We start from the raw sequence: 176772 nt of genomic DNA, 5'->3' as shown, positions 1-176772 counted from the left end.
TGGTGGTGCCGCGTCGTGGTCGGGCCCGGCGGGAGCGACGCGAGGAACGAGCGGCGCGGATGGTAGACGCGGCACCACCACCCACCCCGACCACCCAGGGTGACCACACGCCGTCGGGAAACGCGACCACGCCTCTACCTCGATCGACCACGCCTTACCTCGGCGGACTCCCAGCCGGGACCCAGCGGCGCGCGGTAGGTTGTGCCCGGCGCGCACCGCCGTGCGCCCCGTCACGTCCGGCGCGAGCCGGTGACCCACGAGGAGCGTCCCCGTGAGCAAGAGCGCCACCGCCGGTGCGAGCGTGTCCGCCGACCACGACGACGAGCTGCAGCCGTCGTCCGGTCCCCGTCCGATCAGCGTGCGCGCGATGGGCTGGTTGCTCGTCGTGGCCGGCGCGATCGGTCTGGCGGGCTCGGCGGCGCTGGCCGTCGAGAAGTTCCTCAAGCTCGCGGACCCGAACCACGTGCCGTCGTGCAGCCTCAACGCGCTGCTCGACTGCGGCGACGCGATGGACTCGTGGCAGGGCGCGCTCCTCGGGTTCCCGAACCCGCTGCTGGGCATCGCGGCCTTCCCCGTCGTCATCACGACGGGTGTCGTGCTGCTCGCCGGGGCGCGGCTCCCGCGCTGGTACTGGCTGGCCCTCCTCGGCGGCACGACCGTCGGCATGGGCCTGATCGTCTTCCTCGTCTGGACGACGATGTACGCGATCTCGGCGATGTGCCCCTACTGCATGGTCGTGTGGTTCGCCATGCTGCCGCTCTTCTGGTACCAGGTGGTCCACGCCGTCCAGGAGGGGTACCTTCCCGCGGGCGACGGCGTGCGTCGCACGCTCGTGGGCAACCGGCACCTGTTCCTGGCGATCGGCTACGTCGCGCTCGTCGCGTGGATCCTGCTGGTCAAGGGCCCCATCATCATGACGCTGTTCTGACGGACGCCGCCGCCGGGCGAGGGCTCGGCGACGCGCGTCCGTGCGGGCGGCGTCAGCGCCAGGCCGGCTGGTCCGGCGCGGCGTCCTGCGGGTATCCGTGACCGCCCGGCTGCGGGGGAGCAGACGGCGCACCTTGGGCCTGGTGGGCGGACTGCGCCGTCGCGCCGGGCTGGCCCGCCGGGATCGGCGTGACGACGACGGCGGTGCCGTACGCGCACACCTCCGAGAACGACGCCGCGATCTCGCCCGTGTCGAAGCGCATCCCGACGACGGCGTTCCCGCCGCGGCGCTGCGCCTCCTGGACCATGCGGTGCATGACCTCCTGGCGGGACTCGTAGACGAGCTTCGTGTACTCCGTCACCTCGCCGCCGCCGATCGAGCGGAACGACGCGACGAAGTTCGCGCCGATGTTCGCGCTGCGCACGGTCATGCCCATCACCTCGCCGAGCACCGCGTCGATGCGGTAGCCGGGCACCTCGTTGGTCGTCACGATGATCACGGCGCACATCCTCGCACGGGCCGGACGGCCGCCGTCGTGCCTCCCGTCGGCCGGTAAACTCGGCCGGGTGACCACGCCTGACACCGCCTCGATCCCGCACGCCTCGGACGCCCCCGCCGCGGGCGGCCCCGCACACCGCTACACGCCGGCGCTCGCGGAGCAGATCGAGCTCAAGTGGCAGGAGCTCTGGGAGCAGCGCGGCACCTTCTGGGCCGCCAACCCCACGGGCGAGCTCACGGACGGCGACGGCCAGGGCCCCGAGGGCGCGAGCCCGTACTTCATCATGGACATGTTCCCGTACCCGTCGGGCGCGGGCCTGCACGTGGGGCACCCCCTCGGGTACATCGCGACGGACGTCGTCGGGCGCTTCCGGCGCATGCGCGGCGAGAACGTGCTGCACGCGCTCGGCTACGACGCTTTCGGCCTGCCGGCCGAGCAGTACGCCGTGCAGACGGGGCAGCACCCGCGCGTGACGACCGAGGCGAACATCGCGAACATGCGTCGTCAGCTGCGTCGCCTCGGCCTGGCGCACGACTCGCGCCGCACGTTCGCGACGATCGACCCCGACTACGTGCGCTGGACGCAGTGGATCTTCCTGCAGATCTTCGACTCCTGGTACGACGCGGACGCGCTGCGCCCCGACGGCGGCCGTGGCCGTGCCCGACGCATCGCGGAGCTCGAGGCCGAGCTCGCCTCCGGTGCTCGCTCGGTGCCGGGCGGGGTGGACGGTGTCGAGGAGGGCGCGGACTGGGCGACGCTCACGCCGACCCAGCGCCGCGCCGTCGTCGACTCCCAGCGCCTCGCGTACGTGGACGAGTCGCCGGTGAACTGGGCCCCGGGCCTGGGCACCGTCCTCGCGAACGAGGAGGTCACGGCCGACGGCCGCTCCGAGCGCGGCAACTTCCCGGTGTTCCAGCGCAGCCTGCGCCAGTGGAAGATGCGCATCACGGCGTACGCCGACCGCCTCGCCGACGATCTCGACCTCATCGACTGGCCGGAGAAGGTCACGGCGATGCAGCGCAACTGGATCGGGCGCAGCGAGGGCGCGCTGGTGCGGTTCGCCGTGCTCGGCACGCCCGACGGCGCGAACGACGCCGCGGCGGAGTCCGGTGGCGAGATCGAGGTCTTCACGACCCGCCCGGACACGCTGTTCGGCGCCACGTTCATGGTCGTCTCGCCCGAGCACCCGCTGCTCGACGAGGTCCCGGCACACTGGCCCGACGGCACGTCGAGCGCGTGGACCGGCGGGCACCGCTCGCCGGTCGAGGCGGTCGCCGCCTACCGTCGGGAGGCGGCCGCGAAGACGGCGGTCGAGCGCCAGGCCGACGCGGGCAAGAAGACGGGCGTGTTCACCGGGCACCTCGCGGTGAACCCGGTGAACGGGCAGACGATCCCGGTCTTCACCGCCGACTACGTCCTCATGGGCTACGGCACGGGCGCGATCATGGCGGTCCCCGGCGGCGACGAGCGCGACTTCGCGTTCGCCGAGGCGTTCGGGCTGCCGGTCGTGCGCACGGTCGAGCCCGAGGGCGGGCTGCCGGAGGACTTCACCGGCCCGTACACGGGTGACGGCGTCGCCGTCGGGTCGTCGAACGACGAGGTGTCGCTCGACGGGCTCGACGTGGCGGAGGCCAAGCGTCGCATCACCGAGTGGCTGGTCGGCAAGGGCCTCGGCGAGGGGACCACGACGTACCGCCTGCGCGACTGGCTGTTCAGTCGCCAGCGCTACTGGGGCGAGCCGTTCCCGATCGTCTGGGACGAGAACGACCAGCCCGTCGCGATCCCCGACGCGCTGCTGCCCGTCGACCTGCCGGACGTCCCGGACTACGCGCCCCGCACCTTCGACGCGGACGACGCCGACTCGTCGCCCGAGGCGCCGCTGGGCCGCAACGACGAGTGGGTCAACGTCACGCTCGACCTCGGCGACGGGCCCAAGCGGTACCGCCGCGACACGAACACCATGCCCAACTGGGCGGGGTCGTGCTGGTACTACCTGCGCTACCTCGACCCGCGGTGGGACGGCGGCGCGGAGGACGTCGTGGTCGACGCGAGCCTCGAGCGGTACTGGATGGGCCCGGAGCACAACCCGAGCGCGGGCCGCGCCGGGGGAGTGGACCTGTACGTCGGCGGCGTCGAGCACGCTGTGCTGCACCTGCTCTACGCGCGCTTCTGGCACAAGGTCCTCTACGACCTGGGCCACGTGACGAGCGTCGAGCCGTTCCACAAGCTCTTCAACCAGGGCTACGTCCAGGCGTACGCGTTCACCGACGCGCGCGGCCAGTACGTGCCGGCCGCCGAGGTCACGGAGGAGCCCGCGTCCGACGGCTCGGGCGAGGTCGTGTACCGCTGGAACGGCGAGGTCGTGCAGCGCGAGTACGGCAAGATGGGCAAGTCCCTCAAGAACGTCGTCACGCCCGACGAGATGTACGCCGAGTACGGCGCCGACACGTTCCGCGTCTACGAGATGTCGATGGGTCCGCTCGACCTGTCGCGCCCGTGGGAGACGCGCGCCGTCGTCGGGTCGCAGCGGTTCCTGCAGCGGCTGTGGCGCAACGTCGTCTCGGAGGAGACCGGCGAGCTGACGGTCGTCGACGAGCCGGCCGACGCCGCGACCCTGCGGGCGGTGCACCGCGCCATCGCCGACGTGCGCGTCGAGATGGAGCACATGCGCCCCAACACGGCGATCGCGAAGCTCATCACGCTCAACAACCACCTCACGTCGCTCGACCGCGTGCCGCGCGAGGCCGTCGAGCCGCTCGTGCTCATGACCGCTCCCGTCGCGCCGCACATCGCCGAGGAGTTGTGGGAGCGCCTGGGCCACGACCGCTCGCTCGCGCACGAACCCTTCCCGACGGCGGACGAGCGCTACCTCGTCGAGGACACCGTGACGTGCGTCGTCCAGGTGAAGGGCAAGGTGCGCGCGCGCCTGGAGGTGCCGCCGTCGATCACGGAGGAGGACCTCACCGCCGCCGCGCTCTCGGAGCCGAACGTCGTGCGAGCGATCGACGGCGCCGAGGTCCGCAAGGTCATCGTCCGCGCCCCGAAGCTGGTCAACATCGTCGTCTGACCCCCAACCCGGTTGTGGGCATGAGATGGGCTCGGTTTCGACTCCGAAACCGGGCCCATTTCATGCCCACAACCGAGGGGTTGTCCACAGATCGTCAGCGAGGGCTGGTGGGGGGTGCACCGGCCCCGCGAGCCTGGCGCACATGACGAACAGATCGCCCGCCGGTGTGCCGTTTCGTGTTCGGGATCGGCAGGAGACGCCGTCGCGCCGACGATTCCGATCAGTGAAGCTGGTCTCGCCTCACCACGGCGTACGGGCCCCGGCCGGTCGGGACGACATCGTCGAGCGGTGCCGTGCCGCAGCGCTGATCCTCGGCCCCGGCGTCGCGTTCGGGCACGTCACCGCGCTCCGTCTGCTCGGCGTGGAGGTTCCGTGGCGGCTCGCGGACGACGACCGCGTGCACGTCGTGTCCCCAGGGCGAGCCGCCCGTCCGCAGCGAGGGGACGTCGTCGCGCACCATGCCACGGGGAACGGTCTGCGCACGACGAACCTCGACGGGCTTCTCACGACGACGGCCCCGCAGACCTGGGTCCACCTCGCCCGCGTCCTGCGCCGCGACGAGCTCGTGGTCCTCGCTGACGCGATGACGCGGCGCCAGGAGCCCGTGACCGACGTCGGCTCCCTGCGCGAGATCGCCCGGACGACGCGCAAGGCGAAGGGGATCGTCGCGTGCCGGGAGGCGCTCGACTTCGTCAGGCCAGGGACGGACTCCACGATGGAGAGCCGGACCCGGCTCCTCCTGGTCCAGTCGGGGCTTCCGTGCCCGGAGGTGAACCGCCCGGTGCACGACGACGTCGGGCGGTTCGTCGCGCTGCCCGACCTGTCCTATCCACGGCTCCGCATCGCCATCGAGTACGACGGCGACGTCCACCGCACCGACCGGGCCACCTGGCGCCGCGACATCCGACGCAAGCAGGCGTTGGAGGCTCTCGGCTGGCGTGTGCTCGTCGTGACGGCGGACGACGTCCTGCGCTTCCCCGACGACCTCGTCGCCCGGGTGGCGGAGGCCCGCCGCCAGGCCCTGACCGCCGGGAGACGCTTGCGGGCATGAAATGGGCCGGGTTTCGGGGTCGACATCGAGCCCATTTCACGCCCACAACACGTGGGGGTCAGCGGCGGCGGGTGCCGAAGATGGTGCGGGTGAGCTCGCGGCCGAGCTGGGTGCCGGCGGAGCGGAGGAACGAGTCGAGCGGGCTCGACGACCGCGACCGGGACGACCCGCCCGACCCCGAGCGACTCTTCGCCGCGTCGCGCTCGAGCTTCGCGCGCATCTTCTCCAGCTCGGCCTGCTCCTTCTTGGCCGCGCGCTCGGCCTCCTTGGCGGCTTCCTTCGCCGCCTTCTCCTGCGCTGCGGCCTCGACCTCCGCCGCCTCGGCGGCGGCGCGGGCCGCGGCCTGCTCCTGCACCCGGACCTGCAGCAGCTCGAACGCGGACTCGTTGTCGACCGCCGTGCCGTAGCGCGCGAACCCGGGCGACGCGGCCACGACGCCTTCGAGCACGGTGGCGGGTGCCGGCTCCATCGACGACTGCGGCGCCCGCACGCGGGTCCACGCGACGGGGGTCGGCGCGCCCTTCTCCGTGAGCACCGTGACGACGGCCTCGCCCGTGCCGAGCGACTGCAGCAGGCGTTCGAGGTCGTAGGGGGACGTCGGGTAGGTGCGCACGGCCGCGCGGAGGGCCGCGGCGTCGTCGGGCGTGAAGGCGCGCAGCGCGTGCTGGACGCGGTTGCCGAGCTGGGCGAGCACGTCGGCGGGGACGTCCTTGGGGCTCTGCGTCACGAAGAACACGCCGACGCCCTTCGACCGCACGAGCCGGACGGTCTGCACCACTTGCTGGAGGAACTCCTTCGACGCGCCCGTGAACAGCAGGTGCGCCTCGTCGAAGAAGAAGACGAGCTTCGGCTTCTCCGCGTCCCCGACCTCGGGCAGCTCCTGGAACAGGTCGGCCAGCAGCCACATGAGGAACGTCGAGAACAGCGCGGGGCGGTCCTGCACCGCGGGCAGCTCGAGCGCGGAGATGACGCCGCGGCCGTCGGGGGCGGTGCGCAGCAGGTCGGACGTCGCGAACGCGGGCTCGCCGAAGAACACGTCCGCCCCCTGCGCCTGCAGGGCGACGATCTCGCGGAGGATGACGCCCGCCGTCGCGCTCGACACCCCGCCGATGCCCTTGAGCTCCGCCTTGCCCTCGTCCGACGTGAGGTAGGCGATCGTCGACTGCAGGTCCTTGAGGTCGAGCAGCGCGAGCCCCTGGGAGTCGGCCCAGTGGAAGATCAGCCCGAGGCTCGACTCCTGCGTCTCGTTGAGCCCGAGGACCTTGGACAGCAGCAGCGGGCCGAAGTCCGTGACGGTCGTGCGGATCGGTACACCGGTCCCGAGCCCGCCGAGCGAGTAGAACTCGACGGGGAAGGTCGTCGGGTCCCAGTCCTGCCCGATCGACGCGGAGCGCTCCACGATCTTCTCGTTCGACTCGCCGGGCACGGCGAGCCCGGACAGGTCGCCCTTGACGTCCGCGAGGAACACGGGCACGCCCGCGGCGGACAGCCCCTCGGCCATGCCTTGCAGCGTCTTCGTCTTGCCGGTCCCGGTCGCGCCCGCGACGAGCCCGTGCCGGTTGAGCATGCTGAGCGCGAACCCCACCTGCACGTCGGCGCGCGGCGTCGGCTCGGTGCCCGGCTCGCCCTCGAGGAGCGCGCCGAGCGCGAGCGTGCCGCCCCGGTACGCGTAGCCGGCCGCCACCTCGGCCGCGTAGCCCTCGAGCGGTCCGGTGCCCGACGGCGCAGCCTCCTCGGCAGGCGCGTCCGCCCCCGCGCTCGGTCCGGTGCCCGACGACGCGGCCCCCTCGCGGGGGCCGCTCGCCTCGGGGCTGTCGGCAGGGTCCGTGGCGTCGGCGGAAGCGCCGGTCGCCGGCGCGCCGGAGCTCTCGGGAGCCGCGGCCTCGGGAGCCGTGCCTGCCTGCGCGGCCGCCTCCGCGGCCTCGAGGGCCGCCTGCGCGGCGGCGGCCCTGGCCTCGGCGGCCTCGGCGGCGGCCTGCGCGGCGGCCGCGCGCAGGGCGGCGAGCTCGGTCGGGGACTGTGCGGCGTCGTCGGCCATGCTCGGATCGTAGGGGCGGCACCGCGGGGGCGCAGCCGGGCCGGGATGCGCGACGGCCCGCGCGCGCCGTAAGGTGGCGCGGCCATGACCGACCACCGCGTGCACGTCGTCACCGACTCGACGGCGTCCCTCCCGCCCGTCCCCGACGAGCGGCTCCGCTCAGTCCCGCTGCACGTGATCGTCGACGACGAGTCCTCGCTCGAGGGGGTGGGCCTCACCGCCGAGGACGTGGCGGCGCACCTCCAGGCCGGTCGCCGGGTCACGACCTCGCAGCCGACGCCGCGCGCCTTCGCCGAGGCGTACGCCGCGGCCGCCGCCGCGGGGGCGCGCGAGATCGTCTCCGTCCACCTCTCGGGCGAGCTCTCGGGCACGGTGCACGCGGCCGCGCTCGCCGCGGCGGACGCGCCGGTCCCGGTGCGGGTCGTGGACTCCCGGACCGTCGCGATGGGGCTGGGCTTCGCGGCGCAGGCCGCCGCCCGGGCCGCGGCGGCAGGGGAGAGCACGGACGTCGTCGCGCGGCGCGCCATCGAGGTCGCCGACGCGAGCCGCGCCGTGTTCCTCGTCGACTCCCTCGACCACCTCCGCCGCGGCGGCCGCCTCAGCGCGGCGTCCGCGGCGCTGGGGACGGTGCTCGGCGTACGGCCGCTGCTGGCCGTGCGGGACGGGAAGATCGAGGTGGTGCAGAAGGTCCGGACCAAGGCCGCGGCGGTCGAGCGGCTGACGACGGTCGCCGTGGAGTCCGCGGCGCGTCGGACACGGCCCGCGCTCGCGGTCCACCACGTCGGGGACGAGCCCGGCGCCCACCGGCTCGCGTCCGAGCTGACCTCCCGCACGGGCCTGGACGTCGTGGTGACCCCGGTGAGCGCGGTGCTGGGCGCTCACGTCGGACCGGGCGTGCTGGCGGTCGTCGTCGCGGAGCTCGCGGACCGCGGCTCGGGCGTCGAGGGCCGCTCGACCGCGCGCTGAGACCCGGGCGTCGCGGACGGCTCGACACGCGCCGAGAATCGTCGGTCCTCCGTACGCGGCGAGGTCGTGCCCGTCGTGGCCGTGCACAGGGCCGTCGACGGAGCGTCCCGTCCCCAGGAGCCTTCGACGAGCGGGATCCTCCCGACCGACGCTCCGTACGGTCGCGGCGTGAGCACCCCACGACCCGAGCCGCGTCAGCACGCCCGTCCCGGTCGCGACCCCGCCCGAGAGGGTGCGGTCGTCCGACAGCGCCTGCGCGCGGTGACCGGGACCGCGCGACCCGCGCTCGCCTGGCACCCGGCGACCGCGACGCTCCCGCAGGTCGGGCCGCCCGACGACCCCGACGTCGGTCCGTGGCCGGGCGGTATCGGGACGCCGGCGCTCGGGCCCGCGGACGACGGCGCGGGACCCGCGCTCGGCGGAGAGGCTCCCGGTCGCCGGGGAATACCGGCCGCGCCAGACGGCGCGGAGCGCCACCGACGCGGTCGGGCGCGGAGTTCGGGCGACCAGGGGGGCGGTTGGCTCCCGCCGCGTCCGGACGTGGACGAGGGCCGGCGTACCGACCTCGCGGGAGAACCCGGGACGGGGGACGGCGAGCCCGCCGCCCTCGGGGGCGCGGACGCCGAGGCGGTCGACCGCCTGCGGTCCAGGGCCGCCCAGACCGCGTCGACGGCGTACACGGCGGCGTACGGGCACCCCACGTCGCACGCGGGGTTCGCCGGGCTCGGCGAGGAGGGGCGCCGCCGGTGGGCGCTGCGGCCCCGGGTGGCGGTCGCGGCGCTCGTCGTCGTGCTCCTCCTCGCGGCCGGGGTCGTGCTGCTCCGGTCCCCGTCCGACGGTGTCACCCCGGTCGCGCCGCTCGACGCGGCGCCCACCGGTGGCGCGGCGACGGGCGCGGACGCCGGACCCGCGACCTCGTCGGACACCGACGAGACGGCCGGCGGTGCGGCCGCGGAGGCAGCCGACGCGGGTGGCGGGGGAGCGGGCACCGGGGCCGAGGGCGCGTCGGGCGGGGTGGTCGTGCACGTCGTGGGCCAGGTCGTCACGCCGGGCCTCGTGACCGTCGCCGCCGACGCACGGGTCGCCGACGCGCTCGACGCGGCGGGCGGGGCGACGGCCGAGGCCGACCTCGCGGCACTGAACCTCGCGCGGACGGTGACCGACGGCGAGCAGATCGTCGTCCCGCGCCCCGGTGAGGCGGTGCCCGAGGCGGCGTCGGCACCACCTGCGGCGGGGACCGCCGCGGACGGCACGGTCGACCTCAACACGGCCGACGCCGCGGCGCTCGACGCGCTGCCCGGGATCGGGCCCGTGCTCGCCGAGCGCATCGTCGCGTGGCGGGAGGAGAACGGTCCGTTCACGACGGTCGACGAGCTCGGCGAGGTGAGCGGGATCGGGCCCGCCGTCCTCGCGGACGTGCGCGACCTCGTCCGGGTGTGACCGACCTGCGGCTCGTCCCGGCGGCGCTCGCGGCCTGGGGGACGGCGTTCCTCGCGGTCGGCACGACGCCGACGGCAGCCCTGCGCGGCGCGTCGCTCGCCGTCGTGCTGCTGGGCGTCGCGCTCGGGGTGCTGCTGCCCGGAGGACGACGTGGCCGCCGCGGGACGCCGACGGCTCCGCGGACCGCCACCTCACCGGGCGTCGCGCGCACGCCGTCGGGGCCGGGAGACCGACGACGTCCGGGGAGCCCCAGGCGGCCCGCCCGGTCGGGTCGGGCCAGGAACGTGCTGGCGCAGGGCGCACTGGTGGTCGCGTGCGTGGCGGCGGTGCTCCTGTCCGCAGGGGCGCAGCTCGCCGATCGGCAGGCGCTCGCCGACCTGGCCGGCCAGGGCGCGACGGCGAGGGTCACCGCGGTCGTGCGCTCCGCCGTCGTGCCGCGGACGAACCCGTGGTCGGGCGCCACCGACCGTCACGAGGTGCGCGTCTCCCTGCGCGAGCTCACCGCGCGCGGCGTGACGACCGCAGCGGCGGGCACCGTCGTCGTGACGGGACCCGGCGACGGCTGGGACGACCTCGCGTACGGGGCGTCCGTCGTGGTGACGGGCCGGCTCGCCGTCCAGGGCGACCGGACGATGCTCCGGACCGAGGGGCCGCCGCGCGTCGTCGAGCCGCCGGGCGCGTTCCTGCGTGGCGTGCACGCCATGCGGCGGGGGCTCCTCGACGCGACGGACGGGCTGAGCCCGCAGGCGCGGGGCCTCGTCCCGGGCGTGGCGGTCGGCGACATCTCGCGGCTCGAACCCGCCCTGGACGAGGCGATGCGCACGACGTCGCTCACGCACGTCACGGCCGTGTCCGGCGGGCACTTCGCGATCGTCGTCGCCTGCGTGGCCGGCCTGTGCGTCCTCGCCCGCGCGCCCCGCGGGGTGCGCGTGGTCGTCACGGGTGCGGCCATGGTCGGCTTCGTCGTGCTCGTCCACCCGGAGCCCAGCGTGCTGCGGGCCGCGGCGATGGGCGCCGTCGGGGTGCTCGGCATCGCGCTCGGCAGGCCGTCGCGCGCCGTCGCCGCGCTCGCGGCGGGCGTCGTCGTGCTGCTCGTCCTCGATCCCGGGCTCGCCCGCTCGTACGGGTTCGTCCTCTCGGTCGCGGCGACGGCCGGGCTCGCGCTCCTCACGACGCCGCTCGCCCGCCGGATGGCGCCGTGGTGCGGGCGGGCCGCCGCGCACGTCGTCGCGGTTCCCGTCGCCGCCCAGGCCGCGTGCGCCCCGGTGCTCGTCCTGCTCGACCCGAGCGTGAGCACGTGGTCCGTCCCCGCCAACCTGCTCGCGGCCCCGGCTCTCGGTCCCGCGACCGTCCTGGGAGTCCTCGCCACCCTCGTCGCGCCGTGGTGGCCGGGCGCGGCGACCGCGCTCGCGTGGGCCGCCGGGCTCTTCACGGGGTGGATCGCGGGCGTCGCCGCGGCGTTCGCAGGCCTGCCCGGCGCGCGGCTGCCGTGGCCCGGAGGCGTCGGCGGGCTGGTCCTGCTCGCGCTCGGGACCGTCGTGCTGCGAGCCGTCGTGCTGCGGTGGCGCGCGCTGCACGAGGCCGGGGAGCGTCGTGCCGTCCGGCGCGCGTCGTCGCCACCCCTGCGCGACCGCGTCGCGCGGGCGGCCCGCGTCGCCCGACGGCGGGTGTCGGCCGAGCGCGGACGTCCGGCGTGGCCGGTCGCGGCGCCGAGACGCCCTCGCCGGAGCCCGGGTCAGGTCCTCGCGGGCGGGGTCGCCGGCGTGGTCCTGGTGGTGCTCGTCGTCGCGCTCGTGCGCCCGCTCGTCGTGACAGCCGGACCGGTGCCGCCGGACTGGGCCGCGGTCGCCTGCGACGTCGGGCAGGGCGACGCCCTCGTGCTGCGATCCGGGCCCCGGTCGGCGGTCGTCGTCGACGTGGGGCCACCGGGGACCGCGGCGGGCGGGTGCCTCGACCGGCTGGGCGTCGACCGGGTCGACCTGCTCGTCCTCAGCCACTTCCACGCCGACCACGTGGGCGGTCTCGACGCCGTCCTCCGCGGCCGGACGGTCGAGCGCGCCCTCGTGACCGCCACGACGGATCCCCCGGAGCAGGCCGAGCGGGCGCTCGCCGCGCTCACGGAGGCGGACGTGCCGGTCCAGGTGGCGACGGCGGGGACCGTCGGCAGCGCGGGTGGTGACGGCACCGCCGCCGGCGTCGGGTGGGAGGTGCTCCAGGCCGGGGTGGGCGGCGGACCGTCGGACGCCGGACCAGGACCGGGCACGTCGTCGGCGGCGTCCCGTGCCCCCTCTCGAGGCGGAGCCGCCACGGAGTCCGACGGCGGCGCGAACGACGCGAGCGTGGCGCTCCTCCTGCACGTGGCGGGGATGGACGTCGTCGCCCTCGGCGACCTGGAGGACGCCGGCCAGGCAGCCCTCGCGCGGACCCTCGCGCAGCGCGGCTCCGGGCCGGTCGACGTCGTCAAGGTCGCGCACCACGGCTCGGCGACGCAGTCCGACCGCCTCGCCGGGCTGCTCTCCCCGACGGTCGCGCTCGTCAGCTCGGGGGAGAACACCTACGGGCACCCGACCGACAGAGCCCTCGACCTCTACCGGGGCGTCGGCGCGACGGTGCTGCGGACCGACACCTGCGGCACGTTCGCACTCGTCGTGCGCGACGGCGTCCTCGCCGCCGCGGGCTGCGGCTGAACGGCGCGGGCTTCCCCGCCCTGGAAGCCTGCGGCCGGGACCGTGGTGGACGGTCCCCGGAGCCCGGAGCCCGGAGCCCGGAGCCCGGAGCCCGGAGCCCACAGCCCACAGCCCGCGAGGCCGGGGACGGCGAGCCCGGGGCGTCCGGACACGCGGCGGCGTTCTCGCGCGGTGGGTGGCTCGTGGGAGGCTGGTGCCATGCCCGCGCCGACCCGCACCGCCCGCCCGTCCGCCGGCCCGTCGCTCGCGTGGGACGACGTCCGGCTCGCGCCGGTCGTGCTGGTGCAGGGCCCCGAGTCCCTCCTCGCCGAGCGGGCCGTGGACGCGATCGTCGGGCTCGCGCGCGAGCGCGACCCCGAGGTCGAGAAGGTCACGATGGAGGGCGCCACGTACCAGGCGGGGATGCTCACCGTCGCGGCGAGCCCGTCGTTGTTCGGCGAGGCGAAGGTCGTCGTGGTCGAGGGCGCGGAGGCGGCGACGGACGCGCTCGTCGCCGACGTCGTGGACTACGTCCCGACCGCCGACCCGGAGACGACCGTCGTCGTCGTGCACGGGGGCGGGGTGCGCGGCAAGCGCATGCTCGACGCGATCAAGGCGAGCGGAGCGCCCGTCGTCGCGGTCGAGGCGATCAAGAAGGACTCCGACAAGACCGCGTTCGTCACCGCCGAGTTCCGCCGCGCCCGCCGACGCATCGACGCGTCGGGGGTGCGCGCCCTCGTCGAGGCGGTCGGCAACGACCTCCGCGAGCTCGCCGCGGCCTGCAGCCAGCTCGTCACGGACACGGACGGCACCGTGAGCGAGGCCGTCGTGGACCGGTACTACGGAGGGCGGGTCGAGGCGACCGGGTTCCGCGTCGCCGACGCCGCCGTCGCCGGGAACGCGGGAGAGGCCGTCGCGCTCCTGCGCCACGCGCTCGCGACCGGCGCCGACCCGGTGCCGCTCGTCGCGGCGCTCGCGATGAAGCTCCGTGCGCTCGCGAAGGTCGGCGCGATGCGCGGCCGCGGGGGGATCACGGCGAAGGACCTCGGTCTCGCCCCCTGGCAGGTCGACCGGGCGCGCCGCGAGCTCGCGGGCTGGACACCGGAGGGGCTCGCCACGGCGATCAGCGCCGTCGCCCAGGCCGACGCGGAGGTCAAGGGCGCCGGGCGTGACCCGGTGTTCGCCGTCGAGCGTGCGGTCCTCACCATCGCCCGCGCCCACGGTCGCTGAGCGCGCCCTCCGTCGAGGTCTTCAGCGGCGGTCCACGGCTCTCTGTCGCCGGTCCACGGCTCTACCGCGCCGGACCACGGCTCTACTTCGTCGGACTCCGGTGTTCTTCCGTTGCACGCACGGAGGGGCGCCGACCCGTGCGGGTCGGCGCCCCTCCGTGGGAAGCCTGTGCGGCCGTCGTGACGTTCAGCGTGTCACGCGGACGCGGGCGAACCGTGCGCTCAGAGAGCGTTGACGGCCTTCGCGATGGCCGACTTGCGGTTCGCGGCCTGGTTCGCGTGGATGACGCCCTTCGAGACCGCCTTGTCGAGCTTGCGCGAAGCAGCCTGGAGCGCGGTGCTCGCCGCGTCCTTGTCGCCCGCGGCGACGGCCTCGCGCACGCGGCGCACGTACGTCTTGAGCTCGGACTTGACCGCCTTGTTGCGCAGGCGAGCCTTCTCGTTCGTACGGATGCGCTTGATCTGGGACTTGATGTTTGCCACGTGTGGACTCTCTGGTTCTGTTCGCCGGAGCGAGCGGATAGGTCGTAGAGGGCGGCTCCAGCTCCGGGACTGGGGTGGGGAACCCGTGGAGAGGTGCTGGGGCTGTGCCCGCCGACCTGGGCGGACACGCGACCAACGAGACTACCAGTGACACTGGTGAGAATACCAATCGCAGTGGACGGATTGCCCACCGGTGCTGGTCGCGCAACGAGGCGCCAAGCTCTCGTGGGCCTCCGGCTCAGCGGTGCTGCGAGATGCCCGCCACCACGCGGTCGAAGACGTCGCGGCCGACGACGGCGCCCTCGCGCCGGACGGCGGCCGGGTCGACGCGGAGCACGCGGTCGAGCCGGACCTCGCTGTCGCGGCCCTTCGCGTCCCACGGGCCGGACCCGATGTCGAGCCAGTAGCGGCCCCAGCGCGCCTCGTCGCCGGCGTCGCGCGAGTGGTCCTTGCTCGTGAGCATGACGCCGAGCAGCCACGCGCCGTCCGACCCGACGAGCAGGACCGGCCGGTCCTTGCCCTGTGTGTGGTCCTCCTCGAAGGGCACCCAGGTCCAGACGATCTCGCCGGGGTCCGGGTCGCCGTCGAGCCGTGGCGCGTACTGCGCGCGCACCCGGCCCTCGTAGTCGCCGGGGTACGTGCTGGCCCGGCTGCCGCTCGCCGCGGGCCGGGCCGGGGCTCCGGTCCGCGCAGGGCCGGGCCGCGCCGGGGGAGCCGGCCGCGGGCCGGGGTGCGGGGAGGGCGTCCGGCTCGCGGGCCTCCGCTCCCTCATGGGCGCGCGCGTCGCCGCGGTGCCCGTGCCCGAGCCGCCCTGCGACGAGCGCGTGAGCCCGGAGACGACGGCGCGTGCCGCGTCGGTGAGTAGTCCCAGCCATCGGTTGCGTGCCACGCGCGCACCCTACCGGCCGGGCGGCGCGCGGCGAGGGTGAACGCCGTCGCGCCCCGGGGGGGCTCAGCCGGCGAGGACGGCGTCCACCTCGCGCAGGAAGGCGTCGAGGTCGCCGGGGTTGCGCGACGTGACGAGCGTGTAGCCCTCGTCGTCCCGCACGACCGACCGGTCGACCCAGGCCCCGCCCGCGTTGAGCACGTCGGTCTCGAGCGAGGGGTAGCTCGTGAGGGTCTTGCCCTCGACCGCCGCGGCCTCGACGAGCGCCCAGGGGCCGTGGCAGATCGCCGCGACGGGCTTGCCCGCGGTCGTGAACGCGCGGACGAGGCTCACGGCGTCGTCCTGCAGGCGCAGCGCGTCCGCGTTGATCGTGCCTCCGGGCACGAGCAGCAGGTCGTACTCGGCAGGGTCGGCGTCGGCGTGCGTGAGCGTCGGCGTGACGGTGCGGCCGGGGTCCTTGTCGTCCACCAGGGTCTGCACGTCGTCCGCGGACACCGCGGCGACGTCGACCTCCACCCCCTCGCCGCGCAGGTGCTCGAGCGGCACGACGAGCTCGTCCTGCTCGACGCCGTAGTTCGTCACGATCGCCAGCACGCGACGGCCGCGGTGACGGCCGGAGGTCCGGTGCGCGGTGTCCTGGGCCATGAGCGCTCCTCTCGTCACCGGTCGGCCCGGTGCGGCCGGCCGGTCCTCCACGCTAGGTCGGCTCGCGCCGCCCCGCAGGGCGGGCGGGTGCCCGACGCCGGACGTGGGACAATGGAGGCTCCCGCCCGCCCGAGAGCGACCGTCGGCGCGCCCGCCCCCGAGCGCGCGGCCCGACCCGCACGCCACTCCCAGGAGCGCACCCGCGTTGTCCCCGATCCCCAGCGCCCAGCTGAGCACCCGCATCCAGCCCGCGGCCACGCCGCCCGAGCTGATCCGGAACTTCTGCATCATCGCGCACATCGACCACGGCAAGTCGACCCTGGCCGACCGCATGCTGCAGCTCACCGGTGTCGTCGAGCCGCGTGCCATGCGCGCCCAGTACCTCGACCGCATGGACATCGAGCGCGAGCGCGGCATCACGATCAAGTCGCAGGCCGTCCGCATGCCGTGGGCGGTCGTCGAGGACGGGGTCGAGACCCCGCACGCGCTGAACATGATCGACACCCCGGGCCACGTCGACTTCACGTACGAGGTCTCGCGGTCGCTCGCCGCGTGCGAGGGCGCGGTGCTGCTCGTCGACGCGGCGCAGGGCATCGAGGCGCAGACCCTCGCGAACCTGTACCTCGCGATGGAGAACGAGCTCGAGATCATCCCGGTGCTCAACAAGATCGACCTGCCGGCGGCGCAGCCCGAGAAGTACGCGGAGGAGCTCGCGAACCTCGTGGGCGGCGACCCGGACGACGTGCTCAAGGTCTCCGGCAAGACGGGCGCGGGCGTCGAGGTGCTGCTCGACCGCATCGTCGAGCGCGTGCCGGCGCCGGTCGGCGACGCCGACGCCCCCGCGCGCGCCATGATCTTCGACTCGGTGTACGACACCTACCGCGGCGTCGTGACGTACGTGCGCGTCGTCGACGGCAACCTCAACCCGCGCGAGCGCATCGTCATGATGTCGACGCGCGCGACGCACGAGCTGCTCGAGATCGGCGTCATCTCGCCCGAGCCGATCGTCACGAAGGGCCTGGGCGTCGGCGAGGTCGGCTACCTCATCACGGGAGTGAAGGACGTGCGCCAGTCCAAGGTCGGCGACACGGTGACGAACGCGGCCAAGCCCGCCGCCGACGCGCTCGGCGGCTACTCGGACCCGAAGCCCATGGTCTTCTCGGGCCTGTACCCGATCGACGGGACCGACTACCCGGTGCTGCGCGACGCGCTCGACAAGCTCAAGCTCAACGACGCCGCGCTCAACTACGAGCCCGAGACGTCGGTCGCGCTCGGCTTCGGCTTCCGCGTCGGGTTCCTCGGCCTGCTGCACCTGGAGATCGTGCGCGAGCGCCTGGAGCGCGAGTTCGACCTCGACCTCATCTCGACCGCGCCGAACGTCGTCTACGACGTGACGCTCGAGGACGGGACGCTCGTCAACGTGACGAACCCGTCGGAGTTCCCGGGCGGCAAGATCAAGCAGGTGAGCGAGCCCGTCGTGCGCGCGACGATCCTCGCGCCGAGCGAGTTCGTCGGCACCGTCATGGGCCTGTGCAACGACCGCCGCGGCCAGATGCTCGGCATGGACTACCTGTCCGAGGACCGCGTGGAGCTGCGCTTCACCCTGCCGCTCGCCGAGATCGTGTTCGACTTCTTCGACCAGCTCAAGTCACGCACGCGCGGCTACGCGTCGCTCGACTACGAGCCCTCGGGCGACCAGGTCGCCGACCTCGTCAAGGTCGACATCCTGCTCCAGGGCGAGCAGGTGGACGCGTTCAGCGCGATCGTGCACAAGGACAAGGCGTACGACTACGGCGTCATGATGACGGCGAAGCTCAAGGAGATCATCCCGCGCCAGCAGTTCGAGGTGCCGATCCAGGCGGCGGTCGGCGCGCGCGTCATCGCGCGCGAGACCGTGCGCGCGATGCGCAAGGACGTCCTCGCCAAGTGCTACGGCGGCGACATCAGCCGCAAGCGCAAGCTGCTCGAGAAGCAGAAGGAGGGCAAGAAGCGCATGAAGAACATCGGGTCCGTCGAGGTCCCGAAGGACGCCTTCATCGCCGCGCTCTCCTCCGACGCCGCGGGCGGCAAGGACGCCAAGGACAAGTCCAAGAAGTGAGCCCGGCCCTGCCCGACGGCGAGCCGGTCCCGCCCGACGGCTCGCTCCCCGCGTGGGTCGCGGCGGGCGGGCCGTCCCCGGAGGGCCGCGACCCGTCGGGCCCGACGGCGCGGCGCGGGTTCGGCGTGTACCTGCACGTCCCGTTCTGCTCGGTGCGGTGCGGGTACTGCGACTTCAACACGTACACGGCGTCCGAGCTCGGCGGGGGCGCGAGCCAGGCGTCGTACGCGAGCACGGCGCTCCTCGAGATCGACCTCGCGGCGCGCGTCCTGCGCGACGCCGGGCTGCCGGAGCGGCCGGTGTCGACCGTCTTCGTCGGCGGCGGCACGCCCACGCTCCTGCCCGCCGGGGACCTCGCACGCCTGCTCCGCGGGGTGCGCGACGCGTGGGGACTGGCACCGGGCGCGGAGGTCACGACCGAGGCCAACCCGGACTCGGTGACGCCGGAGTCGCTCGCGGAGCTCGCGGACGCCGGGTTCACGCGCGTCTCGTTCGGCATGCAGTCGGCGGTCCCGCACGTCCTCGCGACCCTCGAGCGCACGCACGACCCGCGCCGCATCCCCGACGTCGTGCGCTGGACGCGCGACGCGGGCCTGCAGGTCTCGCTCGATCTCATCTACGGCACGCCGGGGGAGAGCCTCGACGACTGGAGGGCGAGCCTCGACGCGGCCCTCGCGACCGGCGTCGACCACGTGTCGGCCTATGCCCTCGTCGTCGAGCAGGGCACCAAGATGGCCGCCCAGGTGCGGCGCGGCGAGGTCGCGCTGCCGAGCGAGGACGACCAGGCGACGAAGTACGAGCTCGCCGACGAGCTCCTCACCGCCGCCGGGCTCACCTGGTACGAGGTGAGCAACTGGGCCCGCACCGACGGCGACCGCTGCCGCCACAACCTCGCGTACTGGCGGGGCGACGACTGGTGGGGGATCGGTCCTGGCGCGCACTCGTACGTCGCGGCGCCGTCGGCCGTCCCCGTGCACGCGACGGCCCAGCCCGCGCCCGTGACCGACGACACGGGCGCGTCGGTCCAGGAGCCGCGGGTCGGCGTGCGATGGTGGAACGTGAAGCACCCGCGCCGGTACGCGGCGCTGCTCGAGGCGGGCACGAGCCCCGCGGCGGGGCGCGAGCTCCTCACGCGGGACGAGGGACGGCTCGAGCAGGCCATGCTCGGCGTGCGGCTGCACGAGGGTCTCGACCTCGCGGTCCTGTCCCCGGCCGGACGGCGCGCCGTCGCCGGGCTCGTCGCGAACGGGCTGCTCGACGGCCGCGCGGCGGTCGCCGGGCGTGCGGTGCTCACCCTGCGGGGGCGGTTGCTGGCGGACACGGTGGTACGGGAGATCACGGACGAGTGACGACGACCTACGAGGCACCTCGACCCGGGACGACCCCTGCGGGGGTCGGTCGCCCGACGCTCGAGGAGCCTCGCGTCGTCGGGCACGTGCGCGCGCCCGGCGCCGGCCGACGGCCGGGCCGGCCGACCGTGCGCTACCGCCGGATGCCCGGACTGGACGGGCTGCGGGCTCTGGCCGTCGTCGTGGTGGTCGCGTTCCACCTCGCCCCGGCGACGTTCCCCGGCGGGTACGTCGGGGTCGACGTCTTCTTCGTGCTCTCGGGCTTCCTCATCACGACCCTCCTCGTGCGCGAGCACCGCGACCGGCACCACGTGGGGCTGCGCTCCTTCTGGGCGCGACGTGCCCGCCGCCTGCTCCCCGCGCTCGGGCTGGTCGTCGCGGTGTGCACGGCCGCGGCAGCCGTCGTCGGGGGCGACGTCCTCGTCGGCATCGGGCCCCAGCTCCTCGGCGCCGCCACCTTCACGAGCAACTGGGTCGACGTCGCGAGCGGGGCCACCTACTCGGGAGCGCTGCTCCCGCACCTCTTCGGCAACCTGTGGTCGCTCGCGGTCGAGGAGCAGTTCTACCTCCTGTGGCCGCTCGTCGTCGTGCTCCTGTGCGTCGTGCGACCCCTGCACCGCCGGGCGCCGTGGATCGTCGCCGGCCTCGGGCTGGCGTCGGCGGCGCTCATGGCGCTGCTCTACTCGCCCGGCTCCGACCCGACGCGCGTCTACGTCGGCACCGACACCCACCTCTTCGCGCTCATGGCCGGTGCGGCGCTCGCGCTCTGGCACGTGCGCCCGGTCCAGCGGCCCGACGGCGACGCCCGGGCCGGCGCCGACGCGCACGCCCTCCTGCCGGGCGGGCCCCGCGTGCGCACGCCGCGCGGTCGGCTCGCCGTCCTCGTCGCCGGGGCCCTCGGGGCCGCCGTGCTCGTGGTCGCCGTCGTGACGATGCGCTGGGACGGCGCGCTCGCGTACCGCGGCGGCCTGCTCGTGTGCGCGGTCGCCGCGACCGCGGTGCTCAACGCCGTCGTGTGCCTGCCCGGCCTCGGTGCGCAGCTCGACCGCGGCCCGCTCGGCTGGGTCGGACGGCGGTCGTACGGGCTCTACCTGTGGCACTGGCCCGTGCTCGTGCTCGCCGCCGCCGCGCTCGGGACCGTGGTGGGTCCCGTGACCCCGGGCACGGTGCACCCGCTCGTCGTCGTCGTGACGCTCGCCGTGACGGTCGTCGCGGCGGCGCTGTCCTTCCGGTACGTCGAGCGGCCCGTCCTGCGCCGCGGGCTGCGCGGTGCGGCGCGCGACCTCGCTCGTCGCCTCCAGCCCACGCCGGGCGAGGCGGGGCCGCGCGTCCTGACCCGCCGCGGCTGGGCCCTGGCGGCGTCGTGCGCGCTCGTCGTCGGCCTCTCCGCCGCCGGGGTCGTCAACGCACCCGCCACGACGAGCGTCGAGCAGCAGATCGCGGCGGGGGAGCAGGTCGCGCGGGCGACGCAGGCCGCGCCGGGCGCGGCGACGCCCGCGGCCGGCCCCGAGGCGGCGGCTCCGGCCGACGGCGCCGAGCCGGCCCCGCCCACCGCGAGCCCCGAGGCGGCGCCCGCCGAGGCAGCGCCCGACGAGGCGGCGGTACCGGTCGCGGCACCGACGGGCGACCAGGTGACCGTCGTGGGGGACTCCGTGACGCTCGCGAGCGCGCCCGCGCTCACCGGCGCGCTCCCGGGCGCGTACGTCGACGGCGCGGTCTCGCGCCAGGTCAAGGACGGACCGGCGGCGCTCGCCGCCGCGCGCGACGCGGGCGCGCTGCGGCCCTACGTCGTCCTCTCCCTCGGCACCAACAGCACCGCGAGCGCCGCGGCGATGGACGAGCTGCTCGCGGCGGTCGGGCCCGGCCACCGCGTCGTCCTCGTCACCGGGTACGCCGACCGGCCGTGGGTCCCGGGCACGAACGCCGAGATCGTCGCCGCCGCGGGCCGGCACCCCGGCGTGGTCGTCGCGGACTGGTCGGCCGCGGTGGTCGCGGACCCGTCCGTGCTCGGCCCGGACGGCGTGCACCCCACGGACGCGGGAGCGACGACGTACACGACGGTCGTCGTCGACGGCCTGGCCCGTGCGGCGGCGCTGGGCGCCGCGACGAGCTGACCCCTCCACGGCCGCCGTGCCGCGTCCCGCCCGGGACACCGGGTGACTTCTGCCGCGCGGCCGGTCCGCCCGGCGTTTCCTCTCGCGCCGTCGTCGGAATCCCGACAGGCTGTATCACGACCGCGAAATGTGCGATCGACACACGACGTCCACATCCTGTCGCGTGGCGGCAGCACCGTCGCGGCCCGTCGACCGACCGAGGAGACCCATGAGCGAGAGCACCGCCGGCGGCCCGCCGCGCGACGAGAACGAGGCGCAGCTTCCGTCGGACGCCCCGGCGCCCGAGAACCCGTACGCGGCGGCCGAGCCACCGGTCCCGCCCCAGGAGCCCGTCGCGCAGGAGCCGCCCGCCCCGCAGGCGCCCCCCGCACCGGCGCAGCCCGCGTCACCGTCCCCGGCCTCGCCCTCCGGCGCTCCGGCGGCGGGTGCGTACCCGCCCCCGGCGGGACCGCCGCCCGGGCAGCCGTACGGCCAGCAGCAGCCCGGGCAGCCGCCCTACGGCGCGCAGCCCGGCTACCCGCCGTCGGCCGGGCCGTACGGGCAGCCGGGGTACCCGGGTCAGCCGATCCAGGTCCAGGACGCGTTCTCCTACGGCTGGAACAAGTTCACGCAGAACGCCGGGGTCATCCTCGGCGGCGTCCTCACGTACGTCGTGGTGCTCGCCGGTCTGTCGGTCGCGTTCTGGGCGCTCCTCGTCGGGACGGCGACGACGACGATCGACCCGCAGACGGGCGAGATCAGCACGGCGGGCGGGTTCGCGTTCGGGTTCGGGACGTTCCTGTTCGTCGCGGTCCTCGTCGTGCTCGGGTTCCTCGTCCAGGCCGCGGTGGTCAACGTGTCGCTGCTGGTCACCCGAGGGAAGACGCTCGAGTACGCGGACTTCTTCCGGTACCCGAACCTCGGCACCGTGATCCTCGTGGCGCTGCTGATCGGTCTCGCGACGGGCGTGCTCGCGATCACGATCGTGGGACCGATCGTGTTCGTGTTCTTCGCCCAGTTCACGCTGTTCTACGTCATCGACAAGAAGCTCGGCGTCCTCGACGCGTTCAAGGCGAGCTTCACCGTCGTGAGCAGGAACCTCGGCACGGTCGTGCTGCTGTTCCTGGGCGTGTACCTGGCCGAGCTCGTCGGGACGCTCCTGTGCTACGTCGGCCTGCTCGTGGCGCTGCCCGTCGCCCAGATCGCGACGGCGTACGTGTACCGCCGCCTCAACGCCGAGCAGCCCGTCTGAGCCGGAGGGCGGCGCGGCTCCCCGCGCGCCCAGGCCCCTGAGCAGCCAGGATAGGACCGAGCACGTCGAGGACGCGTGCTGCCCGCAGCACGTGACGACGAGGAACGAGGTGCACGATGACGGACCCCACGAACCCGGGCGGTCAGCCGCCCCGCGACGACGAGCCGACGCCGCCGGACGGTTCCGGCACCCCGCAGCAGCCGGCCGAACCGCCGACCGGTCCGGACCCCGACGGGCCCGCCGGCCCGCCGGCCCCGGCCCCTGACGCCGACGTCCCGCCGGCCTCGCCGTACGGCCCGGGCGGGGCGACGCCGCAGGACCCGGCCACCCCGCCGTCGGGCCCGCCCGCGTGGGGCGCGCCGCAGGACCCGGCCTCCTCGCCGTCGGGCCCGCCCGTCTACGGCGCGCCCGGGGCGTACGGCGCTCCCGCGGGCGCACCGGGCGACCCCACGGCCCCGGGGCCGACCGCCCCGCCGCCGGGCGCGTACCCGCCCCCGTCCGGCGCCTACCCGCCGCCGCCGGGGACGTACCCGCCCTCGGCGGGTGGCTACGCCCAGCCCGGGTACACCGGGCCCGCGTTCGCGGTGGGTGAGGCGATCTCCTACGGGTGGCGCAAGGTCACCTCGAACCTCGGGCCGTGGATCCTCGTCGCGCTGATCTTCATCGCGGTGAACGTGGCGTGGAGCTTCATCACCGGCGGGTTCGACCAGTTCCAGGACCAGTTCGACTACACGGACACCAACTTCGCTGCCCTCAGCGGCATCACGTTCACGAGCGTCCTGCTCGGGCTCGTCGGCGCCGTCATCGGCTACCTCATCACCGCGTTCTTCACGCGCGGGGCGCTCGACGAGGTGGACGGGCGGCGCCCGGACGTCGCGGCGTTCTTCCGCATCGGCAACGTCGTCAACGTCCTGCTCGCGGCGCTGATCGTCGGCATCCTGACCTACATCGGGCTCTTCCTGTGCATCCTGCCCGGCCTCGCGGTGCTGCTCTTCTCCGCGTTCGTCTACTACGTCGCGCTCGACCAGCGGGTCGACGCGATCACGGCAGTCCGGACGAGCTTCTCGCTCGTCGCCAAGAACTTCGGTCAGGTGTTCCTGCTCCTGCTCGCGCTGTTCGGCATCAACATCCTCGGCGCGATCCCGTGCGGTCTCGGCCTGTTCGTCACGATCCCGCTGAGCTACGTGGCCGTGGGCTTCGCCTACCGCCGCCTCACCGGGGGCGTGCCGGCCGCCTGACGGCCGGTCGTCGTCCACCACGCCCCGGTGCCGCCCGTCGGTGCCGGGGCGCGGTGCGTCCGGACCCCGAGGGCGGGGTCAGGACGCCGTGACGAAGTCGATGAGCTCCTCGACGCGGCCGAGCAGGGACGGCTCGAGGTCCGCGTACGTGCGGACGGTGCCGAGGATGCGCTGCCACGCGCGACCCACGTCCTCGGCGGTGTCCGCGGGCCAGCCGAGCTCGCGCAGGATGCCGCGCTTCCACTCGGTGCCCCGCTCGATCACCGGCCAGCGGTCCAGGCCGACGCGCGCGGGCTTCACGGCCTGCCACACGTCGACGTACGGGTGCCCGAGCACGAGCACCGTGCCCGCGGGGGAGCGGCGGATCGCGTCGTCGGCGATGCGGCGCTCCTTGCTCCCGGGCACGAGGTGGTCCACGAGCACGCCGACGCGGCGCTGCGGCGTCGGGCCGAAGTCCGCGAGCGCCGCCGCGAGGTCGTCGACGCCGTGCAGGGGCTCGACGACGACGCCCTCGACCCGCAGGTCGTCGCCCCAGACCTTCTCGACGAGCTCGGCGTCGTGCTTGCCCTCGACCCAGATGCGGCTGCCGCGGGCCACGCGCGCCCGCTGCCCGACGACGGCCCGGGACCCGGACGCGGTCCGCGTGGGCGCGGCGGGGGCCCGGGAGGTGACGGGCGCGGTGAGCTCGACCGGCTCGCCGTCGACCCAGAACCCGGGCCCGAGCGGGAACGTGCGCGTCCGGCCGGCGCGGTCCTCGAGCACGACGACGTGCATCCCGCCCGACTTCTCGACTCGGACGACCGCGCCGACCCACCCGGTCTGCACCTCCTCGACCACGAGCCCCCGCTCGGCGGCCTGCGGCCGGGACACCGCCCGCGCACGATGATGGACGGGGGCGGGCGTGCCGCCGCCGAGGACGTCGGACCCATAACGATCGAAAGCCACGCCGGTCACCCTAGGTGAGCGCCGGCCGCACCCCGGCGAGATCGGCCCGTGCGTCGCGAGATCGACCTCCCGAGGGTCGATCTCGGACGCTCGGGCCGATCTCGGTACCGGCGTCCGACGCGCGCGGGACCAGCGGCGGGTGGTACGACGGAGCGGTGAGCCCGCAGCGCGCCGAGCCGGACCCGAACCGCTGGCGCGTGCTGCCCGTCTGCCTCGCGGTCGGCTTCATCACGACGCTCGACGTGTCGATCGTCAACGTCGCCCTCCCGTCGATCGAGTCGTCGCTGGACGCGGGGCCGACGCAGCTCCAGCTCGTCGTCGCGGGCTACACGCTCGCGTTCGGGCTCGCGCTCGTGCCCGCCGGCCGGCTCGGTGACGCCGGCGCCCGACGGTCCCTGTTCATCGCCGGGCTGGTCGGGTTCGCGCTCATGAGCCTCGCGTGCGGGCTCGCGCCGACGGACGGGTGGCTCGCCGTCGCGCGGCTGCTGCAGGGCGTGAGCGCGGGCGTCCTCAACCCGCAGGTCGTCGGGCTCATCCAGCAGCAGTTCTCCGGGTTCGAGCGCGGCCGCGCGTTCGGCATGTTCGGCGCGACGATCGGGGTCTCGACGGCGCTCGGCCCCCTGCTCGGCGGCCTCATCATCGCGGCGGCCGGCTCTGCGTCCGGGTGGCGGTGGGTCTTCCTCGTCAACCTGCCCGTCGTCGCCGTCCTGCTGCCCTTCGCCTGGCGCCTCGTGCCCGCCCCACCGCCCGGCGCCGCACGCACCGCGCGGGGCCCGCGCCGCCTCGACCTCGTCGGGCTGGCGCTGCTCGGCGCGGCGACGCTCGGCGTCATGATGCCGTTCGTCACGACGACCGGCCGCGGCGACGACGCCTCGCGCTGGTGGTGGCTGGTTGTCGCCGCCGCGGCGGGGCTCGCTGCCGTCGTCTGGGAGCGCCGGTACCAGCGGCGCACCGGCGAGGCGGTGCTCGACCCGCAGGTCGTCGGGCTCGGATCGTTCCGCAACGGCGCGCTGCTCGGCCTCGCCTACTTCGCGGGCTTCACGGGCATCTTCCTCGTGGTCACCCTCTACCTGCAGGACGAGCTCGGCTACACGCCGCTGCAGGCGGGGCTCGTCGGGACGCCGTTCGCCGTGGCGTCCGGGGTGTCGGCGTGGTTCTCGGGGCGGTGGGTCGCGCGCTGGGGCCGGCAGCTCGTCGTCGGCGGGCTGGCGCTCGTCCTCGTCGGGGTCGTCGTGGCCGACGCCGTCGTGCGGCTGCTCGGGGACGACCCCGCCGCCGTCGGGCCGGCGCTCGCGGGCGCCCTGCTGGTCGCCGGGGCGGGCAGCGGGACGGTCATCGCCCCGAACCAGACCCTCACGCTGTCCGAGGTGCCCGTGAGCCGCGCGGGCGTCGCGGGGAGCATGCTGCAGCTCGGGCAGCGCATCGGGTCGGCGGTCGGCATCTCGATCGTGCTCTCCGTGTACTACGGGGGCCTCGCGGGCGGCGACACGGCGGCGCACGCGACGGGGAGGGCGCTGCTCGTGACGATCGTGCTCGTCGCGCTCGCGCTCGTCGTCGGGCTCGCCGACCTGCGTTCGCGGCGAGCGGAGGACCGCGGGACGGGCCGCGCGGACGCGTAGGATTGGCACTCGGAGGTCGAGAGTGCCGACGCCCGCGCGCCCGCCCGGGGCGGCGACGGTGCGGCACACGGAGGTGGACGTGAGCGAGGAGCGCCGGCTCGAGGTGCTGCGGGCGATCGTCGAGGACTACGTCCTCACGCGCGAGCCCGTGGGGTCGCGCGTGCTCACCGAGCGGCACGGCCTCGGCGTGTCGCCCGCGACGATCCGCAACGACATGGCGGCTCTCGAGGACGCCGGGTACATCGCGCAGCCGCACACGTCCGCGGGCCGCATCCCCACGGACAAGGGCTACCGCCTCTTCGTCGACCGCCTCTCGGGCGTCAAGCCGCTGTCCGCGCCGGAGAAGCGCGCCATCGAGACGTTCCTGTCCGAGGGCGTGGACCTCGACGACGTCATCGCGCGCGCCGGCCGGCTGCTGGCGCAGCTCACGGGCCAGGTCGCGGTCGTGCAGTACCCGTCGCTGAGCCGGTCCGGGCTGCGTCACCTCGAGCTCGTGCCGGTCGGGGAGTCGCGCCTGCTCGTCGTGATCATCACCGACACCGGGCGCGTCGAGCAGCGCACGCTCGAGGTCGCGAACGTGCCGGACGAGGGCACCCTCGTCGAGGTCCGTGCGCGGCTCAACGCCGCCGCGGCCGGCAAGCGCCTCACGGACCTCGCGACGGGCCTCGCCGCGGTGACGGAGAGCTTCCACCCCGACGACGCCCCGCTCGTGCGCGCGGTGGGCGACCTCGTCGCCCAGACGCTCGCCGAGGAGAGCGAGGAGCGCCTCGTGCTCGCGGGCACGGCGAACCTGGCCCGGGCGGGCATGCGGTTCGAGCACGCGCTGCGCCCGGTCCTCGAGGCGCTCGAGGAGCAGGTCGTCCTCCTGGGCCTGCTCACGGAGATGGCCGCCGAGTCCGGCGTGAGCGTGCGGATCGGGCACGAGACCCAGCTCGAGGGCCTCGTGGAGACCTCCGTCGTGACGACCGGTTACGGTAACGACGGTGACACGGTCGCCCTCGTCGGCTCGATCGGGCCGACCCGCATGGACTACCCCGGGACCATCGCGGCGGTGCGCGCCGTCGCGCGCTACCTGTCTCGGGTGCTCGGCACGTGAGCCCCGCCGCGGCCTCCCCGCACGCGGCAGGCACCCTCGACGACCCGCCCCGTGCCGGCCTCACGACCCGCACCAGACCCTTCACGACCGGCCCCGTGCCGGCCTCACGACCCGCACCAGCAGAGAGTGACGTGTGAGCGACTACTACGAGATCCTGGGCGTGGCGCGCGACGCCAGCCAGGACCAGATCAAGAAGGCGTACCGCAAGCTCGCGCGCGAGCTGCACCCGGACGTCGCGGGCGAGGAGGCGGGCGACCGCTTCAAGGACGTGGCGCGCGCGTACGAGGTGCTCTCCAACCCGGAGAAGCGCCAGCAGTACGACCTCGGCGTCGACCCGAGCGCCCCCGGCGGGGGTGCCGGCCCCATGGGCGGCGGGTTCGGCTTCCAGGACATCTTCGAGACGTTCTTCGGCGGCGGCCAGGCGCAGCAGGGTCCCATCCCGCGCGCCCGGCGCGGCCAGGACGCGCTCGTGCGGCTCGACATCGACCTGTCCGAGGCCACGTTCGGCGCGCAGCGCGAGCTCCAGGTGGACACGGCGGTCGTGTGCGGGACGTGCGGCGGCTCGTGCTGTCGCCCGGGCACCTCGCCGCGCACGTGCGACGTCTGCCACGGCCGCGGCACGGTCCAGCGCGTCGCGCGCTCGTTCCTCGGCCAGGTCATGACGAGCGCCCCGTGCGCCGCGTGCCAGGGCTTCGGCACCGTCATCCCCGAGCCGTGCGCCGAGTGCTCGGGCGAGGGCCGCGTGCGCAGCCGCCGCAGCCTCACGGTCAACGTCCCCGCGGGCGTCGACACCGGCACGCGCATCAAGCTCACCGCGCAGGGCGAGGTCGGCCCGGCCGGCGGCCCGGCGGGCGACCTCTACGTCGAGATCCGCGAGCGCAACCACGACACGTTCGTGCGCCGCGGCGACGACCTGCACTGCACCCTCCAGGTGCCCATGACGGCGGCGGCGCTCGGCACGGTGCTCGAGCTCGAGACGCTCGACGGGGCGCAGGAGATCGACCTGCGCCCGGGCACGCAGCCGGGGCAGATCGTCACGCTGAAGAACCTCGGCGTGGGGCACCTGCACGGCAGCGGCCGCGGGGACCTCAACGTCCACATCGAGGTCCAGGTGCCGCGCGAGCTCAGCGAGGAGCAGGAGCAGCTCCTGCGCTCGCTCGCCGCGATGCGTGGCGAGGAGCGGCCCGAGCCGCGTCTGTCCGCGGCGCACCCCGGCGTGTTCTCGCGCCTGCGCGACAAGCTCTCCGGACGCTGAGGGGAGCGGGCGCGTGAGTGCTCCGGTGTTCCTCGCCGAGACCGGGCTCGATGCCGTCGCGCCCGGCGACCGTTACGTCCTCGACGGGGCGGAGGGCCGCCACGCGGGCGTCGTCCAGCGCCGCGGGGCGGGCGAGCGGGTCGACGTCGTGGACGGGGACGGCCTGCGCCTGCTCTGCGTCGTCGAGCACGCCGACGCGGGCCGCGTGACCCTGCTCGTCCAGGAGGTCGACCGGGAGCCCGCGCCCGCGGTCGTCGTGACGCTCGTGCAGGCCCTGGCCAAGGGCGACCGGGACGAGATGGCGATCGAGGCGGCGACCGAGATCGGGGTCGACGTCGTGGTCCCCTGGCAGGCGGAGCGCTCCGTCGTGGTGTGGCGGGGCGAGCGCGCCGCGAAGTCCCGTGCGCGTTGGCTCGCGACCGTCCGCACGGCGACCAAGCAGGCGCGGCGCGCGCGCCTGCCGCAGGTCGAGGTGGCCGTCGACTCGCGCGGCCTCGCGGCGCGCGTGAGCGACGTCGTCGCGGCCGGCGGGCGGGCGATCGTGCTGCACGAGGAGGCCGTGACGCCGCTCGCGGACGTCGCGCTGCCCGACGGCCCGACCGCCGACGGCGGGGCGGCGCCCGAGGTGCTGGTCGTCGTCGGCCCCGAGGGCGGGATCTCCGACCGCGAGGTCGCCGACCTCACGGCGGCCGGCGCGGTCGCGGCCCGGCTGGGCCCGCACGTGCTGCGCACGTCGACCGCCGGTCCCGTCGCCGTTGCCCTCCTCGCCGAGCGGCTCGGCCGCTGGGGCGTGGCGGCCGCGCCTGGACTAGCCTCGGGGTCATGACGAGCACCGACGCGCGCACGGACCCGGACTGCCTCTTCTGCCGCATCGTCGCGGGCGAGCTGCCCGCCGACGTCGTGGCGACGAGCGAGCGCTCGATCGCCTTCCGGGACATCGACCCCCAGGCACCCGTGCACGTGCTCGTCGTGCCGCGCGACCACCACGGCGACATCGCCCAGCTCGCGGCCGCCGACCCGGAGCTGCTGAGCGACGTCGTCGCGCTCGCCGACGAGGTCGCGGGCGACCAGGCCGACGGCCAGTTCCGCCTCATCTTCAACTCGGGTCCGCGCGCCGGGCAGAGCGTGTTCCACGTGCACGGGCACGTCATCGCCGGCGCGGAGCTCGGCTGGACGCCCGCCTGAGCCCTGCGCGAAAGGACGTGTGACGCCCGGGCGCGCTCGGTACGATGGAGGCGATCTGCGGGGCCGTGGCGGCCCCGGACCCACCGTCCGACCGAAGGAGCGCAGCGGCGCAAGCCGGCTCATGACCTCTCTGTCCCGAGAACCCGACCCTCAGCCGCACCGGGTCGAGCACCGCATCGTCATCCCGAACCACGTGCCGATGGTGGCGCTCCTCGGCAGCCGCGACTCCGTGCTCCGGGCCGTCGAGGAGGGGTTCGGCTCGGTCGACGTGCACGTGCGCGGCAACGAGATCGCGGTCTCCGGTCCTCCGGGGGACGTCGCGCTCGCCTCGCGCCTGCTCGACGAGCTCGTCGAGGTCGTGGAGGCCGGCACGCAGCTCACGGCCGACGTCGTGTCGCGCTCCATCTCGATGCTCACGGCCGCGACGGCGTCGCGACCGGCCGAGGTGCTGACGCTCAACATCCTGTCGAGCCGCGGGCGCACGATCCGGCCCAAGACCGTGGGGCAGAAGCGCTACGTCGAGGCGATCGACGCGAGCACCATCACGTTCGGCATCGGGCCCGCGGGCACGGGCAAGACGTACCTCGCGATGGCCAAGGCCGTGCAGGCGCTGCAGTCCAAGCAGGTCAACCGGATCATCCTCACGCGCCCGGCGGTCGAGGCGGGGGAGCGGCTCGGGTTCCTGCCCGGCTCGCTCACGGAGAAGATCGACCCGTACCTGCGCCCGCTGTACGACGCGCTGCACGACATGATCGACCCCGACTCGATCCCCAAGCTCATCGAGGCGGGCACGATCGAGGTCGCGCCGCTGGCGTTCATGAGGGGTCGCTCGTTGAACGACTCCTTCATCATCCTCGACGAGGCGCAGAACACGACGACCGAGCAGATGAAGATGTTCCTCACGCGCCTCGGGTTCGGGTCGCGCATGGTCATCACGGGCGACGCGACGCAGGTGGACCTGCCCGGCGGCACCCAGTCGGGGCTGCGCGTGATCGAGGACGTCCTCACGGGCGTGGACGACGTCGAGTTCTGCCGCCTCACCTCGTCGGACGTGGTGCGCCACCGGCTGGTGAGCGAGATCATCGACGCGTACGCGCGGTGGGACCTCACGTCCGGCGCCGGGGCACGACAGGGGACGGGCGGCGGACCGCGTCGCCGCGACAACGAGCGCCGCGGACGCCCCGCGGGCAGGGACCGACGGACGAGGGACGACGCGTGAGCATCGAGGTCAACAACGAGACGGAGACCGAGGTCGACGAGGCCGAGTTCGCGGCGCTCGCGCGCTACGTGCTCGACGCGATGCGCGTGCACCCGCAGAGCGAGCTGTCGATCCTCTTCGTCGACACGGACGTCATGACCGAGCTGCACGTGCGCTGGATGGACGAGCCGGGCCCGACGGACGTGCTCTCGTTCCCCATGGACGAGCTGCGGCCCGGCCGCGACGGCGAGGTGTCCGGCCCCGGCCAGCTCGGCGACGTCGTGCTGTGCCCGGAGGTCGCCGCGCAGCAGGCGGTGACCGCGGGCCACTCGACGGCGGAGGAGATGCTGCTGCTCACGACGCACGGCATCCTGCACCTGCTCGGCTACGACCACGCCGAGCCGGAGGAGGAGAAGGAGATGTTCGCGCTGCAGCGCAAGCTGCTCCTGACCTTCCTCGCGGGCCGGTGAGCGGCGAACCCGTCGCGCTCCTGGCGGTCCTGACCGTCCTGACGGTCGTGCTCGCCGCGGCGCTGAGCGCCGGCGAGGCGGCGGTGCTGCGCGTCACGCGCGCGGCGGTGAGCGAGGCCGCGCTCGGCGACGACCTGACGACCCCGCCGCGGCCCTCGGGGCGCCGTGCGCTGGCCCTGCTCGTCGACCCGGCGGCGACGGCCCGATCCGTCGGCTTCGTGCGCGTCGTCGCCGAGGTCGCCGCGATCACGTGCCTCACGCTGCTGGTCGCGGCGTGGCTCGAGCCGTGGTGGCAGGTCCTGCTCGTCGCGCTCGCGGTGAGCGTCGTCGTCGGTCTCCTCGTGGTGCGCGTCAGCCCCCGGTCGCTGGGCCGCCGGCACGCCGTCCGCGTCCTGCTCGCGCTCTCCGGCCTGCTCACGGGGATCGTCGCCGCGACCCGCTGGCTCACGCGCCTCGCGCCCGCGCCCGACTCGGGCGCGCACGAGCGCGAGCTCCAGGACATGGTGGACCGGGTGAACGAGTCCGACGTCATCGAGGAGGAGGAGCGCGAGCTCATCCGCTCCGTCTTCGAGCTGGGCAGCACGCTCACGCGCGAGGTCATGGTGCCGCGCACGGACATGGTCACGACCTCGCGGGACACGCCGCTGCGCAAGACGCTGTCCCTGTTCCTGCGCTCGGGCTTCTCCCGCATCCCCGTGACCGGGACGTCCGCGGACGACCTCGTGGGCGTCGCCTACTTCAAGGACGTCGTGCGCGTGCTGCACGGCGGCCCGGGGGCGGACGCCCGGCCGGTCGGCGACGTCGCGCGCGCCGCGATCTTCGTGCCCGAGTCCAAGCCCGTCGACGACCTCCTGCGCGAGATGCAGGCGTCGTCGTCGCACATCGCGATGGTCGTCGACGAGTACGGCGGGATCGCGGGCCTCGTGACGATCGAGGACGCGCTCGAGGAGATCGTCGGCGAGCTGACCGACGAGCACGACCGGCCCGAGCCCGAGGTCGAGGACCTCGGCGAGGGCGTGCTGCGCGTGCCCGCGCGCCTCGGCGTGGACGAGCTCGGCGAGCTCTTCGGGCTCGACCTGGACGACGACGACGTGGACACCGTCGGCGGCCTGCTCGCCAAGACCCTCGGCAAGGTCCCGCTGCCCGGCTCCGTGGCCGACGTCCACGGCCTGCGGATCGAGGCCGACCGGGTCGAGGGCCGGCGCAAGCAGCTCGCGACCGTCCTCGTCTCCCACGCCGCCGCACCGTCCGTGGCGCCGCCCGCGGCGCCCCACGAGCCGGAGACCCCGGCCGACACCCGACCCTCCCTCCCGACCGTGAAGGACACCCCGTGAGCACGACCACCCCCGAGCACCGCTCCGGATTCGCCTGCCTGGTCGGGCGGCCCAACGCCGGCAAGTCGACCCTGACCAACGCCCTCGTGGGCCAGAAGGTCGCCATCACGTCCGGGCGGCCGCAGACGACCCGGCACACGATCCGCGGGATCGTGCACCGCCCCGACGCGCAGCTCGTGCTCGTCGACACCCCCGGCCTGCACCGGCCCCGCACGCTGCTCGGGGAGCGCCTCAACGACCTCGTGCGCGAGACGTTGACGGAGGTCGACGTCATCGCGTTCTGCCTGCCGGCGGACCAGAAGATCGGGCCGGGCGACCGGTTCATCGCGAACGAGCTCGCCGAGCTCATGCGCGGGCGCCGCGGCACGCCGGTGGTCGCCGTCGTGACGAAGGCCGACCTCGTGGACCGCGGCACGCTGGCCGCGCACCTGCTCGCCGTCGACCGGCTCGGGGAGATCGCGGGCGGCTGGGCGGACATCGTCCCGGTCTCCGCGCAGGACGGGTACCAGGTCGACGTCCTCACCGACGTCCTCGTGTCCCACCTGCCGGAAGGCCCGGAGCTCTACCCGGGCGGCGAGCTCACCGACGAGCCCGAGGCCGTCATGGTCGCCGAGCTCGTGCGCGAGGCCGCGCTCGAGGGCGTGCGCGACGAGCTGCCGCACTCGCTCGCCGTCCAGGTCGAGGAGATCGTGCCCCGCGAGGGCAGCGGCGACGAGGCGACCGGTCGCCCGCCCTTGCTCGACGTGCGGGTCAACCTCTTCGTCGAGCGCGACTCGCAGAAGGCGATCGTCATCGGCCGGGGCGGCTCGCGGCTGCGCGACGTCGGCACGCGCGCCCGGCACGGCGTCGAGGCGCTCCTCGGGACCCGCGTCTTCCTCGACCTGCACGTGAAGGTCGCCAAGGACTGGCAGCGCGACCCGAAGCAGCTCCACCGCCTCGGCTTCTGAGGCTCCGCGGGCGACCGGTCGGGGGGATGGCCCCCGCCCGGTCGTCGGGGCGTCACCAGGGACCGGCGTCCGGGGTGCGACGTACGATTCCCCGGTGATCTTCCGGACCGCCGCGACCACCGCCGCCCTCGCGATCGTCCTCGCGATCGTCGGGGCGATCACGGGACCGCAGTGGGACCCGGTGCCCGTGACCGAGCACCTGGAGCCCGCGACGCCCGACACGACGATCGGCGGCCAGCCCCCCGGCGGCGCCGACCCCGTCGGCACGTACGACGTGCGCGAGACGGACGTGACGATCCGGCTCGACGGCGCGACGGTCGGCGGCATCCTGCGCGAGCCCGTCGACGCGGGGGACGACCTCCCGGGCGTGGTGTTCGTGCACGGCGCGGGCACGGGCCTGGCGACGGAGGCCTTCGTGGACGTCGCGACCGACCTCGCGAGCGCCGGCGTCGTCACCCTCGTGCCCGACAAGCGCCTCGACACGTACACGACGCGTCACCGCGACTACGAGGCGATGGCGCGCGACTACGAGCACTCGGTCGACCTGCTGCGCGCGCGGCCCGGGGTCGACCCGGAGCAGGTGGGACTGTACGGCGAGTCGGAGGGCACGTGGATCGTGCCGGTCATGGCGGTGGCGGACCCGACGATCGCGTTCTCCGTGCTCGTGTCCGCCCCGGTCGTGCCGCCGCGGCAGCAGGCCGCGTTCGCGGTCGACAGCTACCTGCGCAACACGGACGTCCCGCACGGGGTGTTCCGGGCGATCCCGCGCGCGGTCGGCATGGCGATCCCCGGGGGCGGGTTCGAGTACGCCGACTTCGACGTCGAGCCGTTCCTCGAGCGGCTCACCCAGCCCGTCCTCGTGGTCTACGGCACCGCGGACCCGTCGATGCCGGTCGAGCAGGGGGCGCGGCAGATCCTCGACGCGACGGGGCCGTCGTCGGCGTCGGGCGGCGCCGACGTCACCGTCCGGTTCTACGAGGACGCGAACCACGGGATCAAGATCGACGAGGTGCTCGTTCCCGACTTCCCGCGCGACCTCGGCGCCTGGATCACGTCCCTCCCGGACAGCGCGACCGCGCAGCCGCAGGTGGCCGGCGCCGAGCCGAACCAGCAGTACCTCGCCGGGCCCGTCCCGACCCCGCGCTGGCTCGGCAACGGCGACCTCCTGGTCGGGCTCGTGCTCGGCGCGGTGGGCCTCCTCGTGCTCGGGCCGCTCGTCGGGCTCGCCGGGGGGCTCGTGCGCCGTCTGCGCCGCGTCGCCGGGCGCCCGAGCGCGCCCGCCGGTCTCGCGCCCGGCTTCCGCGCGCCGCTCGCCGGGCTCGGGGTGGGAGCCCTCGGGACGACGGTGGCCCTCGTGGTCTACCTGGTCGCCGTCGCCCGGCTCGCCCTGGACTACGAGAAGGACGCCTGGGTCGTGCAGGGCGGCTGGATCGGGGTGCGCCTCGTCGGGCTCGCGACGCTCGTCGCCGCGGCCCTCCTGATCAACCGCTCCGCCGAGGTCCGGACGGCTCGGCGCGCCGCGGCGGACCTCGCCGACGCGGCCGGCCCGGGCGTCGTCGAGGAGGGCCGTGCCGGGGTGCTGCGGGTCGCGCGCGGCCTGACGACGCGCGTCATGCTGTGGTGCGTCGTCGCGGGTGCCGCGATCCTCCTCGTGATCGTCGCGTACTGGGGCGTGTACCAGCTCGGCATCTGACCGCCCGCCCGGGCGCGGGCGCCACCGCGTGCGTATCGTGGACAGGTGAGGCGCCGTCGGCTCGCGCAGGACCGGGCGGCTCGTGCCGGGCACGCCACCCACGAGCCGACGACGGACGGTGCCAGCGCGTCGGCGGGCGCCGTCCGCTTCGAGCTCCTGCCTCCCGAGCTGCGCACGGACGAGCGCTTCGACGCCGTGTTCGACGGCGAGCCGGAGGCCGCGCGCGACGGCGACCGGTCGGGGTGCACGGACCCGGGCACCCCGAGCGAGGGGCGTCGTGGCCCGCGCCCCCGGGGCGCGGGGCGCGCGTCGCGACCCTCGACGCCCCCGGCGGGATCCGCCCGGACCGCGCGCGGGCGAGGACGGTCCCGGGGGAGCGGTGGCACGGACGCGCCGCGCCGCGCCTGGTACGCGCACCCCGTCCCGTGGGTCGCCGTCGCGGTCGCCGCCGCGTTCGCGGGCTCGGTCGCCTTCACGGCCTCGATGGAGGACGCGCGGCCCGTCGACGTCACCGCGCTCGCCGGCGGGCTGCGCCCGCTCGAGGAGCCGCCCGAGCCGCGCTGGTCCGTCCCGGTCGCGCCGGGCTCCGAGGTCGTCCCGGCGCTGGGCGCCGTCGTGACGGTCGACGACGGCCTCACCGCGTACTCGGTCGACGACGGCTCGGAGATCTGGCGGTCCGAGCGCCTCGGGGACCGCGCCACGTGCCTGCCGGCCCAGGGCGAGCCCGCCCGGGAGGTGGTGGTGTGCGCCGTGCCGTCGGGGTGGCGCGAGCAGGTCGCCCGGCTGGTCACCGTCCGGTCCGCGACGGGCGAGGTCGTCGGCGACCGCACGGTCGAGACCGCCGGCCGCCTGTCGGTCGTGCCGGTCGGCGCCACCGACGTCGTGCGCGCGTGGTGGCGGGGCGGCGAGGTCGCGCTCGTGCGCGAGGACGCGGCGACCGGAGAGGTCCGCTGGGACCGGTCGCTCCCGCACGACGGGCTCGGGCGCGGGGGCGACGTCGTGCTCGACGTCCGCCGCGGGGTGGTCGACGTCCTGGCGCCGGGCGTCGCCGCGGCGCTCACGGAGGACGGCCGCGCGCTCGTCGAGGACGACGTGTGGACGATCGTGCGGCTCCAGGACGGCCGCTACGTCGGGAACGAGTACGGGCGCGGCACGGCGACGGTGTTCACGGCGGCGGGCGAGCCGGACTTCCGGATCAAGGGCCGCGTCCTCGAGGCGCCCCTCTCGGACGGGTCCGCACCGGGCGTGATCGTCACGAACACGTTCGGGAGCATCGTGGGGGTCGACGCAGCGACCGGCTCGGAGCTCTGGTCCCTCCCGGGGACCGGCCTGCGGGCCGTCGCTCGCGTCGACGGGCGCGTCGTCGTCCAGACGGACTCGGCCTATCGCAGCGTCGACGCGCGCACCGGCGAGGAGGTCTGGGCCGTGGACGTCGACGACAGCGGGCCGTGGCCGGTGCTCACGGACGGACGGTCGCTCTTCGTGACCGAGCGCGGCCGCGAGGGTCAGGCGCTCGTGTCGCTCGCGCTCGACGACGGTGCCGTCGAGTGGCGCTGGGCCCTGCCCGAGGACACGTACCACGTGGTCGCCGTCGAGGGCCGGCTCTTCCTGCTCGGCGTCGACCGGCTGACGGCCGTGTCCTGAGCCGTCCGTCGGATCGGGGTCCGCGCCGCGTGGGCGCTTGAAGACGCACGTGATGAACCGGTAGAAACGGTCGGGGCCCGTCGGGCCGGCGTGCGTGCGTACGGCACGGCGCGACAGCGTAGGGAGTGCACGATGACCAACCAGACAGAGCCGGCCGAGGACCCGCAGCCGCGCGCTGCGGGCACCGGGCCGACCACGGCGCCCGACGGCGTCGCGGTGGGTGACGGGGACTCCTCGGCCGAGCGCGCACCCGGCGGGGCACCTGCCGAGCCGAGCGCCGGGGACGACGGCCGACCGGGCGGCGCGGAGGGGGCCGAGGCTCCCGCCGAGCAGGCGGCCGCAGCCGCCGCACCGGGTCCGGTCTCGCCCTTCGCCGGGATGCCCGTGAGCGACTACGTGCGCGACGGCGTCGCGGCGCTCCTGCTGCTCGTGTCCCTCGCGCTGCCGTGGGACGTCGCGAGCCGCGCGTCCGACAAGATCGAGGTCGTCCTGCTGACGATCCTCTCCCTGCTCACCCTGGCGCTGCCGTACCTGGCCCGCACCGGGGTGCTGCCCGCGACGTGGACCGTGCACACGACGCGCACCGTCCGCCTGCTCGCCAACGCCCCGTACGTCCTGCTCGTGGGCGTCTACCTCGTCGTCGACGTCGTCGGGGGTGGGGACTTCGGCGACGGCTGGGGCGGCGTCGGCTCCGCGGCCGCGCTCGGTCTCGCGGGCGCGCTCCTCGCGGCGCAGCCGCGCGAGAGCGAGCTGGGCCCCGAGGACCAGGACCGCGCGGTCTCGAACCGCTGGCTCCAGGCGCTCCTCGTGGGGGCCGCCGTCCTGGCGGTGACCGTCCTGCTCACGATCATCCTCACCGTCACGGGGACCCGCCTCGGCGGCGCGCTCTTCGTCCTGCTCGTGCTCGTCTCCGCGCTGTTCGTCCTCGCGCTCGTCGGCCTGCCGACGTACGGGACGTGGCGCCGGTCCGAGGCGGCGCGCCTCACGCTCGTCGGGCTGGGCGTCATCCTCGCGGTGGCGTTCGTGCTCGGCTCGGGCAACAACGGCCTCGTCACGATCGAGAGCACGCACGGCGGCCGGTTCGGGCTCGTGCTCGTCCCGGCGCTCGCGGCGATCGCCGCGGCGCCCGCCGTGCACCGGGCGATGACCGCGGCCGACCCCGTGACGACCTGGGTCCGCGTCGCCGTGAACGCCCTCGACCTCGCGCTCGTCGTCGCGGGGTACGTCGCCGTGAGCGCCGTGCTCACGCTGGCCGACGGCGCCCGGGGCGTGCCCGTCGTGCTCGCCGTCGTGGTGGGCGTGCTCGCGGCGGCCGTCGCGTTCGTCGCGCGCCGCTCGCTCGCCCGCGACGCGACGACGGGCCGTCCGCTCGCCCTCGGTGGCGCCGGCGCCGTGGCCCTGCTGGGCATCGTCCTGCTCGTCGTGACGTCCAACCGGGTCGTGCTCGGCGGCGGCGTCGAGCACGTGCTCCTCGCCTTCGGGCTGCCGTTGCTCGTCGTCGGCGCCCTGACGGTCCCGCGCGAGGTGCGCGCGTACTTCGCCGAGCACCGTCCGGTGCCCGCCGCTGCCGCCGGGGAGGCGGCGCAGGCGTACGTCTGGCAGCCGCCCGCGCCCAAGCCGGTCCGTCCGGCGCCCGTGGCGCCGGCCGGGCCGGTGGCGGCACAGCCGCCGACCGGCGCCTACACCGGGGCACCGCACGGCGCCACCGCGTACCCGGGTGCCGCGCACACCGGACCGGTCGCCACGCAGCAGCCCGGGCAGGACCGCTGGGCGCCCGCGGGCGGCGACGCGACCGAGGTCCTCCCGGTCCAGCAGGTCGAGCCCGAGCGCAGCGGGTACGCGGCGCGCCCGGGGCTGGACCCCGACCAGGGCCCCTCGACCGCCGTCATGCCGGCGTACCAGGAGGGACAGCCGGGCACCGGCCCGCAGCCGACCGCGCAGCCCGGCGCCGGGTACCCCGCGCGGGGTTACGGGCAGGGGTACGGCCAGCAGCACGGCCAGCAGGGCTACGGCGCCGGGTACGGGCAGCAGCCCGCGGCGCAGCCGCAGCCGTCGTACTCCCCGCCGGCGCAGCCCGCCCAGGCCCCGGGGTTCACGGCCGCCCAGGCGCTCGACCCGAGCACGCCGCTCGAGGTGCTCGCGCAGATCGTCCAGGACGCGCCGCACCTGCGGCCCCAGGTGGCGGCCAACCCGTCCACCTACCCCGCGCTGCTGGAATGGCTCGGCAACCTCGGCGACCCCGCCGTCGACGCCGCGCTGCGCTCGCGCCGCTGACCGACCGACGACGCCCGGCCGACCTCCTCGGAGGCGGCCGGGCGTCGTCGTGCCGTGCACGAGGGGCGCGCGCGGGCCGCCGTGGCGCACCGTCGCGCGACGTGCCCGAGGAGCGGACGTCCGCGGGGCACGGACGGCGGAGGAGTACAGTGGGCGACGTGCACCTGATGCGGCAGCTCCTCCTTCGTTGCCGCGGCGAGGCTCTCTAGCCGGTCCCTCGTCGCGGTGGTCGGTGTGCCGGCTGACACCCATCAGACGACCCGAAGGACCCATGATGAACGCCTCAGCCCCCTCCTCGACGCCCGCCGCCACGGACGCGAACCCGCAGCAGCCGTCGGGAATGCCGATCCACAAGTACCTGCCGTTCCACCGGCAGATCGACGTGTCGGTGCCCGACCGCACGTGGCCCGACAAGCGCATCGAGACCGCCCCCCGCTGGTGCGCGGTGGACCTGCGCGACGGCAACCAGGCCCTCATCGAGCCCATGAACGCGGAGCGCAAGCTGCGCATGTTCGAGCTGCTCGTCGAGATGGGCTACAAGGAGATCGAGGTCGGCTTCCCCTCCGCCTCGCAGACCGACTTCGACTTCGTCCGGATGCTCATCGAGGAGGACCGCATCCCCGACGACGTCGTCATCCAGGTCCTGACGCAGTCGCGCGAGCACCTCATCGCCCGGACCTACGAGGCCATCAAGGGCGCCAAGCAGGCGATCGTCCACCTGTACAACTCGACGTCGGTGCTCCAGCGCGAGGTCGTCTTCCGTTCCGACCCCGAGGGCATCATCGCGATCGCCGTCGACGGCGCGCGGCTGTGCAAGAAGTTCGAGGAGACGGTCCCCGAGACCACGGTCTACTACGAGTACTCGCCCGAGTCGTACACCGGCACCGAGCTCGAGTTCGCCGCCCGGATCTGCAACGAGGTGCTCGACGTCTTCGAGCCCCGCCCCGACCGCAAGGTCATCATCAACCTGCCCGCGACGGTCGAGATGGCGACGCCCAACGTCTACGCCGACTCGATCGAGTGGATGAACCGGCACCTGAACCACCGCGAGAACGTCGTCCTGTCGCTGCACCCGCACAACGACCGCGGCACCGCCGTCGCCGCCGCCGAGCTGGGCTACCAGGCGGGCGCCGACCGCATCGAGGGCTGCCTGTTCGGCAACGGCGAGCGCACCGGCAACGTGTGCCTCGTGACGCTGGGGATGAACCTGTTCAGCCAGGGCGTCGACCCGCAGATCGACTTCTCCGACATCGACCACGTGCGCCGCACCGTCGAGTACTGCAACCAGCTCGGCGTGCCCGAGCGCCACCCGTACGCCGGCGACCTCGTCTTCACGGCGTTCTCCGGCTCGCACCAGGACGCCATCAAGAAGGGCTTCGACGCGATGGCCGCCCACGCCGAGGCGGAGGGCAAGACCGTCGACGACCTCGTCTGGGCCGTCCCGTACCTGCCGATCGACCCCAAGGACGTCGGCCGCTCCTACGAGGCCGTCATCCGCGTCAACTCGCAGTCCGGCAAGGGCGGCATCTCCTACCTGCTGAAGTCGGAGCGCCACCTCGACCTGCCGCGGCGCCTGCAGATCGAGTTCAGCCAGGCGGTGCAGCACCACACCGACCAGCAGGGCACCGAGGTCACGGGCGACGACATCTGGCGGATCTTCTCCGACGAGTACCTGCCCGTCGAGCCCGACTCCGGCCTGGAGCCGTGGGGTCGGCTCAAGCTGCGCTCCACGCGCGCGTCGTCGAGCGAGGACGGGCCGGACACCCTGAGCGTCGACGTCGTCGACCGCGGCGAGCAGCTCACGCTCGAGGGCACCGGCAACGGCCCCGTCGCGGCGTTCGTCGACGCGATCGCGCAGGTAGGGGTCGACGTCCGCGTCCTGGACTACGCGGAGCACGCGCTCTCGGAGGGCGGGGACGCCACGGCCGCCGCGTACGTGGAGTGCCAGGTGGGCGACGACGTCCTGTGGGGCGTCGGGATCGACCCGTCGATCACGACCGCCTCGCTCAAGGCCATCGTGTCCGCCGTGAACCGCGCGGAGCGCGCCCAGGGCTGACCGCCCGCCACGCCGATCTCCCGACGGCCCGGACGACCTCGTCGTCCGGGCCGTCGGCGTTTTGCCGACGCGCTGTTGGTAAGATGCCGACGCACTGTCGACAACATCGGAAGGTCCCTCATGTTCCTCGCGTTGCGCGAGCTCGTCTTCGCGCGCACCCGCTTCCTGCTCATGGGCGGTGTCGTCGCGCTGGTCGCGGTCCTCGTCGTCCTGCTCTCCGGGCTGTCGGCCGGACTCGTCAACGACGGCGTCTCCGGCCTCAAGCGCACGCCCGTGACCGACTTCGCCTTCGCCGAGGGCACCGGGACCGACGCCGCGTTCACACGGTCCGTCATCGAGACGGACCAGGTCGGCACCATGGCCGCGCAGTCGGGCGTGCTCGACGCCGCCCCGTACGGGCTGCTCCTGGCGAACGCGCACCAGGAGGACGGCTCGCCCGTGGACCTCACCCTCGTGGGTGTCGAGCCCGGTTCGTTCGTCGCCCCCACCGCCCTCGCGGAGGGCGACCCGGTCGGGGCGGCGGACGGGATCGTCGTCTCGGCGACCGCCGCCGACGACGGCCTCTCCGTCGGGGACACCGTGGCTCTCGCACGCCCGGAGCGCACCCTCACCGTCGTGGGCGTCCTCGAGGACCAGCACACGTTCGGCCACGTCGACGTCGCGTACCTCCCGCTCGGCACGTGGCAGGAGCTGCTCGCCGGTGCGGTGGACCCGGGCACCGACGTCCCGGACGTCGCGACCGCCGTCGCGCTGCGGACCGACCCCGGGTCGTTCGACCGCGAGGCCGCCGACGCGGCGTCGGGCACGGTGACGCGCACGCTCACCGAGTCCTTCGACGCCTCGCCCGGGTACACGGCCGAGACCGCGACCCTCCTGCTCATCCAGGTGTTCCTCTACGCCATCTCCGCGCTCGTCGTCGGGGCGTTCTTCACAGTGTGGGTCATCCAGCGCCGGCACGAGATCGCCGTCATGCGCGCCATGGGGGCGCGGCGCCGCTTCCTGCTCGCCGACTCCCTCGGCCAGGCCGCCGTGCTCCTGCTCGCCTCGATCGGCGTGGGCTTCGCTCTCGGCGTCGCGGCGGGCGCGGGTCTCGGCGCGTCTCCGATGCCGTTCGCGCTCCAGGCACCCGACCTCGTGCTGGCCGGCGTCCTGCTCTTCGTCCTCGGCATGGCCGGAGCGGCCGTCGCCGTCGCGCGCATCACCTCCGTCGACCCCCTGACCGCCCTGGGAGGGCAGCGATGAGCACCACCACCCCCGCCACGGCCGTGCTCGAGATCGAGCGGGTCACCGTCCGCCACGGCGACGGCGACACCACGGTCGTCGCACTCGACGAGGTCAGCCTGAGCGTCGCCGCGGGCGAGCTCGTCGGTGTCGTCGGGCCCTCGGGGTCCGGCAAGTCGAGCCTGCTCGCCGTCGCCGGCGCGCTCACGGCGCCGGAGTCCGGGACCGTCCGCCTCGAAGGCGTCGACCTCGGTGCGGCGGGCGAGCGCGAGCGCGCGCGGCTCCGGCGCGAGCGCATCGGCTTCGTCTTCCAGTCCGGCAACCTCCTCCCGGCGCTCACGAGCGTCGACCAGCTCCGGCTCGCGCTGCGGATCGCCCGGGTCGACGAGCGCGACCCCCGCGCCCGCGACCCCCGCCAGCTCCTGGAGTCCGTGTCCATGAGCCACCGAGCGGACCGTCGCCCGGACCAGCTCTCCGGCGGCGAGCGGCAGCGCGTGGGCATCGCCCGAGCGCTCGTCGCGAGCCCCGCGCTGCTCCTCGTCGACGAGCCGACGGCGGCGCTCGACCGGGCGCGCAGCCACGAGGTCGTGAGCCTCCTGGCCCGTGAGGTCGAGGCGTTCGGTGCCGCCGCGCTCATGGTCACGCACGACCACGACGTTCTCGAGCACTGCCACCGCGTCGTCGAGATGGTCGACGGGCGCCTTGGGCTCCCCGCCGTCGCCGGGTGACCACCGGGTGACTGGCCGGGGCGGCCCCGCGAGGACGGCGCCGCCCCGCGCCCGGTCCTCGGGCATGATGGTCCGGCCGGGTCGTCGTGCCCGGGGAGGAGGAGGCACCGTGCCGAAGATCGCCGCTCCGACGGTGGCGGAGCACCGCGCCGCGCAGCTGCGGACCCTGCTCGACGCCGCGCGCGAGCTCATCCGCGAGGACGGGAGCGGGCTCACGCTCGCGGCGGTCGCGGCGCGCGCCGGGCTCGCCCGGTCGAGCGTCTACCAGTATTTCGGGTCGCGGGAGGAGCTGCTCGACGCCGTCGTCGCCGACGTCGTGCCGCGCTGGTCGGCGCGTATCACGAGCGCGGTGGGCGGCGCTGCCTCCCCGGAGGACGCGATCGTCGCCTACGCGCGCGAGAACCTGCTCCTGGTCGCCGAGGGCGAGCACGCCGTCGTCGCGGCGCTGCGCGCCGAGGCGGGCCGCGAGGCGCTCGCGCAGCAGAGCGCCGCGATGCACGCGACGATCCTCGTCCCGCTCGTGGAGGCCCTGGAGCAGCGCGGCGTCCCGGACGCCGCGCGCTCCGCGGAGCTCGTCAACGCGGTCGTCCTCGCCGCGGCGCGCCAGGTGGAGGCCGGCGAGGACCCGGAGACGACGCTGGACCGCGTGCGGGCCGTCCTCGGGTGCCTCGCGCCGGCCTGAGCGCCGTCGGCGGGTGGTGCGCGCCGTGTCGGCGGCGTGACGGACAATAGGGGCGTGGTGCTGTACCGAGACGACGCGATCGTGCTGCGCGCCCAGAAGCTGGGCGAGGCGGATCGCATCGTCACCCTCCTGACGCGCGAGCACGGGAAGGTGCGCGCCGTGGGCAAGGGCGTGCGGCGCACGTCGTCCCGGTTCGGTGCGCGGCTGGAGCCGTTCATGGTCGTGGACGTCCAGCTCTACGCGGGACGGTCCCTGGACACGGTGACGCAGGCGGAGACGATCGGCCCGTACGCGCGGCGGATCTGCGAGGACTACGGCCTGTACACCGCGGGGGCGGCGATGCTCGAGACGGCGGAGCGGCTCGTGGCCGACGAGCGCGAGCCCGCCGTGCAGCAGTACTGGCTGCTCGCGGGGGCGCTCCGGGCGCTGTCCGAGCAGGCGCACGCGCCGAGCCTGGTGCTCGACTCCTACCTCCTGCGCGCGCTGGCCGTCGCGGGCTGGGCGCCGTCGTTCGTCGACTGCGCGCGCTGCGGCGAGCCGGGCCCGCACCACGCGTTCGCCGTCGCGCAGGGGGGTGCGGTCTGCTCGCGCTGCCGCCCGCCCGGGTCGACGGCGCCCGCGTCTGAGACCTTCGCGCTCCTCGCCGCGCTGCTCGCGGGGGAGTGGGAGACCGCCGACGCCTCGGACGCCCGGCACCGCAAGGAAGCGAGCGGCCTCGTGGCCGCCTACAGCCAATACCACCTGGAGAGAACGTTGCGATCACTGCGCATGGTCGAGCGGGACGCGCCCGTCGCCCCGTCTGCCGCCTCGCCCGCGGGGCCGGTCGGCGCCGCCGCCGACCGTCGAGGCACGGGGGCGGACGCCTGATGGCGAAGCGGACCTACGCTCCGCCGTTCCCGCACCCCAGCGGTGCGCGACCGCCGGCGATCCCGGCGCAGTTCGTGCCGAACCACGTGGCCGTCGTCATGGACGGCAACGGCCGCTGGGCCAACGCGCGCGGTCTGCCCCGCACCGCGGGCCACGAGGCGGGCGAGGCGGCGCTGCTCGACGTCGTCGCGGGGGCGATCGAGATCGGCGTCAAGCACGTGTCGGCGTACGCGTTCTCGACGGAGAACTGGAAGCGCTCGCCCGACGAGGTGCGGTTCCTCATGGGCTTCAACCGCGACGTCATCCGGCGTCGCCGCGACGAGATGGACTCGTGGGGCGTGCGGGTGCGGTGGGCGGGGCGCCGGCCGCGCCTGTGGACCTCCGTCATCAAGGAGCTCGAGATCGCGGAGGAGCAGACGAGGCAGAACGACGTCTGCACCCTGACGATGTGCGTCAACTACGGCGGGCGCGCCGAGATCGCCGACGCCGCGGCCGCCATCGCGCGCGAGGTCGCCGCCGGGCGGCTCGACCCGGGCAAGGTCACCGAGCGGACGATCCAGCAGCACCTCGACGAGCCCGACCTGCCGGACGTCGACCTCTTCCTGCGCAGCTCGGGCGAGCAGCGCACGTCCAACTTCATGATCTGGCAGGCCGCCTACGCGGAGCTCGTGTTCCTCCCCGAGCCGTGGCCCGACGTCGACCGCCGGTCGCTGTGGCGCGCGGTCGAGGAGTACGCGCGGCGCGACCGTCGCTACGGCGGCGCGGTGGACGCCGTGGGCGGCACGGCCTGACGCCGTGCGCCCGGCGTGCGGGTCGCGCAGGTCGTCGTCGAGACGCCGTGGGTGCCGACCGGTAGCGTGCGCGGCATGGCTCTGAGCATCGGCATGGTGACCGTCGACTCCACCGACCCGCGACCGCTCGCGCAGTGGTGGGCGCGCCAGCTCGGCGGGCGGGTCGTCGACGAGTCGGACGGGTGGTTCCTCGAGGTCGTGCCCGCCGAGGGGGTGACCGCCCCGGTGCTCGGCTTCCAGCGCGTCGAGGACCCGACGCCCGGGAAGAACCGGCTGCACCTGGACCTCGGGGCGTCCGACCGCGAGGCGGACGTCGCCGCGCTCGTGGCGGACGGCGCGACGTTCGTCGCGGAGCACACGATCCCGGGCTACCGCTGGGCCGTGCTCGCGGACCCGCAGGGCAACCAGTTCTGCGTCGGCGCGGCCGACGGCTCGGCGACGACCGTCGGCTGAGGCGCCGGGGAACGCCCGTCCGTCAGCCGGCGAGGGCGGCGAGCCGGGCGGCGAGCTCGACCGGTCGGCTGAGCGCGACGAGGTGGCCGCCGGGCAGCGTCTCGACCTCGGTACCGAGGCGCTCGCGGGCGACGGCGCGCTGGAAGGGCAGGGGGAAGAGCCGGTCGTCGGCGCCCTGGAACACGACGGTCGGCACGTCGGGCCACGAGCGGGCAGGCCACGGCTCGGCGAACGAGCGGTCGGACGGCTGCCGGTCGCTGCTCTGCACGGCGGCCGCGACCGGGTCGGGCACGTCGTGGAAGAAGTCGTCCACCGGGTCGAACGGCCCGAGGCCCGTCGCGGCACGCCGCGCGGCGTGGTCCGTCGCGCGCCACCAGTCGGCGCCCGACTCGCCCGGCAGCGGGATCATCGGGTTGAGCAGCACGAGCAGGCGGACCGGCTCGCGCTCGCACACGAGCGGGCCCACGTACGCACCCATGGACTGGGCCACGACGACGAGGTCGCCCCGCTCAGCGGGCCCGGCCGCGCGGTGCAGGGTCGCGACGGCGATGTCGGTGAGGTCGGCCCAGCCGTAGGCCTCGTCGTGCTGGGGCAGGTCGACGGGCACCGGCAGATGGCCGAGCCGGTCGAGCTCGGGCGCGAGCAGGTCCCAGTACGCGGGGTCGCCGCCGGCGCCGGGGAGCAGGAGAAAGGTCGTCATGCACGTTCGGACGGTCGAGCGCGCGCCGTCTCATCGGTCGAGGCGCGGCGCGTCCGTCCCGTCCAGGACGTGCGCGTCCGCGCCGTCGCGGACGAGGCCGTCCATGTCGAGGGCGACCGTCGCGCTCTCCGCGACGCCGGGCTCCCGGGCGGCGCGGCGGCGGACCAGGACGACCACCCCGACGGCCACGGCGAGGACGAGCGCGACGAGCGCCGCGACACCCCACGGCGACCCGGTCGCCGCGGCGAAGGCGGCCGTCCACACGGCCCAGCCGACGGTCGCGTAGATGGTCGCGTGGACCGCGCACCCGAGCGTCATCGCGGCGAGGTAGCGGCCGAACGGCATCCGGACGACCCCGGCGGCGGCGTTCACGACGGTCTTGGTGCCGGTCGCGAGGAAGGACACGGGGACGGCGAGGACGCCCCAGCGGCGGACGGTCTCGATCCCGCGCGCCGCCGAGCGTCCGGACAGCCAGGCGTGGACGCGCGCGACCCACGGCCTCACGGGCCGCGTGCGGTCGAGCGTCCACGTCGTGACGAGCCGCGCGATCCAGTACGTCGCCTGCGTCCGCACGAACGCGATCGCGAAGAAGAACGCGAACAGCGCGGCGAACGGGGCACCGTCCAGCGCGTCGGGCACGGCTCAGTCCCGCGCGGAGGCGCGGGCGCACCCCGCGCACGTGCCGAACAGCTCGATCGTGTGCTGGATGTCGACGAACCCGTGCGACGTGCCCACCTGGTTGGCCCACGTCTCGACGGTCGGGCCGTCAATCTCGACCGTGCGGCCGCACGTGCGGCACACGAGGTGGTGGTGGTGCTCGCGGCGCTCGCACCGGCGGTAGAGGTTCTCCCCCTCTTCGGTGCGCAGCACGTCGACGTCGCCGCCGTCCGCGAGGCTCTGGAGCGTGCGGTAGACGGTCGCGAGCCCCACGTTGTCCCCGCGGGTGCGCAGGATCTCGTGGAGCTGCTGGGCGCTGCGGAAGTCGTCGAGGTCCTCGAGCGCGTCCGAGACGGCGGCGCGCTGCCGGGTCATGCGCTGCACGTGTCACCTCCGGGTGTGCGGTCCGACGCCCCCGAGGGTACGAGGTCCAGCTCGACGTCGTCGGGGATGTCCGGGTGCGGGTCGCGCGCCACGCGCGGGCGTCGCCGGACCCACAGGGGCCGCAGGACGGCGACGAGCAGGTAGGCCGCGATCGCGAGGACCACGATGGTCGCACCCGGCGAGACGTTGTTCCAGTACGTGAAGGACAGGCCCGCGACGCACACGACGACGCCCACGACGGACGCGACGAGCATGGTGCGGCGGAACGAGCGCGTGACGAGCTGGGCGACCGCGACGGGCACGATCATCAGCGCGCTGACGAGCAGCAGCCCGACGACCCGCATCGACACCGTCACGGTGAGCGCCGCGACGACGGCGACGGCGATGTTGAGCGTGCGCACGGGCAGGCCCGACGCGCGCGCGAACTCCTCGTCGTGGCTCACGGAGAACAGGGCCGCGCGCAGCCCGACCCCGACGAGCAGGATCACCGCGCTGAGCACGACGGTGAGGACGAGGTCCGACGACGTCACCGTCGAGATCGAGCCGAACAGGTACTGCATGAGGCTGCCGGACGAGCCGCCCGCGAGGCCGATGAGCAGGACGCCGCCCGCGATGCCGCCGTAGAAGAGCAGCGCGAGCGCGAGGTCGCCGCTCGTGCGGCCGCGCTCGCGCACGACCTCGATGGCGACCGCACCGAGCACGGCGGCGACCACCGCGCCGGGGATCGCGAGCGCGTCGTTCGGCACGACGCCCATCGCCGCCCCGACGAGCCAGCCGAGCGCGACGCCGGTGAGGGCGACGTGCCCGATGCCGTCGCCGAGGAGCGAGAGCTTGCGCTGCACGAGGTAGGTGCCCACGACGGGCGCGCTGACGCCGACCAGGAGCGCGGCGAGGAGGGCACGCTGCATGAGCGGGTCGGTGAGCATCAGGGAGATCTCGGAGAGCAACGTGGTCATGAGGCCGTCCTGGGTGCGTGGCCCGCGGCGAGGTCCGGGTTCAGGGTGTCGGTGAGGCCCGTCTCCGGTCCGGCGGTGCGGTTGTCGGTGTCCGCGGGCTCGTGCGGGTGCAGGTGCTGGTGCGTGGCGCCCGCGTGGGTCGACGACGCGCGGGGCGGGGCGCCGTCGTGCACGACGCGGCCGTGGCGCAGCACGACGGCGCGCTCGATGAGCGGGGCGAGCGCCCCGAGCTCGTGGAGGACGACGAGCACGGTGAGCCCGTCGCCGACGAGCCGCGTCATGGTCGCGGCGAAGGCCTCCTGGCTGGGCTTGTCGACGCCCGCCACGGGCTCGTCGAGGACGAGCAGGTCGGGCCGGCGGACCAGGGCGCGGGCGATGAGCACGCGCTGCTGCTGGCCGCCCGACAGCTCGGCGGTGGAGTCGTCCGCGCGGTCGGCGAGCCCCACGAGGTCGAGCGCCTCGACCGTGCGCGCCCGCCAGCCGCGGGGGAGCCGGAGGCGGCCGCCGCCGAGGAGGCCGGAGGCGACGACCTCGGACGCGGTGGACGGCATGCCCGACGGCGCGGCGACGCGCTGCGGCACGTACCCGAGCCGCCGCCAGGGCAGGCGGGGACCGAGCGGTGCGCCGAACAGGTCGACGGAGCCACGGGAGAGCGGGACGATCCCGACGAGCGCCCGCACGAGCGTCGACTTGCCCGACCCGTTGGCGCCGAGGACCGCGACGACCTCGCCGGCGCCGACGGTCAGGTCGATCCCGCGCAGGATCTCGCTCCCGCCGAGGGTCACGTGGACGTCGCGCGCGGCGACGAGCTCCGCTGCGCCCGTCATGAGCAGACGAGACCGGAGGTGAGCGCCTCGAGGTTGGACTCCATGACCTCACGGTAGTCCGTCGCACCGTCGGCGAGGCTCTCGATCGGGTCGAGGAGGGCGGTCTGCACGCCGAGGTCGTCGGCGAGCGTCTGGGTCACCTTGGGGCTCACGAGCGTCTCGAAGAAGATCGTGGTCACGCCGTTCTCGCGGACGATCTCGCCGACCTCGCGCAGTCGCGCGGGCGACGGCTCGGCCTCGGGGTCGATGCCCGAGATGCCGACCTGGTGGAGGCCGTAGCGCTCCGCGAGGTAGCCGAACGCCTCGTGCGACGTCACGAGCGTCGCGCCGGCGCACGGCGCGAGCGCCTCGGCGAGCTCGGTGTCGAGGTCGTCGAGGTCCGCGGTGAGGGCGGCGGCGCCGGCGGCGTAGTCGTCCGCGTGGTCGGGGTCGATCGCGGAGAGCTCGTCGGCGACGGCGTCGCCGACGGCGGCGAGGCGCGTCGGGTCGAGCCAGAAGTGCGGGTCGGTCGCGCCGTGGTCGTGGCCGTCGCCGGACTCGTCCGCGTGCTCGGCGTGCTCCTCCGCGCTCTCGTCGGCGTGCTCGCCCTCGCCGCCCGGGTGCTCCTCGAGCCCGGCGGACTCGGCCGCGTCGACGACGTGCTCCGGGGCTCGCTGCTCGATGCCCTCGTCGACGGCGGGCTGGAAGCCCGAGAGGTAGACCACGAGGTCGGCGTCGCCGATCGCGCGCACCTGGGCGGGCGCGAGCTCGAGGTCGTGGGGCTCGGCCGCGGGCGGCGTGAGGTTGGAGACGTCGACGTGGTCGCCACCGACCTGCTCGACGACGTACTGCAGCGGGTAGAACGACGCGAGCACCTGGAGCCGCCCGTCGTCGCTGCCATCGGAGCCTCCGGAGCCGCCGTCGCCGGGGGAGCACGCCGCGACGAGCGCGGCCGTGGCGAGGACTGCGGTGGTGGCGAGGGCGCGGCGGCGCGGGGCGGAGGAGCGGTGCATGACCACCAGTGTCCGCCTTCTTGAGAATGAATGTCAAAACCGATCCCGGTGAGGCCGGTCACGGCCGGGTACGCTGGTCGGTCGGCGCCCGAGCGGGCGTCGCCCACCCGTCCAGCCCCCACGAGCCACGTGCGGGGCCGTGAGCACCAGGAGTGATGTCCGTGGCCGCAGCGCCCTCACCCACCGCCCGTCTCGACGCCGTCGTCTCCCTCGCCAAGCGGCGCGGGTTCGTCTTCCCCTCGGGCGAGATCTACGGTGGTACCCGCTCCGCCTGGGACTACGGGCCGCTCGGCACCGAGCTCAAGGAGAACATCAAGAAGCAGTGGTGGCGCGCCATGGTCACCAGCCGCGACGACGTCGTCGGCCTCGACTCGTCCGTCATCCTCCCGCGCCAGGTCTGGGTCGCCTCGGGTCACGTCGGCGTCTTCACCGACCCGCTCACGGAGTGCCTGCACTGCCACAAGCGGTTCCGTGAGGACCAGATGATCGAGGAGTTCGAGGAGAAGAAGGGCCGCGCGCCCGAGGGCGGCCTCGCCGAGATCGTGTGCCCCAACTGCGGCACCCGCGGGCAGTGGACCGAGCCGCGCGACTTCAACATGATGCTCAAGACCTACCTCGGCCCCGTCGAGGACGAGTCCGGCCTCCACTACCTGCGCCCCGAGACGGCACAGGGCATCTTCGTGAACTTCGCGAACGTCATGGGCGCGAGCCGCAAGAAGCCGCCGTTCGGCATCGGCCAGATCGGCAAGTCGTTCCGCAACGAGATCACGCCCGGCAACTTCATCTTCCGCACGCGCGAGTTCGAGCAGATGGAGATGGAGTTCTTCGTCGAGCCGGGCACGGACGCCGAGTGGCACCAGTACTGGATCGACACGCGCACCGACTGGTACGTCGACCTGGGCATCGCGCGCGACAACCTGCGTCTGTACGAGCACCCGCAGGAGAAGCTCTCGCACTACTCGACCCGCACGGTCGACATCGAGTACCGCTTCGGCTTCTCCGGCTCGGAGTGGGGTGAGCTCGAGGGCATCGCCAACCGCACCGACTTCGACCTCAAGACCCACGCCGAGCACTCCGGCAAGGACCTGTCGTACTTCGACCAGACGAAGAACGAGCGCTGGGTCCCCTACGTCATCGAGCCGGCCGCGGGCCTCACGCGCTCGCTCATGGCGTTCCTCGTCGAGGCGTACACCGAGGACGAGGCGCCGAACGCGAAGGGCGGCGTGGACACGCGCACGGTCCTGCGCCTCGACCACCGCCTCGCGCCGGTCAAGGCCGCCGTGCTCCCGCTGAGCCGCAACGAGCAGCTCTCGCCCAAGGCGAAGGACCTGGCCACCGAGCTGCGCAAGTACTGGAACGTCGACTTCGACGACGCCGGCGCCATCGGCCGCCGGTACCGCCGTCAGGACGAGATCGGCACGCCGTTCTGCATCACGGTCGACTTCGACACGCTCGACGACCAGGCCGTGACGATCCGGCACCGCGACTCGATGGCCCAGGAGCGCGTGGCGCTCGACAAGGTCACCGAGTACCTCGCCGGGCACCTGCTCGGCGCCTGACTTTCCGCCCGGCCGCGCGGGGAGCCCGCGCGCGCCGGGCACGCAGGAGGGGCGGGACCTCGTGGTCCCGCCCCTCCGTCGCGTCGTCCGGGACGCGTCGCCCCCTGCGGCCTCGCGCTAGCGGGCCGCCCCCTTCGCCCGGTTGAGCAGGCCGACCACGAGGCTCACGACCAGCACGATGATGCCGATCCAGATGAGGATCTTCGCGGCTTCGATGGCGACACCGAGGATGAGCAGCACGGCGCCGACGATGACCAGGATGAGCCAGAGAGGCATGTCGTCCCTTTCGTCCGTGTCCGACCTGGATTGCCGGACCTCCCCACCGTCACACAGGTCACGTCCACTCGCTCGCTGAGAGGCGATCGCGGCGGGGCTCCGACCGGATGGGACAATGGAGCGCGTGACTGCTCCCGCCACCGTCCTCAGCACGACGACCGCCGCCGACCCCGGCGCGGGTCGGCTGCTCGCGCCGCTGCAGATCGGTCCGATCGTCGTCGACACGCCGGTCGTGCTCGCGCCGATGGCGGGCGTCACGAACCGGGCGTTCCGCACCCTGTGCCGCGAGGCGGGCGCGAGCGGCGGTGACGACCCCGGTCTCTACGTGGCCGAGATGGTGACGAGCCGTGCGCTCGTGGAGCGCAACACCGAGGCGCTGCGCATCGTGACGTTCGGCGCGGACGAGACGCCGCGCTCCGCCCAGGTGTACGGCGTCGACCCGGCGACCGTGCGCGAGGCGGTGCGCATCATCGTCGCCGAGGACCGTGCCGACCACGTCGACCTCAACTTCGGCTGCCCCGTGCCCAAGGTGACGCGCAAGGGCGGGGGAGCGGCCCTGCCCTGGAAGCGGGACCTGTTCACGGCGATCGTGCGAGGCGCGGTCGAGGCGGCGCGCCCGTACGGTGTGCCGGTCACCGTGAAGATGCGCAAGGGCATCGACGACGACCACCTCACCTACCTCGAGGCGGGCCGGATCGCCGAGGGCCTGGGCGTCGCCGCGGTCGCGCTCCACGCGCGCACGGCCGCCGAGCACTACTCCGGCACCGCCGACTGGACCGCGATCGCCCGCCTCAAGGAGGCCGTGACGAGCGTCCCGGTGCTCGGCAACGGCGACATCTGGTCCGCCGAGGACGCCGTCCGCATGGTGCGGGAGACGGGCTGCGACGGCGTCGTCGTCGGCCGCGGCTGCCAGGGGCGGCCATGGCTGTTCGCCGACCTCGCCGCCGCGTTCGCGGGGCGCCCCGAGCGCGTGCGTCCCGGGCTGCGCGAGGTGGCCGACACGATCTACCGCCACGGCGAGCTCATGATCGAGTACTTCGACGGCGACGAGGGCAAGGGCATGCGCGACCTGCGCAAGCACATGGCCTGGTACCTCAAGGGCTACGCGGTCGGCGGCGACGCGCGCCGCGCCCTCGCGATGGTCTCGACGCTCGACGAGCTGCGGGAGTACCTCGACGCGCTCGACCAGGACGCGCCCTACCCCGGCGAGGCCGCCGAGGGTCAGCGCGGCCGCGCAGGGTCGCCCAAGACGCCGCACCTGCCCTACGGCTGGCTCGACTCGCGCGAGCTCGACGCCGAGCACGAGGAGCGCCTGCGCGAGGCCGAGCTGAGCGTCTCCGGCGGCTGACGGCGGCTGACGGCAGCTCGGCGGGCGAGCGGGGACGCGGCGATGCAGCGAACGGGCGAGCCGTCGTGGCGCCTGTCCGTGGCGGACGGGCACGACCTGGACCTCCTGCTCTGGTTCCGCGACGCGCTCGGGCTCGTCGTCCTTGGCGACGACGTGCCTCCCCGCGCGGTCCCGCGGCCGCCGGACCGGTCGGGTCTGCTGGCGGACGACGAGCGGGTGGCGGCCTCCGGCCGGTGGGCCGCGTGGTGGCGGGCCGCCCTCGCGTTCGCGGGCGAAGGCCAGGTGGCGGAGCCGCCCGCGGGAGAGGGGCCGTTCCTCTCGTGGGTGCGCGAGCGCGCCGTCGTGCACGAGGCGATCGGGGCGCCACCCGGCTTCGCCGCGCTGGGCGACGTGCCCGCGCTGCGCGACGCCGTCGTGCGCCTCTTCCCGGAGGCGTGGCGCGACCTCTCGGCGCGTGAGGCGGCCCGCGCGGGGGAGCTGCCCCGGCGTGCGACGGCGGGCGACCACCGCGGGCTGGCCGCGCTCGCCGACGACGTGGCCCGTGCGCACGGCGTCGGGATCGGGGCGGTGCGCGGCGCCGTGCTCGTCGTCGCCGTGGAGGGGCCCTGGTGGCGGCTCGTCGGCCCGGGCGTCGTGGCGTGCTCCCCGGACGACGGCGACGACGCGGCGCTTGCCGCGGTGGTCGTCCGGGCCGCGTTCGAGTCCGGGCTGCGGGCATGACGACGGCCGGGGCCCCTGGGGGCCCCGGCCGTGCCCGGGGGTGTCGCCGCCCCTTGTCGGCCCCGACGAGCGCGCAGGTCAGTGCGCGCGCAGCCAGACCGTCGTGTCGGACGGGACGCGGACCTGCGGGTCGGCCGAGCGGTCGGTGAGCACCGGGCCCGACGCGACGAGCACCTCCGTGCCGCGCGGCAGCACGACGGGCTCCGTGCCGAGGTTGGCGAGGACGACGACGTCGCGGTTGCGGAGCGCGACGACGTCCGCGGAGCCCGCGAAGTCCTCGACCCACGCGAGCGTGCCGGAGCCGAGCCGCTCGGCGCGGCGCGTCGCGAGCGCGGTGCGGTAGGTCTCGTAGGTCGAGCCCTCGACGCCGCGCTGGGCGTCGGCGGCGTAGCGGCCGTAGGACGCGGGCTGGGGCAGCCACGTCTTCCCGGACGGACCGAAGCCGAAGCCGTCGGCGTCCGCGTGCCAGGGGATCGGGATGCGGCAGCCGTCGCGGCCCGCCTCGGCGCCCTGGGTGCGGAAGAAGGCGGGGTCCTCGCGCACGTCGTCGGGCAGCGCGGTGTGCTCGGGCAGCCCGAGCTCCTCGCCCTGGTAGAGGTACGACGACCCGGGCAGTCCGAGCATGAGCAGCGACGCGGCGCGCGCGCGGCGCAGGCCGAGCTCCTCGTCGGGCTGCGGGTCGTGCGCGAAGATCCCGTTGGGGCGCAGACCCGGGTCGGCGAGGCCGAGGCGCGACGCGTGCCGCACGACGTCGTGGTTCGACAGGACCCACGTCGTGGGAGCGCCGACCTCGTCGTTCGCGCGCAGCGACGCCGCGATCACGGTGCGCAGCGGCGCCGCCGACCACGCGGTGGTGAGGAAGGAGAAGTTGAACGCCTGGTGCATCTCGTCCGGGCGGACGTAGCGCGCGAGGCGCGAGAGCGGCTCGACCCACGCCTCGGCGACGAGGGCGCGGTCGCCGTCGTACCCCGCGAGGACGCGGTGCCACGCACGGTAGATCTCGTGGACGCCCTCCTGGTCGAACATCGGGCCGGAGTTGCCGGCGCCCGTGGACCCGTCCTCGGGCGCGCCCGGGTCGGTCTCCTCCTCGGCGGTGCCCTCCACCATGGACACGGTGCCGTCCCAGTCGGGCAGGCCGTCGGCCTTGATCATGCCGTGCGCGACGTCGACGCGGAACCCGTCCACGCCCTTGTCGAGCCAGAAGCGCAGGACCTGCTCGAACTCCTCGCGGACCTCCGGGTTGTCCCACGCGAGGTCGGGCTGGGTCGAGTCGAACAGGTGCAGGTACCACTGGCCGGGGGTCTCGTCCTCGGCGCCGGTGACGGGGCGGGCGCCCGGGCCCGCGGTCACGCGGGTCCACGCGGGGCCGCCGAAGATCGACTGCCAGTTGTTCGGGGGCAGCTCGCCGTGCTCGCCCTCACCCTCGCGGAACACGTAGCGAGCGCGCTCGGTCGAGCCCTCGGGCGCGGCCAGCGCGGCCTGGAACCACGCGTGCTGGTCGGACGTGTGGTTCGGCACGAGGTCGACGATCACGCGGATGCCGCGGGCGTGGGCCTGGGCGAGCAGCTCGTCGAAGTCGGCGAGCGTGCCGAACAGCGGGTCGACGTCGCGGTAGTCGGCGACGTCGTAGCCGGCGTCCTTCTGGGGCGAGCGGTAGAACGGGCTCAGCCACACCGCGTCGACCCCGAGCTCGGCGAGGTGGTCGAGCTTCGACGTGATGCCGGGCAGGTCGCCGACGCCGTCGCCGTCGCCGTCCGCGAAGGAGCGGGGGTAGACCTGGTAGATCACGGCGTCGCGCCACCACTCGGGCGCCTCGCCGGGGCCGGCGTGCACGAGCGCCCCGGTGCTGAAGGGTGCGGGCGCGGCGGCCGGCGCGGTGGTGCTGGCGGTCGGCATCGAATCGATACGAGTCATCGAGCTGTCGGTCCTCACGTGCGTGGTGTCGGGGTTCTTCAGGGGGATCACTCGGCAGGCGGAGCGGGGTGACGCCGACCCTCCGTCGAGTGTAAGCGCTTGCGGTGACGGGTCGACGGCGTCCGTCCCGACAGGCTGGCGGGCAGGTCGTCGACGCCGCAGCGTGAGTCGTGCCTCGGGTCGTGCTGCCGCGGCGTGCCGTCGTCAGGCGGTGGGTCCGCCGGTTGCCGGGGCGGCGCCCGTGGAGTCGCGGACGATGAGCTCCGGCTGGAACAGCAGCTCCGAGCGCGGGGCGCGCTCGCCCGCGATCTCGGTGAGCAGCGCGCTCACCGCGGCGTGCGCCATCGCGTTCACGGGCTGGCGCACCGTGGTCAGGGGCGGGTCGGTGAAGGCGATGAGCGGCGAGTCGTCGTAGCCCACGACCGAGACGTCCTGGGGCACGCGCAGGCCGCGTGAGCGGGCCGCGCGGATCGCGCCGAGCGCCATGAGGTCGGAGCCGCAGACGATCGCGGTGTGCCCGGAGTCGATGAGGTCGCCGGCCGCCGCCTGCCCGCCCTCGACGGTGTACAGCGTGACGACGACGTGCTGCGCCGCCTCGGACTCGTCGGCCACGAGGCCGTGGCGCACGAGGGAGTCGGCGAAGCTCGCGAGCTTGCGCTGGGCGGGCACGAAGCGGTCGGGCCCGATCGCGAGCCCGACGCTCCGGTGCCCGAGCGAGACCAGGTGGCGCACCGACAGCTCGACGCTCGCGACGTCGTCGGGCGAGACGAAGGGCGCGTCGATGCCCTCGGCGAACCCGTTGACCAGCACGATCGGGATGCCGCGGCTGCGCAGGCGCTCGTAGCGCTCGTGGCTCGCCTGGGTGTCGGCGTGCAGGCCGGAGACGAAGACGATGCCGTCGACCGCGTGGTCCATGAGCATCTCGACGTAGTCGTCCTCGGTCGTGCCGCCGGGAGACTGCGTGCACAGCAGCGGGGTGTACCCGTGCTCCGACAGCAGCGACTCGATCGTCTGGGCGAACGCGGGGAAGACCGGGTTCGTCAGCTCCGGGACGACGAGGCCCACGAGGCCGGCCGAGCGGGTGCGCAGCGTGGAGGGGCGTTCGTAGCCCAGCACGTCGAGAGCGGCGAGGACCGCCTGGCGGGTCTCGCTCGCGACGCCGGGCTTCCCGTTGAGGACGCGCGAGACCGTCGCGGTGGAGACGCCGGCCTGGGCGGCGAGATCGCTGAGACGGGTGCGCACATGGGGAAGCGTAGGGGACACCGGACCTCCTCGTCCTGGTCGTCCGGTCGGTGGGCCGTGCGCCTCCGTGGGGAGGCGCGCGGACCCGTCGGCCGGGGGAGGCGGGGCGGGCGCCGGTCGACGCCCTGCAAAGCGTTGCATGAAAGTTACCGCAACGACTTGCATCGGTGCCACCTCGCGCTCTACCGTCGTCGCATCAGGGCCACGGTCGGTGCGAAACCGACGTCGGCCGCCACCGCACTGCAACATGCTGGGAGTGACCACTGATGCGACGGAGCATCCTTCTTGCCGCCGCGCTGACCACGACGTTGGCGCTGGCCGCCTGCTCGTCCGGCGGCTCGGGAGACGAGAGCACCGACGAGCCGAGCGCCGAGGACACCTCCGCCGGCGGCACGCTCACCGTCTGGGTCGACGAGACCCGCCAGGACGCCGTGACCGCGGCGGCCGAGTCGTTCGAGGCCGAGACGGGCACGACCGTCGAGGTCGTCCTCAAGAACTTCGAGGACATCCGCGCGGACTTCCTCGCGCAGGTCCCGACGGGCGAGGGCCCCGACATCACGGTCGGCGCGCACGACTGGCTCGGCGAGCTCACGACGAACGGTGTCGTGGCGCCGCTCGAGCTCGGCGACAAGGCGGCCGACTTCGAGAACGTCTCGATCCAGGCGTTCACGCAGGACGGCCAGGTCTACGGCCTGCCCTACGCGATCGAGAACATCGCCCTGATCCGCAACACCCTCCTCGCGCCGACCGCTCCGGCGACGTGGGACGAGGCCGTCGCCGCCGGCCAGGCCGCGGGCACCCAGTTCCCGATCCTCGTGCAGTCCGACGGCGACAAGGGCGACCCGTACACCCACTACCCGTTCCAGACGTCGTTCGGCGCCCCGGTGTTTACGCAGAACGAGGACGGCAGCTACACGTCCGAGCTCGCGATGGGCGGCCCCGAGGGCCAGGCGTACGCGCAGTGGCTCGGCGCCCAGGGCGCCGCGGGCGTGCTGAGCCAGGACACGACGTACGACATCGCCGTCGAGGCGTTCAAGAACGGCCAGTCCCCGTTCATCGTCGGCGGCCCGTGGATGATCGAGTCGTTCGAGGGCATGGAGCTGTCGATCGACCCGATCCCGACCGCGGGCGGGCAGCCCGCCCAGCCGTTCGTCGGTGTCCAGGGCTTCTACCTCAGCGCCGAGAGCAAGAACGCGATCGTCGCGAACGACTTCCTCGTGAACTTCCTGTCCACGGAGGAGGCCCAGCTCGCCCTCTACCAGGCAGGCAACCGTCCGCCGGCGCTGACGGTCGCGGCCGACTCCGCCTCGGCGGGCGACCCGATCGTCGCGGGCTTCCGGGCCGTCGGCGCCGAGGCCGTGCCGATGCCCTCGATCCCCGAGATGGCGTCCGTCTGGAGCTTCTGGGGCGTCACGGAGGCCGCGATCGTCAGCGGTGCCGACCCCGTCCCGACCTGGGACAAGATGATCGCCGACATCCAGGGCGCGATCGACTCCTGACCTGGTCCCGGTCGCCGTCGCGGTGCGCAGGACGTCCCTGCGCACCGCGACGGCGCGTCGGCACCACCGACCCGGCACCGGCTGCGACGCAGCACGACGACACTCGGGAAGACGCGGGACGCACCGCGTCCGACGACCTCGGAGGCACCACGATGTCCGCCCCACAGACCACGACCGACGCGGGAGTCGGCTCGCCCGGAACCGACGGCCCCCCGCCTCGGCACACCCTCCGGTCGCGCGGGGCCGACGCCTCGCACGCACGGGACTACAGCCCCGGGTTCTTCGTCAAGCTCGCGCTCATGGCCGTCGTCGACGCGCTCGGCGTGTACGTGGTCTGGTCCGCGTGGACCGAGGGCTCGTACGGGATCCTCGCGGCGTCCCTGGCGATGCTCGTCGTCGCGAACTGGGTGTACTTCTCCAAGCGCGCGCTGCCGCTCAAGTACATCCTTCCCGGGCTGCTCTTCCTCCTCGTCTACCAGATCTTCGTGGTCGGCTACACCGGGTACGTCGCCTTCACCAACTACGGCACCGGGCACAACGCGACCAAGGAGCAGGCGGTCTCCGCGCTGCTCATCCAGAACGAGCGCCGCGTCGAGGGCTCTGCCTCGTCGGCCCTGACCGTGGTCGAGGACGGCGACGCGCTCGGCTTCGCGGTCGTCACCGAGGACGGCGAGGTCGAGGCCGGGACGGCGGACCGGCCGCTCGCCGTCGTGGACGGCGCGACGGTCGAGGACGGTCGCGCGACCGACGTCCCCGGCTTCACCGTGCTGCCCCGTGACCAGGTGCTCCAGCGCCAGGCCGAGGTGACCGAGCTCCGCGTGCCGGTCTCGGACGACCCCGAGGACGGGTCGATCCGCACCACGGACGCGCGGACCGGCTACGTCTACACGTCGGCGCTCGAGTGGGACGCCGCGGCGGACACCATGACCGACACGACGACCGGGACCGTCTACACCCCGAACGACGAGGGCCAGTTCCAGGCCCCCGACGGCTCGACCCTCGCGGTCGGGTGGCGCGTGCCCGTCGGCTTCGACAACTTCGTCACCGCGTTCTCCGACGCCCGCTACGCGCAGCCGTTCGTCAAGATCCTCGTGTGGACGTTCGTCTTCGCGATCGGCTCGGTCGTCACGACGTTCCTGCTCGGCCTCTTCCTCGCGATCGTCTTCAACGACACGCGGATGCGCGGGCGCAAGGTGTACCGCACGCTCATGATCCTGCCGTACGCGATCCCGGGGTTCCTCGCCGCGCTGCTCTGGTCCGGCCTGCTCAATACGCGGTTCGGTTTCATCAACGAGGTGATCCTCGGCGGCGCGCACATCCCGTGGCTCACGGACCCGTGGCTCGCGAAGCTCTCGGTGCTCGGCGTGAACCTGTGGCTGGGCTTCCCCTACATGTTCCTCATCTGCACGGGCGCGCTGCAGTCGCTGCCGGGCGACGTCATGGAGGCGGCCAAGATCGACGGCGCCGGGCGCTGGCGGACGTGGCGGGCGATCACGCTCCCGCTCCTGCTCATCGCGACCGCGCCGCTGCTCATCTCGTCGTTCGCCTTCAACTTCAACAACTTCACGCTCATCTACATGCTCACCGGCGGCGGTCCACGGTTCGCCGACGCGTCCGTCCCGCTCGGCCACACCGACATCCTCATCTCGATGGTCTACTCGATCTCGGGTGTCGACGGGTCCGCCCAGAAGGACTTCGGTCTCGCGAGCGCGCTGTCGATCGTCATCTTCGTCATCGTGGGGACGATCTCGGCCATCGCCTTCCGCAGCACGCGCAAGTTCGAGGAGATCAGCTGACATGGCGACCACCCAGGCACCCCCCGTCGTCGGCGGTCGGCCCGCCCCGTCCGCGGTCTCGCGGACCCGGATGAAGCCGGGCCGCTGGTTCTCCGAGCTCGGCTGGCGGCACCTCGTCGGTGTCATCGCCGTCGTCTACGCGGCCTTCCCGCTCGTCTACGTCCTCTCGGCGTCCCTGTCGGAGAACGGCACCCTCACCGGCTCCAACACGCTCTTCTCCGACGTGAGCGGCGCGAACTACGCCGAGCTCGGCACCACGATGTTCTGGACGTGGATGGGCAACACGCTGGTGATCGCGGTCGCGACGTCCGTCGGCACGGTGCTCATGGGCGCGGCCGCCGCCTACGCGTTCTCGCGCTTCCGGTTCGCCGGGCGCCGCATGGGACTCACGTCGCTGCTCATCGTCCAGATGTTCCCGCAGATGCTCGCGTTCGTGGCGATCTTCCTGCTGCTCATCGGGCTCGGGAACGTCGTCCCGATCCTGGGCCTGAACAGCAAGATCGCACTCATCGCCGTGTACCTGGGCGGCGCGCTCGGCGTGAACACGTTCCTCATGTACGGGTTCTTCAACACGGTCCCGCGCGAGCTCGACGAGGCCGCCAAGATCGACGGCGCCACGCACTCGCAGATCTACTGGACGATCATCCTGCGCCTGGTCGCCCCGATCCTCGCGGTCGTCGCGCTGCTGTCGTTCATCAGCACGTTCGGCGAGTTCATCATCGCGCGCATCGTCCTCACGTCGGAGCGCAACTGGACGCTCGCCGTCGGGCTCTACGGCTGGGTGTCGTCGCTCAAGGAGGCGAACTGGGGCCTGTTCACGGCCGGCGCCGTGATCTCCGCGCTGCCTGTGCTCGCGCTGTTCCTCTACCTGCAGAAGTACATCGTCGGCGGGCTCACCGCCGGGTCCGTGAAGGGCTGACGGCGTGCGCGACGTCGCGAGCCCCGTCCCGCACCACGACGGCTCGGCGCTGTACGTCCCCGAGGGCGTCCCCGCCCTCGGGGAAACGGTCCCCGTCCGCGTGCGCGTGCCCCGGTCGGCGGGCGTGCGCGACGTGTGGCTGCGCACCGTGCGCGACGGCGAGCCCCGGCTCGCCCCCGCGCGGCTCGACCGCTCGGACGAGCACGAGGACTGGTACGTCGCCGAGGTGCTCGTGCACAACCCCGCGACGGGGTACCGGTTCTTCCTCGACGAGGGCGCGGCCGGGTACCGCTGGCTCAACGGCCGCGGGGTGTGGGACCGCGACGTGCCCGACGCCGCGGACTTCCGCCTCACCGTCCACGAGGGCGCGCCCGCGTGGATGCGCGACGGCGTCGTCTACCAGGTCTTCCCGGACCGGTTCGCCCGGTCGGCGGCGGCCGACGGGCGCCCGCTGCCCGAGTGGGCCGTCCCGGCGGCCTGGGGCGACGAGCCGCACGGGTCGGGGCCCGACGTCGGGACGCAGTTCTACGGGGGCGACCTCGCCGGCGTCGAGGAGCGGCTCGACCACCTCGTCGCGCTCGGCGTCACGACGCTGTACACGACGCCCGTCTTCCCGGGCCGGTCCAACCACCGCTACGACGCGAGCACGTTCGACCATGTCGACCCGCTGCTCGGCGGTGACGCGGCGTACGCGTCGCTGGTCCGCGCCGCGCACGCGCGCGGGCTGCGCGTCATGGGCGACCTCACGACCAACCACACGGGCGCCGGGCACGAGTGGTTCGCGCGGGCGCTCGCGGATCCCGCCGCGCCGGAGCGCGACTTCTACTACTGGACCGACGGCGAGCCCGGGTACGTGGGCTGGCTCGAGCACGCGTCGCTGCCCAAGCTGTCGTACGGCTCGGCCGAGCTCGGGGCGCGGATGATCGACGGGCCCGGGTCCGTCGTCGGGCGCTACCTGGGCGAGCCGTTCGGCCTCGACGGCTGGCGCATCGACGTCGCGAACATGACCGGCCGGTTCGGTGCCGAAGACCGCACGCTCGAGGTCGCGCGGCGCCTGCGCGCGACGATGCGGGCCGCGAACCCCGAGGCGGCGCTCGTGGCGGAGCACTTCCACGACGCCTCGGGTGACCTGGCGGGCGATGGCTGGCACGCGAACATGAACTACTCGGCGTTCACACGCCCGGCCTGGACGTGGCTGTCGCCCGCGGACTCGCCGGTGCCCTACCTCGGCCTCCCGGTGCGCACGCCGCGGCGCGGCGGCCGCGACGTCGTCGCGACGATGCGCGAGTTCGACGCCGTGCTGCCGTGGCGCGTCACGGCGTCGCAGTGGAACATGCTCGGGTCGCACGACACCCCGCGCCTGCGCTCGATCGTCGGCTCGCGCGAGATGGTCGAGGTCGCGGCGACGCTCCTGCTCACCTACCCCGGCACGCCGGTCGTGTTCGCGGGCGACGAGGTGGGGCTCACGGGCCTCAACGGCGAGCACGGGCGCGCGACCATGCCGTGGGACGACGCGTCGACGGGTTCGGGTCGCTGGGACGCCGCGACGTTCGACCTGTACCGCGACCTGATCGCCGTCCGGCGCAGCTCGGACGCGCTGCGGCACGGCGGCCTGCGGTGGGTGCACGTGGACGACGACGCCCTCGTCTACCTGCGCGAGACGCCGGAGGAACGCGTGCTCGTCACGCTCGCCCGCGCGCCGTGGGACGGCGTCACGCTGCACCCGGCGCTCGTGGGGTCGGGCGAGGCAGAGCGGCTGCACGGCACGCTGGACCTCACCAGGCACGACGGCGGCGCCCGGCTCGCGGGCGACGGCCCGGCTGTCGGGGTGTGGCGCCTGGGCTGATCCGCCCGTTCGGGCAGTCCCGCAGGGCTGCCCGGCGAGCGACGGTCAGTCGAAACCCGCTGGGCGGTCAGTCGAAGAGGTGCGCGACCTGGCGCACGGCGTCGTCGTACTGCGCGCGGTCGAACGTGAACGCGCCAAGGGCGGAGTAGTCCCACTCGGGATGGAAAGGCTGCGCGAGGTCGTGCCACGTGACCGTCGTCGCGTCGACGTCGATCGCCACCTCGAACGGCCAGCAGCCCGCCTCGTGGCAGCCATCGCACGCGAGCACCCACGCGTGCCTGCGGCGTCCGGGGAGGCGACCGTGGCCGTACCACTGGCGTGACGCCCTGCCGTACCGGAACACCTCGGGCACAATGCCGCCGTACCCGCCCGACGGCGTGTACCGACGTGCCGACTCGAACGCGCTGACGATGCTCACGAGCGAGCGGCCGTCGAGGTACGGGACCACTTCGACGACCTCGTCCTCCCGGACCACCCGCAGCTCGAGCGCGTGCGCTGCACCCATGTGCGCGAGGCTACGCCCCCGCCCGGCAGCGCGCCGCCGAGAAGGGAGTTCTCGCCCCCGAGAAGCGCGGACCGAGGGCGAGAACTCCCTTCTCGGCCCGGCGCGCTCGTGGCAGGATCGCGACGTGACCGTCGAGCGCCTCGCGATCCTCTCGGACGTCCACGGCAACCTGTCCGCGCTGGAGGCGGTGCTCGCCGACGCGCGGTCCCGCGGCGTGACGACGATCCTCAACCTCGGGGACATGGTCGGCAAGGGTCCTCGGGGGCAGGCCGTCGTCGACCGGTGCCGTGACGCGTGCGCGGTCACCGTCCGGGGCAACTGGGAGGACTTCCTGCCCCGGACGCCTGACGACGGGGTCCCGGAGCACGTCTGGTGGCGCGACGAGCTGCGCGCGGACCAGCACGCCTGGTTCGGTACGCTCCCGCTGAGCCACGACCTGCTGCTCAGCGGCCGCCGGGTCCGTCTCCTCCACGCGTCGGCCGCGTCGGTGCACGTCAAGGTCTTCCGCGACCACTCCCCGGGGGAGTTCGCCGGCATGTTCGCGGCGACCGCTCTCACCGGTGCCGGCCCCGAGCCGACCGTCGTCGTCTACGGCGACACCCACGACGCGTACGTCGAGACGTCCCGGGGGCGGACCCTCGCCAACGTCGGCAGCGTCGGGAACCCGCTCGACGAGCCGACGCCCGTCTACGCGATTCTCGAGGGCGTGCCCGGCTCGCCCGACCCGGCGCCGTTCGCGATCCAGCACGTGCGCGTGCCGTACGACGCCGAGGCGGAGATCGCCGTCGCGTACGACCTCGGCATGCCCGAGGCCGACGCGTGGGCGGGCGAGCTGCGCACCGGGGTCTACCGCGGCCTCGCGGACCCGGCTCCCGCCACGCCCTGACCGGCGTCGTTACGCTGGGGCCCGTGCAGACGTTCGAGCAGGAGGCGTTCGACCCCGCGGTCGTGGGGACCGGGCCGCGCCCGGCGCGCGGTGAGGAGGGCACGGCGTCGTACTCGGACGCCGACACCGAACGGTGGTTCGTCGAGTCCGCGAAGTCCCGCGCGCGCACGCCGTTCGAGCGCGACCGCGCGCGCATCGTCCACTCGTCGGCGCTGCGCCGCCTCGGCGCGAAGACGCAGGTGCTCGGGCCGGGCAGCGACGACTTCGTCCGGACCCGGCTGACGCACACGCTCGAGGTGGCGCAGGTGGGCCGCGAGATCGGGAAGGCGCTCGGGTGCGACCCGGACATCGTCGACACGGCGTGCCTCGCGCACGACCTGGGGCACCCGCCGTTCGGGCACAACGGGGAGCGGGCGCTCGCGGACCTCGCGGTCGACGTCGGCGGGTTCGAGGGCAACGCGCAGACCCTGCGCCTGCTCACGCGTCTCGACCCCAAGGTCGTCGACGCGGACGGGCGGTCGTACGGGCTCAACCTCACGCGCGCGAGCCTCGACGCGAGCGTCAAGTACCCGTGGGGCGCGGGCGAGGCGCCGCTGCGCGCGGACGGCCGCCCGACCCACAAGTTCGGCGTCTACGAGGACGACCGACCCGTGTTCGACTGGCTGCGCGCGGGCGCGCCGAGCCAGGTGAAGTGCCTCGAGGCGCAGGTCATGGACCTCGCGGACGACGTGTCGTACTCGGTGCACGACGTCGAGGACGCGATCGTGGGCGGGCGCATCGAGCTCGCGGTGCTCGACGACCCCGACGAGCGGGCCCGGGTCGTGCGCGCCGTCCACTCCTGGTACGGCACCGCGTACGACGAGGCGGCGCTCGACGCCGCGATCACGCGTCTGCAGGGCACCGGGCACCTGGTCACCGGGTTCGACGGGTCGCGGCGCGCGCTCGCCGCGCTCAAGGACGCGACGAGCCAGCTCATCGGCCGGTTCACCGGCGCGGCGCAGGACGCGACCCGCGCCCTCTACGGGGACGGGCCGCTCACCCGGTACGCCGCACGGCTCGTCGTGCCGGACGAGACGGTGGCGGAGATCCTCGTGCTCAAGGGTGTCGCGGTCGCCTACGTCATGGCGCCGCGCGAGCAGGAGCCGCTCTACCAGCGCCAGCGCGAGGTCATCGCCGATCTCGTGCACGTCTTCTCCGACCGCGCGCCCGTCGCGCTCGAGCCGTCCTTCGCGGCGGACTGGGAGGCCGCGCCCGACGACGCCGCCCGGTTGCGCGTCGTCGTCGACCAGGTCGCCTCGCTGACCGACGTCTCGGCCATGCAGCTCCACGCACGCCTCGTGCGCCCGCCGGTCTGAGCGACCGGCGAGCGGCACCGCCGTCTGGCTGGGCGCCCCGGGGTCAGCCGCGCTCGGAGACCCAGGCGTCGCTCGCGCGCTGGACGTCCTCGGCCGTCACCGAGTCCGCGACGGTCGCGAAGTACCAGCGGTGCCCGAAGGGGTCGCGGACGGCGGCCTGGCGGAACCCCTCGAACCAGTCGGCGGGTTCGGCGAGGCTCGTCGCGCCGGCCGCGAGCGCCCGCGCGTACGCGGCGTCCGTGTCCTCGACGGGGACGGTGAACGACGCGTGCGTCGGCGCACCCGGCTCCGGCGCGACCGAGTCGGGCGGGAACGCCTCCGCGACGGTGAACGTGCTCGTCCCCGCGGGGGAGTCGAGGCGCAGGTCGGAGTGGATGACGGCGTCGCCCGCCGTGATCGTGTCGACCACCTCGGCGCCGAGCGCGGCCTCGTAGAACGCGATGGCCTCGCGCGCGCCGTTCACCGTGACGTTGGGGTGCAGTGCCGACATCTCCATGGGGTCCTCCTCGTCGTGGTCGCCCGCGGGGTGCGGGCCGTACCACCATGCTCGTGTCGGCGGGCCGTGCCAGTCTTGGAGGAATGCGACAGGTGTTCGAACCCCAGGACCGCGCCGACGCGAGGGCGGCGTCCCGGCGCGGCCCGACGACGTCCCTGCGGGGGCTCGTCGACCCCGCCGCTGCGCGGCGCGGGTTCGAGCTCGTGCGCGTCGATCCGGCGCCGGACCTCGCGGACCTCGTCGAGCGGCACTGGGTCGTGCGCTGGGACCTGCCGCGAGGGGAGTCGTTCACGCAGGTCGTGGTTCCGCACCCGGTCGCCAACGTGGTCGCCCAGGCGGCGGGGTACGTCGCGCACGGCGTCCCGCCGGGTCTGTTCGAGCGCACCCTGGCCGGGTCGGGTGCCGTCGTGGGGACCAAGCTGCGGCCGGGCGCGTTCCGCGTGCTGCTGGGGCACGCGGACGCCGTGCGCGCGGGCGTGCAGGTGCCCGCCGCCGCGTTCCTCGGCCCGACGGCGGAGCGCACCGGCGACGCCGCGCTCGCCCTCGCCGTCGCCGGCCGGGACGAGGAGGCCGCGCGCGGCGTCGAGCCGCTGCTGCGGGCGCGGGCCGACCGCGTCCGCGACGCGCGGGCGGCACGCGACCTCGACCGCGTCGCCCGCGCGTTCGCCGCCCTCGTGGCCGGGGACCTGGGGCCCGGCGCGGGCGTCGCCGACCTCGCCGCCGTCGTCGGGACCTCCGCACGCTCGCTCCAGCGGCTCTTCGCCACCTACGTCGGCGTGAGCCCCAAGTGGGCCCTGCAGCGCCACCGCGTGCACCTCGCGGCCGACCTGCTCGCCGCGGACCCCGACCAGGACCTCGCGGCGCTCGCGAGCGCCGTCGGGTACTACGACCAGGCGCACCTCGGCACCGACTTCGCGCGCGCGACCGGGTCCACGCCCGGGGCCTACGCGCGACGCTGCGCCGCGTCGCGCGACGCGCTCGTCGGGGCGGGCGCGACGGTGCACCCGGGGTGACCGACGACGCCGTCGAGCCACCCCCGAGGCATCGCCCGGGCGCATAGACTCGCTCCGTGGCCGGCCTGATTCGACGCGAGGACGTGGAAGCCGTCCGCGACCGCGCACGGATCGACGAGATCGTCTCCGCGCACGTCACCCTCAAGACCGCGGGCGTCGGCTCGCTCAAGGGGTTGTGCCCCTTCCACGACGAGCGCTCGCCGTCCTTCCACGTGCGACCCGGCGTGGGGCGCTGGCACTGCTTCGGGTGCGGCGAGGGCGGCGACGTCATCTCGTTCGTCCAGAAGATCGACGGCCTGACCTTCGTCGAGGCGGTCGAGTACCTCGCCGACCGCGTCGGGATCCAGCTCCGCTACGAGGACTCGGGCGGGCCGCAGCGCCCGCGCGAGGAGCCGGGACGGCGCCAGCGGCTGCTCGAGGCGCACCGTGTCGCCGCGCAGTACTTCTCCGAGCAGCTCTTCGCGTCCGGCGCGCAGGCGGCCCGCGCGTTCCTCGCCGAGCGCAGCTTCGACCGCGCGGACGCCGAGCACTTCGGCGTCGGGTACGCGCCCACCGGTTGGGACAACCTGCAGCGGCACCTCCAGGGGCGCGGCTTCACGCAGCCCGAGCTGATCGCGTCCGGCCTCATGAGCCAGGGCCAGCGCGGCATCTACGACCGGTTCCGCGGACGCCTCGTGTGGCCCATCCGCGACGTCACGGGCGAGATCGTCGGGTTCGGCGCGCGGCGCCTCTACGACGAGGACCAGGGGCCGAAGTACCTCAACACCCCCGAGACCTCGCTCTACAAGAAGTCGCACGTGCTCTACGGCATCGACCTCGCCAAGCGCGAGATCGCCAAGCAGAAGCGCGTCGTCGTCGTCGAGGGGTACACGGACGTCATGGCCGCGCACCTCTCCGGCGTGACGACCGCCGTCGCGACGTGCGGCACGGCGTTCGGGTCCGACCACGCGCGCATCGTGCGCCGGCTCCTCGGCGACACGACGGCCGGGGGCGGCATGCAGCTCGCCTCGGGCGCCTCCGTCGGGGGTGAGGTCGTGTTCACGTTCGACGGCGACGCCGCGGGCCAGAAGGCCGCCGTGCGCGCGTTCGGCGAGGACCAGCGCTTCTACGCCCAGACGTTCGTGGCCGTCGAGCCGAGCGGCATGGACCCGTGCGAGCTGCGCATGGCGCGCGGCCCCGACGCGGTGCGCGCCCTCGTCGACGGGCGCCAGCCCCTCTTCGAGTTCGTCATCCGCACGACCCTCGCGACGTTCGACCTCGACACCGCCGAGGGCCGCGTCGGTGCGCTGCGCGCCGCCGCCCCGGTCGTCGCCGGGATCCGCGACGCCGCGCTGCGCCCCGAGTACGCCCGCATGCTCGCGGGCTGGATCGGCATGGACGCCGAGCGCGTCCGGCGCGAGGTCGCGGCGGCCGCCAAGCGCGGCAGCGCGCCCGGCCCGGTCCGCACGTCGCGGCCCGACGGCGCCCGCCCCGGCGGCGAGGCGACCGAGCCCGAGCCCACGGTCCCGGCGCTCCCCGCACCCGACCCGCGCGACCCGGTGGCGCGCCGCGAGCGCCTCGCGCTCGTCGCCGTCCTGCAGTACCCCCAGCACGTGCCGCCGGTCTTCGACGACCTCGGCGAGGACGCGTTCGCCGTCCCGGCCTGGCGCGCCGTCCACGCCGCGATCCGCGCCGCGGGCGGGGTGCGCGAGGGCGCGACGCTCGGCGCCGGGCACTGGGTCGAGGCCGTCGTCGAGCAGGCCGCCGAGCCCGTGCGCGGCCTCGTGACCGAGCTCGCCGTCGCACCGCTCCCCGAGGACCGCGAGAACGTCGTCGGCGGCTACGTCGCCGGCGTCGTGCGGGGCCTCGTCGACCTCGGCCTCACCCGCCGCGTCGCCGACGCGAAGAGCCGCCTGCAGCGCCTCGACCCCGCGGCCGACCTCGCCGCGTACCAGGAGGCGTTCGCCACGCTCCTCGCGGTCGAGGCCGAGCGCCGCACGCTGCGCGAGGGCGAGATCGCCTGAGCCGTCCGGGAGGTCAGGCCGTCGCGTCCGCGGTCGCGGCGGCCGTCGCAGCCCGACGGTCGCGCGCCGCCTGCCGGTCCGCGGGCATGAGGGCCGCGAGGACGACGAGGACCGCGGCGCTCGCGGTGAGCAGGACGAACACGACGTGGATCGCGCTCATGAGGCCGGGGCCCTCGGGCGTGCCGTCGGCGCCGAGCGTCGTGCGGGCGTTGATGATCGCGCCGCAGACCGCGACGCCGACGGCCGAGCCCAGCGACCGCGCGAACATGTTGGTGCCCGTCACGGCGCCGCGCTCCGTGAAGACGGCCGACGACTGGGCGGCGATGAGCGTCGGGACGGCGGTCAGACCCATCCCGACGCCGACGACGAACGTCGTCGCGGCGACGGCGACGACCGACGACGACGCGCCCAGCAGCAGCGTGAGCGACGTGCCGGCGAGGACGAGCGCCGACCCGATGACGGCGGTCCAGCGGAAGCCGATCCGCAGGTAGAGGCGCCCGGCGTTCGAGGCGGAGATCGGCCAGCCGACCGTCATCGCCGCGAGCGCGAAGCCCGCGACGAGCGGCCCGACGCCGAGGACGCCCTGGGCGTAGATCGGCACGTACGTGGAGAGCGCGAGGACGATGACCCCGACGAGGAGCGAGACGGCCGTCGAGACGCCGACGACGCGCCGCCGCAGGATCGCGAGGTCGACCACGGGGTAGCGCGTGCGGCGCGCGTGCACCGCGAAGACGCCGAGCAGGAGGAGCGCGGCACCCAGGACGGCGACCGACGCGGGGGATGCCCAGGCCCACGTGGACCCGCCCTCGAGAAGCCCGAGCAGGAGCAGCGTGCTGCCCGCCGTGAGCAGCGTCGCGCCCACGTAGTCGATGGGCTCGCGCGCTCCCTCGCGCGGGGACTCGTGGTACCGGCGGTGCAGCATCCACGCCGCCAGGGCGCACAGCGGCACGTTGACGAAGAAGATCCAGCGCCAGCTCACGAACTCGGAGAAGACGCCGCCGAGCGTCGGGCCGACGACGGACGAGATCGCCCACACCGACGCGAGGTAGCCCTGCGCCTTCGCGCGCTCCTCGAGCGTGTAGATGTCGGCGGCGATCGTCTGGGAGACGGGCATCACCGCACCGGCGCCCAGACCCTGGAGCACGCGGCCCGCGACGAGCGCGGGCATCGACCACGCGAACCCGCACAGCACGGACCCGAGGAAGAACAGGGCGACCCCCGCCAGCATGAGCCGCTTGCGGCCGAGCACGTCGGACAGCCTGCCGAAGACCGGCGTCCCGACCGCCTGCGCGAGCGGATAGCTCGAGAAGAGCCAGGGGAGCTGCTCGAACCCGCCGAGCTCGCGCGCGATCGTGGCCGACGCCGTCGCGATGATCGTCGCGTCGAGCGCGACGAGGGCCGTGGACAGCATGAGCGCGAGGAGGACGGGGCCGCGCTCGGAGCGCAGGCCGATCCCTGCGGAGGACGTCGTGGTCACGACAGACGCAAGCCCGGGGCAACGGTCGCGTATTCCCGGACGTGCCGACCGTGCCAGGTCGACGCACCGGCGGGGGCGGAGAAACGGCTCGGCCCCGGACCGCTGTGCGGTCCGGGGCCGAGCTCTCGAGGCTCCCGCGGTAGGACTTGAACCTACGACCGTCCGATTAACAGTCGGATGCTCTGCCAGCTGAGCTACGCGGGATCGATCGTGGCCGTCACGGTGTGCACCGCAGCGACCGGGGAAAACTCTAGCAGGCTCAGAGGGGTAGTCCGGACGCGGACCGGACCCGGCCCTCGGCGGCGTCCACGCGGGCCGTCACCTCGGGGTCCGTCAGGTCGACGCCGGGGTCGGCGACGACCTGCGAGAAGAGCTCGCCGTCTCCGTCCCGGCGCACCGCGACCCGTGCGGTGAGCCCGGGGGCGAACGTCACGGTCTCCGACAGCACCACCGACGACTGGACGCGCTCCCGCAGCGTCTGGGCGAGCGACGTACGGCGCGCGTCGGCGAGCGTGAGGGCCAGCGGAGGTGCGCCGTCGACCCACGAGACCGTGATCGTGGCGGTCTCCGGTACGTACCCCGCCCGGTCGACGTCCGACCACGGGCGTCGTGCGATGACCCCGCCGGTCGGGTCGCTCGTGAGGAGCTCGGTGCGGGTCGCGACCGCCCACGAGCCGTCGGCCAGCTCCGCCGAGGCGAGCACGCGGTCGCTCGCCGGGACGTCGAGCGATCGGCGGACCGGGTCGGGCAGGCTGGGGCGGCGGAACCAGGACACGTCCCCACCGTAGCCGCTCGAAGGTCAGGGCTGTACGCAGGTCGGTCGAAGAGCCCCGGTGGCTCTCCGCTGGCCGATCCGCCGGAAGGCAGCGAGCATCCGAGGAGGCGAGCTTCACGGGCGAGGGGGACGGACCATGATCATGAGGACGGCTGCAGGACTGGTGATGGCGGTCGTCGCGGTGGTGTGCATCGTGCTCGCCGCGATGCCGAGCGCGGCGCTCTCGTACGCCTACCGTGCAGGTCATCCGATGTACTTCAGCGGTCCCCGCTCGGGCGTCCTGTGCACCGGCTCCTACACCATCACCGGGACCAGCGGCTCGTTCCCGGTGACGGCCGCGCACTGCGCCGCGCCGGGGACCACGGTGTTCGGCACCGACGCGCCCTGGGGTGCGGTCGCCTATGCGAAGACATACCCGAACACGGATACAGCGCTGGTCCGCGCCTCCGGCGGCGTGGGGCTGTACCAGATGGTCGTCGACCCGCGCACGGGCGCGACGCCGGGTGACGGCAGGGTGACGGGGATCATGCGGACGAGCGCGCAGAGCCGGGACGCGCTCGTCGGCAAGATGGGCGTGACGAGCGGCTGGCAGGAGGGGCGTATCACGTTCTGGGGGTACCACCCCCAGTACGGCGGGGTCCTCGTCTGTCACACGGCGACGACTCTCGCCGGGGACTCCGGAGGGCCCGTGTGGCGCATGGACGAGTTCGGGCTGCGCGCGGTCGGGATCACCGTCCTGCGGCTGGCGGACGGTTCGGGGGGCTGCTACCACCCGATCGACCACGTCCTGAAGGCCTGGGGGGCACGCCTGAACGTCTTCCCGAGCGGTTCGGTGACGTACTCCGAGGCGACGCTCTCCGTGCCCGGCAGCCTGCCCTTCGTCAACCTGACGCTGGGGGGCGCGTCCGCCCGGTCGGCACCGAGTCCCGGCGCCACCACCGATACACCACACCAGGACGCGCCGACCGTGGTCGTGACCTACTGACGCGGAGTCGAGCCCTCGGAGGGCTTCCGGTCCTCGTGCCCCGTGCAGGACTTGAACCCGCGACCGAGAGATTATGAGTCTCCTGCTCTGACCAGCTGAGCTAACGGGGCGCGCCGGTGAGCATACCGCCGCGGACGGTCGGTCCGGCGCTGCGGATGCGGTGCGCGCGGCGCGGGGGTGTCATGGCGTCATGACGATCCGGATCAAGCGCGTGTACGAGTCGGTCGACGAGGACGACGGGTACCGCGTGCTCGTCGACCGGCTGTGGCCGCGCGGTGAGAGCAAGGAGAAGGCGCACGTGGACCTCTGGCTCAAGGAGGTCGCGCCGTCCACGGAGCTGCGACAGTGGTTCCACCACGAGGAGCGGCTGTTCGACGAGTTCGCGGAGCGGTACCGGGCCGAGCTGGACGCGAACGGCGAGGTCGTGGGAGAGCTGCGGGACGTCGTCGGGCAGCATCCCGTGGTGACGCTCGTGTACGGGGCGCGGGACGAGGAGCACAACCAGGCGGTCGTGCTGCGGGACTACCTGGCCGCGACGGGCTCGTCCTGACGCGCCGGGGCGCGCCGGCCCGGGCGGCCGGGGTCGCGCCGGAGGTCGCGGTCGAGCGCGCGGCGCAGCCGCGGGCCGAGCGGGAGCTCGACGGCGCGGTGGACCGCCCAGGCGAGCAGGAGGCACGCGGCGACCGCGACGGTGAGCGTCGCAGCCTGGGGAAGGTACGGGTGCACCGACTCGATCACCCACCGCCCCCACGACGCGTGCACGAGGTAGAGCGGGTACGTGAGCGCACCCAGGGCGGTGAGCCACCCCCACGAGACCCGCGCGAGCGGGGTCAGCGTCGCGACGGCGACGACGGCGAAGCACAGGACGATCGCGACCCACCAGACGGCGGGGGGCACGACGACGTCGGTGCTGTTCTCGATGCGGGCCGCCTGGATCCGGCCCGAGACGGCGGCCGCGAGGGCGACGTCGAGGGCGAGCGCGAGCCAGAGCACCGGCGACCGGCGCTCCCGCGTGAGGAGGTAGAGCACCATCCCGCCGGCGAAGAGCGGGGCGTCGGGTGCGACGAGGGCGGTCGCGACGAGGTCTGAGCCCGTCCGTGTCGCGATCTCTCCCGCGACGGGCCACAGCACGGCGAACGCGATCACCCGCGCCCGGGTGAGGCCGACGGCGACGAGCACGCCGACGAGGACGTAGAACCGCAGCTCCGACCAGAGCGTCCAGTAGACCGCCTCGAGGTCGGGGATGCCGAACGCTCGCTGGACCATGGTGAGGTTGGCGGCAGCCTGCGGGAGGTCGACGTCGCGCCGGCCCGGGATCACGAGGACGAGCAGGGCGAGCGTGAGGAGCACGGCGGCCCAGTACGCGGGGAACAGCCGGCCGGCTCGCGAGGCGACGAAGCCGCGGACGTCGCGGCCCCACGCCGTCATGAGGATGACGTAGCCGCTGACCACGAAGAAGAGCTGGACGCCGAACGAGCCGTAGGCGGCGACGCCCTGCACGCCCGGCAGGGAGTCGCTCGTCCGCTCGCCCCACGCGTGGTGGTTGACGGCGACGAAGTGGTACACGAGCACTGCCGACGCGGCGGCGAACCGGAGTCCGTCGAGCACCGCGAGGCGCGGGTTCGTCGTGGGCATCCGAGGCACGTTACCAAACCGTGATCTGAGCTTCCTGGGGACGGCGCTCGGCGTGCGTGCGGGGCGCGGGGCTGGCACGGTGTCCGGGCCGGAGAACCCGGCGGCGCGCTGGGGGCGGCGTCCCGACGACCGAGGAGGTCCAGTGGCACCGAGCATCAGCTCGACGGGCAAGACGGCGGCGCGCGGGGCGCGGGGCAGCAGGCCGCTCGAGATCCTCGCCCGCGCCGGGTACGCCGTGAGCGGCCTGCTCCACCTCGTGGTCGGGGTGCTCGCCGTGCAGGTGGCCACCGGTTCGACGTCGAGCGAGCAGGCGGACCAGACCGGCGCGCTCACCGCGATCGCGCAGACGCCGGGCGGGACCGTCCTGCTCTGGTTCGCGGTCGTGGCGTTCGCCGCGCTCGCGCTGTGGCAGCTCACCGTGGCGATCAGCGGCGCCGCCGAGACGTCCGACCGGCTCAAGGCCGCCGGCAAGGCGGTGCTCTACCTGGCGCTCGGCGTGCTCGCCGTGCAGGTCGTGAACGGGTCCGCGGGCGGCTCCGGCCAGGAGGAGAGCATGACGGCGACGCTCATGCAGAAGCCGGGTGGCGTGCTCCTGGTGGGTGCCGTCGGCGTCGGGATCGTCGCCGCGGGCGTGTACCACGTGGTCAAGGGGTGGCGGAAGAAGTTCCTGGAGGACCTGGAGGGCGGCACGGGCGGGAACGTCGGACGTGCCGTCGTGACGCTCGGGCGGGTGGGCTACGTCGCCAAGGGGGTCGCGCTCGGCGTGCTCGGCGCGCTCTTCGTCGTGGCCGCCGTGCAGCACGACCCCGAGCAGGCGGGCGGTCTCGACGCCGCGTTCGCGACCCTCGCGGCCCAGCCGTTCGGCGCGGTGCTGCTCGTCGCCGTCGGGCTCGGCTTCGCCGCGTACGGGCTCTACTCCTTCGCCCGCGCCCGGTACGCCCGCATGTGACGCGGGCCCCAGGCGCGCGGGTCGGAGACCCGGCCGCCCGTCGTCGTGCGCATGGAAGAATGGCGTCCATGGCGATGAGAGAGATCCGGACCATCCCGGACCCCGTGCTCCGCACCCCCTGCGACGAGATCACCACCATCGACGACCGCGTGCGCTCGCTCGTCGCGGACCTCGTCGAGACCGTCGACCACGAGGGACGCGCCGGCCTCGCCGCCAACCAGATCGGCGTGAACCTGCGGGCGTTCTCGTGGAACATCGACGACGAGATCGGGTACGTGCTCAACCCGCGCATCGTCGAGCTCTCCGACGACTACCAGGACGGCGACGAGGGCTGCCTCTCCGTCCCCAACCTCTGGTACCCGACGCGCCGCGCCTGGTACGCGCGCGTCGTGGGGACGGACCTCGACGGCAACGAGGTCGTCGTCGAGGGCACCGAGCTCATGGCCCGCTGCCTCCAGCACGAGTGCGACCACCTGGACGGCATGCTCTACCTCGACCGTCTGGACCGGTCCGTCCGCAAGAAGGCGATGCGGGAGCTGCGCGCCCACCTGTGACGGCCCGCGTCGGCCGACCGCGGCCGGGCACACCCGGCGAATCTCTCGCGCGAACGCGTGATCTCGTGCAAGATGGGCACGAGACACGCCGCGCGATACCTGTGACGTGCTGTGACACCACCCTTGGTGAGGACGTTGGGGAAGACGCAACCTCGACCTAGGGAGGCAGACATGGCCGGTGCCATCACCCGCGGTGTTCTTTACGTGCACTCAGCACCGCGTGCTCTGTGCCCGCACATGGAGTGGGCCGCGGGCAACGTCCTCGGCGTGCGCGTGTCGCTCGACTGGACCGAGCAGCCCGCCGCGCGCGGCCTCTACCGGGCCGAGTACTCGTGGCAGGGCCCGCAGGGGACGGGCGCCAAGCTGGCCTCCGCGCTGCGCGGCTGGTCCCACCTGCGCTACGAGGTCACCGAGGAGCCCAGCCACGGGGTCGACGGCGGGCGGTGGTCCCACACGCCCGACCTCGGCATCTTCTACGCCCAGACGGACGTGCACGGCAACATCGTCGTCCCGGAGGACCGGATCCGTGCCGCGCTGGAGCAGGTGAGCGAGCCCTGGGCCATGCGTGACGCCCTGCACCTCGCGCTCGGCAAGGCGTGGGACGACGAGCTCGAGCCGTTCCGCTACGCCGGTGCCGGCGCCCCGGTGCGCTGGCTCCACCGCGTCGGCTGACGCCGGGCGTCCGCCTCCACGACACGACCGAGGGCGCCTGCCGGGAGATCCCGGCAGGCGCCCTCGGTCGTGGTGCGCCTAGCTCGCCCGGCGCGCGCGGTGCGCGCGCACGCGCACGACGGCGCCGGTGGTCACCAGCAGGAGCGCGGCGACCAGGACCAGCGCCAGGTCGTCGGTGCCGGTCCGGGCGAGGTAGTCCGACCCGGTGCCGTTGCCGGCGTTGTTCGAGCCCGAGCCCGAGCCCGAGCCGGGACCGGAGCCGCCCGGTCCGTCGCCGCCCGAGGCCGTGAGGTAGACCTCGAACGACGCGACCGTGGAGTCGCCGACGGTGACGCTCGTCGCCGTGCCCGTGTGCGGGCCGACCTCGAAGTCGGCCGGGACGACGAACGTCCAGCTGACCTGGCCGCTCGCGTCGGCGGTCGCCACCGGCAGGATCAGCGGCTCCGAGTTGATGACCGCCTGGACCGACTCGCCCGGCTGGAAGCCGGACGCGACGAACGTCTGCTCCGCGCCGCGCAGCACGCGAGGCGTGGCGAACGACGAGACCAGGGCGCGGTCACCGGCCGCGACGACCGTGAGCGGCGTCTCCGCCTCGTTCCCGGTCTCGTCGGACGCGTGCACGGTGTTGTCGCCCGGCGTCGCGTCCTCGGGGACGGTGATCGGGGTGGTGAAGCTCCCCGTGTCGTCGGTCTCCACGTCGACCGTCGCGACGACGTCGCCGTCCTCGTCGAGCAGGTCGACGGTGACGGTCGTGCTCGGCGGCCAGCCCTCACCCGTCACGGTGACCTCGTCGCCGGGGTTCGCCGTGGTCGGGTCGACCGTGACGGTCGGCTCGGACACCCCGACGCCACCGACGCCGAGCGGGGTCTCCGCCTCGGTCGAGGTGGTGTCGTCGATGCCGACGACGGTGTAGTCGCCGGGGGTGGTGTCCTCAGGGACGGTGATCGGGGTGGTGAAGCTCCCGTCGCCGTCGGTCGGGACGTCGCCCAGGCTGGTGACCACCGCGCCGGAGCCGTCGCGGATCTCGACTGTGACCGTGGCGTCGGGGGTGTAGCCCGTGCCGTCGACGGTGACGTCGTCACCGGGGTTGGCGGTGGTCGGGTCGACGGTGATCGTCGGCTCGATCGCGGCTGCCTCCACCGTCAGGGGCGTCTCGGCCTCGGTCGAGGTCGTGTCGTCGATGCCGACGACGGCGTACTCACCCGGGGTGGCGTCCGCCGGGACGGTGATGGGCGTCGTGAAGCCGCCGTCGCCGTCGGTCGGGACGTCGCTCAGGGTGGCGACGACGGTGCCGGCCGTGTCCCGGACCTCGACGGTCACGGTGGAGTCCGGCGTGTAGCCGGTGCCGGTGACGGTCGTCGGGGTGCCCGCGGGCACGGTCGACGGGTCGACGGTGACCGCAGGCGTGATCGCTGCGACCGTCGAACCACGGACGGTCGCCGAGGCGAGGTGGAGCTCGGCGAGGCCCGTCCCTGTGCCGACCTCGAGGAGCGACAGGGTCAGTGCGCGCTGCGTGAACGTCGCGTCCGCGACGGACGGCTCGGGCTCCTGGACGTTGACGACGAGGCTCACGACCTCCGTGAGGATCTCGAACACCGGCGAGAGCGCGGTGAGCACGGGACCGGTGACCTCCGACGTGATCGTCCCGGCGAGCGTGCTCACCAGTCCGGTCCCGTCGGCGAACAGCACGGTGTTGAGCGGAACGGCCAGCGCACTGACGAGGTCGCCCAGCGGGAGCGTGACCGGCAGGCCGGAGAGCGCGATGGTGATGGTCGCGTCGCCGGGGGCCACGGTGCCGTCGACCACGTCTCCGACGGTCGTGTCGAGGTTGATGTCGAGGTTCAGCAGGTCGGGCGCGAGGGGGATCGGGTTGTCGACGACGGCCTCGACCGACAGCGTCAGGCTCGCGGCGTGCAGGGCCGTGTCGACCGCGCCGACGAGCGCGGTCGTGAGGTCGTCGAGGGCCGCGCCGAGCCCGTCGAGGATCGCGTTGATCGCGGCGTCGTCGAGGACCTCGGTGTTGGGGTCGAACCCGTTCAGCGACCCGGTGCCACCGAGGATCGTGTCGAGGTCGACCGTGACGGTCCCGTCGCCGACGTTGATCACGACGCCTTCGTCGCCGAAGTCCTGGTCGAGCACGGGCGCCAGGGCGCCGTCGAGGTCGACGTCGATCGCGACCGTGGGTTCGAGGTCCCCGCCGAGGACGGTCAGAACCTGGGCGAGCGCTCCGATCCCGTTCAGCGCCTGGGCGAGCAGCCCGTCGGTCCCGACGAGCTGTCCGACGGCGCCGTCCACGAGCGGGACGACCTCGTCGTCGACCGTCGTGGCGATGCCCGAGACGGCGGGGCTGTCGAGCGTGAGGGTCGCACCGGCGATCTGGTAGTCGCCGGTCGGTGCCGTGCCGCCGGTCGCCTCCGCCGTCGCGGACAGCGCGCCGAGCGACAGGTCGAGGTCTGCGACGACCGACTCGAAGCCGGGGCCGAGGAGCTGCGTGAGGTTGAGCTGCGCGTCGGACGGGAACTCCTCGCTGCCGCCGACGGAGATCGCGCCCTGGTCGGAGACGGCGCCGGACGCGGCGCGGGCCGAGCCGTCGTCATTCGCCTCGCCGTACTGGTTGACCGCGCCGAGCTGCAGGATCCCGTTGGGGCCCAACAGCTGGAGGGTGCCCGTCAGGTCGATCCCGAGCGACTGGAAGACCGAGGCGGCCAGGGGGTTCGTGACGACGGGGTGCGCCCCGGAGGGGTTCTCGGCCACGGCCCCGTCGAGGGCAGCGATCGTCGCGAGGTCGAACCCGGCGACGCTGCCGCTGAGGAACTGCCCGCTGGCCTCCGAGTCGTCGGTGGGGGCGGCCGTCGCGGCGATCCCTCCCGCGAAGGTCAGGGCGCCGACGACACCTCCCACCGCGGCGAGCGCCGTCGCTCGCCTCCAGAGGGGAGGTGGTGCCTGGGTGGAGAGGTGTCTCGCCGTTCGGGTCAGCTCGCCTGCCTCGAGGTCGTGATGCGGCAGACGCCACATCACGCCCACAGGGTCGGCGATGGGACGCGGGCGCGCTCGGCGGGTGACGAGAGGAGCGGGGTGAATCCCCGGGCGGTGCGGTCGCCCGGGGATCTGCGTCCGGCTTTGGACGGTCTTGTCCGGACAAACCGGATGGGTGAAAACGCAACGAACTGGACGGACGTCCATCTCAGGGGCCGAGAACCCGGCATCCAGACCGCTGGCACTGGACGCACGCGAGCCCCGGTGCGACGGCTGTTGAGGCCCTCGCGCCGGGGCCCGTGGAGAGTCGGTCAGACGCTCGCGACCGCGAGCGCGACGTTGTGGCCGCCGAACCCGAACGAGTTGTTCACCGCGACGATGTCGCCCGACGGCAACGGAGCCGGGGTGTCGCGCACGAGCGGCACCTGGAGCTCGGGGTCGGGGTTCGCGACGTTGATCGTCGGGGGAGCGAGGCGCTCGGCGACCGCCTTGATCGTGAAGATCGACTCCAGCGCCCCCGCGCCACCGAGGAGGTGGCCCGTCATCGACTTGGTCGCCGACAGCAGCACGTGGTCCGTGTCGGAGCCGAGGAGGGAGCGGATCGACCGGGTCTCGGTGAGGTCGCCCACCTTGGTCGAGGTCGCGTGCGCGTTGACGTGCACGACGTCGCGGCCGGTCACCCCGGCCTCCTCGATCGCGCGGCGCATCGCGGCGACCTGACCGCGCCCGTCCGGGTCGGGAGAGGTGATGTGGTAGGCGTCGGACGACAGGCCGACGCCGGCGAGCCGCGCGTACACGCGGGCGCCGCGCGCGGCGGCGTGCTCGGCGCTCTCGAGGACGACGACGCCCGAGCCCTCGCCGATGACGAAGCCGTCGCGGTCGACGTCGTAGGGGCGCGACGCGCCCTGCGGGTCGTCGTTGCGCAGCGAGAGCGTGCGCGAGGCGGCGAAGGCCGCGATCGGCATGGGGTGGATCGTGGCCTCGGTGCCGCCCGCGACGACGACGTCGGCGCGGCCGGCGCGGATCATGTCGACGCCGTAGCCGATCGCCTCGGCCCCGGACGCGCAGGCCGAGACGAGCGCGTGGGCGCCCGCGCGGGCACCGAGCTCGAGCGACACGTAGGCGGTGGGGGAGTTGGGCATGAGCATCGGCACGGTCATCGGGAGCATGCGGCGGGCGCCGCGCTCGCGCAGCGTGTCCCAGCCGTCCAGCGTGGTCCAGATGCCGCCGATCCCGGACGACACGACCGTGCCGAGCCGGTCGCCGTCGACCTCGGGGCTGCCCGCGTCGGCCCACGCCTCGCGCGCGGCGATGATGGCGTACTGCGTGGAGGGGTCCATGCGCTTGATCTCGGGCCGCGCCAGGACCTCGGCGGGGTCCACCTTGAGGGTCGCGGCGAACGTCACCGGGATCTCGTAGCGCTCCGCCCAGTCGTTGTCGAGGGTGCGGGCGCCGGACTCGCCGGCGAGCGCCGCGGCCCAGGTCGAGGGCACGTCGCCGCCGAGCGGCGTGGTGGCGCCGAGGCCGGTGACGACGACTTCAGTAGCGGCGGACATGGTGCTCCTCGGGTGGGGTTCTGGGGCGGGAGGACGAGCGGGTCGGCGCGGGTGACGCCGACCCGCCCGCAGGCCTGCGGGGCAGGCGGGGCGTGCTCAGGCCTGGGCGCCCGTGATGAAGGACACGGCGTCGCCGACCGTCGTGAGGTTCTTGACCTCGTCGTCCGGGATGCGGACCCCGAACTTGTCCTCGGCGTGCGTGACGATCGTCATCATCGACAGCGAGTCGATGTCGAGGTCGTCGGTGAAGGACTTCTCGAGCGCGACGGCGTCGGTCGGCAGACCCGTCTCCTCGGCGACGATCTCCGCGAGGCCGGCGAGGACTTCCTGCTCGGTGTAAGCCATGGTTTCTCCTTGTCGTGGGGCCGGCGGCGACCGGTCCCGGTGGCGGTGCCCGGGTGGGTGTCCCGGGCGGTACAGCGATAGACGGTGCGTGCGACGGACGGGTCCGCCGACGGCGTGGGTCCTCCCGCGGGGGAGGGCGGCCGTCCGTCCAGGGTGATTCTCCCCTACGGCAGGACGACCACCTGCGCCGCGTAGACGAGCCCGGCGCCGAACCCGATCTGGAGCGCGAGGTCTCCGGAGCGGACCTGGCCCTCGTCGAGCAGACGACGCGTCGCGAGCGGGATCGAGGCGGCCGACGTGTTGCCGGTCTCCGCGATGTCGCGGGCGACCGCGACGGTGTCGGGGAGCTGGAGCTGCTTGATCATCTGGTCGATGATGCGCATGTTCGCCTGGTGCGGCACGAAGGCGCCGATGTCGCCGGGGGCGACCCCGGCCTCCGCCATGGCCTTGGCCGCGACGGGCGCCATCTGGAACGCGGCCCACTTGAACACGCTCTGCCCGTCCTGGCGCAGCGTGGGCCACCCGAGCGAGGGGTCCTCGCGCAGGTCCGACCAGGCGTGGGTCTGGCGGATCGCCTGGGCCTTGCCACCGTCGGACCCCCACACCGTGGGGCCGATGCCCGGGGTGTCCGACGGGCCGACGATCGCGGCGCCCGCGCCGTCGCCCAGGAGGAACGAGATCGAGCGGTCCGTCGGGTCGATGAAGTCGCTCATCTTCTCGGCGCCCACGACGAGCACGTGCGTCGCGGTGCCGGCGCGCACGAGCGCGTCGGCCTGCGCGATGGCGTACGCGTACCCGGCGCACGCGGCGGAGACGTCGAACGCGGCGGCGGGCGTGGCGCCCAGGCGCTCGGCGAGCACGGCGGCGGCCGCGGGCGTCTGGTGGAAGTACGTGACCGTCGAGACGATGACGGCGTCGATGTCGGCGCCCTGCAGGCCCGCGCGGGCGAGCGCGTCGCGCGCCGCCGCCTCGGACAGGTCGAGCACGTCGACGTCGGCCCCGGCGCGACGGCGCGTCACGATCCCCGTGCGCTGGCGGATCCACTCGTCGGACGAGTCGATCGGCCCGGCGATGTCGTCGTTCGTGACGACGTTCTCGCCGCGGACGCCCCCGATCGCGAGGATCCGCGAGAACGCCGGCCCGGTGGCCTGGCGCAGCGTCACGCCGCTCACGCGTCGTCGCCCGGGGCGGGGGCGCCACCCACGACGGAGTGGCGGGCGATCAGGTCGCGGGCCGCCTCGACGTCGTCGGGCGACTTCACGGCCACCGACTCGACGCCCTTGAGCGTGCGGCGTGCGAGGCCCGTGAGGACGCCGCCCGGCGCGAGCTCGAGGATCGCGGTCACGCCCAGCTCGGCGAGCGTCTCCTGGCACAGGTCCCAGCGCACGGGGGCGGCGATCTGCGCGGTGAGGCGCCGGACGACGTCGCGCGCCTTGCCGGACGTGCTGCCCTCGATGTCGATGGTCGCGTACGACTCACCGTCGGCGTTCGAGAGGAACGGCAGGCGCGGGTCGGTGACGTCCCACGACGCGGCGACCGGCTCGAACTCCTCGAGCGCGGGCTGCATGAACGGCGTGTGGAACGCCCCGGCGACCTGGAGCGGGATGACGCGCGCCTTGGCGGGCGGGTTCTCCGCGAGCGCGGCGAGGTGGTCGAGCGCCCCGGCGGCGACGACCTGGCCGCCGCCGTTGACGTTCGCCGGCCACAGGTGCGCGGCCTCGATCGCGGCGAGGACCTCCTCGGCGTCGCCCCCGACGACCGCGCTCATGCCCGTGGGCGTCGCGGCGGCGGCCGCGGCCATGGCGCGCGCACGGTGCGCGACGAGCCCGACCGCGCCGACGTCGGTCAGCGCACCCGCGACCGCGGCGGCGGCGAGCTCGCCGACCGAGTGGCCCGCGGTGACGTCGACGACGTCCGCGGTGTCCCGGCCGTCGAGGATCACCCGCAGGGCGACGAGCGACGACGCGACGATGAGCGGCTGGGCGACCGCGGTGTCACGGATCGTGTCGGCGTCGGACTCCGTCCCGTGCGCGCGCAGGTCGAGGCTCGCGGCCTCGCCGAACGTGGCGACCTGGTCGGCGACGCCGGGCAGCTCGAGCCAGGGGGCGAGCATTCCGGGGGACTGGGAGCCCTGTCCAGGGCACAAGACGGCGAGCACCCGTCAACTGTGCCAACCCGCGGCTCTCGCGCCACGTCACGACCCGCACCAACCTTGCGGAGGGTGATTGTGCCGAACCTACAAGGCGGTCCGGACAGCCGCGTCCTGCGGGCGACCCGGCGCCCGGCCGGGCTCAGCGCGTGGTGGAGAGCTGCCCGAGCGCGAGCGCGACCTGCAGCACGAACGACTCGCGCGCGTCGAGCGGGTCCCACCCGGTGATCTCGGAGACCTTGCGCAGGCGGTAGCGCACCGTGTTGGGGTGCACGTACAGCGAGCGGGCGGCCGCCTCGAGCGACCGACCCGTGCCCAGGTAGGCCGACAACGTCTCCAGCACCGACCCCGTCGCCTCCGCGAGCGGCCGGTACGCCTGCGCGACGAGCGTGCGGCGCGCCGTCGTGTCGCCCGTGAGCACCCGCTCCGGGAGCAGGTCGTCGGCGAGGACCGGTCGCGGCGCCTGGGGCCACGCCGGCGCGGCGCGCAGGCCCGCGAGCGCGGCCTGGGCCGAGCGCGCCGCCTCCTCCAGGCCGGGGACCGTCGGGCCGATGACGACCGGGCCGGGGCCGAACCGCGGCAGGAGCGACGCGGCCGCGGCCTGCAGGTCGCCCTCCCCGCCGAGCACGAGGACGAGGCGGTCGCCGTGGATGCCCACGAGCGCGTCGCCCGCCGCGCGGCGCGTCGCGCGGCGCAGCTCGGCCGTGCGCACCTCGTCGAGCGTCGAGGCGATCGTCCCCGCCATGACCAGGGTCGGGCCGTGGCCGCCCCAGCCGAGCGCCGAGACCCGCGAGCGCAGCGAGTCGTCCCCGTCGCCGCGGATCAGCGCGTCGACGACGAGGGCCTCGAGGCGCGCGTCCCACGCGCCCCGCACCTCGGCGGCGCGCGCGTAGACCTCGGCCGCGGAGAACGCGACCTCGCGCGAGTAGCGCAGGACCGCCTCGCGCAGGTCGCGCTCGCCCCCGGGGGCGGCGAGCTGGTCGGAGTACGCCTCCACGACCTCGACGACGATGCGGACCAGCTGGAGCGTGTTCTGCAGCGAGATCGAGCGTGTCAGCTCCGGCGGCGCCGCCGCGAAGATGTCGCTCACGCCGTGCGGCGGGGCCAGCGGGTCCGCGTACCAGGTGACGAACGCGGTGATGCCGGACTGCGCCACGAGCCCGACGTACGAGCGGTCCTCGGCGGGCAGCTCGCGGTACCACGGGATCTCGTCGTCCAGGCGGCGCAGGGCCGCGGACATGAGCAGGCCGCTCCCGTCGCGCAGGCGCTGGAGGTTGTCCGCGTTGCCCGTCGGGCCGCTCGGGGCGGACGCGCTCGCGGGCGTCCTGGGGGTGGCCGTCACGCGCCGAGCATACGGTCCGGGCTTGTGGACAGTCCACAAAGGGCCGCGCCCGCACCGAGGCCCGCACCGAGCCCGACGGCGTCCGACCCGGGCCGCTGGGTGAGCGTCCGGACGACCCGCTAGGGTCGGGACATGGCCCTCATGCCCCGACTCCGACAGCTCATGCGTCGGCCGACGTCCGCGTCGACCGTCGGCACGCGCCGCCCACGGTCCGGGGAGAAGCGCGGGGACACGGTCCACGAGGACGCCCTGCGGGCCATGCTCGTCGACGACCCCAACGACGAGCGCGCGTTCCGGGCGCTCGCCGAGCTGGTCCGGCGCCGCGCCGCCGAGGGGCCGGCCACGGACGACCCGCTCGCCGCCCCCGCGGACGAGACGGAGAAGCAGCGCGCCGCCGACCTCGCGGTCTGGGCGCTCGCGGAGGAGCTCGCCGGGCACCCCAAGGGGTGGTACCCGCTCGTCGAGCTCGGGCGGCTGTCCCTCGACGACGACCAGGAGGCCGCGCTGCGCCGGTTCGCGACCGCCGCCGAGCGCGACCCGTCCGGCCGCGCGCTCGCGCAGTCGATGGAGGTGCTGCGCACCGCGGGTCTGCCCGTCGAGGCGCTGGGCCTGGGCGTCGGGCACTGGCGCGCGCGCGAGCACGAGCCCGAGGTCGGGCGCCAGCTCGTCCTCGCCGCGATCGAGGCCGACCGTCCCCTCGAGGCACGGCACCACCTGGAGTCGCTGGTCGAGTACGGCGACCCTCAGGGCGTGGCGTCCCTGCGCGCGGACCTCGAGCGCACCGTCGCGCAGGCCGAGCAGCACCGCGCCGGGACCTGACCACCCGCCCGGGCGGGACGAGGCGGGACCGCCGCCCGCCGTCGGGCCACCCGCCTGCCCGTACGACGACGGCCGGCCACCCCGCGGGGTGACCGGCCGTCGTCGTGCTACCGGGCGGGGAGCGTCAGGACTCGCCGCCCGCGTTGCCGGACGTGCCGGCGGTGACGTCCATCAGGCGGTACTTCTCGATCGCCTGGGCGGACGCGTCCGCAGGGATCTTGCCCTGCTTGGCGAGCGCCTGCAGCGTGCGCACGACGACGGACGGGCCGTCGATCTTGAAGTGCCGGCGGGCCGCCGCGCGGGTGTCCGAGAACCCGAAGCCGTCGGCCCCGAGCACCTCGTAGTCGCCCGGGACCCACTTGCGGATCTGGTCGGGCACGAGGTGGTCGTAGTCGCTCGTCGCGACGAACGGGCCCTCGGCGCCGGACAGCTTGGCCGTGACGTACGCGACGCGCGGCTCGGCGCCCGGGTCGAGGAACGCGGCCTGGTCGGCAGCGAGGCCGTCGCGGCGCAGCTCGTTCCAGCTCGTCACGCTCCACACGTCGGCCGCCACGCCCCAGTCGTCGTGGAGGAGCTGCTGCGCCTCCAGCGCCCACGGCACGCCCACGCCCGAGGCGAGGAGTTGGGCACGCGGCCCGTCGCCCTCGCCGACGGAGATGCGGTGGATGCCCTTGAGGATGCCCTCGACGTCCACGTCCTCCGGCTCGGCCGGCTGGACCATCGGCTCGTTGTACACCGTCAGGTAGTACATGACGTTCTGGTCGCGCCCGTCCGCGCCGACCCCGTGCTCGCCGGGGCCGTACATGCGCTCGATGCCGTCGCGCACGATGTGGCGGATCTCGTACCCGTAGGCCGGGTCGTACTGGACCATGGCCGTGTTCGTGCCCGCGAGGATCGGCGAGTGGCCGTCGGCGTGCTGCAGGCCCTCGCCCGTGAGCGTCGTGCGGCCCGCGGTCGCGCCGATGATGAACCCGCGCGTGAGCTGGTCGCCCGCCGCCCAGAACTGGTCGCCGGTGCGCTGGAAGCCGAACATCGAGTAGAAGATGTAGAACGGCACCATGACCTCGCCCTGCGTGGCGTAGGACGTGCCGACCGACTGGAACGCGGCCGCGGAACCGGCCTCGTTGATGCCGGTGTGCATGATCTGCCCGGCCTCGGACTCCTTGTAGCTGAGCATGAGCTCGCGGTCCACGGCGAGGTAGTGCTGGCCCTGGGTGTTGAAGATCTTCGCCGACGGGAAGATCGAGTCCAGGCCGAACGTGCGAGCCTCGTCCGGGATGATCGGCACGATGCGCTTGCCGAACTCCTTGTCCTTGATGAGGTCCTTGAGGAGCCGGACGAAGGCCATCGTGGAGGCGATCTCCTGCTGGCCCGAGCCCCGCTTGAGGACCTCGTACGCCTTGTCGCCCGGCAGCGTGACCGGCTTGGGCGACGAGCGGCGCTCCGGGACGAACCCGCCGAGCTGCTGACGACGGCCCAGGAGGTACTGGATCTCCGGCGCGTCCGGGCCCGGGTGGTAGTACGGGGGCTCGTACGGGTTCGCGTCCAGCTCGGCGTCCGTGATCGGGATGCGCAGCGAGTCGCGCAGCGACTTGAGGTCGGCCAGGCCGACCTTCTTCATCTGGTGCGTCGAGTTGCGGCCGGCGAACGTCGGGCCGAGCGCGTAGCCCTTGACCGTGTGCGCGAGGATGACCGTCGGCTGGCCCGTGTGGGCGCGAGCCGCCGCGTACGCCGCGTAGATCTTGCGGTAGTCGTGGCCGCCGCGCTTGAGGTTCCAGATGTCGTCGTCGGTCATGTTCTGGACGAGCTGCTTGGTCCGCGGGTCGCGGCCGAAGAAGTGCTCGCGGATGAACGCGCCGGACTCCGCACGGTACGTCTGGTAGTCGCCGTCGGGCGTGGCGTTCATGAGGTTCACCAGGGCGCGGTCCTTGTCCGCGTTGAGCAGGACGTCCCACTCGCGGCCCCAGATGACCTTGATGACGTTCCAGCCCGCGCCGCGGAACTGCGCCTCGAGCTCCTGGATGATCTTGCCGTTGCCGCGCACCGGGCCGTCGAGGCGCTGCAGGTTGCAGTTCACGACGAACGTCAGGTTGTCGAGCTGCTGCTGCGCCGCGAGCTGGAGCATGCCGCGCGACTCGGGCTCGTCCATCTCGCCGTCGCCGAGGAACGCCCACACGTCCTGCTGGTCCGTGTCGCGGATCCCGCGGTTGTGCAGGTACTTGTCCGTCCACGCCTGGTAGATCGCGCTCGCCGGGCCGAGGCCCATGGAGACGGTGGGGTACTCCCAGAAGTCCGGCATGAGGCGGGGGTGCGGGTACGACGGCAGGCCGCCGCCCGCGTGCGACTTCTCCTGGCGGAACCCGTCGAGCTGGTCCGCCGAGAGGCGGCCCTCGAGGAACGCGCGCGCGTACACGCCGGGGGAGGCGTGGCCCTGGAAGTAGACCTGGTCGCCGCCGCCGGGGTGGTCCTTGCCGCGGAAGAAGTGGTTGAGGCCCACCTCGTACAGCGTCGCCACCGACGCGTAGGAGGAGATGTGGCCGCCGACGCCGATGCCGGGCCGCTGCGCGCGCGTCACCATGACGGCCGCATTCCAGCGGATCCACGAGCGGTAGCGGCGCTCGAGCGCCTCGTCGCCGGGGAAGTAGGGCTCCTCGTGCACACCGATCGTGTTCACGTACGGAGTGGTGAAGGAGGTCGGGACGGCGACGTTGCGCTCCCGGGCCCTCTTGAGCAGGTTCAGCAGGACGTAGCGGGCGCGAGGGCCCCCGCGGTCGTCGATCAGGCCGTCGAGGGCCTCGACCCACTCGCCGGTCTCGGCGGGGTCGAAGTCCGGAACCTGGCTGAGCAGACCGTTGATCAGCGGTCCGGTCTCGTCGTACGAAGCCACCAGCAACCTCATATCTCGTCGGATGCCGGGCGCACGGCCGCGCGGTACACGGCCGACACCCGTCTCGGGGCCACTCCGGGCGCGCGGCCGCGGCCGCTGGTGGCGACCGCGCCTCTTCACGAGACCAGGGTGGTCTACCCATTGTGTTCACAACGCGCGCGTAAGTCACACCATCGGGTGGTCAAGAGGGCGTGATTTCGGCGACACGGCCCGGAGGGGAGGTGTCCCGGCGTCGTGCGGGCGCGGTGCCCGACGACGGCCCGACGACGGTCCGGGCACCACGTGCCGGACCGGGTGTCCGTGGGAGGCACCTTGCCAAGCAACGGATCCTCCGGTGGGCTACCTTTGCCAGACACGGCAGGTCGTCGTGCGCGCGGGCGTCCGCCCGCGCGTCGGACGGCCCGCCGCACGGACGCACAGGACGAGGAAAGGAACGACACGACAGTGACCGACACCGCAGGACCCCTCGGGGCGGACCGCCTGGGGTTCGCGCCCGGCAACGTGGTGCAGGAGTTCGGCTGGTCGGAGGACGTCGACGACGACCTGCGCGGTGAGCTCGAGCAGCTCGTCGGCGGCGAGCTCGTCGACGAGGACTACGACGACGTCACCGACGGCGTGATCGTCTGGTTCCGCGAGGACGACGGCGACCTCACCGACCTGCTCGTGGACGTCCAGACCGTGCTCGACGACGGCGGCCTCATCTGGGTGCTCACGCCCAAGCCGGGCCGGTCCGGGCACGTGGGCCACAACGACATCCAGGAGGCCGCGACCACGGCCGGGCTGCACGCGACGAGCACGTTCGCCATCGCGCCCGACTGGTCCGCGACGAAGCTCGGGACCCGTGGCCGCGGTCGCTGACGGGGGCGCGACGGCCCTGCGGGCCGTGCCGCCCGCGCCGGGAGACCCGGCGCCCGACTTCACGCTGCCCGACACGCACGGCACGCCCGTCCACCTCGCCGACCTGCGCGGCGGGCCGGTGCTCCTCGTGTTCTACCCGTTCGCGTTCTCCGGCATCTGCACGGGCGAGCTCTGCGAGCTGCGGGACAACCTCGAGGACTTCGAGGCCGCCGGCGTGACCCTGCTGGGCATCTCCTGCGACTCGGTGTTCACGCAGAAGGCGTGGGCGGCCCAGGAGGGCTTCGAGTTCGACCTCCTCTCCGACTTCTGGCCCCACGGCGACGTCGCCCGGGCCTACGGCGTGCTCGATGAGGAGAACGGCCTCGCCCTGCGCGGCTCGTTCCTGCTCGACGCCGACGGGATCGTGCGCTGGTCCGTCGTCAACCCGCGCGGGCAGCGCCGCGACCTCGACGGCTACCGACGGGCGCTCGAACAGCTCTGACGCGGGCGCACCGCGTCGACGAGCACGGCGGAGTGGCCCACGGCGGTCCTCGCGCGGGCCGTCACGACACGGCGTGGCCGGTGGCGGGGTGCGCACCCGGTAGGCTGTGCTCCGCTGTTCCGGGGCCTGTAGCTCAGCTGGTTAGAGCGCCACGCTTACACCGTGGATGTCGGGGGTTCGAGTCCCTCCGGGCCCACCACCAGGCGTCTTGCGTTACCTATCTGGACGTTCGCTAACCGGCTTCATCGACCTCACGACCGAGAAGGACCTTCGCGGGCTCTACAGCGCTGGCATAGCTTGCGACATCCATCGCACACCTGATGGAGCGATCGCTGACCGTTTGGTCTGTCCTGGTCGGATCCGCACCGAAACCGAGTTCGCGCAGATCGCGGAGACGGCGCCGATCCTGGCGTCGTCTCGAAGCACGATCCCCTGTTCGGGTCGAACCAGCACGCCGACCGCAGGTCCTCTGAATCGACCATCCGGCCCAGGGAAGGCCGTCAAGGGCGTCGGGGAACCCTCGGCTGGATCCACTGGACAGCCCTGAATGCCTCTTCGACTGCCTCGGGGAAGTCGCGCACACTGAGCTCGCGAACGGTGCCTGGCTTGCCCACCAGGTATCAAGGGCCAAGTTCGAGATCAAGGGACCAGCGCCTCCATCAGACCTAGGGCCTGTCCTGCGAATGTTCTTTGCATGTGTCCGGTAATGTCCGGGTTGTGGGTGTAGGGCGTGGTGAGCTGACTGACACGGCGTGGGCGCGGATCGAGCCGCTGCTGCCGGTCGCGACCGGGCGTGGTGGGCGGTGGCGTGATCACCGGCAGGTGATCAACGCGATCTTGTGGCGGCTGCGCACCGGGGCGCCGTGGCGGGACGTGCCGGCCAAGTACGGCCCATGGAAGACGGCGCACGAGCGGTTGCGGTTGTGGACCGCGGACGGTACCTGGGACAAGATCTTGGACCACGTGCAGGTCAAGGACGACGCGGTCGGGAAGGTCGAGTGGGTGTTCTCGGTCGACTCCACGCACGTGCGGGCCCACCACCACGCGGCGGGAGCCCGCAAAAAGGGGGCTGTCAGACAGGGTGGGTCAACGACCTCGCCCTCGAGGGCGAGGCACTCGGCCGCTCGCGCGGCGGACTGACGTCCAAGATCCACCTCGCCACGGACGGGCGCGGCCTACCTATGAGCGTGATCCTCACGCCCGGCCAGGCCGGTGACAACCCGCAGCTGGTGCCATTGCTCGACCAGGTCGCCGTGAAGCGCGACGGGCCGGGGCGCCCGCGCAAGCGTCCGGACCGGGTGCTCGCCGACAGGGCGTACTCCAGCCCATCGACCCGACGAGCGATGCGCGCCCGGGCCATCGCGTTCACCAGTCCCGAGAAGGCCGACCACGCCGGCCACCGGCTACGTCGGGGCAGCCGAGGCGGGCGCCCGCCCGCGTTCGACACCGAGATCTACAAAGGCCGCAACGTCGTCGAGCGCTGCTTCAACCGACTCAAGCAGTTCCGCGCGCTGGCCACCCGCTACACCAAACGCGCCGCCTACTACCGCTCCGAACTCACCATCGCCGCGATCATCCTCTGGCTCCGCGATTCACCGGACACGGCCTAGGTCGGCTCGCACCGCGATCCGCCGCCCGTTTGGGCTGATCTGTGTACTGTGACACCTGCAGATCAGCCGAATGTCAAGGGGACCCGTTGGACTACACGAGTGCGACCTCGAAGGCTGCTGCGGTTGCCCGGATCTACGTGCTCGCGGGCACCCCGCCCGAGCCGCTCGGCCGAGGAAGCAAGGAGAAGAAGGCGTCGCTGGTGACCCTTGGTGCCTTGCTGGGCCTGGAGCTTCAGGACCTCCGTTCGAAGCACCGTTGTGCCAGGGCGATCGCGGACGCGCTTGATGTGGTCTGGGACGACGAGTGCCAGTCCGCCGGCGACACGATCACCCTCAAAGGCATGAACCTCCTCGTGGATGCTGCGGCCCGCGCGCGGCTCGCAAGGGCCACCCCGTCCGAGGCGAGCGACCTCGTCGAGCGACTGCTCGACCCTCGTTTTCCTTCCCGCCCGAGTACGCAAGAAGAGGATGTGCCGATGTCCGAGACCACTCCGGTCGATGAGGTCGAGCAGAATGTTGCCGACTACCTTGCCCGCCTGAGCGAGCCCGGTCCCGTGCCGGAGGACTTTGGTGAACCGCCGCTGCCCTTCTCGGCCAAGGACGTCCGCTTCGACGACGGTTCGTGGCGACAGCGGCTTCTTGACGTGCGGTACTGGCTGAACCTGAGCGCCTCGATCGATGACTCGGACTCTGAAGCCTTCGACCGCAGCCTCTCGGCCGGATTAGGTCTCGAAGGATACGCATCAGGGCTTGACCTCCTGCGCGCTCTCGAGCAGCGGCTCGGGCGGACGTTGGCCCTGCGCGACGAGTTCCGGGCGAGGATGGAGGAGGCGGTCGAGGGCACCGCGACGTTGACGAGCGCCTCGCTCGCCTGGGTCGACTCGTGGGAGGACGAAGAAGACGACGACTTGGCAGAGCAGGGCGGTCCGATTGACGCGGAGGCAAGCACTTGGCCGATTGCCAGCTTCGTGGGATACGCGTCCGACGATGAGCTGAACCTCAGTCCTTCGTATCAACGCGCGGATGTCTGGCCGACGGGTTACGCACAGAAACTCATCGAATCGATCGTCCGAGGGATCCCCCTCCCCTCGGTCATCATCCTCGAGCGAGACTCCGAGAGGGGGACGGAGTACGAGGTGGTCGACGGCAAGCAGCGACTTACCTCGATCCTGCGGTTCATCGGTGCCCATCCGCGGGCCTTGAGAGTTGTCGAAGAGAAGAGCGTCATCTGGGGTGTATCGAATCTTGCGGAGATCTTCCGCACGGACTACAAAAAATTCCGTAGCCTCTGGAAGCAGCACGAGACGGAGCAGTTGACCGCCGAAGTCGCAAGGGCGAACCAATTCCCGTTCCCGCTTCGTTCCAGCACAACGGTCGACAGCAGGAAGCCGCTCACCGGTGACCTGGAACCGCTGCAGGGTAAGTACTACTACGAAGTGCGCGACACCCAGATCTCCGTCCAGGGCAAGCCGCGCAAGGTCAGTTACATCTTCGAGAAGGCCGACGCGTCCTACAAGATCCCCGTGATCGTCTACAAGCAGGTCACGACGGCTCAGGTGCACGAGGTGTTTGCTCTGTACAACAAGCAGGGCAAGCGCCTGAACGCCGAAGAGATCCGAAACGCGCTGTACCACCGGCTTGATCTCATGCGCGCGCTGCTCGTCACCGCAGGCGACTCGTCAGCCGTCGACGAGGTTGCGGACTTCCTCCTCGACGACTGGGACGACTTGACATCGACTGGTGCGAATCTTACCGAGTACGCGTTCGGCTCGGTCGGCTATAAGCGCACGAAGGTCCTCTCCTGGGTTGCGGCGGCGTTGCTCCTCGAAGACAAGGACGGCGACAGCGTGACGCGATCGACCGCCGCGCACATCGACGCCCTGTTGCAGCGGGTCGCCGGCGACAGGCACGACCCGCTGCGCGACACGGAAAAGATCCGGCAGGCGATGCTGCTGATGGATCATGCGCTGGACGCCCACGCGACACCGGACGACGTCTGGTCGAAGACGTTCCGCAGCGGGACTGCGAAGGGCGCGGGAAAGTGGCAGGAACTGCGTCTCGTCGCGAGCCTGATCGGCCTGTCCGCGGCAGGTGCCGTGCTCGGAGACGATCTGGTCGACGCCTTTGAGGACGCCGCGCCGTCGATCCGGAATGCGTCCGAACGATGGCAGAAGCCAAGCCAGAGCCAGTCAAAGGAGCAGTGGCGGTGGATTGGGTTCGTCGTCGGCGAGATCCTGCGCCTCCTCGAGGTCGACTCTGAGGAGGCTCACGACGCGTTGAAGGCACAGTTCGGCTACTCCGGCCTGAGGGCTCTCGTTGCGAACGCTGAGACTCCGAGCGGCTACGTCGTCCGATGAACGAGCCAGTCCCGCCTCGGCACGGCGTCGACCATGTCGTGGCCAAGGCCCACCTAGCCGCCACCTGGTGGTCCGCCTATGCGGAACGCCTGGCGGCATCAGGGATCGGGGAGACGAGTCGAGACGTCATCGAGGACGACGCCCGGTTTATCGTCGAGCGCGGGATCTTCGGGGACGGCGAGCCAGGCTCCAAGGGTTGGATGTCGTCCCGTGAGCGGCGTGGCCTGGTGATGGGTGCCGTCCAGTCCGGTAAAACCGCCTCAATGATGGCTGTCGCGGCACTAGCATTGGACCGCGGCGTTGATGGGCTCGTCATCCTTGGCGGTACCCGCACGACGCTCTGGGTGCAGACTCTGGAGAGAGTCCTGGAGCAGCTCGATACCTTGCCGGACTCGCACAAGCGGCGCCTACGACTCCCGCGAGGCCGAGCGTCGGAACTCGAGGGATCCGACCTGGACCTCGTGTACTCGATCTCGCACGGCGCGGCCGAACAAGCCATCAAGAAGAACCGCCCGCTCCTGGTCGTCGCGATGAAGAACACCGCGCACCTCGAGCGGCTCGGGCGGGCCCTGCACGACGCCGTCTACCCAGCCTCCGCGAAACGGGACCGTCCGTTCCACCTTCTCGTGATTGACGACGAGGCGGACGACTCGTCGGTGGTGGATGTCTCAGCCGATGCCAGCGACACGCTCGACGTCCGGTACAAGCAGGTCCCTCGCCGCATCCTGGACCTCTGGGAAGCCCGGAACCGACCTGGTCAGACGGCCTTCCCGCACGTATACGCAACCTACCTCGCGTACACGGCCACTCCTCAGGCCAACTTCCTGCAGGATGCCAGGAACCCGCTCGCACCCACCGAGTTCGTCGCCAGCCTGCGCACTCCAGGTGCCGTGGGCGACCCCGCGGTCCGTTCCTCCTCATACCGCATCCCCGACGGCATCAGGGGGTGGTACACGGGAGGCGAGGTTTACTACCACACCCTCGCTGACGTGCCGATCTGCGTCCCGACCGACGAGGTGGACCCCGACGACCTCGTCGCCGACGGCGTCCGCGCCTATCTGGTTGCATCGGCGCTAAGGGCCCTTCGGAACCCGTCACGCCTCGGCCCGGTTCAGGCTGAGAGCCGGACGTTCGCGAGCCGCGCTGAGGTACGTGATCACGTCCTGCCTCCGATGTCGATGTTGGTTAACCCGGCCGCGACGAAGGATTCTCATTTCGACCTCGCCAAGAAGATTCTCGACTGGTCGCACGGAACCGACACCGACCATCACTCGTACGCAGAGACGGGATCTCGCGGTCGGCCGCTCGGGACCGTCGGCATTGCAACGGACATGGAAGAGCATGTCGAGCGCTGGACAGCCTGGCTTGAGACCTATCGTGAGGGGGCAGCGAAGACTGCGACGGTGCTTGCCTTGGAAGCTGTGCCCACGGTTGTCGACGACTGGGACCTGGTCCGTCGGACGATCCTCGACGAGGTTGTGCCCGGTACCGGCGTCGCTGTTATCAACAGCGACGAAAACGCAGATGATCGCCCCGAGTTCTCCCCTCATGAGCGTGTCGACGGGTCGTGGGGGGCACCGGCAAACTGCTCGACGATCTTCGTCTCGGGGAACGTGATGTCTCGCGGCCTCACACTCGAGGGTCTCACCACGACCCTGTTTACCCGGAGCGCGTCAACGCCGCTAGCCGACACACAGATGCAGATGCAGCGTTGGTTCGGTTACCGGGGTGGGTACGTCGACCTGTGCCGCGTGCTGATGCCGCAGGATCAGATCGATCTGTTCACGAGATACCACGAGAACGACGAGGCACTGCGCCGCGACGTCTTGCACGCGATGGAGTCCGAGACGGTTCCCGACCTGACGATTCTGCAGGGCAGGTCTTTCCGCGCGACAGGGAAGATCACGAACGTCCAGGCGCAACCGCTCTTCCCGGGGCCGAAGCCATTCGTCCGGCACATGAACCCACCGGGGCTCGACGACGAGAACCTGCGCTTCGTGAGTCAGCTCTTCTCCCACGCCGTCACGCCAGTCCCCGACAGTACGGCGAGCCAAGGTCTTCTGCTCGACGAGCCTGTCGCCCTGCTCGACGCTGCGGACCTCCTAGATCGACTTGCTTACACGGACCACGGTCCCGGTCCGGTCAGCCGCGAGGCGTCTAGGTGGTCCTCGGTCGCGCACCACGCCAAGCTTCCCGCGGACGACCTGGCCTCCCCGCTGTACCGGGCCCCTCGCGTGGAGGCTTCGGTCGACCTCGGGAGCACCTCACCGTACGAGATCGCCGCCTACCTACGGCTGTGGCACGCTGCGATCCCTCGCCTCGTGCCGGGTCTCATGACGACGGACGACCGGCCCGTACCGTGGGACCTTGTCGAGAAGGAGACGCTTGAACGGCGCCGGCCGCGGTTGTGGGTCGGCCTTCGTTTCGGCTCCGGCGATCCCGTTACCGCCGGTCCGCTTGCGAGTCTCCCGTGGACGGTCCGTCCGATGCAGCGTTCGGTCGTCGATGGGACCTCAGGCCTCAAGGCTTCCTGGGGATCACGCAACTATGTCGGCGATCAGGTGCGTGGCGACGAACTGTTCGAGAGCACCGTCCTGCCTGACTCCCTCCACGCGGACCTCACCCTCGATGGCGCGCGTGCGCCGGGGTCCGACGGACTGCTTCTGTTCCACGTCATCGGCCGGGAAGACGGTAGCCAAAGCATCGTCGTCGGCGTCTCCCTGCCGCTTGGCGGTCCCGACCACATCAAGGCCACACTCGGTGAGGCAGGCGCATGACGGGAACCAACCAGTCCTTCGAGTGGCTTCGTGCGGCGATCGAGCAGCAACCTTCGTCGACGGAGAAGAGCGGACGCACAGTCATCTGGGCGAATGGACGCAAGTCTCTAGGTCTGTCCCGCGACCAGAGTGGCTCAATCGAGCTCTTCGTCGTAGGGCCGGAGCTGCACGCAGGCAGGACGGAGGTCAGTGGGTGCCTGACTCATCAGATCTGGACGACCTCTGATGGTACGGATCTTGAGGCAAGCCGCCTCGTGCTACCAGGTGATGCAAACCTGCCCGGCGTGGCTGCCTTCGTTTGTGCTGAGCTGCTCGCCAACGGTCTCGAGGCGGAACCGCAAAGGGCCTTCACCGCGACCGAACCTGTGATCATGTTGCTCCTGCGAGAAACGGCGGGGAGAAATCAGGTCCTCACCGGGCTCGTCGGCGAACTGCTCGCACTAGAGGCGCTGACACGGCACTCGCCGACCCCCGACCATGTGGCCGATTCCTGGTTCGGCTACGGACCCTCGGCACGCGATCTCCAGCTGGGGACTGTGGGCGTCGAGGTGAAGACCGGGACGGGATCGTCGTCGACGCACATGGTCCAGGGGTTCCACCAGATCGAAGTCGGGCATCCCGTGAGCGGTGAGCCCGAGACCAAGCTGTATGTCTTGAGCGTCGGGATCCGATGGCTCGAAGGCGGTAGTTCCGTCGGCCGTACGATCCCATCGTTGGTGGACTTGATCCGCGCACGACTCTCTGCTGGCGCGGCCAGCCGCTTCCTTGCACGGTTGCTCCAATACGGCGGCGACGCCGGCACCGGCTACGACCACGTGCGGGACCGTGAGAATCCACGCTTCACACGACCGTGGTTCGCAACTTTCGAGCGGCTCTACGACATGACAGACGAGCGGATCCGCGTCTTGCGCAGCGACGACCTTCAAGGCATCACGCACATTGACCCCGCCTCGGTGACGTTCCAGATCAGGCTGCCCGAGCAGGTCGATGGAGTCCTCAACCCAGTCTCCGGCCTCGAGCAGATCGCCCGGAAGCTCACGTCCTGAGAGAGGTTCCGGCCGCGTCGACCATCGCCTTGATTCGCGCTGCAGCCTCGACGGCGGGTTCGTGCTCCCAGATCCGCAGCACCGCCCAGCCCAGGCTGCGCAAGGTTGCGTCGGTGTCATCATCCCTCGCTCGGTTCGCAGCGAGCTTGCCTTGCCACCACGCGGAGTTCGAACGCGGCATCGTGCCGTGCTCCGGGCAGCCGTGCCAGAAGCATCCGTCGACGAAGACCGCCACTTTGGCACGCGTGAACGCGATGTCGATCGTCCGTCGGCGCTGCCCGGGGACTGGGTACGTCACCCGGTAGCGCAGACCGCGCGCATGGAGTTCTCTGCGCAGTGCGAGCTCTGGCTCTGTGTCCTTCCGCCGTGCGATCGACATGCGGAGGCTGACCTGAGTCGACGACGCTCCCGGGTGCGCTGGGACGTGCTGCGGCTGCATTAGCTCGCGCGCGTAAGCGGGCGACTCTGTCGGCGGGCCGTTCGCGCCGTCTGCTCGGGGGTTGCGTGTTGCGGAACCTCCTCGACGGTCTCGGCTGTCTCCGAAGCCGTGTTCTCCGCCGAGGCGTGGGTCCACAGGGCAGCGAGCGCCCGGCAGGATCGGAGCAGCCCTTCCAGGCTGCCGACGTCAGCAGCGTCACAGCCGTTGTCGTCCGCACCGAAGTGGTGCAGCATGAACTGCGTGAGCGCGAACTGGACCGTGCCGACGTGCACCGCGTTGCCGAACTGCTTGTAGGACTGCTTCTGGGGCTGCTTCAACTCGACCATCGCCTCATAGACGTTGTCCGGGAAGAGCTGGAGCCTGCCCGCCTCGTACGGAGTGAGACGACGCTTCTCGCTGCCGAGAATCGGTACCTGGTTGATCGCGACGAGTGCCGGCGTGTAGGTCGCCTTCTTCACTCGGACTCCTGAGGGTCGGAGCTGGATCAAACATTGCGCCAGAGACTCTGCGTCTGACGCCTGCCACTCAAGCTTGCGCCACGCCAGGTTCTTCAGGCTCAAGATCTCCGAGAGCAGGTCACCGCTCGCTGTGCCTGTGAGCTGGGGAGAGTACGCCTCGATGAATGCTCGCGACTTGTCGAGAAACTCATCTTTCCAGTCACGGGACTTTCGCCCGCGACCGCGGTGAGAGGTTGCGTCAGCGCGCTGGAGCGCGAGCCAGAGCCGGTCCTCGACCTGGAACCAGATCGGGTGACCCGGAAGCCATGAGCCACGCTGGTTCTTCTCGCGCTGAGCGACCACGGTACGGAGAAGCCGTTCATAGACGTCATACCACGCGTCATCCTCATCGAGCTCGTACTCGGCGAGGTTTCCAAGGTACTCCTCAGCCTGCGCCGCACGCGCCGCGCGTGCACTATCACCGCTCGCGGCGACGTCATGCAGCCAGTCGGTCGTGATCGCGGCAGGGGCACCGTCTCGCAGTTCGGTCCCGCCGATCTCCCAACGATCGGGTGACCAACCTGTGGACTTCGTGGGTCCGTCGAAGGGGGTCAGATCTCGTGACCCACCATCGCGGCCACCAAGAACCTCCTCGCTGACGGCCAGGATGTAGACCCGCTCCCGGCCCTGGGGGCCACCACCCTCCCCCGGTGCTATCAGGTGTGGCGAGAAGACGGTGGGTTCATCGTTCACCACGTACTTCAACGCTCTCAGGGAGTCGACGATCGTCTTGAACGTCGTCTCGCGGTGCTCGGGGCCGATCAGATTTTTTACGTTCTCGAGGAAGACGACCTTGGGTCGGCGTGCCGCGACGATGACTAGGATGTTGTAGAACAACGTGCCCCGCATCGTGTCCAAGACGCCGAGTTGCTTCCCTGACTTGCTGAAGGCCTGGCAGGGAAATCCCGCGGCGAGGACGTCGAACTTCTCTGGGATGTTCTTGACCACGATCTCGCCAGCCCTGGCGCGGCGCAGGAGCTCCTCGACGGTGTGCGCCGTATCGACCGGGACGTCATCGTTGATGTCGTCGGTGACGTGTACGTCCTCGTCCCTGAGCCAGGCCTTGCTGTAGACGGCCTGAGCGAAGGAGTCCTTCTCGGCGACGTAGACGCATCGCCCTCCCAGCCCGGCCAGCGCTGCGTGAAAGCCGCCGATGCCAGCGAAGAGGTCGATGAACGTGAACTGGTCGGACACGGGACTCCTGGGTGCGGACGTGCGAGTCTGCGTTGGTCGTCGCAGCTGGTTCGTAGCTCGAGCGAGGCTACCAGCTGACCGCCCATTCGAACAAGCGTGCGAAGCGGCTAGCGATGGCCGCACGGCCGACCGGGTGCACGATACCAGCGCGCCGCGTCTGCGCGCTGTGTTGGAAAGGCGGGGCAGCAGTAGCAGTTCGGCTGACGCCGGGTCGTCGGTCCGTCCCAATCTGGAACACGCATGATCCGCCGCAGAGGCTCCGGCCCGCGAAACGGCAGCGGCCCACGATTCCGGTGCGCACACGCAGGTCAGACCACTTTCACCAGGTGATCGTGGATCGCGGGGGGTCGAGTCCTGCCGGGCCCACCCGTCCGGGGGCAAGAGTGGCCCGTGCTAGGGCTTCTTCGCCCTCGTGCACCGCCGGCGAACACCCAACGTTGCACTACCTGCTGGCGCCGGGCACTGGTCGTCCGGCGCCTTGCGATGGCAGTCTGACGCGGTGGCCCACATGAAGCGGTACGGCGTCGTGATCGTGGTGGTGGTCGTCGCGGTGGCGGCGGCGGCAGGTCTCGCCCGCGGCATCTGGCAGAGCGGTCCGCGCTGGGCGTGGAAGCTCGCGGACCTGGACCGGAACGAGCTGCACCTCGGCGGGGTCGAGGACGTCGAGGACGGTGAGGTCGTCAGGGTCGACGACGACGTGGTGGTGGTGCGGTACACGCGACCGGAGCTCGACTTCTTCGGCGTCGACACCGGGAACGTGGGGCAGGAGGTGTGCTACCGGTTCTCCCTGGACGACCCGGACGCCTTCCGCCGGGTGACCTGTCCCTGAGCGCCCCGGGCGGCGTGTCGGCGCCCGCCCCTAGCATCTGCCGCACCAGCAGCGACGACGTGACGGTGAGGTAGAGGTGCTCGAGAAGGTCAAGGGTCTGTTCCGGCGGGACGAGGAGCAGGCGGGAGGTGGCCGTCCGAGCGCTCGGCTCGTCGACGCGCTGAAGGTGCTCGCCGTCGAGTCGCCGGGTCTCGCGGACCGCGCGGTCGCGTACGTGCACCGGGGCGAGGGCCCCGAGGTGCTGCTGGAGCTCGAGGCGCTGCGAGGCGGTGACGTCGAGGTGCTGCTGGGGCGGCCAGGCCAGTCGGGGATCTATTCGTGGACGACGCCCGCGCAGGACGAGCGGCTCAAGGCCGCGGTGCCGGGCTGGACGTCGGCGAAGGCCGTCACGGCCCGGTCCAACCTCTACACGCTGACCGACTCCGTGACGATCCCCGAGCTCGTTCGCCTCGGCCGGGTGCTCAGCGCCGTGTCGTCGGAGGTCGACCGCGAGCGCCCCACCGACCCGCGCTGGCTCACGGTGCTGGTCAACGACATGTCGCGGCGCGCGAACGACCGCCGCAAGGGCAAGAACGGCAAGCAGGCGCCCGACCGCTGGACGCCGGACCTGCTGGTGGCGCTCGCGGTCGAGGGCGGCGTGCCGGAGGCCGAGGCGACGGCGGTCGTGCTGCGTGAGCTCTTCGAGCGCCCGACGTCGTCGGGCTGGGCCTCGCGGCACCTCGGCCCGGCGCTGCTCGGCTCCCCGGCGCGCGACTTCGTGGTCGCGCACGTCGACGTGGCGACGCAGGCGGTGCCGGGCGTGAGCGCCGCGGGCCGGACGGAGCTGGTCGAGCTCGTGGCGTCCGACCCGGCGGCGACGGACGCGCTCGCCCCGCTCCTGGCTCGGCTCGCGGCGGACACGAGCAAGGGCGTCCGCGAGGCGGCGGTGGCCGCCGTCGCGCAGCTCCCCGGCGAACGTCAGCAGGAGATCCTCTCCCCGCTCCTCACGGCACTCGCGCCGTCCCGGCTCGGGACGGTCGTGACGCGCCTCGCGCAGGTCGACGGCGGGCTGGCCGACCTCGAGCAGGCCGCCGAGCAGTCGACCGGGGCGCGCGCGACGCTCCTGCGCGACACTGTCGAGCGCGCCCGCGTGCTCGACGCCGCGCGGGACGACGAGTCCGAGATCGACGTTCCGCCGTTCGAGCCACTGCCGGAGACGGTGCTCGGCGACGAGTTCGTGCAGGCCGCGCGGGCCGCCATCGACACCGCCCTCGAGCGCGCCCGCGCCGAGCAGGCGGCGCGCCCCGGCAAGGGCAAGGGCGACGACGACGGGTGGCCGCGGTGGCGTCGCCAGGCCGTCGAGCAGGACCTCAAGGAGCTGCCCGGCATCTCCGACGAGGACCTCCGGGTCTTCGCGGCGTTCCTGTCCGGGACGAGCACGCGTCGCCCGGGCGGTGTCGCGATGCGCCGGCTGTCCGCCCCGGGCGTTTTCTCGCGCCTGCCCGGCATCACCCTCCTGCACCGGCTGCGCCTGCAGGCCAACGAGGCGCGCGGGCAGAGCGCCCGGTTCGGCTGGTACCGCCTGAACGACGGCGACCTGCTCGACGTCGACCTGCGCGTCCTCGACGAGGCGCTGCGGCGCATCGGTCGCGACGACGCCGAGGCGCTGATCGACGAGCTGTACTTCTCCACGTGGTGGGCCATGGACACGGTGACCCCCGAGAACGCGTGGCCGTACTACGCAGGCCGGTTCGACCGGCTCGCCGCGGCGCTCGACGACCGCGAGCGCACCTACGGCACGACGAAGCCTGCCCGGGCGCTCGCCGTGCTCGCGCAGCTCCCGCACGTCCCGCGCACGTTCCTGCCGCGCCTCACCGAGCTCGCGCTCGGCGAGGGCCGCACGTACCGGGCGACGGCGCAGGAGGCGCTGAGCACGCACCCCGGCGTGCGGGGCCTGGCTGAGCAGGGGCTCGGGAACGGCCGGTCCGAGGTGCGCCGCACCGCCGCGGAGTGGCTGGCCCGGCTCGGCGACGCCGCCGCGGTGCCCGCCCTGCGGGCCGCGCTCGCGAAGGAGCGCAGCGAGGTCGTCCGGGCGGCGATCCTCACGTCGCTCGAGGGCCTGGGGGAGGACATCTCGGTCGACCTCGCGCCGGAGGTGCTGCTCGCGGAGGCGACCAAGGGACTGCGCGGCAAGACGCCGGTGAGCATGTCCTGGTTCGACCTGGGCACCCTGCCGGACGCGCGCTGGGCGGCGGACGGCACGCCGGTGGACCCGACGATCCTGCGCTGGTGGGTCGTGCTCGCGGTCAAGCTCAAGGACCCGAGCGGCGCGGGGCTGCTCGAGCGATACCTGTCCCTCCTGCAGGAGGGGGACCGCGCACGCCTCGGCAGCCACGTGCTGGCCGCGTGGGTCGCGCAGGACACGCGCAACCCGTCGGCGCAGGAGAGCGACGCGCACGCGACGGCGGGCGCGCAACAGCGGTACGACCAGTACCAGGCGTGGGCCAAGCGTTCGCCCGAGTACTACTCGGTCGAGGCGTCCAAGTCGGTCGAGGACCACCATCGCGACCTGTACCGGGAGCACCAGGCGACGTACCTCGGCTCGGCGGTCAAGGACAAGGGGATGCTCGCGCTCACGGTCGCGATGCCGGGCGGCGAGCTCGCCGCGACGTTCCAGCGCTACGCCAAGGCGCACATCGGGCGCCGGGCGCAGACCGAGGCGCTGGTCCAGGCGCTCGCCGCGAACGGTCAGCCGGCCGCGATCCAGGAGCTGCTCGCGGTCTCGCGCCGCTTCCGGCAAGCGACCGTGCAGGAGACGGCGCAGCGGCTCGCCGCCGAGCTCGCGGACCGGCGCGGCTGGACGGCGGACCAGCTCGCGGACCGGACGGTCCAGACGGCGGGCTTCGAGGACGACGGCCTGCTCCACCTCGACCTCGGGTCGCGCGAGTACCTCGGGCGCATCACGCCCGCGTTCACCCTCGAGCTCACGAGCGACGCCGGGAAGGTCGTCAAGGCGCTCCCGGCCGCGCGGGCGCAGGACGACCCGGAGCTCGTCTCGGCCGCGAAGAAGCAGCTCACCGCGAGCCGCAAGGAGCTCAAGGCGGTCGTCGCGCTCCAGACCCAGCGGCTCTACGAGGCGATGTGCGTGGGCCGCACGTGGACGGCGCAGGAGTGGCAGGAGTACCTCCTCGGCCACCCGGTGATGTCCCGGCTCGTCGAGCGGCTCGTGTGGGTCGAGAACCCCGGCACGGACGGGGCGCGCCCGTTCCGTCCCGACGGCGGCGCGCTCCTCGACGCGGACGACGAGGACGTCGTGCTCGGCGAGGGGTCGACGGTCGGGCTCGCGCACGCTGTGCTGCTCGGCCCGGACGTCACGGCCGCGTGGTCGGCGCACCTGGCGGACTACGAGGTCACGCCGCTCTTCGCGCAGCTCGACGTCGCGACGCCCGACGTCCCCGCCGGCGCGACGGCGATCGACGACCACAGGGGCTGGTTCTCCGACAGCTTCTCCATCCGCGGGCGCGCGACCAAGCGCGGCTACACGCGCTCGCAGGCCGAGGACGCCGGGTGGTTCAGCGCGTACACCAAGTCGTTCGCGAGCGCGGGGGTCGTGGTGCAGATCGAGTTCACGGGGTCGTTCGTCCCGGAGGAGAACATCGCGGCTGCGGTGACGGCGCTGACGTTCGAGCGGACGGCCCGCGGCTCCGGGCGGGGGACCGCACGGATCGCGGACCTGCCGCCCGTCCTCGTCGCGGAGGCGTACCGCGACTACGTGGCGGTGGCCGAGGCGGGGGCGTTCGACCCCGACTGGGAGCGGAAGAGCCAGTGGTGACCCGGTGGACGCTCCCGTGAGCGGCGGCGCCGACCCGTGATCGTCGTCGCGACGCTCGCCTGGCTGCTCGTGGCCGTGCTCGCGCGCCGGTCGCCCGCAGTCCGGTCTGCCGTGAGCACGGCGACGTCGACGCTGCTCGCCCTCGCGGGCGTCGCGGCGGTCGTCGTCGTGGTGGCCGTCGCCGCGGACGACGGCGGGACGCGGGCGCTCGCCGCGCTCGCGAGCGTGCCCGTCGCGGCCGGCGTGGTCGCCGCCGGGACGTGGTGCGCGCGAGCGGTGGTCCGCCCGTGGACGGTGCGGCGGCGCGGGCGCGCGGCGGGCCGGGTCCCGTGGCAGGACCGCGTGCTCGCCGCCGCGGCGCGCACCGGGCCACGCGTGCGGGGCGTGCGCGTCGCCGACGTCGCCGCCCGCTCGGCGTTCCGCGTCGCCGGGGTCCGCGTCACGGGCCTCGCCGCCGAGATGTCGTACTACGGCCTCATCTCTCTCATCCCGCTGACGACCGCGATCGGGTCGAGCCTCGGCTTCCTGCGCCCGCTCCTCGGCGACGACACCGTCGACTCGATCCGCTCGTCGATCGTCGGCGGGCTCACCACGGTGTTCGCCGAGCACGTGTCGACCTCGGTCGTCGCGCCGCTCGTCGACAGCCTCCTCGACGAGCAGCGCACCGGGTTCGCCGTCGGGTCGTTCCTCGTCGCGCTCTGGCTCGCGAGCCGCGTCTTCCGCGCTGCGGTCCGCGCCCTGGACGACGCGTACGGCGTCGAGCGGCGCCGCGGGGTCGTGGCGCAGTACGTCCTGGGGGTCGCGCTCGCCCTCGGCGCGATCGTCACAGCGGTGTCCGTCGTGGCGCTCGTCGTGGTCGGCCCGCTCCTGGGGGACGGGACCGACCTGGCCGAGCGGCTCGGTCTCGACGCCGCCTTCCGGCAGACGTGGGACGTGCTGCGCTGGCCGACGGTGGTGCTCGTCTGCGGCGCGTACCTCACGCTGCTCTACCGGTACGCACCGAACGTCGACACGTCGTGGCGGCGATGCCTGCCGGGCGCGGCCGTCGGTACCGGCGGCGTCCTCCTCGTGTCCTGGGGGTTCGGGCTCTACGTCCGGCTCGCGGGACCGGCGGCACCGGGCGCGGAGGCCGCGACGACGGCGGTCGTCCAGGCAGCCGGGCAGATGCTCGGCCTCGTCCTCGCTGGGGTCCTCTGGGGCTGGCTCACGAGCATCGTCGTGCTCGTGGGCGGTGTCGTGAACGCGGAGGCCGACCCGCACCGCGTGGTCCCGGCGGGTCGGGCCTCGGGCGGGTCGTGGGCCGGCGGGCAGGGCGCCACGACGACCGCCGCGCCCGCCGGACCCGTCGACGACCGTCCCCGGCGCACGGGCGCCGGCCGTGTGGGACGCGGCTCCTACGCTGACCTGCAGGACCACGGGCACGGTGCCCGCGACCGGACCGAGGAGGAGCCCGGGTGACGAGCACGACGACCGGTGACGAGCAGGCGCCCCCGGCGCTCGCGGAGCTGCGACCGCCGGCAGAGGTCCGGTACGCCGACGAGCTCGCGGCGCTCGCCGCGGCGGACGCGCGGCGCGGTGCCGACGTCCCGCCCGGATGGCGCCTGAGCCCGCGTGCCGTGCGTGCGTTCGTCGTGGGCGACGCCGAGCTCGGCGTGAGCCGCAAGTTCTTCGGCGACGACCCGCTCGTGGACCGTGCGGTCGTGTCGCTGCTGGGCCGCCAGGGGCTCATGCTCGTCGGCGAGCCCGGCACCGCCAAGTCTCTGCTGTCCGAGCTGCTCGCGGCGGCCGCGAGCGGCACGTCGACCCTCACGGTGCAGGGCACCGCGGGCACGAGCGAGGACCACGTGCGGTACTCGTGGAACTACGCGCTCCTCATCGCGGAGGGGCCGAGCGAGCGCTCGATCGTGCCGTCGCCCGTCTACCGCGCGATGGAGAGCGGGCGCGTCGCGCGGTTCGAGGAGATCACGCGCTGCGCCCCGGAGATCCAGGACACGCTCGTCTCCGTGCTGTCCGAGAAGCAGCTCATGGTCCCCGAGCTCGGCGCCGACGCCCGCGTCGCGGCGCGGCCCGGGTTCAACGTCCTCGCGACGGCGAACCTGCGCGACCGCGGCGTCCACGAGATGTCGGCGGCGCTCAAGCGCCGCTTCAACTTCGAGACCGTCGCGCCCATCCGGGACCGCGCGTTCGAGATGGAGCTCGTCGAGAGCCGACTGACGGCCGAGCTCGGCCCGGCCCCGGAGCGTCCGCGGCTCGACCGCGACGTGCTCGAGGTGCTCGTCACGGTCTTCCAAGACCTGCGCACGGGCACGACGGCGAGCGGCGCCCCGGTCAAGCGGCCCGAGACGGTGATGTCGACCGCCGAGGCCGTGAACGTCGCGGTCGCGGCGTCGCTCGAGGCCCGGTACCTCGGCGACGGCACGGTGACCGCGGGCCAGGTCGCGCGCCAGGTGGGCGGCGTCGCGCTCAAGGGCGACGAGGAGGACGCGCGCCGCCTGCGGCACTACGTGGACAACGTGGTGCGCGAGCGCGCGCGCTCGGACGCGCGGTGGAAGGACTTCCTCACCGCGGCGGGCGACCTGTGGCGGTAGGCCTGCGCGCGGCGTGGGACGCCGCGCCGCCCCGGCTGCGGCAGGCGGCGCAGGACCTGGTGACCCTGCGCGAGCGCGACGGCGTGCACCTGTTCGGCGTGCGCCACCACAGCCCGGCGTGCGCGGTCGCCGTCGCCGCGCTGATCGAGGAGGTCCGGCCCGCGGTCGTGCTCGTCGAGGGGCCGGAGGAGTACACGCGGCTCCTGCCCGCGCTGCTCGACGAGCGGACGGTCCCGCCGGTCGCCGTCCTCAGCCTCGCCGGCGATCCCGCGGACGCGGCGGGAGGCGGCACGCGCGGCGCGGGGTTCTACCCGCTCGCGCGGTACTCGCCCGAGTGGGTCGCGCTCCGAGCCGGGCACGCCCTCGACGCGCGGCTCGCGTTCGTCGACTCCCCGTGGGGCTCGCGGCAGGCGGAGGACGGCGACGAGGGCCCGGCCGCCCGCACCGTCCTCGCGGAGCGGCACCTCGCGCACTCGCGCACCGTCGCGCGGCTCGCCGAGCGACTCGGGTGCCGCGACCACGACGAGCTCTGGGACCACCTGTTCGAGGCGCGCGACACCGCGCGCCTGCGCGACTGGCGCGAGCTCGCCGACGACGTGTTCGCCTGGGCGGCCCTCGCCCGCCTCGACTACGAGGTCGAGGCGCTCGTGGCCGACGGGTCGCTCGACCGGGAGGCGCGGATGTCGGCGCGCGTCGCCGAGCACGCGGCGCGTGCGGACGGACCGGTCGTCGTCGTGACGGGTGCGTTCCACACGCTCGCCCTCGTCGAGGCGCTGACGGGGAGCGCGCACGGCGAGGCCGTCGTCGCGCGCCGCCCGGCGGGCGGGTACGGCGACCTGGCCGACGCGCCCGCGTGGCTCGTGCGGTACGACGACGAACGGCTCGACGCGCTGCGCGGGTACGGCGCCGGCATGCCGACGCCCGGGTACTACGACCGGCTCTGGGCCGCGCACCACGACGCGGGCGGTCCTGCGGGCGCGGCGAACGGCGTCCTCGTCGACGTCGGGCGCGGAGCGAGCGAGCGAGGCGCGCTCGTGAGCGTGGCGCAGTCCCAGGCCGCGGTCGAGCACGCGCACCGGCTCGCGGCCCTGCGCGAGCGGCCGTGGCCCTGCCGCACCGACCTGCTCGACGCGATCACGTCCTGCTACGTCAAGGACCCCGACGACCTCGACGCGGCGGGCGACCGGCCGCTCGGGCTCGCGGTCGCGGAGGTGTTCGCCGGGCGCGCGCTCGGCGACGTGCCGCCCGGGGGTGCGTCGCCGCCCCTCGTGGAGGAGGCACGCGCACGCGCGCGGGCGCTGCGCCTCGACGTGTCCGACTCCGTGCCGCGCACCGTCCGGCTCGACGCGCGCCGTCGTGCCACGCACCGCGACCGGCGCCGGTTCCTCGCGCTGTGCGCGTTCCTCGAGCTCGGGTTCGCGCGCCGGGTCTCCGGCCCCGACCACGTCGCCGGACGAGGGCTCGGCCTCGTGCTCGAGGAGTGGGAGTACGCGTGGACGCCCCTCGTCGAGGCGCGGCTCGTCGAGCTCTCGCACCGCGGGGCGACGCTCGACGCCGTCGCCGTCGCGCTGCTCGACGACGCGCACGAGCGGGCACGCGAGGAGCGGTCGAGCGACGCGGTGGCGCGACTCGTCGCGCAGTGCGTCGTGGTGGGTCTGCCCGACCGGCTGCCCCCGCTGGTCGCGCTCGTGCGTGCGACGCTCGACGTCGACCCGTCGCTCGCCTCGGTGGTCGCGGGTATGCGCCGCCTCGTCGGGCTGTGGCGCGCGCGCATCGAGCTCGAGCTCGGTGAGCACGCCGAGGCGCTGCTCGACCTCGCGGAGCAGGGGCTCGCCACGGCCGCCTACCTCGTCCCGGACCTCGCCTCCGCGGACGAGGCGACGCAGGACGACGCGCTGGCGAGCCTCGTCGCGCTGCGCTCCCTGGTCCGGGACCTCCGCGCCGCCGGCCGCGACGGCACCGGCTCGGCCGCGGGGTCCGTCGCCCGGGCGCTCATGCACGTGCGGGAGGACGACGACGCGTCTCCGGCGGTGCGCGGCGCGCTCACGGCGTTCGCCGCCGTCGACGACGAGCTGGACGACGAACCCGGCGGCGACGGCCTCGTCACGCGCGTCCGGGCGCAGCTCGCGCCCGGCGCCGACCCGGTGGCGGCGACGGCCTTCCTCGGCGGCGTGATGCGCGCCGCCCCCGACCTCCTGCTCCACACCCCGGAGATGTTCGACGCGGTCGACGAAGGGCTGCGCGGCCTGGACGAGGACGCGTTCCGGGCGGTGCTGCCGGACCTGCGCCGGGCGTTCACCTGGCTGCGGCCCACCGAGACGCACCGGCTCGCGGAGCGCGTCGCGGCGCGGACCGGGACGAGCGCCGCCGCGCTGGACCGGCACGTCGACGTGACGGAGGACGACCTGCGCGCGGGCCTGCTCGTCGAGCGCGAGCTCGTCGCGGTCCTGGAGCGCGACGGCCTCGGCGCGTGGGTCGCCGGGGGTGCGCGGTGACGGCCGCGGGTCCGGGCACGGCGGACGTGCCGGGGGCGACGTCGACCGGGACCTCGCCGGACGGCCCCGGTCCCGTGGCGGGAGGGCGCGCCGAGGGCCGCGCGGACGACCACGAGGCCGCGCGCCGGTGGCGGCTCGTGCTGGGCCGGTACGCGGGCGACGCATTGTCCGTCCCGGCGGCGGACCAGGGCCTCGACCGGACGCTCGGCCACCTGTACGACCGCGAGTACACGGCCCGCGGGCACCGGCACGGCAGCGGTGACGGACCCGGTGACAGGCGAGGCGACGGACGGGGCGCGGGCGGGCGCGGGGGCTCCGTCGTCGCGGGGCTGGACTGGCTCGAGTCCGCGCGCGAGCTGTTCCCGCGCGAGACGTTCGAGCGCATGCAGGTCGAGGCCGTGGGCCGGTACGGGATGACGGAGCTGCTCGCCGACCCGCGCGCCGTCGACGCGGTGGAGCCCAGCACGGAGCTCGCGTCCGCGCTGCTGCGCGCCCGGGGCCGGCTCGGGGCCGGGGTGCAGGACGGTCTGAAGCGGCTCGTCGCGCGCGTGGTGGAGGACGTCGTGCAGCGCCTGCGGCCGCGCTTCGAGACCGCGGTGGACGGACGGCGCGACCGGTCGCGCCGCTCGTTCGTGCGCTCCAGCCGCACGTTCGACGCGGCCGCGACCGTGCGCGCGAACCTCGGGCGCTGGGACCCGGAGCGGCGGCGCCTGCTCGTCACGGACCTGCGCTTCTCGGCGCGGCGCCGTCGCGCACTGTCGTACGACGTGGTGCTGCTCGTCGACCAGTCCGGATCGATGGCCGCGTCGGTGCTGTACAGCGCGGTGAGCGCGGGCATCCTCGCGGGCCTGCCCGGCGTCACGGTGCGGCTCGTGCTGTTCGACACGTCCGTCGTCGACATGTCGCACCTCGCGCACGACCCGGTGACGGTGCTCCTCACGGCGCAGCTCGGCGGCGGCACGGACATCGCGCGCGCGGTGCGCTACGCGGAGCAGCACGTGCGCGACCCGCGCCGGACCGTCGTGGCGCTCGTGAGCGACTTCGAGGAGGGCGGCTCCGTGTCACAGCTCGTGGCGAGCGTCGGGCGGCTGCACGCGTCCGGCGTGCGGCTGCTCGGCCTGGCCGCGCTCGACGGCCAGGCGAACCCCGCGTACGACCGCGGTGTCGCCCGGCGGCTCGCGGAGCAGGGCATGGAGATCGCGGCGCTCACCCCGGAGCGGTTCGCCGAGTGGCTGGGCGAGGTGCTCCCGTGAGCGGCACCACCGGTCCCGTCCCGTGGGCGACGGTGTACGCCGGGTACGACGACGCCGCGCTCGCGACCCTCGCCAGCACGGGCCTGGTGCGCCGCGCCCGCAAGGACGTCGCCGCGGGCAAGGTGGAGGTGATCGAGCTGCGCGCGGACGGGGCCGCGCTGTCGGTCGCGGGCGCGCGCGTCGAGCTCGACGCGCGCGGTCCCGCGGGCGCGCGGTGCGCGTGCCCGACGCCGGGTGCGTGCCAGCACGTCGTGGCCGCGTGCCTGTGGGCGCGCGACGCAGCCGCCGAGCCGGTGGCCGACGCGGCGGCCGAGCACCTGGAGCCGGTCACCGCGGCCCGTGACGACGCGGCGGTGGCGCGACCGACCGCCGACGCTCCCTCCGACGCTGACGCCGACGCCGACGCCGACTCCTACGCCGGTACCGAACCCGGGGCCGTCCGCGCGCGTCTCGGTCGAGCCGACGCCGGTTCGGCGGGTCCGACGGCGCAGCGCGCCGGGGCGGGCGCGCCACCGCAGCCAGACGCTGGTCCTCGTGCCGCGTCGGGGGCCGACCCGCTGGGCGAGGTCCTCGCGCTCGACCCGCGGGCGGTGCACCGCGCGGCCGGGGCCGCCGTCGTGCGCGCGGTCGCCCAGGAGCTGCGGGAACGGGCGGACACGCCGATGCCCGGCGGCTCCACGGACGTGACGGTGGACGGTCCCCGCGTGGTGATCGCCTGGCCCGGCGCGCCGCGCGTCACCTACGTCGCGGGCGCCGGGTTCGCGGGGATGCTCGTGGAGCGCGAACGCCCCGGCCAGGCGTCCTCGGCGGCCCGGCCGGACGACCGTCGGTGGCGGCTCGAGGCGCTCGCCCGCGCCTGGCGCGCGCACGGCCGTGCCTGGCCGTGGCCCGAGGAGACAGCCACCGCCACACCGCGCTCCGCGGGGGTCCCCGATGCGCGCGCGGTCGCGGACGAGGTCGCGCGCGCCGTCGAGCGGGTGCTCGACGTCGGGCTCTCGCACCTCGGCCGCGACGACCTGGAGGAGCTGCGCGGCGCCGGTGTGCTCGCGCGGCTCGGGCGCCGGCCCGCGGTGCAGCGGCTCGTCACGTCCGCGGTCGGGCGGCTCGAGGCGCTCGCGGACCGCCGGGACGCCGTCGACGAGGAGGAATGCCTGCTCGCCCTGGCCGAGCTCTGGGCGTTCGTGCGGGCCGAGCCCGCGCCGGACGCCACGGCTCCGGACGAGCGCGTGACCGACCTGCCGCACCTCCTCCCGCTCGGCGCGCGCTGGTGGGTCGCCCCCTCGGGGGCGCGCGGGGTGACCGTCCACCTGTGGGACGCCGTCGAGGGCAGGACGCGGGCGGTCACCACCGGTCGGCCGCCCGGTGCCGACCCCACGTTCCGCCGCTCCTGGGACCTCCCGCTCGTGTGGGGACGCTCGGTGGAGTCGCTGTGCCGCGGCCCGTTCGCCCTGCGCGGCGCGACCGAGCGCGCGGGGACGCTGCGCGCGGGCGAGGAGCCTGTCGTCGAGCCGCTCGGGCCGCTGACTGCCGACGCGCTGCGGGACGTCGCGGAGCGGACGGTGTCGCTCGACGCGCGGACCGAGGTCGGGTTCGGGCGGAGACCGGTCGTGGTGCGTGTCGTCATGGTCCGGGACGCGGGCCGTATCGGCGTCGACGAGGTCGCGCAGGAGCTCACGTGGCACCTCGTGGCCGCCGACGGCGCCCCGACCGTCGTGCGCGTCGACGCCGCGGACGAGCCGGCCTGCGACACCCTCCTCGGGGTCGCGGCGGGGAACCGTCGCCTCGTCGCCGTCGCGGTCGAGCACGACCTCGACTCCGGCGGGGTCGAGGCGGTCGGCCTGTTCGTCGAGCGTCCCGGCGGCGGGCTCGGGCTCGTCGTGCCGACGCTGACGCCCGCCTACGACCACCGCGCCTGGTCGAGCACGTGGACCCGGCTGCGCGCACGCGTCCGGGCGCTGCGCGGGCGCGCCACGACCCAGGTGCACGAGGTCACGGCACCGGCCCCCGTCGAGGACGTCTGCGCCACCGTGCTCGACGCCGCCGTGGCGCTCGCCGCGACCGGCCGTCGGCACCTGAGCCCCCAGCAGGAGGCCGCGCTCGCGCGCGCGGCGCGCACCGCGGACGACGTGGGGGCGCCGACGCTGTCCGGCGCGGTGGCGCTCGTCGCCGGCGAGCCCGACGCCGCGCGGCTCCTGCGCGCGGCGCTCGTCGCGTCGCGCGGTCGCGCCCTCGCGCGCGCCGTGACGGCTCCCGGCGGCACGACCGACCGGGCGGCGCGCGCATGAGCACGTACGCCGTCCACGTCGGGCCGCTCGACCGGGCCAGGGTCGAGCACGTCGTCGACGGCCCGGCGGACCTGGTCCGCGAGACGTGGGACGACACGAACCGGTGGTACCCGCGGCTCCTCGCGGAGGGCCGGCGCGTGGAGCGGTCGCACGACCTGCGCCTGTCGCACGTCGTGCTGCGACGCTCGCAGCTCGCTGCGGGCTCGGCGCTCGCGCGGCGCGAACCGGGTCCGTGGGACGTGCTCGCCGCGGTCTCCGCGGGGCGTGAGCCGACGGCGGAGCCGCGGCCCGTGGGCCTGTTCGAGCTCGGGCCGCAGGACGCGCCGCGCGTCGAGCTCGACCCGGTCGCGGAGCTGCGCGACCAGCTCGCCGCGGTCGGGGGGGCCGACGGCCCGGGCGGACCGGGGCGCCTGCGGATGCTGCTCGCCGCCGAGTCGGCGGGTGCGCTCGTCGCGGCGGAGATGCACCACGCGGGCGTCCCGTGGCGCGCCGACGTGCACGACGCGATCCTCACGGACGCGCTGGGCCCGCGTCCGCGACCGGGCGAGCGGCCCGCCCGCATGGAGGACCTGGTCGCGCGCATCCGCGCCGCCCTCGACGCACCACCGACCCTCAACCCGGACTCGCACCCGGACCTGCTCAAGGCCCTGCAGTACGCGGGCGTCGGCGTGCGGTCGCTGCGCAAGTGGGAGCTCGAGCGCGCCGACCACCCCGTCGTCGAGCCGCTGCTCGAGTACAAGAAGCTCTCGCGGCTCTTCACCGCGAACGGCTGGTCCTGGCTCGCCACGTGGGTCCACGACGGCCGGTTCCGCACCGAGTACGTCGTGGGCGGCGTCGTCACTGGCCGGTGGGCGTCGAGCGGCGGCGGGGCGCTGCAGCTCCCTCAGCAGGTGCGCCGCGCGGTCGTCGCCGACCCGGGCTGGAAGCTCGTGGTCGCGGACGCCGCGCAGCTCGAGCCGCGCGTGCTGGCCGGGCTCGCGCACGACGAGCGCATGGCGGCGGCCGGGCGCGGGGGCGACATGTACGCCGGCATCGTCGCGTCGGGGGCGGTCGCGACGCGCGACCACGCGAAGGTCGGGATGCTCGGGGCGATGTACGGGGGTACGACCGGCGACAGCGCGCTCGTCCTGCCGCGCCTCGCGAAGGCGTTCCCCGACGCGATCGGGCTCGTGGAGCGCGCCGCGCAGGCGGGCGAGCGCGGCGAGGTCGTGTCGACCCTCCTGGGCCGCAGCTCGCCGCGCCCCGGCGAGTCGTGGCAGGCCGCCCAGGAGGGCGCGTACGCGGTCGAGGACGGCGCGGAGGACGTCGGGAGCGGCCGGACGGGCGCGGACGCGCAGGCCCGCGCCCGGTCGTACACCCGGGCGTGGGGCCGCTTCACCCGGAACTTCGTCGTGCAGGGCACGGCCGCCGAGTGGGCGCTGTGCTGGCTCGCCTCGATCCGGCGCCGGCTGTGGGAGCTGCCCCTCGCCGTGACCCCGGGGGCCGCGCCCGCGCCGTTCGCCGACCGGGCGCATCTTGTGTTCTTCCTCCACGACGAGGTCGTCGTGCACGCGCCGGCCGAGCTCGCCGAGGCGGTGGCCGACGAGGTGCGCGCGGCGGCGGCGGAGGCGGGGCGCCTCCTCTTCGGGGAGTTCCCGGTCGACTTCCCGCTCACCGTCGCGGTCGTCGACCACTACGCCGAGGCGAAGTGAGGGACGAGCGGCGGGCCGCGGCGGACCCGTCGCCCGGTGGTGCCGTCGCCCGGCGGCGTCAGCGCCGCGGCTCGCCGCGGTAGGTGCCGAACGACCACAGGTTGCCCTCGGGGTCCTGGAGGACGAGCTCTCGGCTCCCGTAGTCCGTGTCCCGGAGGGGGATGACGACGCGACCTCCGGCCCCCGGCGCGCGCTCGCGGAGCCGCGCGTCGAGCGCCTCGATCTCGCTGTCGGGGACGACGACGTACGTGCCGCAGGTCCCGGGCTCGCGCGACCACTCGCGGTCGGGGGAGTGGCTGCCGAGCATGACCCCGCCGCCGTGCGGCCAGTCGAGCTGGGCGTGGGCGACGTCGCGGTCGTCGCCCGCCATGACGGCCGTCGCGACGAACCCGACGACGTCGGTGAGGAACGCGACGAGGTCGCGGGCGTCGTGCGCCTGGAGGGTGGGCCAGACCGTCGGCGGCGGCGCGTCGGGCACCGGGGTCGGCGCCGCGGCGGTGGGGGAGGTGTCAGCGGTCGTGCGGGTGCTCTCGTGGATGCTCATGTCCCCACCCTGGCCCGTCGGTGTGGCCGCCGGCTTGGATGTTCCCGAGCTCTTCGCGCACCCAGGCGGTCGGGCTCGTGCCGGCGAACCGGCGGAAGTCGCGCACCAGGTGGGAGTGGTCGGCGTACCCGGTCTGCGCGGCGACGTCGGCGAGCGTCCAGGCGCCCCGGCCGAGGGCGAGGCGCTGCACCTGGCGGCGTGCGGCGTCGAACCGCACGAGACCGCGCGCGGCCCGGGGCGTGACGCCGAGCTCGGCCCGGAACAGCGTCTCGAGCTGTCGCTCGCCGAGGGCGACGTGCCGCGCGACGTCGCGGACGCGCGCCCGACCCCGGCTGCGGACGAGCAGGCGCCACGCCTCCGCGACCTCGGCGCGCACCTCGGTGCGGACCGGTGGGGCACCGGGGCCGCCCGGCGGTCCGTCGCGGCCGGCGAAGGTCGCGAGGACGGGCTCGAACGCGGCGGGCCACGAGCCCGCCTCGGCGGCCTGCTCGCGCAGCCGCGCGGCGGCGGGGCCGAGGACGGCGTCGCCGTCCTCGACGAGGCCGAGGTCGCCCGCGCGCACGCCCAGCAGCGCCCGGCAGGCGAGGGGGTCGAGCGCGAGCTGCACGCCCGCCTGCTCCTGCGGCTGGTGGATGAGGGCCGGCCGGGTGTGCAGGCCGCCGACCAGCGACTCGTACCGCACCGGGACGTCGTCCGGCCCGGGCGAGGTCGGGACGACCCCGGCGGTGCTCACCACGAGCGTGAGCCACGGCGAGGGCAGGCCACGGTGGACGGGCGGCGCGCCCTCGGTGGGCGGGGTCCGGAGCCGGTAGCCGACCATCGACACGACGCCGGGCGGCAGCGCGCGGGACGGGGCTCGCACGAACTCGTGCATCCGACCACGCTAGACGGCCCGCGCACCGCTCACAGCCCGAGCGGTCGGTGCCATCCGACGTCGACGCGGAGCGTGGGGCCGGACGCCTCGTCGTCGACCTCCCCCACGCACCGGACCCGCCGGTCGAGGACCGACATCGCGTCGCACCGCCGCCCCGCCTCGTCCAGGCCGACCCGCGCACGGACGGCGTCGCGGTCGTGCCCGGGCCACGAGAGCGTCAGCTCGCGCCAGCAGCCGCCCGAGCCGCAGCCGATCCCCTCGTCGACGACCTGGACGCCGTCGGGGAACGTCGGGAGCGGGGGCGTGCCCGCCTCGTCGAGCTCGACCCGGAGCACGGGACCGACCAGCCACACGACCAGGAGGACCAGCCCGGCGGCCGCACCAGCGGCCCCGGCGCGACGGCCCACCCTGCGCTGCACCGCCGCATCGTACCGAGGGTCAGGTCGACGGGCGCAGCCCGCGCACCTGGGGGACGTCCGTGCCCCGGGCGGCGCGACGCACGTGGGAGCGCGCGTGCTCGATCGCGTCGTCGAGCGTGTCGAAGAGGTGGTTCTCGTGGCGGAGCTCGGCGAGCGCCCCGACGTTCGTGAGGAGAGACCGGTGCCGTTCCTGGACGCCCTTGACGAGCACGGTCACGCCGCGCGCCTCGAGCCCCTCGACGAGCTCGCCGAGCGCCTTGGCGCCGGTCGCGTCGACCATGCGGAGCTGGGAGAGCCGCAGGACCACGACCGCGACGTCGTCGTGCGCCGAGGCGTCGGTCACCTCGGTGAGCACGCGGTCCGCGGCGCCGAAGAACATGGAGCCCTCGAGACGGAAGAGCGCGACGTGCTCGTCGCCCGGCTGGGCGGGCCCGGGGAGCGGGTCGCGGTGCACGGCCGAGGCGCGGGCGACGGTCCGCAGCGCGAAGAACGCGGCGACGAGGATGCCGATCTCGATGGCCTGCACGAGGTCGAACGCGACGGTGACGACGGCGGTCACGACGAAGGTCGCCGCGCTGGACCGTCCGGCGCCGACCACCGAGCGGATCGTGCGGGCGCCGATCATCCGGAAGCTCGTCACCATGAGCACCCCGGCGAGCGCGGCGAGCGGGATCCGGGAGACCGGGCCGGTGGCGAGGTAGATGACGGCGAGGATCACGACGGCGTGCACGACGGCGGCGAGCCGCGTGCGGGCGCCGGAGCGCACGTTGACGGCGGTGCGGGCGATGGCTCCCGTGGCGGGCATGCCGCCGAAGAGGCCGCTCGCCACGGACGCGAGGCCTTGCCCGACGAGCTCGCGGTCGGGCTGGTAGACGGAGCCCCCGGGCGACCCGGTCTGCACCATGGACGCGGCGACGCGGGCGGACAGCAGCGACTCGATGGCCGCGAGCGCGGCGATCGCGAGGGCGGCGCCGCCGAGGTCGCGCAGCGCGCCGGGGGTGAACGTCGGCAGGACGGGCGCGGGCAGGGACGACGGCAGGGCGCCGATGCGCGGGACGGGCGCGCCGAGCACCTCGACGAGGACGGTGGCCAGCACGACCGCGACGAGCGACGCGGGGATCGCCGCGTGGGCGCGGGGGAGCAGCAGCATGGTCGCGGCGACGAGCGCGACGGACCCGAGCGTCCACAGGACCGGGGCGGGCGGGACGTCGGTCACGGCGGTGCGCACGGCCCCGACGGCGGTCACGAACGTGTTGTGGCCGGGGTCCGCGTCGACCCCGACCGCGGCCGGGACCTGCTGGAGGAAGATGATGCAGGCGATCCCGAGCGTGAAGCCCTCGACGACCGGCCAGGGGATGTATGTGACGACCCGCCCGAGCCGGGCGAGCCCCGCGACGAGGACCACGAGCCCGCCGAGGACGGTGACGAGCGCGACGGAGCCCAGCCCGTGGGTGACGACGATCGGCGCGAGCACGACGGCCATCGCCCCGGTCGGGCCGGAGACCTGGTGGTTCGACCCGCCGAGCACGGCGGCGACGACGCCGGCGATGACGGCGGTGACGAGACCGGCCGCCGCCCCGACGCCGGAGCTGACGCCGAACGCGAGCGCGAGCGGGAGGGCGACGACGCCCACGGTGACGCCGGCGAGCAGGTCGGCGCGCAGGGTCCGGGGTCGCAGGTCGTAGTCGGAGCGGCGCGGGAGCAGGTCGCGGACGGCGGCGAGGCGGCTCATGCGGAGACGGTCGACGTGGTGGCGTCCGACGCGGTCGCGTCGAGCACGGCGCGCGCCGACGCGCCCGGCAGGGCGGGGAGCCGTCGCGCGGCCTCGAGCTGGCCGGACGCGCCCGCGAGGCTCGAAAGGAGGAACGCGCGCGCGACGACGAGGAGCTCGGCGACGAGGGGCTCGGCGAGGCGGTACTCGACCGCGTTGCCGCTGCGGGTCGAGGTGACGACCCCGGCCCGGCGCAGCACGGCGAGGTGCTGGGAGAGCTGGGAGGGCTCGCACCCGGTGACGTCCAGGAGGTCGGACACGGGTGCGGTGTGGTCGGCGTCGGCCGCCAGGACCTCGAGCACCTGGATGCGGGTGGGGTGCGCGAGGCACCGGAAGAGCTCGGCCTTGATGCGGTAGAGGGGAGCGGCCTCGTCGGTGCCGCGGACGCCGTCGCCGCGGGCGCCGTCGTCGGGTCGGTCGGGGCGAGGTGTGCGGGGCACGGGTCCTCCGGTGCAGCGGGATGATGGTTTGCGCAATCCATCAAACCACGTCCGGCGGCACCCGGGCGCCCCGCGCGGGATAGCCTGCCGCCATGACCGTCGCGCCCGACCCGAGCACCGAGACGACGAGCCCCGAGACGGGCACCGCGACGACGGGCGCCGAGACGGGCACCGCGACGACGAGCGCCGACCCCTCGTCCGCCGTCCCCGTGGCCGACGCCGCCGTGCACCCGACGCTCGGTCGCGTCGTGCGGACGCTGGACGAGCTGTACCCGCCGTCGACGGTCGAGGCGTGGGACGCCGTCGGGCTCGTGGCCGGGGACCCGGGCGCGCCCGTGCGCAGGGTGCTGTTCGCCGTCGACCCGGTCGAGGAGGTCGCGGACGAGGCGCTCGCCTGGGGCGCGGACCTCCTGGTCACGCACCACCCCCTGTTCCTGCGGCCCGTGCACTCGGTCGCCGCGACGACGTTCAAGGGCTCGCTCGTGCACCGGCTCATCCGGGGCGGCTGCGGCCTGTACGTCGCGCACACGAACGCCGACGCGGCGGAGCGCGGCGTCGCCGACGCGCTCGCAGACGCCCTCGACCTGCTGCACCGCGTTCCCCTCGTCGCGCACCCGGCGCCGTCGCCGCACGAGGCGGCGTCGACCGGGACGGGCCGGGTCGGGCGCCTCGCGGAGCCGACGACGCTGCGCGGCTTCGCGCAGCGCGTCGCCGAGGTGCTCCCGCCCACGGTCCAGGGCGTGCGCGTCGCGGGCGACCTCGACGCCCCCGTGGAGTCCGTCGCCGTGGTCGGCGGGTCGGGCGACTCGCTGTTCGACGCCGTCCGGGCGAGCGGCGCCGACGTCTACCTCACGTCGGACCTGCGCCACCACCCGGTCTCCGAGCTGCGCGAGCGCGCGCGGCTCGAGGGCGGCGGCGAGGCGGGGACGCCGTTCCTCGTGGACGTGCCGCACTACGCCTCCGAGTGGCCGTGGCTCCGCTACGCTGCCGAGGACCTCGCGCGCACCCTCGCGCGCGAGCAGCCCGGGACCGCCGTCGAGACGCGCGTGAGCACGCTCGTCACGGACCCGTGGACCGCACGGGTCGCGTCCGTGCCGGCCGACCTGCCCGCCGATCCCGACGCCCCGCACGCCTGACGCCCCGACCCCGCACGCCGGCCCCGCACGGGGCCCACGAAAGGAACCACCTGTGGCCACCGCACCGCCCGCCGACCAGCTCCGCCTGCTCGACGTCCAGGAGCTCGACACGCGGGCGCAGCAGCTCGCGCACCAGCGCAAGAACCTGCCCGAGCACGCGCGCATCGCCGAGCTCGACGCCCAGATGGCGGACCTGCGGGGCAAGCTCGTCGAGTCCCGCACGGCGGTGAGCGACCTCAAGCGCGAGCTCACCAAGGCCGAGACCGACGTCGAGCAGGTGCGCACCCGCGCGGCGCGCGACCAGTCGCGGCTCGACTCGGGGCAGGTCGGGGCCAAGGACGCGCAGGCGCTCGTCGCCGAGCTCGAGTCCCTCGCGCGCCGCCAGGGCGTGCTGGAGGAGGTCGAGCTCGACGTCATGGAGCGGCTCGAGGCGCACGAGGAGGCGCTCGCCAGGCTCGAGTCCGCGAACGCCGAGCTCGAGGCCGCGAAGGCCGAGGTCGTGGCCGTGCGCGACGCGCGCTTCGCCGAGCTCGACGCCGAGGCCGGCCAGGTCGCGGGCAAACGGACCGACGCCGTCGCGGGCCTCGACGCCGGGCTCCTCGCCCTGTACGAGCGCGTGCGCGACCAGAACGGCGGCCGGGGCGTCGTCGCGCTGCGCGGCCAGCACGTCGACGGGCTGAACGTGTCCCTGAGCCCGGCCGAGCTCGCAGCGATCACGTCCGCCGCGCCCGACCAGGTCGTGCGGCTCGAGGACTACGGCCACATCGTGGTGCGGCCGGAGGGCGCCGGCGCGTGAGCGCGGACGGTCGGCGGCACCTCGTCGTCGAGGCCGACGGCGGGTCCCGGGGCAACCCGGGCCCGGCGGGCTTCGGCGCGCTCGTGCGCGACGGCGCGAGCGGGCAGGTCCTCGCCGAGCGCGCCGCGTTCCTCGGGACGACGACGAACAACGTCGCCGAGTACTCCGGCCTCGTCGCGGGGCTGCGCGCCGCCGCGGAGATCGACCCGGACGCGCGGGTGACCGTGCGGATGGACTCGCGGCTCGTCGTCGAGCAGATGTCCGGGCGGTGGCAGATCAAGCACGACGACATGCGCCGCCTCGCCGCCGAGGCCGCCGCGGTGCTGCCGGCGGGCCAGGTCGCGTACGAGTGGGTGCCACGCGCGCAGAACTCCGCGGCGGACGCCCTCGCGAACGAGGCGATGGACACGGCGGGGACGGTCGCGCGCGACTACCCGCCCGCCGCCGCGCCGGGTGGCGGCGACGACGAGCCCGAACCCGCCGCCGCCGGCGCGCCCGCCGAGGTCCCGGGGGAGTCGGCCGCGTTCGACACCCCCGCCCGCCCGTCCGGCGCCGCGGTCCGGTTCGACGACGCGCCCGCCCTTACCGTCGTGCTGGTGCGGCACGGGCAGACGCCGCTCACGGTCGCGGGCGCGTTCAGCGGGTCGTCGGTCCCCGGCCCGTCGCTGACGGCGCGGGGGCGCACGCAGGCCGCGCAGGCGGCCGACCTGGTGTTCCGAATTGGACGCCAGGCCTGGCCCGACCTGCCACGCCCGACCGCGATCGTCGCCTCGCCCATGGTGCGCGCGCAGGAGACGGCGCGCGCGGTCGGCCGCCGGCTCGGCGTCCACGTCACGACCGACGACCGGTTCGCCGAGGTCGACTTCGGGGAGTGGGAGGGGCTCACCGCCGCGGAGATCGACGCCGCGTGGCCGGGCCGCCTGCACGCGTGGCACACGACGGGCACGACCGCGGCCCCGGGCGGCGAGTCCTACGCCGACGTCGGCGCGCGCGTCTGGCACGGGCTCCAGGACCTCGTCGACACGCTCCTGCCGGGTGCGGGACCGGCGGGCCGGACGACGGTCGTCGTGGGCCACGCGGTGCAGGTGCGCGCCGCGATCGGCACCGCGCTCGGCGCGCCGCCGTCGCAGTGGTCGCGCGTGCGCGTGCCCCCCGCGTCGGTGAGCATCCTGCGCCTGTGGGCCGACGGCACGAGCGAGCTCACCGCCCAGGGCGTCCTGAGCGACCTCTGACGTCCGTCCTCCGCGAGATAGAGCCTCCGGTCGCGAGGTAGAGCTCCGCGCGTTCTACCCCGAGGCGGCGGGTTCTACCTCGCCGGCGGAGTCCGGCGCCGCCGCGGCGCGTTCACACTTCTCCGGGGTTTTTTGCCTTGGCGGGTTCCGTGAGGGCGTGCTCGACGGCCGTCGCGACCCACGCGTCGAGATCGTCCGGGTCGGCGACCCGTGCGCCGTCGACGAGGATCATGCCCGTCATCGGGCGACCGCCCATCTCCATGACCGTGCCGCCACGTTCGAGCGCGGCGCCCGTGCCGTCCTTGCCGACCCGCACCATGAGGTCGTCCCGGGTCACGCCGAGCGCCATGTGCGTGTTGACGAGGAACGCGATGCCGCCGAACATCTTCCGCTCGTCGAACGGAGCGCGCGGCCCCAGAGCGCCGCGGATCCGCTCGGCGAGGTCCTCGCTGTAGACCATGCGTCCACTGTGGACCTCGCCGCGCCGGGCCGCAGCGGGTGCGGGCCTGGGACCCGGTCGATCGCTCAGGCGATGACGAGCTCGAGCGTCCGCGGGCCGGTGCGGGTCGTGGCGTCGTGGAGCGTCGCCTCCAGGAGGCTGTAGCTCAGGCCCGAGCCCACCTCGGTGCCGATCACCGTGCCGACGAGCTCGCCCGCGGCGTCGAGCAGCTCTGCGGCCGACGACGGCGACGCCGCAGTCCGGCGCAGCAGGTGCCCGGCGAGCACGCCGCGGGTGTGCTTGGCGTTGTGCGAGACGACGGTGCGCTTCCCGGCGTGCTCGCGCACCACCCGCACGGCGACCCAGTCGGCCGACCGCGGACCGGTCGTCGCGGGCTTCCACGCGCCCACGTACGTCGCGGACCGGCAGTCGACGACGACGTCCCCGGCCGCACGCTCGTCGAGCACCGGGGCGAGGTGCGGTCGCCACGCGGCCGCGAGCTTCCCGACCCCCGGCAGGTCGACGGCCATGGAGAGCCGGTAGGCGGGGACGCGGTCGGCGGGGGAGAGGGCGCCCCACAGCGCCGACACGACGCGGACGTCCTCGCGCGCCCGGCGCGCGGTCTCGCCGCCCGACGCGAGCGCGCCCGCGAGGTCGGCGGCGCCGTAGAGCACGCCCGTGTAGATGTCGGCCGCGGACCCCGCGGGCGCGGTGCGCAGGGCCGTGTTGCGGCGCACCTCGTCGACGAGCCCCGGCGTCGTACCGAGGACGTCGTGCGCGTCCGGGCGCGCGCTCGCCGCGGCGAGCGCGTCGAGGACCTGCACGCGGTGCGCAGTGAGGGCGGGAGAGGTGAGCGCAGCGAGGTCGACCGGCGCGGCGCCGTCGGGCGCGGGGGTCTTGCCCTCGGACGGGGGGAGCAGCACGAGCACGCGGCCACTCTACGAGCGGACGCCGCGTCGTCGCGGCGGGTGACCAGGGACGACGGCGTGGGGTGCGTCACGGCTAGGCTCGCCCGATGGCCCAGGTGAAGATCTACGGACGGCGCAGCGTGTGGGGCGAGCGGCGGGCGGAGGTGTCCGACGCGCTGCACGATGCGCTCGTGCGCACCTGGCAGCTCCCGCCGGACAAGCGGTTCCACCGCTTCCTGCTCCTGGATGACGACGACCTGGTCGCCCCGCGCTCGGACGCGTACCTCGTCGTCGAGGTCGTGTGCTTCACGGGCCGCACGCGCGAGGCCAAGCGGTCGCTCATCGCGGCGCTGTACGACGACGTCGTGCCCGCCCTCGGCCTGACCCCGGACGACGTCGAGCTCGTGATCCTCGAGAGCCCGCGCGAGAGCTGGGGCATCCGTGGGGTCAGCGGCGACGAGCTCGCGCTGTCGTACCGCGTCGACGTGTGACCGATCCCGCGGACGGCCCCCGTTCAGGCGACGGGGGACGGCCCTGAGCCCGGTGTGGGCCGGCTCATCCTCCCTCGGCGACGACCGCCAGCACCGCGTCGCCGTACCGGGCGAGCTTGTTCTCACCGACGCCGCTCACCAGCGCGAGCCCGTCGAGCGAGCCGGGCCGGGCGGTCGCGATCCCCCGGAGCGTCGCGTCCCCGAACACGATGTAGGCGGGCACGCCCTGGGCCTTCGCTTCCCCCGCCCGCCAGGCGCGCAGCGCCTCGAAGAGCGGGACGTCGGCCTCGGCCAGCTCGGCGGCGGCCGCCCCCTTCCGTGCCTTCGCCGCACGCGCCGGGCGCGCCGGCTCGTGGCGCATCCGGACCTCGCGACGCCGGGCCAGGACCTCCCCGCTCCCCTCGGTGAGCACGAGCGTCCCGTGCACGCCCTCGACCGTGAGCAGCCCCTGGGCGAGGAGCTGACGCACCACGGCCCGCCACTCGTGCTCGGACAGGTCGTTCCCGACCCCGAACACCGACAGCTCCTGGTGCCGGAACCGTCGGACCTTCTCCGTGTCCCGGCCGAGGAGGATGTCGACGACCTGCCCGACGCCGAAGCTCTGCCCGCGCTCGCGGTCCAGGCGGAACACGGTCGAGAGCACCTTCTGTGCGGCGACCGTCCCGTCCCAGGCCTCGGGCGGGGCCTGACACGTGTCGCAGGATCCGCAGCCCCCCGGGTGGTCCTGCCCGAAGTAGGCGAGGAGCTGGGCCCGGCGGCACTCGACGGTCTCGCAGAGGGCGAGCATCGCGTTGAGGTGCAGGCCCAGGTTGCGCCGGTGCGCGGCGTCGCCGTCGGACGTCGCGATCAGCTTGCGCTGCTGCACGACGTCGGCGAGGCCGTAGGCCAGCCAGGCGGTGGACGGCAGCCCGTCACGCCCGGCGCGCCCCGTCTCCTGGTAGTACCCCTCGACCGACTTGGGCAGGTCGAGGTGCGCGACGAACCGGACGTCGGGCTTGTCGATGCCCATGCCGAACGCGATCGTCGCCACCATGACGAGGCCGTCCTCGCGCAGGAACCGGGCCTGGTTCGCGGAGCGCACCGACGCGGGCAGCCCTGCGTGGTAGGGCAGCGCCTCGATCCCGTTCTCGACGAGCGTCGCGGCGGTCTTCTCCACCGACGCGCGCGAGAGGCAGTAGACGATCCCCGCGTCCCCGGCGTGCTCGGTGCGCAGCAGGTCGAGCAGCTGCTTCTCCGGACGGTCCTTGGGCACGATCCGGTAGGTGATGTTGGGCCGGTCGAAGCTGGACACGAAGTGCCGCGCGCCCTCCAGGTCGAGGCGCTGGGCGATCTCGGCCCGCGTGGCCGCCGTCGCCGTCGCCGTCAGCGCGATGCGCGGGACGGACGGCCAGCGCTGGTGCAGCACCGACAGCTCGAGATAGTCGGGCCGGAAGTCGTGCCCCCACTGTGACACGCAGTGCGCCTCGTCGATCGCGAAGAGCGCGATCGGGGTCCTGTCGAGCAGGTCGAGGGTGGCGCGGCTGCGGAGCCCTTCCGGTGCCACGTAGAGCAGGTCGAGCTCGCCCGCTACGAGTTCACGCTCCACGGCGCGGCGGTCCTCGACGGACAGCGTGGAGTTGAGGAACGCCGCGCGCACGCCGAGCGCGGCGAGGGCGTCCACCTGGTCCTGCATGAGGGCGATGAGCGGGGACACCACGACGCCGGTCCCCGCGCGGACCAGGGCGGGGATCTGGTAGCACAGCGACTTGCCCCCGCCGGTGGGCATGAGTACCAGGGCGTCGCCGCCGCCGACGACGGTGTCGATGATGGCGGCCTGCTCGCCCCGGAACGAGTCGTACCCGAAGACCCGCCGGAGCACGTCGAGAGCCGGTTCGGTCGCAGTCGCTGTGGCCACCAGGGCACCCTACCGACGAGGTCCGACACGACGGTCCCGGCGCGCGACCGTCCCGCGCACCGGGGCGCCCGTCACGGACGGCGGAGCTCGGCGGGCAGGTCGTCGCGGTGGCGGACGGCGAGGGAGGTCACCGCGCGGGTCAGGCAGACGTACAGGCGCCGCAGCCCCGTGACCCGGTCGGCCTCGCCCCGGACGACGCCCTCCGGGTCGTCCAGCACGACGTGGTCGAACTCCAGCCCCTTCGCGAGCGACGCGGGCACGAGGTCGAGGCGCGCGTCGAACTCGACCGCGCCGTCGTCGTCCGACGCCTCGCCGACGACCGCGAAGGCGAGGCCGGCCTGGGTGAGCGCCCTGCGCGCGGCCTCCGCGCCGCCGTCGGGCACGATCAGACCGACCGACCCCTCCCGGGCGAGCGCCGTGCGGACCAGGTCCACCAGCGGCTCCGTGGTGAGGACCAGCTCGCCCCGGGCGCGACGGACGGCGACCGGGGGAGCGAGATCCGGCGCGATCGAGGGCAGCAGGCGGGCCGCGTACTCGATGACGTCGCCGGGGACGCGGAAGCCCGCGGTGAGCTGCTCCACGTGGCCGTCGGGCTTGCCGAGGTGCGTCAGTGCGTCGGTCCACGAGGAGACCCCCCACGGCGTCGTCGCCTGCGCCAGGTCGCCCAGCACCGTCAGCGAGCCGGTGCGCGCCCGGCGCCCGAGAGCGCGCAGCATCATCGGCGACAGGTCCTGCGCCTCGTCCACCACGACGTGCGCGACCGACGCGCCGCGGGCCAGCAGGTCGGCGACCTCGTCGAGCAGGACGAGGTCGGCCAGCGTCCAGCGGGCCGTGCCCGGCGTCCGGGACGGTCGGGCCGGGCGCAGCAGCTCCTGCTCGGCCGCGGTGAGGACGCCGTCGGCGCTCGTGGCGAGGAACGCAGGGTCGACGAGGAGCCGGTGCAGCAGCGCCGTCGGCGTGACCTTCGGCCACACCGCGGCGGTGTAGTCCCGGACCGGTCGGGTGCGCGCGAGCGTGTCCCAGGCCCGCTCGTCGAGCGCCTCGCCGGACTCCTCGATCTGCACGAGGACCCGGTGCGCGAGCGCGTGCCGCAGGTGGTCGCGACCGGCGTCGAAGCGTGGCTCCCGGCCGACCACCTGCGCGACGCACTCGCGCGCCTCGTGCGCGGCGACGCGCCAGCGGCGTGCGCCGCGCGGCAGCACCAGGGCCTCGGACGGCTCCGCCACGTGGGACCACACGGCGCGACGGAGCACCTCGGCCATGCGTGCGTCGCCCTTGAGCCGGGCGACGTCCGGCGGCTCCGTCCCGCGCAGACGCCCGTGCGTCGCGACGATCTCCTCGACGGTGGTCTGGGCCGCGTCGACCTCGCCGAGGGCGGGCAGCACGTCGCGGATGTACCGCAGGAAGCTCGCGTTGGGCCCCACGACGGTCATGCCGGCGCGGCTCACCCGCTCCCGGTGGGAGTACAGCAGGTACGCGGCGCGGTGCAGCCCGACGGCGGTCTTGCCGGTGCCGGGCGCGCCCTGCACGACGACGGTCCGGTCGAGCCCGCTGCGCACGATGACGTCCTGCTCGGGCTGGATGGTGGCGACGATGTCGCGCATCGGGCCGGTACGGGGCCGCTCGATCTCGGCCTCGAGGATCGCGGAGGACTCCGCACCGGGACCCGGGGCGGTGAGCGACTCGTCCTCGAAGCCGGTGAGGGCACCGCGCTGGAAGCCGTAGCGGCGGCGGACGGCGACGCCCATCGGCTCGGTGCGGGTGGCGCGGTAGAAGGGCGTGCTCACGGGGGCGCGCCAGTCGACGACGAGCGGGTCGCCCTCGGGGTCGGAGACGTGGCGACGGCCGATGTGGAAGACCTCGGCGGGCGCGCGGTCCACGGCGTCGAGGTCGATGCGTCCGAAGAAGAGCGGGACCTCCGGGTCGTCAGCGAGCTGGGCGAGCCGGCGGGCGAGCGCCGCCTCGAGATACTCGGCGCTGACCCGGTCCCCGGCGAGGGCGTGGAGCGACCGGGCCTGCTCGCGCATGCGGGCCAGCTGCGTGCGGGCGGCGGCCAGGAACTCCTGCTCCCGAGCGAGCTCGCCGGACGCGTCCCCGGCAGGTGCGCGGGTCGGTGCGTCGGGGCCGGACGGTACGGCGGGGGCGGGCACGTCAGACCTCCGGGATCCGGGTGTGAGGGGGCGGGCCATCCTACGGGGGCGCCGCCCCTCCGGTGGGCCGGTCGCTGGTTCGACGATCCGCCCGGGACCGGTAATCTTGCCCGTGCGGACGAGTCGGTCGGACGGTCGCGTCGAGGGGCCTCGTGCTCCTCGCCGAGGAACGTCCGGGCTCCGAAGGGCAAGGTGGTGGGTAACGCCCACCCGGGGTGACCCGCGGGACAGTGCCACAGAGAACAGACCGCCGCGTCAGGCAGGCTTCGGCTTCGCCCGGCGCGGTAAGGGTGAAACGGTGGTGTAAGAGACCACCAGCGGGCCGGGTGACCGGCCCGGCTCGGTAAACCCCACCTGGAGCAAGGTCAGACAGACTGTGTCGGAGGGCTGCCCGCCCGATTCTCTCCGGAGAAGCACAGTCGGGTAGACCGCTCGAGCCCTGCGGCGACGCAGGGCCTAGATGGATGACCGTCGCCCGCGCGAGGGTGACCTCGCGCGGGAACAGAACCCGGCGTACAGACCGGCTCGTCCGCTTCAACGCTTTGACCTGCGGAAACGCAGGGAATCAGACCGCTTCGACGCCCAGTGGCCGCGAAGTGGCCGCACGAGACGGCGCTACCTAGCGCGTTCTCGATGACGTCGCGCGTCCGGTCGTCCGACTCGGGGAACAGCGTGAGTACGTGTCGAGCGTCTCCGACGCGCTCGCGTGACCGAGGCGTGCCACGTTGCGGAACACGAGCGCGGTCGGGACGGCGGGGTAGGCGTCCAGATGGTCCGTGAGCGCGTCCACGGCGACCTGCGGGAGCGGGACCGTGCGGTCGACTCGCGTCCCTCTTGAGTGGTCCTGCCCCGGCCAAGCCGCTGCTTCCGGGAGGCCGCACGCCAGGCTCCCGAGCGCGAGACGGGAAGTGGCCCAGTCGGCTCCTGAACCCGTTGTCGGCCGGTGCGCAGGTGTCTAGCCGAATAGACGCTTGCGTGTCTATTCGGTTAGACTTACGCTCATGGTCCAAGGCACCCGCTCCGCGTCGCAGGTACTCAAGGCGGCACGCAAGCACGCCAAGAGCCTCGGCTGCACGGTAGAGCAACTCCCCAAGCGCGGGAAGGGCTCACACACAATCTGGGTTGTCCTGGACAAGGAGGGCACGGAGGTCGGTCGCATCGGCCTCACCGGCCACGCGGGGCAGATGTCGCAGACGGTGACTCGCTCCAACGAAGATGCACTCGAACCGCTCTTCGGGAAGGGATGGCTAGACAAGTGAAGCGCAAGGTACGTGTCACTCGCGAAGGGCGTTGGTGGGTGGCAGTTGTCGAGGGAGTGCCTGGCGGCGCAACCGAGACGCAACGCCTGGCGGACCTTGAGGGCGAGGTCCGTGACCTCCTCGCCGGACTGCTCGACGAGGACGAAGACTCCTTCGAACTGTCTTGGGATCTCACCGCCGTCCTCGGAGACGAAGGCCAGGCGATGTGGGAGGCGTACATGCGAGAGCGTGAAGAGCTCAACGCGCGGCGCCGAAAGTTCGAAGAGGATCGCAAGGCAACCGTCCGATTGCTACACCAGGCAGGCGTGAGCGTTCGCGACTCCGCCACCTTGGTCGATCTGTCACACCAGCGGGTATCCCAGCTGCTGGACGCATAGTTCGTGACGCACAACGCGAAAGGCTCCGCACCCGACATGGGTGCGGGGCCCTTCGCGCTGTGGGGCGGTCACTGGATGTTCTTGTGCTCCCAGCCGCGCGAGTTGGGCGCGTGGCGGGCAGTCCGCAGATGGTCCGCAAGAGCGCCACGAGCCCCCGAGTCCTTCGACCCTCCCAACGCGTCGAGCCGCGGATCCCCGACGTTCCCGACGCAAACGTGACACCCGCGGACAGTCGACGACCCCGCCGGTAGAACCCGGCGTGCAGACCGGCTCGTCCTCACTCCTCGTCCCGCCGCGCGTCGATATGGTCGAGCCGGTCGCGCGCGTAGTGCTTGCGAGCGGAACGGTGAACCTTCACGCCACGTGGGCCCAGGCGCGCACCGCGGCGCGTATCGCCTCCGACTCGCTGCTCAACCCTTCGGCCTCGGCGCGCGCCTTGAGCGCGGCCAGCGTCGGTCCGTCGAGACGTACTGTCACCGGCTTTCCCGGCCCGGCGCCCACGGTCGGCCGACCGCGACCGCGGCGCCGGAGAGCGGGGAGGTCGTACCCTGCCTCGGCCTCGTCGGCCCATGCCTGTATCTGCTCGTCGGTCACCGGTCGACCGTGGATCGTCTCGTGCGTGTCCCCATCACCCATCAAAATAATGTACACGAAATTACTCGAGTGATGGCGCTCCGTCGATCTGGATGGGGAAGAACAGGCTGCGGAAGGCGGCCGTGTTGCCACGAGCGCGGCGCGTACCATGTCAGGCGTGGAGGCCCGGGCCGACGATCGACCACTTGCGGCGCGCCGCCCGCTCCGCCCGTCGTCCGGCTCCCCGGCGACGATCTCCGACCACCTCCGACCGAGGAGAACCCATGTCGCACGACGACCCCCGCACGCCCCCGCTCGCCTACGTCATCGCCGGGTCGGAGGCGACGGGCGGTGCCGGCATCCAGGCCGACCTCAAGACGTTCCAGGAGCTGGGCACGTACGGCGTCGGCACGCTGACGTGCATCGTCTCGTTCGACCCGAAGAACGACTGGGGTCACCGGTTCGTCCCGGTCGACCCGCAGGTGATCGCCGACCAGTTCGAGGCGGCGACGGTCGCGCACGAGCCGTCGGTCGTGAAGATCGGCATGCTCGGCACGCCCGCGACGATCGACGTCGTCGCGCAGTCGCTGCGCTCGCGCTCGTGGGAGCACGTCGTGCTCGACCCGGTGCTCATCTGCAAGGGCCAGGAGCCGGGCGCGGCGCTCGACACGGACACCGCGCTGCGTGCGCAGGTCCTCCCGCTCGCGACCGTCGTGACGCCCAACCTCTTCGAGACGCGCACGCTCGCGGGCGTGGAGTCGATCGAGACGGTCGAGGAGCTCGTCGAGGCGGCGCGCAAGGTCCAGGCGCTCGGACCGCGCGCCGTCGTCGCGAAGGGCGGCGTCGAGCTGCCCGGCCCGGACGCGGTCGACGTGCTGGTCGACGGCGACGAGGTGCACGTGCTGCGCACGCCGAAGATCGGCGAGGAGCGCGTCAGCGGCGCGGGCTGCACGTTCGCGGCCGCGATCACCGCCGAGCTCGCGAAGGGCGCCTCGGTGCTCGACGCCGCGCGCGTCGCCAAGGACGTCGTCACCGCCTCGATCGAGGACCGCGTGGCGTCGAACGCGCCGTTCGACGCCGTGCGCGTCGGCGCGCGTCGCTGACAACCGCGCGACCGGCGCTCGACCGACGATCACCCCTCGGACGCCTTCACGTCCCCTGACGGTCAAGGAATACTCTCGTCACCGTGAACGACCTCTCCCCTTCGGAACTGTCCCCGTCGCCGGGTGCTGCCGACGCCCCTGACCGGGTCGCCGCCGACGTCTCCGACGACACCGGGCACGCAGGGCGCGGCCTCGCCCGCCACGACGTGCCCGCCCCGCTGCGCGACGACGTCCGCCTGCTCGGCGGTCTGCTCGGCACCGTGCTCCGCGAGACGGGCGGGCAGGACCTGCTCGACGACGTCGAGCGCCTGCGCGAGCTGTCCATCCGCGCGTACGACGACTCGTCCGGCGCGGTGCTGGCCGAGGCGGAGACCCTCGTCGAGGGTCTCTCCATGGCGCGCGCCGAGCAGGTCGCCCGCGCCTTCACGTGCTACTTCCACCTCGCGAACCTCGCGGAGGAGTACCACCGCGTGCGCGTCCTGCGCGAGCGCGAGGCCGAGTTCGCGACCCGCGCGACGACGCCCGACGACTCCCTCCCGGAGGCGTTCGAGCAGCTCGTCGGCGAGGTCGGTCGCGACGAGGCGCTGCGCCGCCTCCGCCGGCTCGAGTTCCGCCCGGTGCTCACGGCGCACCCGACCGAGGCCCGCCGTCGTGCGGTGTCCGGCGCGGTCCGCCGCATCGCGACCCTGCTCGACGAGCGGGACGCGCAGCGCCTCGGCGGCACGTCGCTCGCGGAGAACGAGCGCCGTCTGCTCGCCGAGATCGACACGATGTGGCGCACCGCGCCGATCCGCGAGCACAAGCCGTCCGTCCTCGACGAGGTGAAGACGGCGCTCGGCGTGTTCGACGCGACGATGTTCGACACGTTCCCCACGGTCTACCGGCGCCTGGACGACTGGCTCCTCGGCGACGAGGCGGGGCGCGAGGAGCCGCTCGTGCGGCCGTTCGTCAGCCTCGGCACGTGGATCGGCGGCGACCGCGACGGCAACCCCAACGTGACGGCCGAGGTCACGCGCCAGGCCGCGGCGATCGCGGCGGACCACGCGCTCGCGGCGCTCGAGCAGCAGACGCGTGCCGTCGGCCGCAAGCTCACGCTCGACCAGGACGGCACGCCGCCCTCGGACGGGCTGCGGGCGCTCTGGGAGCGGCAGCGCCGCCTCTCGGAGGCCGTGACCTCCGCCGCGTCGGCGGCGTCCCCGCGCGAGCCGCACCGCGCGGTCCTGCTCGTCGTGGCGGACCGGATCGCCGCGACGCGCGCCCGCAACGCGGACCTCGCGTACGCGACGGCGGAGCAGCTCGAGTCCGACCTGCGCGTCGTCCAGGAGTCGCTCGTCGCGGCGGGCGCTCCCCGCGCGGCGTACGGGGACCTGCAGCAGCTCGTGTGGCAGGTGGAGACGTTCGGCTTCCACCTCGCGGAGCTCGAGGTGCGTCAGCACTCGCAGGTCCACGAGTCGGCGCTCGCGGAGATCGCGGAGAAGGGCCTGCGCGGCGACCTGTCCGACCGCACGCGCGAGGTGCTCGACACGTTCCGCGCGCTCGGCGCGGTCCAGGAGCGCTACGGCGTCCGCGCCGCGCGCCGCTACATCGTGTCGTTCACCCAGAAGCCCGAGCACCTCGCGGCGGTGTACCAGCTCGCGGAGCTCGCGTTCGAGGGCGCCGACGAGGTGCCGGTCGTCGACGCGATCCCGCTGTTCGAGACCTTCGCGGACCTCCGGGCGAGCGTCGACATCCTCGAGTCGATGCTCACGCTGCCCCAGGTGCAGCGCCGGCTCGCCGAGAACGGGCGCCGCGTCGAGGTCATGCTCGGCTACTCGGACTCGTCGAAGGACGTCGGCCCGGTCTCCGCGACGCTCGCGCTGCACGACGCGCAGAGCCGCATCGCGCAGTGGGCCGAGCGGCACGACATCACGCTGACGCTGTTCCACGGCCGCGGCGGGGCGCTCGGCCGCGGGGGCGGTCCCGCGAACCGTGCCGTGCTCGCCCAGCCGCCGGGCTCGGTCGACGGCCGGTTCAAGCTCACGGAGCAGGGCGAGGTCATCCTCGCGCGCTACGGCGACCCGACCATCGCGTCTCGCCACATCGAGCAGGTCGCCGCGGCGACGCTGCTCGCGTCGGCGCCGTCGACGGAGAAGCGCAACGCCGAGGCGACCGAGCGGTACCGCGACCTGGCCGCGGCGCTCGACGTGTCGTCGCGCCGCCGGTTCCACGAGCTGGTCCGTGCGGACGGCTTCCCGCAGTGGTTCTCCCAGGTGACGCCGCTCGAGGAGGTCGGCCTCCTGCCGATCGGCTCGCGCCCGGCCCGCCGCGGCCTGTCCGTCTCCTCGCTCGACGACCTGCGGGCCATCCCGTGGGTGTTCTCGTGGTCGCAGGCCCGCATCAACCTCGCGGGCTGGTACGGGCTCGGGACGGCGCTGAAGGAGTTCGGCGACCTCGAGCTGCTCCGCGAGGCGCATCGCGAGTGGCCGCTGTTCGCGACGCTCCTCGACAACGTCGAGATGTCCCTCGCCAAGACGGACGAGCGGATCGCGGAGCGCTACCTCGCGCTCGGCGAGCGCGACGACCTCGCGCAGGCGATCCTCGACGAGCTGCGGCTCACGCGCGAGCAGGTCCTCGCCGTCACGGAGAACGCGTGGCCGCTCGCCGGGCGCCGGGTCCTGGGCCGCGCGGTCCAGCTCCGCAGCCCGTACGTCGACGCGCTCTCGCTGCTCCAGGTCCGCGCCCTGCGCGGCCTGCGCTCGGGCGCGGAGGGGCCGGTCAAGGACGAGCTGCAGCACCTCCTGCTGCTCACCGTGAACGGCGTCGCCGCCGGCCTGCAGAACACGGGCTGACCCCGCAGCGCCCCGCGCACGGCGGCCGCCACGCCGACCCGGCTCCGGGTCGGGTGGCGGCCGTCGCCGTCTGGACACCCGTCCAACTGTTGAATGAATCCTCAACGACCGGGCCGAGGAACGATATCGACGGCGTCCTGGGTAAAGTCTTCGCCAGAGGCCTACCAGCCAGCGGCATCCGTGGGGTACGCTAGCGACGACCGATCACGCCGGAGCCTCGTTGTCGCCCGACGACGTACGACACCAGGTATCGACCGATCGGTGCGTCAGGCAGGAGGCGCGGTACTCGTCGGGGTGGGCGAGGCAGGGCGGGACGAAGGGCGGGGCAGTGTTGGTGCAGGAGCTGGAGCGGAGCGACGCCGAGGCGGGGACGGGCGGCATCCGGCTGCTCGAGGAGCCCGAGGCGAGCGTCGTGGACATGTGGGGCGAGATCGACGTCGCCCTCCGCAGCGAGGCGAGCGCCGCGCTCGCGAACGCGCTCGAACGGGACGTCCCCGTGGTGATCGACACGTCCAAGGTGACGTTCATGGACTCCACGGGCATCGCGTTCCTCGTGCAGTTCTACACGATCGGCTCCGAGGAGGGGCTGTCCGTCACGTTGCGCAACCCGCCGACGGTCGTGACCGACGTCCTCGAGATGCTCGGCGTCATCGACATCTTCGGCACGGAGCGCCACGAGGTCACGACGAGCTGACTCCGGTCAGCGCGCGTCCGCCGCGAGCGACGCCGCGCCCACGATGCCGGCCGCGTTGCGGAGCTGCGCCGGGACGATGGGTGCCCGCAGGTGCAGCAGCGGCAGGAAGTGCTCGTGCTTCTTGCTCACGCCCCCGCCCACGACGATGAGGTCGGGCGAGAACAGGTCCTCCACGACGCCGAAGTAGCGCTGCAGCCGCTCGGCCCACTGCGCCCAGTCCAGGTCCTCACGGTCGCGCGCCGCGTCGGAGGCGCGCGTCTCCGCGTCGTACCCGTCGATCTCGAGGTGCCCGAGCTCGGTGTTCGGGAGCAGGTGCCCGTCGACGACGATGGCGCTGCCGATCCCGGTGCCGAGCGTCGCGACGAGCACGACCCCGTCCGCGTCGCGCGCCGCGCCGTACCGCACCTCGCCGAGGCCGGCGGCGTCCGCGTCGTTGACCGCGACGACGTGGCGCCCGGTCTCGCGCGCGACGAGCGCAGGTAGGTCGACGCCGGTCCACGACTGGTCGAGGTTCGCGATGAAGCGCACCACCCCGTGCTGCAGCGGCGCCGGGAACGCGACGCCGATCGGCACGTCCTGCGGGAGGTCGTACTCGCCCACGAGCTCGGCGATCACCTCGGCGACGGCCTGCGGGGTCGAGGGCTGGGGCGTCGGGATGCGGTGGCGCTCCTGCGCGAACTCGCCGGTGGTCAGGTCGACCGGCGCGCCCTTGATGCCGCTGCCGCCGATGTCGATGCCGAAGGCGGTGCGGGGGCGGTCCGTCGTGGGGGCGGGGGGAGCAGCGTGAGAGTCGTGGTGCGCGTTCATGGCAGTGTGAGGATCTCCGCTCCGTCGTCGGTCACCAGCAGCGTGTGCTCGAACTGCGCGGTCCGTGAGACGTCCGCGGTGACTACCGTCCACCCGTCGTCCCACATCCGCCACTCGGACGTGCCGAGCGTGAGCATCGGCTCGATCGTGAAGACCATGCCGGGCTCGATGACGGTCGCGTGGTCGGGCGCGGCGTCGTAGTGCGGCACGACGAGGCCCGAGTGGAACGCGCGCCCCACGCCGTGCCCCGTGTACTCGCGCACGACCCCGTACCCGAACCGGGCCGCGTAGCGCTCGATGACGCGCCCCACGACGTTGATCTGGCGTCCCGGTGCGACGGCCTTGATCCCGCGGGCGAGCGCCTCGCGCGTGCGCTCGACGAGCAGCGCGGACTCCTCGTCGACCGTACCGACGGTGAACGTCGCGTTGGTGTCGCCGTGCACCCCGCCGACGTACGCGGTGATGTCGACGTTGACGATGTCGCCCTCGACGAGCGCCGTCGAGTCGGGGATGCCGTGGCACACGACCTCGTTGAGGGACGTGCACAGCGACTTGGGGAACCCGCGGTACCCGAGGGTCGACGGGTAGGCGCCGTGGTCGAGGAGGAACTCGTGCCCGACGCGGTCGAGCTCGTCGGTCGTGACGCCGGGGGCGACGTGGCGCCCGACCTCGACGAGCGCCTGCGCCGCGATCCGGGACGCGGCACGGATCCGCTCGATCGTCTCGGTGTCGTTGACCTCGCTGCCGGTGAACGGCCGCGGTCCGGGCCGCCCGACGTACTCGGGACGCTCGATCGACGCGGGCACCGCGCGCAGCGGTCCCACGACGCCCGGGACGAGCGGCCCGCGCCGCGTCGGGCCGGGCGGTGCGACGGCGTCGGGAGAGGTCGGGGACGGGGCGGGGCTCATGGCGGCCAGTCTACGAAGGTCCGTGGGCGCGGACGGACAGGCGGCCCGGAATGGGGGAGGATCGAGGCATGAGCACCGGATCACGCTTCACCGACGACGGCGAGCCCGCCTCCGAGGGCGAGTACTACTACGACACCCGCACCGGCGAGGTGCACCGCGGACCGAGCGGGTCGTGGACGCACCGCATGGGGCCGTACCCGACGCGCGAGGCCGCGGAGAGGGCGCTGGAGACCGCCCGCGAGCGGTCCGACGCCTGGGACGAGGAAGAGCGCCGCGAGCGCGGCGAGTGACCCACGCGCCACCACCCGGCCCGCGGCGCGTCTGGTCGGGGCGCCTCGGGCTGCTCCTCGCGGGGCTCGCGGTCGGCGCGCTGACGTTCCTCGTCGCGCTGCAGGTCCGGGCCGGTTCCGCGGGAGGGCCGACGACGGTCCGCCCGTCCGGCGACGTGGTCGCCTCGGCCCCGGCGCCCGAGCCGACGACCGCCTCCCCCGACCCGACGGGCGCGAAGACCGGGCCGCCGCCCCTGCTCGCCGGTCTCACGGTCGCCGTCGACCCCGGGCACAACGGCGGCAACGGGGCGGACCCGCTCACGGTCAACGCACCCGTCCCCGACGGGCGGGGCGGCACCAAGGCGTGCAACACCGTCGGCGCGTCCACGGACGCCGGCTACCCGGAGCACGCGTTCACGTGGGACGTGAGCAGCCGCCTCGCCGAGCAGCTCACCGGGCTCGGTGCGGTCGTCGTCCTCACCCGGCCCGACGACGCGGGCGTGGGCCCGTGCGTCGACGCGCGGGGCCGCTTCCCGCAGGAGAACGACGCCGACGTGCTCGTCTCGGTCCACGCCAACGGCACGGAGGACCGCCGCGCGCACGGCTTCTTCGCGATCGTCGCGGACCCGCCCGTCGACGAGGAGCAGGGAGCACCGAGCGTCGCGCTCGCGCACGAGCTCGTCGCGGCGCTCGGCGAGGCCGGGTTCGCGCCGTCGTCCTCGGTCGCCGCGGACGACGGCCCGATCCAGCGGCGTGCCGACCTCGGGACCCTCAACCACGCCGAGCGCCCCGCGGTCATGCTCGAGCTGGGGGAGATGCGCAACCCCGACGAGGCCGCGGTCATGGAGTCCGAGGAGGGGCGCCAGCGCTACGCCGACGCGCTCGCCGCGGGGCTCGTGGCGTGGGTGGCCGACGGCGGCGCCGACGCCGGCTGAGCGCCGTCGTGCCCGTCGTCGTCCCCGCCGCGGCGCCCCGTGGGTCAGCGCGCGAAGCTGTGCGCGTCGTCGGGGAAGGTGCCGCCCCGCACGTCGGCGGCGTAGTCGGCCGCCGCCTGGCCGAGCGCGGCGCCGATCTCGGCGTACCGCTTGGCGAAGCGCGGCGACCAGTCCGTCATGCCCGCCATGTCCGTCCAGACGAGCACCTGGCCGTCGCACGCCGCACCCGCGCCGATGCCGATCGTCGGGATGCGCAGGATCTCGGTGATCCGCGCGGCGACCTCGACCGGGACCATCTCGAGCACGACGGCGACGGCGCCCGCCTCGGCCACGGCGAGGGCGTCCTCGCTGAGCCGCTCCGCCGCGTCGTCACCCCGGCCCTGGACCCGCGGCCCGCCGAGCGCGTTCTCGGACTGCGGCGTGAAGCCGAGGTGCCCCACGACGGGGATGCCCGCGTCGGTGAGCGCGCGGATCTGCGCCGCGATCCGGCGTCCGCCCTCGAGCTTGACCGCGTTCACGCCGGTCTCCTTGAGGAACCGCACGCCCGTCGCGAGCGCCTGCTCGGCGCCCGCCTCGTAGGAGCCGAACGGCAGGTCGACGACCGTGAACGCGCGGCGCGCGGCGCGCGCGACGGCGCGGGCCGGGGGGATCAGGTCGTCGACCGTGACGGGCAGGGTCGTCGTGTGCCCGTGCATGGTGTTGCCGATCGAGTCGCCGACCAGCAGCATGTCGATCCCCGCGTCGTCGAAGATGCGCGCCGTCACGGCGTCGTACGCGGTGAGCATCGTGATCTTCTCGCCGCGCGCCTTCGCCTCGGCGAGGTGGTGCACGCGGACGCGGCGCGGTCCCGTGCCGCCGGTCGCGGCGGGCTCGGGGGCGGTGTGAGCAGACATGACGGCCTTTCCTGGGTGCGGGGTACGGGGCGGACGGCGCGCGGGGTGGCCGGCGCCGTCAGTCGAGCGGCTCGCGCCAGCGGTTGGTGATGGGCAGGCGACGGTCGCGGCCGAACGCGAGCGCGGTGACCTTGGGGCCCGGCGGGTACTGGCGCCGCTTCCACTCGGCGCGGTCGACGAGCGTGACGACCTTGTCGACGACCTCGGGGTCGAACCCGCGCGCGAGCAGCTCGGCGCGGCCCTCGGCGTGCTCGATGTAGGCGTCGAGCACCTCGTCGAGGAGGTCGTACGGCGGCAGCGAGTCCTGGTCGGTCTGGCCGGGGCGCAGCTCCGCCGACGGGGGCTTGGTGATGGACGACTCGGGGATCGGCGGGATCTCGCCCCGGTCGACCGCCTGGTTGTTCCGCCAGCGCGCGAGCTGCCACACGCGCGACTTGTCGACGTCCTTGAGCGGGGCGAAGCCGCCGATGCTGCCGGCGTCGTAGATCGTCGCGTACCCGGTCGCGAGCTCGGACTTGTTGCCCGGCGCGATGACGAGGTGACCCTCGCGGTTGGAGATCGCCATGAGGATCACGCCGCGCACGCGCGCCTGGAGGTTCTCCTCGGCGACGCCCTCGAGCGCGAGCTCGCCCTGGAACGCGTCGACCATCGGCGCGATGGGCTGGACGCGGTAGTCGCCGCCGAGACGCTTCAGGAGGTCCGCGGCGTCGTCCTTGCTGTGCTCGGACGAGTACTGCGACGGCATGGAGACGCCGACGACGTTCTGCCCGCCGATCGCGTCGGCGGCGATCGCCGCGGTGAGCGCGGAGTCGATGCCGCCCGACGCGCCGAGCACGACCGAGCGGAAGCCGTTCTTGCGGACGTAGCCCGCGAGCCCGGTGACGCAGGCACGGTAGACCTCCTCGTCGGGGTGCAGCTCCGGGGCGAGGGGCCCGCGCGGGGCACGGCCGTCGTCGGGCAGCTCCCACACCAGCAGGTCCTCGGCGAACTGCGGCGAGGACGCGACGACCGCGCCCGCGGCGTCGGTGACGAACGAGCCGCCGTCGAACACGAGGTCGTCCTGGCCGCCCACGAGGTTCACGTACGCGACGGGGGCGCTCACCTCGCGCGCGCGGCGCGCGGCGAGGTCCGTGCGGACGTGCCCCTTGCCCTCCTCGTACGGCGAGCCGTTGAGCACGAGCAGCAGGTCGAGCCCGTTGCCCGCCTCGTCGAGCGTCGCCATCTCCGCGACGGGGCCGCCGTCCTGCCAGATGTCCTCGCAGATCGCGATGCCGACGCGGCGCCCCTCGACCTCGACGACCGTCGTCGTCTCGCCGGGCGCGAAGATGCGGAACTCGTCGAACACGCCGTAGTTGGGCAGGTGGTGCTTGTCGTACGCGGCCTGCACGGCGCCGTCGCGCAGCACGACGGCGCGGTTGGTCGGCAGGTCGGCGGGGGAGCCCGAGGCCTCGCGCTCCGCGGCGCCCGCACCGCGCGGCGCGCCCGAGGTTCCCACGGTGCCGAGCACGACGGTGACCGCGCCCAGTCCCTCGGCGTCGAGCCGCGCCGCGATGTCCGCCGCGGCGTCCCACGCCGCGCGCCGGAACGACGCCCGCAGCGCGAGGTCCTCGATCGGGTAGCCGGTGAGGGTCATCTCCGGGAAGGCGACGAGCTGCGCGCCCGCGGCCGCGGCCTCCCGGGTGCGCGCGAGGACCAGGGCGGCGTTGCCGTCGAGGTCCCCCACGCACGTGTCGACCTGTGCCAGCGCGACGCGCAGATCAGCCATGCGTCCACCCTAGACGAGCAGGGCGGACGGCTCGTCCGGGGAACTGCCCCGCGGCACGACGTCCAGGACACGACCGTGTCACCCGTTCGTCACACGGATCAGGCAGGATGTACCGCATGGACAGGCAGCAGGAGTTCGTGCTCCGCACGGTCGAGGAGCGCGACATCCGCTTCATCCGGCTCTGGTTCACCGACGTGCTCGGCATGCTCAAGTCGGTGGCGATCGCGCCGGCGGAGCTGGAGTCGGCGTTCGCCGAGGGGATCGGGTTCGACGGCAGCTCGATCGAGGGCCTCACGCGCGTGTACGAGGCCGACATGATCGCCAAGCCGGACCCGACCACGTTCCAGGTGCTGCCGTGGCGCGGCGAGCGGCACGGTACCGCCCGCATGTTCTGCGACATCCTCACGCCCGACGGCGAGCCGTCCCTCGCGGACAGCCGCAACGTCCTCAAGCGTGCGCTCGCCCGGGCGAGCGACAAGGGGTTCACGTTCTACACGCACCCCGAGGTCGAGTTCTACCTCTTCAACCAGCCGGCGGACGCCGGGTCGCCGCTCGTCCCCGTCGACCAGGGCGGGTACTTCGACCACCTCGCGCGCGGGAGCACGCACGACTTCCGGCGCGCCGCGATCACGATGCTCGAGTCCATGGGCATCTCGGTCGAGTTCTCCCACCACGAGGCCGGGCCGGGGCAGAACGAGATCGACCTGCGCTACGCCGACGCCCTCACCACGGCGGACAACCTCATGACGTTCCGCACGGTCGTCAAGGAGGTCGCGCTCGAGCAGGGCGTGTTCGCGTCGTTCATGCCCAAGCCGATGGCCGAGCACCCCGGCTCGGGCATGCACACGCACCTGTCGCTCTTCGAGGGCGACCGCAACGCGTTCCACGAGCCCGGCGCCCAGTTCGAGCTGTCCAAGACGGCGCGCCAGTTCATCGCGGGGCTCCTGGTCCACGCGGCGGAGATCACCGCGATCACCAACCAGTACGTGAACTCGTACAAGCGTCTGTGGGGCGGCGCCGAGGCGCCGAGCTACGTGTGCTGGGGCCACAACAACCGCTCCGCGCTCGTGCGCGTGCCGATGTACAAGCCGGGCAAGGGCAACTCGAGCCGCGTGGAGTACCGCGCGCTCGACTCGGCCACCAACCCGTACCTGGCGTTCGCCGTCATGCTCGCCGCCGGTCTCAAGGGCATCGAGGAGGGGTACGAGCTTCCCGAGGAGACCGAGGACGACGTCTGGGAGCTCACGGACGCCGAGCGTCGTGCCCTGGGCATCAAGCCGCTCCCGCAGTCCCTCGACGAGGCCATCGCGGTCATGGAGAAGTCGGAGCTCGTGGCGGAGACGCTGGGCGAGCACGTCTTCGACTTCGTGCTGCGCAACAAGCGGCAGGAGTGGGACGGCTACCGCGCGCAGGTCACGCCGTTCGAGCTGAAGCGGTTCCTCCAGGTCCTGTGAGCGGGCCCACGACGACGTCAGGTCGGTCCGGCGGCTCCCGCCGGCCGACGCTCACGGGTCGCCTCGCGCGCGTCGGCTTCGCCGACATCTCGCGCTCGGCGGGCCTGCTCGCGGACCCGGACCTCGCGCTCCTGCTCGACGGCGGGCGCGCACCGGGAACGGACGGCGCGGACGGGGAGATCGCGGACCCGGCGTCCGCGGTGGACGACGAGCTGCTCGCCGCGTTCGGCGGGGCGGCCGACCCGGACCTCGCGCTCCTGCAGGTCGTGCGGCTGGCCGGCGCGCTGCGGCCCGACGTCGAGGCGCACACGCCGCTCGCGGACCTCGCCCGGCGCGTCCTGCGGCCCGGCGAGGCACGTGACCGCCTGCTCGCGGTGCTCGGCGCCTCGGTCGCGCTCGGCGACGACGTCGTGCGTCGTCCCGCGCTGCTCGAGGTCCTCGCGGACCCGACCCCCGGGACCGGGGTGGACGTGCGCGACGTGCGCGCCGAGCTCCTGCGCGCGGCGGGTGCCGACCCGGACGCGGCGGTGCCCGTCGCCGACCGGCCCGGCCCGGAGCGGGTGGACGCCCTGCGCCGCGCCTACCGCGAGCGGATCCTGCGCGTCGCCGCCACCGACCTCACCGTGCCCGACCCGCTCACGCGCATGCCCGCCGTCGGCGCGGCGCTCGCGGACCTCGCCGCGGCGGCGCTCGAGGGCGCGCTCGCGATCGCCCGCGCCGAGCTCGACGACCACGGTGCGGGCGTGCGCCTCGCCGTCATCGGCATGGGCAAGTGCGGGGCACGCGAGCTCAACTACGTCTCCGACGTCGACGTCGTCTACGTCGTCGAGCCCGCCGAGGGCTACGACGAGGCGTACGCGACGAGCGTCGGGGCGCGGCTCGCGACGGGGCTCGCGCGCGTGTGCTGGGGCACGTCGGGGGAGCCCGCGCTGTGGCAGGTCGACGCCGCGCTGCGTCCCGAGGGCGCGCAGGGCCCGCTGGTGCGCACGCTCGAGAGCCACGTCGCGTACTACGAGCGCTGGGCCAAGACCTGGGAGTTCCAGGCGCTGCTCAAGGCGCGCACGGTCGCGGGGGACCGGGACCTGGGTCGCGCGTACGAGGAGGCGATCGCGCCGTTCGTGTGGTCGGCGGCGGGCCGGGAGAACTTCGTCGAGGACTCGCAGGCGATGCGCCGGCGCGTCGAGGACCACGTGCCCGCGGCCGAGGCCGACCGCCAGCTCAAGCTCGGCAAGGGCGGCCTGCGCGACGTCGAGTTCACCGTGCAGCTCCTGCAGCTCGTGCACGGGCGCGCGGACGAGTCGATCCGCAGCCGCGGCACGCTCACGGCGCTCGCCGAGCTCGCCGCCGCGGGGTACGTCGGCCGCGAGCACGCGGCCCGGCTCGGGGTCTGCTACCGGTTCCTGCGCTCGCTCGAGCACCGCATCCAGCTCGTCCGGCTCCGGCGCACGCACCTGGTGCCGACCGCCGAGGACGAGCTGCGCCGTCTCGCCCGGTCGCTCGGGATGCGCGCCGAGGGCGCCGACGGGCTCACCGAGCGGTGGCGCGCGACGCGCCGCGAGGTGCGCGGGCTGCACGAGGAGATCTTCTACCGCCCGCTGCTGCCCGTCGTCGCCCAGCTCTCCCCGGACGAGGTGAGCCTGGCCCCCGAGGCGGCGAAGGCACGCTTCGCGGCGATCGGCTACCGCGACCCGGCGGGCGCGATGCGCCACGTCACCGCGCTCACCGAGGGCGTGAGCCGTCGTGCGGCGATCCAGCGCCAGCTCCTGCCCGTCATGCTCGGCTGGTTCGCCGAGGGCGCCGACCCCGACGCCGGGCTGCTCGCGTTCCGCACGCTCTCGGAGACGCTCGGGGCGACGCACTGGTACCTCAAGCTCCTGCGCGACTCCGGCTCCGCGGCGCAGCGGCTCGCGCACCTCCTGGCGAACTCGCGCTACATGGCCGACGCGCTGGCTCGCTCGCCCGAGTCGGTCCGCTGGCTCGCCGAGGACGCGGACCTCGCCCCGCGCGGGATCGGGCGGCTCACGGCCGAGACGGACGCCATCCTCACGCGCGCCGACGAGGTCGAGCCGGCGACGGTGAGCCTGCGCGCCGTCCGCCGCCGCGAGCTCGCGCGCACCGGCGCCGCCGAGCTGCTGGGCGTGGTCGACGCCGTCGCCGCGGCCCGCAGCATCTCCGACGCCGCGGACGTCGTGCTCGCGGGTGCGCTCCGCGTCGCGGAGTTCGTCGCGCGCGGCGAGCTCGGGTACGACGCCCAGGACCCGGGGTCCGCTCCCGCGCGCCTGATCGTCGTCGCGATGGGCCGACTCGGCGGTCGCGAGATGGGCTACGGGTCGGACGCCGACGTGATGTTCGTGCACGACCCGGTGCCCGGCGCGGAGAGCAGCGACGCCCAGGCGTACGCGCTCGCCGTGGCGACGCGGCTGCGCCAGCTCCTGTCCGCCGTCGGCCCGGAGCCCGCGCTCCCGGTCGACGCCGACCTGCGGCCCGAGGGGCGCAACGGCCCGCTCGTGCGCTCGCTCGCGTCGTACACCGAGTACTACGAGCGGTGGTCGAGCGTCTGGGAGGCGCAGGCGCTGCTGCGCGCGCGCCCGGTCGCGGGCGACCTCGACGGGCTGGGCGCGGCGTTCACCCGCGTCGTCGACGGCCGTCGGTACCCGCAGGGCGGCCTCGACCTGGCGGAGGTGCGCGAGGTGCGGCGCATCAAGGCGCGCGTCGAGTCCGAGCGGCTCCCGCGGGGCGTCGAGGCGTCGCGCCACCTCAAGCTCGGGCGCGGGGGAGTGTCCGACGTCGAGTGGACCGTCCAGCTCCTCCAGCTCCAGCACGCCCACGACGTGCCCGGGCTGCGGACGACCTCGACCGTCGACGCGCTCGAGGCCGCCGTGGCCGCGAACCTCGTCGACGCCGAGGACGCCGCGGTGCTCGGCGAGGCCTGGCACCTCGCCTCGCGCCTGCGCAGCGCGCTCGTGCTGTGGTCCGGCCGGACGACGGGGACGACGGTCGACGTGCTGCCGCACGACCGGTTCGCGCTCACCGGGCTCGCGCGCGTGCTCGACCTCCCGGACGTCGACACGGGCGCCGAGCTCGAGGAGCACTTCCTGCGCACCGCGCGGCGCGCCCGGACCGTCATGGAGCGCGTCTTCTACGGCGAGGACTGAGGGCGTGCCCCGGCGCGACGAGCGTCCCGTCCCCGGCCTGCTCTCCCGGCGGGAGCCGCGCGTGCCCGGCGACGCGCGCCGCCGCGGGGCGGCTACGGCGGGCGGGACCGAGCCCGGGGCGGCCGCGGCGGGCGGGACCGAGCACGGGCGTGGGGCGCCCGGCGGGTCGTTCTTCGGGTGGCGGCTGCGCGGGGCCGGGTGGATCGCGTGGGGGCTCGCGGCGTTCGCCGTCGTCCTCGCGGTCGTCTGGCAGCGCGCCGAGCCGCTGGCCGCCGTGGCGCTGTGGGGAGCGGCCGGCGTCCTGTGCCGGCGGTGCGCCCGCCTCGTCGAGGGGCCGCTCGGCCCCGCCCGCGGGCTCGCGCTCCTCGGCCTCGTGGCGCTGGCTCTCGTCCTGCTGCTCGCGGGCGCGGCCTTCGTGGCCCGGGGCGAGCCTGCCTGACGAGCCCGCCCGGGTCCGGGTCAGATCGTGCGGGGCGCCCGGGCGAGGTTCTCGCGCAGCTCGTCGGCGTCCTGGCGCGCGACGTAGGCCGGCCGGTCCCGCTCGACCCGCCACGACTCCGCGAGCGGGCTCGTGTCGACCGCGTCGAACCCGATCTCGTCGTAGAAGCGCTCGACCCAGGCCGCGGCCTCGGGGAAGTCGCTCGCGGTCGCCAGGGCGCGGCGTCCCGGCGTGCCCGCGGGGGTCCCGTCGGTCGTGATCTCCGTCGACCGGATGTGGTTGAACGCCTTGGCCACCCGGGACCCCGCCAGGTGCTCCTGGAGCAGGCCCGACGACGTGACCTCGCCCCGGTCGAGCGCGTCGACGTGGCCGTCGCGCTCCCAGTAGTAGTTGTTGGCGTCGAGCACGATCTTCCCGTCGAGCGGCTCGACCGGGACCTCGCGGTACGCCCCGAAGGGCACCGCGACGACCGCGACGTCCGCCGCGCGCGCCGCCTCCTCCGCCGTCGCCGACCGTGCCCGCGGACCGAGCTCGGCGACGAGGTCGTCCAGGGTGCGGGGGTCCCGCGAGTTCGCGATGACCACGTCGTAGCCGTGGGCGATCGCGGCCCGCGCGACCTGTGAGCCGATGTTGCCTGCGCCGATGATCCCGAGTGTCGTCATGGTCATCGACAACGCACCGGCGCGTCCGCTATTTCGGTGGTCTCCGGGACGAGGGTCGTGTGGCATCCTGACGTCCCAGGGGGTGCCCATGATCGATCCGCTGGTCGCGACGTTCGTGATCCTGGCGCTGGCGGTCGTGGGCTTCATGACCAACCGGCTCCCTCTCGTCGTCGTCGCGCTGTTCGTGCCCGTCGCGCTCTGGGCGACGGGCGTGCTCCCGCTCGACGCCGCGCTGAGCGGCTTCAGCGACCCGATCGTGCTCTTCATCGCGACGTTGTTCGTGCTGAGCGACGCGCTGGACTCCACCGGCATCACCGCATGGATCGGGCAGTGGCTCGAGCGGCGCGCGTCCCTGGGGCGGGCCGGGCTGCTCGCGCTGATGGTGGGCGTCGCTGCGCTCCTCGCGGCGGTCATCAGCATCAACGGCGCCGTCGCGGCGCTGCTCCCGGTCGCGGTGGTGGCCGCCGCCCGGGCCGGCATCGTCCCCTCGCGCATGCTCGTCCCGCTCGCGTTCGCCGCGGGCGCGGGCTCGCTCCTCACGCTGACCGGGACGCCGGTGAACATCATCGTCTCCGAGGCCGCGGCCGAGGCGGGCGGTCAGGAGTTCGGCTACTTCGAGTTCGCGCTGGTCGGGATCCCGCTCGTCCTCGCGACGGCCGTCCTCGTCGTGACCCTCGGGGACCGCCTGCTGCCGGAGCGCGTCCCCGAGCACCTGGCCGAGACGACGGCCGACCCGCGCGATCGGGTGCGCTCGTGGCGCGAGAGCTACCCCGCGGAGCTCGACACCGGCCGCCTCTTCACCGGCGGCACGGGAGTGGTCGAGGTGCTCATCGCGCCGCGCTCGTCCCTGGCCGGGCGGCGGGTGAGCCCCGGCATGACGACGCGGGACGAGGGCCTCGTCGTGCTCGCCATCCGCCGCGGCGACGGCAGCACCACGGGCCCCGAGTCCGAGGCCCCCGCAGGGCCGATGATCCTCCAGCCCGGGGACGCCGTGCTCGTGCGCGGACCGTGGGACGCGCTCCACCGGTACACCCAGTCGCCCGACGTGATCGCCGTCGACTCCCCGCGGAGCCTGCAGCGCGGCGTCCCGCTGGGACGCGGCTGGCGGCGCTGCCTCGCGGTGCTGGTCGTGACGATCGTGCTCCTCGCGACCGGGGTCGTCCCGCCGGTGATCGCGGGCCTGCTCGCGGCCGGGGCGCTCGTGCTCCTGCGGGTGGTCACCGTGCCCCAGTCGTTCCGCGCGATCTCGTGGGACACCGTCGTCCTCATCGCGGCCCTCATCCCGCTGTCCGCGGCGTTCGTCTCGTCGGGCGCGGCCGACGCGATCGCGGACGTCGTGCTCCGCGTCACCGGCGGCGGCTCCCCGCACCTCGCGCTGCTCGTCGTGTGCGTGCTCACCCTCGTGCTCGGCCAGTTCATCTCCAACGTCGCGACCGTCCTCGTGATGGCGCCGGTCGCGGTGTCGTTCGCCCAGACGCTCGGGGTGAGCGTGCAGCCGTTCATGATGGCGCTCACGGTCGCCGGCGCCGCAGCCTTCCTCACCCCGATCGCCACACCGGTCAACCTCATGGTCCTGCAGCCGGGCGGCTACCGGTTCGGCGACTACTGGCGTCTGGGCCTCCCCCTCGCGGTCGTGTTCCTCGCCGCCGCGGTCCTCTACGTGCCGCTCGTCTGGCCGTTCTGACCAGTCTGGTCGGAGGCCGGCCCGCCGTGGCAGGAAGCCCCCGTGCGTGGGACGGTATACCGCATCGCGCGGGCCGTCAGCCCGGCGGTGTCCGGACGGACCTGAGACAGGGGAGCGGTGCATGGGCGATGTGGCGAGCGGCGGCGGGACCTACGACGCGGTCGTGATCGGGGCGGGCTTCTCGGGGCTGGCGATGCTCCACCATCTGCGGGAGGTCGGGCTCTCCGTCCTCGTGGTCGACGCCGCCGGAGGAGTCGGCGGGACGTGGTGGGCCAACCGGTACCCGGGCGTGCGCACCGACTCGGAGTACCTCGCGTACGCGTTCTCGTTCTCCCGCGAGGTACGGGACGAGTGGGACTGGAGCGAGCGCTACCCGCGCGGCGAGGAGATCCGCGCCTACCTGGACTTCGTCGCCGACCGGCTCGACCTGCGGCGCGACATCCGGCTGAGCACGACCGTCGAGCGGGCCGAGCACTCGGACGCCACGAACCTGTGGACGCTCACCCTCGCCGACGGGTCGACGCTCCGGGCCACCTACCTCGTGTCGGCGACCGGGCTGCTGTCCCGCCCCGTGTACCCCGACATCCCTGGGCTGGACACCTTCGCCGGGCCCGCGTACCACTCGGCGAGGTGGCCGCACGAGGGGGTGGACCTGTCCGGCAAGCGCGTCGGGCTGATCGGCGTCGGCGCCTCCGGGATCCAGATGCTCCCGGAGCTCGCCGCTCAGGCGGCCCACGTCACGGTCTTCCAGCGCACCCCGAACTACGTCCTGGAGACGACGAGCCCCGCCGTGACCGCCGACGAGCTCGCCGCGCTGCGGGCGGACTACGACGCCGTCTTCGAGCGCGCGGCCCAGCACCCGTTCGGTGTGCCGATGGAGATCCCGACGCGGTCCGCGCTCGAGGTCGACGCCGAGGAACGCCGTCGGGTCTTCGAGTCACGGTGGGAGGCCGGGGGCTTCCGGTTCGCCAACGAGTGCTTCACCGACCTCGTCTCCAGCCCCGAGGCGAGCGCGCTCGCGTCCGAGTTCCTGCGCGGCAAGATCCGCGAGATCGTCACCGACCCCCGGACCGCCGAGGCGCTCAGCCCCTCCACCTACACGTTCATGGGCAAGCGCCCGCCCACCGGGCACGGCTACTACGCCGCGTACAACCGGGAGAACGTCGAGCTCGTCGACGTCCTCGCGAACCCGATCGCGCGGGTCACGCCGCGCGGCGTCGTCGTCGGCTCGGTGGACGGGTCGCGAGAGGTCGAGCACGAGCTCGACGTGCTCGTGCTCGCGACCGGGTTCGACGCCATGACCGGCGCGCTCACCGCGTTCGACGTCGTGGGGCGCGAGGGCGTCACGCTGCGCGAGCGGTGGGAGCGGGACGGCCTGCGGACCTACCTGGGGATCTCCGTCCACGGGTTCCCCAACCTCTTCCTGTCGCTCGGGCCGCAGACGCCGCTGTCCAACCTCACCGTGCCGGTGCAGCGCGGCGCCCAGTGGCTCCAGCGTGCGCTCGCGTACGCGCGGGAGAACGGCGTCGCGCAGCTCGAGGCCACGCGCGAGGCCGAGGAGTGGTGGTACGAGGAGACCGAGCGCGCGGGCCGGGCCACGGTCATGTACGAGGAGGGCAAGAAGGCCGGCGCCTGGTTCGTCGGCGGCAACGTCCCCGGCAAGCGCGCCGAGATGGCGGTGTACCTCGGCGGCGGACCTGCCTACCAGGACGAGTGCGCGCGGGCCGCGGCCGAGCAGTACGCCGGGTTCCGCCCGCGCTCCGGGCTGCCGACGGCCCACGTGCTCGCGACCGTCGCGGAGACCGCAGCGGTCCCTGCCGCACACTGACAGGCGGGTGCGGTGCGCCCCCTGCGCGCACCGCACCCGCCTCACCGCTCGCGGGACGACCCGGTCAGCAGTACAGACCCGAGCCCGGGGCGACGCCCAGGACCTCGGTGATGCGCACGTACCGGTCCACCCGGGACTGCACGGAGGCGGGATTGCCGCCGTCGCACTCGAGCGCACCGTTGAGCGAGTTGATGGTCTGGCCGAACCCGGAACCCGAGACCATCGCCTGGTGCGACGTCATCACCCCGGGGCCGTTCTGCGTGTTCCAGTACCAGAGCGCCGTCTGCCACGCGACGGACGGGTCCTCCTCGACCAGCCACGGGTCGTTCAGCAGGTCGATCCCGAGCGCGTCGCCCGCGGCCTTGTAGTTGAAGTTCCAGCTGAACATGATCGGCCCGCGACCGTAGTACGCCGTCTGGCCGGCGGGGCAGCCGAACGGCTGGGAGTAGTCACACTTGATCCAGTAGTTCGCCTCGTTGATCTCCTTCACGTACCGCAGCCCGACCGACTCGAAGTCGGCGTGCGTGAGGAACGCGGCGACCTCGCGCGTCCGCGTCTCGGGCGTGCCCGTGCTCGCGAACGCGGGGTAGGCGCCCAGCGCGTCGACGAACCCGTCGTACGTGTAGAACGGGTGCCGGTTCGGGAAGATCGCGTCGAACTCCTCGCGGCTCACGACGAAGTCGTCCCCGCCCCCGGTGCACCGACCCGCGTCGATCCAGACGCTCGTCGACCCCGGCGTCTCGCGCTGGGTCCACCAGCGGGCCGTCCAGTTCCGACCGTGGTGCGACGCCGTCTGGCCGCCCGAGTACGCCGTCGTGGCCGACCAGGTCGCGGCGCACGCGGCGCTCGCGGACGGGTCGGCGGTCGCGGACGCCGCGGACGCGCTCGCCGGAGCGGCGAGCGACGCCGCCACGACGGTCGACACCAGCGCGGACGCGACGGCCGTGAGGGCGCGCCGGAAGGGTGTGGTCATGAATCCCCCTGCTCCTGTGGGCGGCATCGTTACCGCCGCTCACAAACTAGCGCGCGACGTGTGTGCCTGACAACCAGGACTTCTGGGGGCCTCTTGACCCGGGCAGAAGATCACAGGGGCGACGGGCGAAAGCACTCGGTGTGCCGCCGAGCCGCGGCTAGGTTGGGCACCGTGACGTCCGAGACAGGAAGAAGCGCAGCCGCCGAGAAGCTCTTCGTCGTGGGCGACTTCCCCGAGTTCGCCGACACCGAGGGGACCGCTGAAGACCGGGCCCTTCCGGACAGGGCGGTGCGTGGCGAGGCGCATTGGGTTCTGAGCAGCGACGAAGGCGACGAGCTCCTCAGACAACCGGAGGACCGGGAGTGACTCCGCGTGGCCGAGACCTTCTCCGTCTCCTTGCCGAGGGATTGGGCACGAGCGACGTCGACCCCGACGACGAGCACGGCCGGTGGCACGTCTACGCCGGCGCCGTCCCGCGTGAGGGCCTCCGCCCGCTGCTCAAGGAGGCGGTCGTCGAGGGCGACGAGATGGCCCGGGTCGTCGTCGTGGACGTCCTCCAGCACGTCGACATCGCCGAGGGCCGCTCCTGGGTCGACGGTCTCGGGGCATCGCCTGGAAGAGCATTCGCAGAACGGCGACTCCGGGAATGGGCGCTGATCCGTGACCTCGTCGCTCGACCCCGGTCGATCGTCGGCGACCTTCCCGACCTCACTCTGTGGTGCCAGCGACAGCTGGTCGAGCGCGTCCCTGCTGACGTCGTCCTCGACGACCTCGCCGAGCACGGGATGTCGAGAAAGGTCCGGCACGTGGCGAGGGAACGTCGCGCGGGTCGGTGGAGGGCGGGGGAGTGAAGCGCTCCATCGCTCGGGCCGCGCACCTGCACGGCACGGTCCGCTTCCTGCTCGGGAGGTGTGAGGAAGCCGTCGCCGGTTTGCTCGGGTTCCGGATGCCCGAGCCCGATCCGTCCTGGGAAGCGCTCGGGAACGCCTGGGAGCGTCGGGCTGGAAGGGCGATTCCCGCGTCGTGGTCCCTTCGGGAGCATCTCGCCGAGCGCTGGGTGCGGTTCCACAGCCTTCCCTACTCGAAGCGATATGCCGACAGCGAGGAAGAGGCAAGGATCCTGCTCGATCGTCACCACCACGTGCTCGCGGCACTCCGCGGATCGAGCGACGAGGTCGTCGTCGTCCTGCTGAGGTGGGACGGGCAGGGGAGGTTCCGCGCGTCGCGCGAGTTCCGCAGGATCTCGAGCACCTGGCCCTTCTGGCGAGCGTTCGTCGACGACACGACCGCCGACGAGGAGAACGAAGCGATCACGGCATCGGCGTTCGTCCGCCGTCTCCCTGCTACGCGTGCGGAGCTCGACCCGTGGTTCCGGCGAGCACCAGAAGACACCGACGTGTTCGTGATCACCGACGACGCCGTCGACTGGGTGTACGCGCCGTACGACGGCGGTGCGGATGTGATCGCACCCACGGTCGAGGCACGGGACGCTCTGCGCGAGCGGTTCTCCGCGTGGCTCTCGCCTCGCACGGACGGGCTCTGAGCGCTGGCACGTCGTCGTCACACTTGCGGGCGCACGGCGGAACGGCGCCCGGCCGGCACTGGAGAGGTGCAGGTCGGACGCCGTTCACGGTCATCCTCCGGAGGACCGTCAGGCCCGCCGATCAGATGTCGTAGTAGAGCTCGAACTCGTGCGGGTGCGGGCGCAGGCGGATCGGGTCGATCTCGTTGGTGCGCTTGTAGTCGATCCACGTCTGGATGAGGTCGGGCGTGAAGACGCCACCCTCGGTGAGGTACTCCTGGTCGGCCTCGAGCGCGTCGAGGGCCTCGCCGAGGGACGCGGGAACCTGGGCGATCTGCGCGTGCTCCTCGGGCGGCAGCTCGTAGAGGTCCTTGTCGATCGGCTCCGGCGGCTCGATGCGGTTCTTGATGCCGTCGATGCCGGCGAGGAGCTGCGCGGCGAACGCGAGGTACGGGTTGGCCGACGGGTCCGGGACGCGGAACTCGACGCGCTTCGCGGCGGCGGACGAGCCGGTCACCGGGATGCGGATGCACGCGGAGCGGTTGCGGGCCGAGTAGACCAGGTTGACCGGGGCCTCGTAGCCGGGGACCAGGCGGTGGTAGGAGTTCACCGACGGGTTGGTGAACGCGAGCAGCGAGGGGGCGTGCTTGAGCAGGCCGCCGATGTACCAGCGCGCGAGGTCGGAGAGACCGCCGTAGCCCTTCTCGTCGAAGAACAGCGGCTTGCCGTCCTTCCACAGGGACTGGTGCGAGTGCATGCCCGAGCCGTTGTCGCCAAAGATCGGCTTCGGCATGAACGTGACGGACTTGCCGGCCTCGAACGCCTCGTTGCGGATGACGTACTTGAACTTCATCAGGTCGTCGGCCGCGTGCAGCAGCGTGTTGAAGCGGTAGTTGATCTCCTGCTGGCCGGCGGTGCCCACCTCGTGGTGCGCGCGCTCGACCTCGAGGCCGACCTGCTCCAGCGTCGCGCACATGTCGTCGCGCAGGTCCGCGAAGCGGTCGGACGGGGAGACGGGGAAGTAGCCGCCCTTGTAGCGCGTCTTGTACGCGAGGTTGCCACCCTCCTCCTCGCGGCCCGTGTTCCACGCCGCCTCGATCGAGTCGAGGTAGTAGAAGCTGGAGTGCTGGTTCGTCGCGAAGCGGGCCTCGTCGAAGAGGTAGAACTCGGCCTCGGGCGCGAAGAACGCGGTGTCGGCGATGCCGGTGGAGCGCAGGTACGCCTCGGCCTTTGCCGCGATGTTGCGGGGGTCGCGCGAGTACGGCTCACCCGTGAACGGGTCGACGATCGAGAAGTTCACGACGAGCGTCTTGCGCTTGCGGTACGGGTCCACGAACGCGGTCTTGACGTCCGGCACGAGCTTCATGTCCGACTCGTGGATCGCCTGGAAGCCGCGGATCGACGACCCGTCAAACATCAGGCCGTCCTCGAACGCCGACTCGTCGAACTGCGAGACGGGGATGTTGAAGTGCTGCATGATGCCGGGCAGGTCGCAGAACCGGACGTCGACGAACTCGACGCCCTCGTTCCGCGTGAAGGCGATTGCCTCCTCCGCGTTGTTGAACATCCGTTGCTCCTTGATCGGGTGGTGCCGTCGGGCTGCGCGGCGAACCTGCCGCTGACGTGGCGCCCACGAACCTAGGCCGAGGCGGTTTCCCCGCCGTGTACCCATTGTTTCGGTCGTGTTACGTCCCGCGTCCCCGTGTGACGTTCGTGCTACACGAGGGCACGCGGCAGCCGCCGGCGGGCGGTGTGCCGTTCGGCACGATACCGCCGTGGGTGCCGGAACCGTCGAGGTCGTCCACCGACCGGCACGTACCCTGGTCCCGTGGTTTCACGCGAGGACATGGGTTCGTGGCTCGAGGGCACCCCGGGCGGTCAGCAGGGCGGTCGCGGCGCGCGGCTCGGCCTCCCGCCCGACGGACCGGGCTCGCTCGCGACCCTGGGACGGCGCGTCGTCGCGCTGGTCATCGACTGGGTGCTCGCGACGCTCGTCGCGTTCCTCTTCTTCCGGCCCGCCGTGCCGGGCTTCTTCGAGGGCATCTCCGCGCTGCCGGTGTGGTCGCAGCCGCTGGTGTTCGCGATCGAGAACGTCCTGCTCGTGAGCACGCTGGGCTTCACGGTCGGGCACCGCGTGATGGGCATGCGGGTCCGCCGTCTCGCCGAGCCGGCCCGCATGGTCGGCATCGGCCGCGGGGCGCTGCGCACCGTGCTCCTGTGCCTCGTCATCCCCGCGGTCGTGTGGGACGCCGACGGGCGCGGGCTCCACGACCGCGCGGCGGGCACCGTCCTGGTCCGCACCTGACGGCGGCTCCGACCCGCGTCCCGCTCAGCGGGTCGCCCGGCACCAGCAGGTCACCCGGGACGACGACGCCCGGCCGGTGAGGAGCGAGCCTCGCCCGGCCGGGCGTCGTCGTGCAGGAGGAGGTCCGTCAGCGACCCTTGAGGCCCTTGCGATCGGGGCGGGCGCGCGTCGGGTCGATGCCCTTGGGGATCGGCAGGCGCGAGACCCCGAGGGCGCGCAGGCGCTTGGACACCTCCGCCGTCTCCGGCTTGGTGAGCGACGGCTTGAGCTTCTGGACGGCGCGCGGGAGCTTGGGGAGGGCGACCTGGCCCTCCTCGTCGCCGACCTGGATCGTCGTGATCGGCACGTTCGGCAGCACACGCGCGACGCGCTTGCGCTCGGCGTCGAGCTGACGCTTCGCGCGGTGCGCCGGGCCCTCGCTCACGAGGACGACGCCGGCGCGACCGACTCCGCGGAACACCAGGTCCTGCGTGCGCGGGTCGATCGCGACGGGCTCCTCGTCGAACGTCCAGCCACGACGGATCGTCCCGAGCGCGGCGCGCGCCGCGCCGGGCTGGCCCTCGATCTGCTGGTACGCCGCGCGCTCCGCACGGCGGGTGAGGACGAACATCGCGCCCAGCGCGGCGAACGGGATGCCGACGATGAGCGTGTAGACCCACTGGCCCCACCACAGGCCGATGCCGAGCGCGACGGCGAGGATGCCGACGAACACGCCGAGCATGACCCACGTGACCGCGGGGTCCTGCTTGCGCGTCATCTGGTACGCGGCCCACACCTGGTGGTACCAGCGCTGCTTCTTGGGCTTCTTCTGCTTCGCGACCTGCTCGCCGGCGGCGGGCGCGCCGGTGCTGTCCGAGTTCTTGCGGGCCATGCCGGTCAGTCTAGTGGGGCGAGCGGGCCAGCAGGCTCGCGGCCTCCTGGCGGGACGTCGTCGGCTCGGCGAGGTGCGCGAGCGCCGCCGGGATCTCCATGCCGCGGCGCGTCATGGCCTGGCCCCACAGACGCCCCGCACGGTACGACGACCGCACGAGCGGGCCCGACATGACGCCGAGGAAGCCGATCTTCTCCGCGGCGTCGGACAGCTCGACGAACTCCTCGGGCTTGACCCAGCGGTCCACGGGGTGGTGCCGCAGCGACGGGCGCAGGTACTGCGTGATCGTCACGAGGTCGCAGCCGGCGTCGTGCAGGTCCTGCAGCGCGTCCTTGGCCTCGTCGATCGTCTCGCCCATGCCGAGGATGATGTTCGACTTGGTCACCAGGCCCGCCTCGCGCGCCCGCGTGAGCACCGACAGCGAGCGCTCGTAGCGGAAGCCGGGACGGATCTGCTTGAAGATGCGCGGCACGGTCTCGAGGTTGTGCGCGAGCACCTCGGGCCGCGAGTCGTTCACCTCGTCGAGCAGCTCGGGGATCGCGTTGAAGTCGGGGATGAGCAGCTCGACGCCGGTGCCCGGGTTGAGCTGGTGGATCTGGCGGACGGTCTCCGCGTAGAGCCAGGCGCCGCCGTCGGGCAGGTCGTCACGCGCGACGCCCGTGATCGTCGAGTAGCGCAGGCCCATCGCCTGGACGGACTCCGCGACGCGGCGCGGCTCGTCCGCGTCGAAGTCGGCCGGCTTGCCCGTGTCGATCTGGCAGAAGTCGCAGCGCCGCGTGCACTGGTCGCCGCCGATGAGGAACGTCGCCTCGCGGTCCTCCCAGCACTCGAAGATGTTGGGACAGCCCGCCTCCTCGCAGACCGTGTGCAGGCCCTCGCGCTTCACGAGGCCCTTGAGCTCGGAGTACTCAGGACCCATCGTCGCGCGGGTCTTGATCCACTCGGGCTTCTTCTCGATCGGCGTCGCGGCGTTGCGGGCCTCGACCCGCAGCATGCGCCGTCCTTCAGGTGCGATCGTCACGGGTGTCTCCCGGTCGTCGTGGCGAGTGAGCGCCGACGTCGCGCCGAGCAGGCAGGTGGGCGGCGCACCGTTCGGGTGCGCGCGCCCGGGTACGACGCCGGACTCCGGTCAGACTACGCGCTCGCCTGCGGCGTCTCCCGCTCGCGGACCACCCTGTGGACGTGACGTCAGCGACACCCCGGTCACGACGAGCAGGACCGCCGCGACCACCGGCAGCGCGAAGGCGCTCGTCGTCGACACCGCGTCGGCGAGCGCGCCGCCGCCGGACGCGCCGATCGCGACGCCGACGACGTTGGCGCTCGCCACGAGCGTCATGGCCGACGCCGTCCGCCCGGCGGGCGCGCGGTCGCCCGCGACGGTGAACACCGTGACCATGACGGGCCCGACGAACAGGCCGGTCGCGGCGACCGCGACGACGACGGCCGTCAGCGAGCTGCTCGCGGCGGCGAGGAGCAGGGCGAGCGTGCCGGCCACGAGGCCGGCGGCGAACGTGATCCACCGGCTGCGCAGACCCCACCGGCGGGGGAGCGCGACGACTGACAGCGCGGTGACGGCGGAGCCCACGCCCATCACGGCGTAGACGAGGCCCGCGCTCCCGGGGACGCCCGCGTCGCGGGTGAGCGCGGTGAGCGCGGCCTGCGTCCCGCCGAACAGGAGGCCCATCGCGAGCATCCCGACGAGCACGACGGCCTCGCGCCGCACGAGCGCGACCGTCCCGACGGCGGTTGCCGCGCTCGTCGTGCCCGTGCCCGCGTCGGACGAGGTGGGGGAGGCGTGGAGGGTCGCGCGGGCCGTCGGGTGGAGAGCGAACGCGGTCCCGAAGACGGCGATGCCGCCCGCGGCGACGAGGACCGCGACCTGCGGCGAGCCGGCCGACGCGAGGACGCCGACGAGCGCGGGGCCGAGCACGAAGCTCACCTCGTCGGCGGTGCTCTCGTAGCTCATCGCGGCCTCGACGGTGCGCGGCTCGTCGGCGGCGAGCCGGAGCCAGCGCACGCGCGCGAGCGGACCGACCTGCGGTGCGCTCGCCCCCGTCACCGCCGCCGCGGCGAGGACGGCGGCCGTCGCCCCGGGCGCCGCAGCGGAGAGCACGAGACCGAGCACGGCGAGCGTCGCGACGGGGACGGCGACGAGCAGGACCCGGCGCTGACCGACGCGGTCGGCGAGAGCGCCCTGGGCCGGGCCGCCGAGGGCCGTGCCGAGCGCCGTCGCCGCCGAGGCGAGCCCGCCGAGCGCGACGGACCCGGTCGTCGACGACACGAGGAGCAGGGTCCCGATGGTGAGCATCGAGAACGGGAGCCGGGCGAGGAACGCCACGGGGAGGAACGCGCGCCCGGCGAGCTGCGGCAGGCGGGCGTAGCCGCTGCGCGCCGGCGCGCCCGAGCCGGGTGGTGCCGAGCGGGGCGGCTCCGGGAGGGGTGGGGTCGTGCGGGTGCGCGCCGTCGGGCGCGCGGTGGCGGTCATGCGGTCCAGGTCCTCGGGGTACGTCCTACCGCGCGCCGACCCACCCGTACTCCGGCGCGCGAGGATTCCCTGGAGCCCCCAGCCTAGCCCGCGAGCGCGTCCTGCGGGGAGGCGAGGCGCGCGTCGTCGGGCACGCTCGCGGCGAGCAGCGGCACGAGCGCGTCCTCCAGCGCGGCGACGAGCAGCGGCGCGACCTCCGCGAGCGTGACGTCGCGCCCGAGCTCGGCGGTGAGCGACGTCACGTCGGCGTCCTCGATGCCGCAGGGGACGATCCGGTCGAAGCGGGAGAGGTCGGGGACGCAGTTGAGGGCGAGGCCGTGCATCGTCACGCCCTTCGCGACGCGCACGCCGATCGCGCAGACCTTGCGCTCGCGGCGCGTCGCGTCGGCAGCGACCCAGACCCCGCTGCGCCCCTCGACGCGCATCGTCGCGAGGCCGAGCCGCGCGCACACGCCCATGACGGCCTCCTCGAGCGCGCGTACGTACGCGACGACGTCGACCGGCTCGGCGAGGCGCACGATCGGGTAGGCGACCTGCTGGCCCGGGCCGTGCCACGTGATCTTCCCGCCGCGGTCCACGTCGACGACGGGGGTGCCGTCGTCGGGCCGCTCGTCACGGCGCGTGCGGCGGCCGGCGGTGTAGACGGAGGGGTGCTCGACGAGGATCAGGGTGTCCGGGCGGGTGGTCGCGACGACGTCGTCGTGCACCGCGCGCTGGAGGTCCCAGGCCTCGTGGTACTCCGTGATCCCGGGCAGCGCGAGCAGGTCCATCGGCTCAGGTTAGCCCTCGTCGTGGGGTGCGCGGGGCAGGGTCTCGAGCAGGGCGAGGAGGGCGTCCCGCAGCGCCGCGACCTGCGCGTCGTCGAGACCGCGGGTCGCGAGCTCCTCGGCGGGACGACGTCGTGCGGCGGCCAGGCCCGCCTCGCGCCCGGCCGCGGTGATCGCGACGGCGCGGCGGCGGCGGTCGGCGGGGTCGTCGGTGCGGGTCACGTACCCGGAGCGCTCGAGCCGCGCGACGACCCGGCTCATGGTCTGCTCGGTCACGCCCGACTCCTCGGCGAGGACCCGTTGCGAGCGAGGTCCGGCGAGCAGGTGCATGAGCACGGGGAAGCCCGCATGGTTGAGGTCCCACTGCCCGAGGTGGGCGTTCCACTCCTTCTCGATGCGACGCGCGACGGCGAACAGGAGGCGGCCGGTGGCCCACTCCTGGGGGTCGGTGGGTGTGGGGTCGCCGACGTCCGGGCCGGCGTACCGCCCGGTGCTGCCGTTGCTCGACGCGTGCTCCACCGTGCATTCCTCCCTCCGCCATGGCACCATTCCTCAGCATGCTGAGCAATAGGACGGGCGGGTTCCTCCGCGGGCTGATCATTGTCGCAGTCATCGGTCTGTGGATGGCGATCGGCGCGCTGGGCGGGCAGGCCCAGGGTCGCCTGAGCAGCGTGCAGACCAACGACGCCGCCGCGTTCCTCCCCGCGAGCGCCGAGTCGACGCGCGCGGCCGAGGTCGCCCAGGAGTTCACCGACTCCGAGACCCTCCCCGCGCTCGTCGTCGCCACGACGGGCGACGGCAGCGCCCTGACGCCCGAGGACCTCGCCGCGCTGGACGCGTACGCCCAGGCGGTCCCGGACGCCCCGCTCGCCGGGACGTCGGGCGACGAGCCGGCGACCGTCGGCGACGTCTCCGTGGCCGACCCCGTCGTCGTGCCGTCCGAGGACGGCGAGGCGGCGCTCGTCGTCGTCTCGCTCGACGCGTCCGTCGCGTCCGACCGGATCGGCGCCGACGAGGACAGCGTGAGCGAGCTCGCGGTCGGCGCGCTGCGCGACCTCGCCGCCGCGGGAGCGTCCGAGGGCGGGCTCGCGGGCACCTCGCTCGACGTCTGGGTCACCGGCCCGGCCGGGTTCGTCGCCGACCTCGTCACCGCGTTCGGGGGGATCGACACCGTCCTCCTGCTCGTCGCGCTGGGCGCCGTGCTCGTCATCCTCGCGATCGTCTACCGGTCGCCGATCCTGCCGTTCCTCGTGATCCTCACGGCCGTGCTCGCGCTGACGCTCGCGGGCCTCGTCGTCTACCACCTCGCCGCGGCAGACGTCCTCACGCTCAACGGGCAGTCGCAGGGCATCCTCTCGATCCTCGTCGTCGGCGCGGCGGTCGACTACTCGTTGCTCGTCGTCGCGCGGTACCGGGAGGAGCTGCGCCTCGTCCGCTCGACCACGACGGCGCTGCGCCGCGCCGTGCGCGCGTCCGTCGAGCCGATCGCGGCGAGCGCGGGGACCGTCATCGCGGGCCTGCTGTGCCTGCTCCTGTCCGACCTGTCGTCCAACCGCAGCCTCGGCCCGGTCGCCGCGATCGGCATCGCCGCAGCGTTCGTCGCGGCCCTCACGCTCCTCCCGGCGCTCCTGCTCGTCGCGGGCCAGCGGTCGCGCGGCCTCTTCTGGCCGCGCATGCCGCGGTACGAGGGCGCGCACGCGCAGCACGACGGCGCCGCGGCGGGCGCCCGGCCCACGACGGTCGAGAGCGACGACGCGGTGCGCGTCGACGGCCACGGCGTGTGGTCGCGCGTCGCGAGCTTCGTCGGCCGGCACGACCGGCGCGTGTGGGTCGTCACGGCGCTGGTCCTCGCCGCGTGCGCGGCGTTCGTCCCGACCCTCGACGCCGACGGCACCGGCGACTCGGAGGTGTTCCTCGCGGACGTCGACTCCGTCGCCGGCGAGGCGGCGCTCACGGAGCACTTCGAGGGCGTCTCCGCGCAGCCCGCGATCGTGGTCGCCCCCGAGGAGGACCTCGACGCGGTCGTCGCGGCCGCCGAGGGCACCGAGGGCGTCTCCACGGCCACGCCGGTCACCGACCAGCCTGCCCCCGCGCCGGGTGCACCCGCGCAAGGCGACCCGCTCGTCGTCGACGGACAGGTGCGGGTCGACGTCACGACCGCCGCGCCGTCGGACAGCCAGGAGGTCGTCGAGACCGTCTCGGCGCTCCGTGACGCCGTGCACGAGGTCTCGCCCGAGGCGGTGGTCGGGGGCGCCGCCGCCGAGCGCCTCGACACGCAGCTCGCGGGCCAGCGCGACCTGCGGGTCATCGTGCCGGTCGTCCTCGCCGTGATCCTGCTGATCCTGATCCTGCTGCTGCGGTCGGTCGTCGCGCCGGTCCTGCTCATGCTCGCCAACGTGCTGTCGTTCGGCGCCGCGCTCGGCGTCGCCGCGATCGTGTTCGACCACGTGCTCGACTTCCCGGGCGCCGACCCGGCCGTCCCCCTCTACGCGTTCTGCTTCCTCGTCGCGCTCGGGGTCGACTACTCGATCTTCCTCATGACGCGCGTGCGGGAGGAGAGCCTGCGGGTCGGGACGCGACGCGGCGTCCTGCGGGGGCTCGCGGTCACGGGGTCGGTCATCACGTCGGCGGGCGTGGTGCTCGCGACGACGTTCGCCGCGCTCGGCATCATCCCGCTGCTGTTCCTCGCCCAGCTCGCGTTCATCGTCGCGTTCGGCGTCCTCGTCGACACGCTCGTGGTGCGGTCGCTGCTCGTGCCCGCGCTCGTGCACGACGTCGGCCGGCGGGCCTGGTGGCCGAGCGCGCTCGGGCGCACGGACCGGGGCCCGGGGGAGCCGGGTCAGCCCGCGGGGAGCGGCTCGGCCGGGCAGTCCTCGAGCACGCGCGCCATCGCCTCGGACTCCGACGGCGTCACCGCGAGCTCGTAGGCGGTCTTCACCGCGACCTGCCGCGCGACGTACGGGCAGCGGAACGCGTGGTTCGGGGGCAGCCACGCGGACGCGTCGCGCGCGCCCTTGGACTGGTTCGCCGGGCCGTCGGCCGCGAGGAGGTTGAGCGGGTCGTTGGCGAACTGCCGGCGCGTCTCCTCGTCCCACGCGCGGGCACCCTTGCGCCACGCGTCGAGCAGCGGGACCACGTGGTCGATCTGGACCGCCATGCTGGTCGCGTTGCCGCGGCGGAAGTCGATGGTCTCGCCGGTGTACGGGTCCTGGAACGTGCCCGTACGCACCTCGCAGACCTCGCCCCGGGTCGAGAACGTGAGGTCGGTGAGGTCGCGCGCGAGGATGTCGTTGCGGGTGTCGCAGCCGTTGCCGTCGACGTCCGCCCACGCGGGACCGAAGAGCCCCCGCTCGTAGCCCGTGTCCGGACCGGGCCCCTTCACCTCGAGCCCCGCCAGCGCCTCGAGCGCGCTGCCCGGGGTCGGGGCCGGCTCGTCGTCGGCGGCGACCGACTGCTGGTTGATCACGTTCGCGACCACGATGGCGACCGCCAGGGCGATCAGGACGTAGCGCAGGACGCTCCGACGAGGGACGCGGCGGCTCGTGGTGCTCAAGGGACGACCTTCCCGAAACCGATTCTCGGCCCGACCCGCGCGAGACGGTACGCAGCGCTCCATACCGGACCAACGCGCACATTCTGCCAGGTCTGCGGGGGTGCTCGGACCACACCGGCGGATGCCTCCGGCACCGGTCGCGCTCACGGCTAGATTGGTCGGCATGGACACCGCCGCACGCACGCTCAGGGTCGGGATCGTCGGGTACGGGGGAGCAGGGCGGGGCATCCACGCGCGCCTCGTCCGCGAGGCCGGGCACGTCGTCACGGCGGTCGTCGTCCGGTCGCCCGAGCGCCGCGCCGCCGCCGTCGAGGAGTGGCCGGACGTGCACCTGCACGACGACCTCGACGCGCTCCTCGCCGACCGTGCCGCGTACGACGTGGTCGTCGTCGCGAGCCCGTCGGCCCTGCACGCCGACCACGCCACCGCGCTCGCCCGGGCGGGCGTCCCCGTCGTCGTCGACAAGCCGCTCGCGCTCGGCGCCGCGGCCGCGGGCGCCGTCGTCACCGCGGCCGAGGAGGCGGGCACACCCCTCACCGTCTTCCAGAACCGCCGCTGGGACCCCGAGCAGCTCACCCTGCGCTCCGTGCTCGACCGCGGCGAGATCGGGCGCGTGCACACGTTCGAGCGGCGGTGGGAGCGGTGGCGCCCCGTGCCGCAGCAGCGATGGAAGGAGAACGACCCCGTCGGCGGCGGCCTGCTCCTCGACCTCGGGCCGCACCTCGTCGACTCCGCGACCCAGCTCTTCGGGCGCGTCACCGGCGTGTGGGCGGAGCTGCGCTCGCACACCACCCCCACCGAGGACGACGTCTTCCTCGTGCTCCACCACGAGCCCGACGCCGACGGGAACGCGGTCGTGAGCCGCCTCTGGGCCGGCTCCGTCGTCGGTGCCCCCGGTCCCCGCACGCGCGTGCTCGGGACGGCCGGGGCGTACGTCGTCACGACGTTCGAGAACGACGCGTCGCCGTTCGAGGTCTTCGACGACGCCGCCCCCGAGGGCACGCTCGGCTGGGTCACGCGCGGTCGCGAGCGCGAGCCGGTCGCGCAGGCACCGGGCGGTCACGCCGACTTCTACCGCGCCGTCGCGGCCTGGATCCTCGACGGCGGTCCCGTCCCCGTCGACCCGCGCGACGCCGTCCGCACCGCCGAGGTCCTCGACGCCGCCCGCCGCAGCGCCCGCGAGGGCCGCCTCCTCGACGTCTGACCGCACTCGGGCGGGGGCGGGCGCAGGCCCGGTCAGCCGCGCGCCCGGGCCCGGACCGGGCGCGCACGGCCGAGGACGCACCGCGATCCGGCCTGTGGACAACGGCACGGCGAGGTCCGGCACGCGGTGTGATGGAGGCATGACGTCGTCGACGTCGCGCCGTGCGCGACCGCCCGTGGAGTCCGTCGCGGACCTGGTTCCCGTGCTCGCGGCAGCGGGGTGGTCGGTGCGGCGGGAGCCCGGCGCGACCGGCGGGTTCGTCGCGTACGACGACGTCGGCGCGGTGTGCGAGGTCGCGCGGCTGGCGGTCCCCGAGGAGCCGGGGGCTCGTGCGGCGCTGGTCGAGCACCTGCACGCCCTCGCCGAGGAGCACGAGCACGTCGTGGCGGTGCGTGGTGTCGTCGAGGCGGGGGAGTCGTCGCTCGTGGTGCTCACCGACCACGTCGACGGCCTGCGCCTCGACGAGCTGGCGGCGGCCCGCGAGCCCTTCCGGGCCGCCGAGGCGGTCACGGTGCTGGTCCCGGTCGCGCAGGGCCTCGCACGGCTCCATCGGGACGGGCGTGCGCACGGGAGCCTCGAGGCGGCGTCGGTGGTCGTCACGCCGAGCGGGCGGGCGGTCCTGCGCCCGGCGCTGGCGCCCGCGCGGGGGACCGCCGCGGACGACGTGCGTGACCTCGCCCGGCTCGTGCTCGACCTCGTGCCGCCCCCCGCGTCGAGCCACCCGTCCTACCGCGCGACCGGCGACCCGGACGAGGCGCGCGACCTCGCGGCGCTGCACGCCGAGCTCGCGGTCGCGCTGCGCGACGAGCCGTCCGCGCGTCCCGCGGCGGGGACCTTCGCCGCGCGCTGCTACGACGCCGTGGAGCCGCGACCGGTCGTGATGCCCGACGCCGCGCGTCTCGTGGCGGGTGCGTTCGGTGGTCGGCGGACCGTGCGGCCCGGCGTCGAGGGGCCGACGGCGGCCGGGAGCGCCGCGCGTGGCGGGACCCGGTCCCGTGGGCGCGGCGCCCGGGCACGACGGCGACGGGCGGTCCGCGCCGTCGGCACGAGCCTCGCGATCCTCACCGGGTGCGCGGCGCTCGTGGTGCTCCTGGTGCACCTGGGGCCGTCGCGGACGGCCGCGCCCGACGGTGGCGAGCAGGCGCCGGGCACGGTCACGACCGCCGTCGAGCCGGACGGCGCCGCGAGCGCGGTGCTCGACCCGGACGATCCGGGCGGCGCCGCACGTGCGCTCACGGCGCGCCGGCTCGCGCTGCTCACCGAGGGCACGGGCGACCTGTCGTCGGTGGTGGTCGCGGGCTCGTCGGCGGAGGCGCGCGACGCCGCGGTGCTGGCGGCGCTCGAGGGCGTGGACGTGCTCGACGCGCGGGCGGAGGTCTTCGACGCCCGGCCCGCCGACGACCGGTCACCCGCGACGGCCGGGACGGGCACGCAGCCCGCCGACGCGGTCGTCGAGGTCGACTACGCCGTCAGCGCGCACCGGCAGCGCACGGTCGACGGCGAGCTGCACGTGCCCGCGACGCCGCGGACCACCGTCGTGCTCGTGCTCCGCTGGACCGACGACGGGTGGCGTGTCGCCGAGGTGCGGTGACGCGCACCGTCGCGGGCCCCGGTCCGGCTCGTCTCGGCCCGGCCCGGCCGTCGGGACAGGAGGTCAGCGACGCTCCGCGACCCGCCGGGCGGCGTCGTCGAGGAGGGGGTCGGAGAACGTGAACCCGCTCGCCTCGAGCACGGTCGGGAGGGCGCGCTGGGAGCCGAGGATGTCGGACGCCAGCTCGCCCAGCACCACGCGCAGCGCGACGGACGGGACGGCCAGCGCGGCCGGGCGGTGGAGCTCCCGCGCGAGCGCGCGGGTGATCTCCGCGTTGGTCGCCGGGTGGGGGGAGCAGAGGTTGACCGGCCCGTGCACGGGGGCGGTGAGCAGGTGGCGCAGCGCGTCGACCTCGTCGCGCAGCGTGATCCAGCTCCAGTACTGGGTGCCCGGGCCGAGGCGTCCGCCGACGCCGAGCCGCAGCAGCGGGAGGAGCCGGCCGAGCGCGCCGCCCTCGGAGGAGAGCACGATGCCCGTCCGGGCGTGCACCACGCGGACGCCCGCCTGCTCGGCCGGCGCCGTCGCGGCCTCCCACTCCCGGACCAGCCGGGCGAGGAACCCGTCACCCGACGCCGACGTCTCGGTGAGCACCTGCGCGCCCCGGTCGCCGTAGTAGCCGATCGCGGAGCCCTGGACCCAGACCGGCGGCGGCGCGTCGAGACCGGCCATGGTCCGGGCCAGGAGGCCGGTGGTCCGGGTCCGGGACGTGACCAGCGTGCGCTTGTACTCGGTCGTCCACCGGTGGTCGCCGATCCCTGCGCCCGCGAGGTTCACGACGGCGTCGGCCCCCTCGACCACGCCGGGGTCCAGGACGCCGGCGTCCGGGTCCCACTCGTGCTCGTCGGACGTCTGCGGGGCACGCCGCACGAGCCGGCGCACGTGGTGGCCGTCCTCGCGCAGCCGCTCGAGCAGCTCGCCGCCGATGAATCCGTGCGAGCCCGCCACGACGATGTCCATGGGGCCACGCTACGGGGCCGCGACCGTCCCGCGCACCCGTGACCGGGAACTTCTCCGCCACCCGGCCCGCGCCAGGTCACGGGAACGCCGCGAGGCCCCGACCGTAGTGGTCGGGGCCTCGCGGCGTGCGTCGGGAGCGCGGAGCGTCAGAGGCCGACCTCGGCCTCGAACGCGCCCTCCTCGATGCGGTTCTTGATCGTGGTGAGGAAGCGCGCGGCGTCCGCTCCGTCGACCAGGCGGTGGTCGTAGGACAGGAAGATGAAGCACGTCGAGCGGATGCCGATCGTGTCGTTCCCGTCCGCGTCCGTCACGACGACCGCGCGCTTGGTGATGGTCCCCGTGCCGAGGATCGCCACCTGGCCGACCGGGACGATCGGCGTGTCGAAGACGGCGCCGCCCGAGCCGGTGTTGGTGATCGTGAACGTGCCGCCCGCGAGCTCGTCCGGCCCGACCTTGTTGGCACGCGTGCGCGCGCCGAGGTCGGCGATCTTGCGCGCGATGCCGGCGAGGTTGAGGTCGCCCGCGTCCTTGATCACGGGGACGACGAGGCCGCGCTCGGTGTCGACCGCGATGCCGACGTTCTCCTGGCCGTGGTAGGTGATCTCGTCCTCGGCGAAGGTCGCGTTGATCTTCGGGTAGGCCTTGAGCGCCTCGACCGCGGCGAGCGTGAAGAACGGCAGGAACGTGAGGTTGGCACCCTCGCGCGCCTTGAAGTCCGCCTTGGCGCGGTTGCGCAGGGCGGCGACGCGCGTGACGTCGACCTCGACGGCCGTCGTGAGCTGGGCCTGGGTGGTCAGCGCCTCGACCATGCGGCTCGCCACGAGCTTGCGCAGGCGGCTCGTCTTCTCGGTCGTGCCGCGCAGCGGCGAGACCGCCGGGACGGAGGCCTTCTTCGGGGCACCACCGGCCGCAGGTGCCGCGGGAGCGGCGGCTGCCGGCGCGGCCTTGGCCTCCTCGGCCTTGCGGGCGGCCTCGAGCACGTCCTCCTTGCGGATGCGGCCGCCGACGCCCGTGCCCGAGAGGGTCGACAGGTCGACGCCCTTGTCCGCCGCGAGCTTGCGCACGAGCGGGGTGAGGTACGTGCCGCCGGCCTTCGCGGCCGGGGCCGGGGTCGCACCCGGGGCGGACGGCGCGGCGGGCTTCTCGGCCGCGGGAGCAGGGGCGCTCGTGGCCGGGGCCGGCGTCTCCTCCTGCGCGGCCTGGGCGGGGACGTCCGCCTCGCTCGCCGGGGTGCGCGCCTCGGTCGGAGCCTGGGCGGGGGCAGCCTCCTGCTTCGGGGCCTCCTGGGCGGGCTCGGCCGGGGCCGCGGGGGCGGCGGCCGGTGCGGCGCCCGAGCCGACGATCGCGAGCACGGTGCCGACCTCGACCGTCTCGTCCTCCTGGACGAGGATCTGCTGGACGGTGCCGGCGACGGGGGAGGGGACCTCGGTGTCGACCTTGTCGGTCGAGACCTCGAGCAGCGGCTCGTCGACCTCGACGGTGTCGCCGACCGACTTGAGCCACCGGGTCACGGTGCCCTCGGTGACGGACTCGCCGAGCGCGGGGAGCGTGATCTCCTCGCCGCCCGACGCCTGGGCGGGAGCGGCCTCCGCGGCGGGGGCGGGCTGCTCCGCGGGGGCGGCGGCCGGGGCCTCCTGCTGGGCCGGCGCGGGCTCGGGCTCGGCCTGGGGGGCGGGCTCCTCGGCCGCGGCGGGGGCGGGCGCGGCGTCGCCGCCGCCGGAACCGTCGCCGATCACGGCGAGGTCGGTACCGACCTCCACGGTCTCGTCCTCCTGGACGAGGATCTGCTCGAGCACGCCCGCGACGGGCGAGGGGATCTCGGTGTCGACCTTGTCGGTCGAGACCTCGAGCAGCGGCTCGTCGACGGCGACGGTGTCGCCGACCGACTTGAGCCAACGGGTGACGGTGCCTTCGGTGACGGACTCGCCGAGGGCCGGCATCTGCACGTTCTCAGACATGACCTGCCTGGTCTCCTTCGATCGTTGGGGTCAGTTGTGGGCGTGCAGAGGCTTGCCGGCCAGGGCCAGGTGCGCCTCTCCGAGTGCCTCGTTCTGGGTGGGGTGGGCGTGGACCAGGGCGGCGACGTCCTCGGGGTACGCCTCCCAGCCCACGATGAGCTGCCCTTCGCCGACGAGCTCGCCGACGCGCGCGCCGATCATGTGCACGCCGACGACGGGCCCGTCCTTGCGGCGCACGAGCTTGACGAAGCCGCTGGTCGCGAGGATCTTGCTCTTGCCGTTGCCGGCGAGGTTGTACTCGAGGGACTCGACCTGGTCGGCCCCCCACGTCTCGATCGCCGCGGCCTCCGTGACGCCGACGGACGCCACCTCGGGCTCGCAGTACGTGACGCGCGGGATCGACGACTCGACGATCGGCGTCGGGTCGAGCCCGGCGATCTGCTCCGCGAGGAAGATGCCCTGCGCGAACCCGCGGTGCGCGAGCTGGAGGCCGGGCACGATGTCGCCGGCGGCCCAGATGTTCCCGACGCCCGTGTGCAGGCGCTCGTCGACGATCACGAACCCGCGGTCGAGCGTGATGCCCTGCGCCTCGAACCCGAGGTCCGCGGTGCGCGGCCCGCGCCCCACGGCGACCAGCAGCAGCTCGGCCTCGAACGTCTTGCCGGACTCGAGCGTGACGGTGACGCCCGAGTCGGTCTCCTTGACGCCCGCGAACCGGTCGCCGAGCGAGAACTTGATGCCGCGCTTGCGGAAAGCCCGCTCGAGCGACTTGGAGAGCGCCTCGTCCTCGTTGGGCACGAGGTGGGGCAGCGCCTCGACGATCTGGACGTCGGCGCCGAACGACTTCCACACGCTCGCGAACTCGACGCCGATGACGCCGCCGCCGAGCACGACCACCGACGTGGGCACGCGGTCGAGCCCCAGCGCCTGGTCGGACGTGATGACGCGGCCGGCGATCTCGAGGCCCGGGAGCGAGCGCGAGTACGAGCCGGTCGCGAGCACGACGTGGCGGCCGGTGTAGCGGGTGCCGTCGACCTCGACGGTGTCCTGCGACACGAGCCGGCCGTGCCCCTCGACGAACGTGATGCCGCGCGAGGCGACGAGCCCCTGGAGTCCCTTGTAGAGCCCGGCGACGACGCCGTCCTTGTAGCCGTTGACGCCCGCCATGTCGATGCCCTCGAGCGTGCTGCGGACGCCGAACCTCGCGCCCTCCCGGGCGCCGTCGGCCAGCTCGGCCGCGTGGAGCAGGGCCTTGGTCGGGATGCACCCGTTGTGCAGGCAGGTCCCACCGAGCTTGCCCGACTCGACGAGCGCGACGGAGAGGCCGAGCTGGGCGGCGCGCAGCGCGGTGGCGTAGCCGGCGCTGCCTCCGCCCAGGACGACGACGTCGAATGGTGTGCCGGGTTCGGCCACGTGCGACTCCTTCAGCGAGGGGAGAGCGAGGGCGGACGTGCACGGCACGTCGACGGGCCGGACGGGAACCGCTGGCCCACGGTGCGTGAACGTTCTCCGGGTGCCATCTTGGCACCTCGGGGACGGGCTCCCCAATCGAAACCAGGGCCTCGCGGCTGTGACGCTGCAGACAGCGGGCCCACCGTATGACCAGGGTCACGCTGTACCCTGCCGCTTGTGCCCCGGCTGCCCAAGCTGTCCAGCCTGTTCTCCCGCCGCCCCGCGCCGACCCCGTCCGCGAGCGGCGCCGCCGCCGCGCCGTCGGACGCCCGCCGCGCGACGCTCGCGCACCTCCAGGACTTCGTGCGCACGCGCGTCGGGGTCGAGGCGTACGTCGAGCCGCCCACGCAGGACACGGGGGCGACGCTCCTGCTCATCGCGACGACGGGCGAGTGGACGCGGCGGCGCGTCCCGGACGAGAAGACGGCGTTCGACGTCGCCGGCTCGCTGGGCGTGCCGGTCTACAACGTCCGCTTCACCGGCTACCCGCAGCGCATGCGCGACTGGAACTCGCGCCAACGCCGTCGCCGGACCTCCTGACACCGCCCGACCAGGCGACCTTCCGGCGTCGAGCAGGTGGCCCTGGTCCGGTCGCCCGGACGGACCAGGACCACCTGCTCGACGAGGCCGGGGTCAGCGGCGGGCGCGACCCTCGACGAGGCCGAGCAGGGTGCGGACGGCGACGCCCGTCCCGCCCACCGGGGTGTAGCCGTGCGCGGAGCCCTCGTTGAACGCCGGGCCGGCGATGTCGAGGTGCGCCCACGGCGTCTCCCCGACGAACTCCTGGAGGAACAGGCCCGCGACGAGCATGCCGCCGAACCGGTCGCCGATGTTCGCGAGGTCCGCGACCTTCGACTTCAGCGACGCGCCCAGCTCCTCGGGCAGCGGCATCGGCCAGAACTGCTCGCCCGCGGCGTCGGCTGCCGCGACGACCTCGGCGCGCACGTCGTCGGCGCCCATGACGGCGGAGACGCGGTTGCCGAGCGCGACCATCTGCGCGCCGGTGAGCGTCGCGACGTCGAGCACGACGTCCGGCTTCTCCTCGACCGCGGCGACCAGGCCGTCGGCCATGACGAGACGGCCCTCGGCGTCGGTGTTGAGCACCTCGACGGTCTTGCCGCCACGGATCGTGATGACGTCGGACGGGCGCTGCGCGGTGCCCGACGGCATGTTCTCCGCGAGGCACAGCCAGCCGGTCACGGCCACGGGCAGCCCGAGGCGCGCGGCGGCGACGACCGTCTGCAGCACGGCGGCAGCGCCGGCCATGTCCGACTTCATCGCCTCCATGCCCTTGGCGGGCTTGATCGAGATGCCGCCCGAGTCGAACGTGATGCCCTTGCCCACGAGCGCGACCTTCGCGGCGGGCCGCGACGGCGCGTAGGCGACCTTGACCAGGCGCGGCCCGCGCGCCGAGCCCTGGCCCACGCCGACCAGACCGCCGTAGCCGCCCGCGGCGAGCGCCTTGTCGTCGAGCACCGTGACCTTGAGGCCCTTGGCGCCCGAGTCCTTCACGGCCTGCTTCGCGACGTCGGCGAACGCGGCGGGGAAGAGGTCGTTGGGCGCGGCGTTGACGAGGTCGCGTGTCGCGTTCACGGCCGCCGCGACGACCTTCGCCCGCTCGACCGCGGCCTTGGCCGCGGAGCTGCGCGTGCTCCCGGCGAGGACCTCGACGGTCGCCGGCGGGCGGCTCGCGGCCGACGACGCGGCCTCGCCCGTGCGGTAGCGCGCGAACGCGTAGGCGCCGAGCAGCGCGCCCTCGGCGACGGCGCCGAGCTCGGCCTCGTCCTCGACGGGGAGCGCGACGGCGACCGACGCCGTCCCGGCGAGCGCGCGCAGCGCGGCACCGGCGGCGCGGCGCAGCGCCTCGGCGCTGAACGTGCCGTCCGCGCGCCGCGCGCCGAGGCCCACGAGCACGAGCACGTCGGCCTTGAGCTCGGGCCCGGCGGGCACCTTGCGGACCTCGTCGGCCGCGCCCGTGATGCCGAGCGCGGGTGCGAGGTCCTCGAGCGCGGCGACCACCGGACGGGGCAGGTCGCCCCCGACGATCGCGACGCCGTCGGACGTCGTGTGGGTGCCGACGACGAGTGCGTCGACCTTGGCACCGGCGGGATTCTTGCTGGAGACGGTCAGTTCAGCCACCCCGCGATGCTATCTCCGGGCGCGCCACCTCTGCCCCCGCGAGGCCCGCGGCACCTGTGGACCGATTCCGTGGCCGCGGGCCGCCCCCGGTACGCTCGGCCGCGTGGTCCTTCCCCTCCTGCTGCTCGTGGTCGCGGCGTGCGTCGCGCTCGCCGGCTGGGCGCTCGTGTTCGTCGCGCGCGACCGCGCGGTGATCCTGCGCCAGCTCTGGGGAGCGGCGGTGATCGAGGGGCTGATCCTCGTGCAGGCGGTCGTGGTGGGCGTGCTCGGCGCCACCGGCACCGCGCCGAGCGACCCCGTGCTGCTGTGGGGCTACCTCGTGACCACCCTCTTCATCCTGCCCGTCGCCGCCCTGTGGGCCTTCGCGGAGCGCTCGCGCTGGAGCTCCGTCGTGCTCGCGGTCGCCGCGCTCACCGTCGCGTTCCTCGAGTGGCGCCTGTGGCAGATCTGGAACGTCTGACCTGGAGGACCTCGCCATGAGCGCACCCGCCGCCCCGGCCGGGACGCCGCACCCGCGCCGCACGAACACCGGCTTCGGCCGGGTCCTCGTCGCCGTGTACGGGATCTTCGCGCTCGCAGCCTCGGCACGCGCCGCCGTGCAGCTCCTGCGCGACTGGCACGAGGCGCCCCTCGCGTACGCGCTGTCGGCGCTCGCCGCGGCCGTGTACGTCGTCGCGACGGTCGCGCTCGCGCGGGGCGGTGAGGTCGCGCGCCGCGTCGCGTGGGTCGCGGTGGGCGTCGAGCTCGTCGGCGTGCTCGCCGTCGGCGCGTTCTCCCTCGCCGACGCCGCGGCCTTCCCGCGCGCGACCGTCTGGTCCGGCTTCGGACAGGGCTACGGCTACGTGCCGCTCGTCCTGCCGTTCGTCGGCCTGTGGTGGCTCTGGCGCACCCGCCCGGGCGCCGCGTCGTCGGCCGGCGCCACCCCGAGCGCCAGCCCGAGCACCACCAGCACCCGCACCGACACCGACGCCCCGGAGGACGCCGCATGACCCGCCGCCGCCCGCTCCTCTACGGACTGCTCTTCGACACCGTCTTCCGCCGCATGGACCCCGAGCGCGCGCACCACGTCGCGTTCGACCTCATCGGCGCCGTCGGCCGCGTGCCGGTGCTGCGCGACGTCGTGCAGGGGGCGCTCGCGCCCTACCTGGGCCGCGGGGCCGGGGGCCGGGGCAGCGTCGAGGTCCTGGGCAAGGTCTTCCCCGCGCCCTTCGGTCTCGCGGGCGGGTTCGACAAGGACGCGCGCGCCGTGCGCGGGCTGACGATGCTCGGCTTCGCGTTCGTCGAGATCGGCACGGTCACCGCGCACGCGCAGCCGGGCAACGAGAAGCCGCGGCTGTGGCGCGAGCTCGACGTCATGGGCGTGCGCAACCGCATGGGCTTCAACAACGAGGGGGCCGCGGCGGCCGCCCGCCGGCTCGAGGCGCTGCGCTCGACGAGGTCGGGGCGCGCCGTGCTCGTGGGCGCCAACATCGGCAAGACGAAGGTCACGCCCGCGGCCGAGGCCGCGGCGGACTACGCGACGAGCGCGGGGCTGCTCGCGCCGTACGCCGACTACCTCGTCGTCAACGTCTCCTCGCCCAACACCCCGGGCCTGCGCGACCTCCAGGAGGTCGAGTCGCTGCGCCCGATCCTCGTGGCGGTGCGCGAGGCGGCCGACGCCGCGACCACGGACGCGGGCGTCGCCCGGGTGCCGCTGCTCGTCAAGATCGCGCCCGACCTCGCGGACGAGGACGTGGACGCGGTCGCCGACCTCGTCGACGAGCTCGACCTCGACGGCGTCGTCGCCGTCAACACGACGATCGGGCACGACCGCGGGCCCGGCGGGCTCTCCGGCCCGCCCGTCCGTGCCCGGGGCCTCGCCGTGGTCGCGCGCCTGCGCGAGCGCCTCGGCGCGCGTCGCGCGATCATCGGCGTCGGGGGCATCACGACCGCGCACGACGCCCGCGACTATCTGCACGCGGGTGCCGACCTCGTCCAGGGGTACACCGGGTTCCTCTACCAGGGCCCGCTCTGGGCGGCGCGCATCAACCGGTCGCTCGCACGCCACCCGGAGCCGGGCGAGCACGTGCGCGGCGCCGAGGCGAGGGAGGCACGATGATCCGGCCGCAGTGGGTCTGGGAGCTCGACGACGCCGAGGGCGGCGTCCTCGCCACGCCCGTGAGCCCCGTCTTCACGACGCAGTACGACGCGGAGCAGTGGCTCGGCGAGACCTGGCGCACCCTGGCGGCCGAGGGCGCCGCGGTCGCGCGGCTCCTGCACGACGGGACGCAGGCGACCGCGCCCGTGGAGCTCCGCGCGCGCTGACCGCGGACGCCCGCTCGCGGACGGCCCAGGGCGTCGTCAGCCCGCCACGCGCGCCCACGCCGCGGCGAGCCGGGACACCGCCCGCTCCAGCTCCTCGGGCGGGCGCGAGAACGTGAGGCGCAGCCGGTCCGTGGCGCTGCCGTCAGGGGTGAAGGTGGGGCCGGCGTTGACGAGGACGCCCTCCGCGGCCGCCGCGGCGGCGAACGCCTGGGCGACGGGTGCGCCGACGTCGACCCACAGGGACAGCCCGCCCTCCGGGACGTGCACGCGCCAGTCGGGGAGCGCCGCGCCCAGGAGCCCGCACAGCTGGTCGCGCTGCGTGCGCAGCATCCTGCGGCGCTCGGCGAGCACGCTGCCCGCGTCGTCGAGCAGCTCGACGACGGCGAGCTGCTCGAGCACCGCGGTCGCGATGTCGGCGGACTGCCGGGTGCGCGCGAGCCGCGCGACGAGGTCGGGGTGCGCGCGGACCCACCCGACGCGCAGCCCGCCCCAGAACGACTTGGACGCCGACCCCACGGTGACGACGTACGGCGACGTCCCGTCCCCGGCGAGCGGTTCGGCGACGGGGCCGACGGCGTCGGGGTCGCCGTCGAGGTCGAGGTCGGTGAGGGTCTCGTCCCCGACGACGGTCACGCGGTGGCGCGCGGCGGCGTCGCGCACCCCCGCCCGCTCCTCGGGGGTGAGCGTGTACGCGGTCGGGTTGTGGAAGTCGGGCACGAGGTACACCAGCCGCGGCGAGACCTGGCGCAGCGTCGAGCCGAAGAGGTCGACGTCGAACCCGGGTGCGTCCCGGTCGCGGCCGGGGTGCGGCTCCCGGTCGCCGCGCCCGACCGGGACGGGCACGAGCCGTGCCCCGGCGCGCCGCAGCGCCTCCATCGCGTGGTAGTAGGTGGGCGACTGCACGACGGCGCGGTCGCCGCCGCCGAGGAGCGTGCCCGCGAGCGTGGTGATCGCGTGCTGGGCGCCGGTCGTGACGAGGACCTCGTCGGGCGTCGTCGGCGTGCCGCGCCGGGTGTGGTGGTCGGCGATCGCCTCCCGCAGGACGCCGACGCCGTACGGCTCGTACCCGCCCCCGGACAGGTACTCGGGGAGGCGCTCGAGCGCGCGCGAGTACGCGCCGTGCAGCCCGCTCGGGGCGGCGGAGGTCGCCTGGGAGAGGTCGGCGAGGTCGATCGGCGCGACGTGGGGCGCGGGCGCGGGCGGGGCGTCGCCCCCGTGGGCGCGGGGCGCGGACCGGGGCCGGGTCGCGCGGGGGAGCACGACGACGGTCCCCGACCCGGTGCGCGAGCGCGCGAAGCCGAGCTCGCGCAGCCGCCCGTACGCGGCCGCCGTGGTGGTGCGGGAGACGCCGAGCGCGGCGGCGAGGTCGCGCTCGGAGGGGAGCCGCGTGTGCGGGGCGAGCGTGCCGGCCAGGACGGCGGCACGCAGGCCGTCGGCCAGCGCCGTGTACGCGGGGCCGCCCGCGTGCCAGCGGCCCAGGAGCCGCGCCGCGGCGGCGGGGGAGAGGTGGCGGTGGACGTCGACGGACCCGGGCGGGGCGAGGCTCATGGGGCCACTCTCTCGCGATTGGCTATGGATGTCGATGCCACTTGGTCGTCAGGATGGCTCGCATGAGCCCCGCCCGTCGTGCCGTCCAGCTCCTCCTCGGCCTCCTCGCCTACGCGCTCTCCATGGCGATGCTGCTCCACGCGGGCCAGGGCGGGATGCCGTGGGACGTCCTGCACCAGGGCGTCGTGCTCCGCACCGGGCTGCCGTTCGGCGTCGTCGTCGGCTCGCTCAGCGTGCTGGCGCTGCTCGCGTGGATCCCGCTGCGCCAGCGCCCCGGTGTCGGCACCGTCGCGAACGTCGTCGTCATCACGCTGACCATCGACCCCGCGATCGCGCTCGTGACGCGCCTCGTGCCCGACCCCGGCGTCGCGGCGAGCGTCGCGCTCGCCGTCGGCGGGATCGTGCTCAACGGGCTCGCGACGTCGGCGTACCTCGGGGTGCGCCTCGGCCCCGGCCCGCGCGACGGGCTCATGACCGGCCTGGTCGCGCGCACGGGGTGGTCGGTGCGCCTCGTACGCACGCTCATCGAGGTCGTCGTCGTGTCGGTGGGCTGGGCGCTCGGCGGCACGCTGGGCTGGGCGACCGTCGCCTACGCGCTGGGCGTCGGGCCGATCGTCCAGCTCACCGGGCGCTGGTTCGCCCCGCGGGGGCTCGTCACGCCGCGCCCCGCACGCGCCCGGGCGCGCCGTCGGGCGCACGCCAGGACGGGACCGCGGGAGCCGGTCCCCGCGACCACGGGCCTCCGGCCGGGCGAGGGAGGCATGCCCGAGCCCGGCCGGTGAGGAGACGGCGACGGCCCCGGCGG

The 176772-nt window shown here is 74.1% G+C and carries 147 protein-coding genes, 3 tRNA genes, 1 other RNA gene and 1 pseudogene; 93 read left to right on the top strand and 59 right to left on the bottom strand.

Annotation, left to right across the window (positions count from 1 at the left end; all coding sequences use genetic code 11):
* Positions 1-271: 271 nt before the first annotated feature.
* Positions 272-928 (top strand): vitamin K epoxide reductase family protein, encoded by a 657-nt coding sequence (locus ACFC2L_RS13575; RefSeq protein WP_375824822.1) that lies wholly within the window; start codon positions 272-274, stop codon positions 926-928.
* A 52-nt stretch (positions 929-980) separates the two neighbouring features.
* On the opposite strand, the gene ACFC2L_RS13570 is transcribed toward ACFC2L_RS13575, so the two are convergent.
* Positions 981-1427 (bottom strand): YbjQ family protein, encoded by a 447-nt coding sequence (locus tag ACFC2L_RS13570; RefSeq protein ID WP_253050354.1) that lies wholly within the window; start codon positions 1425-1427, stop codon positions 981-983.
* 67 nt (positions 1428-1494) lie between these two features.
* Between ACFC2L_RS13570 and leuS the strand changes: the two genes are divergently transcribed.
* Together leuS and ACFC2L_RS13560 are read left to right on the top strand one after the other, a co-directional pair.
* Positions 1495-4494 carry a leucine--tRNA ligase gene (gene leuS, locus ACFC2L_RS13565; protein WP_375824821.1) on the top strand — a complete coding sequence of 1000 codons (3000 nt, stop codon included), beginning with the start codon at positions 1495-1497 and terminating at the stop codon, positions 4492-4494.
* A gap of 223 nt (positions 4495-4717) precedes the next feature.
* The gene (locus tag ACFC2L_RS13560; RefSeq protein WP_375824820.1) at positions 4718-5545 is read left to right on the top strand and encodes an endonuclease domain-containing protein; all 828 of its coding nucleotides are present in this window, start codon (positions 4718-4720) and stop codon (positions 5543-5545) included.
* Positions 5546-5603: 58 nt separating this feature from the next.
* Here the strand turns inward: ACFC2L_RS13560 and ACFC2L_RS13555 are convergent, their stop codons facing one another.
* Positions 5604-7583, bottom strand: a complete 1980-nt coding sequence (locus tag ACFC2L_RS13555; protein WP_375824819.1) for a helicase HerA-like domain-containing protein — start codon at positions 7581-7583, stop codon at positions 5604-5606.
* Positions 7584-7667: 84 nt separating this feature from the next.
* On the opposite strand from ACFC2L_RS13555, the gene ACFC2L_RS13550 reads away from it, so the two are divergent.
* The 4 genes from ACFC2L_RS13550 (at position 7668) to holA (ending at position 13885) form a co-directional block, all read left to right on the top strand.
* The gene (locus ACFC2L_RS13550) at positions 7668-8549 is read left to right on the top strand and encodes a DegV family protein (protein ID WP_375824818.1); all 882 of its coding nucleotides are present in this window, start codon (positions 7668-7670) and stop codon (positions 8547-8549) included.
* 168 nt (positions 8550-8717) lie between these two features.
* Positions 8718-9989 carry a ComEA family DNA-binding protein gene (locus ACFC2L_RS13545; protein ID WP_375824817.1) on the top strand — a complete coding sequence of 424 codons (1272 nt, stop codon included), beginning with the start codon at positions 8718-8720 and terminating at the stop codon, positions 9987-9989.
* Entirely contained in the window at positions 9986-12676 is a 2691-nt protein-coding gene (locus tag ACFC2L_RS13540; RefSeq protein WP_375824816.1) for a ComEC/Rec2 family competence protein, read from the top strand. The genes ACFC2L_RS13545 and ACFC2L_RS13540 overlap by 4 nt, the downstream gene beginning before the upstream one ends.
* 198 nt (positions 12677-12874) lie before the next feature.
* Entirely contained in the window at positions 12875-13885 is a 1011-nt protein-coding gene (gene holA, locus ACFC2L_RS13535; RefSeq protein ID WP_375824815.1) for a DNA polymerase III subunit delta, read from the top strand.
* A 221-nt stretch (positions 13886-14106) separates the two neighbouring features.
* On the opposite strand, the gene rpsT is transcribed toward holA, so the two are convergent.
* The 3 genes from rpsT to ACFC2L_RS13520 all read right to left on the bottom strand — a co-directional run bounded on the left by rpsT (position 14107) and on the right by ACFC2L_RS13520 (position 15898).
* Positions 14107-14367 (bottom strand): 30S ribosomal protein S20, encoded by a 261-nt coding sequence (rpsT, locus tag ACFC2L_RS13530; protein WP_047232984.1) that lies wholly within the window; start codon positions 14365-14367, stop codon positions 14107-14109.
* A 238-nt stretch (positions 14368-14605) separates the two neighbouring features.
* Entirely contained in the window at positions 14606-15256 is a 651-nt protein-coding gene (locus ACFC2L_RS13525) for a type II toxin-antitoxin system PemK/MazF family toxin (RefSeq protein ID WP_375824814.1), read from the bottom strand.
* A gap of 63 nt (positions 15257-15319) precedes the next feature.
* Positions 15320-15898 (bottom strand): type 1 glutamine amidotransferase domain-containing protein, encoded by a 579-nt coding sequence (locus tag ACFC2L_RS13520; protein WP_375824813.1) that lies wholly within the window; start codon positions 15896-15898, stop codon positions 15320-15322.
* Positions 15899-16103: 205 nt separating this feature from the next.
* On the opposite strand from ACFC2L_RS13520, the gene lepA reads away from it, so the two are divergent.
* The 5 genes from lepA to ACFC2L_RS13495 all read left to right on the top strand — a co-directional run bounded on the left by lepA (position 16104) and on the right by ACFC2L_RS13495 (position 23928).
* A complete protein-coding gene (gene lepA, locus ACFC2L_RS13515; RefSeq protein WP_375824812.1) occupies positions 16104-17996 on the top strand; it encodes a translation elongation factor 4 in 1893 nt (630 codons plus the stop codon).
* Positions 17993-19345, top strand: coding sequence for a radical SAM family heme chaperone HemW (gene hemW, locus ACFC2L_RS13510; protein WP_375824811.1), 1353 nt, complete (start codon positions 17993-17995; stop codon positions 19343-19345). The genes lepA and hemW overlap by 4 nt, the downstream gene beginning before the upstream one ends.
* Positions 19342-21459, top strand: coding sequence for an acyltransferase family protein (locus tag ACFC2L_RS13505; protein WP_375824810.1), 2118 nt, complete (start codon positions 19342-19344; stop codon positions 21457-21459). The genes hemW and ACFC2L_RS13505 overlap by 4 nt, the downstream gene beginning before the upstream one ends.
* A 208-nt stretch (positions 21460-21667) precedes the next feature.
* Positions 21668-22690, top strand: a complete 1023-nt coding sequence (locus ACFC2L_RS13500; protein ID WP_375824809.1) for a hypothetical protein — start codon at positions 21668-21670, stop codon at positions 22688-22690.
* A 116-nt stretch (positions 22691-22806) separates the two neighbouring features.
* Complete coding sequence (locus ACFC2L_RS13495) at positions 22807-23928, top strand: hypothetical protein (RefSeq protein WP_375824808.1); 1122 nt, start codon at positions 22807-22809, stop codon at positions 23926-23928.
* A 78-nt stretch (positions 23929-24006) separates the two neighbouring features.
* On the opposite strand, the gene ACFC2L_RS13490 is transcribed toward ACFC2L_RS13495, so the two are convergent.
* The gene (locus ACFC2L_RS13490) at positions 24007-24873 is read right to left on the bottom strand and encodes a DUF3097 domain-containing protein (protein ID WP_375824807.1); all 867 of its coding nucleotides are present in this window, start codon (positions 24871-24873) and stop codon (positions 24007-24009) included.
* Positions 24874-25028: 155 nt separating this feature from the next.
* On the opposite strand from ACFC2L_RS13490, the gene ACFC2L_RS13485 reads away from it, so the two are divergent.
* The 19 genes from ACFC2L_RS13485 (at position 25029) to ACFC2L_RS13395 (ending at position 46386) form a co-directional block, all read left to right on the top strand.
* Entirely contained in the window at positions 25029-26492 is a 1464-nt protein-coding gene (locus ACFC2L_RS13485; RefSeq protein ID WP_375824806.1) for an MFS transporter, read from the top strand.
* A 79-nt stretch (positions 26493-26571) separates the two neighbouring features.
* Positions 26572-27588, top strand: a complete 1017-nt coding sequence (gene hrcA, locus ACFC2L_RS13480; RefSeq protein ID WP_375824805.1) for a heat-inducible transcriptional repressor HrcA — start codon at positions 26572-26574, stop codon at positions 27586-27588.
* A gap of 133 nt (positions 27589-27721) precedes the next feature.
* Positions 27722-28843, top strand: a complete 1122-nt coding sequence (dnaJ, locus tag ACFC2L_RS13475; RefSeq protein WP_375824804.1) for a molecular chaperone DnaJ — start codon at positions 27722-27724, stop codon at positions 28841-28843.
* 13 nt (positions 28844-28856) lie between these two features.
* Positions 28857-29669 carry a 16S rRNA (uracil(1498)-N(3))-methyltransferase gene (locus ACFC2L_RS13470; protein ID WP_375824803.1) on the top strand — a complete coding sequence of 271 codons (813 nt, stop codon included), beginning with the start codon at positions 28857-28859 and terminating at the stop codon, positions 29667-29669.
* Entirely contained in the window at positions 29666-30028 is a 363-nt protein-coding gene (locus ACFC2L_RS13465) for an HIT domain-containing protein (protein WP_047232993.1), read from the top strand. The genes ACFC2L_RS13470 and ACFC2L_RS13465 overlap by 4 nt, the downstream gene beginning before the upstream one ends.
* A 121-nt stretch (positions 30029-30149) precedes the next feature.
* Complete coding sequence (locus tag ACFC2L_RS13460) at positions 30150-31247, top strand: PhoH family protein (RefSeq protein WP_375824802.1); 1098 nt, start codon at positions 30150-30152, stop codon at positions 31245-31247.
* Positions 31244-31696, top strand: coding sequence for an rRNA maturation RNase YbeY (gene ybeY / locus ACFC2L_RS13455; RefSeq protein ID WP_141390808.1), 453 nt, complete (start codon positions 31244-31246; stop codon positions 31694-31696). The genes ACFC2L_RS13460 and ybeY overlap by 4 nt, the downstream gene beginning before the upstream one ends.
* Positions 31693-33030 (top strand): hemolysin family protein, encoded by a 1338-nt coding sequence (locus tag ACFC2L_RS13450; protein WP_375824801.1) that lies wholly within the window; start codon positions 31693-31695, stop codon positions 33028-33030. The genes ybeY and ACFC2L_RS13450 overlap by 4 nt, the downstream gene beginning before the upstream one ends.
* The gene (gene era / locus ACFC2L_RS13445) at positions 33027-33977 is read left to right on the top strand and encodes a GTPase Era (protein ID WP_375824800.1); all 951 of its coding nucleotides are present in this window, start codon (positions 33027-33029) and stop codon (positions 33975-33977) included. Before ACFC2L_RS13450 ends, era begins: the two co-directional genes overlap by 4 nt.
* A gap of 94 nt (positions 33978-34071) precedes the next feature.
* Complete coding sequence (locus tag ACFC2L_RS13440; RefSeq protein ID WP_375824799.1) at positions 34072-35670, top strand: alpha/beta hydrolase family protein; 1599 nt, start codon at positions 34072-34074, stop codon at positions 35668-35670.
* 45 nt (positions 35671-35715) lie between these two features.
* Positions 35716-37314, top strand: coding sequence for a PQQ-binding-like beta-propeller repeat protein (locus ACFC2L_RS13435; RefSeq protein WP_375824798.1), 1599 nt, complete (start codon positions 35716-35718; stop codon positions 37312-37314).
* Positions 37315-37446: 132 nt separating this feature from the next.
* Positions 37447-39588 carry a hypothetical protein gene (locus ACFC2L_RS13430; protein ID WP_375824797.1) on the top strand — a complete coding sequence of 714 codons (2142 nt, stop codon included), beginning with the start codon at positions 37447-37449 and terminating at the stop codon, positions 39586-39588.
* Between the two features lie 274 nt (positions 39589-39862).
* The gene (gene leuA, locus ACFC2L_RS13425) at positions 39863-41644 is read left to right on the top strand and encodes a 2-isopropylmalate synthase (RefSeq protein ID WP_375824796.1); all 1782 of its coding nucleotides are present in this window, start codon (positions 39863-39865) and stop codon (positions 41642-41644) included.
* 120 nt (positions 41645-41764) lie between these two features.
* The gene (locus tag ACFC2L_RS13420) at positions 41765-42886 is read left to right on the top strand and encodes an ABC transporter permease (protein WP_375824795.1); all 1122 of its coding nucleotides are present in this window, start codon (positions 41765-41767) and stop codon (positions 42884-42886) included.
* Positions 42883-43593: an ABC transporter ATP-binding protein gene (locus tag ACFC2L_RS13415; protein ID WP_375824794.1), complete on the top strand. Its 711-nt coding sequence runs from the start codon at positions 42883-42885 to the stop codon at positions 43591-43593. Before ACFC2L_RS13420 ends, ACFC2L_RS13415 begins: the two co-directional genes overlap by 4 nt.
* Before the next feature lie 109 nt (positions 43594-43702).
* On the top strand, positions 43703-44275 hold the full coding sequence (locus tag ACFC2L_RS13410) for a TetR/AcrR family transcriptional regulator (protein ID WP_375824793.1): 573 nt from the start codon (positions 43703-43705) through the stop codon (positions 44273-44275).
* Positions 44276-44329: 54 nt separating this feature from the next.
* Positions 44330-45142, top strand: coding sequence for a DNA repair protein RecO (recO, locus tag ACFC2L_RS13405; protein ID WP_375824792.1), 813 nt, complete (start codon positions 44330-44332; stop codon positions 45140-45142).
* A complete protein-coding gene (locus tag ACFC2L_RS13400; protein ID WP_375824791.1) occupies positions 45142-45933 on the top strand; it encodes an isoprenyl transferase in 792 nt (263 codons plus the stop codon). The genes recO and ACFC2L_RS13400 overlap by 1 nt, the downstream gene beginning before the upstream one ends.
* A gap of 75 nt (positions 45934-46008) precedes the next feature.
* The gene (locus ACFC2L_RS13395) at positions 46009-46386 is read left to right on the top strand and encodes a VOC family protein (RefSeq protein WP_375824790.1); all 378 of its coding nucleotides are present in this window, start codon (positions 46009-46011) and stop codon (positions 46384-46386) included.
* Positions 46387-46408: 22 nt separating this feature from the next.
* On the opposite strand, the gene ACFC2L_RS13390 is transcribed toward ACFC2L_RS13395, so the two are convergent.
* From ACFC2L_RS13390 to ACFC2L_RS13365, 6 genes are read right to left on the bottom strand one after another with little or no spacing between them, the layout of a single operon-like run.
* Positions 46409-47086, bottom strand: a complete 678-nt coding sequence (locus ACFC2L_RS13390) for an alpha/beta hydrolase (RefSeq protein WP_375824789.1) — start codon at positions 47084-47086, stop codon at positions 46409-46411.
* Positions 47087-47116: 30 nt separating this feature from the next.
* Positions 47117-47725 carry a DedA family protein gene (locus tag ACFC2L_RS13385; RefSeq protein ID WP_375824788.1) on the bottom strand — a complete coding sequence of 203 codons (609 nt, stop codon included), beginning with the start codon at positions 47723-47725 and terminating at the stop codon, positions 47117-47119.
* A 3-nt stretch (positions 47726-47728) separates the two neighbouring features.
* Positions 47729-48118, bottom strand: coding sequence for a Fur family transcriptional regulator (locus tag ACFC2L_RS13380; RefSeq protein ID WP_253050294.1), 390 nt, complete (start codon positions 48116-48118; stop codon positions 47729-47731).
* Positions 48115-49083: a metal ABC transporter permease gene (locus ACFC2L_RS13375; protein ID WP_375824787.1), complete on the bottom strand. Its 969-nt coding sequence runs from the start codon at positions 49081-49083 to the stop codon at positions 48115-48117. The genes ACFC2L_RS13380 and ACFC2L_RS13375 overlap by 4 nt, the downstream gene beginning before the upstream one ends.
* Positions 49080-49910 (bottom strand): metal ABC transporter ATP-binding protein, encoded by an 831-nt coding sequence (locus ACFC2L_RS13370; RefSeq protein ID WP_353708945.1) that lies wholly within the window; start codon positions 49908-49910, stop codon positions 49080-49082. The genes ACFC2L_RS13375 and ACFC2L_RS13370 overlap by 4 nt, the downstream gene beginning before the upstream one ends.
* Positions 49907-50902 (bottom strand): metal ABC transporter substrate-binding protein, encoded by a 996-nt coding sequence (locus ACFC2L_RS13365; RefSeq protein WP_375824786.1) that lies wholly within the window; start codon positions 50900-50902, stop codon positions 49907-49909. Before ACFC2L_RS13365 ends, ACFC2L_RS13370 begins: the two co-directional genes overlap by 4 nt.
* A 161-nt stretch (positions 50903-51063) precedes the next feature.
* Here ACFC2L_RS13365 and ACFC2L_RS13360 point away from each other — a divergent pair, with 161 nt between their 5' ends.
* Entirely contained in the window at positions 51064-52461 is a 1398-nt protein-coding gene (locus tag ACFC2L_RS13360) for a glycine--tRNA ligase (RefSeq protein ID WP_237843107.1), read from the top strand.
* Positions 52462-52578: 117 nt separating this feature from the next.
* Here the strand turns inward: ACFC2L_RS13360 and ACFC2L_RS13355 are convergent, their stop codons facing one another.
* Complete coding sequence (locus tag ACFC2L_RS13355; protein WP_157759413.1) at positions 52579-52737, bottom strand: hypothetical protein; 159 nt, start codon at positions 52735-52737, stop codon at positions 52579-52581.
* A gap of 115 nt (positions 52738-52852) precedes the next feature.
* Between ACFC2L_RS13355 and dusB the strand changes: the two genes are divergently transcribed.
* Both dusB and ACFC2L_RS13345 read left to right on the top strand, forming a co-directional pair.
* Entirely contained in the window at positions 52853-54085 is a 1233-nt protein-coding gene (gene dusB, locus ACFC2L_RS13350) for a tRNA dihydrouridine synthase DusB (protein WP_375824785.1), read from the top strand.
* A gap of 42 nt (positions 54086-54127) precedes the next feature.
* The gene (locus ACFC2L_RS13345) at positions 54128-54805 is read left to right on the top strand and encodes a hypothetical protein (protein WP_375824784.1); all 678 of its coding nucleotides are present in this window, start codon (positions 54128-54130) and stop codon (positions 54803-54805) included.
* A 78-nt stretch (positions 54806-54883) separates the two neighbouring features.
* On the opposite strand, the gene ACFC2L_RS13340 is transcribed toward ACFC2L_RS13345, so the two are convergent.
* Positions 54884-56701, bottom strand: coding sequence for a glycoside hydrolase family 13 protein (locus tag ACFC2L_RS13340; protein ID WP_375824783.1), 1818 nt, complete (start codon positions 56699-56701; stop codon positions 54884-54886).
* A gap of 222 nt (positions 56702-56923) precedes the next feature.
* Entirely contained in the window at positions 56924-57961 is a 1038-nt protein-coding gene (locus ACFC2L_RS13335) for a LacI family DNA-binding transcriptional regulator (RefSeq protein WP_375824782.1), read from the bottom strand.
* A gap of 266 nt (positions 57962-58227) precedes the next feature.
* Between ACFC2L_RS13335 and ACFC2L_RS13330 the strand changes: the two genes are divergently transcribed.
* From ACFC2L_RS13330 to ACFC2L_RS13315, 4 genes are all read left to right on the top strand, one after another.
* Positions 58228-59460, top strand: coding sequence for an extracellular solute-binding protein (locus tag ACFC2L_RS13330; protein ID WP_375824781.1), 1233 nt, complete (start codon positions 58228-58230; stop codon positions 59458-59460).
* Between the two features lie 152 nt (positions 59461-59612).
* Positions 59613-61256 (top strand): ABC transporter permease subunit, encoded by a 1644-nt coding sequence (locus ACFC2L_RS13325; protein WP_375824780.1) that lies wholly within the window; start codon positions 59613-59615, stop codon positions 61254-61256.
* Position 61257: 1 nt separating this feature from the next.
* On the top strand, positions 61258-62175 hold the full coding sequence (locus ACFC2L_RS13320) for a sugar ABC transporter permease (RefSeq protein ID WP_375824779.1): 918 nt from the start codon (positions 61258-61260) through the stop codon (positions 62173-62175).
* A 4-nt stretch (positions 62176-62179) separates the two neighbouring features.
* Positions 62180-64021, top strand: coding sequence for a glycoside hydrolase family 13 protein (locus tag ACFC2L_RS13315; protein ID WP_375824778.1), 1842 nt, complete (start codon positions 62180-62182; stop codon positions 64019-64021).
* 67 nt (positions 64022-64088) lie between these two features.
* Here the strand turns inward: ACFC2L_RS13315 and ACFC2L_RS13310 are convergent, their stop codons facing one another.
* On the bottom strand, positions 64089-64526 hold the full coding sequence (locus ACFC2L_RS13310; protein WP_375824777.1) for a hypothetical protein: 438 nt from the start codon (positions 64524-64526) through the stop codon (positions 64089-64091).
* A 124-nt stretch (positions 64527-64650) separates the two neighbouring features.
* Between ACFC2L_RS13310 and ACFC2L_RS13305 the strand changes: the two genes are divergently transcribed.
* On the top strand, positions 64651-65412 hold the full coding sequence (locus ACFC2L_RS13305) for a metallophosphoesterase family protein (protein ID WP_375824776.1): 762 nt from the start codon (positions 64651-64653) through the stop codon (positions 65410-65412).
* 62 nt (positions 65413-65474) lie between these two features.
* On the top strand, positions 65475-66767 hold the full coding sequence (locus ACFC2L_RS13300) for a deoxyguanosinetriphosphate triphosphohydrolase (RefSeq protein ID WP_375824824.1): 1293 nt from the start codon (positions 65475-65477) through the stop codon (positions 66765-66767).
* A gap of 43 nt (positions 66768-66810) precedes the next feature.
* On the opposite strand, the gene ACFC2L_RS13295 is transcribed toward ACFC2L_RS13300, so the two are convergent.
* On the bottom strand, positions 66811-67263 hold the full coding sequence (locus ACFC2L_RS13295) for a VOC family protein (RefSeq protein WP_375824775.1): 453 nt from the start codon (positions 67261-67263) through the stop codon (positions 66811-66813).
* A 92-nt stretch (positions 67264-67355) separates the two neighbouring features.
* Between ACFC2L_RS13295 and ACFC2L_RS13290 the strand changes: the two genes are divergently transcribed.
* The gene (locus ACFC2L_RS13290; protein ID WP_375824774.1) at positions 67356-68276 is read left to right on the top strand and encodes a helix-turn-helix domain-containing protein; all 921 of its coding nucleotides are present in this window, start codon (positions 67356-67358) and stop codon (positions 68274-68276) included.
* Between the two features lie 56 nt (positions 68277-68332).
* Complete coding sequence (gene dnaG, locus ACFC2L_RS13285; RefSeq protein WP_375824773.1) at positions 68333-70279, top strand: DNA primase; 1947 nt, start codon at positions 68333-68335, stop codon at positions 70277-70279.
* 13 nt (positions 70280-70292) lie between these two features.
* On the opposite strand, the gene ACFC2L_RS13280 is transcribed toward dnaG, so the two are convergent.
* From ACFC2L_RS13280 to ACFC2L_RS13270, 3 genes are all read right to left on the bottom strand, one after another.
* Positions 70293-71756 (bottom strand): MDR family MFS transporter, encoded by a 1464-nt coding sequence (locus ACFC2L_RS13280; RefSeq protein WP_375824772.1) that lies wholly within the window; start codon positions 71754-71756, stop codon positions 70293-70295.
* A gap of 131 nt (positions 71757-71887) precedes the next feature.
* Positions 71888-71960, bottom strand: a tRNA-Asn gene (locus tag ACFC2L_RS13275).
* 55 nt (positions 71961-72015) lie between these two features.
* On the bottom strand, positions 72016-72531 hold the full coding sequence (locus ACFC2L_RS13270; RefSeq protein ID WP_375824771.1) for a hypothetical protein: 516 nt from the start codon (positions 72529-72531) through the stop codon (positions 72016-72018).
* A gap of 136 nt (positions 72532-72667) precedes the next feature.
* On the opposite strand from ACFC2L_RS13270, the gene ACFC2L_RS13265 reads away from it, so the two are divergent.
* Entirely contained in the window at positions 72668-73516 is an 849-nt protein-coding gene (locus tag ACFC2L_RS13265; RefSeq protein WP_375824770.1) for a hypothetical protein, read from the top strand.
* Positions 73517-73552: 36 nt separating this feature from the next.
* Here ACFC2L_RS13265 and ACFC2L_RS13260 read toward each other — a convergent pair.
* Positions 73553-73626 (bottom strand) — tRNA-Ile (locus tag ACFC2L_RS13260).
* 80 nt (positions 73627-73706) lie between these two features.
* Here ACFC2L_RS13260 and ACFC2L_RS13255 point away from each other — a divergent pair.
* The gene (locus ACFC2L_RS13255; RefSeq protein ID WP_375824769.1) at positions 73707-74066 is read left to right on the top strand and encodes a DUF488 domain-containing protein; all 360 of its coding nucleotides are present in this window, start codon (positions 73707-73709) and stop codon (positions 74064-74066) included.
* Here the strand turns inward: ACFC2L_RS13255 and ACFC2L_RS13250 are convergent.
* On the bottom strand, positions 74039-75151 hold the full coding sequence (locus ACFC2L_RS13250) for an acyltransferase family protein (RefSeq protein ID WP_375824768.1): 1113 nt from the start codon (positions 75149-75151) through the stop codon (positions 74039-74041). The genes ACFC2L_RS13255 and ACFC2L_RS13250 overlap by 28 nt on opposite strands.
* A 142-nt stretch (positions 75152-75293) precedes the next feature.
* Between ACFC2L_RS13250 and ACFC2L_RS13245 the strand changes: the two genes are divergently transcribed.
* From ACFC2L_RS13245 to ACFC2L_RS13235, 3 genes are all read left to right on the top strand, one after another.
* On the top strand, positions 75294-76100 hold the full coding sequence (locus ACFC2L_RS13245) for a DUF1206 domain-containing protein (RefSeq protein WP_375824767.1): 807 nt from the start codon (positions 75294-75296) through the stop codon (positions 76098-76100).
* Between the two features lie 68 nt (positions 76101-76168).
* A complete protein-coding gene (gene def, locus ACFC2L_RS13240) occupies positions 76169-76654 on the top strand; it encodes a peptide deformylase (protein ID WP_047233027.1) in 486 nt (161 codons plus the stop codon).
* A gap of 171 nt (positions 76655-76825) precedes the next feature.
* A complete protein-coding gene (locus ACFC2L_RS13235) occupies positions 76826-77326 on the top strand; it encodes a DUF3145 domain-containing protein (protein WP_047233028.1) in 501 nt (166 codons plus the stop codon).
* Between the two features lie 78 nt (positions 77327-77404).
* Here the strand turns inward: ACFC2L_RS13235 and ACFC2L_RS13230 are convergent, their stop codons facing one another.
* The 6 genes from ACFC2L_RS13230 to ACFC2L_RS13205 all read right to left on the bottom strand — a co-directional run bounded on the left by ACFC2L_RS13230 (position 77405) and on the right by ACFC2L_RS13205 (position 85694).
* Complete coding sequence (locus ACFC2L_RS13230) at positions 77405-80227, bottom strand: choice-of-anchor G family protein (protein WP_375824766.1); 2823 nt, start codon at positions 80225-80227, stop codon at positions 77405-77407.
* A gap of 386 nt (positions 80228-80613) precedes the next feature.
* Complete coding sequence (locus ACFC2L_RS13225; protein WP_375824765.1) at positions 80614-81858, bottom strand: beta-ketoacyl-[acyl-carrier-protein] synthase family protein; 1245 nt, start codon at positions 81856-81858, stop codon at positions 80614-80616.
* A 96-nt stretch (positions 81859-81954) separates the two neighbouring features.
* Complete coding sequence (locus ACFC2L_RS13220) at positions 81955-82203, bottom strand: acyl carrier protein (RefSeq protein ID WP_021482065.1); 249 nt, start codon at positions 82201-82203, stop codon at positions 81955-81957.
* A gap of 164 nt (positions 82204-82367) precedes the next feature.
* On the bottom strand, positions 82368-83375 hold the full coding sequence (locus tag ACFC2L_RS13215) for a beta-ketoacyl-ACP synthase III (RefSeq protein ID WP_375824764.1): 1008 nt from the start codon (positions 83373-83375) through the stop codon (positions 82368-82370).
* Positions 83372-84361, bottom strand: coding sequence for an ACP S-malonyltransferase (locus tag ACFC2L_RS13210; RefSeq protein WP_375824763.1), 990 nt, complete (start codon positions 84359-84361; stop codon positions 83372-83374). Before ACFC2L_RS13210 ends, ACFC2L_RS13215 begins: the two co-directional genes overlap by 4 nt.
* 133 nt (positions 84362-84494) lie before the next feature.
* Positions 84495-85694 (bottom strand): PucR family transcriptional regulator, encoded by a 1200-nt coding sequence (locus tag ACFC2L_RS13205; RefSeq protein ID WP_374059044.1) that lies wholly within the window; start codon positions 85692-85694, stop codon positions 84495-84497.
* 132 nt (positions 85695-85826) lie between these two features.
* Between ACFC2L_RS13205 and ACFC2L_RS13200 the strand changes: the two genes are divergently transcribed.
* On the top strand, positions 85827-86513 hold the full coding sequence (locus ACFC2L_RS13200) for a hypothetical protein (protein ID WP_375824762.1): 687 nt from the start codon (positions 85827-85829) through the stop codon (positions 86511-86513).
* A 124-nt stretch (positions 86514-86637) separates the two neighbouring features.
* On the opposite strand, the gene aceE is transcribed toward ACFC2L_RS13200, so the two are convergent.
* Positions 86638-89400, bottom strand: a complete 2763-nt coding sequence (aceE, locus tag ACFC2L_RS13195) for a pyruvate dehydrogenase (acetyl-transferring), homodimeric type (protein WP_375824761.1) — start codon at positions 89398-89400, stop codon at positions 86638-86640.
* A gap of 444 nt (positions 89401-89844) precedes the next feature.
* Here aceE and ACFC2L_RS13190 point away from each other — a divergent pair, with 444 nt between their 5' ends.
* The 7 genes and pseudogenes from ACFC2L_RS13190 to ACFC2L_RS13160 all read left to right on the top strand — a co-directional run bounded on the left by ACFC2L_RS13190 (position 89845) and on the right by ACFC2L_RS13160 (position 98529).
* The gene (locus tag ACFC2L_RS13190) at positions 89845-90258 is read left to right on the top strand and encodes a DUF3052 domain-containing protein (RefSeq protein WP_237843083.1); all 414 of its coding nucleotides are present in this window, start codon (positions 89845-89847) and stop codon (positions 90256-90258) included.
* Positions 90242-90739, top strand: coding sequence for a peroxiredoxin (locus ACFC2L_RS13185; RefSeq protein ID WP_375824760.1), 498 nt, complete (start codon positions 90242-90244; stop codon positions 90737-90739). Before ACFC2L_RS13190 ends, ACFC2L_RS13185 begins: the two co-directional genes overlap by 17 nt.
* 122 nt (positions 90740-90861) lie before the next feature.
* A tRNA-Val gene (locus ACFC2L_RS13180) sits at positions 90862-90938 on the top strand.
* Positions 90939-91456: 518 nt separating this feature from the next.
* Positions 91457-92349 (top strand): annotated as a pseudogene (locus tag ACFC2L_RS13175) (IS5 family transposase).
* 86 nt (positions 92350-92435) lie between these two features.
* Positions 92436-94706, top strand: a complete 2271-nt coding sequence (locus ACFC2L_RS13170; RefSeq protein ID WP_375824759.1) for a DUF262 domain-containing protein — start codon at positions 92436-92438, stop codon at positions 94704-94706.
* A complete protein-coding gene (locus tag ACFC2L_RS13165) occupies positions 94703-97483 on the top strand; it encodes a Z1 domain-containing protein (protein WP_375824758.1) in 2781 nt (926 codons plus the stop codon). The genes ACFC2L_RS13170 and ACFC2L_RS13165 overlap by 4 nt, the downstream gene beginning before the upstream one ends.
* The gene (locus tag ACFC2L_RS13160) at positions 97480-98529 is read left to right on the top strand and encodes a PD-(D/E)XK motif protein (protein ID WP_375824757.1); all 1050 of its coding nucleotides are present in this window, start codon (positions 97480-97482) and stop codon (positions 98527-98529) included. The genes ACFC2L_RS13165 and ACFC2L_RS13160 overlap by 4 nt, the downstream gene beginning before the upstream one ends.
* Here ACFC2L_RS13160 and ACFC2L_RS13155 read toward each other — a convergent pair.
* Together ACFC2L_RS13155 and dcm are read right to left on the bottom strand one after the other, a co-directional pair.
* Complete coding sequence (locus tag ACFC2L_RS13155) at positions 98519-98968, bottom strand: very short patch repair endonuclease (RefSeq protein ID WP_375824756.1); 450 nt, start codon at positions 98966-98968, stop codon at positions 98519-98521. The two genes, ACFC2L_RS13160 and ACFC2L_RS13155, sit on opposite strands and share 11 nt — an antisense overlap.
* Positions 98968-100659, bottom strand: a complete 1692-nt coding sequence (dcm, locus tag ACFC2L_RS13150; protein ID WP_375824755.1) for a DNA (cytosine-5-)-methyltransferase — start codon at positions 100657-100659, stop codon at positions 98968-98970. Before dcm ends, ACFC2L_RS13155 begins: the two co-directional genes overlap by 1 nt.
* A gap of 499 nt (positions 100660-101158) precedes the next feature.
* Here dcm and ACFC2L_RS13145 point away from each other — a divergent pair, with 499 nt between their 5' ends.
* The 8 genes from ACFC2L_RS13145 (at position 101159) to ACFC2L_RS13110 (ending at position 115611) form a co-directional block, all read left to right on the top strand.
* Positions 101159-101488, top strand: a complete 330-nt coding sequence (locus tag ACFC2L_RS13145; protein WP_375824754.1) for a hypothetical protein — start codon at positions 101159-101161, stop codon at positions 101486-101488.
* 76 nt (positions 101489-101564) lie between these two features.
* A complete protein-coding gene (locus ACFC2L_RS13140) occupies positions 101565-105299 on the top strand; it encodes a DUF4132 domain-containing protein (protein WP_375824753.1) in 3735 nt (1244 codons plus the stop codon).
* Between the two features lie 36 nt (positions 105300-105335).
* Positions 105336-106757: a YihY/virulence factor BrkB family protein gene (locus tag ACFC2L_RS13135; RefSeq protein WP_375824752.1), complete on the top strand. Its 1422-nt coding sequence runs from the start codon at positions 105336-105338 to the stop codon at positions 106755-106757.
* Positions 106754-107887: an AAA family ATPase gene (locus tag ACFC2L_RS13130; RefSeq protein WP_375824751.1), complete on the top strand. Its 1134-nt coding sequence runs from the start codon at positions 106754-106756 to the stop codon at positions 107885-107887. The genes ACFC2L_RS13135 and ACFC2L_RS13130 overlap by 4 nt, the downstream gene beginning before the upstream one ends.
* Positions 107878-110382: a DUF5682 family protein gene (locus ACFC2L_RS13125; RefSeq protein ID WP_375824750.1), complete on the top strand. Its 2505-nt coding sequence runs from the start codon at positions 107878-107880 to the stop codon at positions 110380-110382. The genes ACFC2L_RS13130 and ACFC2L_RS13125 overlap by 10 nt, the downstream gene beginning before the upstream one ends.
* Entirely contained in the window at positions 110379-111635 is a 1257-nt protein-coding gene (locus tag ACFC2L_RS13120; RefSeq protein ID WP_375824749.1) for a VWA domain-containing protein, read from the top strand. The genes ACFC2L_RS13125 and ACFC2L_RS13120 overlap by 4 nt, the downstream gene beginning before the upstream one ends.
* Positions 111632-113920, top strand: a complete 2289-nt coding sequence (locus tag ACFC2L_RS13115; protein ID WP_375824748.1) for a hypothetical protein — start codon at positions 111632-111634, stop codon at positions 113918-113920. Before ACFC2L_RS13120 ends, ACFC2L_RS13115 begins: the two co-directional genes overlap by 4 nt.
* The gene (locus tag ACFC2L_RS13110; RefSeq protein ID WP_375824747.1) at positions 113917-115611 is read left to right on the top strand and encodes a bifunctional 3'-5' exonuclease/DNA polymerase; all 1695 of its coding nucleotides are present in this window, start codon (positions 113917-113919) and stop codon (positions 115609-115611) included. The genes ACFC2L_RS13115 and ACFC2L_RS13110 overlap by 4 nt, the downstream gene beginning before the upstream one ends.
* A gap of 58 nt (positions 115612-115669) precedes the next feature.
* On the opposite strand, the gene ACFC2L_RS13105 is transcribed toward ACFC2L_RS13110, so the two are convergent.
* The 5 genes from ACFC2L_RS13105 to ACFC2L_RS13085 are packed head-to-tail and all read right to left on the bottom strand — an operon-like array spanning position 115670 to position 119659.
* Positions 115670-116155, bottom strand: a complete 486-nt coding sequence (locus tag ACFC2L_RS13105; RefSeq protein WP_375824746.1) for a VOC family protein — start codon at positions 116153-116155, stop codon at positions 115670-115672.
* Positions 116121-117029 (bottom strand): helix-turn-helix domain-containing protein, encoded by a 909-nt coding sequence (locus ACFC2L_RS13100; RefSeq protein ID WP_375824745.1) that lies wholly within the window; start codon positions 117027-117029, stop codon positions 116121-116123. Before ACFC2L_RS13100 ends, ACFC2L_RS13105 begins: the two co-directional genes overlap by 35 nt.
* Positions 117030-117058: 29 nt before the next feature.
* Positions 117059-117448, bottom strand: coding sequence for a hypothetical protein (locus ACFC2L_RS13095; protein WP_375824744.1), 390 nt, complete (start codon positions 117446-117448; stop codon positions 117059-117061).
* A 19-nt stretch (positions 117449-117467) separates the two neighbouring features.
* On the bottom strand, positions 117468-119180 hold the full coding sequence (locus ACFC2L_RS13090) for a SulP family inorganic anion transporter (protein ID WP_375824743.1): 1713 nt from the start codon (positions 119178-119180) through the stop codon (positions 117468-117470).
* Complete coding sequence (locus ACFC2L_RS13085) at positions 119177-119659, bottom strand: ArsR/SmtB family transcription factor (RefSeq protein WP_375824742.1); 483 nt, start codon at positions 119657-119659, stop codon at positions 119177-119179. Before ACFC2L_RS13085 ends, ACFC2L_RS13090 begins: the two co-directional genes overlap by 4 nt.
* Before the next feature lie 92 nt (positions 119660-119751).
* Here ACFC2L_RS13085 and ACFC2L_RS13080 point away from each other — a divergent pair, with 92 nt between their 5' ends.
* Genes ACFC2L_RS13080 through ACFC2L_RS13070 form a run of 3 tightly spaced genes read left to right on the top strand, consistent with a single transcriptional unit; the run spans position 119752 to position 122823 of the window.
* Positions 119752-120795 carry a Nif3-like dinuclear metal center hexameric protein gene (locus ACFC2L_RS13080; protein ID WP_375824740.1) on the top strand — a complete coding sequence of 348 codons (1044 nt, stop codon included), beginning with the start codon at positions 119752-119754 and terminating at the stop codon, positions 120793-120795.
* Between the two features lie 52 nt (positions 120796-120847).
* The gene (locus ACFC2L_RS13075; RefSeq protein WP_375824739.1) at positions 120848-121591 is read left to right on the top strand and encodes a zinc ribbon domain-containing protein; all 744 of its coding nucleotides are present in this window, start codon (positions 120848-120850) and stop codon (positions 121589-121591) included.
* Positions 121588-122823: a bifunctional RNase H/acid phosphatase gene (locus ACFC2L_RS13070; RefSeq protein ID WP_375824738.1), complete on the top strand. Its 1236-nt coding sequence runs from the start codon at positions 121588-121590 to the stop codon at positions 122821-122823. The genes ACFC2L_RS13075 and ACFC2L_RS13070 overlap by 4 nt, the downstream gene beginning before the upstream one ends.
* Before the next feature lie 112 nt (positions 122824-122935).
* On the opposite strand, the gene ACFC2L_RS13065 is transcribed toward ACFC2L_RS13070, so the two are convergent.
* Together ACFC2L_RS13065 and ACFC2L_RS13060 are read right to left on the bottom strand one after the other, a co-directional pair.
* The gene (locus ACFC2L_RS13065; protein ID WP_375824737.1) at positions 122936-123283 is read right to left on the bottom strand and encodes a TfoX/Sxy family protein; all 348 of its coding nucleotides are present in this window, start codon (positions 123281-123283) and stop codon (positions 122936-122938) included.
* Positions 123284-123348: 65 nt separating this feature from the next.
* The gene (locus ACFC2L_RS13060) at positions 123349-124191 is read right to left on the bottom strand and encodes a YaaA family protein (protein WP_375824736.1); all 843 of its coding nucleotides are present in this window, start codon (positions 124189-124191) and stop codon (positions 123349-123351) included.
* Between the two features lie 86 nt (positions 124192-124277).
* Here ACFC2L_RS13060 and ACFC2L_RS13055 point away from each other — a divergent pair, with 86 nt between their 5' ends.
* Positions 124278-124661, top strand: coding sequence for a tautomerase family protein (locus ACFC2L_RS13055; RefSeq protein WP_375824735.1), 384 nt, complete (start codon positions 124278-124280; stop codon positions 124659-124661).
* Between the two features lie 64 nt (positions 124662-124725).
* Here ACFC2L_RS13055 and recQ read toward each other — a convergent pair whose 3' ends face one another.
* Positions 124726-126555 (bottom strand): DNA helicase RecQ, encoded by a 1830-nt coding sequence (recQ, locus tag ACFC2L_RS13050; protein WP_375824734.1) that lies wholly within the window; start codon positions 126553-126555, stop codon positions 124726-124728.
* Positions 126556-126626: 71 nt separating this feature from the next.
* Positions 126627-128705: a HelD family protein gene (locus ACFC2L_RS13045; protein WP_375824733.1), complete on the bottom strand. Its 2079-nt coding sequence runs from the start codon at positions 128703-128705 to the stop codon at positions 126627-126629.
* A gap of 119 nt (positions 128706-128824) precedes the next feature.
* On the opposite strand from ACFC2L_RS13045, the gene rnpB reads away from it, so the two are divergent.
* The 3 genes from rnpB to ACFC2L_RS13030 all read left to right on the top strand — a co-directional run bounded on the left by rnpB (position 128825) and on the right by ACFC2L_RS13030 (position 130341).
* An RNA gene (gene rnpB / locus ACFC2L_RS13040) (RNase P RNA component class A) lies at positions 128825-129237 on the top strand.
* A 469-nt stretch (positions 129238-129706) separates the two neighbouring features.
* Complete coding sequence (locus ACFC2L_RS13035; protein ID WP_375824732.1) at positions 129707-129964, top strand: hypothetical protein; 258 nt, start codon at positions 129707-129709, stop codon at positions 129962-129964.
* A 38-nt stretch (positions 129965-130002) separates the two neighbouring features.
* On the top strand, positions 130003-130341 hold the full coding sequence (locus tag ACFC2L_RS13030; protein WP_375824731.1) for a hypothetical protein: 339 nt from the start codon (positions 130003-130005) through the stop codon (positions 130339-130341).
* 354 nt (positions 130342-130695) lie between these two features.
* Here the strand turns inward: ACFC2L_RS13030 and ACFC2L_RS13025 are convergent, their stop codons facing one another.
* Complete coding sequence (locus tag ACFC2L_RS13025) at positions 130696-130935, bottom strand: ribbon-helix-helix domain-containing protein (protein ID WP_375824730.1); 240 nt, start codon at positions 130933-130935, stop codon at positions 130696-130698.
* Between the two features lie 263 nt (positions 130936-131198).
* Here ACFC2L_RS13025 and thiD point away from each other — a divergent pair, with 263 nt between their 5' ends.
* From thiD to ACFC2L_RS13010, 3 genes are all read left to right on the top strand, one after another.
* On the top strand, positions 131199-132017 hold the full coding sequence (gene thiD / locus ACFC2L_RS13020; RefSeq protein WP_375824729.1) for a bifunctional hydroxymethylpyrimidine kinase/phosphomethylpyrimidine kinase: 819 nt from the start codon (positions 131199-131201) through the stop codon (positions 132015-132017).
* 206 nt (positions 132018-132223) lie between these two features.
* Positions 132224-134845, top strand: a complete 2622-nt coding sequence (locus ACFC2L_RS13015) for a phosphoenolpyruvate carboxylase (protein ID WP_375824823.1) — start codon at positions 132224-132226, stop codon at positions 134843-134845.
* Positions 134846-135173: 328 nt separating this feature from the next.
* Positions 135174-135539 carry an STAS domain-containing protein gene (locus ACFC2L_RS13010; protein ID WP_375824728.1) on the top strand — a complete coding sequence of 122 codons (366 nt, stop codon included), beginning with the start codon at positions 135174-135176 and terminating at the stop codon, positions 135537-135539.
* Between the two features lie 6 nt (positions 135540-135545).
* Here ACFC2L_RS13010 and ppgK read toward each other — a convergent pair whose 3' ends face one another.
* Together ppgK and map are read right to left on the bottom strand one after the other, a co-directional pair.
* Positions 135546-136346 (bottom strand): polyphosphate--glucose phosphotransferase, encoded by an 801-nt coding sequence (gene ppgK, locus ACFC2L_RS13005; RefSeq protein ID WP_375824727.1) that lies wholly within the window; start codon positions 136344-136346, stop codon positions 135546-135548.
* Positions 136343-137254, bottom strand: a complete 912-nt coding sequence (gene map, locus ACFC2L_RS13000) for a type I methionyl aminopeptidase (protein ID WP_375824726.1) — start codon at positions 137252-137254, stop codon at positions 136343-136345. The genes ppgK and map overlap by 4 nt, the downstream gene beginning before the upstream one ends.
* A 68-nt stretch (positions 137255-137322) precedes the next feature.
* Here map and ACFC2L_RS12995 point away from each other — a divergent pair, with 68 nt between their 5' ends.
* Positions 137323-137544 (top strand): SPOR domain-containing protein, encoded by a 222-nt coding sequence (locus ACFC2L_RS12995; RefSeq protein ID WP_375824725.1) that lies wholly within the window; start codon positions 137323-137325, stop codon positions 137542-137544.
* Positions 137541-138458 carry an N-acetylmuramoyl-L-alanine amidase gene (locus ACFC2L_RS12990; protein WP_375824724.1) on the top strand — a complete coding sequence of 306 codons (918 nt, stop codon included), beginning with the start codon at positions 137541-137543 and terminating at the stop codon, positions 138456-138458. The genes ACFC2L_RS12995 and ACFC2L_RS12990 overlap by 4 nt, the downstream gene beginning before the upstream one ends.
* Before the next feature lie 44 nt (positions 138459-138502).
* Here ACFC2L_RS12990 and panB read toward each other — a convergent pair whose 3' ends face one another.
* Both panB and ACFC2L_RS12980 read right to left on the bottom strand, forming a co-directional pair.
* Positions 138503-139351, bottom strand: a complete 849-nt coding sequence (panB, locus tag ACFC2L_RS12985; protein WP_375824722.1) for a 3-methyl-2-oxobutanoate hydroxymethyltransferase — start codon at positions 139349-139351, stop codon at positions 138503-138505.
* Between the two features lie 58 nt (positions 139352-139409).
* The gene (locus ACFC2L_RS12980) at positions 139410-141116 is read right to left on the bottom strand and encodes an NAD+ synthase (RefSeq protein ID WP_375824721.1); all 1707 of its coding nucleotides are present in this window, start codon (positions 141114-141116) and stop codon (positions 139410-139412) included.
* Between the two features lie 116 nt (positions 141117-141232).
* Here ACFC2L_RS12980 and glnA (ACFC2L_RS12975) point away from each other — a divergent pair, with 116 nt between their 5' ends.
* From glnA (ACFC2L_RS12975) to ACFC2L_RS12965, 3 genes are read left to right on the top strand one after another with little or no spacing between them, the layout of a single operon-like run.
* Complete coding sequence (gene glnA / locus ACFC2L_RS12975) at positions 141233-142570, top strand: type I glutamate--ammonia ligase (RefSeq protein ID WP_375824720.1); 1338 nt, start codon at positions 141233-141235, stop codon at positions 142568-142570.
* Positions 142567-145725 carry a bifunctional [glutamine synthetase] adenylyltransferase/[glutamine synthetase]-adenylyl-L-tyrosine phosphorylase gene (locus tag ACFC2L_RS12970; protein WP_375824719.1) on the top strand — a complete coding sequence of 1053 codons (3159 nt, stop codon included), beginning with the start codon at positions 142567-142569 and terminating at the stop codon, positions 145723-145725. Before glnA (ACFC2L_RS12975) ends, ACFC2L_RS12970 begins: the two co-directional genes overlap by 4 nt.
* Positions 145726-145729: 4 nt before the next feature.
* Positions 145730-146164 carry a hypothetical protein gene (locus ACFC2L_RS12965; protein WP_375824718.1) on the top strand — a complete coding sequence of 145 codons (435 nt, stop codon included), beginning with the start codon at positions 145730-145732 and terminating at the stop codon, positions 146162-146164.
* Between the two features lie 20 nt (positions 146165-146184).
* On the opposite strand, the gene ACFC2L_RS12960 is transcribed toward ACFC2L_RS12965, so the two are convergent.
* Positions 146185-146832 (bottom strand): NADPH-dependent F420 reductase, encoded by a 648-nt coding sequence (locus ACFC2L_RS12960; RefSeq protein ID WP_375824717.1) that lies wholly within the window; start codon positions 146830-146832, stop codon positions 146185-146187.
* An 82-nt stretch (positions 146833-146914) separates the two neighbouring features.
* Here ACFC2L_RS12960 and ACFC2L_RS12955 point away from each other — a divergent pair, with 82 nt between their 5' ends.
* On the top strand, positions 146915-148510 hold the full coding sequence (locus ACFC2L_RS12955) for an SLC13 family permease (protein ID WP_375824716.1): 1596 nt from the start codon (positions 146915-146917) through the stop codon (positions 148508-148510).
* A 121-nt stretch (positions 148511-148631) separates the two neighbouring features.
* Positions 148632-150338 (top strand): flavin-containing monooxygenase, encoded by a 1707-nt coding sequence (locus ACFC2L_RS12950; protein WP_375824715.1) that lies wholly within the window; start codon positions 148632-148634, stop codon positions 150336-150338.
* A 64-nt stretch (positions 150339-150402) separates the two neighbouring features.
* Here the strand turns inward: ACFC2L_RS12950 and ACFC2L_RS12945 are convergent, their stop codons facing one another.
* On the bottom strand, positions 150403-151311 hold the full coding sequence (locus tag ACFC2L_RS12945) for a glycoside hydrolase family 19 protein (protein ID WP_375824714.1): 909 nt from the start codon (positions 151309-151311) through the stop codon (positions 150403-150405).
* Between the two features lie 171 nt (positions 151312-151482).
* On the opposite strand from ACFC2L_RS12945, the gene ACFC2L_RS12940 reads away from it, so the two are divergent.
* Genes ACFC2L_RS12940 through ACFC2L_RS12930 form a run of 3 tightly spaced genes read left to right on the top strand, consistent with a single transcriptional unit; the run spans position 151483 to position 152854 of the window.
* Complete coding sequence (locus tag ACFC2L_RS12940; protein ID WP_375824713.1) at positions 151483-151677, top strand: hypothetical protein; 195 nt, start codon at positions 151483-151485, stop codon at positions 151675-151677.
* Between the two features lie 41 nt (positions 151678-151718).
* Entirely contained in the window at positions 151719-152162 is a 444-nt protein-coding gene (locus ACFC2L_RS12935; RefSeq protein ID WP_375824712.1) for a hypothetical protein, read from the top strand.
* Positions 152159-152854: a hypothetical protein gene (locus ACFC2L_RS12930; protein WP_375824711.1), complete on the top strand. Its 696-nt coding sequence runs from the start codon at positions 152159-152161 to the stop codon at positions 152852-152854. The genes ACFC2L_RS12935 and ACFC2L_RS12930 overlap by 4 nt, the downstream gene beginning before the upstream one ends.
* A gap of 121 nt (positions 152855-152975) precedes the next feature.
* Here the strand turns inward: ACFC2L_RS12930 and glnA (ACFC2L_RS12925) are convergent, their stop codons facing one another.
* Positions 152976-154400 carry a type I glutamate--ammonia ligase gene (gene glnA, locus ACFC2L_RS12925; RefSeq protein WP_375824710.1) on the bottom strand — a complete coding sequence of 475 codons (1425 nt, stop codon included), beginning with the start codon at positions 154398-154400 and terminating at the stop codon, positions 152976-152978.
* Positions 154401-154661: 261 nt separating this feature from the next.
* Here glnA (ACFC2L_RS12925) and ACFC2L_RS12920 point away from each other — a divergent pair, with 261 nt between their 5' ends.
* Entirely contained in the window at positions 154662-155138 is a 477-nt protein-coding gene (locus ACFC2L_RS12920; RefSeq protein WP_253050147.1) for an RDD family protein, read from the top strand.
* Positions 155139-155265: 127 nt separating this feature from the next.
* Here the strand turns inward: ACFC2L_RS12920 and ACFC2L_RS12915 are convergent, their stop codons facing one another.
* From ACFC2L_RS12915 to ACFC2L_RS12895, 5 genes are all read right to left on the bottom strand, one after another.
* A complete protein-coding gene (locus ACFC2L_RS12915; RefSeq protein WP_047233940.1) occupies positions 155266-156009 on the bottom strand; it encodes a DUF4191 domain-containing protein in 744 nt (247 codons plus the stop codon).
* 10 nt (positions 156010-156019) lie between these two features.
* Positions 156020-157030, bottom strand: coding sequence for a lipoyl synthase (gene lipA / locus ACFC2L_RS12910; protein ID WP_375824708.1), 1011 nt, complete (start codon positions 157028-157030; stop codon positions 156020-156022).
* Positions 157031-157138: 108 nt separating this feature from the next.
* Positions 157139-158494, bottom strand: a complete 1356-nt coding sequence (locus ACFC2L_RS12905; protein ID WP_375824707.1) for an MFS transporter — start codon at positions 158492-158494, stop codon at positions 157139-157141.
* Between the two features lie 83 nt (positions 158495-158577).
* Positions 158578-159264, bottom strand: coding sequence for a lipoyl(octanoyl) transferase LipB (gene lipB / locus ACFC2L_RS12900; protein WP_375824706.1), 687 nt, complete (start codon positions 159262-159264; stop codon positions 158578-158580).
* A gap of 9 nt (positions 159265-159273) precedes the next feature.
* Entirely contained in the window at positions 159274-159780 is a 507-nt protein-coding gene (locus ACFC2L_RS12895) for a MarR family winged helix-turn-helix transcriptional regulator (RefSeq protein ID WP_375824705.1), read from the bottom strand.
* Between the two features lie 38 nt (positions 159781-159818).
* Between ACFC2L_RS12895 and ACFC2L_RS12890 the strand changes: the two genes are divergently transcribed.
* Positions 159819-162188 carry an MMPL family transporter gene (locus ACFC2L_RS12890; RefSeq protein WP_375824704.1) on the top strand — a complete coding sequence of 790 codons (2370 nt, stop codon included), beginning with the start codon at positions 159819-159821 and terminating at the stop codon, positions 162186-162188.
* Here the strand turns inward: ACFC2L_RS12890 and ACFC2L_RS12885 are convergent.
* Positions 162101-162814, bottom strand: a complete 714-nt coding sequence (locus ACFC2L_RS12885) for an HNH endonuclease family protein (RefSeq protein WP_375824703.1) — start codon at positions 162812-162814, stop codon at positions 162101-162103. The two genes, ACFC2L_RS12890 and ACFC2L_RS12885, sit on opposite strands and share 88 nt — an antisense overlap.
* 163 nt (positions 162815-162977) lie before the next feature.
* On the opposite strand from ACFC2L_RS12885, the gene ACFC2L_RS12880 reads away from it, so the two are divergent.
* Both ACFC2L_RS12880 and ACFC2L_RS12875 read left to right on the top strand, forming a co-directional pair.
* A complete protein-coding gene (locus ACFC2L_RS12880) occupies positions 162978-164018 on the top strand; it encodes a Gfo/Idh/MocA family protein (protein WP_375824702.1) in 1041 nt (346 codons plus the stop codon).
* Positions 164019-164157: 139 nt separating this feature from the next.
* Positions 164158-165609: a hypothetical protein gene (locus ACFC2L_RS12875; RefSeq protein WP_375824701.1), complete on the top strand. Its 1452-nt coding sequence runs from the start codon at positions 164158-164160 to the stop codon at positions 165607-165609.
* Between the two features lie 63 nt (positions 165610-165672).
* Here the strand turns inward: ACFC2L_RS12875 and ACFC2L_RS12870 are convergent, their stop codons facing one another.
* The 3 genes from ACFC2L_RS12870 to lpdA form a co-directional block, all read right to left on the bottom strand.
* Positions 165673-166566, bottom strand: coding sequence for a TIGR01777 family oxidoreductase (locus tag ACFC2L_RS12870; RefSeq protein WP_375824700.1), 894 nt, complete (start codon positions 166564-166566; stop codon positions 165673-165675).
* Between the two features lie 146 nt (positions 166567-166712).
* A complete protein-coding gene (gene sucB / locus ACFC2L_RS12865) occupies positions 166713-168524 on the bottom strand; it encodes a 2-oxoglutarate dehydrogenase, E2 component, dihydrolipoamide succinyltransferase (RefSeq protein WP_375824699.1) in 1812 nt (603 codons plus the stop codon).
* 30 nt (positions 168525-168554) lie between these two features.
* Positions 168555-169937 (bottom strand): dihydrolipoyl dehydrogenase, encoded by a 1383-nt coding sequence (gene lpdA, locus ACFC2L_RS12860; protein WP_375824698.1) that lies wholly within the window; start codon positions 169935-169937, stop codon positions 168555-168557.
* Positions 169938-170153: 216 nt separating this feature from the next.
* Here lpdA and ACFC2L_RS12855 point away from each other — a divergent pair, with 216 nt between their 5' ends.
* Positions 170154-170516 (top strand): oxidoreductase, encoded by a 363-nt coding sequence (locus ACFC2L_RS12855; RefSeq protein WP_375824697.1) that lies wholly within the window; start codon positions 170154-170156, stop codon positions 170514-170516.
* A 93-nt stretch (positions 170517-170609) separates the two neighbouring features.
* Here the strand turns inward: ACFC2L_RS12855 and ACFC2L_RS12850 are convergent, their stop codons facing one another.
* Positions 170610-172115 (bottom strand): leucyl aminopeptidase, encoded by a 1506-nt coding sequence (locus ACFC2L_RS12850; RefSeq protein WP_375824696.1) that lies wholly within the window; start codon positions 172113-172115, stop codon positions 170610-170612.
* 103 nt (positions 172116-172218) lie between these two features.
* On the opposite strand from ACFC2L_RS12850, the gene ACFC2L_RS12845 reads away from it, so the two are divergent.
* From ACFC2L_RS12845 to ACFC2L_RS12830, 4 genes are read left to right on the top strand one after another with little or no spacing between them, the layout of a single operon-like run.
* The gene (locus tag ACFC2L_RS12845; protein WP_375824695.1) at positions 172219-172575 is read left to right on the top strand and encodes a hypothetical protein; all 357 of its coding nucleotides are present in this window, start codon (positions 172219-172221) and stop codon (positions 172573-172575) included.
* 16 nt (positions 172576-172591) lie between these two features.
* The gene (locus ACFC2L_RS12840) at positions 172592-173104 is read left to right on the top strand and encodes a hypothetical protein (RefSeq protein ID WP_375824694.1); all 513 of its coding nucleotides are present in this window, start codon (positions 172592-172594) and stop codon (positions 173102-173104) included.
* Positions 173101-174213, top strand: a complete 1113-nt coding sequence (locus ACFC2L_RS12835) for a quinone-dependent dihydroorotate dehydrogenase (protein ID WP_375824693.1) — start codon at positions 173101-173103, stop codon at positions 174211-174213. The genes ACFC2L_RS12840 and ACFC2L_RS12835 overlap by 4 nt, the downstream gene beginning before the upstream one ends.
* Positions 174210-174419, top strand: coding sequence for a hypothetical protein (locus ACFC2L_RS12830; RefSeq protein ID WP_375824692.1), 210 nt, complete (start codon positions 174210-174212; stop codon positions 174417-174419). Before ACFC2L_RS12835 ends, ACFC2L_RS12830 begins: the two co-directional genes overlap by 4 nt.
* 36 nt (positions 174420-174455) lie before the next feature.
* On the opposite strand, the gene ACFC2L_RS12825 is transcribed toward ACFC2L_RS12830, so the two are convergent.
* Positions 174456-175967, bottom strand: a complete 1512-nt coding sequence (locus ACFC2L_RS12825; protein WP_375824691.1) for a PLP-dependent aminotransferase family protein — start codon at positions 175965-175967, stop codon at positions 174456-174458.
* A gap of 62 nt (positions 175968-176029) precedes the next feature.
* Here ACFC2L_RS12825 and ACFC2L_RS12820 point away from each other — a divergent pair, with 62 nt between their 5' ends.
* Positions 176030-176749, top strand: coding sequence for a YitT family protein (locus ACFC2L_RS12820; RefSeq protein ID WP_375824690.1), 720 nt, complete (start codon positions 176030-176032; stop codon positions 176747-176749).
* Positions 176750-176772: the final 23 nt, after the last annotated feature.

The sequence above is a fragment of the Cellulosimicrobium sp. NPDC055967 genome (genome assembly GCF_042269845.1).
Lineage (GTDB): Bacteria > Actinomycetota > Actinomycetes > Actinomycetales > Cellulomonadaceae > Cellulosimicrobium.
This window is presented reverse-complemented; position numbering and strand designations above follow the sequence as displayed.

Coding starts and splice junctions, on each gene's coding strand:
- ACFC2L_RS13105 (WP_375824746.1), bottom strand. CDS start 116,155: ATGAGCATCCACGAGAGCACCCGCACGACCGCTGACACCTCCCCCACC.
- ACFC2L_RS13390 (WP_375824789.1), bottom strand. CDS start 47,086: ATGACGACCTTTCTCCTGCTCCCCGGCGCCGGCGGCGACCCCGCGTAC.
- glnA (WP_375824710.1), bottom strand. CDS start 154,400: ATGTTCAACAACGCGGAGGAGGCAATCGCCTTCACGCGGAACGAGGGC.
- ACFC2L_RS13375 (WP_375824787.1), bottom strand. CDS start 49,083: ATGACCACGTTGCTCTCCGAGATCTCCCTGATGCTCACCGACCCGCTC.
- ACFC2L_RS13550 (WP_375824818.1), top strand. CDS start 7,668: ATGACCGACCACCGCGTGCACGTCGTCACCGACTCGACGGCGTCCCTC.
- ACFC2L_RS13080 (WP_375824740.1), top strand. CDS start 119,752: ATGACCGTCGCGCCCGACCCGAGCACCGAGACGACGAGCCCCGAGACG.
- ACFC2L_RS13340 (WP_375824783.1), bottom strand. CDS start 56,701: ATGCCGACCGCCAGCACCACCGCGCCGGCCGCCGCGCCCGCACCCTTC.
- ACFC2L_RS13065 (WP_375824737.1), bottom strand. CDS start 123,283: ATGGTCTACAGCGAGGACCTCGCCGAGCGGATCCGCGGCGCTCTGGGG.
- ACFC2L_RS13380 (WP_253050294.1), bottom strand. CDS start 48,118: ATGACCCGGCAGCGCGCCGCCGTCTCGGACGCGCTCGAGGACCTCGAC.
- ACFC2L_RS13555 (WP_375824819.1), bottom strand. CDS start 7,583: ATGGCCGACGACGCCGCACAGTCCCCGACCGAGCTCGCCGCCCTGCGC.
- glnA (WP_375824720.1), top strand. CDS start 141,233: ATGGACAGGCAGCAGGAGTTCGTGCTCCGCACGGTCGAGGAGCGCGAC.
- ACFC2L_RS13220 (WP_021482065.1), bottom strand. CDS start 82,203: ATGGCTTACACCGAGCAGGAAGTCCTCGCCGGCCTCGCGGAGATCGTC.
- ACFC2L_RS12995 (WP_375824725.1), top strand. CDS start 137,323: ATGAGCACCGGATCACGCTTCACCGACGACGGCGAGCCCGCCTCCGAG.
- ACFC2L_RS12945 (WP_375824714.1), bottom strand. CDS start 151,311: ATGACCACACCCTTCCGGCGCGCCCTCACGGCCGTCGCGTCCGCGCTG.
- ACFC2L_RS13430 (WP_375824797.1), top strand. CDS start 37,447: ATGACCAACCAGACAGAGCCGGCCGAGGACCCGCAGCCGCGCGCTGCG.
- ACFC2L_RS13295 (WP_375824775.1), bottom strand. CDS start 67,263: ATGGAGATGTCGGCACTGCACCCCAACGTCACGGTGAACGGCGCGCGC.
- ACFC2L_RS12870 (WP_375824700.1), bottom strand. CDS start 166,566: ATGGACATCGTCGTGGCGGGCTCGCACGGATTCATCGGCGGCGAGCTG.
- ACFC2L_RS13420 (WP_375824795.1), top strand. CDS start 41,765: ATGTTCCTCGCGTTGCGCGAGCTCGTCTTCGCGCGCACCCGCTTCCTG.
- ACFC2L_RS13320 (WP_375824779.1), top strand. CDS start 61,258: ATGGCGACCACCCAGGCACCCCCCGTCGTCGGCGGTCGGCCCGCCCCG.
- leuA (WP_375824796.1), top strand. CDS start 39,863: ATGAACGCCTCAGCCCCCTCCTCGACGCCCGCCGCCACGGACGCGAAC.
- ACFC2L_RS13365 (WP_375824786.1), bottom strand. CDS start 50,902: ATGCACCGCTCCTCCGCCCCGCGCCGCCGCGCCCTCGCCACCACCGCA.
- ACFC2L_RS13250 (WP_375824768.1), bottom strand. CDS start 75,151: ATGCCCACGACGAACCCGCGCCTCGCGGTGCTCGACGGACTCCGGTTC.
- ACFC2L_RS12875 (WP_375824701.1), top strand. CDS start 164,158: ATGACGTCGTCGACGTCGCGCCGTGCGCGACCGCCCGTGGAGTCCGTC.
- ACFC2L_RS13330 (WP_375824781.1), top strand. CDS start 58,228: ATGCGACGGAGCATCCTTCTTGCCGCCGCGCTGACCACGACGTTGGCG.
- ACFC2L_RS13495 (WP_375824808.1), top strand. CDS start 22,807: ATGACGGACCCCACGAACCCGGGCGGTCAGCCGCCCCGCGACGACGAG.
- ACFC2L_RS13520 (WP_375824813.1), bottom strand. CDS start 15,898: ATGGCCCAGGACACCGCGCACCGGACCTCCGGCCGTCACCGCGGCCGT.
- ACFC2L_RS12960 (WP_375824717.1), bottom strand. CDS start 146,832: ATGACCATGACGACACTCGGGATCATCGGCGCAGGCAACATCGGCTCA.
- ACFC2L_RS13400 (WP_375824791.1), top strand. CDS start 45,142: ATGGCGAAGCGGACCTACGCTCCGCCGTTCCCGCACCCCAGCGGTGCG.
- ACFC2L_RS13035 (WP_375824732.1), top strand. CDS start 129,707: ATGGTCCAAGGCACCCGCTCCGCGTCGCAGGTACTCAAGGCGGCACGC.
- thiD (WP_375824729.1), top strand. CDS start 131,199: ATGTCGCACGACGACCCCCGCACGCCCCCGCTCGCCTACGTCATCGCC.
- ppgK (WP_375824727.1), bottom strand. CDS start 136,346: ATGAACGCGCACCACGACTCTCACGCTGCTCCCCCCGCCCCCACGACG.
- ACFC2L_RS13460 (WP_375824802.1), top strand. CDS start 30,150: ATGACCTCTCTGTCCCGAGAACCCGACCCTCAGCCGCACCGGGTCGAG.
- ACFC2L_RS13225 (WP_375824765.1), bottom strand. CDS start 81,858: ATGTCCGCCGCTACTGAAGTCGTCGTCACCGGCCTCGGCGCCACCACG.
- ACFC2L_RS12825 (WP_375824691.1), bottom strand. CDS start 175,967: ATGAGCCTCGCCCCGCCCGGGTCCGTCGACGTCCACCGCCACCTCTCC.
- ACFC2L_RS13370 (WP_353708945.1), bottom strand. CDS start 49,910: ATGACGGGCGCAGCGGAGCTCGTCGCCGCGCGCGACGTCCACGTGACC.
- ACFC2L_RS12880 (WP_375824702.1), top strand. CDS start 162,978: ATGGACACCGCCGCACGCACGCTCAGGGTCGGGATCGTCGGGTACGGG.
- ACFC2L_RS12830 (WP_375824692.1), top strand. CDS start 174,210: ATGATCCGGCCGCAGTGGGTCTGGGAGCTCGACGACGCCGAGGGCGGC.
- ACFC2L_RS12905 (WP_375824707.1), bottom strand. CDS start 158,494: ATGACCGCCACCGCGCGCCCGACGGCGCGCACCCGCACGACCCCACCC.
- ACFC2L_RS13325 (WP_375824780.1), top strand. CDS start 59,613: ATGTCCGCCCCACAGACCACGACCGACGCGGGAGTCGGCTCGCCCGGA.
- ACFC2L_RS12980 (WP_375824721.1), bottom strand. CDS start 141,116: ATGGCTGATCTGCGCGTCGCGCTGGCACAGGTCGACACGTGCGTGGGG.
- ACFC2L_RS13110 (WP_375824747.1), top strand. CDS start 113,917: ATGAGCACGTACGCCGTCCACGTCGGGCCGCTCGACCGGGCCAGGGTC.
- ACFC2L_RS12835 (WP_375824693.1), top strand. CDS start 173,101: ATGACCCGCCGCCGCCCGCTCCTCTACGGACTGCTCTTCGACACCGTC.
- ACFC2L_RS13055 (WP_375824735.1), top strand. CDS start 124,278: ATGGCCCAGGTGAAGATCTACGGACGGCGCAGCGTGTGGGGCGAGCGG.
- ACFC2L_RS13090 (WP_375824743.1), bottom strand. CDS start 119,180: ATGAGCCGCCTCGCCGCCGTCCGCGACCTGCTCCCGCGCCGCTCCGAC.
- ACFC2L_RS12955 (WP_375824716.1), top strand. CDS start 146,915: ATGATCGATCCGCTGGTCGCGACGTTCGTGATCCTGGCGCTGGCGGTC.
- ACFC2L_RS13465 (WP_047232993.1), top strand. CDS start 29,666: ATGACGAGCACCGACGCGCGCACGGACCCGGACTGCCTCTTCTGCCGC.
- panB (WP_375824722.1), bottom strand. CDS start 139,351: ATGTCTGCTCACACCGCCCCCGAGCCCGCCGCGACCGGCGGCACGGGA.
- ACFC2L_RS13355 (WP_157759413.1), bottom strand. CDS start 52,737: ATGCCTCTCTGGCTCATCCTGGTCATCGTCGGCGCCGTGCTGCTCATC.
- ACFC2L_RS12820 (WP_375824690.1), top strand. CDS start 176,030: ATGAGCCCCGCCCGTCGTGCCGTCCAGCTCCTCCTCGGCCTCCTCGCC.
- ACFC2L_RS13500 (WP_375824809.1), top strand. CDS start 21,668: ATGAGCGAGAGCACCGCCGGCGGCCCGCCGCGCGACGAGAACGAGGCG.
- ACFC2L_RS13160 (WP_375824757.1), top strand. CDS start 97,480: ATGACGGGAACCAACCAGTCCTTCGAGTGGCTTCGTGCGGCGATCGAG.
- ACFC2L_RS13155 (WP_375824756.1), bottom strand. CDS start 98,968: ATGCAGCCGCAGCACGTCCCAGCGCACCCGGGAGCGTCGTCGACTCAG.
- ACFC2L_RS12840 (WP_375824694.1), top strand. CDS start 172,592: ATGAGCGCACCCGCCGCCCCGGCCGGGACGCCGCACCCGCGCCGCACG.
- ACFC2L_RS12915 (WP_047233940.1), bottom strand. CDS start 156,009: ATGGCCCGCAAGAACTCGGACAGCACCGGCGCGCCCGCCGCCGGCGAG.
- ACFC2L_RS13235 (WP_047233028.1), top strand. CDS start 76,826: ATGGCCGGTGCCATCACCCGCGGTGTTCTTTACGTGCACTCAGCACCG.
- ACFC2L_RS13395 (WP_375824790.1), top strand. CDS start 46,009: ATGGCTCTGAGCATCGGCATGGTGACCGTCGACTCCACCGACCCGCGA.
- ACFC2L_RS13200 (WP_375824762.1), top strand. CDS start 85,827: ATGGCCCTCATGCCCCGACTCCGACAGCTCATGCGTCGGCCGACGTCC.
- def (WP_047233027.1), top strand. CDS start 76,169: ATGGCGATGAGAGAGATCCGGACCATCCCGGACCCCGTGCTCCGCACC.
- ACFC2L_RS12890 (WP_375824704.1), top strand. CDS start 159,819: ATGCTGAGCAATAGGACGGGCGGGTTCCTCCGCGGGCTGATCATTGTC.
- ACFC2L_RS13165 (WP_375824758.1), top strand. CDS start 94,703: ATGAACGAGCCAGTCCCGCCTCGGCACGGCGTCGACCATGTCGTGGCC.
- ACFC2L_RS13310 (WP_375824777.1), bottom strand. CDS start 64,526: ATGGGTGCAGCGCACGCGCTCGAGCTGCGGGTGGTCCGGGAGGACGAG.
- ACFC2L_RS12950 (WP_375824715.1), top strand. CDS start 148,632: ATGGGCGATGTGGCGAGCGGCGGCGGGACCTACGACGCGGTCGTGATC.
- sucB (WP_375824699.1), bottom strand. CDS start 168,524: ATGTCTGAGAACGTGCAGATGCCGGCCCTCGGCGAGTCCGTCACCGAA.
- dusB (WP_375824785.1), top strand. CDS start 52,853: ATGGAGCGCGTGACTGCTCCCGCCACCGTCCTCAGCACGACGACCGCC.
- holA (WP_375824815.1), top strand. CDS start 12,875: ATGCCCGCGCCGACCCGCACCGCCCGCCCGTCCGCCGGCCCGTCGCTC.
- ACFC2L_RS13255 (WP_375824769.1), top strand. CDS start 73,707: ATGACGATCCGGATCAAGCGCGTGTACGAGTCGGTCGACGAGGACGAC.
- ACFC2L_RS13345 (WP_375824784.1), top strand. CDS start 54,128: ATGCAGCGAACGGGCGAGCCGTCGTGGCGCCTGTCCGTGGCGGACGGG.
- ACFC2L_RS13415 (WP_375824794.1), top strand. CDS start 42,883: ATGAGCACCACCACCCCCGCCACGGCCGTGCTCGAGATCGAGCGGGTC.
- map (WP_375824726.1), bottom strand. CDS start 137,254: ATGAGCCCCGCCCCGTCCCCGACCTCTCCCGACGCCGTCGCACCGCCC.
- ACFC2L_RS13100 (WP_375824745.1), bottom strand. CDS start 117,029: ATGCACGAGTTCGTGCGAGCCCCGTCCCGCGCGCTGCCGCCCGGCGTC.
- lipB (WP_375824706.1), bottom strand. CDS start 159,264: ATGGACCTGCTCGCGCTGCCCGGGATCACGGAGTACCACGAGGCCTGG.
- ACFC2L_RS13265 (WP_375824770.1), top strand. CDS start 72,668: ATGATCATGAGGACGGCTGCAGGACTGGTGATGGCGGTCGTCGCGGTG.